At 70.0% G+C, this 184938-nt stretch carries 166 protein-coding genes, 1 tRNA gene and 2 pseudogenes (1 of these 169 running past the window's edge); 56 read left to right on the top strand and 113 right to left on the bottom strand.

Going from position 1 to position 184938, the window contains the following annotated elements; genetic code table 11:
• The 13 genes from JMV16_RS21430 to flgB form a co-directional block, all read right to left on the bottom strand.
• Positions 1-224 carry the 5' portion of a PAS domain S-box protein gene (locus tag JMV16_RS21430; protein ID WP_201496353.1) on the bottom strand. It extends 3109 nt beyond the left edge of the window, so only the first 224 of its 3333 coding nucleotides appear in the window; its start codon is at positions 222-224; its stop codon lies beyond the left edge, outside the window.
• The gene (locus JMV16_RS21435) at positions 221-1504 is read right to left on the bottom strand and encodes an EAL and HDOD domain-containing protein (protein ID WP_201496354.1); all 1284 of its coding nucleotides are present in this window, start codon (positions 1502-1504) and stop codon (positions 221-223) included. The genes JMV16_RS21430 and JMV16_RS21435 overlap by 4 nt, the downstream gene beginning before the upstream one ends.
• 33 nt (positions 1505-1537) lie before the next feature.
• On the bottom strand, positions 1538-2452 hold the full coding sequence (flgL, locus tag JMV16_RS21440; RefSeq protein ID WP_201496355.1) for a flagellar hook-associated protein FlgL: 915 nt from the start codon (positions 2450-2452) through the stop codon (positions 1538-1540).
• A gap of 35 nt (positions 2453-2487) precedes the next feature.
• Positions 2488-3888, bottom strand: coding sequence for a flagellar hook-associated protein FlgK (flgK, locus tag JMV16_RS21445; protein ID WP_201496356.1), 1401 nt, complete (start codon positions 3886-3888; stop codon positions 2488-2490).
• A 14-nt stretch (positions 3889-3902) separates the two neighbouring features.
• Positions 3903-4832 carry a flagellar assembly peptidoglycan hydrolase FlgJ gene (flgJ, locus tag JMV16_RS21450; protein WP_201496357.1) on the bottom strand — a complete coding sequence of 310 codons (930 nt, stop codon included), beginning with the start codon at positions 4830-4832 and terminating at the stop codon, positions 3903-3905.
• A complete protein-coding gene (locus tag JMV16_RS21455; protein ID WP_201496358.1) occupies positions 4829-5968 on the bottom strand; it encodes a flagellar basal body P-ring protein FlgI in 1140 nt (379 codons plus the stop codon). The genes flgJ and JMV16_RS21455 overlap by 4 nt, the downstream gene beginning before the upstream one ends.
• Positions 5969-5976: 8 nt before the next feature.
• Positions 5977-6669, bottom strand: coding sequence for a flagellar basal body L-ring protein FlgH (locus JMV16_RS21460; protein WP_201496359.1), 693 nt, complete (start codon positions 6667-6669; stop codon positions 5977-5979).
• Between the two features lie 11 nt (positions 6670-6680).
• Positions 6681-7463 carry a flagellar basal-body rod protein FlgG gene (gene flgG, locus JMV16_RS21465; protein ID WP_201496360.1) on the bottom strand — a complete coding sequence of 261 codons (783 nt, stop codon included), beginning with the start codon at positions 7461-7463 and terminating at the stop codon, positions 6681-6683.
• A 154-nt stretch (positions 7464-7617) separates the two neighbouring features.
• Complete coding sequence (flgF, locus tag JMV16_RS21470) at positions 7618-8346, bottom strand: flagellar basal-body rod protein FlgF (RefSeq protein ID WP_201496361.1); 729 nt, start codon at positions 8344-8346, stop codon at positions 7618-7620.
• 26 nt (positions 8347-8372) lie between these two features.
• Positions 8373-9683 (bottom strand): flagellar hook protein FlgE, encoded by a 1311-nt coding sequence (flgE, locus tag JMV16_RS21475; RefSeq protein WP_201496362.1) that lies wholly within the window; start codon positions 9681-9683, stop codon positions 8373-8375.
• Positions 9684-9721: 38 nt separating this feature from the next.
• A complete protein-coding gene (locus JMV16_RS21480; protein ID WP_201496363.1) occupies positions 9722-10402 on the bottom strand; it encodes a flagellar hook assembly protein FlgD in 681 nt (226 codons plus the stop codon).
• Positions 10403-10436: 34 nt separating this feature from the next.
• A complete protein-coding gene (gene flgC / locus JMV16_RS21485; protein WP_201496364.1) occupies positions 10437-10856 on the bottom strand; it encodes a flagellar basal body rod protein FlgC in 420 nt (139 codons plus the stop codon).
• 15 nt (positions 10857-10871) lie between these two features.
• Positions 10872-11270 carry a flagellar basal body rod protein FlgB gene (gene flgB, locus JMV16_RS21490; protein WP_201496365.1) on the bottom strand — a complete coding sequence of 133 codons (399 nt, stop codon included), beginning with the start codon at positions 11268-11270 and terminating at the stop codon, positions 10872-10874.
• Positions 11271-11435: 165 nt separating this feature from the next.
• Here flgB and flgA point away from each other — a divergent pair, with 165 nt between their 5' ends.
• From flgA to JMV16_RS21505, 3 genes are all read left to right on the top strand, one after another.
• Entirely contained in the window at positions 11436-12131 is a 696-nt protein-coding gene (gene flgA, locus JMV16_RS21495; RefSeq protein WP_201496366.1) for a flagellar basal body P-ring formation chaperone FlgA, read from the top strand.
• Between the two features lie 148 nt (positions 12132-12279).
• A complete protein-coding gene (gene flgM, locus JMV16_RS21500) occupies positions 12280-12561 on the top strand; it encodes a flagellar biosynthesis anti-sigma factor FlgM (RefSeq protein ID WP_201496367.1) in 282 nt (93 codons plus the stop codon).
• 22 nt (positions 12562-12583) lie between these two features.
• A complete protein-coding gene (locus tag JMV16_RS21505) occupies positions 12584-12979 on the top strand; it encodes a hypothetical protein (RefSeq protein WP_236580647.1) in 396 nt (131 codons plus the stop codon).
• Positions 12980-13025: 46 nt separating this feature from the next.
• On the opposite strand, the gene JMV16_RS21510 is transcribed toward JMV16_RS21505, so the two are convergent.
• The 13 genes from JMV16_RS21510 to JMV16_RS21570 form a co-directional block, all read right to left on the bottom strand.
• Complete coding sequence (locus tag JMV16_RS21510) at positions 13026-14462, bottom strand: hypothetical protein (protein WP_201496369.1); 1437 nt, start codon at positions 14460-14462, stop codon at positions 13026-13028.
• Positions 14463-14561: 99 nt separating this feature from the next.
• The gene (locus JMV16_RS21515) at positions 14562-15275 is read right to left on the bottom strand and encodes an RNA polymerase sigma factor FliA (protein ID WP_201496370.1); all 714 of its coding nucleotides are present in this window, start codon (positions 15273-15275) and stop codon (positions 14562-14564) included.
• Positions 15276-15285: 10 nt separating this feature from the next.
• The gene (locus JMV16_RS21520; protein ID WP_201496371.1) at positions 15286-16104 is read right to left on the bottom strand and encodes a flagellar biosynthesis protein; all 819 of its coding nucleotides are present in this window, start codon (positions 16102-16104) and stop codon (positions 15286-15288) included.
• A gap of 28 nt (positions 16105-16132) precedes the next feature.
• Positions 16133-17791 carry a flagellar biosynthesis protein FlhF gene (gene flhF, locus JMV16_RS21525; protein ID WP_201496372.1) on the bottom strand — a complete coding sequence of 553 codons (1659 nt, stop codon included), beginning with the start codon at positions 17789-17791 and terminating at the stop codon, positions 16133-16135.
• Positions 17792-17849: 58 nt separating this feature from the next.
• Positions 17850-19964 carry a flagellar biosynthesis protein FlhA gene (gene flhA / locus JMV16_RS21530; protein ID WP_201496373.1) on the bottom strand — a complete coding sequence of 705 codons (2115 nt, stop codon included), beginning with the start codon at positions 19962-19964 and terminating at the stop codon, positions 17850-17852.
• A gap of 8 nt (positions 19965-19972) precedes the next feature.
• On the bottom strand, positions 19973-21124 hold the full coding sequence (locus JMV16_RS21535) for a flagellar biosynthesis protein FlhB (RefSeq protein ID WP_201496374.1): 1152 nt from the start codon (positions 21122-21124) through the stop codon (positions 19973-19975).
• Between the two features lie 134 nt (positions 21125-21258).
• Positions 21259-21891: a protein phosphatase CheZ gene (locus JMV16_RS21540; protein ID WP_201496375.1), complete on the bottom strand. Its 633-nt coding sequence runs from the start codon at positions 21889-21891 to the stop codon at positions 21259-21261.
• A 12-nt stretch (positions 21892-21903) separates the two neighbouring features.
• A complete protein-coding gene (gene cheY, locus JMV16_RS21545; protein ID WP_201496376.1) occupies positions 21904-22299 on the bottom strand; it encodes a chemotaxis response regulator CheY in 396 nt (131 codons plus the stop codon).
• Positions 22300-22330: 31 nt separating this feature from the next.
• Positions 22331-23350: a flagellar motor protein MotB gene (gene motB / locus JMV16_RS21550; RefSeq protein WP_201496377.1), complete on the bottom strand. Its 1020-nt coding sequence runs from the start codon at positions 23348-23350 to the stop codon at positions 22331-22333.
• A 33-nt stretch (positions 23351-23383) separates the two neighbouring features.
• On the bottom strand, positions 23384-24244 hold the full coding sequence (gene motA / locus JMV16_RS21555; RefSeq protein WP_201496378.1) for a flagellar motor stator protein MotA: 861 nt from the start codon (positions 24242-24244) through the stop codon (positions 23384-23386).
• Between the two features lie 57 nt (positions 24245-24301).
• A complete protein-coding gene (locus JMV16_RS21560; protein ID WP_201496379.1) occupies positions 24302-25105 on the bottom strand; it encodes a class I SAM-dependent methyltransferase in 804 nt (267 codons plus the stop codon).
• Positions 25106-25237: 132 nt separating this feature from the next.
• Complete coding sequence (locus JMV16_RS21565) at positions 25238-26443, bottom strand: HD-GYP domain-containing protein (protein WP_201496380.1); 1206 nt, start codon at positions 26441-26443, stop codon at positions 25238-25240.
• 223 nt (positions 26444-26666) lie between these two features.
• Positions 26667-28415, bottom strand: a complete 1749-nt coding sequence (locus JMV16_RS21570) for a PQQ-dependent methanol/ethanol family dehydrogenase (RefSeq protein WP_201496381.1) — start codon at positions 28413-28415, stop codon at positions 26667-26669.
• 295 nt (positions 28416-28710) lie between these two features.
• Here JMV16_RS21570 and JMV16_RS21575 point away from each other — a divergent pair, with 295 nt between their 5' ends.
• From JMV16_RS21575 to JMV16_RS21615, 9 genes are all read left to right on the top strand, one after another.
• Complete coding sequence (locus JMV16_RS21575) at positions 28711-29427, top strand: ABC transporter permease (protein ID WP_201496382.1); 717 nt, start codon at positions 28711-28713, stop codon at positions 29425-29427.
• Positions 29424-30125 (top strand): ATP-binding cassette domain-containing protein, encoded by a 702-nt coding sequence (locus JMV16_RS21580; RefSeq protein ID WP_201496383.1) that lies wholly within the window; start codon positions 29424-29426, stop codon positions 30123-30125. The genes JMV16_RS21575 and JMV16_RS21580 overlap by 4 nt, the downstream gene beginning before the upstream one ends.
• Entirely contained in the window at positions 30113-30961 is an 849-nt protein-coding gene (locus tag JMV16_RS21585) for a substrate-binding domain-containing protein (protein ID WP_201496384.1), read from the top strand. Before JMV16_RS21580 ends, JMV16_RS21585 begins: the two co-directional genes overlap by 13 nt.
• 201 nt (positions 30962-31162) lie before the next feature.
• Entirely contained in the window at positions 31163-31636 is a 474-nt protein-coding gene (locus JMV16_RS21590; RefSeq protein WP_201496385.1) for a 4Fe-4S dicluster domain-containing protein, read from the top strand.
• A gap of 18 nt (positions 31637-31654) precedes the next feature.
• On the top strand, positions 31655-33502 hold the full coding sequence (locus JMV16_RS21595; protein WP_201496386.1) for an aldehyde ferredoxin oxidoreductase family protein: 1848 nt from the start codon (positions 31655-31657) through the stop codon (positions 33500-33502).
• A gap of 66 nt (positions 33503-33568) precedes the next feature.
• Positions 33569-34945 carry an NAD(P)/FAD-dependent oxidoreductase gene (locus JMV16_RS21600; protein WP_201496387.1) on the top strand — a complete coding sequence of 459 codons (1377 nt, stop codon included), beginning with the start codon at positions 33569-33571 and terminating at the stop codon, positions 34943-34945.
• A 55-nt stretch (positions 34946-35000) separates the two neighbouring features.
• Complete coding sequence (locus JMV16_RS21605; RefSeq protein ID WP_201496388.1) at positions 35001-35255, top strand: MoaD/ThiS family protein; 255 nt, start codon at positions 35001-35003, stop codon at positions 35253-35255.
• Entirely contained in the window at positions 35255-35563 is a 309-nt protein-coding gene (locus JMV16_RS21610) for a hypothetical protein (protein ID WP_201496389.1), read from the top strand. Before JMV16_RS21605 ends, JMV16_RS21610 begins: the two co-directional genes overlap by 1 nt.
• A gap of 24 nt (positions 35564-35587) precedes the next feature.
• A complete protein-coding gene (locus JMV16_RS21615) occupies positions 35588-36709 on the top strand; it encodes a substrate-binding domain-containing protein (RefSeq protein ID WP_201496390.1) in 1122 nt (373 codons plus the stop codon).
• Positions 36710-36721: 12 nt separating this feature from the next.
• Here the strand turns inward: JMV16_RS21615 and JMV16_RS21620 are convergent, their stop codons facing one another.
• Genes JMV16_RS21620 through JMV16_RS21630 form a run of 3 tightly spaced genes read right to left on the bottom strand, consistent with a single transcriptional unit; the run spans position 36722 to position 40660 of the window.
• A complete protein-coding gene (locus JMV16_RS21620; protein WP_236580648.1) occupies positions 36722-37684 on the bottom strand; it encodes a quinoprotein relay system zinc metallohydrolase 1 in 963 nt (320 codons plus the stop codon).
• Positions 37685-37694: 10 nt separating this feature from the next.
• Complete coding sequence (locus JMV16_RS21625) at positions 37695-38474, bottom strand: quinoprotein dehydrogenase-associated SoxYZ-like carrier (RefSeq protein WP_201496391.1); 780 nt, start codon at positions 38472-38474, stop codon at positions 37695-37697.
• Positions 38475-38482: 8 nt separating this feature from the next.
• A complete protein-coding gene (locus tag JMV16_RS21630; RefSeq protein ID WP_236580649.1) occupies positions 38483-40660 on the bottom strand; it encodes a TonB-dependent receptor family protein in 2178 nt (725 codons plus the stop codon).
• Positions 40661-40821: 161 nt separating this feature from the next.
• On the opposite strand from JMV16_RS21630, the gene JMV16_RS21635 reads away from it, so the two are divergent.
• Complete coding sequence (locus JMV16_RS21635; protein ID WP_201496393.1) at positions 40822-41583, top strand: HesA/MoeB/ThiF family protein; 762 nt, start codon at positions 40822-40824, stop codon at positions 41581-41583.
• A 35-nt stretch (positions 41584-41618) separates the two neighbouring features.
• Positions 41619-41996 carry an H-NS family nucleoid-associated regulatory protein gene (locus JMV16_RS21640; RefSeq protein ID WP_201496394.1) on the top strand — a complete coding sequence of 126 codons (378 nt, stop codon included), beginning with the start codon at positions 41619-41621 and terminating at the stop codon, positions 41994-41996.
• Between the two features lie 33 nt (positions 41997-42029).
• Here the strand turns inward: JMV16_RS21640 and phaP are convergent, their stop codons facing one another.
• Positions 42030-42353 carry a TIGR01841 family phasin gene (gene phaP, locus JMV16_RS21645; RefSeq protein ID WP_201496395.1) on the bottom strand — a complete coding sequence of 108 codons (324 nt, stop codon included), beginning with the start codon at positions 42351-42353 and terminating at the stop codon, positions 42030-42032.
• A gap of 100 nt (positions 42354-42453) precedes the next feature.
• Positions 42454-43050 (bottom strand): bacteriohemerythrin, encoded by a 597-nt coding sequence (locus tag JMV16_RS21650; RefSeq protein ID WP_201496396.1) that lies wholly within the window; start codon positions 43048-43050, stop codon positions 42454-42456.
• A 207-nt stretch (positions 43051-43257) separates the two neighbouring features.
• On the opposite strand from JMV16_RS21650, the gene JMV16_RS21655 reads away from it, so the two are divergent.
• Positions 43258-43482, top strand: a complete 225-nt coding sequence (locus tag JMV16_RS21655; RefSeq protein ID WP_201496397.1) for a SlyX family protein — start codon at positions 43258-43260, stop codon at positions 43480-43482.
• Between the two features lie 22 nt (positions 43483-43504).
• Here JMV16_RS21655 and JMV16_RS21660 read toward each other — a convergent pair whose 3' ends face one another.
• The 26 genes from JMV16_RS21660 to JMV16_RS21785 form a co-directional block, all read right to left on the bottom strand.
• Positions 43505-45340, bottom strand: coding sequence for a DEAD/DEAH box helicase (locus JMV16_RS21660; protein WP_201496398.1), 1836 nt, complete (start codon positions 45338-45340; stop codon positions 43505-43507).
• A gap of 116 nt (positions 45341-45456) precedes the next feature.
• Positions 45457-45533, bottom strand: a tRNA-Pro gene (locus tag JMV16_RS21665).
• Between the two features lie 36 nt (positions 45534-45569).
• Positions 45570-46013 carry a MerR family transcriptional regulator gene (locus JMV16_RS21670; RefSeq protein WP_201496399.1) on the bottom strand — a complete coding sequence of 148 codons (444 nt, stop codon included), beginning with the start codon at positions 46011-46013 and terminating at the stop codon, positions 45570-45572.
• Between the two features lie 34 nt (positions 46014-46047).
• Complete coding sequence (locus JMV16_RS21675; protein WP_201496400.1) at positions 46048-46407, bottom strand: integration host factor subunit alpha; 360 nt, start codon at positions 46405-46407, stop codon at positions 46048-46050.
• 20 nt (positions 46408-46427) lie between these two features.
• A complete protein-coding gene (gene pheT, locus JMV16_RS21680; RefSeq protein WP_201496401.1) occupies positions 46428-48872 on the bottom strand; it encodes a phenylalanine--tRNA ligase subunit beta in 2445 nt (814 codons plus the stop codon).
• Between the two features lie 163 nt (positions 48873-49035).
• Entirely contained in the window at positions 49036-50091 is a 1056-nt protein-coding gene (gene pheS / locus JMV16_RS21685; protein ID WP_201496402.1) for a phenylalanine--tRNA ligase subunit alpha, read from the bottom strand.
• A 90-nt stretch (positions 50092-50181) separates the two neighbouring features.
• Positions 50182-50538 carry a 50S ribosomal protein L20 gene (gene rplT / locus JMV16_RS21690; protein WP_201496403.1) on the bottom strand — a complete coding sequence of 119 codons (357 nt, stop codon included), beginning with the start codon at positions 50536-50538 and terminating at the stop codon, positions 50182-50184.
• Positions 50539-50565: 27 nt separating this feature from the next.
• Complete coding sequence (rpmI, locus tag JMV16_RS21695) at positions 50566-50769, bottom strand: 50S ribosomal protein L35 (RefSeq protein ID WP_201496404.1); 204 nt, start codon at positions 50767-50769, stop codon at positions 50566-50568.
• A gap of 130 nt (positions 50770-50899) precedes the next feature.
• A complete protein-coding gene (gene infC, locus JMV16_RS21700) occupies positions 50900-51436 on the bottom strand; it encodes a translation initiation factor IF-3 (protein ID WP_201496405.1) in 537 nt (178 codons plus the stop codon).
• Positions 51437-51517: 81 nt separating this feature from the next.
• Positions 51518-53425 carry a threonine--tRNA ligase gene (gene thrS / locus JMV16_RS21705; RefSeq protein ID WP_201496406.1) on the bottom strand — a complete coding sequence of 636 codons (1908 nt, stop codon included), beginning with the start codon at positions 53423-53425 and terminating at the stop codon, positions 51518-51520.
• A 187-nt stretch (positions 53426-53612) separates the two neighbouring features.
• Positions 53613-54686, bottom strand: coding sequence for a patatin-like phospholipase family protein (locus JMV16_RS21710; RefSeq protein WP_201496407.1), 1074 nt, complete (start codon positions 54684-54686; stop codon positions 53613-53615).
• A 9-nt stretch (positions 54687-54695) separates the two neighbouring features.
• Positions 54696-57029, bottom strand: coding sequence for a Tex family protein (locus JMV16_RS21715; RefSeq protein WP_201496408.1), 2334 nt, complete (start codon positions 57027-57029; stop codon positions 54696-54698).
• Positions 57030-57065: 36 nt separating this feature from the next.
• Positions 57066-58289, bottom strand: a complete 1224-nt coding sequence (locus JMV16_RS21720; protein ID WP_201496409.1) for a TIGR03862 family flavoprotein — start codon at positions 58287-58289, stop codon at positions 57066-57068.
• Between the two features lie 31 nt (positions 58290-58320).
• Positions 58321-59223, bottom strand: coding sequence for an SDR family oxidoreductase (locus JMV16_RS21725; RefSeq protein ID WP_201496410.1), 903 nt, complete (start codon positions 59221-59223; stop codon positions 58321-58323).
• Between the two features lie 50 nt (positions 59224-59273).
• On the bottom strand, positions 59274-59723 hold the full coding sequence (locus JMV16_RS21730; RefSeq protein WP_201496411.1) for a GNAT family N-acetyltransferase: 450 nt from the start codon (positions 59721-59723) through the stop codon (positions 59274-59276).
• A complete protein-coding gene (locus JMV16_RS21735; protein ID WP_201496412.1) occupies positions 59720-60193 on the bottom strand; it encodes a PaaI family thioesterase in 474 nt (157 codons plus the stop codon). Before JMV16_RS21735 ends, JMV16_RS21730 begins: the two co-directional genes overlap by 4 nt.
• Positions 60183-60971, bottom strand: coding sequence for an SDR family oxidoreductase (locus tag JMV16_RS21740; RefSeq protein WP_201496413.1), 789 nt, complete (start codon positions 60969-60971; stop codon positions 60183-60185). Before JMV16_RS21740 ends, JMV16_RS21735 begins: the two co-directional genes overlap by 11 nt.
• 18 nt (positions 60972-60989) lie before the next feature.
• Positions 60990-61178 (bottom strand): hypothetical protein, encoded by a 189-nt coding sequence (locus JMV16_RS21745; protein WP_201496414.1) that lies wholly within the window; start codon positions 61176-61178, stop codon positions 60990-60992.
• Positions 61179-61185: 7 nt separating this feature from the next.
• Positions 61186-63042 carry an acyl-CoA dehydrogenase gene (locus tag JMV16_RS21750; protein WP_201496415.1) on the bottom strand — a complete coding sequence of 619 codons (1857 nt, stop codon included), beginning with the start codon at positions 63040-63042 and terminating at the stop codon, positions 61186-61188.
• A gap of 37 nt (positions 63043-63079) precedes the next feature.
• Complete coding sequence (locus JMV16_RS21755; RefSeq protein ID WP_201496416.1) at positions 63080-64255, bottom strand: acetyl-CoA C-acyltransferase; 1176 nt, start codon at positions 64253-64255, stop codon at positions 63080-63082.
• A gap of 22 nt (positions 64256-64277) precedes the next feature.
• Entirely contained in the window at positions 64278-66383 is a 2106-nt protein-coding gene (locus JMV16_RS21760) for a 3-hydroxyacyl-CoA dehydrogenase NAD-binding domain-containing protein (RefSeq protein ID WP_201496417.1), read from the bottom strand.
• Between the two features lie 94 nt (positions 66384-66477).
• The gene (locus JMV16_RS21765) at positions 66478-67167 is read right to left on the bottom strand and encodes an ABC transporter ATP-binding protein (protein ID WP_201496418.1); all 690 of its coding nucleotides are present in this window, start codon (positions 67165-67167) and stop codon (positions 66478-66480) included.
• Positions 67168-67169: 2 nt separating this feature from the next.
• Positions 67170-67955 carry an ABC transporter ATP-binding protein gene (locus tag JMV16_RS21770; protein ID WP_201496419.1) on the bottom strand — a complete coding sequence of 262 codons (786 nt, stop codon included), beginning with the start codon at positions 67953-67955 and terminating at the stop codon, positions 67170-67172.
• Positions 67952-69241, bottom strand: coding sequence for a branched-chain amino acid ABC transporter permease (locus JMV16_RS21775; RefSeq protein WP_236580651.1), 1290 nt, complete (start codon positions 69239-69241; stop codon positions 67952-67954). Before JMV16_RS21775 ends, JMV16_RS21770 begins: the two co-directional genes overlap by 4 nt.
• Entirely contained in the window at positions 69241-70266 is a 1026-nt protein-coding gene (locus tag JMV16_RS21780; RefSeq protein ID WP_201496421.1) for a branched-chain amino acid ABC transporter permease, read from the bottom strand. The genes JMV16_RS21775 and JMV16_RS21780 overlap by 1 nt, the downstream gene beginning before the upstream one ends.
• Positions 70267-70340: 74 nt before the next feature.
• A complete protein-coding gene (locus tag JMV16_RS21785; protein ID WP_201496422.1) occupies positions 70341-71585 on the bottom strand; it encodes a branched-chain amino acid ABC transporter substrate-binding protein in 1245 nt (414 codons plus the stop codon).
• A 190-nt stretch (positions 71586-71775) separates the two neighbouring features.
• On the opposite strand from JMV16_RS21785, the gene JMV16_RS21790 reads away from it, so the two are divergent.
• From JMV16_RS21790 to JMV16_RS21805, 4 genes are all read left to right on the top strand, one after another.
• Entirely contained in the window at positions 71776-73305 is a 1530-nt protein-coding gene (locus JMV16_RS21790; protein WP_201496423.1) for a protein adenylyltransferase SelO, read from the top strand.
• A gap of 20 nt (positions 73306-73325) precedes the next feature.
• Positions 73326-73751, top strand: a complete 426-nt coding sequence (gene msrB / locus JMV16_RS21795; protein WP_201496424.1) for a peptide-methionine (R)-S-oxide reductase MsrB — start codon at positions 73326-73328, stop codon at positions 73749-73751.
• A complete protein-coding gene (locus tag JMV16_RS21800) occupies positions 73748-74008 on the top strand; it encodes a BolA family protein (RefSeq protein ID WP_201496425.1) in 261 nt (86 codons plus the stop codon). Before msrB ends, JMV16_RS21800 begins: the two co-directional genes overlap by 4 nt.
• Before the next feature lie 100 nt (positions 74009-74108).
• Complete coding sequence (locus JMV16_RS21805; RefSeq protein WP_201496426.1) at positions 74109-74921, top strand: peptidylprolyl isomerase; 813 nt, start codon at positions 74109-74111, stop codon at positions 74919-74921.
• 73 nt (positions 74922-74994) lie between these two features.
• Here JMV16_RS21805 and JMV16_RS21810 read toward each other — a convergent pair whose 3' ends face one another.
• Positions 74995-75984: a quinone oxidoreductase family protein gene (locus JMV16_RS21810; protein ID WP_201496427.1), complete on the bottom strand. Its 990-nt coding sequence runs from the start codon at positions 75982-75984 to the stop codon at positions 74995-74997.
• A gap of 93 nt (positions 75985-76077) precedes the next feature.
• Here JMV16_RS21810 and JMV16_RS21815 point away from each other — a divergent pair, with 93 nt between their 5' ends.
• Together JMV16_RS21815 and JMV16_RS21820 are read left to right on the top strand one after the other, a co-directional pair.
• Positions 76078-76389 (top strand): putative signal transducing protein, encoded by a 312-nt coding sequence (locus JMV16_RS21815; RefSeq protein ID WP_201496428.1) that lies wholly within the window; start codon positions 76078-76080, stop codon positions 76387-76389.
• Positions 76386-77321, top strand: coding sequence for a DMT family transporter (locus JMV16_RS21820; protein WP_236580652.1), 936 nt, complete (start codon positions 76386-76388; stop codon positions 77319-77321). Before JMV16_RS21815 ends, JMV16_RS21820 begins: the two co-directional genes overlap by 4 nt.
• Before the next feature lie 46 nt (positions 77322-77367).
• Here JMV16_RS21820 and JMV16_RS21825 read toward each other — a convergent pair whose 3' ends face one another.
• The 14 genes from JMV16_RS21825 to JMV16_RS21890 all read right to left on the bottom strand — a co-directional run bounded on the left by JMV16_RS21825 (position 77368) and on the right by JMV16_RS21890 (position 93576).
• Positions 77368-79161 (bottom strand): pyrroloquinoline quinone-dependent dehydrogenase, encoded by a 1794-nt coding sequence (locus JMV16_RS21825; protein ID WP_201496429.1) that lies wholly within the window; start codon positions 79159-79161, stop codon positions 77368-77370.
• On the bottom strand, positions 79161-81260 hold the full coding sequence (locus JMV16_RS21830) for a TonB-dependent receptor family protein (protein WP_201496430.1): 2100 nt from the start codon (positions 81258-81260) through the stop codon (positions 79161-79163). Before JMV16_RS21830 ends, JMV16_RS21825 begins: the two co-directional genes overlap by 1 nt.
• 247 nt (positions 81261-81507) lie before the next feature.
• Entirely contained in the window at positions 81508-82296 is a 789-nt protein-coding gene (locus tag JMV16_RS21835; protein WP_201496431.1) for an SDR family oxidoreductase, read from the bottom strand.
• A 14-nt stretch (positions 82297-82310) separates the two neighbouring features.
• The gene (locus JMV16_RS21840; RefSeq protein ID WP_201496432.1) at positions 82311-83213 is read right to left on the bottom strand and encodes a DMT family transporter; all 903 of its coding nucleotides are present in this window, start codon (positions 83211-83213) and stop codon (positions 82311-82313) included.
• Entirely contained in the window at positions 83213-84832 is a 1620-nt protein-coding gene (locus tag JMV16_RS21845; protein WP_201496433.1) for a gamma-glutamyltransferase family protein, read from the bottom strand. The genes JMV16_RS21840 and JMV16_RS21845 overlap by 1 nt, the downstream gene beginning before the upstream one ends.
• Before the next feature lie 85 nt (positions 84833-84917).
• On the bottom strand, positions 84918-86519 hold the full coding sequence (locus JMV16_RS21850) for an MFS transporter (RefSeq protein WP_201496434.1): 1602 nt from the start codon (positions 86517-86519) through the stop codon (positions 84918-84920).
• 75 nt (positions 86520-86594) lie between these two features.
• Positions 86595-88112 (bottom strand): tripartite tricarboxylate transporter permease, encoded by a 1518-nt coding sequence (locus tag JMV16_RS21855; protein ID WP_201496435.1) that lies wholly within the window; start codon positions 88110-88112, stop codon positions 86595-86597.
• Between the two features lie 10 nt (positions 88113-88122).
• On the bottom strand, positions 88123-88587 hold the full coding sequence (locus tag JMV16_RS21860) for a tripartite tricarboxylate transporter TctB family protein (RefSeq protein ID WP_201496436.1): 465 nt from the start codon (positions 88585-88587) through the stop codon (positions 88123-88125).
• 143 nt (positions 88588-88730) lie between these two features.
• Positions 88731-90551 (bottom strand): GspE/PulE family protein, encoded by a 1821-nt coding sequence (locus tag JMV16_RS21865; protein WP_201496437.1) that lies wholly within the window; start codon positions 90549-90551, stop codon positions 88731-88733.
• Positions 90548-91330 (bottom strand): methyltransferase domain-containing protein, encoded by a 783-nt coding sequence (locus tag JMV16_RS21870; protein WP_201496438.1) that lies wholly within the window; start codon positions 91328-91330, stop codon positions 90548-90550. The genes JMV16_RS21865 and JMV16_RS21870 overlap by 4 nt, the downstream gene beginning before the upstream one ends.
• The gene (locus tag JMV16_RS21875) at positions 91327-91788 is read right to left on the bottom strand and encodes an STY0301 family protein (protein WP_201496439.1); all 462 of its coding nucleotides are present in this window, start codon (positions 91786-91788) and stop codon (positions 91327-91329) included. The genes JMV16_RS21870 and JMV16_RS21875 overlap by 4 nt, the downstream gene beginning before the upstream one ends.
• A gap of 11 nt (positions 91789-91799) precedes the next feature.
• Complete coding sequence (locus JMV16_RS21880; RefSeq protein WP_236580653.1) at positions 91800-92189, bottom strand: BPSL0067 family protein; 390 nt, start codon at positions 92187-92189, stop codon at positions 91800-91802.
• A 35-nt stretch (positions 92190-92224) separates the two neighbouring features.
• Positions 92225-92734: a DNA-deoxyinosine glycosylase gene (locus tag JMV16_RS21885; protein ID WP_201496441.1), complete on the bottom strand. Its 510-nt coding sequence runs from the start codon at positions 92732-92734 to the stop codon at positions 92225-92227.
• On the bottom strand, positions 92731-93576 hold the full coding sequence (locus JMV16_RS21890; RefSeq protein ID WP_201496442.1) for a TatD family hydrolase: 846 nt from the start codon (positions 93574-93576) through the stop codon (positions 92731-92733). Before JMV16_RS21890 ends, JMV16_RS21885 begins: the two co-directional genes overlap by 4 nt.
• Before the next feature lie 77 nt (positions 93577-93653).
• Between JMV16_RS21890 and JMV16_RS21895 the strand changes: the two genes are divergently transcribed.
• Genes JMV16_RS21895 through JMV16_RS21910 form a run of 4 tightly spaced genes read left to right on the top strand, consistent with a single transcriptional unit; the run spans position 93654 to position 97686 of the window.
• Positions 93654-94616 carry a S1C family serine protease gene (locus JMV16_RS21895; protein WP_201496443.1) on the top strand — a complete coding sequence of 321 codons (963 nt, stop codon included), beginning with the start codon at positions 93654-93656 and terminating at the stop codon, positions 94614-94616.
• A 19-nt stretch (positions 94617-94635) separates the two neighbouring features.
• A complete protein-coding gene (locus JMV16_RS21900; RefSeq protein ID WP_201496444.1) occupies positions 94636-95646 on the top strand; it encodes an AAA family ATPase in 1011 nt (336 codons plus the stop codon).
• Positions 95639-96652 carry a DUF58 domain-containing protein gene (locus JMV16_RS21905; RefSeq protein WP_201496445.1) on the top strand — a complete coding sequence of 338 codons (1014 nt, stop codon included), beginning with the start codon at positions 95639-95641 and terminating at the stop codon, positions 96650-96652. The genes JMV16_RS21900 and JMV16_RS21905 overlap by 8 nt, the downstream gene beginning before the upstream one ends.
• Complete coding sequence (locus tag JMV16_RS21910) at positions 96652-97686, top strand: VWA domain-containing protein (RefSeq protein WP_201496519.1); 1035 nt, start codon at positions 96652-96654, stop codon at positions 97684-97686. The genes JMV16_RS21905 and JMV16_RS21910 overlap by 1 nt, the downstream gene beginning before the upstream one ends.
• 24 nt (positions 97687-97710) lie before the next feature.
• On the opposite strand, the gene recJ is transcribed toward JMV16_RS21910, so the two are convergent.
• Together recJ and JMV16_RS21920 are read right to left on the bottom strand one after the other, a co-directional pair.
• Complete coding sequence (gene recJ / locus JMV16_RS21915; protein WP_201496446.1) at positions 97711-99438, bottom strand: single-stranded-DNA-specific exonuclease RecJ; 1728 nt, start codon at positions 99436-99438, stop codon at positions 97711-97713.
• Positions 99435-100373, bottom strand: a complete 939-nt coding sequence (locus tag JMV16_RS21920) for a hypothetical protein (protein WP_201496447.1) — start codon at positions 100371-100373, stop codon at positions 99435-99437. Before JMV16_RS21920 ends, recJ begins: the two co-directional genes overlap by 4 nt.
• Positions 100374-100730: 357 nt before the next feature.
• Here JMV16_RS21920 and JMV16_RS21925 point away from each other — a divergent pair, with 357 nt between their 5' ends.
• From JMV16_RS21925 to JMV16_RS21940, 4 genes are all read left to right on the top strand, one after another.
• Positions 100731-101915: a tyrosine-type recombinase/integrase gene (locus JMV16_RS21925; RefSeq protein WP_201496448.1), complete on the top strand. Its 1185-nt coding sequence runs from the start codon at positions 100731-100733 to the stop codon at positions 101913-101915.
• 878 nt (positions 101916-102793) lie between these two features.
• Positions 102794-103408: a hypothetical protein gene (locus JMV16_RS21930; RefSeq protein WP_201496449.1), complete on the top strand. Its 615-nt coding sequence runs from the start codon at positions 102794-102796 to the stop codon at positions 103406-103408.
• Positions 103405-106092 (top strand): primase-helicase family protein, encoded by a 2688-nt coding sequence (locus JMV16_RS21935; RefSeq protein ID WP_201496450.1) that lies wholly within the window; start codon positions 103405-103407, stop codon positions 106090-106092. The genes JMV16_RS21930 and JMV16_RS21935 overlap by 4 nt, the downstream gene beginning before the upstream one ends.
• A 678-nt stretch (positions 106093-106770) precedes the next feature.
• Entirely contained in the window at positions 106771-107238 is a 468-nt protein-coding gene (locus tag JMV16_RS21940; protein WP_201496451.1) for a hypothetical protein, read from the top strand.
• 1866 nt (positions 107239-109104) lie between these two features.
• Here JMV16_RS21940 and JMV16_RS21945 read toward each other — a convergent pair.
• The 4 genes from JMV16_RS21945 to cas7u are packed head-to-tail and all read right to left on the bottom strand — an operon-like array spanning position 109105 to position 115253.
• Positions 109105-110040, bottom strand: a complete 936-nt coding sequence (locus JMV16_RS21945) for a hypothetical protein (RefSeq protein WP_201496452.1) — start codon at positions 110038-110040, stop codon at positions 109105-109107.
• Complete coding sequence (gene cas3u, locus JMV16_RS21950) at positions 110027-112672, bottom strand: type I-U CRISPR-associated helicase/endonuclease Cas3 (protein ID WP_201496453.1); 2646 nt, start codon at positions 112670-112672, stop codon at positions 110027-110029. Before cas3u ends, JMV16_RS21945 begins: the two co-directional genes overlap by 14 nt.
• Positions 112669-114048, bottom strand: coding sequence for a type I-U CRISPR-associated protein Csb2 (gene csb2, locus JMV16_RS21955; protein ID WP_201496454.1), 1380 nt, complete (start codon positions 114046-114048; stop codon positions 112669-112671). Before csb2 ends, cas3u begins: the two co-directional genes overlap by 4 nt.
• 11 nt (positions 114049-114059) lie before the next feature.
• Positions 114060-115253, bottom strand: coding sequence for a type I-U CRISPR-associated RAMP protein Csb1/Cas7u (gene cas7u / locus JMV16_RS21960; protein WP_201496455.1), 1194 nt, complete (start codon positions 115251-115253; stop codon positions 114060-114062).
• 305 nt (positions 115254-115558) lie between these two features.
• Here cas7u and JMV16_RS21965 point away from each other — a divergent pair, with 305 nt between their 5' ends.
• Positions 115559-115753 (top strand): hypothetical protein, encoded by a 195-nt coding sequence (locus JMV16_RS21965; protein ID WP_201496456.1) that lies wholly within the window; start codon positions 115559-115561, stop codon positions 115751-115753.
• Positions 115754-115842: 89 nt separating this feature from the next.
• Here the strand turns inward: JMV16_RS21965 and JMV16_RS21970 are convergent, their stop codons facing one another.
• The 3 genes from JMV16_RS21970 to JMV16_RS21980 form a co-directional block, all read right to left on the bottom strand.
• The gene (locus JMV16_RS21970; RefSeq protein ID WP_201496457.1) at positions 115843-116526 is read right to left on the bottom strand and encodes a TIR domain-containing protein; all 684 of its coding nucleotides are present in this window, start codon (positions 116524-116526) and stop codon (positions 115843-115845) included.
• A gap of 881 nt (positions 116527-117407) precedes the next feature.
• Complete coding sequence (locus JMV16_RS21975; protein WP_201496458.1) at positions 117408-117905, bottom strand: GIY-YIG nuclease family protein; 498 nt, start codon at positions 117903-117905, stop codon at positions 117408-117410.
• Positions 117906-118051: 146 nt separating this feature from the next.
• The gene (locus tag JMV16_RS21980) at positions 118052-118738 is read right to left on the bottom strand and encodes a hypothetical protein (protein WP_201496459.1); all 687 of its coding nucleotides are present in this window, start codon (positions 118736-118738) and stop codon (positions 118052-118054) included.
• A 1569-nt stretch (positions 118739-120307) separates the two neighbouring features.
• Between JMV16_RS21980 and JMV16_RS21985 the strand changes: the two genes are divergently transcribed.
• From JMV16_RS21985 to JMV16_RS22000, 4 genes are all read left to right on the top strand, one after another.
• Positions 120308-121561 carry a lipoprotein-releasing ABC transporter permease subunit gene (locus JMV16_RS21985; RefSeq protein WP_201496460.1) on the top strand — a complete coding sequence of 418 codons (1254 nt, stop codon included), beginning with the start codon at positions 120308-120310 and terminating at the stop codon, positions 121559-121561.
• Positions 121554-122240, top strand: coding sequence for an ABC transporter ATP-binding protein (locus JMV16_RS21990; RefSeq protein WP_201496461.1), 687 nt, complete (start codon positions 121554-121556; stop codon positions 122238-122240). The genes JMV16_RS21985 and JMV16_RS21990 overlap by 8 nt, the downstream gene beginning before the upstream one ends.
• A 53-nt stretch (positions 122241-122293) precedes the next feature.
• Positions 122294-123157, top strand: coding sequence for a 3',5'-nucleoside bisphosphate phosphatase (locus JMV16_RS21995; RefSeq protein WP_201496462.1), 864 nt, complete (start codon positions 122294-122296; stop codon positions 123155-123157).
• A gap of 274 nt (positions 123158-123431) precedes the next feature.
• Positions 123432-124772: a DEAD/DEAH box helicase gene (locus JMV16_RS22000; protein WP_201496463.1), complete on the top strand. Its 1341-nt coding sequence runs from the start codon at positions 123432-123434 to the stop codon at positions 124770-124772.
• Positions 124773-125008: 236 nt separating this feature from the next.
• On the opposite strand, the gene JMV16_RS22005 is transcribed toward JMV16_RS22000, so the two are convergent.
• Positions 125009-127642, bottom strand: a complete 2634-nt coding sequence (locus JMV16_RS22005; RefSeq protein WP_236580654.1) for a hypothetical protein — start codon at positions 127640-127642, stop codon at positions 125009-125011.
• A gap of 78 nt (positions 127643-127720) precedes the next feature.
• Positions 127721-127966 (bottom strand): annotated as a pseudogene (locus tag JMV16_RS24645) (DUF4062 domain-containing protein); the annotation flags it as partial.
• 62 nt (positions 127967-128028) lie between these two features.
• Between JMV16_RS24645 and JMV16_RS22010 the strand changes: the two are divergent.
• Entirely contained in the window at positions 128029-128301 is a 273-nt protein-coding gene (locus tag JMV16_RS22010; protein WP_201496465.1) for a YlcI/YnfO family protein, read from the top strand.
• Entirely contained in the window at positions 128298-128612 is a 315-nt protein-coding gene (locus tag JMV16_RS22015; RefSeq protein ID WP_201496466.1) for a type II toxin-antitoxin system RelE/ParE family toxin, read from the top strand. The genes JMV16_RS22010 and JMV16_RS22015 overlap by 4 nt, the downstream gene beginning before the upstream one ends.
• An 87-nt stretch (positions 128613-128699) precedes the next feature.
• Here the strand turns inward: JMV16_RS22015 and JMV16_RS22020 are convergent, their stop codons facing one another.
• Genes JMV16_RS22020 through JMV16_RS22030 form a run of 3 tightly spaced genes read right to left on the bottom strand, consistent with a single transcriptional unit; the run spans position 128700 to position 130958 of the window.
• Positions 128700-129056: an FKBP-type peptidyl-prolyl cis-trans isomerase gene (locus tag JMV16_RS22020; RefSeq protein ID WP_201496467.1), complete on the bottom strand. Its 357-nt coding sequence runs from the start codon at positions 129054-129056 to the stop codon at positions 128700-128702.
• Between the two features lies 1 nt (position 129057).
• The gene (gene gluQRS / locus JMV16_RS22025) at positions 129058-129948 is read right to left on the bottom strand and encodes a tRNA glutamyl-Q(34) synthetase GluQRS (RefSeq protein ID WP_201496468.1); all 891 of its coding nucleotides are present in this window, start codon (positions 129946-129948) and stop codon (positions 129058-129060) included.
• Between the two features lie 17 nt (positions 129949-129965).
• Positions 129966-130958 carry a LysR family transcriptional regulator gene (locus tag JMV16_RS22030; protein ID WP_201496469.1) on the bottom strand — a complete coding sequence of 331 codons (993 nt, stop codon included), beginning with the start codon at positions 130956-130958 and terminating at the stop codon, positions 129966-129968.
• A gap of 92 nt (positions 130959-131050) precedes the next feature.
• Here JMV16_RS22030 and JMV16_RS22035 point away from each other — a divergent pair, with 92 nt between their 5' ends.
• Both JMV16_RS22035 and JMV16_RS22040 read left to right on the top strand, forming a co-directional pair.
• Complete coding sequence (locus JMV16_RS22035; protein ID WP_201496470.1) at positions 131051-131782, top strand: pirin family protein; 732 nt, start codon at positions 131051-131053, stop codon at positions 131780-131782.
• Positions 131783-131822: 40 nt separating this feature from the next.
• Entirely contained in the window at positions 131823-132374 is a 552-nt protein-coding gene (locus JMV16_RS22040; protein WP_201496471.1) for a flavodoxin family protein, read from the top strand.
• Here the strand turns inward: JMV16_RS22040 and JMV16_RS22045 are convergent.
• Positions 132371-133396 (bottom strand): methionine synthase, encoded by a 1026-nt coding sequence (locus JMV16_RS22045; RefSeq protein ID WP_201496472.1) that lies wholly within the window; start codon positions 133394-133396, stop codon positions 132371-132373. The genes JMV16_RS22040 and JMV16_RS22045 overlap by 4 nt on opposite strands.
• A gap of 138 nt (positions 133397-133534) precedes the next feature.
• Between JMV16_RS22045 and JMV16_RS22050 the strand changes: the two genes are divergently transcribed.
• Together JMV16_RS22050 and JMV16_RS22055 are read left to right on the top strand one after the other, a co-directional pair.
• Complete coding sequence (locus tag JMV16_RS22050; RefSeq protein ID WP_201496473.1) at positions 133535-134833, top strand: sensor histidine kinase; 1299 nt, start codon at positions 133535-133537, stop codon at positions 134831-134833.
• Positions 134834-134836: 3 nt separating this feature from the next.
• Positions 134837-135628, top strand: a complete 792-nt coding sequence (locus tag JMV16_RS22055) for a LytR/AlgR family response regulator transcription factor (RefSeq protein ID WP_201496474.1) — start codon at positions 134837-134839, stop codon at positions 135626-135628.
• Here the strand turns inward: JMV16_RS22055 and JMV16_RS22060 are convergent, their stop codons facing one another.
• Together JMV16_RS22060 and JMV16_RS22065 are read right to left on the bottom strand one after the other, a co-directional pair.
• Positions 135629-137695 carry a M3 family metallopeptidase gene (locus JMV16_RS22060; protein ID WP_201496475.1) on the bottom strand — a complete coding sequence of 689 codons (2067 nt, stop codon included), beginning with the start codon at positions 137693-137695 and terminating at the stop codon, positions 135629-135631.
• A gap of 11 nt (positions 137696-137706) precedes the next feature.
• Positions 137707-138489, bottom strand: a complete 783-nt coding sequence (locus tag JMV16_RS22065) for a hypothetical protein (protein ID WP_201496476.1) — start codon at positions 138487-138489, stop codon at positions 137707-137709.
• A 243-nt stretch (positions 138490-138732) separates the two neighbouring features.
• Between JMV16_RS22065 and JMV16_RS22070 the strand changes: the two genes are divergently transcribed.
• From JMV16_RS22070 to JMV16_RS22085, 4 genes are all read left to right on the top strand, one after another.
• Positions 138733-139302, top strand: a complete 570-nt coding sequence (locus tag JMV16_RS22070) for a YaeQ family protein (RefSeq protein WP_201496477.1) — start codon at positions 138733-138735, stop codon at positions 139300-139302.
• A gap of 68 nt (positions 139303-139370) precedes the next feature.
• Positions 139371-141419, top strand: a complete 2049-nt coding sequence (locus JMV16_RS22075; protein WP_201496520.1) for a prolyl oligopeptidase family serine peptidase — start codon at positions 139371-139373, stop codon at positions 141417-141419.
• Positions 141420-141424: 5 nt separating this feature from the next.
• Entirely contained in the window at positions 141425-142174 is a 750-nt protein-coding gene (aat, locus tag JMV16_RS22080) for a leucyl/phenylalanyl-tRNA--protein transferase (protein WP_201496478.1), read from the top strand.
• A gap of 6 nt (positions 142175-142180) precedes the next feature.
• Positions 142181-142939 (top strand): arginyltransferase, encoded by a 759-nt coding sequence (locus JMV16_RS22085; RefSeq protein ID WP_201496479.1) that lies wholly within the window; start codon positions 142181-142183, stop codon positions 142937-142939.
• On the opposite strand, the gene JMV16_RS22090 is transcribed toward JMV16_RS22085, so the two are convergent.
• Genes JMV16_RS22090 through JMV16_RS22100 form a run of 3 tightly spaced genes read right to left on the bottom strand, consistent with a single transcriptional unit; the run spans position 142925 to position 147007 of the window.
• Complete coding sequence (locus JMV16_RS22090) at positions 142925-144565, bottom strand: MBL fold metallo-hydrolase (protein ID WP_201496480.1); 1641 nt, start codon at positions 144563-144565, stop codon at positions 142925-142927. The genes JMV16_RS22085 and JMV16_RS22090 overlap by 15 nt on opposite strands.
• Positions 144562-145707: a CaiB/BaiF CoA transferase family protein gene (locus JMV16_RS22095; RefSeq protein ID WP_201496481.1), complete on the bottom strand. Its 1146-nt coding sequence runs from the start codon at positions 145705-145707 to the stop codon at positions 144562-144564. The genes JMV16_RS22090 and JMV16_RS22095 overlap by 4 nt, the downstream gene beginning before the upstream one ends.
• 13 nt (positions 145708-145720) lie before the next feature.
• Positions 145721-147007, bottom strand: coding sequence for a DUF3422 family protein (locus JMV16_RS22100; RefSeq protein ID WP_201496482.1), 1287 nt, complete (start codon positions 147005-147007; stop codon positions 145721-145723).
• Positions 147008-147135: 128 nt separating this feature from the next.
• On the opposite strand from JMV16_RS22100, the gene JMV16_RS22105 reads away from it, so the two are divergent.
• Entirely contained in the window at positions 147136-147987 is an 852-nt protein-coding gene (locus JMV16_RS22105; RefSeq protein ID WP_201496483.1) for an SIR2 family NAD-dependent protein deacylase, read from the top strand.
• Between the two features lie 6 nt (positions 147988-147993).
• On the opposite strand, the gene JMV16_RS22110 is transcribed toward JMV16_RS22105, so the two are convergent.
• The 8 genes from JMV16_RS22110 to JMV16_RS24555 all read right to left on the bottom strand — a co-directional run bounded on the left by JMV16_RS22110 (position 147994) and on the right by JMV16_RS24555 (position 158939).
• Positions 147994-148179, bottom strand: a complete 186-nt coding sequence (locus tag JMV16_RS22110; protein ID WP_201496484.1) for a hypothetical protein — start codon at positions 148177-148179, stop codon at positions 147994-147996.
• Positions 148180-148304: 125 nt separating this feature from the next.
• Complete coding sequence (locus JMV16_RS22115; RefSeq protein ID WP_201496485.1) at positions 148305-151097, bottom strand: Hsp70 family protein; 2793 nt, start codon at positions 151095-151097, stop codon at positions 148305-148307.
• Between the two features lie 5 nt (positions 151098-151102).
• Positions 151103-152983, bottom strand: a complete 1881-nt coding sequence (locus JMV16_RS22120) for an Hsp70 family protein (protein ID WP_201496486.1) — start codon at positions 152981-152983, stop codon at positions 151103-151105.
• Complete coding sequence (locus tag JMV16_RS22125) at positions 152980-153558, bottom strand: DUF2760 domain-containing protein (protein WP_201496521.1); 579 nt, start codon at positions 153556-153558, stop codon at positions 152980-152982. The genes JMV16_RS22120 and JMV16_RS22125 overlap by 4 nt, the downstream gene beginning before the upstream one ends.
• Positions 153559-153697: 139 nt before the next feature.
• The gene (locus JMV16_RS22130; protein WP_201496487.1) at positions 153698-153916 is read right to left on the bottom strand and encodes a hypothetical protein; all 219 of its coding nucleotides are present in this window, start codon (positions 153914-153916) and stop codon (positions 153698-153700) included.
• An 85-nt stretch (positions 153917-154001) separates the two neighbouring features.
• On the bottom strand, positions 154002-156248 hold the full coding sequence (locus JMV16_RS22135) for a diguanylate cyclase domain-containing protein (RefSeq protein WP_236580659.1): 2247 nt from the start codon (positions 156246-156248) through the stop codon (positions 154002-154004).
• A 54-nt stretch (positions 156249-156302) separates the two neighbouring features.
• Positions 156303-157619, bottom strand: coding sequence for an amidase (locus JMV16_RS22140; RefSeq protein ID WP_201496489.1), 1317 nt, complete (start codon positions 157617-157619; stop codon positions 156303-156305).
• Between the two features lie 54 nt (positions 157620-157673).
• The gene (locus tag JMV16_RS24555; RefSeq protein WP_201496490.1) at positions 157674-158939 is read right to left on the bottom strand and encodes a hypothetical protein; all 1266 of its coding nucleotides are present in this window, start codon (positions 158937-158939) and stop codon (positions 157674-157676) included.
• Between the two features lie 124 nt (positions 158940-159063).
• Here JMV16_RS24555 and JMV16_RS22150 point away from each other — a divergent pair, with 124 nt between their 5' ends.
• From JMV16_RS22150 to JMV16_RS22170, 5 genes are all read left to right on the top strand, one after another.
• Positions 159064-159999 (top strand): toll/interleukin-1 receptor domain-containing protein, encoded by a 936-nt coding sequence (locus JMV16_RS22150; protein WP_201496491.1) that lies wholly within the window; start codon positions 159064-159066, stop codon positions 159997-159999.
• Between the two features lie 25 nt (positions 160000-160024).
• Positions 160025-160951, top strand: coding sequence for an alpha/beta fold hydrolase (locus JMV16_RS22155; RefSeq protein ID WP_201496492.1), 927 nt, complete (start codon positions 160025-160027; stop codon positions 160949-160951).
• A gap of 79 nt (positions 160952-161030) precedes the next feature.
• A protein-coding gene (gene prfB, locus JMV16_RS22160; protein WP_201496493.1) for a peptide chain release factor 2 occupies positions 161031-162135 on the top strand; the annotation gives its coding sequence in 2 pieces (ribosomal slippage) (positions 161031-161111 and positions 161113-162135; 1104 coding nt in all).
• Between the two features lie 48 nt (positions 162136-162183).
• Positions 162184-164853: an aminopeptidase N gene (pepN, locus tag JMV16_RS22165; RefSeq protein ID WP_201496494.1), complete on the top strand. Its 2670-nt coding sequence runs from the start codon at positions 162184-162186 to the stop codon at positions 164851-164853.
• Entirely contained in the window at positions 164850-165851 is a 1002-nt protein-coding gene (locus tag JMV16_RS22170; RefSeq protein WP_201496495.1) for a class 1 fructose-bisphosphatase, read from the top strand. Before pepN ends, JMV16_RS22170 begins: the two co-directional genes overlap by 4 nt.
• Positions 165852-165890: 39 nt before the next feature.
• Here the strand turns inward: JMV16_RS22170 and JMV16_RS22175 are convergent, their stop codons facing one another.
• The gene (locus JMV16_RS22175) at positions 165891-166394 is read right to left on the bottom strand and encodes a DUF1993 family protein (protein ID WP_201496496.1); all 504 of its coding nucleotides are present in this window, start codon (positions 166392-166394) and stop codon (positions 165891-165893) included.
• A 97-nt stretch (positions 166395-166491) separates the two neighbouring features.
• Between JMV16_RS22175 and JMV16_RS22180 the strand changes: the two genes are divergently transcribed.
• From JMV16_RS22180 to JMV16_RS22195, 4 genes are read left to right on the top strand one after another with little or no spacing between them, the layout of a single operon-like run.
• The gene (locus JMV16_RS22180) at positions 166492-167499 is read left to right on the top strand and encodes a D-2-hydroxyacid dehydrogenase family protein (RefSeq protein WP_201496497.1); all 1008 of its coding nucleotides are present in this window, start codon (positions 166492-166494) and stop codon (positions 167497-167499) included.
• Positions 167496-168065, top strand: coding sequence for a chromate transporter (locus JMV16_RS22185; RefSeq protein ID WP_201496498.1), 570 nt, complete (start codon positions 167496-167498; stop codon positions 168063-168065). Before JMV16_RS22180 ends, JMV16_RS22185 begins: the two co-directional genes overlap by 4 nt.
• Positions 168062-168622, top strand: a complete 561-nt coding sequence (locus JMV16_RS22190) for a chromate transporter (RefSeq protein WP_310737114.1) — start codon at positions 168062-168064, stop codon at positions 168620-168622. The genes JMV16_RS22185 and JMV16_RS22190 overlap by 4 nt, the downstream gene beginning before the upstream one ends.
• Positions 168613-169446, top strand: a complete 834-nt coding sequence (locus JMV16_RS22195) for an alpha/beta hydrolase (RefSeq protein WP_201496499.1) — start codon at positions 168613-168615, stop codon at positions 169444-169446. The genes JMV16_RS22190 and JMV16_RS22195 overlap by 10 nt, the downstream gene beginning before the upstream one ends.
• A 39-nt stretch (positions 169447-169485) precedes the next feature.
• On the opposite strand, the gene JMV16_RS22200 is transcribed toward JMV16_RS22195, so the two are convergent.
• The 11 genes from JMV16_RS22200 to ettA all read right to left on the bottom strand — a co-directional run bounded on the left by JMV16_RS22200 (position 169486) and on the right by ettA (position 181995).
• Positions 169486-172929 (bottom strand): PAS domain S-box protein, encoded by a 3444-nt coding sequence (locus JMV16_RS22200; RefSeq protein ID WP_201496500.1) that lies wholly within the window; start codon positions 172927-172929, stop codon positions 169486-169488.
• 237 nt (positions 172930-173166) lie between these two features.
• Positions 173167-173793 (bottom strand): uracil phosphoribosyltransferase, encoded by a 627-nt coding sequence (gene upp / locus JMV16_RS22205; protein WP_201496501.1) that lies wholly within the window; start codon positions 173791-173793, stop codon positions 173167-173169.
• Positions 173793-174542: a 23S rRNA (guanosine(2251)-2'-O)-methyltransferase RlmB gene (rlmB, locus tag JMV16_RS22210; RefSeq protein WP_201496502.1), complete on the bottom strand. Its 750-nt coding sequence runs from the start codon at positions 174540-174542 to the stop codon at positions 173793-173795. Before rlmB ends, upp begins: the two co-directional genes overlap by 1 nt.
• Positions 174539-174904: a nitrile hydratase accessory protein gene (locus tag JMV16_RS22215; protein WP_201496503.1), complete on the bottom strand. Its 366-nt coding sequence runs from the start codon at positions 174902-174904 to the stop codon at positions 174539-174541. The genes rlmB and JMV16_RS22215 overlap by 4 nt, the downstream gene beginning before the upstream one ends.
• Entirely contained in the window at positions 174901-175575 is a 675-nt protein-coding gene (nthB, locus tag JMV16_RS22220; protein ID WP_201496504.1) for a nitrile hydratase subunit beta, read from the bottom strand. Before nthB ends, JMV16_RS22215 begins: the two co-directional genes overlap by 4 nt.
• A complete protein-coding gene (nthA, locus tag JMV16_RS22225; protein ID WP_201496505.1) occupies positions 175572-176198 on the bottom strand; it encodes a nitrile hydratase subunit alpha in 627 nt (208 codons plus the stop codon). The genes nthB and nthA overlap by 4 nt, the downstream gene beginning before the upstream one ends.
• Positions 176199-176218: 20 nt before the next feature.
• Entirely contained in the window at positions 176219-176947 is a 729-nt protein-coding gene (locus tag JMV16_RS22230; RefSeq protein WP_201496506.1) for a heparan-alpha-glucosaminide N-acetyltransferase, read from the bottom strand.
• On the bottom strand, positions 176944-177639 hold the full coding sequence (locus JMV16_RS22235; RefSeq protein ID WP_411565063.1) for an RES family NAD+ phosphorylase: 696 nt from the start codon (positions 177637-177639) through the stop codon (positions 176944-176946). Before JMV16_RS22235 ends, JMV16_RS22230 begins: the two co-directional genes overlap by 4 nt.
• Positions 177640-177644: 5 nt before the next feature.
• Positions 177645-178070 carry an MbcA/ParS/Xre antitoxin family protein gene (locus tag JMV16_RS22240; RefSeq protein ID WP_201496507.1) on the bottom strand — a complete coding sequence of 142 codons (426 nt, stop codon included), beginning with the start codon at positions 178068-178070 and terminating at the stop codon, positions 177645-177647.
• Between the two features lie 125 nt (positions 178071-178195).
• Positions 178196-180172, bottom strand: a complete 1977-nt coding sequence (locus JMV16_RS22245) for a methyl-accepting chemotaxis protein (protein ID WP_201496508.1) — start codon at positions 180170-180172, stop codon at positions 178196-178198.
• A gap of 158 nt (positions 180173-180330) precedes the next feature.
• A complete protein-coding gene (gene ettA, locus JMV16_RS22250) occupies positions 180331-181995 on the bottom strand; it encodes an energy-dependent translational throttle protein EttA (RefSeq protein ID WP_201496509.1) in 1665 nt (554 codons plus the stop codon).
• A gap of 170 nt (positions 181996-182165) precedes the next feature.
• Between ettA and JMV16_RS22255 the strand changes: the two genes are divergently transcribed.
• On the top strand, positions 182166-183383 hold the full coding sequence (locus tag JMV16_RS22255) for an MFS transporter (RefSeq protein WP_236580656.1): 1218 nt from the start codon (positions 182166-182168) through the stop codon (positions 183381-183383).
• A 140-nt stretch (positions 183384-183523) separates the two neighbouring features.
• Complete coding sequence (locus tag JMV16_RS22260; RefSeq protein WP_201496510.1) at positions 183524-184864, top strand: DEAD/DEAH box helicase; 1341 nt, start codon at positions 183524-183526, stop codon at positions 184862-184864.
• 7 nt (positions 184865-184871) lie between these two features.
• On the opposite strand, the pseudogene JMV16_RS24650 reads toward JMV16_RS22260, so the two are convergent.
• A pseudogene (locus tag JMV16_RS24650) lies at positions 184872-184922 on the bottom strand (hypothetical protein); the annotation flags it as partial.
• Positions 184923-184938: the final 16 nt, after the last annotated feature.

Below are 184938 nucleotides of genomic sequence, written 5' to 3' on the forward strand. Positions count from 1 at the left end.
GTCACCTCGCCGCGCTGCAGGCGGTTGGCGTCACGGTCTTCGGCCGGCTGAAGCTCGAGCATGTCGCGGCCCAGCAACTGCTCGCGCGGCAGGCCGACGAGGGCCGCGAAGGCCTCGTTGACATCGACCAGCCTGAACGCAGCGTCCTGCAACGTGGCCGGCACACTGGAGGCCCAGAGCACGCCGCGCAGGCTGGCCGAGGCCACGGCACCGCCCAGGCTCATCCGTCGAGCTGGCGCGCCGAGCCCAGCGCCACCAGCAGCGCGCGGTTGACTTCGGCCGGGCCGAGCATGAGCTGGTCGCTGCACTCGCGGATGTCGTAGAGCGACTCCTGCTCGATGGCGCGCAGCAGTTCCAGATAGGGCGCGAAGGGCCCGCCCTGGCCGCACAGCGCCTGCTGCACGCGCTCGGGCACGGGCAGGTTCTTCATCAGCTCAGCGAAGGGTTGCTGCAGCAGGCGATCGAGCAGCGAGAAGACGCCGCAGATGAACATCTCGCCGCGCAGCTCGGGGTCGCCCTGGCCGCGGCCCAGTTCCTCGAGCAGCAGGCCGCGGCGCACCGCGGCGTGGATCATCGGCTGGGCAAAGCCGGCCTTGGACGACGAGGCCAGCAGCAGCGCCAGCCAGCGCTTGAGCCGCTCGTGGCCCAGCAGCATCAGCGCATGGCCGAAGGAATTGACCTCCACCGAAAGCCCGAAGGCCGGCGAGTTGAGGTAGCGCATCAGCCGGAAGGCCACCGTGGGGTCGCGCCGCAGCACGGCCTCGAGGCGGGACACCGGCTCTTCGCGCTCGACGCCGTTGATGAGGTCGAGCACCACGCTCACGTCGGAAGCCACCGTGTGGCGCGCACCGGCGGCCGGCAGCGGGTCGTCGAAGGGCCAGCCGAGCACGGCCACCGCGCCGCGCTGGAAGGCGCGCTCGACCTCGGCCGCGCTGCGCGTGCCGGCCTGCACCGTGGTGATGCTGCGCACGCCCGGTGTCGCGGTGGCCTCGCTGCGGCGCTCGTCGCTGACGTCGACGATGGAATGCGAAAAACAGGCCAGCACTTCGGGCGCCAGGGCTTTCAGCGGCCGGCCCTTGATGAGCAGCACGCTGCCGGCCTCGCGCAGGCGCTGTATGGCCTCGGCGTGGGTGGCATCGGTGGCCATGAAGGCCGGAATCTCCAGCATCAGGTGGGGCGGCGGCGCCGCCTCCATCACCGCCATCAGCAGCGACTCGCCGGCGATGTTGAGCGAGACCGGCGCGTTCTTCACCGTCGGCGGCAGCGGCACGCCGCGGGCACCGGCCGGGCGCGGCTCCAGCGGGCGCAGCGTCAGCTTCATGGGCTCGGCCTCGTCACTGGCCGGCCAGACCTCGAGCAGGGCGTCCAGCAATGCCGCGGCATCGGGCGTGGACTCGGGCCTTTCGGGGAAGAGGGTCAGCCGGCTCGCGACCACCGCACGTTGGCGGTCGATCATCGGGCTGTAGCCGAGGGCCAGCTGGCCCAGTACGGGATGCTCGGACATGAGGGGGGCCGGCGGCCTTGGGGAGGCGGGCGCCTAGCGGACGTAGTCGAAGAGGGACAGGCGCTGCACGATGGAATAGGTCTTCAGGGCGGCATCGTAGCCGCTCTGGCGGTTCTGGAATTCGGAGATCGCCTGCAGCATGTCCAGATCCTCGGCCTCGGAGAGCTGGCGCTCGGCGTCGAGCTTGCCCTGGCCCAGGCGGCTGGCGATGCCGTCGATGCGGTTGAGCGTCTCGCCGGCACGCGCACGCCAGCCACCCAGGTGCTCCTGGGCCTTGTCGATGAAGCCCAGGCCGTCGGCCACGGTCTGGGTGATCTCGGCAGTGGTGCGCCCGGCCGTTCGCAGTTCGGTGACGGTGCGGTCCAGCATCGCGAAGATCGTGCTGCCGGGCAGGGCCTGGTCGAGCTCGCTCAGCCAGACGGCCTGGCCGTCCATCGACAACGGCGAAGGCTCGCCCGAGGCGGCCTGCGCCTGGCCGGCGGTGCCGTTGTAGGTGAGGCCGTTGGCCGCGATCGGTGGCACGTCGGCGCCCTTGCCGCCGAAGAGATAGCGACCGGCGCCGTCACCCCGGTTGGCCGTCTTGAGCAGGTCGTCGCGCAGGCCTTCCAGCTTGTCCGCCATAAGCGCGCGCTCGCTGTCGCTGTAGCCGCCGTTGCCGGCATTCATCACCGTCTCGCGCGCCTGCTGCAGCAGTTCGCCGGCGTCGCCCAGCGCGCTCTCGGTGAGCAGCATGGCGTTGCGGCTGGCGCCCAGTGCGCGCTGCTCGGCGTCGACGCGGCGCGACGCCGCCAGCGCGCGTATGGCCGCCGCGGCCGACGAAGGGTCGTCGCTGACCTTTTGCACGCGCTTGCCGCTGGTGAGGCGGTCCTGCGCCTCGCTGATGCCCTGCTGGCGGCGCTGCAGATTGGATACCGAGGTCTCGAAGGCGTGGGCGGAGGTGATGCGCATGGCTCGGTCTCGCGGTGGGTCGGCTGGGGCGGTGATCAACGGGTGGTGGCTTCGAGCATCTTGTCGAACAGCACCTGCGCCACCTGCAGGATCTTGGCCGCGGCCTGGTAGCTCTGCTGGTACTGGATGAGCTTGGCGGCTTCCTCGTCGAGGTTGACGCCGGCCAGGCTGGCGCGTGTGGATTCGGTCTGTGCCGCCACCGAGGCCGAGATGTCGGCAGCCGCCTGCGCGTTCTGGATGCGGGCGCCGAACTCGGCCGTCAGCTGGGCCCAGGCATCGTCGATGGTGCGCCCACCCAGGATGGTCTGGTCGCGCAGGCCCGCCAGCGCCAGCGCGTTGTCGTTGCTGGTGGCCAGTGCGCCGGACGGCGCCGTCATCGCGGCAGCCGCCAGCTCGCGCGGGTCGGTGATGAGCAGCGCCATTCCCTTGGGATCGGGCGGATTGCCAAGGGTGGCGAAGAGATCGCCACCGGCACCGCCATTGAGAGTCTGGCCCTGACCGTGCTGGATGTTGAAGGCGCTCGCCAGGCCGGCAGCCATGTCGCCCAGTGACTGGCGTGCCGCGGCAAGATCGAGGTTCTGGAAGCGCAGCAGGCCAGCCACGCTGCCGCCGCCCACGGCGTCGGGGGCGATCATGCGGGGCGAACCGCCCTCCATGATGCCCAGGGCGCTGCGCGTGGGATCACTGCTGTCCTGCATCACCGCCAGCTCGCCCGCCTCGCTGCCGAGCACCAGGCGCTGGCCGCCGGCGATGAAGACCGACAGGCTGCCGTCGTTGGCCAGCACGGTGCTGAGCTTGAGGTGGGTGGCCAGGCGCGAGATCAGGCGGTCGCGTTCGTCGAGCAGGTCGTTGGCGGGCTGGCCCACGTTCTGGGCCGCGGCGATCTGCTGGTTGTCGGCGGCAATGCTGAGGGCCAGGCTGTTGATCTCGGACACCGCCGCCTCGAGCGCGCCGGTGACGGTGGCCTGCGACTGGTCGAACAAGGCGCCGGCATCGCGAAAGCGCGCCGCCAGGCTGTCGGCACGCGCCAGCACGACCTCGCGCGTGGCCAGGTCGCCCGGCTGGCTGGCCATGTCGGACAAGGCGCCCATCAGGTCGCTGACGGCATTGCCCAGGCCACCCTCCCCGGGCTTGAAGACCGGCTCGATCTGCTGCAGTTGCTCCAGGCGCGCCGCGTCCATTGTCGACAGTGCCTTGGACGAAGCGGCCTCGCGGGTGGCGAATTCATTGTGGGCGCGCTCGATGGTGGCAACGTCGACACCTCGGCCCTGGTAGAGGCCGCCCACCAGCAGCGCCTTGCTGGTGGCGAACTGGGCGTCCTGGCGCGAATAGCCGGCGACATTGGCATTGCCGATGTTGTGGCTGGTGGTCTGCAGGCCGATGTAGTTGGCCGTCATGGCCTTGAGGCCCAGCGCGGTGAGTGAGGAGCCGCCCATCTCAGCTCAACCCGTCAGGCCAGCGAACGCTGCAGGCGCAGCGTGGTGTTGATGACGCGCGTGAGCTTGTCGGCATAGGCCGGGTCGGTGGCATAGCCGGCGCGCTGCAGGCCCTGGGCGAACACCGCCGCCTGGCTGGCCGAGCCGCCGGCGCGCGCCGTGCCCTTGTCGGCCGAGGCCTGGCTTACCCCCTGCACCACCGCCTGGTAGCGAGGGCTGTCCTTCATCAGCCGCGCATAGTCGGCAAACGACTCGGCGTAGCTGCCATAGGCGCGAAACTTCGCCACCACCTTCTGCGGGCGGCCATTGATGTATTCGGTGGTCGAGACCTCGGCCACCGGGCCCTTCCAGTTGGCCCCTGCCTTGATGCCGAAGAGGTTGTAGGAAGGGCTGCCGTCGGCATGGCGAATCTCCTTGCGGCCCCAGCCGGTCTCGTGCGCCGCCTGCGCCACCATGAAGGTGGCCGGGATGCCGGTGGCGGCCTCGGCGGCGCGCGCTGCGTCGCCGTGCTGCTGCACGAAGCCTGCAGCGCCCGTCTGCGGTACGCGCACCGCCTCGGGCCTGGCCGCCAGCGGCGCCGGCGTGTTGTTGGCCGATCCAGTAGCCGGTACGGGGCCGGGCGTCAGGCCCATCTGGCGCTCGAGCTGCTTGAGGATGGCCTCGGACAGGCCGCCCGGCCGCCCGCTGAGCTGGGTCGCGAACTGCGTGTCCAGCATCTCGGTGCTGACCTGGCCGCCGGTGCTGTCGAGCATGCCGCTGGCCAGCGTGGACGAGCGCATGCTCTTCATCAGCTCGTTCATGAAGAGCGACTCGAACTGCTTGGCCGCCTCGCGCGCCGCCGCCTTGGGGTCGCTGGCGGCCTGGGCCTTGAGCGTGGCCAGCGCATGGGTGTCGATGGCCAGGCCCTGGCCGGCCGCGGCGCGGGGGGCGACGGGATTCGTCATAGGACTTCGATCTCGGCATGCAGCGCGCCGGCGCTCTTCATGGCCTGCAGGATGGCCAGCAGGTCCATGGGCGTGGCGCCGAGGGCGTTGAGCGCCTTCACGACATCCGCCAGGCGCACGCCGGGCGGCATGCTGATCAGCGCCCCGCCCTGCTGGGTGATGGCGATGTCGGACTTCTCGGCCTGCACCGTCTGGCCCTGGGCCAGCGCATTGGGCTGGCTCACCACCGGCGTGGTGCTGATGGTCACCGACAAGTTGCCATGCGCCACGGCGCAGGCGCCCAGGGTGACGGCATCGTTCATCACCACCGAGCCGGTGCGCGCGTTGAGCACCACGCGCGCCGCCGGCTGGGCGAGTTCGAGCGTGAGGTTCTCGATGTCGGCCAGGAAAGCCACCCGCTCGTCGCCGGACTGGGGCACCTTGACGCGCACCGAGCGGCCGTCGATGGCGGCGGCCGTGCCGCCGCCCTTGGCCTGGTTGATGGCGCCGGCCACGGCGCGTGCGGTGGCGTAGTCACCCGCCGCCAGGCCCAGCACCAGGCTGTCGCCGGCCAGCAACGGCGTCGGCACGCTGCGCTCGACGCTGGCGCCCTCGGGGATGCGGCCGGCCGAGAGGTGGTTGATCTGCACCTTGGAGCCGCCCGCCGCGGCACCGGCACCGCCGACGATGAGATTGCCCTGGGCCAGGGCATAGACCTGGCCGTCGGCGCCCTTGAGCGGCGTGGCGATCAGCGTGCCGCCGCGCAGGCTCTTGGCATTGCCCACCGAAGACACGTTGACGTCGATGGTCTGGCCGGGCTGGGCGAAGGGCGGCAACTGGGCCGTGACCATCACCGCGGCCACGTTGCGCGGCTGCATCGTCACGCCCGGCGGCAGCGTCACGCCCATCTGCTGCAACATGGCATTCAGGCTCTGCGTCGTGAATGGCGTCTGCGTGCTCTGGTCGCCGGTGCCGTCGAGCCCGACGATGAGCCCATAGCCCACCAGCTGGTTGCTGCGCACGCCTTGCACGGCGGCGATTTCCTTGATGCGCACGGCGGCCGCGGCCTCCAGCGGCCACCACAACGCGCTGCTGGCGGCGGCCAGGCCGAGCGCGACGGTCCAGCGCAGCAGGCTTTCGGCGTTGAAGCGGGTCATGGCGGGCCTCAGACCGGCGCCAGGCTGAGGAAGACGCGCGACAGCCAGCCCACTGCCTGCGCCTCGGCCTGCTGGCCGCGGCCACGGTGCTCGAGCCGCACATTGGCGATCTGCGCGCTCGGCACGGCGTTGCCGCTCTGGATGGCGCGCGGGTCGACCTGGCCCGAGAAGCGCAGCACGTCGACGTTCTCATTGACGCCGATCTGCTTTTCGCCCGCGATCAACAGGTGGCCGTTGGGCAGCACGCCGCGCACGACCACAGTGATGGTGCCGCTGAAGTCGTTGCTGCTCTCGGTGGCGCCCTTGCCCTCGAAGCTGTTGGTACCGGTGGCGCCGATGTTGGCGCGGCCGAACTTGCCGGCGTTCATGCCCGGCAATGCCGTCACGCCGGCGGCCAGCCCGCCCTTCTTGTCGACCGAGCTGGTCGACGACTGGCTGGCGCTGATCTTCTCGACGATCTGCACCACCAGGGTGTCGCCGACATGGCGGGCGCGGTGGTCCTCGAACAGCGGGCGGTAGCTGGCGGCGCGGTAGATCGAGCCGGTGGCCTCGGCCGGCTGCGGTATGACCTCGGGCAGCAGCGGCGGCTGGTTGTCCTCGACCTGTACGCGCGGCCAGATCACGCCGCAGCCGGCCAGAAGCAGGCTCAGCACCAGGGTAGCGTGCAGGGTGGCGGACCGAACGACGGCGTGGCGCTTCATGGCGGCCTCCTTCACAGCTGGCTCAGGCGCTGCAGCATCTGGTCGGACGACTGGATGGCCTTGGAATTGAGCTCATAGGCGCGCTGGGTGGCGATCATCGACACCAGTTCCTCGACCACGTTGACATTGCTGCCCTCCACGAAGCCCTGCAGCAGCGTGCCCAGCCCGCCGCTGCCCGGCGCGCCGGCGTTCGGCGTGCCCGAGGCCGCGGTCTCGGAGTACAGGTTGCCGCCGCGCGGCTCGAGGCCGGCGGGGTTGATGAAGGAGGCCAGCTGCAGCGTGCCCAGCACCTGGGGCGCCGGCTGGTTGGCCAGCGTGGCGCTGACGGTGCCGTTGTCGGCGATGCTCACCCCCAGGGCCGCGGCCGGCACCGTGATGCCGGGCAGCACGGCATTGCCGGCATTGGTGACGAGGGCGCCGTTGGCATCGACCTGGAAGGCGCCGTCGCGCGTGTAGGCGGTGGTGCCGTCGGGCATCTGCACCTGGAAGAAGCCCTGGCCCTTGACGGCGATGTCGAAGTTGTTGCCGGTCTGCTGCAGCGAGCCCTGGCCGAAATTGCGCGTCGTCGAGCCGACCTTGACGCCAAGGCCGACCTGCAGCCCGGTAGGCAGCTGGCTCTGCTCGGAAGTGGCAGAACCGGCAGGGCGCAGGTTCTGGTACATCAGATCCTCGAAGTTGATGCCGGCGCGCTTGAAGCCATTGGTGCCGACATTGGCAAGGTTGTTGCTGATGGCGTCGAGCTTGGCCTGCTGGCCTTCCATGCCGGTCTTGGCGATCCAGAGTGAACGGAGCATGGCGCTTTCCTTGGTCTGGCCTTGCGGCGGGCCCCGGGAGCTAACCCCGGGCATCCCATCTTCTGCCGGACTGAAGGGGCGTTAGCGCTCGATAAGAGGCCCCGTGCGGCCCCATCTCCGAGGCCTGGGAACCGGGGGCCCGCGAGGCCCCGCGCTATTGCGCCGAAAGCAGGCGCGCCGCGCCCTGGTCGCGCTGCTCGGCGCCCTGCAGCATCTTGATCTGCTGCTCGAACTGGCGCGCCGCGGCAATCATCGCGATCATGGTCTCGACCGCGCTCACGTTCGATCCCTCGAGCGTGCCGCTGAGCAGCCGCGCAGCGGGCGCGGGCTGCAGGTCGCCGCCATCGGCGGCGCGGAAGAGGCCGTCGGTGCCGCGTGAGAGCGGCGTCTCGGGCTCGACCAGCTTGAGCTTGCCGGCCTGCTGTGGCCGCGCGCCGGCCACCGTGGTGGTGATGCTGCCGTCGGTGGCGATCTCGACCACGGCATTGGCCGGCAGCGTGATGGGGCCGCCGTCGCCCAGCACCGGCAGGCCCGCGGGCGTGACGAGCTGGCCCTCGGCATTGACTTCCAGCGCGCCGGCTCGGGTGTAGGCCTCGGCGCCATCGAGCGCCTGCACGGCCAGCCAGGCATTGCCCTGCATCGCCACGTCGAGCGAGCGCCCGGTGCTCGCCATGGGGCCGGCGCGCATGTCGGCGCCCACCGTCGACTCGAGCGCAAAGACGCGCGTGCTGGCACCGTCGCCGCGCACCGGCACCGCGCGAAAAGCCTGCATCTCGGCGCGGAAGCCGTTGGTCGAGGCATTGGCCAGGTTGTTGGCCAGCGTGTCCTGGCGCTGCAGCGTGGCCTTGGCGCCGGACATCGACAGGTAGATGAGGCGGTCCATGGTGCGGGCTCAGTCGGGTGGCGGGATCAGCGCATGTTCACCAGGGTCTGCAGTACCTGGTCCTGCGTCTTGATGGTCTGGGCATTGGCCTGGTAGGTGCGCTGCGCGATCATCATGCTGACGAGCTCGGAGGTGAGGTCGACGTTCGATTCCTCCAGCGAGCTGGTCTGCAGCGCGCCCAGGTTGCCGCTGCCGGGCACGCCGGTCACCGCCGAGCCGGCCTCGGTGCTGCTCTGCCACTCGTTGCCGCCCAAGGCTTGCAGGCCATTGCGGTTCTGGAAGGTGGCCAGTTCGATCTGGCCGATGGTGCGCTGCTTGCCGTTGGTGAAATTGGCCTTGATGGTGCCGGTGGACTCGACCACCACGTTGGTCAGCGCACCCGCGGCATAGCCATCGGCGTCAAGCTTGGTGACGCCGAAGGTGCTGGCGAACTGGCTGAAGGACGCGAGGTCGAGCACCACGCCCTGCACGGCCTGGGTGCCGCCGTCGGCGCCGGTCGATGGCGGGATGTCGAGGTCCATCGTAGCGACCCTGTTGGCGCTGTTGGCCACGCCGCCCACCGTGGCCATGACGGGCCCGGTGGGCGCCAGGCCCTTGGCGTCGAAGGTCATCGTCATGAGGCTCAGCGGTGCGCCGCTGCCGTCGGTGATGACGGTGTCGTTGGCCTTGGCATAGACGTTCCACCAGTCGGTGTCGCCGGCATTCGTCGACGCCGGCGTCGGCGCCTTCTGGAAGTACAGCGTGAGCTGGATGCGCTTGCCGTTGATGTCGTAGGCGTTGACCGAGGTCGCGCTGGAATAGGTCTCGGACTTGAGCGGGTCGAAGGTGGCCGAGATGGTGGGGTTGCGCGAGTCGAGGTTGGCGTTGACGGTCACGTTCTGCGTCTGTTCGGGCGGAATGGCGCTGCTGCTGAGCTGCAGTTCCTGGGCGTTGCCGGTGAGCACGCTGTCGCCCGTCACATTGGGCGGATAGCCCATCAGCTTGTGGTTCTGGTTGTTGACGATGTAGCCCTTGGCGTCGAGCTTGAACTGGCCGTTGCGCGTGTAGTGGACCGCGTCGGAGGTCTTGACCTGGAAGAAGCCCTCGCCGCTGATGGCCAGGTCCAGCGGGTTGCTGGTGCTGCTGATGCTTCCCTGGCTGAAGCTCTGCGCCACCGCGGCCACGGTGACACCCACGCCAGGCTGCTTGCTGCCGGCCATGGCGGTGGCATACATGTCGGCGAACTCCACGCGCGAGGACTTGGCGCCTATCGTGCTGGCATTGGCGATGTTGTTGCCGATGACATCGAGATTGCGGCTGGTGGCGTTCAGCCCGGAGACGGCTTGCTGGAAGCTCATGGTGTTGTCCTGTGCGGTGACGGGTTCGGTTGAAGGACTCAGTTGAGGGACTTGATGGCGCTGTAGGCGATGCTGCCGCTGTGCGCGGTCTGCAGTTCCAGCCCCTCGCCCCCGAGGTCGACGGCCAGCACGCGGTCGCGCATCAGTGCCGTCGGTGTGAGCTTGGACCCGGCGTTGCTGGCGCTGACGCGGAAGCGATAGTCCTCGGCGGCGGTGGCGCTGCTGGCAGGCCAGGTGAACTCGTGGCGGCCCACGGTCGCGGCGCCGAGTTGCAGCGTGTCGACGACGCGGCCGGCGCCATTGAGGATTTCCACCGTCACCTTGTCGGCGGGGCTGGCGAGATCGAAGCCACCCGTACCCTGGCCGTCGGCGATGTCCAGGCGGTTGCCCTGCAGCGTGACGTCGCGGCCCACCATCGCCGCACCCTGCAGCGCCTGCATCTTGACGAACTGGCCGTCGAGGCCGGCCACCGAGTTGTTGAGCTTCTCGATGCCGCTGACGGTGCTGATCTGCGCCATCTGGCTGGTGACCTGGGCGTTGTCCATCGGGTTCAGCGGGTCCTGGTTCTGCATCTGCGTCACCAGCAGCTTGAGGAAGCGGTCGGCGCTGTCGGCGGCCGTCTTGGCCATCGCCGCCGAACTGCTGGCGCTGCTGCCGGTGGCGCTGGTGGCGGTGGCGTTGGCCGTGTTGATGGCGGCAAAGGTGTCGACGGCGCTCATGGCGGGCTTTCGTGGAGTGAGGGGGGCCGGCGCATCAGACCTGGCCGATCTGCAGGGTCTTGAGCAGCAGCGTGCGCGCGGTGTTCATGACCTCGATGTTGTTCTGGTAGGAGCGCGAGGCCGAGATCATGTTGACCATCTCCTCCACCGGATTGACATTGCTGTAGGTGACATAGCCTTCGGGGTCGGCGCTGGGGTGCTTGGGGTCGTGGACGCGGCGGCCGGGCGAGGCGTCCTCGGAGATGGTCGATACCTGCACGCCGGCGGCGGTATCGCGCATGCCGGCCGGGCCCATCAGCGCGGTCTGGAACACGACCTGGCGCGCACGGTAGGCGCTGCCGTCAGGGCCGGCCACGGTGTCGGCATTGGCCAGGTTGGAGGCCACCACGTTGAGGCGCTGGCTTTGCGCGCTGATGGCGCTGCCGGCGACGTCGAAGATGCTGAACATGCTCATGTGCCTGCTCCTGCGCTAGCCCTGGTGGAAACTCTTCATCGCCTCGAGCGTGGTGCGCACCGAGCTGTTGATGAATTGCAGCGTGGCCTGGTAGCGCACCGCGTTGTCGCCGAAGGCGGCGCGCTCGCGGTCCATGTCGACGCTGTTGCTGTCGAGATTGGTCTGCGCCGGCACCGCGTAGCGCAGCGCGGGCGCTTCGCGGCCGCCGGGCGTCATGATGTTGCGCGCGATGCCCTGGCCGGCCTCGGCGCTGCCGGTGGCATTGCGCAAGGCGCTGGCGAAATCGAAATCACGCGCCTTGAAGCCGGGGGTGTCGGCGTTGGCGATATTGCCGGCGATGAGGCGCTGGCGCTCGGCCCGCAGCACCAGGGCCTGGCTGTGGAAGTCCAATGCATCGGTGAGGCGGTTGATCATGGCGGCGCTCCGTTTCGGGCCGGCAGGCGCAGGGGGTCTGGCTGCCGATTCTGGGCGCCGCCCTGGCGAACATGAGCCCGAAAAGCCGGGCCTTGGCGCGTCAAATCGCGCCCCCGCACCAGGCCCGGCCTGCCTACAGTTCCTGCTGTGACGATCCGCCTCGCAATGGCACCCCTCGCCCTGCTGGCCGGGCTGGCCCTGGCCGCACCGGCAGCACGGGCCGCAGCCCAGCTGCCGCCCGCGGCCCTGGTGCGGGCGCTCGAACTCGCCACCCAGGCGGCACGCGCGCTGGCACCGGCCGGGGCCCGCATCCAGGCCCTGCCGGGCCCGTTGGACCCGCGCCTGCGCCTGGCGCCCTGCGAGCGCGTCGATGTCTACCTGCCCGCCGGCGTGGCCGCCTGGGGGCGCAGCCGCGTCGGCCTGCGCTGCGGCCAGGGCGCGGTGGCCTGGAATGTCTATCTGCCGGTCACGGTACAGGTCTGGGCCCCGGCCGTGGTCACCACCGCGGCACTGCCGGCCGGCGCCCGGCTCGATGCCGCCCAGCTCGCGCGGGCCGAGGTCGACTGGGCCGCCGCCGCCCTGCCGCCCCACACCGAGGCCGCGCCGCTGCAGGACCGTGTGCTGCTGCACCCGCTGGCCGCCGGCGCCGCGCCGCGCAGCAACGATCTGCAGCCGCGGCTGTGGTTTGCACTCGGCGCCACCGTGCGCGTGGTGGGCCTGGGCAGCGGCTTCACCATAGCGGCCGAAGGCCAGGCGCTGACGCCCGGCATCGAAGGCCAGCCTGCGCGCGTGCGCACCGAGTCGGGGCGCGTGTTGGTGGGGCGGCCGGTAGGCGACCACCGCATCGAAGTGCCGCTGTGAAGCCCCTGCTTACCCCCACCCCCTCATCCAGGCGGGTCAAGGCCAAAAAAACAGGCTATACCGCCCTAAAGTTCCGGCGCTGGAAGGTCGATAGAGCATCCATGTCGTTGGGTCAGCACACAAACCGTGCTCCTGACAGGAGTTCATCATGAAGATCGGTCCTCTCGATGCCAAGCCCGTCGCGCCCCCGGCAACCGCCGAACGCAAGGGCCAGCCCGCCGCCGTTGAAGCCGAAGCCAGTGCCAAGGTCGATTTGTCGCCAGCGGCGTCCCTGATGTCGGGGATGGCCGCCGACCCCACCTTTGACAGCGCCAAGGTCGACCGCATCGCCCAGGCCATACGCGATGGCCAGTTCAAGGTCAATCCGGAAGCCATCGCCGACAAGCTCATCCTCAACGCCCAGGAACTGTTGGGTCGCCAATTCAGCTGAGGCAGCAGCAGGCATGGGCGTCATGACCGAACCGCGTCTCTTGCAGGCCCAGGCGGCCGAGCTCGAGACCCCGTTGCAACTGGTCGAAGAGCGGCTTCAAGCCCTCAGCGTGGCGCTGCAAAGCCAGGACAGCCTGGCCCTGGACCGCGCCGCCACCGAGCTCCACCAGGCCCTGGCCGCGGCCGTGGACCGCTTCGGTCGCGCCGCGCGCAGTGGCGGCGTGCCCCCTGTGCTGCGCCAGCGCCTGGCCGCCTGCGGCGGACAGGTGGCCGCGCAGCGCGAGGCCCTGGCCCGCGCCACCGCCTCGCTCGACCGCGCCATCGACGTGCTGATCCCCCGCGTGGGCGGCCCCTCCCTCTACAACGCCGCCGGCGAAACTGCGCGCAGCGCGTTGCCGGGCGGCTCGCTGCTCGCCTAGAGTCGCAGGCGGCGCCTGCGCTCGGGGCGGTGCATCCTCCTCTCGCCTACTTCGGCAACCCCGGTATTCGCTGCAGATCGGCCGTCGCGCGTTCCAGCGCCCTGGCCGTGGCCGGGCAATCGGTGCCGGTCGTCGCGGCCAGGCCGTTGTGCAGCGCGTTCAGGCGCTCGCCCAGCGCGCGCAAGGGTGCGCGCACCGTTTCGTCCATCTTCGGCAGCTGCAGCGCGCGGGTGAAGCGCTGCACCAGTTCGTTGTAGTCCTTGACCAGAGGTTCGCGGCAGTCGTCGTCCTCGACGAGGGCCGTGGCTGCCGATGCGGCCGGCGCGGCAGCAGGCGCAGCGGCCCGTGCCGCTGACCCGGGCACTGCCGGCGCAGAAGAGGCGGCCGATGCGGGCGCGGTGGCAGCCGCGGAAACGGGTGCAGGTGCAGGTGCAGGTGCAGGTGCAGGTGCAGGTGCAGGTGCAGGTGCGGAAATGGGTGCGGTTGCGGGCACCGCAACCGGCGCCGCAGCCCGTGCGGCAACCGGTGCCGAAGCCGGCGAAGCCCGCGCCGGCAGCCGCGCCAGGGTGGGCGGTGCCGCCAGCACCTGGGCCACCGACAGCGCCGCCGCCTGGGGCCGCGGCGCGCGCTCGCGTTCCTGCGCGATGGCGCGCGCCTGCGCCTGGCAGTCGGCCAAGGTGGCGCTGCTGCGGGCCAAGCCGTCACGCAGGCGGCCCAGGCGCAGCATGGCGGCGTCGTAGTCCTGGACGCCGGCTGCCCCACCCAGCACGCTGGCGCCGTCACGCCAGGCCAGCAAGGCCTCGTCATAGGCGGCCTGGTTGGTGGTGCGGCAGGCCTCCAGCGCGGCGCTGTCGCGTGCCGCCGTGCCTGCCTTTGCCGCGGCAGCCTGCACAGCGGCGAACTGGGCCTGGACCTGGGTCTGGACCTGGCGCTCTTCGTCGGCCAGCGTCGTGGCGGCCTGCCTGCAGTCCTGCAGCGTCTGGCCCTCGTGTGCCATCAGTGGAGCCAGGGCCTCGTAGCGGGCCTGCAGCGTGGCACGCGCAGCCTCGGGCAGGCCGGCCTGGGCCGCCAGCGAATGGCGTGCCCGGGCAAGAGCGGCCTGGTTGGCGGCCATGCAGTCCGCCACCTGCGGGTCGGGGCCGGCCAGGCGCGCCAGGCGCTCCTGCTCGGCGGCGATGTTCTGCGCCAGCAGCTCGCAGTCCTTGAGCTTGCGGCCGTCGCGCGGCAGCGCGGCACGAAAGCTCTCCAGCTGGGCTTCGACCGCCAGCAGGCGCGACATCAGCATGGGGTTGAGCCGGTTGCGCCCGCGCGCCGCCTCCAGCGCCGTGGCGAGATCGGCCACGGCCTCGCGATTGGCCGCGGCGCAGCGCGACTGCGGCGTCTCGGCCCCGGGCCTGGCGCCTTGCGCCGATGCGATGCCGGCCAGCGTCGGCAGCAGCAGGCAGGTGATCAGTGACCGCGCAGCGGTCAGGCTCGGCTTCATGGGGGAGGTCGGTTCCAGCGCCGGATTGCGGCGCGCCGATTCTGCCCTCAGCCCGGGGCGGTGCCTCTCGCAGCGCGCAGCACCGCGGGCCCGCCTACCCTACCACTCGCGCAGGCGCGTGCGCAGACGGGCGATGGACTGGCTGTGCAGCTGGCAGACCCGGCTCTCGGTGACGCCCAGCACGGCGGCAATTTCCTTGAGGTTCATGTCGTGCTCGTAGTACATGCTCATCACGTACTGCTCGCGCTCGGGCAGGTTCTTGATGGCCTCGACCAGGGCCTGGCGCATGCGCTGGTCCTGCAACCGCGCAATCGGGTTGGAGGCCTCGTCGACGACATGGCGGTCCAGGTAGTCGTCGTCGCCGTCGTCGCCGCCCATGTCCTCGAGATAGATCAGCTGCGTGCCGCGCACCTTGCCCAGCAGCTCCTGGTACTCGGTCAGCGACAGGCCCATCTCGCGTGCGATCTCGCCCTCGCTGGGCGCGCGGCCGTGGCGCTGCTCGAGCTTGTGGACGGCGGCCTCGATGCTGCGCTGGTGGCGGCGGTCGCCGCGGCTCATCCAGTCGTTGCCGCGCAGCTCGTCGAGCATGGCGCCGCGGATGCGCTGGGTGGCGAAGGTCTCGAACTGCACGCCCTGGCTGGCGTCGAAGCGCGAGAGCGCGTCCGACAGGCCGATCATGCCGACCTGAATGAGATCGTCCAGCTCGACGTTGGCCGGCAGCTTGGCGATCATCTGGTGAGCGAGGCGGCGCACCAGGGGGCTGTATTGCTTGAGCAAGTCCCCGGAATCGAGTTTTCCCTTGGCGGTATACATCGTGCGGCCTCTACGGATGAGCGGGGCGGTTCGAGAACTGGGTGGCGGCACGCGGCAGCATGTAAGCCGGTGGCGCCGCCGGCAGCGGCGGGCTGTCGTCCAGCGACAGCTGCGCCGCCAGCAGGGCGGAAAGCGCCGCGTCGGGCGCCAGGCCCGGATCGTCGGCGGGGTCGATCAGGGCGGTGTGCAGCAGCATGGCGCCGGCAAAGCGGTCGGCGCAGTCGGCCAGGCTGGCGCCAATGGCGGCGGCGCGGGGCGACAGCGTCGAGGCGGCCAGCAACAAGTCGAAGGTGAGCAGATCGCAGCGCCGCGCCAGCAGCTTGAGATTGGCGTAGGCGTGCTTGATGCTCTCGGGGTGGTCGGCGCCGATCAGCAAGGGGCGCGCGGCGCGGCCCTTGAAGATGCGCGCCAGATCCTGGCCCTCGGCGTGCAGCAGCACGATCTCGGCCTGGGGCGCGGCCTGCAGCACGGCCTCGATGAAGCCGCCGGCAGCGCCGCGGGTGTCGACGTGCAGCGTCGGCAGGCCACGCGCCGGCAGGTAGCTCACGCGCGGCGACAGGCGTTCGACGCAGGCCGAAAGCTCCACCGTTGCCAGCTCGTGCGGCGGCGGCGAGAGCGCGCCGGCATCGACCACCAGCACCTCGCGCCCATTGGCCGCAAACACCGCGGCCAGGCGGTCGAGCACGAGGCCGCTGAAGGCCACATGCGGATTGGCCACCAGGGGCAGGACGTGGCGGCGGCGGCCGCCGAACAGGCGGCGCAGGCCGTCGGCCTGGTCCTGCGGAACGGGGCGCGGACTGTCGTAGAAATCGTGGCCGGCGGATTGCATGTGCGGGGTGATAGCTCTCTGCTCGGTCTCAGAAGGCGGCGGCGGCAGTGGCCGCACCGGCAACACCGGGCAGGCCGGCGAAGATCAGGTTCACATCGCCGGCATCCAGCCGCCAGGCCGGGCCGCCGCCGCACTTGAAGGCGCGCTGCACCAGGGCATTGGCCGACAGGCGATGCCAGTCCTCGGGCACACGCTGGCCATTGGCCACGGCCAGCACCTTGAGGCGGTGGCGGATCATCGAATCCAGCGCCGGGCCCAGCTTGACGGCCTCGTCGAGCTTGGACAGCACGACGCCGTGGCAGCTCGAACCACCGTAGGCACCCAGCTGGTCTTCGATGGTTTCGCCCTGGGCCGAGGCGTTGACCACCAGCAGGCGGCGGATGGCGCGGTGCGACAGCATTTCCAGCAGTTCACGCGTGCGCGTGTCGCGCTGCGCCATGCCGGCGGTGTCGATGAGCACCATGCGCTTGGCCGAAAGCAGATCCAGCAGGTCTTCCAGTGAGGCGCGGTCGTGCGCCGTGTGTACCGGCACGCCGAGGATGCGGCCATAGGTGCGCAGTTGCTCATGGGCGGCCACGCGGTAGGCGTCCAGCGTGATCAGACCCAGGTTGGCCGCGCCGTGGCGGGTGGCAAAGGCCGCAGCCAGCTTGGCCGTGCTGGTGGTCTTGCCGACGCCGGTGGCGCCGATGAGGGCGAAGATGCCGCCCTCGTCTTCCAGCGTGGCGTCGCGCTCGCCGGTGACGAGGTTGCGCTCGAGCACGCTGCCGGCCCACTGCATCTCCTCGGTGTCGGCCGGCAGGCTCTCGACCAGCTTGCGGATCAGCGCCGGCGAGAAGCCGATCTCCAGCAGGCGCTGGGCCAGCTGGGCCTGGCGCGGCTGGCGCTGCAGCTTTTCCATGAATGCGAGCGCGCCGAAGCGCTGCTCGATGAGGCCCCGCATGGAGCGCAACTCGCTCAGCATTTCGCCCTGGCCGGTGCGCGGCGCCAGCGTGGGCACGGCCGCCAGCGTCGCCACGGGCTTGGGCTGGGGTTGCGGCTGGGGCACGGGCATGCAGACCTCGTCGCGCAACACCGGCACCTCGCGCAAGGCCTCGCTCACCGCTTCGCTGGCCGACGGCCGCGTGGCCTGGCGCGCCGCGGCGTAGCGGCTGCGCGCGGCCTCGATGGGGGCCACGCCCGGGGGCAGCGGGCGCTGTGCCTCGGGCTCACCGGCGGCATCGGCAGCCAGCTCGGCCGCGCGGGCGGCCTCGCGGCGCTTGAGCATGCGCTGGCGCACATAGTCCTGGAACGACAGCGTGCTCATCTGCAGCTGCTCGATGTCCTGCGCGACATCGGCGTCCAGCGCCGGCTCCTGGCGGACCTCGGCGCGGGCCGGCTGGCGGCCGTCATTGCGAGGCTCGGTGCGCGGCAGGTTGCGCGGCTCCGGCAGCGTGTCAGCGCGGGCGGCCTGGCGCGGCTCGGGCCGCGGCGCCGGGCGCGCATCGGCGGCCGGCGCGGCCGGCCGGGCCAGCGGCTGCGAGGCGCCAAAGCGCTCGATCTGGGCCACGCTCTCGGGCGCCATCGCCAGCACCTCCACGCCCTCGGCGCAGGGGCGGGTCGACATCACGACGGCGTCGTCGCCGAAGGCCTGGCGCACCAGGGCCAGGGCATCGCGCGAAGTGCGCGCGGTGAAGCGCTTGAGGTTCATGCGGCCTCCCGGTGGCTGGCGTCGGCCTCTAGCCGGCTGGCGGAGTGGATGGAGGTCGTCATGCGCTTGCTCCGATGATCGAACCGATGCGGATCGAATGGGTTTCCGGGATCTCGCTGTGGCCCAGCACCTTCAGGCGCGGCGCCGAGCGGCGCAGCAGGCGCGACAGCGGCGCGCGGATCATGTCGGGCACCAGCAGGCAGGCCGGCAGGCCCAGGTCTTCCTGGCGGCGGGCCGACTCGGCGGCGCTGCGCGTGAGCTGGTCGGCCACGCCGGGATCGAGTGCGGCGCCGTGCGGCGAGTTGAGCGCCTGCGTCACCAGGCGTTCGAGTTCGGGGTCGAGCGCGATCACGTCCAGCTCCTTCACCGAGCCGTAGATCTGCTGCACGATGGTCGGCGCCAGATGCGTGCGGATGCGGCGGGCCAGCTCGCCCGGATCGGTCACGGTGGCGGCGTACTCGGCCAGGCATTCGATGATCGAGCGCATGTCGCGGATATGCACACCCTCTTCCAGGAGGAGTTGCAGCACACGCTGCAGAGTGGCAATACCGACCATCTTGGGGACCACGTCTTCGATCAGTTTGGGAGCCAGCTTGGTGACATGCTCGACGAGCGCCTGGGTTTCCACGCGGCCCAGCAGCCTTGCCGCATTCACCTGCATCAAGTGTGAAAGATGGGTCGCGATGACGGTGGCGCAATCAACCACCGTAAAGCCGGCCATTTGGGCCATCTCGCGGTGACGTTCCTCGATCCACCAGGCGGGCAGGCCGAAGGCGGGATCGGTGGTCTTGGTGCCCGGCAGCTGCTGCATGGCGCCGCCCGGGTTGATGGCCAGCAGCATGCCGGGCTGGGCCTCGCACTCGGCCACCACCGCCCCGCGCAGCGTGACGCGGTAGGCGTTGGGGTGCAGCTCGACGAGGTTGTCGCGGATGTGTACCGGAGGCGGCAGGAAGCCGACATCTTGCGCGAACTTCTTGCGCACGCCCTTGATGCGCCCGAGCAGGTCGCCGCCGGCCGCGGCACGCGACTTGTCGACCAGGGTGATGAGGCGGTAGCCGACCTCCAGGCCCAGCGTGTCCACCGGCGTGAGGTCGTCCCAGCTCGCCTCGGGATTGGCCGGCTGCACCTCGGTGCCCAGCGGCCGGTCGGCAGCCTCGACCGCACGCTTCTTCTGGCGCATCAGCTGCCAGGCCAGCAGGCCCAGGCCGCTGGCGACGATGAGGAAGACCAGGTGCGGCATGCCCGGCACCAGGCCCAGCAGCGCCACCACGCCGGCGGCCACCGACAGCGCCTGCGGCGAGTCGAAGACCTGGCCGCGGATCTGCGTGCCGATGTCCTGCTCCTTGCCCACGCGCGACACCACCATGGCCGAGGCCACCGAGATCAGCAGCGCCGGGATCTGCGCCACCAGGGCGTCGCCCACGGCCAGCGTCACATAGGACGAGGCGGCGCCCGCGGCGTCCATGCCATGCATGGCCACGCCGATGATGAAGCCGCCGGTGATGGTGATGAAGAGGATCAGCAAGCCGGCCATCGCGTCGCCGCGCACGAACTTGCTGGCGCCGTCCATGCTGCCGAAGAAGTCGGCCTCCTCGGCCACTTCCAGGCGGCGCCGGCGCGCCTCCTTCTCGTCGATGAGGCCGGCGTTGAGGTCGGCGTCGATGGCCATCTGCTTGCCCGGCATCGCATCCAGCGCGAAGCGCGCGCCGACCTCGGCGATGCGCTCGGCACCCTTGGTGACGACGACGAAGTTGATGACCACCAGGATGGCGAAGACGATCAGGCCGACGGCGAAGTTGCCGCCGATCAGGAAGTGGCCGAAGGCCTCGATCACCTTGCCGGCCGCGCCCGGGCCGGTGTGGCCCTCGAGCAGCACGACGCGGGTGGAGGCGACGTTGAGCGACAGGCGCAGCAGCGTCGTCACCAGCAGCACCGTGGGCAGGGCCGCAAAGTCCAGCGGCTTGACCATCTGGGCGCTGACCATCATCACGGTGAGCGCCAGCGCGATATTGAAGGTGAACAGCAGGTCCAGCACGAAGGCCGGCAGCGGCAGCACCATCATCGCCAGCATCATCACCACGAAGCCCGGCAGCACCAGGGCCTTGATGGCGGCGGCCTGCGGGCCCGAGCCGGAGCCGAACCAGGCGTTGAGGCGGGCGAGGAGCGGGTTCATGTGCGGCCTCAGTTGCGGCCCGAGGCATCAGCCTGCAGCGGGTCGAGATCGGCCGGCACCTCAGGCACCGGCGCCGGCGCCAGCATGGGCCGGCCCTTGGCGAGGGCGTCGCGCAGCTGGTAGACCCAGGCCAGCACCTGGGCCACGGCGCCGAACAGGCGTGCCGGGATCTCCTGGTCCAGCTCGGTGTGGGTGTAGAGGGCGCGCGCCAGCGGCGGCGCCTGCAGCACCGGCACCTTGGCCTCGGTGGCGATGTCGCGGATGCGCAGCGCCACCAGGTCGGCGCCCTTGGCGACGACGCGCGGCGCGGCCATCGTGCCCTCGTCGTACTTGAGCGCCACCGCATAGTGGGTCGGGTTCATCACCACCAGGTCGGCGCCGGGCACGGCGGCCAGCATGCGGCGGTTGGCCATCTCGCGCATGCGCAGCTTGACCTTGGACTTGACCTCGGCATTGCCCTCCAGCTCCTTGAACTCCTGGCGCAGCTCTTCGACGCTCATGCGCAGACGGCGCTGCAGCATGTGGCGCTGCAGCGGCACGTCGACGAGGGCGAAGGCGCCCAGCACCAGGGCCAGCGGGATGAGGCCGTCGAGGATCAAGGCACCGGCAGCCCGCAGTGCCGCCGGCAGCGGCATCGCCAGCAGCTGGGCGTGCTCGAGCCAGTGGCGGGCCAGGAAGACCGCCCCCACGACGCCCAGCACCAGGGCCAGAAGGCAGGCCTTGAGCGTCTCGGTGAGCTGCTGGCCCGAGACCAGGCGGCCGAGGCCGGCGAGCGGATTGATCTTGGAGAGATTGGGCGCCAGCGGCTTGAGCGTGAAGTTCCAGCCGCCGGCCAGCACGCTGGCGGCCAGCGCTGCCAGGGCCAGGCCGCCCAGCAGCGGCGCCAGCAGCTCGGCCATTTGCAGCGCCAGCTCGGCCAGGCGCTGGCCCATCGCGGCGGGGTTGGCCAGCAGCGCGGCGTCAAAGCGCAGGCCGGTGGTGAGCAGGCGGCCGGCGCCATCGCTCAGCCAGGGCATCAGGGCCGCGGCGAGCGCCACGCCGCCGCCGATGGCAGCAAAGTGCGTCAGGTCACGCGAGCGCGCGACCTGGCCCTCGGCGCGCGCCTTCTCGATCTTGCGCTGTGAGGCGGGTAGCTGGCGGTCTTGTGCGCTTTCGGCCATGACGGTAGGGCTGGGCTGCCCGCCCCGGGCGGGGCCTTTGATGCAGCCCTGTCATGGTGCCGGCTGCGGCCGCCGGCTTGAGCGCGATAAGCGGGGTAAAGGCTGAGGTGTTCGGCCCCCTGCAGCCGTGGACGCTAGAAGCCCAGCGAGGCCAGCAGGTCGTCAACCTCGCCCTGGCTGCTGACGACATCGGTGCGACCGGCGGCGTCGACCACCGGGCCGTTGAGGACCGACGGGTCGACCTTGTCGCGCTGGTCGGGCGGCACCACCTGCACCAGCAGCTTGACCAAGCTGTCCTCCAGGTCGTTGGCCAGGGTCACCACCTTGGCCACCACCTGGCCGGTGAGGTCGTGGAAGTCCTGCGCCATCATGATGTCGGTGAGGTGGCCGTCGATGGCCGAAGTACGGCGCTCGACGTCCTCGACGAAGTTGAGCACCGCGCCCGTGGCCACCGCCTTCACCGGGTCGGCAACGATGGCGCGCGCCATCTCGCGCGTGGCGCTGCTGATGGCGGCATGGTCAGCCTTGGCCAGGTCGACCGAGTTCAACACCTTGTTGGCCGCCTCGGCCGTCTTGTTGGCCACATAGGTCAGGCGGCTGCGCGCGTCGGGTATGCCGTCGGTGGCAATCTGCAGCTTGGGCATCACGCCGAGTTGCTGCATGGTGTCGTGCAGCAGCCGCGTGATGCTGCCGAGTTGTTGAAAGACCTCGAGCGACACCACCAGGGGCTCGCTGCGTTGGAGGTCGACGACGTCGTCCATCTTCATGATCGGCTTCCTTCAGGCGGTGGCGGCCAGCTTCTGCAGGATCTTCTGCACCTTCTCCTCGAGCGTGGCCTTCGTGAAGGGCTTGACGATGTAGCCGGCCGCGCCGCTCTGCGCCGCCAGCACGATATCTTCCTTGCGCGCTTCGGCAGTGACCATCAGCACCGGCAGGTGCTTGAGCGCGGCGTCGGCCTTGATCGCCTTGAGCAGATCGAAGCCGTTCATGTTGGGCATGTTGATGTCGGAGACGACGAAGTCGAACTTCATGTTCTTGAGCATCTGCAGCGCCGCCACGCCGTCCTCCGCCTCGTCGGCGTTGTTGCAGCCCATCTCCTTGAGCAGGCCGCGCACGATGCGGCGCATGGTGGAGAAGTCGTCGACGATGAGAAATTTCATCTCGCTGGTGTTCATGGGCAATCCTCGGGCGATGGGCTTCGCTTCATTATCGGGTTGCGGCGCCGGGACTTGAGCGGCCGTCCGGCGGCGCAGCGGCCGGCGCTGTGGCAGGTGGCGCAGCCGGCGCATTTGCCATCGGGGCCTGGGGCTGGCCTTCGGCCGCCGGCTCGGGCGGTGGCGCCAGCGGCGCGGTGCTGACGCGGAACACGGCCTCCTCGGCCTCGCGCGTCATCACGATGATGCTGATGCGGCGGTTGCTGGGTGCGGCAGGGTCGCGGCGGTCGAAGGGATTGGCCGCCGCCAGGCCCTGCACGCGCAGCACCTGCTCTTCAAACAGCCCGCCGGCAATGAGCTCGCGGCGCGAGGCATTGGCACGGTCGGCGCTCAGTTCCCAGTTGCTGTAGCCACGGTCGCCGCCGGCAAAGGGCATGGCGTCGGTGTGGCCCTCGAGGGTCAGGCGGTTGGGCACCTCGACCAGGATGGCCCCGATCTCGCGCAGCAGTTCACGCATATAGGGTTGGACCACGGCGCTGCCGCTGGTGAACATCGGCCGCTGGTCGGCATCGACGATCTGGATGCGCAGGCCGTCGCTGGTCATCTCGAGCAGGATCTGCGAGGCCATGCCCTGCAGCTTGGCGCTGCTGGCAAGCTTGCCCTCGACCTTCTTCTTCAGGTCTTCCAGTCGCGCCACTTCGGCGCGCGCCTGCTGCTCCTTGAGCTGGTGAAGGTTGAGGGTGGATTTCTTGGTCTCGATCTCGCCGCGCTTTTGCTGGCCAGTGCTGCGCGTGAGATCCTGTCCGCCACCCTTGATGACGTGCGACGAATCGCCGGCGCCCGAGCCGCTGGCCAGCAGGGCCAGCTTGAGCGGCGCGCTGAAGTAGTCGGCAATGCCCTTCTTGTCGCCCTCGGTGGTGCTGCCCAGCAGCCACATCAGCAGGAAGAAGGCCATCATGGCCGTCACGAAGTCGGCATAGGCGATCTTCCAGGCCCCGCCATGCGCACCATGGCCGCCCTTCTTGATGCGCTTGATGATGATGGGCTGGAGCTTCTTGGCGTCACCGGCCATGGCCAGCCCCCTTCAACCGCAGCGCGCGGCAAGTCACTTCTTGCCCTTCACATGCCCTTCGAGTTCGACGAAGGTCGGCCGGTCGCCCGAGTACAGCACCTTGCGCCCGAACTCGATGGCCACCTGGGGCGCATAGCCTTGCATGCTGGCCAGCAGCGTGGTCTTGATGCACTGCAGTTCCTTGCCGGCGTCCTCGACCTTCTGCTCCATCAGGCCGGCCAGCGGCTCGGCAAAGGCATAGGACAGGAGGATGCCCAGGAAGGTGCCGACCAGGGCCGAGCCGATCATGCCGCCCAGCACCGCCGGCGGCTGGCCCACCGAGCCCATGGTGTTGACCACGCCCAGCACGGCCGCGACGATGCCGAAGGCCGGCAGGCCGCCGGCCAGGCGCTGGATGGCGGCAACCGCGGCGTGCTCCTCCTGGTGGTGCGTCTCGATCTCGCTGTCCATCAGGCTCTCGATCTCGTGGGCGTTGAGATTGCCCGAGACCATCATGCGCAGGTAGTCGGTGATGAACTCGACGACATGGTGGTCGTTGCCCACCGTCGGGTACTTCTGGAACAGCGGCGAGCTGTGCGGCTCTTCCACGTCCTTCTCGATCGACATCAGGCCTTCCTTGCGCGCCTTCTGCAGGATGTCGTACATCAGCGCCAGCAGCTCCATGTAGCGGGCCTTGCTGAACTTGCCGCCCTTGAAGCAGCCGCCCAGGCCCTTGGCTGCGGCCTTGACCACCTTCATCTGGTTGTTGGCCAGAAAGGCGCCGGCCGCGGCGCCGAAGATGGTGATCATCTCGAAGGGCAAGGCCTTCAGGATCACGCCGATGTTTCCACCGTGGAAGATGTAGACACCGAAGATGCAGACCATCGCGACGGCCCAACCGACGATCACGAACATGACGGGGTTCCCACTATCGGCCTTGCGCCGGCCGGTACAGCATCGGACATGCGGTTCTTATCGGCCATTGCCGCCCACCATTGAGGCTGCGCCGGGCGCCGCCGGCTGGTAGATCCACACCGCCCGCCGCCCCGGCCCCTGCAGGCAGGCCTTGGGCGCAACGCCCGGCACCGCGAATTCCAGGCTCACCAGCCAGGCTCCCGGGGCCAGCTCGTGCTCGGCCTTGGCCCAGGCGCGGGCCATGGTCTCGGGACGCTGGAAGACGTAGACCAGATCGAAGCCCTGCCAAGATCCGGCCCAGAGATCGCCGCGCCGCACGCGCGCACCCAGCGGCGCGGCGCGCAGGCGTGCCAGCCCGGCCAACAGCGGGCTCCATTCAATGCCCTCGATCTCGGCCTCGGGCCACAGCCGGCGCAGTTCGGCCAGGCCGTGGCCGAGGCCGCAGCCGGCGTCGAGCACGCGCCGCGGCGTGCCGGTGAGGGCGGCCAGGCCGTCCAGCGCCGCCACGGGCGTGGGGAAGAAAGGCGCATCGCGCCAGGCCCGCAGCGGGTAGGCGGCCAGCAGCGGCAGCAGCAGCAGCAGCCAGATCCAGGACGGCAGCCCGGCCGCCAAGCCCAGGGCCAGCGCCGAGAGGGGGAAGCCGGCCGCCGCGATGAGCCGGCGCCGCCAGCCGGTGCAGCGCGCAGCCAGCGCCAGCGCCACCACCAGACCGACGGCCAACGCCAGCAAGGGCGGCAAACCGGCGGCGACCAGCAGCCACCAGGCGGCCCAGCCTGCGCCCCAGGCCAGCAGGGCCGGTGCGGGCCAGGGCCAGCGCGGCAGGGCCAGGCCGGCCGCGGCATGGGGCAGAAGCTTGCTCATCAGTTGGAAAGGTAGGTGCGCCGCCAGTGTCGGCCGCCGCGACGCCGCGGTCGGCGGGAAAAGGCCGGTGAAAGCCGGCCACCAGCGCCGACCGGCGGTCGCCACAGGCCAGCACCAGGGGCCCCGCAGCCGCTAGGGCCGCATCGCCATCAGGCGCTCGTGCGGCGGCAGGATCTTCACGCGCGCCAGCGGCACCACGCCCTTGACCGCATGGCGGCGGTCCTGCGTGTCGCGGGCCAGCGGTTCGGCCATCGGCGTGCCGCTGGCACCGATGAGGGTCGCGACGTGGGGCAGATTGGCGCGGCTGCCGCGGCCGATGACGATGGCGATCTCGCCCGAGGCCAGCTCGACGAAGCTGCCCGGTGGGTACAGGCCCACGGCTTTGAGCAGGGCGCCGCCGATCTCGTCGGGCAGGCCGCCCGCACCCAGGCAGGCCTCGCGCGCCGCCTGCACCGGCGAAGCCGGTGGCCGCCCGGCCTGGTGGCTGATCTGGGCCGCGAAGAGGTCGGCCCGGCGCAGCAGCCGCGCCAGTTGCCGCTCGGGCGCCAGGTTGGCCAGCGGTGCCAACGCGTCACCAGCCTCGTGGTGCAGGCGCACGACCGCCAGCGCCAGCGCGTCGGCCAGGCCGCATTCCTGCAGCAGGGCTGCACCCTGGGCCGGGTGCTCGGGCGCCGGATCGCGCGGCGAAGCGCCGCCGGGCAGCGTGGTCTGGGCCAACTGGTCCTGCTGGCGCACGGCGGCAATGTTCATCAGCAGGGCGGCGCAGCCCAGGCTTGCTATCCAGGCCGGCTCCCAGTCGAGCTTGGGCGCCGCCAGCTCGACGATGGCCAGGGCGAGCAGGGCATGGCGCGCGGTGTAGCGGCCGCGGGCATGGCCCGATTCGTAGACCAGGTGGTAGAGCGAGGCGTCCGGCCGCCTGTGCAGCAGATCGCATGCACGCAGGTGCAGCGCGTCGCGGCGGGCCGGCCAGTCCTCGGCGCGCGGATCGCGCAGCACGAGGTCGAGGTGGGTCACGATCTCCAGCCACTGCTCGGTCAGCGTCAGCGTGGGCTGCGGGCGCGGCTTGTCGCGCGCCTCCTGCGGGCGCACCGCCACCACCTGGCGTATCGAGCCGCCCTGGCGGATCACGTCGTCCATCGCCGCGGTGAGACGGCGTGTCCAGGCCGAGGCCTCGCCCTCCTCGGCAAACAGCGGCTGGGCGATCAGCGCTTCGAGGTGCTGCAGATTGGCGATGGTGTGGCCGGCGGCCAGCAGCAGGCGACCGTCCTCGTCGCGCAGCCCGAAGGGCAGGGGCTTGTCGACGTGAAGGTGCTGGGGCGAGATGGGGATCAGCTTCAAGGGCGGCAGACAGGGGCGGCGAACACAGACCACACGGCGCGCAGCCGCGCCGTCTAACGCTGTATCGGCGCGGCGGCGGCGGAATGTAGGCGCCCCACCCTGCCCCATCGCCACCGATGCCGCCGCCAAACGGAAAACGGGGCCTTGCGGCCCCGCTTTTCCGTGCTGCACCGGCCGCGGCCGGTGTCGAGCCATCCACCGGCCGCGGCCGGTGTCAGTCAACTCACTTCATCAGCTTGAAGACCCACATGCTGCCGCCCTGCTCGAGGAAGGACACCTTCTTGGCGACATCGCCACCCCACAGCGGCACCGCGCCACCCCAGCCCGAGGCCACGCCGATGTACTGCTCGCCGTCCTGCTGCCAGGTGATGGGGGGCGCCACGACGCCCGAGCCGGTCTGGAACTTCCAGACGATCTTGCCGGTCTTGGCATCGGCGGCCTGGAGATAGCCCTCGGGCGTGCCCCAGAACACCAGGTTGCCGGCGGTGGTGAGCACGCCACCCCACAGCGGCGCGTTGTTGGGCACTTCCCAGACGATCTTGCCGGTCTTGGGGTCGATGGCGCGCAGCGCGCCGATGGGGCCGTCGCCCAGCGTCTTGATCGTGAAGCCGGCACCCAGGTAGGCCGCGCCCTTCTTGTAGGTGATGGGCTCGTTCCAGATCTCCATGCCCCATTCGTTGGCCGGCACGTAGAACAGCTTGGTCTCGGGCGAATAGGCCATCGGCATCTGGTTCTTGCCGCCCAGGAAGCTGGGCGCCGAGAACACCGTCTTGCCCTGCTTGCCGTCGGCGCCAGCAGTGGGGTCGCCGGGGCGGTTCTCGGGCACGAAGTTCGGGCGCCCGGTCTTGAGGTCGATGCCGGTGGCCCAGGTGATCTTCTTCACGAAGGGGAAGGCGTTGACGAGCTGGCCGGTCTTGGCGTCGTTGACGTAGAAGAAGCCGTTGCGGTCGGCCTTGCCGCCCAGCACGCGGCCGCCTTCGTCGTAGGTGACGAATTCATTGACGCCGTCGAAGTCCCAGCCGTCGTTGGGCGTGCTTTGGTAGTGCCAGACGATCTGGCCGGTCTTCACGTCGACGGCAACGGTGGCGCAGCTGAACAGGTTGTCGCCCTTGCGCAGGTGGCTGTTCCAGGGCGCCGGGTTGCCGGTGCCGAAATAGGCCAGGCCGGTCTTGGCGTTGTACGTGCCGCCCAGCCAGGTGGCCGCGCCGCCGGTCTTCCAAAGGTCGCCCGGCCAGGACTTGCCGGTCGTGCCCGAAATCCCGTTCTCGGTCTTGTTGCCCTTGTCGTCGTACTTGTAGCCCATGTGGCCTTCGACCGTGGGGCGCACCCAGACCAGCGCGCCGGTCTTGGGGTTGCGCGCCTCGACGCGGCCAACGATGCCGAATTCGCCGCCCGAGACGCCGGTGAGCAGCAGGCCCTCGGCGATGATGGGCGCGGCCGAGGCCGAGTAGCCGTCGGCGTAGTTGTCGATCTTCTCCTTCCAGACCACTTCGCCCGTGTCCTGGTTCAGCGCCACCAGCTGGGCGTCCAGCGTGGCGAAGATCACCAGGTTGTCGTACAGCGCGGCGCCGCGGTTGATGACGTCACAGCAGGGCATGATGCCCTCGGGCAGGCGGTGCTCGTACTTCCAGAGCTTGGCGCCGGTCTTGGCGTCGAGCGCGAAGATGCGCGAATAGGACGCGGTGACGAACATCTTGCCGTTGTGGATGACCGGCTGCGACTCCTGGCCGCGCTGCTTCTCGCCGCCGAAGCTGAAGCTCCATACCGGCACCAGCTTGCCGATGTTGGACGGCGTGATCTGCTTGAGCGTCGAATAGCGCTGGCCCTGGGTACCGATGCCCCAGCTGAGGATGTCGCCAGGCGACTTGGCGTCGTCCTGGATCATCTTGTCGGTGACGGCGGGGGTGGCGGCGGTGGCCGCGACCGAAGCAAGCGCTGCGCTGATGAGCAGGCTCAGAAGTCGAAATTGCATGCGTGTCTCCTCCAGGCTGGACCGCCGGCACCCGCCGGCGGTTCTGCCCTCACCAGTGCAACCCGCGTGCCAAACCCCGGGGCGCCGCTTTGACCCTGCATTTCCAGGGTTTTCCCTTTTGTGCTGTCACAGGCTTGCACAACAGCGCCGCGGCGGCACGCCGGGCTGTTCAGCGCTATGCAAGGACGAACATATCGCCAAGAGCCAGCAGCCCCCGCAGAATCCCCGGCCGCGCGCAGGACCGGAGGCCGCCGCCGCATGCCGCCGCACTGCACTCCGCCCTCGCAACCCGCCGATGTCCGCCTTTCAGGAAAGCCTCGCCACCGCCGCCTCGCTGATGCTCCAGGCCGAGCCGCGGCTGCTGCACACCGTCGCGTTGTCACTGCAGGTCAGCGGCACGGCCAGCCTGGTCGGCGCGGTGGCGGGCCTGGCACTCGGCGCCTGGCTGGCGGTCGCCCGCTTCCCGGGGCAGCGCGCTGTCGTCGGCCTGCTCAACACCTTGCTGGCCCTGCCTTCGGTGGTGGTGGGCCTGCTGGTCTACCTGATGCTTTCGCGCCAGGGCCCGCTGGGCAGCTGGGGCCTGCTGTTCACGCCCACGGCCATGGTCATCGCCCAGACCCTGCTCGTGGTGCCGCTGGTCGCAGCCCTGGGCCGGCGCCTGCTGCTGGCCTCGCTGGCCGAGGGCGGCGACCAGTTGCGCTCACTCGGCGCCGGGCCGGTGGCCACCGCCTTGCTGCTGCTGCTGCACGAGCGCTACGGCGTGCTCACGGTGCTGCTCACCGCCTTCGGCCGCGCCGTCGCCGAGGTCGGCGCGGTGATGATCGTCGGCGGCAACATCGACGGCATCACGCGCGTGATGACCACCACCATCGCACTGGAGACGAGCAAGGGCGATCTGCCGCTGGCCCTGGCTCTGGGCTTCGTGCTGCTGGCCGTGGTGGGCCTGCTCAACGGCCTCATCGCCCTGGTGCAACTGCGCGGCGGGCGCAGCACCAACGAAGCCTTGATATGACGGACGCCCTCGTGACGCTGCGCAGCGCCAGCGTGTGCTTCGGTGCCACGGTGGCGCTGGACAGCGTTGACCTCGCATTGCACCGCGGCGACCGCCTGGCCCTGGTGGGCGCCAACGGCTCGGGCAAGACGACGCTGCTGCGCCTGCTGCACGGCCTGATCGGCTGCGAGGGCGAGCGCTACGCCACCGGCTCGGCGCGCGGCGCGATGCTGTTCCAACGCCCCTTCCTGCTCGACCTCACTGTGCAGTGGAATGTGCGCCTGGGCCTGTGGCTGCAGGGCGTGGCGCCGGCCGAGTGCGCCGCGCGCTGCCGCGGCGCGCTGGAGCGCGTGGGCCTGGCCAGCCTGGCCGGCAAGCGTGCCCGTGCGCTCTCGGGCGGCCAGCAACAGCGCCTGGCGCTGGCGCGCGCCTGGGCCTTGAAGCCCGACATCCTCTTCCTCGACGAGCCCACCGCCAGCCTGGACCCCGGCGCCAAGCGCGAGGTCGAGGCACTCATCACCGAATTCGCCGCCGATGGCATGACCATGGTGATGAGCACGCACAACCTCGGCCAGGTCAAGCGCCTGGCCACCCGCGCCGCCTACCTGGAAGGCGGGCGCCTGCTGGCCGACCTGCCGGTGGCCGATTTTTTCGACAGCCCCCGCCTGCCTCCGCAGGTGCGGCTTTTCCTCAAAGGAGAACTGCCATGGAACACCTGACCGCCCCTCTCACCCGCCTGCGCCGCCGCGCAGCCCTGGCCCTGCTGGGTGCCGCGGCACTGACCGCCTGGGGCGGCGCCGCCGCGCAGGAAAAATTCATCGTGATGGCCTCGACCACCTCGACCGAGCAGTCGGGCCTGTTCGGCCACCTGCTGCCGGCCTTCAAGCAGGCCAGCGGCATCGAGGTGCGCGTGGTGGCGGTGGGCACGGGCCAGGCGCTGGATACGGGGCGCCGCGGCGACGCCGACATCGTCTTCGTCCACGACTTCATGGCCGAGGAAAAGTTCGTCGCCGAAGGCTTTGCCACCCGGCGCCGCAACGTCATGTACAACGATTTCGTCCTCATCGGCCCCAAGGCCGACCCGGGCGGCGTGAAGGGAGGCGACATTGCCGGCGCGCTGCGCAAGCTGGCCCCGTCGCAGCAGCCCTTTGTCTCGCGCGGCGACAAGAGCGGCACCCATGCTGCCGAGTTGCGCCTGTGGAAGGCCGCCGGCGTCGACATGGCGGCGGCACGCCCGGCCGGCTACCGCGACTGCGGCTGCGGCATGGGCCCGGCGCTGAACATGGCCTCGTCGCTGGGCGGCTATGTGTTGGCCGACCGCGGCACCTGGCTGTCGTTCAAGAACCGCGGCGAGCTGGCGGTGCTGGTCGAGGGCGACAAGTCGCTGTTCAACCAGTACGGCGTGATGGTCGTCAATCCGGCCAAGCACCCGCATGTGAAGGCCGACCTGGCCCAGCGCTTCGCCGACTGGGTGGTGTCGCCGGCCGGCCAGCAGGCCATCGCCGCCTACCGCATCGGCGGCGAGCAGCTCTTCTTCCCCAACGCGGCGCCTTGAGCATTGCCCGGGCCGGGCACCAGCCAGCCTGCTCCAGGCGTCACAGCCTGGAGCAACAGAGTCGAAATCCATGCCCATCTCCGGGTTACGCCTAGGTATCGCTGCGCAGCCGCTATGAACATCATTTCCTATCCCGCTGCAGGCTGACGGTTTCCTGCGGCCGGGTCCCCCCGAACCACGCCGCCACTGGAGAACCCCGCCATGCAGAAAAGCCTGCATATCAACGCCGAGAAGTGCACCGGCTGCCTGCAGTGCGAGATGGCCTGTTCCTACGAGAACTACGGCGTCATGGCGCCGGCCAAATCGCGCATCAAGGTCTTCGACTTCCACCACACGGGGCGCAAGGTGCCCTACACCTGCACCCAGTGCGACGAGGCCTGGTGCTTGCACGCCTGCCCGGTCGAGGCGATCACGGTCGACAAGACCACTGGCGCCAAGGTGGTGAGCGAGACCACCTGCGTCGGCTGCAAGGTCTGCACCATCAGTTGCCCCTTCGGCACCATCAACTACGTGCAGGAAACCGGCAAGGTCCAGAAATGCGACCTCTGCGGGGGCGACCCTGCCTGCGCCACCGCCTGCCCCACCGGCGCCATCACCTATGTCGACGCCAACTGGACCGGCCTCGGCAAGATGCAGGCCTGGGCCGACAAGCTGGGCAACCAGGCCGCGGCCTGAAAGACAAGGAGAAACGATATGTCCTGGGCTGGAAAACTCCTGCGCGTCAACCTCAGCGCCGGCACGGTGAAATCCGAGCCGCTCAACATGCAATGGGCGCGCGACTATCTGGGCTCGCGCGGCCTTGCCACCAAGTACTTTGCCGAAGAGGTCGACGCCAAGGTCGACCCGCTGTCCGAGGCCAACAAGATCATCTGGTCCACCGGGCCGCTGACCGGCACCATGGCCTCCACCGGCGGCCGCTACACCGTGGTCACCAAGGGCCCTCTCACTGGCGCCATCGCCTGCGGCAACTCGGGCGGCTACTGGGGCGCCGAGCTCAAGATGGCCGGCTGGGACATGATCATCTTCGAAGGCAAGTCGCCCAAGCCGGTGTACCTGTCGATCAGCGATGACGTGGCCGAACTGCGCGACGCCAGCCATCTGTGGGGCAAATCGGTCTGGCAGACCGAGGAGATGCTCAAGAAGGCGCACCAGGATCCGCAGTTGCGCGTCTCCAGCATCGGCCTGGCGGGCGAGAACGGCGTGCTCTATGCCGCCGTCGTCAACGACCTGCACCGCGCCGCCGGGCGCTCGGGCGTGGGCACCGTGGCCGGCTCCAAGAACCTCAAGGCCATCGCGGTGCGCGGCACCAAGGGCGTGGGCAACTTCGCGAACGCGAAGGAGTTCATGAAGGTCACCTTCGAGAAGAAGAAGATCCTGGCCGAGAACGGCGTCACCGGCCAGGGCCTGCCGGCCTACGGCACCCAGGTGCTGATGAACGTCATCAACGAGGTCGGCGCCCTGCCCACCCGCAACCACCGCACGAGCCAGTTCGAAGGCGCCAAGGACATCTCGGCCGAGGCCATGGGCACGCCGCGCGCCACCGACGGCAAGAAGCACCTGGTCACCAACCAGGCCTGCTTCGGCTGCACCATCGCCTGCGGCCGCATCAGCAAGCTTGACCAGGGCCACTTCACGGTGCAGAACAAGCCCGAGTACTGGGGCGCCAGCGGCGGCCTCGAGTACGAATCGGCCTGGTCGCTGGGCGCCTCCAACGGCGTCAACGACCTCGAGGCGCTGCAATACGCCAACATGATCTGCAACGAACAGGGCTTCGACCCCATCTCCTTCGGCGCCACCGTCTCGGCGGTGATGGAGCTGTACGAGATGGGCGTGCTCACGAAAGAGCAGATCGGCATCGAGGCGCCCTTCGGCTCGGCTCGCGCGCTGACCTTCATGGCCGAGATCACCGCCCGTGGTGAAGGCTTCGGCAAGGAAATCGGCCAGGGCAGCCGACGCCTGTGCGACAAGTACGGCCACCCCGAGATCAGCATGAGCGTCAAGAGCCAGGAGTTCCCGGCCTATGACGGCCGCGGCATCCAGGGCATGGGCCTGACCTACGCCACCAGCAACCGCGGCGCCTGTCACCTGCGCAGCTACACCGTGGCCTCCGAGGTGCTGGGCATCCCGGTCAAGACCGACCCGCTCACCGCCGAGGGCAAGCCCGAGCTGGTGAAGGCCTTCCAGGACGCCACCGCCGCCTTCGACGCCGCCGGCATCTGCCTGTTCACCAGCTTCGCCTGGACGCTGGCCGACGTGGCGCCGCAAGTGGCCGCCGCCTGCGGTGAGGAGTTCACGCTCGAGAAGCTGGGCGAGATCGGCGAGCGCATCTGGAACATGGAACGCGACTTCAACAACCGCGCCGGCTTCACCAAGGCCGACGACACCCTGCCCAAGCGCTTGCTGACCGAAGCCGTGACCAGCGGCCCGGCCAAGGGCCTGGTGAGCAAGCTGCCCGAGATGCTGCCGCACTACTACGACATCCGCGGCTGGCACCCTGACGGCACGCTCAAGCCCGAGACGCGGGCACGCCTGGGGCTGTGACCCCCGCCTGAAGCAGGCCCGAAGGCGGTGTTCGCACCGCCTTCCTCATTTCTGGAGACACCCCCGATGAAGCACCTGATCCTCGGCGCCGGCCCGGCTGGCGTCATTGCCGCCGAGACCATCCGCAAGCATGCCCCCGCCGACGAGATCGTCATCGTCGGCGACGAGCGCGAAGCGCCCTATTCGCGCATGGCCATCCCCTACCTGCTGATGGGCAACATCCAGGAGCCGGGCACGCACCTGCGCCACGGCGGCGACCACTACCAGCGCCTGGGCATCACGCTGCACCACGGTCGCGCCGTCAAGCTCGACAGCGCCGCGCGCACGGTGACGCTGGACGACGGCAGTACCCTGGCCTTCGACCGCCTGCTCATCGCCACCGGCTCGTCCACCGTCAAGCCGCCCATCCCTGGCGCCGACGGCCCCGGCGTCCACCCCTGCTGGACGCTGGAAGATGCGCGCGCCATCATGAAGCTGGCCCGTCCTGGCGCGCAGGTGCTGCAGATGGGCGCCGGCTTCATCGGCTGCATCATCATGGAGGCGCTGGCGGCGCGCGGCGTCAAGCTCAGCGTGGTCGAGATGGGCGACCGCATGGTGCCGCGCATGATGGGGCCCACCGCCGGCGGCATGATCAAGGACTGGTGCCAGGCCAAGGGCGTGACCGTCTACACCGGCGCCCGCGTCGAGGCCATCGAGCGTCCCGCCGCCGCACAGCAGAGCGGCCACGGCGGTGGCGGCCTGCTCGGCAAGATTGCCGCCGCGGTGGGCCTGGGCGGCGACAAGCCGGAGGCCAGGCCCGAGCCCCACGGCGCGGCCATGAACGTGCGCCTGTCCACCGGCCAGACGGTGGCGGCCGACCTGGTGATCAGCGCCGTCGGCGTGCGGCCCAACATCGGCTTTCTCGAGCACTCGGGGGTGCGCTGCCTGGTCGGTGTGCTGACGGATGAACACCTGCAGACCAATGTGCCCGGCATCTATGCCGCGGGCGACTGCGCCGAGGCCTTCGACAAGATCGCCGGCAAGACCATCGTCAGCGCTATCCAGCCCAATGCCGCCGAGCAGGCCCGCGTGGCCGCGCTCAACATGGTCGGCAAGCCCATCGAATTGCGCGGCGTCACCCAGATCAACGTGCTCGACACCCTGGGCTTGATCTCGGCCAGCTTCGGCAACTGGGAAGGCGTGGCCGGCGGCCAGCACGTCGAGCTGACCGAGCGCGAAGCCGGCGGCGGTGGCCGCCACCTGAGCCTGCAGTTCGCCGACGACCGCCTGATCGGCTGCAATGCCATCGGCTGGACCCAGCATGTGGGCGTGATGCGCGGCCTGGTCGAGGGCCAGGTGGCGCTGGGGCCGTGGAAGGACAAGCTGCTGCACGACCCGACGCGGCTGATGGAGGCCTACCTCGACTGCGCCCAAGCGCAAGCCAGCTTCGCCCACACCCGTTGAAAGTCCGCTGAAGACCCGCGCCGAAGCCCGGCCCGCCACCGGGCATCATCACGCCATGCACATCACCTTCAAGCTCTACGCCAGCCTGGGCGACTACCTGCCCGCCGAGCGCCGACGCGGCAACGAGATGCCGCTCGAAGTGGCCGAAGGCGCCACCATCGCCCAGGTGCTGGCGCCCTTTGCCCTGCCCCAGAAGATGGTGCACCTGGTGCTCGTCAACGGCCATTTCGTGGCCCCCGAACAGCGCGAGGCCAAGGTGCTGGCCGAGGGCGATGTGCTGGCCATCTGGCCCCCCATCGCCGGCGGCTGATGGCCCTGTCCGCCCCCGCATCCGAGCGCTTCGAGCGCGAATACGGCTGCACCGTGGCCGACTGGCTGCGCTGGATGCCCGAGGCCACGGCCGGCCATGTCCGCACGCATACCGGCGCGGCCACCCTGGATGTCCTCATCGGGGCCGGCTGCCTGCATCTCGCATGGCAAGTGCTGCCCGAGCGCGTGATCGCGCTGGCGCGGCTGCCGCGGCTGCAGGTGGCCTTCCACTTCGATGGCGTGGCAGCGCCGGTGCGCAGCGAGTTCATGCGCCGCTTCGATCTGCACCTCCAGCGCGGCGGCGGCTGACCGGCCGCCGGTTATCGTGCGCGCATGAAGAGTCGCGGCGTTCAGCTTCACTACCAGTTCGGGGCCGACAGCCCGGCCTCGCGCCAGGGCGGGGCCGATGTCGACAACCCGCTCTTCGACCTGCTCTCGGCCCTGGCCGCCGCCGGCTCCATCCAGCACGCGGCCCTGGCCCTGGGCGTCTCTTACCGCCACCTCTGGGGCTCGCTCAAGTCCTGGGAAGAGCAGCTTGGCGAAGCCCTGGTGACCTGGGTGCGCGGCCAGCCGGCGCGGCTGACGCCCTTTGCCGAACGCCTGCTGTGGGCCGAACGCCAGGCGCGCGTGCGCATGGCGCCACACATCGAGGCGCTGCGCCACGAGCTGCAGCGCGTGCTCGACGAGGCGCTGGACGGGAGCCGCCAGGTGCTGCGCGTCGATGCCAGCCACGATCTGCTGCTGCCCCAGCTGCAGGCCCTGGCGGTAGAGCAGCGCCGCCTGCACATCGAGCTGCGCTTTGCCGGCACGCTGGACGCGCTGCGTTCGCTGGCCCAGGGCCGCTGCCTGGTGGCCGGCTTCCATGTGCCGCTGGCGCTGGACCGCGGCCAGGCCTATGCGCGCGCACTGCGACCCCTGCTCAAGCCCGGCGTCCACAAGCTGATCGCCGGCATGCGGCGGCGCCAGGGGCTGATCGTGGCGGCGGGCAACCCGCTGGCCGTGGCCGGCCTGGCCGATGTCGTCGGGCGCGGCCTGCGCTTTGCCGGCCGCGAGCCGGGCTCGGGCACCCACCTGCTGGCCGAGCACCTGGCCGAACAGGCCGGCGTCGATCTGGCCCGCCTGGCGGTGAGTGCGGTCGAGAACAGCCATCTCGCGGTGGCCACCGCGGTGGCCAGCGGTGCCGCTGAGGTCGGCCTCGGCCTTGAAGCCGCGGCCGCCGCCAGCGCGCTGGGCTTCGTACCGCTGGTCGAGGAAGAGTATTTCCTGGTCTGCCTGGCCGACACGCTGGAGCAACCCGCCGTGCTGGCGCTGCGCGAGGCCCTGGCCTCGGCCGCCTGGCGCGAGGCGGTGCAGGCGCGCGCCGGCTACAGCGCCGCGCCGGCGGCCGGCCAGGTGCTGTCGCTCACGCGCGCCCTGCCCTGGTGGCAATTCCGCAAGCCGCGGACGGCGGCCTGAGCCAGGCTGGCTTCAGGGCTTCGCAGTCCCCAGCGCCTGCCGCTCGTAGAGCGGGTAGAGGTGGGCCACATTGCGGATGTACTCGGTGCCGAAGGCGGCCCAGCGCCTGAAGTCTTCCGGCACTGGGGCGCGCAGCACCTCGTTCATCTCCAGTCCCTGGCCGGCCCAGCGCGCAAAGCTCTGGTCCAGCCAGGCCAGATAGGCGCGCGTCTGCGCCAGGCCACGCCTGCCCTCATGCACCGGCCCGTGGCTGGGCACCACCGTGCGCAGGCCCAGGGCTTCGAGCCCGTCCAGGCTGGCCTGCCAGGCTGGGATGCGGGCGTGCGGCGTGGTCGGCACGCGGTCGGCGAAGACCAGGCCACCGACGAAGGCGATGCCGCTCGTGCGATCAACCAGCACCAGGTCTGAAGCCGTGTGGCCTTGCAGCGCATGCCAGTCGAAGTCGCGCGAGCCCAGGCGCCACTGGCCCGTGGCCGCCGGGGTGGCGAAATCGCGGTCGGGCGCCAGGGTCTCGGTGCCTTTCATCCAGTCGCCGCAGAGGCGATAGAGATTGCTCTCGTAGGCCGCGGCCTCGCGTGCGATGCCATCGCGCGTGAGCTTGGTGGCCAGGCGCGGCACGTCGGCAAAGGCCTGATTGCCGAGGAAGTAATCGGGGTGGAGGTTGAGGTGCAGCACCTGGGCCACCGGCTCGGCCGCGGTGCGTGCGATGAGGGCGCGCAACTGCTCGCCATAGCGTCGGCTGGGCCCGGTGTTGATGACCAGCACGCCGGCGCCGGTGGCGATGAAGGCGGTGTTGATGATGTTGCAGCCGTTGGCCGGACTGAAATCGGCGTTGTCGCCCTCCACCACCCAGACGCCGGGGGCCAGTGCGCGTGCGCTCAGGCGGTAGTCCAGGCTGGCCTGGTCGGCGCGCTGCGCCCGGGCGGCCATGGGCAGCAGCGTCAACAGGCACAGCAGGGCCGCCAGCAGCCTCATCGAAGCGGTCTCACTGCAGCCGGCTCGCAATGCGGTTGCCGTTGTTGTCGGTGCCGACAAGCTGCACGCCACCCGCGGGCGGCGTCGCGAAGTCGAACGAGAACACCGGGTTCTCGCTCACCGGCTCGTAGGCCTGCAGTCGCGCCAGCTCCTGCTCGCGGCCGTCGCGTATCGACAGGCGGTTGATATAGAAGGCCGGGATGCCGGCCACCAGGCCGGTGTCCATGGGGTGCATGACCTTGAAGCGCAGCCGGGTCGCCCCCGGCGCGGGCGTGAACAGGCGGCCACTCACCTCGCCCAGGGTGCGCGACCAGCTGCCGTCACGGCGCGTGGCGCCTGGCGCGGTGCAGCCGCCTCCGGCTGAATCGACCCAGGCGCCGCCGACATGCCAGCTGCCATCGGCCAGCCGCGCCGCGGCGCGCACCGGCGAGGCCTGCTCGAGCTTGAAGCGAAAGGCAATGGCCGGCAGTGCCTGCCCCGGCTCGTAGGCCAGCACGCGGCGTATCGGGTTGCGGTCGACCAGCACCACGATCTCGCGCACGGCACCCAGCGCCGGGTCGACGCGCACGCTCACCGGCACGTTCATCGGGTCTTCGGCGAAGGTCGGGCCCTGGACCTGCACGCGCGCATCGAACACCACGCGGGCGTCGCGGCCCAGGTATTCGCGCCGCATGTCGGGCCAGGGATGGGACTGGTAGGGGTCGCCCTCGAAGGGGTCGGCAAGCCCCTGCGCGCCCGCCAGCGCCGGCCACAGCAAGGCCGCGAGCAGCAAGCGACGTGCAGGCAGCATCGCAGTGCTCAAGGCATCACGAAGCGCAGCGCCAGCAGCACGCTGCGCGGTGCGCCGGTCTCGTAGAAGCGACCGTTGGCGTCGTTGACGATCACGCTGCCGGCGTAGCGGCGGTCGGTGGCGTTGTCCACGCGGAGCAGCAGTTCGGCCTTGCCCAGGCTGCCAGCCTGAAAGCCATAGGCCCAGCGCAGGCCCACCAGGCCGTAGCCGGGGGCGGCTTCGGTGTTGCGGTCGTTGACCACCGTGTCGCCAGCGCCGCGCAGTTCCAGCGCCAGCTCGCCCAGCGCGGCCGTGCGCCAGGCCAGTTCGGCAAAGCCGGCGCTGCGCTGGGTGCCGGCGATGCGGTTGCCCGCCGCCACCGGCAGCGTGGGCGCGTTGCAGGGGATGCCGGCGCAGACGAGGAAGCTGTCCTTGTAGGTGGCCTCCAGCCAGGTGGCGGCCAGGGCGGCGCTGAGCGCCGGCGTGATCTGCCAGCGCCCGGAGAGTTCGGCACCCTGTCGCTCGGTGCGGCCGACGTTCTGGAAGGCGGAGCGGCCACCGGCATTGGTGGCCACGCTGATCTCGTCGTCGACCTTGGCCTGGAACAGCGTCAGGTCGGCCTGCAGCGCGCCACCGCGCCACTTGGCACCGATTTCGAACTGACGGCTGCGCTGCGGCAGCAACTCGGTGTTGAAGCCGCCGGTGCCGTCGCGCCGGTAGGCCAGTTCGCCCAGGGTGGGAGATTCGAAGCCGCGCGCCACGCTGGCGTACAGCTTCAGCCCTGGTGCGGCGGCCCAGCGCAGGCCCAGCACCGGGTTGGTGTAGTCGAACTCGCGCTTGCCCGAGTCGTCGCAGTTGCCGGTGTTGGGGGTGACGGCGCGGTTGCAGCGCAGCTCGAAGGCGTCCACCGATTCGAGCTCGACGCGGCCGGCGCGCACACCGGCAATGGCCGCCAGCTGGGGCATGAAGGCCCACTCGGCCTGGGCGAAGACGTCGTCGCTGCGGGCGCGGTTGGTCTCGTCGCGCCGCAGCGGGCCCATCTGTCCCAGCTGCTGGGGTGCCGCGGCCGTGCCGCTGAAGTTCTGGTAGCCCTTGCGCTCGTCGCGCTGGCGATCCAGGGCGACACCGGCCTGGAGGTCGACGCTGTCCCAGGCAAAGCGCAGCCGGCCTTCGGCGCCGCCGTAGGTCCGATCAAAGGCGATCACGCCGCCGCCGTGGCGCGCCGATCCCGGCGCCGGGTTGGCCAGCAGAATGGTCTCGATGGCCCCCTGGGTGGTGGCCGGGATGGCCAGGAATTGCACGATGTCGCGCTGGCCGCCGTAGAGTGCGATCTCGCCGTCGCGCAGCGCGCCGGCATCGAAGCGGTGCTTCCAGCGCAGGCCGAGCTGGCTCTGACGCGTGGTCTTGCGGGTGTTGAACTGCTCGGCCACGGACGCGACCCCGCGTGGGTCGGTGCGGAACTGATTGAGGTCAAGGCCCAACGGGTCCTGGGCCGGCTGGTCCAGGACGCTGGCCTGCAGCACGGCGCTGTCGGCGCCGGCGTTGTAGCCGGCGCGCAGGGTGACGAGGTTGCGCTTGGCCTCGGAATGGGGGCGGAAGCCGTCGACCTCGAGCGCTGCCGCGGCCACGCGCAGGTCGAAGCCGCCGGCCAGCGGTGTCTCGCCCTGCAGGCGCAGCTGGCGCAGGCCGAAGCTGCCGGCGTCCACCGCGGCCTCGAAGCGCTGCGCCCGCGGCGTGCTGCTGACGGCGGAGATGACGCCGCCCGAGCTGTTGCCGTAGAGCACCGAGAAGGGGCCGCGCAGCACCTCCACGCGCTCGGCGTTGGCGAGGTCGAAGTGCGAGACCTGGCCCTGGCCATCGGGGCCGCTGGCGGGGATGCCATCGCTGTACAGGCGCACGCCGCGCACGCCGAAGCCGGCGCGGGCGCCGAAGCCGCGCGAGCTGATCTGCAGGTCTTGCGCGAAGTTCCAGCGGTTGGCCACCACCAGGCCGGGTACGCGCGCCACGGCCTCGCTGAGGTTGACCAGCGGGCCGGCGCTGCGCAGCTCATCCCGGCCGACCACGCTGATGGCATAGGGCGCGTCGGCGATGGTGCGCTCGACGATGGAGCCGGTGATCACCACCTCCTGCGAGGTCTGCGCCTGTGCGCCAGAACAGGCCAGGAAGGCGGCCAGGGCCAGGGTACTCAGTGGCAGGCGGGAGGGCATGGAAGGGGTCAGGGAAGGCTGGTTCATTGGGGGCGCACTGTCGACCTGATGGGCAATCGCGACAAGGCGGGGGAACCCCCGTTGCGCCGCAGCAATGCGCCACAAAGGAACAGCGCAAGCGCGGCCTTCGCCGCCGCGGCTGCAGGGCCACAATGCCAGCCATGAACGATGAGCAGCTGCTGCGCTATTCGCGCCACATCCTTCTCGATGACCTCGGCATCGAGGGCCAGACGCGCTTGCTTCAATCCCGTGCGCTGGTGATAGGCGCCGGCGGCCTGGGCTCGCCAGTGGCGCTGTACCTGGGCACGGCCGGCGTCGGCCGCATCACCCTGGTCGACCACGACACGGTGGACCTGACCAATCTGCAGCGCCAGATCGCACACCGCCTCTCGCGCCTGGGCCAGCCCAAGGCCGAATCGGCACGCCAGAGCATTGCCGCCCTCAACCCCGACATCGAGGTGCGCGCCATGTGCCGCCGCGCCGATGCCGCTTCACTGGATGCCTGGGTGGCCGAGACCGACGTGGTGCTGGACTGCAGCGACAACTTCGCCACCCGCCACGCCGTCAACGCGGCCTGCGTGCGCCATCGCAAGCCGCTGGTGTCGGGTGCGGCCATAGGCTTTGACGGCCAGATCTCGGTCTACGACAGCCGCGACCCCGAGGCGCCCTGCTACGGTTGCCTGTTCCCGCCCGGCACCGCCTTTGAGGAAGCGGCCTGCGCCACCATGGGCGTGTTTGCGCCGCTGGTGGGCATCATCGGCACCATGCAGGCGGCCGAGGCGCTGAAGCTGCTGGCCGGGGTCGGCCACTCGCTGGCCGGGCGCCTGCTGATGCTGGACGGGCGCGCCATGCATTTCGACGAGGTGCGCATCGCACGCCAGCCGGCCTGCCCGGTCTGCGGCGGCGAGGCGCGCCGGTCTTGAATCACAATCGGCGCTTCCATCAAACGGGACGGAACATGGCTACCAAGAAGATCATCGGACAGGATTTCGCCGCCATCCAGGCACAGATCGCCGCGCTGGAAGCGCAGGCCCAGCAGGTGCGCAAGAAGGAAGTCGCGGCCATCATCGCGCAGGCCAGGGAGGCCATCGCGCACTACGGCATCACGGCGGCCGACCTGGGCTTCGGCAAGGCCAAGGCCAAGGCCGGCACCGCGGCCAGCAAGCCCGCCGCAGCCAAGAAGACGCGCAAGGCCGCGGGCAAGAAGGCCGCGACCAAGGCCAAGTTCAAGGACGACCAGGGCCACAGCTGGAGCGGCCGTGGCAAGCGCCCGGGCTGGTACACCGCCGCCCTGGCCGCAGGCAAGACGCCCGAGGATCTGCTCGTCAAGGATTGATGCGCAGCGGCGCGGCAACCCGCCGCGCACTCATCAGGCGAAGGCTTGTCCCCGCCCCGTTTGGCCGAGCTTCTCGACCAGATCGGCCGCCACGCCGGCCATCGCATGGCCATAGGCCTGGGTCTTGACCCGCAGCGCCTCGGCATAGCCCGACTGCAGCGCATAGAGTTCGCCGGCCTCGCGCGCCGCGGCCACGTCAAGCAGATACCAGGCGGTATCGGCCATGACGGCCCGGGCCGCGGCCAGGTTGAGCACCGAGACCAGCTCGAAACCCTCGAAACCGGCACGCGCCGCCTCGTGCAGCGAGGCCGCCGAGGTGCGAGCGGCATCGAGAAGTCGGGTTGTGTCCGGGTTCATGGTGCGGCACCCTTCCATGGCATGGCAGCTGCGCCATTGATACCACCCCGCGTCGAATGCTGCGCGCTGAAATGAAGGGCTTTCGCCGCCTTCCGCGCGGCTAGAGCAACCGCAGCTCCCGGTGCTCGGCCACCACATGCTCGGCGATGAGGTTGCAGGCCACGAAGCCTATCGACTCATCGCTCTGCACCGCATCGCCGGCAAAGCGCGCCTGCATGGCCGCTACCTTGGACAGCAGCAGCGCGTGGTCGCTCTTGTGAGCTTCCGACAGCGGCCGGCCGCTGTCCTGCATCAACCGCTCCTCGGTCTTGAAGTGCTCCTCGACATCGGTCACCAGCTTCTGGAACAGCCGCGCGGTCGCCAACCGCGGCTTGTCGGTGAGGATGGCGTGCATCAGGCGGTTGGCCGTAGCGAACAGGGCGCGGTGCTGCGCGTCGATGGTGGCCTGGCCGACCTCGAAGGATGCGCGCCAGCGCAGCTTGACCAGGGTCTTGCCTTCGACACCTGGCTTGCCCTTGGCGCGGCGCCGGTAGACGTGCCGCATGCGCCACACCCAGCCTCCGGCCGTTGCCAGCATCAGCCCGCTGAAGGCGCCGATGAAGTCGCGCACGGCAAACATCGTCCCGGCCCCGGTGGTCAGGTAGATGTACGGCAGCGATTCGTACAGCCAGGCGGGCTTGTGCTTGTTGATGAACATCCAGCGTCCTCGAAGATCCGCGCGTCGGAAAGGGCGGCATTCTCTTGGGGGCCCAGCGCGCCGGATTGACTTGCCGCAGGCCGGGCCGGCGCCGCGCGTGTCATTGCGCGCCGCGCGTGACAATCTGCACATCCTGGGTCGCGGGCGCAGCGCCCGCTGCGCCCGCGCCATCCGGCAAGGGCGCCGCACAGGCACTGAGGAAATCACATGCCCACCGATGCGTTCGAAGCCGTGCAGGAACGGCTCACCGAACTGGAAATCAAGCTCAGCTTCACCGAGGACACGGTGGACCGGCTGAACGACGTCGTCGTGCAGCAGCAAGGCACCATCGACACCCTGCTGCGCGAGGTAAGACGCCTGGCAGGGCAGGCGGCCAACGCCGAACCCGCAGCCGCGCGCTCGCTGCGCGAGGAATTGCCCCCGCACTACTGAGTGTTGGATGCGGGGGGATGCCTCAGGACGGGGCGCTGGCGCTGTCCCGACCCGCCAGGCGCTTGACGAAGGCTCCGCTGCCGCTTGCGGCAATCACCAGCCGCTGGGTCGCCCGCGTCGCTGCGACATAGAAAAGACGAGCTTCCTCGCGTTCGTCCTCGCCCGCCGCCGGCATCTGGCCAACGCCCGACAAGGCGACCACTGGAAACTCCAGCCCCTTGCTGACCTTCATGGTCATGATCTTGACCGAATCGTGGCCGGGCTTGAAGTCGCCCGAGCGCTTGCGAACCTGCATCGGAATGCCCTTGTTCCGCAGCGCGGCGGCGCAGGCATCCATGGTCGGGTAGTCGCGGCACAGGATGGCCATGTCGCCCCAGGCGTGGCCCTCCTGATGCGAGGCATGCAGGCGGTCGGCAATGGCCCAGGCTTCGTCGCGCAGCGTCGGCAACTCGATGACGACAGGCTCCTCGCCCTCCCGCCCGTAGCTGATGGGATGGACCAGCGGCACGCCGTCGTCGTCCCGGTCTTCGGCGGTCAGCAGGTCCGCGGCCACCAGGCTGGCGACCCTCAGGATCTGCTTGGTGTTGCGGTAGTTGATCTTGAGAATGGTGGTGCGGCCCTGGGCCTGGATGCCCACGCTCTTGAAGCTGAACTGGCGCGATGCACGGCGCTCGTAGATGCTCTGCGCATCGTCGTACAGCAGCAGCAGGCTGTTGGTGGCCGGGTCGACCATCTGCATGACCAGCTTCAACCACTCGGGGCGGAAGTCGTGACCCTCGTCAATCAGCACCGCCTGGTACTGGCCGGAGGGAATCTGCCTGCGCTCGACGGCACGGATCACGCCGTCGACCATGGCGTCGAACATCGCCGGCCCCTGGGCCGGCAGGGCCTGGCCGAAGGCCACCAATTGCTGGCGGCACCACTTGTGGAAGTTGCGGGCATGGACCCGGTCGGCCAGGCCCTTGGCCTCGAAGCCCGCATCGAGCAGGGTTGCCAGCGGCTCGTTGAAGCACAGCACGAGAATGGGCTTGGACTGCGCGCCGCTGGCCTTGGCCAGGTACTCGGCCCGGTAGCCGAGGATCATGGTCTTGCCGGAACCGGCAACACCGTGGATGACCCGGTGCCCTTCACCGAGGCTGCGCGCCAGCTGCTCCTGCTGCAGGTCCATCACGCGCATGACGCTGGGGCAATCAGACGCGGCATCCTCGTCGCCGAACAGCGAGGCCTGCGTCGGCAGCCTCACCTCCGGAAACATGATCCAGCGCACCCGGTCAAGCTGAGGCAGGCTCATGGCACCGCCGAAGGCATGGGCGAACATCTGCCACAGGCGCTGCTGGAAGGCCTCGGACTCGGCCGACTCGAGCATCTCGTCGGAGCAGATCACGAATTCGGGCGCGATCGACTGGTCCAGGCCGGCGGCCTCGAACTGCTTGCGCGTGATGCGCGTCAGCACCACGCCATAGCCCCAGGGAAAGGCCAGCTTGCCCTGATGCGGGCCGCCGGCCTGCGTCAGTTGCGCGTCGCGCTCCAACGCGTTCACCACCTGGATGGCGCAATGCCGCGCCTGGGCCAGCGGATTGATCACCACTTTCAGATGGCCGTCGGGGATGATTTCCCAGGCTTGGCGGCTGGCCTGGTGGATGGTCTCCAGCCGCCAGTCCTTGGTCTCCAGGATCAGCACGCCGCGGCGGGGGTGCAGGACGACGAAATCGGGGTGCGACTGCTTGGGACCGACCGGAACGTCATACCAAAGCAGGTAGTCGTCATCGAGCTTCTGTTCGAGCCGCTCGGCGAAGCGCCGTTCACCCGAGGTCATGCGGGAAGCGCAAGCGGAGAGCGCGGGAATGAGTGTCGCCATCGTTCGATCCTGGACTCTCGAAATCAGACGGTTCAGCCTTGAGAGGCCGTCGCCCACCGGGCCGCACAAATCAAAACGGCTTGGCTCCTTGTGAGAGCCAAGCCGTTGATTTTCAATGGTCGGGGTGGCGGGATTCGAACTCGCGACCCCTTGCACCCCATGCAAGTGCGCTACCAGGCTGCGCTACACCCCGACGAAGCCTTGCAGTATACATCGACCGCAGGTCGAATCAGGCGGTGAGCAGTTCACGGATGGACATCAACTCGGCCAGCAGGTGTTCATGGGCCAGATCGGGCCCTGCCGGCGCCACCACCGCGGCAGCGGTGGTCACGGGAAGCTCGATCACCAACCCGGCCTCGGCGGTGGCCTCCGGCGGCAGATCGTCCTCGTCATCGAGATCGACTCCGCGTGCGCCGACGATGGCGTCCGACAAGCGGTTGCGCGCGCCGCTGATCGTGAAGCCCTGGTCGTAGAGCAACTCGCGGATGCGCCGGATCAGCAGCACCTCGTGGTGCTGGTAGTAGCGCCGGTTGCCGCGGCGCTTCATCGGCTTGAGCTGCGTGAACTCCTGCTCCCAATAGCGCAGCACATAGGGCTTGACCCCGCAAAGCTCGCTCACCTCACCGATGGTGAAGTAGCGCTTGGCGGGGATGGCTGGGAGCGCTTTCTCCATTGAAATCAATGGGATCGGGGAGGAAATCTAGACTCTACTCGAAGTCCCCTTCGGGAGGTGTGTCGCCTTGCACCATGGCTTTCAGTTTGTGGCTGGCGTGGAAGGTGACGACGTTGCGCGCCTTGATCGGAATCGATTCGCCGGTGCGCGGGTTGCGGCCCGGGCGCGGCGCCTTGCGGCGGATGTTGAAGTTGCCGAAGCCCGAGAGCTTGACGTCCTGGCCCGTGACCAGGCTGCCATGCACGATCTCGAAGAAGGCCTCCACCATGTCCTTGCTCTCGCGCTTGTTGAGGCCCAGGCGGTCGAACAAGAGCTCGGCCAGCTCGGCCTTGGTCAGCGTGGGCGTGTCCAGCGAGGGCAGGATGAGCTTTTCGTCGGGCTTGTCGTCGGTCACGTCGTCTCCTCCCCTTCCCTTCAGGCGCGCAGCCGCGCGCCGAACGCCAACTGCACGCGAGCGACGGCGGCTTGCACCGCGGCCTCGATGCGATCATCGGTGAGTGTGCTCGCGAAATCGAGCAGTTCCAGCCGCACAGCGAGGCTGCGCTCACCGGCGGCGAGGCCCGCACCCGGCGTCGTCGGCTTGTAGATGTCGAACAGCGTGGCCGCACGCACCAGGCCGCTGGGGTCGGCGCGCAACTGGTCGACGAGGGCGTCGTGAGCCACCTCGTCGCCCACCACCAGGGCCAGGTCGCGCGTCACGGCCTGCTGGCGCGACACCGGCTCGAAGGCCGGCAGCGGCACGTCGAGCACGGACTCCAGATCGAGCTCGAACAGCACCGGCGCCTGCGGCAGCTCATAGGCCAGACGCCAGCGGGGATGGAGTTCGCCGACGTGGCCGATGATGCGGCCGTCGACCTCGATGCGGGCGCTGCGGCCCGGGTGCAGCGCCGGATGCTCGGACGGGTGTGCGGCAGCCACGAAGCGCGGCGCCAGGGACGCCAGCAAAGCCTCGACATCGCCCTTGACGTCGAAGAAGTCCACCGCCTGCTCGCGCCGAGCCCACTGCAGGGCGTCGGCCGGGCCATAGGCCAGTCCGCCCACGCGCATGGGCTGGTTGACGCCGGCCACGGTCAGCGGGCCATCGGCCACCGCGGCATCGCGGCGGAAGACGCGGCCCAGCTCGAACAGGCGCACGCGCGTGCTCTTGCGCTGAAGGTTGTGGCGCAGCGCCTGCACCAGGCTGCCCATCAGGCTGGAGCGCATCACCGCCAGCGGCGCCGCGATGGGATTGAGCACCTTGATGGGGTCGGCATTGCCGGCCAGCTCGCGCTCCCAGCGCTCCTCGACGAAGCTGAAGCTGATGGTCTCTTGATAGTCCAGCCCGGCCAGCTGGCGGCGCACCGCGTTCGCGCCGCGCCGTGCCTCGCGCCGCACACGCGGCGTCACCGGGGCCACCGGCGCCGATGCCGGCAGGCGGTCGTAGCCGATCACGCGCACGACTTCCTCGATCAGGTCTTCCTCGATGCGCAGGTCGAAGCGCCAGCTCGGCGGCGTCACGGTCAACGTGCCGGGGGCCTCGCTGAACTGCAGGCCGAGGCGGCGGAAGACCTCGGCGCATTGCGCCTGGCTGATGGGCATGCCGATCACGCGCTCGGCCCGTGCCACGCGCAGCGTCACCGGCGCCGCCTCGGGCAGGCGCAGCACCTGGTCATCCATGGGCCCGCAGGCGGTGTCGGCACCGCCGCAGATGTCGACGATGAGGCGGGTGATGCGCTCGACGTGAGCCACCGTCAGCGCCGGGTCGACGCCGCGCTCGAAGCGGTGGCCGGCGTCGGTGCTGAAGTTGTAGCGGCGCGAGCGCCCCTGCACCGCCTCGGGCCACCAGAAGGCGGCCTCGACGTAGACATTGCGCGTGGCGTCCGACACCGCCGTGGCCTCGCCGCCCATGATGCCGGCCAGCGATTCGACGGCCTGGGCGTCGGCGATGACGCCGACCTCGCCATCCACCGTGATGGTGTTGCCGTTGAGCAGTTCCAGCGTCTCGCCGGGGCGGCCCCAGCGCACGACGAGGTGGTCGTGGATCTTGTCGAGGTCGAAGATGTGCGAGGGCCGGCCGTATTCGAACATCACGTAGTTCGAGATGTCGACCAGGGCCGTGACGCTGCGCTGGCCGCAGCGCGCCAGGCGCTCGACCATCCAGGCCGGGGTCTTGGCCTGGGTATTGACGCCACGAACGACGCGGCCCGAGAAGCGACCGCAGAGGTCGGGCGCCTGCACCTCGACCTTGAGCGTTTGCTCGTGCGTGGTCACGACCGGCGCGATTTCGGGCACGCACAGTGGCGAGCCGGTGAGCGCCGAGACCTCGCGTGCGATGCCGAAGACGCTGAGGCCGTGCGCCAGGTTGGGTGTGAGCTTGAGCGTGAAGACGGTGTCGTCCAGGCGCAGCCAGTCGCGGATGTTGGTGCCCAGGGGTGCTGTGGCATCGAGCTCGAGCAGCCCGCCGGCATCATCGGCAATCTTGAGTTCGCGCGCCGAGCACAGCATGCCCAGGCTCTCGACGCCGCGCAGCTTGCCGACGCCGATCTTGAAGGGTTTGCCGTCTTCCCCAGGCGGCAGCTCGGCGCCCACCATCGCCAGCGGCACCTTGATGCCGGCACGCGCATTGGGCGCGCCACAGACGATTTGCAGCGGGCCACCGGGTGCAGCCGCACCGGCGTCAACGCGGCAAACGCGCAGGCGATCAGCCTGCGGGTGAGGCTCGGCGCTCAGGATCTCGGCCACCACCACGCCGCTGAAGGGCGGCGCCACCGGGCGCAACTCTTCCACCTCCATGCCGGACATGGTCAGCAGGTCGGCCAGGGCTTGGGTGGACAGTGGCGGGTTGCAGAACTCGCGCAGCCAGGATTCGGGGAATTGCATGTCGGGATGTCTCGAAATCGGGGCAATTTCAGGGCGCCGTCACAAGGCGTGAAGGAACCGTCGCGAGCGGCCCGAGCTCAGCTCGAGCACCGCAGCCGTACATCCGTACTTTGATGCGCACAGGGCTGAGATCGGGTCGCGCAGCAGGTTCATTCATGCCTTGTCAGTTGAACTGCGACAGGAAGCGCAGGTCGCCGTCGAACATCAGGCGCAGGTCGTCGATGCCATAACGCAGCATGGCCAGGCGGTCGGGGCCCATGCCGAACGCAAAGCCGATGTGGCGCTCGGGGTCGAGGCCGTAGTTGCGCACCACGTTCGGGTGGACCTGGCCGGAGCCGGCCACCTCGAGCCAGCGCCCGGCCAGCGGGCCGCTGCGGAAGGCGATGTCGATCTCGGCGCTGGGCTCGGTGAAGGGGAAAAAACTGGGGCGGAAGCGCAGGTCGAAGTCGTCGGTCTCGAAGAACTCGCGCACGAAGCTGGTGAAGACGACCTTGAGATCCTTGAAGCTGATGTTCTCGCCCATCCACAGGCCTTCGCACTGGTGGAACATCGGCGAATGCGTGGCGTCGCTGTCGACGCGGTAGGTGCGGCCCGGCGCGATGACGCGGATCTCGGGCATAGGGCTGCCATCCGCGATGTCGCGGGCGTGGCGTGCCGCGTGCGCCCTCGCATACCTCACCTGCATGGGGCTGGTGTGCGGGCGCAGATTGAGCCACCGGCCTTGGTTGTCCTTGATGTCGACGTAGAAGGTGTCCTGCATCGAGCGTGCCGGATGGTTCTCGGGGTTGTTGAGCGCGGTGAAGCTCATCCAGTCGGTCTCGATCTCGGGGCCTTCGGCGACATCGAAACCCATGCTGGCGAAGATGGCCTCGATGCGCTCTATGGTGCGGCTCACCGGGTGCAGGCCGCCCGTGCCGCGGCGGCGGCCGGGCAGCGTGACATCCAGCGCCTCGGCGCGCAGCTGGGCCGCCAGTTCCTCGGCCGCCAGACGCTCGCGCGCCGCCTGCAGCGCGGCCTCGATGGCCGCCTTGGCGCGGTTGATCTCTCCGCCGCGGCTCTTCTTCTCAGCGGCAGGCAGCGCGCCCAGGCCCTTGAGCAGGTCGGTCAGGCTGCCGCTCTTGCCGAGATAGCGCGCCTTGGCGTTCTCGAGTTCGGCGCCCTGGTGGGCGGCGTCGAAATCGGCCCGGGCGGCCTGTACGAGGGTGTCGAGGTCGTTCATGGATCGCAAAGAAAAAAGGCCGCCCACGGGTGACGGCCTTCGGATGCTTGGAAGTCGCGCACGGGCCCTGCGAGGGCCCGGCGCAAGGGATCAAGCCAGCTGAGCCTTCACCTTGTCGACGATGCTGCTGAAGCCAGCCGGGTCATGGATGGCCATGTCCGACAGCACCTTGCGGTCGATGTCGATATTGGCCTTCTTGAGGCCGGCCATGAACTTGCTGTAGGTCAAGCCCAGGCCGCGGCTGGCGGCGTTGATACGCGCGATCCAGAGTTGGCGGAAGACCCGCTTGCGGGTACGGCGGTCGCGGTAGGCATATTGCCCCGCCTTCATCACCGCCTGCTTGGCGATGCGGAAGACGTTCTTGCGGCGGCCGCGGAAGCCCTTGGCGAGGGCGAGGATCTTCTTGTGGCGGGCGTGTGCGGTGACACCACGTTTGACGCGAGGCATGAGTGCTCCTGTTGCGTTGTGGGTGGATTACAGGCCGGCGAAAGGCAACATCTGGGCCATGTGGCCCATGTTGGTTTCGTGGACGTTGACCGCACCACGCAGGTGGCGCTTGTTCTTGGTGGTCTTCTTGGTCAGGATGTGGCGCTTGTAGGCTTGGCCGCGCTTGACGGTGCCACCCGGGCGAACGCGGAAGCGCTTCTTGGCGCTGCTCTTGGTCTTCATCTTGGGCATTGCTGCTCCTTGCTATGTGTGCTGCTGCAGGCGACGCCGGATGGCCGGTGTGCTTGTTGGCCTGCAGCCGCTTCTACTTCACCGCCGTGGTGACCACCGCGACGGCGAAATCCTCTCAAAACCCGATCTTCTACTTACGCTTGGGCGCCAGCACCATGATCATCTGGCGACCCTCGAGCTTGGGCATGTGCTCGACCATCGCGACATCGGCCAGTTCATCGCGGATGCGCTCGAGCATGCGCATGCCGATGTCCTGGTGGGTGATCTCGCGGCCGCGGAAGCGCAGCGTGACCTTGCCCTTGTCGCCGTCCTCGGCAATGAAGCGACGCAGGTTGCGCATCTTGATGTGGTAGTCGCCGTCGTCCGTGCCCGGGCGGAACTTGACTTCCTTGATCTCGATGACCTTCTGCTTGCTCTTGGCCTCGGCCGCCTTCTTCTGCTCTTGGTACTTGAACTTGCCGTAGTCCATCAACCGGCACACCGGGGGATCTGCCGTGGCCGCGATCTCGACCAGATCGACGTCCAACTCCCCAGCCATGCGCAACGCGTCCAGGATGCTGACGATGCCCAGGGGTTCGTTCTCGACCCCGTTCAGGCGCACCTGCGGCGCCATGATTTCCCGATTCAGCCTGTGCTTGCGCTCCGCGTTGGGTACGCGGCGGTCCATGAAAGTAGCGATGGTTCCAGCTCCTGTGGCAACCCGAAGGCAGACGGGCCACGGAAAAATCAAACGCGCGCCGAGAGATCCCTAGACCTTGGCAGCGATGTCAGCGGCGAGCTTCTGGCTGAAGTCTGGCAGCGGCATCACGCCGAGATCCTGGTTGCCCCGGGCGCGCACGGCAACGGCCCCGTTTGCCTTCTCCTTGTCGCCGACGACCAGGATGAACGGAACCTTCTGCATCGAATGCTCGCGGATTTTATAGTTGATTTTCTCGTTGCGCAAATCAAGCGAGACCCTAACTCCTTGTTTTTGCAACACTTTCGCCACGCTTACCGCGTATTCGGCCTGCTGGTCGGTGATCGCGGTGACAACCACCTGCTGCGGCGCCAGCCACACGGGCAGCGCGCCGGCGTGCTGCTCGATCAGGATGCCGATGAAGCGCTCGAGGCTGCCGACGATGGCCCGGTGCAGCATCACCGGGTGCTTGCGCTCGCCCGATTCGGCCACGTACACGGCATCCAGGCGCTCGGCCATCGAGAAATCGACCTGCATCGTGCCGCACTGCCACTGGCGGCCGATGGCGTCCTTCAGCGTGTACTCGATCTTGGGGCCGTAGAAGGCGCCGTCGCCGGGTGAGATGACGTAGTCGCAGCCGCTGCGCTTGAGGCTCTCGATCAGCGCGTGCTCGGCTTTGTCCCAGATCTCGTCGCTGCCGATGCGCGCCGCCGGCCGCGTGGCCACCTTGTAGATGATCTCGCTGAAGCCGAAGTCCTTGTAGACCTGCTGCAGCAGCGAGGTGTAGGTCACGCACTCGTCGAGGATCATGTCCTCGGTGCAGAAGATGTGGCCATCGTCCTGCGTGAAGGCACGCACGCGCATGATGCCGTGCAGGCCGCCGGTGGGCTCGTTGCGGTGGCAGTTGCCGAACTCGCCGTAGCGCAGCGGCAGGTCGCGGTAGCTCTTGATGCCCTGCTTGAAGATCAAGATGTGGCCCGGGCAGTTCATCGGCTTGAGCGCGTAGTTGCGCTTCTCGCTCTCGGTCGTGAACATGTTGTCGCGGTACTTGTCCCAGTGGCCGGTCTTCTCCCACAGGCCCTGGTCGAGGATCTGCGGGCCCTTGACCTCCTGGTAGCCGTTGTCGCGGTAGACGCGGCGCATGTACTGCTCGACTTCCTGCCACACGGTCCAGCCACGCGCGTGCCAGAACACCGTGCCGGGGCTGTGCTCGTCGAGGTGGAAGAGATCCAGCTCGCGACCCAGGCGGCGGTGGTCGCGCTTCTCGGCCTCTTCCAGCATGGTCAGGTACTGCTGCAGGTCATCCTTGCTGGCCCAGGCCGTGCCGTAGACGCGCTGCAGCTGCTCGTTGGCCTGGTCACCGCGCCAGTAGGCGCCGGCCACCTTCATCAGCTTGAAGTGCTTCAGCCGCCCGGTGCTGGGCACATGGGGGCCGCGGCACAGGTCTTCGAAGCCGCCTTCGCGGTACAGGCTCACGTCCTGGTCGGCCGGGATGCTGGCAATGATCTCGGCCTTGTAGTGCTCGCCCTGGGCCTTGAAGTACTCGACAGCCTCGTCGCGCGGCAGCACGCGGCGCACGATGGGCTCGTTCTTCGCGGCCAGCTCGGCCATGCGCTTTTCGATGGCCGCCAGGTCCTCGGGCGTGAAGGGACGCTTGTAGGCGAAGTCGTAGTAGAAGCCGTTCTCGACCACCGGGCCGATGGTCACCTGGGCCTCGGGGAAGAGCTGCTTCACCGCATAGGCCAGCAGGTGGGCCGTGCTGTGGCGGATGAGCTCCAGGCCGTCGGCGTCCTTGTCGGTGACGATGGCCAGCTGCGCGTCGGCCTCGATGCGGTGGCTGGTATCGACCAGCCGCCCGTCCACCTTGCCGGCCAGCGCCGCCTTGGCCAGGCCGCTGCCGATGGAGGCGGCCACCTCGGCCACCGTGAGGGCCTGCTCGAACTCTCGCCGGGAGCCGTCCGGCAGCGTGATGGTGATCATGTCTTGTGCTCCAGATGCAACAAAGCGCGGGGGGTGCCGCGCTTTGTCTGGGGGAAAGGGGTGACGTGACAGCGCAGCCGACTAAATCTCGGTAAACGACCGGAGCGGCCGGGTAGTCCGCGGTGTCATAACCATGCTGCCTTTCCTGCCCTTGTTGCGTTGCTCGGAGCCGGCAGTGTAGCCCAGCCTAAGGCAGGGCCAAGGCCTGGAATGGCCGGCCGGACTGCACCAATTCCGCGAATTCGTCGGCCAGGCGCTGGCTTTCGGCCAGGGCGCGGCGCCAGTCGCGCTGGCGCGCGGCGTGGTCGTCGCCATAGGCCTTGAAGTCCTGGCGGTCGGGCAGCTTGCCGTGGGGCAGCGTGGCCAGCCACTCGGGCGTGGGCGCCAGCAGCACCAGGTTGGACAGGAAGCCGGTGGCGTGGTGGCGCCGCGTCCAGGCCTTGTCCAGCCAGCCCGGCACGATGCGGGTCTGGAAGTGCGGGTAGAGCACGAGGCCTTCGCCCATGGCCGCATAGTCCAGGTGCAGGTGGTAGTCGGTGATGCCGCCATCCCAGTAGGTACCGGCTGGCGCGCCGGGCGGGTCCTGCACCGGCTCCAGCGCAAAAGGCACGGTGCAGCTGGCCAGCACGGCGCTGGCCAGGTTGTCGGGCGAAAGCGCGGCGTGGCGGGTGCGGAAGTCGTGCAGCGGAAAGGGCAGCGCATCGCGCGGGTCGCTGAACACCACGCGCTCCATCCAGGCACCCAGAGCGCGTCGGCTGATCGCATTGGCGCCATAGGCACCCAGATAGCCGGCCGCCGCGCGCAGCGGCCCGGCGCGGTGCAGCAGGTGGCGGCCGCGGCTGGCGAAGACATGCAGCCGGCGCCGCGGATGGGCCAGCACGAGCGCCGCGCGCTCGCCCAGGCGTTGCCGCAGCAGGGCGCCAAAGGACTGGGTGACGACGCGCGGCGCCGGCAGCCTGCCCGGTGCGTGCTCGTAGCGCTGGGTCACGTAGTCCTCGGCCAGTTCGGCCAGCGCCGCGTCGGCATCCGGCAGACAGGCGCAGGCCATGCGCCACGAGCCTATCGAGGCGCCCAGAAGATGCAGGGGCTCCTGGCTGTCGCGCAGCCAGTGGCCGAAAAGAAAGCGGTCCAGCGGGATCAGCGTCAGGCCCTTGGGCCCGCCGGCCGCCGCCGGGACCACGCGCACATCGGCGGGCGCCAGGCCGCGCTCGCGCAGCTGCGCCTGCGCCCGCGGGCCCGCCAGCAGCTGCAGCGCGCGCATAGGGCGCTCCTAGCGCCGGCCTTGTTGCAGCTTGGAGAAGGCCGCCGCCAGCGCGCCCTGGGGCGCGGCCTCGGGCGCGCGGCCACGTTGCTCGCCACGTCCGGGGGCGCGGAAGCGGTTGTCGGCGCCGCCAGCTTCGCGCGGGCCGGGCACGGCGGCGTCGAGCTTCATGGTCAGCGCGATGCGCTTGCGCGCCAGGTCAACCTCAAGCACCTTGACCTTCACCACCTGCCCGGTCTTGACGACCTCACGCGCGTCATTCACGAACTTGCGGCTCATCTGGCTGACGTGGACCAGGCCGTCCTGGTGGACACCCAGGTCGACGAAGGCGCCGAACTGCGCCACGTTGCTGACCGTGCCTTCGAGCAGCATGCCGGGCTGCAGATCCTTGATATCGGCTACGCCGTCGTTGAAGCGCGCCACCTTGAAATCGGGGCGCGGGTCGCGGCCGGGCTTTTCCAGCTCGGCCAGGATGTCCTTGATGGTGATGGCGCCGAACTTCTCGTCGGCCAAGGCCTCGGGCCGCAGCTGGCGCAGCACCTCGGCGCGGCCCATCAACTCGGCCACCGGGCGGCCGGTGGCGGCCATCATCTTCTCGACCACCGGATAGGTCTCGGGGTGGACGCCGGTCATGTCCAGGGGGTTGTCGCCGCCACGTATGCGCAGAAAGCCGGCTGCCAGCTCGAAGGTCTTGGGGCCCAGGCCGGCCACGTCCAGCAGTTGCTGGCGGCTGCGGAAAGCGCCATGGGCATCGCGCCAGCGCACGATGCTTCCGGCCACCGTGCCCGACAGCCCCGAGACGCGCGCCAGCAGCGGCGCCGAGGCGGTGTTGAGGTCGACGCCGACGCGGTTGACGCAGTCTTCGACCACCGCCTCCAGGCTGCGCGCCAGGCCGCTCTGGTTGACATCGTGCTGGTACTGGCCCACGCCGATGCTCTTGGGGTCGATCTTCACCAGCTCGGCCAGCGGGTCCTGCAGGCGGCGCGCAATGCTCACGGCGCCACGCAGACTCACGTCCAGGTCGGGCAGTTCCTTGCTGGCGAATTCGCTGGCGCTGTAGACCGAGGCGCCGGCCTCGCTGACCACCACCTTCTCGAGCTTGACATCGGGTGCGAGCGCTTCGATGCGCTTGATGAGGTCACCCGCCAGCTTGTCGGTCTCGCGGCTGGCCGTGCCGTTGCCGATGGCGATGAGGTTGACGCCATGCGCCGCCACCAGGCGGCCCAGGGTGTGCAGCGAGCCTTCCCAGTCGCAGCGCGGCTCGTGGGGGTAGACGGTGTGGGTGTCCAGCACCTTGCCGGTGTCGCTGACCACGGCCACCTTGACGCCGGTGCGTATGCCGGGGTCCAGCCCCATCACGACGCGCTTGCCGGCGGGGGCGGCGAGCAGCAGGTCGCGCAGGTTGTCGGCGAAGACCTTGATCGCCACGCCCTCGGCCTGCTCGCGCAGGCGGCCGAAGAGATCGCGCTCCAGGCTCAGGCTGAGCTTGACCTTCCAGGTCCAGGCAATGGTCTTGCGGATCAGCTCGTCGGCGGCGCGCTTGCCATGGCTCCAGCCGAGGTGGATGGCGATGCGGCCCTCCGCCAAGCTGGGCTGTCCCGGCACGAGTTCCTCGTCCAGCACCAGCTTGGCATCCAGCCATTCCAGGCTGCGGCCACGGAACACCGCCAGCGCGCGGTGGCTGGGCACGGTGCGTATGGGCTCGGCATAGTCGTGGTAGTCGCGGAACTTGGCCGCGTCGGCGTGGTTGCCATCCTTGCCGTCGACCAGCTTGCTCTGCAGCATGGCTTCGGCCCACAGCCATTCGCGCAGCTTGCCCACAAGGGCTGCGTCCTCGGCCCAGCGCTCGCTCAGCAGGTCGCGCACGCCGTCCAGCACCGCGGCGGCATCGGCGAATCCTGCGTCGGGATTCAGAAACGCAGCGGCCTCGGCCAGCGGGTTGAGTGTGGGGTCGGCAAAGAGCTTGTCGGCCAGCGGCTCCAGCCCGGCCTCGCGGGCGATCATGCCCTTGGTGCGGCGGCGGGGCTTGTAGGGCAGGTAGAGGTCTTCCAGCTCCTGCTTGGTGGGCGCGGCTTCGATGGCGGCGCGCAGCGCGGGCGTGAGCTTGCCCTGCTCTTCGATGCTTTTCAGCACCGCCTCGCGGCGCTCTTCCAGCTCGCGCAGATAAGCCAGGCGCGTTTCCAGCTCGCGCAACTGGATGTCATCGAGGCCGTCGGTGGCCTCCTTGCGGTAGCGGGCGATGAAGGGCACGGTGGCGCCGCCGTCGAGCAGTTCGACGGCCGCCAGCACCTGGGCCGGGCGCGCCTTGAGCTCGGCGGCAAGCTGCAGAACGATCTTGTCCAAATCGGCAGGGAAGCGAGAAAAGCGAAGCGGCGGAGTTTACCGACCCACCCAGGCCGCCGCGCCCTGCCCCGCCTGGCGCCCGCTGGCGAAGCAGGCGGTGAGCAGGTAGCCGCCGGTGGGCGCCTCCCAATCCAGCATCTCGCCGGCGCAGAACACGCCGGGCAGCGCGCTCAGCATCAAGTGCTCATCCATGGCCTCGAAGGGCACGCCCCCGGCCGTGCTGATGGCCTCGGCGATGGGGCGAGGCGCCTTCACGCGGATGGGCAGGGCCTTGATCAGCGCCGCAAAGCGCGCCGGGTCGGCCTGGGCCTCGCGCGGCACGATCTCCCACAGCAGGGCGGCCTTCAGGCCCGAGAGGTGCAGCCGCGTCTTCAGGTGGGTGGCGAGCGAGCGCGGGCCGCGCGTATGGGCCAGCTCCTGCTGCACCCATGCCAAGGGCCGGTCGGGCAGCAGGTCGAGCTCGAACACCGCGTCCCCGCCCGCGGCCAGGCGGTCGCGCAGCAGGGACGAGACGGCGTAGACCAGGCTGCCCTCGACGCCGCCGGCGGTGACGATGAACTCGCCACGCTGGCGCCAGCCCTCGAAGGCGATGGCCACCGACTTCAGCGGCTCGCCGGCAAAGCGCTGGCTCAGGTGCTCGCTCCAGCCGACGTCGAAGCCGCAGTTCGATGGCGCCAGCGGCTCCAGGGCCACGCCGCGCGCCGCCAGCCAAGGCCACCAGGCACCGTCCGAGCCCAGGCGCGGCCAGCTCGCGCCGCCCAGGGCCAGCACGGTGGCGGCGGGCTGCACCCGCGCGCTGCCGGCGGGCGACTCGAAGCGCAGCGCGCCGGCCTCGTCCCAGCCGGTCCAGCGCTGGCGCATGTGGAAGCGCACGCCCTGGGTGCGCAGCCGGTGCAGCCAGGCGCGCAGCAGAGGCGCCGCCTTCATGTCGACCGGGAAAACGCGGCGCGAACTGCCGACGAAGGTTTCCACGCCCAGCCCCGCCGCCCAGGCGCGCAGCTGCTCGGGCCCGAAGGCCTGCAGCAGCGGGCGCAGGCGCTCGGCACGCTCGCCATAGCGGCCCAGGAAGTCTTCGAAGGGCTCGGCGTGGGTGAGGTTGAGCCCGCCCTTGCCGGCGAGCAGGAATTTGCGGCCCACCGAGGGCATGGCGTCGAAGACATCCACCGCGCATCCGGCCGCGGCCAGGGCCTCGGCCGCCATCAGGCCTGCAGGCCCGCCCCCTATCACGGCCACCCGGCCGGCCCAGTCGACATCGCTCATGGGCCGACTGTAGGCGATGGTGGCAAGGCGATCAGCCGCGCAGCGCGGCGCGCAGCTGCTCCCCTATCTCGGGCCTGTCCTTGAAGGGATCGCTGGGGTTGCGCTGCTGCAGGCGGTCTTCCATCAGCGTCTGCACGCCGGCCAGGCCCTTGGGGTGGCTGTAGATGTAGAAGCGGCGCTCGTCCATCGCGTCGAACACCATCTGCGCCACTTGGGCAGCGGTGACGCGGCCGCCGACCACGGCCTTTTCGGTCATCGCGGCGGCGATGCGCTGGCTGCGGGTGGGCGCGCCGCCGGCCAGATCAGCCGGGCGGTTGCGCTGGCTCTGGTGGATGCCGGTGGGCACGAAGTAGGGGCAAAGCAGGTGGGCGCGGACCTGCTCCGTGACGAGCGAAAGATCCTGGTGCAGCGTCTCGGCCAGGCTCACCACCGCCGCCTTGCTGGCGTTGTAGACGCCCATATTGGGCGGGTTGAGCAACCCGGCCATGCTGGCCGTGTTGACGATGTGGCCGCGCCAGGCCGGGTCGGCCGCGGCGGCGGCCAGCATCAGCGGCGTGAAGACGCGGATGCCATGGGCCACGCCCAGCACATTGACGCCCAGCACCCAGTCCCAGTCGGCGGCGCTGTTCTCCCACACCAGGCCGCCGCTGCCGACGCCGGCGTTGTTGAAGACGAAGTGCGGCGCGCCGAAGCGCGCCATCGTCGCCGCGCCCAGGGCCTCGACCTCGGCCGCCTTGGAGACGTCCAGCCTGAACGGCAGCACCTCGGCACCCAGGCCCGCGATCTCGGCGGCCGAGAGTTCCAGCGCCTGGGCCTGCACGTCGGCCATCACGACCTTCATGCCGGCACGCGCCGCAATGCGGCAGGCCTCGAGGCCGAAGCCCGAGGCGGCGCCGGTGATGACCGCCGTGCGGCCTTGCCAGTTTGTGTTCATGCGCGTGTCTCTTGCCAGCGGCTTGGGGGGGATGGACGGACGGCGCGCCCTCAGGCAGCGCGCAGCATCTCGACGTGAGGGATGCCGTCCTCGCCGTAGTTGTCGCCGACGCGGCGGAAGCCGAGTTCGCCGTAGAAGCGTTCGAGCCGGGCCTGGGCGCTGATGCGTATGCCCTGGCCCGGCCAGGCGGCGCAGCAACGCGCGATGCCCTCGTTCATCAACACGCGGCCCAGGCCGCTGCCGCGCGACGCGGGCGAGGTGATGACGCGGCCGATGGAGGGCTCGACGTACTTGACGCCAGGGTCGACCACGCGCAGGTAGGCCTGCAGGCCGCCGGCGGCGTCGCGCCCCAGCAGATGCCACGACAGCCGGTCGAAGCCGTCGGGGTCGAGGTAGGGGCCCTGCTCGAGAATGAAGACGCGGCAGCGCAGGGCCAGCGCGTCGTAGAGGTTGTCGACGCCGAGGTCGGCGAAGCGCAGCCAGTCGAAGTGCAGGTTCATGCCGGCTCCTGAGGCTTTCGCTGCAGCGGCTTGGCATGCCGGCCCGAGGTCGGCAGGCCACGCAGGTACTTGAAGGTGCCAGTGGCGTGGGCGCACAGGCGTCCTTCTTCATCGAACACGCTGCCTTCGGTGAAGGCCATCGTCGTCGTGCGGTGCAGCAGCGTGCCTAAAGCGCGCAGCCGGCCCTCGGCCGGGCGCATGAAGCTGGTCTTCATCTCGATGGTGGCCACGCCCGGGGCCTGCTCGGGGTCGTGGTTGTTGACGCTGCGTGCGGCGTGGGCCATGGCCACGTCCAGCATGGTCATCAGCACGCCGCCATGGGCCACGGCCCAGCTGTTGAGGTGGCAGTGCTCGAGGTCCACGCGCAGCTCGGCCTTGCCATCGGCAAAGGCCCAGAGTTCGAGCCCGAGTTCCTCGACGAAGGGGATGTGCAGCGGAAAGGCCAGCGGTGCCGTCACCTCAGCCCCCATGGACGGCGCTGACGCCGCCGTCCACCGCCAGGATCTGGCCGGTGATGTGCTTGCCGGCGGCGCTGGCGAAGAGCAGCACCGCGCCCTTGAGGTCGTCGTCGTCGCCCAGGCGCTTGAGCGGTGCGCCCTTGGCCAGGTGGTCGGCGCCGAAGCGGTCCAGCGTGCCCTGGGTCATCTTGCTGGGGAAGAAGCCCGGCGCGATGGCGTTGACGGTGATGCCATGGCAGCCCCATTCGCCGGCCAGCGTGCGCGTGAAGTTGACCACCGCGCCCTTGCTCGTGCCGTAGGCGATGAACTTGACCTCCATGTGGCCGCCCAGGCCGGCGATGCTGGCCAGGTTGATGATGCGGCCTCGCTGTCGCGGAATCATGCTGGCCTTGGCCACCGCCTGCGAGAAGAGGAAGAGGCTGCGCACATTGAGGTTCATCACCTTGTCCCAGGCCTCGAGCGGATAGTCCTCGGCCGCCGCGCCCCAGGTGGCGCCGGCGTTGTTGACGAGGATGTCGATCTGGCCCAGGCGCTGCATCGTCTGGTCGACGACGCGGGCCACCTCGGCCGGCTGGCTGGCATCGGCGGCGATCCAGCGCGCGTCGATGCCGCGCGCCGCGAGGTCGGCGATGGCCTCTTCCAACTCGGCCGCCTTGCGCGCCGTGAGCATCACCTTGGCACCGGCTTCGCCCAGGGCCTCGGCCATCTGCAGGCCCAGGCCGCGCGAGCCGCCGGTGACGAGGGCGACCTGGCCGCTGAGGTCGAAGAGTTGCTGGACCGGGGTTCCCATGTTCGATATCTCCTTGTTTCAATCCGGCGGCCGGCTGGCGCGCACCAGGATCAGCACCGCGCCTATCGCCGCCAGCGTGCCGCCGATGGCCTGCAGCAGCGTGCCGAAGCCGACCGCGGCCCGCCGCACGAAACTGCCCAGGCTGAGCAGCAACAGGCCGCCGTAGATCAGCGACCAGATCAGCTTGTCGAGCGCGGCGTTGCGCATGCGGGGTTCAGAACCACTCGTCGCGCATCTCGCGCGGCAAGGCCTCACGCCGCGCCACCACGTCCAGCCAGGCAGCGATGCGCGGCAGTTCGTAGGCATAGAAATAGCACATCGCGGCACGCTTGCCGGCTTGCAGCGGGGCCTCGCCCGACGCCGCCAGCGCAACATCCAACCCACGTTGCGCCGCAAGCGCAACATCCAACCATACCCAGGCCAGCACGACATGGCCGAAAGCCTGCAGATAAGGCGTGGCATTGGCCAGGGCCTCGGCGGGCACGCCGGTGGCCCAGGCGGATTTCGTCGCCGCCCCCAGTTTCTGCAGCGCCGCGGCCAGCGCCACGCCGTGCTCGGCCAGGCCCGGCTGCTGGCCAGCGCGTTGAATGGTGGCGTTCACGCGTGCAGCCAGCAGCGCGAGGCCTGCGCCGCCCTTCATCACCACCTTGCGGCCCAGCAGGTCCAGCGCCTGGATGCCGTGCGTGCCTTCGTGGATCATGTTCAGGCGGTTGTCGCGCCAGTACTGCTCAACCGGGTAGTCGCGCGTATAGCCATAGCCGCCCAGCACCTGGATGGCCAGCGAGTTGGCCTCCAGGCACCATTCGCTGGGCCAGCTCTTGGCGATGGGGGTCAGCAGTTCCAGCAGCAGGCCGGCCTCGGCCGCCGCGGGGGCTTCACCTGTGGCCTGCTCGTCGACGAGGCGGGCGCAGTAAAGCGCCAGCGCCAGGCCACCCTCGACATAGGCCTTCTGCGCCAGCAACATGCGTCGCACGTCGGCGTGCTCGATGATGGGCACCTGGGGTGCTGCCGCGTCCTTGCCGCCATCGGTGACCGGCCGGCCCTGGGGCCGCTGTCGCGCATAGCCCAGGCTGGCCTCGTAGCCGGCATAGCCCAGCATCACCGCGCCCAGGCCCACGGCTATGCGCGCCTCGTTCATCATGTGGAACATGCAGCGCAGGCCCTCGCCGGGTGCGCCGACGCGGTAGCCGATGGCGCCAGTGCCACCGCGCACCGGGAACCGGCCCTCACCGAAATTGAGCAGCGTGTTGCTGGTGCCGCGGTAGCCCAGCTTGTGGTTGAGCCCCGCCAGCGCGACATCGTTGCGCTCGCCGGTGAGCCGGCCCTGGTCGTCGACCATCTGCTTGGGCACGACGAAGAGCGAGATGCCCTTGGCGCCGGCCACGGTGCGGCCATCGGGCCCGGGGATCTTGGCCAACACGAGGTGGACGATGTTCTCGGTGATCTCGTGTTCGCCGCCGCTGATCCACATCTTGTTGCCGCGCAGGCGGTAGCGCGGGCCCAGGGGGTCGACCTCGAAATCGCTGCCGTCTGCCACAGCGCGCGTCGCGATGTCGGACAGCGAAGAGCCGGCCTGGGGTTCGCTCAGGCACATGGTGCCGAACCAGCGGCCCGTCAGTTCGTTGCGCGCGAAGACCTCGCGCTGGGCTGGCGTGCCGTGGGCGAGCAGCAGGCTGGCATTGCCGGCGGTGAGCATCGCATAGCCGCCCATGGCCACGCTGGCCTTGCTGAAGAAGGCGTTGGCCGCCATCTCGATGACGCAAGGCAGCTGCATGCCGCCGAGCTCGCAATCCTGCGCCGCGGCCAGCATGCCCGATGCGGCATAGGCGGCCAGGGCCTCGTGGGTGGCGCGCGGCAGGTGTACGCGCTCGCCATCGGGCCCTTGGACGACCTGAGGCTCCTCGGTGTCCGACAGACGGTTGAAGGGTGCAAACTTCTCGCGTGCGATGCGCTCGCAGCTGTCCAGCACCTGGGCAAAGGTCTCGCGGGAATGGTCGGCAAAGCGGGGCCGCTGCAGCAGCGTGGCTACGTCCAGCCAGTCGTGCAGCAGGAAATCCAGGGTTTCGCGCATGGCCCTCAGCCCGCGCCCCCCGGCGCCACGGCCGCCCTCACAGCACCTCGAAGACGCCGGCCGCGCCCATGCCGCCGCCTATGCACATCGTCACCAGCACGCGCTTGGCGCCGCGCCGCCGGCCTTCGATCAGCGCATGGCCGGTGAGGCGCTGGCCGCTCACGCCATAAGGATGGCCCACTGCAATGGCGCCGCCGTTGACATTGAGACGGTCCATGGGTATGCCCAAGGTGTCGGCGCAATACAGCACCTGCACCGCGAAGGCCTCGTTCAGCTCCCACAGGTCGATGTCGGCCACCGTGAGCCCCAGGCGCTTGAGCAGCTTGGGCACGGCAAACACCGGGCCTATGCCCATCTCGTCGGGCTCGCAGCCGGCCACGGCAAAGCCGAGGAAGCGGCCCAGCGGCGCGAGGCCCCGGCGCTGGGCGGTCTGCTCGTCCATCACCACGCAGGCGCCGGCGCCATCGCTGAACTGGCTGGCATTGCCGGCCGCGATCACGCCGCCGGGCACGGCGGGGCGGATGTTGCAGATGCCCTCATACGTGGTGTCGGCGCGGATGCCCTCGTCGTGCTCGACGGTGACTTCCTTGCTGCGCAGCCCCCCCACCGGATCGGCCACACCGGCTGTGACGGTGATGGGTGCAATCTCGTCCTTGAACAGGCCGGCGGCCAGCGCGGCGCCGGCCTTCTGCTGGCTGGCCGCGCCGTAGCGGTCCATGCGCTCGCGGCTGATGCCATAGCGCTTGGCCACCTGCTCGGCGGTCTGCAGCATGTTCCAGTAGATCTCGGGCTTGTGCTGCACCAGCCAGGGGTCGGCGGCCATGTGCCGGTTGGCCTCGTTCTGCACGCAGCTGATGCTCTCGACGCCACCGGCCACATAGATCTCGCCCTCGCCGGCGATGATGCGCTGCGCCGCCAGCGCGATGGTCTGCAGGCCGCTGCTGCAGAAGCGGTTGACGGTGATGCCGCTGGTGGTGATGGGCAGGCCGGCGCGCAGCGCGATCTGGCGCGCGATGTTGCCGCCGGTGGCGCCCTCGGGCGTGGCGCAGCCCATGATGACGTCGTCGACCTCGGCCGGCTCCAGGCCGGCGCGCTCTACCGCGGCCTTGACGGCGTGGCCGCCCAGCGTGGCGCCGTGGGTCATGTTGAAGGCGCCCTTCCAGCTCTTGGCGAGCGGCGTGCGGGCGGTGGAGACGATGACGGCTCGGGTCATGGTGGTGTTTCCTTCAACCGAATCAGGTGAACGACTTGCCGGCCGCGGCCAGCCGCGCCAGCAGCGGCGCCGGCTGCCAGAAAGTGGCATCGTCCAGCGGGTTGGCGGCGAACTTCTTCATCGTCTGCACGACGTTGTAGAGGCCTTGCGTGTCGGCGTAGCACATGGGCCCGCCGCGGTGCAGCGGGAAGCCATAGCCGGTGAGGTAGACCATGTCGATGTCGCTGGCCTTGCTGGCGATGCCCTCTTCCAGGATCTTGGCCGCCTCGTTGACGAGGGAATAGACCAGGCGGTGGACGATCTCGTCGTCCGGTATCTTGCGCGGCGCGATGCCCAGTTCGGCGCGGTAGGCATCGATCATCGCCACCACCTCGGCCGACGGGATGGCGTCGCGCCTGCCGGCCTGGTAGTCGTACCAGCCGGCGCCGGTCTTCTGGCCGTAGCGGCCCTTCTCGCACAGCAGGTCGGCTGTTCGGCTGTAGCGCATGTGGGGCTTCTCGACATAGCGGCGCTTGCGGATGGCCCAGCCGATGTCGTTGCCGGCCAGGTCGCCCATGCGGAAGGGGCCCATCGCGAAGCCGAACTTCTCGACTGCCTTGTCCACCTGGGCCGGCGTGCAGCCCTCTTCCAGCAGGAAGCCAGCCTGACGGCTGTACTGCTCGATCATGCGGTTGCCGATGAAGCCGTCGCAGACACCCGAGACCACCGCCGTCTTGCGGATCTTCTTGGCCACCGCCATCACCGTGGCCAGCACGTCCTTGGCGGTGGCGGCGCCGCGCACCACCTCGAGCAGCTTCATCACATTGGCCGGGCTGAAGAAGTGCATGCCCAGCACGTCCTGCGGCCGCTTGGTGAAGGCGGCGATGGCGTCGACATTGAGCGTGCTGGTGTTGCTGGCCAGGATGGCGCCGGGCTTCATCACCTCGTCCAGCGTCCTGAACACCGTCTCCTTGACGCCCATCTCCTCGAACACCGCCTCGATCACCAGGTCGGCGTCGGCGATGTCGCGGTACTCCAGCGTGGTGCTCAGCAGGGCCATGCGCTCGCCGTACTTCTCGGCCTTGAGCTTGCCCTTCTTCACCTGGGCCTCGTAGTTCTTGCGGATGGTGGCCACGCCGCGCTCCAGCGCCTCGGGCTTGGTCTCCAGCACGGTGACCGGGATGCCGGCATTGAGGAAGTTCATGCTGATGCCGCCGCCCATGGTGCCGGCGCCGATGACCGCCACCTTGGCGATCTCGCGCCGCGGTGTGTCCTCGGGCACATCGGGGATCTTGCTGGCGGCGCGCTCGCCGAAGAAGGCGTGGCGCAGCGCCTTGCTTTCGGGCGAGAGCATCAACTGCACAAAGAGATCGCGCTCGGCTGCCAGGCCGGCATCGAAGGGCAGCCGGACGGCGGCCTGCACCGCGTCGACGCAGCGGCCCGGCGCCGGGAAGTTCTTGGCCATCGCCTTGACGGTGTTGCGCGCAAAGCCGAAGTAGGCGTCGGCATTGGGGTGGCTGCATTTCAGGTCGCGCACGCGCGGCAGCGGCTTGCCGGCGGACTGTTCAGCGGCCAGCGCCAGCGCGCGGGCGCAGGCGGCATCCAGCAGGCCCTCGGCCGCGATGGCGTCGAACAGCTTCTGGCCCGGCAGCGCCGCCAGCCGTTCGCTCTTCACCGGCTCGCCCGTGACGATCATGTTGAGCGCCGTCTCCACGCCCAGCACGCGCGGCAGACGCTGGGTGCCGCCGGCGCCGGGCAGCAGGCCCAGCTTGACCTCGGGCAGGGCGATGTCGACGCCGGGTGCGGCCACGCGACCGTGGCAGCCCAGGGCCAGCTCGAGCCCGCCGCCCATGCAGACGCCGTTGATGGCCGCCACCACGGGCTTGGCGGCGTCGCCGATCATGCGGATCAGCGTGTGCAGGTTGGGCTCGGCGATGGCGCGGTCGGTGCCGAACTCCTTGATGTCGGCGCCACCGCAGAAGGCGCGGCCGCCGCCGGTGATGACCACGCCCTTGACGGCAGCATCAGCCGCGGCGCGGTCCAGCCCGTCGGCCACCGCGGCCCGCGTCGCGAAGCCGAGGCCGTTGACGGGCGGGTTCGCCAGCGTGATGACGGCGACTTCGCCGTGCAGTTCGTAGGTAGCAGCCATCGGTCTTCCTTAGCTGGAGCAAAAAATAGAACGATCGTTCGATTCTAGGGTGGTGGTCCGGCAGGTCGTTGTCGCTGCCGGGACAGCCGCGGTTCTACACCTCGAGCCACTCCTTGCGGATGGCGGCATCGGCGCGCAGTGCGGCCGGCGTGCCATCAAAGACGATCTGTCCATGGCCCATCACCAGGCAGCGGTCGGCCACCTCGAGCGCGATGGTGAGCTTCTGCTCGACCAGCAGCACGGCCAGGCCGCGCTGCTTCAACTCGCGCAGGTAGTCGGCCACCCGTTCGACGATCTTGGGCGCCAGGCCTTCGGTGGGCTCGTCGACCATGATCAGCTCGGGGTCGCCCATCAGCGTGCGGCACAGCGTGAGCATCTGCTGCTCGCCGCCCGACAGCACGCCGGCCTCGGTGTGGTTGCGTTCCTGCAGGCGCGGGAACAGCCGGTACATGTCGTCGAAGCTCCAGCGCCCGGGCTTGCGCTTGCAGCCCAGCAGCAGGTTCTGCTGCACCGTGAGCGTGGGAAAGATGTCGCGGTTCTCGGGCACATAGCCGATGCCGGCCTGGGCAATCTCGAAGGCCTTGCGGCCACGCAGTTCCCGGCCCTTCCAGCGCACCGAGCCGGCGCCCTCGACCAGGCCCATGATGGCCTTGACCGTGGTGCTGCGCCCCGAGCCGTTGCGCCCCAGCAGGGCCACGATCTCGCCCGGCGCCACCGCGAAGCTCACGCCGTGCAGCACATGGCTCTTGCCGTAGTAGGCGTGGAGATCCTGAACGGTCAGCACGCTCAGCGGCCCTCCGGCGCAGCGTGCGCCGCATCGACCAGCACCGAGCCGAGATAGGCCTCCTGCACGCGGGCATCGGCACGCACCCTTTCCGGCACGTCGAAGGCGATGACCTCGCCATAGACCAGCACGGCAATGCGATCGGCCAAGCCGAAGACCACGCCCATGTCGTGCTCCACGGTCAACAGCGTGCGGCCGACGGTGACCTCGCGGATCAGTGCGACGAAACGCGCCGTCTCGCTGCGGCTCATGCCGGCGGTGGGCTCGTCGAGCAGGATCACCCCAGCGCCACCGGCGATGGTGATGCCGATCTCGAGCGCGCGCTGCTCTGCATAGCTCAGGTTCATCGCCAGCACGTCGCGCCGGCCCTGCAACGCCAGTCTGTCCATCAACTGCTCGGCGCGCTCGTTGGCGTCGTGCGCACCGGCCAGCAAGCGCCAGAAGGCGTACTTGTAGCCCAGGCTCCACAACACGGCGCAGCGCAGGTTCTCGAACACCGAGAGGCGGTTGAAGAGGTTGCTGACCTGGAAGCTGCGCGCCAGCCCGAGGCGGTTGATCTGGTGGGGCGCCAGGCCGTCGATGCGCTGGCCGTGCAGCAGGATCTCGCCCTCGCTGGCGCCGAAACGGCCACTGATGAGGTTGAACAGCGTGCTCTTGCCGGCGCCATTGGGGCCGATCACCGCGACGCGCTCGCCCGGCCGCACCGCGAGGTCGACGCCGCGGATGATCTCGGTGCGGCCGAAGCGCTTGCGCAGGCCGCGCAACTCCAGCGCACAGGCATCGCTCACCTCGCCACCGCCTTGCCTGCAACCAGATCAGTCTCGATGGCCGCCTGGGTCTCGCCCCACTGGGCGACGAAGCGCCGCCGCGACAACTCGAACAGCGCCAGGCCCACCACCAGCACCAGGCCGGCGCCGAACCACGCGTCCAGGCCCTGGGCGTCGATCTGGGCACCGAGGAACTTCATGCGCGGCCCCACGGCCTGGTTGAGGCGCAGGTGATAGACCATCTCGATCATCGCGCCCGAGGCCAGCAGCACCGTGAGGCCGGTGCCGGCCAGGGCCAGGTAACCGGCCAGCAGCGGGCCCAGGCGGCCGAAGCCGGCCAGGCGCAGATTCATCATCACCAGGCTGGCGATGCCGCCCGGCGCCACCATCACCATCAGCGTGAAGACCAGGCCCAGGTAGAGCAGCCAGGCCTGGGTCAGCTCCGACAGCAGCACCAGGGCCAGCACCATCAGCACGGCGCCGATGATGGGGCCGAAGAAGAAGCCGGCGCCGCCCAGGAAAGTGAAGAGCAGGTAGGCGCCCGAGCGGGCCGCGCCCACGACCTCGGCGGTGACGATCTCGAAGTTGAGCGCCGCCAGCCCGCCCGCGATGCCCATGAAGAAGCCCGAGGCGATGAAGGACAGGTAGCGCACGATGCGGGTGTCGTAGCCGATGAAGGCCACGCGCTCGGGGTTGTCGCGCACCGCATTGAGCATGCGGCCCAGCGGCGTGCGCGTCCAGGCGTACATCGCCGCCGTACACGCCAGCGTGTAGGCGGCGATCAGGTAGTAAAGCTGGATCTGGGGCCCGAAGCTGATGCCCAGCACCGCCTGGCCGACGACCCGGTTGCCGTTGATGCCGCCCTCGCCACCAAAGAAGCCGGGAAACATCAGCGCCATGGCCGCCACCAACTCGCCCATGCCCAGCGTGATCATCGCGAAGGGCGTGCCCGCCTTGCGCGTGGTGACCCAGCCCAGCAGCAGCGCGAAGGCGGCGCCGCAGAAGCCGGCCACCAGCGGGATCAGGCTCACCGGCAGCGGCAGTTGCCCGGCCGAGACGAGGTTGAGCGCATGGATGGCGCAGAAGGAGCCCAGGCCCGAATACACGGCATGGCCGAAGCTCAGCATGCCGCCCTGCCCCAGCAGCATGTTGAAGGCCAGGCAGGCGATGATGGCGATGCCCATCTGCGACAACAGGGTCAGCGAGAGGCTGGTCTTCCACAGCAGCGGCGCGGCCAGCATGGCCAGGGCATAGCCGCCCCAGACCAGCCAGCGGCGGCCACCCAGGAGCCCGGACTGAGTCGCCATCATCCTTCGCGGGTGCCGAACAGGCCCTTGGGCCTGAAGACCAGCACCAGCACCAGCAGCAAGTAGGGCAGGATGGCCGCCACCTGGCTCATCTTGACGCTCCAGACGGCATAGCCGAAGGTGGCGGGCCCGACCTTCAGGCCCAGCAGCGCATAAAGGTCAGCCAGCGAGCGGTCGCTGCCGACGGCGAAGCTGTCGATCAGCCCCAGGCCCACGCTGGCGACGAAGGCCCCGGCCAGCGAACCCATGCCGCCGATCACGATGACGGCGAAGACCACGGCGCCGACGGCCTGCGCCATCGAGGGCTCGGTGACGCGCAGCGCGCCGCCAATGACACCGGCCAGTGCCGCCAGCGCCGAGCCGCCGCCGAAGACCCACATGAAGACGCGCGGCACGTTGTGGCCCAGGGCCTCGACTGCCTCGGGGTGGGTCAGCGAAGCCTGGATCACGAGGCCGGTGCGCGTGCGCGTGAGCAGCAGCCACACCGCCACCAGCATCGCCACCGCCACCGCCATGCCGAAGGCGCGGAAGGCCGGGAACTGCGTACACACCGCCTGCGCCGCGGCGCGGCAGATCGCGGGTGGCTCGCCCCACGCGGCACCCAGGCCGGCGGCGGACTCGACGATGGTGAACAGCGGGCCCTGCAGCGAGGCCGGCGGGCGAAAGTCCAGCGCCTGCCGGCCCCACAGCAGCTGCACCACCTCGAGCACCAGGTAGCTGAGGCCGAAGGTGATCAGCAGTTCGGGCACATGGCCATGGCGGTGCATGCGGCGCAGCGCGTGGCGTTCGAAGGCCGCGCCCAGTGCGCCCACCAGGGGCGGCGCCAGCGCCAGGCCCCACCAGAAGCCCAGCCCCTGGGTGATGGAAAACGCGACGTAGGCGCCCAGCATGTAGAAGCTGGCATGGGCGAAGTTGAGCACACCCATCATGCTGAAGATGAGCGTCAGCCCCGAGGCCAGCATGAACAGCAGCAGGCCGACCGAGAGGCCGTTGAGCAGCGAGATGAGCAGGTAGGAAGCGTCCATCGCGGGGCTTGCCCTCGTCAGGCCTCAAAGCCCTCGATGATGCCGGGCCAGGAAGGCGCGCGCCGGCACGCGGATCAGGGACGCTTCATCTGGCAGGACGTGGGCGTGCTCGCCACATAGGCCGGGATGGCCTTCACTTCCTGGAAATTCCAGCCCGTGTTCTCGACGCTGTAGGGCACTTTGGCATCGGCCTTGCGCCATTCACTGATGACCAGGGCCTGCTGCAACTGGTGATCGGTCTTGCGCACCTCCACGTCGCCCTGGAAGCCCTTGAAGCGCAGGCCCTCCATCGCCGCCGCCACCTTCACCGGGTCGGTGCTCTTGGCCGCGGCCATCGCGGTGGACAGCATCATCAGCCCGTTGTAGGTGGCGCCGGTGTACCAATCGTCGTTGAACTGCTTCTTGTACTTCTCCTGCAGCGATTTCACCGGCTCCGGCAGGCCGTTGTGGAAGTAGGACACCACGCGCACCTTGCCGCCGACGCCGGCCGCCAGCGCCGTGGGCGTGCCGCTGACGCCGGCGTAGTAGGTGTAGAAATCGGCGTTGAGCCCGGCGTCCTTGGCCGCCTTGATGAGCAGGGTGAGATCCTGGCCCCAGTTGCCGGTGACCACCGAATCGGCGCCTGCGGCCTTGATCTTGGCCACATAGGGCGCGAAATCCTTGACCTGGCCGATGGGATGCAGGTCGTCGCCAACCACCTGCACATCGGGCCGCTTGCGCGCGATGGTCTCCTTGAAGTAGCGCGCCACCTGCTGGCCGTGGGCGTAGTTCTGGCCGATGACGTACACCTTCTTGACCGAGGGCTGGTCTTTCATGAAGCTGGTCAGCGCCTCCATCTTCATCGAGGTGTCGGCGTCGACGCGGAAGTGCCAGTACGAGCACTTGCTGTTGGTGAGGTCGGGGTCGACCGCGGCATAGTTGATGTAGACCACCTCCTTGCCCGGGTTGCGCTCGTTGTGTTTGTTGACGGCGTCGAGGATGGCCGCCGCCGCGCCCGAGCCATTGCCCTGCACCACGTACTGGATGCCCTGGTCGATGGCGGCCTTCAGGACGTTCAGGCTTTCCTGCGGCGAGCCCTTGTTGTCGAAGGAGACGAACTCGAACTTCACGCCCGCAGCGTTCTTCTTGTTGAACTCCTCGGCGATGAACTGCCAGCCCTTGAGCTGGTTCTGGCCCACATTGGCAAAGGGGCCCGACAGCGGGTCGATGAAGGCGATCTTGACGGTTTTGCCGGCCTGGGCCCAGGCCAGGCCCGGCACGAGGAGGCCCGAGGCCAGGGCAGCGGCGAGCGCGGCGCCGTGGCGAATGCCGGTCTTCATGGGGGTTCTCCTCGAAGCATGCAGGGCTCTTGATCAACCGCCGGGAAGTTAGCGGATGTGGATGGGCCTGGCGCTCAGGGACTACCCCCAGCGTCCTGTCACGCAGGCGACGCAGGCCGCCTAGGCGCGGCGGGGCCCCGTCCATGACCCTGTCCCAGCGCTGGCCGGCCCCGGCACCCACAATGGCGCGATGAACGCTCCCGAGCCCCTGGCTGCGCTCGCGGCTCTTGCCGCCGCCACACCGGCCGCACCCGACTTCCGCGACGACGGCCTGATGGCCGGGCTGGGCCTGCCGCACGCGGTGCCGGTGGCACCGCAGCCGCTGCCACAGCCGCACTGGGTGGCGCGCAGCGAGGCGCTGGCGGCCGAGCTGGGCTGGGCGGACTGGCTGGCCAGCGACGAAGCCTTGGCCCTGCTCAGCGGCAACGCCCAGCCCGTCGGCGGCACGCGGGCCACGGTCTATTCGGGCCACCAGTTCGGCGTCTGGGCCGGCCAGCTGGGCGATGGCCGCGCCCTGCTGCTGGGCGAGGCCCAGACGCATTCCGGGCCGGCCGTCCGCGTCGAGCTGCAGCTCAAGGGCAGCGGCCGCACGCCCTATTCGCGCATGGGCGACGGCCGCGCCGTGCTGCGCTCGTCGATCCGCGAATTCCTCTGCTCCGAGGCCATGGCGGCCCTGGGCATACCGACCACGCGCGCCCTGGCCCTGGTGGGCTCGCCACTGCCGGTGCGGCGCGAGCGGATGGAGACCGCCGCCGTCGTCACCCGCGTTGCGCCCAGCTTCCTGCGCTTCGGTCATTTCGAGCACTTCACCCACACGGCAGCCGACCCGTCGGCGCTGCAGCGCCTGGTGGACGCCACCACGCGCCGCTTCTACCCCGAGGCGGCCGCCGCGCCCTGCCCCGCCGCGGCGCTGCTGGAAGCCGTGAGCCGCCGCACCGCCACGTTGCTGGCGCAATGGCAGGCGGTGGGCTTCTGCCACGGCGTGATGAACACCGACAACATGTCCATCCTGGGCCTGACCATCGACTACGGCCCCTTCGGCTTCCTCGATGCCTACGACCCCGGGCACGTCTGCAACCACTCCGACCACCAGGGCCGTTACGCCTTTGCGCGCCAGCCCAATGTCGCCTTCTGGAACCTGCACGCCCTGGCCCAGGCCCTGCTGCCGCTGATGCCCGACCAGGAGCAGGCCCTGGCTGCGCTCGAGGCCTACCGCGTGGTCTTTCCCCAGGCATTGGCCGGGGCCTTGCGCGCCAAGCTGGGGCTGCGCGAGGCGCACCAGCATGGCAGCGCAGACGGCGCGCTGGCCGACGGCTGGCTGCGGCTGCTGGCACAGGACCGCGTCGATCACGGCATCGCCTGGCGCCGGCTGGCGGGCTTTGCCAGCACTGAGGGCGCCGACAACGCGCCGCTGCGCGACCTCTTCCTCGACCGCGCCGCCTTCGACGTCTGGGCCGCTGGCTATGCCGCCCGCCTGCGCGCCGAGGCCAGCATCGATGCCGATCGGGCCTTGCGCATGAACCGCGTCAACCCCAAGTTCCTGTTGCGCAACCACCTCGCCGAGACCGCCATCGCTCGCGCCGAGGAAGGCGATTTCGGCGAGGTGCAGCGGCTGCTGAAAGTTCTGCAGCGGCCGTACGACGAACAAGCCGAGCACGAGGCCTATGCCGGCTTCCCGCCCGACTGGGCGCAGCAGCTCGAGATTTCCTGTTCATCCTGAGCCCCATCGCAGCCATCACCATGCCCCACTCCCACGACGACCCCCGCTATCCGGTGCGCAAGAGCGACGAGCAATGGCGCGCCGAACTCGACCCCCAGCAATACCGCGTCGCCCGCAAGGCCGACACCGAGCGCGCCTTCACCGGCAGGTACTGGGACCACTTCGACAACGGCAGCTACCACTGCGTGGGCTGCGGCACGCCGCTGTTCGCGAGCCGCGCCAAGTTCGACGCCGGCTGCGGTTGGCCGAGCTGGTGGGAGGCCATTGACGGCGACGTGGTCGAGCGCGTGCGCGACGCCAGCCACGGCATGGTGCGCGTGGAAGTGCGCTGCAAGCGCTGCGGCAGCCACCTGGGCCATGTCTTCAACGACGGCCCGGCACCCACCGGCGAGCGCTTCTGCATCAATTCCGCCTCCATCGGCTTCGCGCCGGGCGAAGCCCCATGACGGCCGCCGCCATCACCGCACGCCTGCAGCAGGCGCTGTCACCCTCCGCGCTGAAAGTGCAGGACGACAGCCATCTGCATGCCGGCCACCAAGGCGCCCGCGAGGGCGGGCACTACACCGTACACATCACCGCCGAATGCTTCACGGGCCTGGCGCGGCTGGCGCGGCACCGCCTTGTGTATGATTCCCTGGGTCCGCTGACCGCCCTGGGTGTGCATGCACTGGCCATCAACGCCAGATCCCCGAGCGAGTCCTGAGCGCAGCCGCGATCCAGTTTTCCGGCGCGCGCGCCCAGTCGGACACCCGCCCTGGCCCCCGTCGGCCACCCGCATCCTGTCCCCTGAAAGCCCCTCGCCCATGAAGCACCCCGTCCCTGCCGCACGCGCGGCTGTCGCATCCGCCCTGCTCGCCCTGATGCTGCCGCTGGCCGCCTCGGCGCAGAACATCGCCACGGTCAACGGCAAGCCGGTGCCCAAGGCGCGCGTCGAGCAACTGCTGCAGCAGGCCGCCCGCGCCGGCCAGCAGGTCACGCCCGAGATGCAGGGCCAGGCCCGCGACCAGGTCGTGCTGCGCGAGATCTTCGTGCAAGAGGCCAACAAGCGCGGCATCGCCGCCACGCCCGATTTCGCGGCCCAGATGGAACTGGCCCGCCAGAGCATCCTTATCCGCGAACTGTTCGAGGACTACCGCAAGAAGAACCCGATCTCCGACGCCGATGCCAAGGTCGAGTACGACAAGTTCAAGGCCCAGTCCAGTGGCACCGAGTACCGCGCCCGCCACATCCTGGTCGAGAAGGAAGAAGAGGCCAAGGCCCTGATCGCCCAGATCAAGGGCGGCGCCAGCTTCGAAGACCTGGCCAAGAAGAACTCCAAGGATCCCGGCTCCGGCGCCAACGGCGGTGACCTCGATTTCGCCAAGGCCGAGTCGTATGTGCCCGAATTTTCCGGCGCGCTGACCAAGCTCAAGAAGGGCGAGATGACCGAGGCCGCGGTGAAGAGCCAGTTCGGCTGGCACATCATCCGCCTCGATGACACGCGCGAGGCCCAGTTCCCGGGCTTCGACGACGTCAAGGGCCAGATCAAGCAGCGCCTCGAACAGGCCAAGATGCAGCAGTATCAGGAAGACCTGCGCACCAAGGCCAAGACCGACTACAAGTTCGGCGCCAAGTAAGCCGAGCTCCAAGACGAAAGGGCCCCGAGGGGCCCTTTTTCATGGCTCCGGCGCGCCGGCCCGGCGCCGTGCATCAGGCCCCCGGCAGCAGCACCGTGCAGCCGGTGGTCTTGCGCGCTTCCAGGTCGCGGTGAGCCTGGGCCACCTCGGCCAGCGGGTAGCGCTGGGCGATGCGGATCTTGACCGCGCCGCTGCTCACCACCTCGAACAACTCGTCGGCCATCTGCTGCGTCACCTCGCGCGTGGCGATGTGGCTGAACAGGGTCTGGCGCGTCAGGTAGAGCGAGCCCTTGGCCCCCAGCGCACCCGGCGCGAAGGGCGGCACCGGGCCTGAGGCATTGCCGAAGCTGGCCATCAGGCCGAAGGGGCGCAGGCAGTCCAGGCTGCGCTCGAAGGTGTCCTTGCCGACCGAGTCGTAGACCACCTTGACGCCCTTGCCGCCGGTGATCTCCTTGACGCGGGCGACGAAGTCCTCGCTCGAATAGTCGATGGCATGTGCGGCGCCGTGTTCGAGGGCCAGCTTGCACTTGGCGGCACCGCCGGCCGTGGCTATGAGCTGCAGGCCCAGCGCCCGCGCCCACTGGCAGGCGATGAGGCCGACACCGCCGGCCGCGGCATGGAAGAGCACAGCGTCGCCAGGCTCCAGGCCTTCGACCGGCCGCACGCGCTTGAGCAGGTATTGCGCCGTCAGGCCCTTGAGCATCATCGCCGCGCCGGTCTCGAAGTCGATGGCGTCGGGCAGGCGCACCACGTTCTTGGCCGGCATCACGCGCGCCTCGCTGTAGCTGCCGGGCGGGTTGCTGGCATAGGCGGCGCGGTCGCCCACCTCGAGGTGGGTGACGCCCTCGCCCACCGCCTCGACGATGCCGGCGCCTTCCATGCCCAGGCTCAGCGGCAGCGGGTTCTGGTACAGGCCAGTGCGCTGGTAGACGTCGATGAAGTTCAGGCCGCAGGCGAGGTGGCGGATGCGGATCTGGCCGGGGCCGGGGTCACCCACCGGCAGCTCGACAAGCTGCATCTGCTCGGGGCCACCGTAGGCGGTGATCTGGATGGTGCGGGGCATGGGCGGGTCTCCTGTGGTGATCGGCGGCAAGCGTAAGCGATGAGCGCCCCGGCCGCTGCGCGCAGGGCATGGCAAGATAGCCCGAGCCCCACCATGAAGCGCCTGCTGCAAGCCCCCAACCTCGCCATCGCCACGCTGTGGGCCGACATGCTCAGCGGCGCCGGCATCGCGGCCAGCGTGCAGCGCGCCTATGCCAGCGGCATCGCCGGCCAGATCCCACCCGACCAGGCCCTGCCCGAGATCTGGCTCGAAGACGATGACCAGCAGGCTCGCGCCGAGGCCCTGATGCAGGAGCTGCGCAACCTGCCGCAGCGGCACTGGCATTGCGGCGCCTGCGGCGAGAGCGTCGAAGGCCCCTTTGAACAATGCTGGAACTGCGGCGCCCTGCTGGTGGCTAACCCGTGAGGCTGACGCCGCGCCTGGCCCTGCTGATGACGCTGGCGCCCCTGCTGTGGGCCGGCAATGCCGTGGTCGGCCGGCTGCTGGCCGGTGGCGCCCAGGCCGGCCAGCCCGGCGCCGCCCTGGTGCCGCCGCTGACGCTGAACCTGCTGCGCTGGCTGCTCACGGCCCTGATCCTGCTGCCGCTGGCCTGGCGCGCGTTGCTGCCGCTGTCGCGCCTGATGCAGCGCTGGCCCTATCTGCTGGCCCTGGGCCTGCTGGGCGTGGGCGCCTTCAACTCGCTGCAATACCTGGCGCTGCGCAGCTCGTCGCCGCTCAACGTGACCTTGGTCTCGGCCAGCATGCCGGTGTGGATGCTGGCCGTGGGCTCGCTCTTCTACGGCGAGCACCCGCGGCCGGCGCAGCTGCTGGGCGCCGTCTGCGGCCTGCTGGGCGTGGCCGTGGTGCTCAGCCGCGGCGCGCCCCACAACCTGCTGGCCGTGCATTTCGTGGCCGGTGACCTGTATGTGCTGGCCGCCATCATCGGCTGGGCCTTCTACAGCTGGCTGCTGGCGCGACCGCCGGCGCACATGCGCGGCGCGCAGCGGCCCGATTGGGACTGGGCCGGCCTGCTGCTGGTGCAGACCCTTTTCGGCCTGCTGGGCGCCGGCCTCTTTACGGCCGGCGAGCAGGCCCTGGGCGCGGCGCCCATCCAATGGAGCGCGGGCCTGGTCGCGGCCCTGGTGTACGTCTCCCTGGGCGCGTCGGTGATCGCCTACCGCTGTTGGGGCCTGGGCGTGGCCGAAGGCGGCCCGGCCCTGGCCGCCTTCTTCAACAACCTGACGCCGCTGTTCGCGGCCCTGCTCTCGGCCCTGCTGCTGGGTGAGATGCCGCAGGGGTATCACGCGGCGGCGTTCGGGCTCATCGTGGGCGGGATTGTGGTGAGCATGCGGCGCTAGCGCGGGTGCGCGCCCTTCCGCCCGCCGCGGCAGCGGAGCGCGACCTTCAGCGCCGTTTCGGCAGCGCGAACACCACCAGGGCGCCGCCCTGGCGGAAGCCGAAGTTGGCATTGCCACCCGCCGCGACGGCCAGGTACTGCACACCGTCCACCTCGTAGCTCACCGGCGGTGCGTTGACACCAGCGCCGCACTGGAACTGCCACAGCCGGGCCCCGGTGGCGGCGTCGAAGGCACTCAGGTAGCCATTGCCCTCGCCACTGAACACCAGGCCACCGGCGGTGGCCAGCACGCCGCCAACCAGAGGGGTATCGGTCTTCACCTGCCAGCGGATGCGGCCAGCATCGCGTGTGGAGATGGCCGACAGCGTGCCCCAATTGGGCTCGGCTATGGTCTCCAGCGACGAGTAGCGCAGCGCCGGCTTCTCGGCCGTGGCCGGCAGCTCCTTGACCGCGTAGCGCATCGGCACATGCGAGGCAGCCACGTAGGCCAGCCCGGAGCCCGGATCGAAAGATACCGGCGACCAGTTCGCGCCGCCAATCGCCCCCGGCGCGATGCGCACGCCCTCGGCCGTGGGCGGCGAGAACAGGTTGTGCTGCGGCACGTAGGGATCGGACTTGAACAGCAGTTCGCCGCTGGCACGGTCGTGTACGTAGAACCAGCCGGTCTTCGAGGCCTGGCCCACCGCCGCGACGGGGCCCTTGGGCGTGGGCAGCTCGAACAGCACCGGCGGGCTGGCCACGTCGTAGCCCCAGACGTCGTGGGGCACCTGCTGGTAGTGCCACTTCACGCGGCCGCTGCGGGCATCCAGCGCCACCAGCGACACGGTGTACAGGTTGTCGCCCGGGCGCGAGCTGTCGTCCATCTGCGGCGACGGGTTGCCGGTGCCGACGAACAGCGTGCCGGTGCCCGCGTCGAAGGCCGGCGTGGTCCAGGCCGAGCCCCCGCCGTGCTGCGCGGCCCGGGGAAACTTGGGCAACTCGCGCTTCTCACGCGCGATGTCGCGGCCCAGCGGCAGGCCATCGGGCGTGGTGCTGCGGAATGGGCCTTCCCAGCCGGTGGCGGCCACGGTATCGAACTGCCAGACGCGCTGTCCGGTGGCGGCATCGAACGCCGCGTAGAAGCCCGGACGGCCGTAGCTGCCGGCGATGCCGATCACCGCGCCCAGCGGCGCGTTCGGCCGGCTCGACTCCAGGTGCAGGCCGTAACCCACGCCGGTGATGCCGACGATCACCTTGCCGTCAAAGACCAGCGGCGCCATGTTGACGCCAATGCCGGTGGTGCCGGTGGTGGCCAGCTGCTTGAACGGGTCGTCGGCCAGTTGCTCGCGCCGCTCGGTGGGGCCGGCATCGTCGGCCAGCGCGATGTCCCACACCGGCCGCCCGGTCTTGGCGTCCAGCGCGATCAGGCGGGCATCCACCGTGCCGATGTACACCTTGCCGTAGCCCACCGCCACGCCGCGGTTGGCCGGGCCGCAGCACATCTTGGGCGAGCGGCGCTTGTGCTCGTAGCGCCACAGCTCCACGCCGGTGGCGGCATCGATGGCGGCCACATGATTGAAGGGCATGGCCAGGTACATCACCCCATCGGCGACGATGGGCGTGGCCTGGAAGCTGGCCGCCACGCCCGCCTGGTAGATCCAGCGCGGCGCCAGGCCGGCCACCGTCTCGCGGTTGATCTGGGCCAGCGGCGAGAAGCGCTGGTTGGAATAGTCGCGCCCATAGCTCAGCCAGTTGCCACGCTCTCCGGCGGCCGCCCGCAGCCGCGCGTCGTCCACCGGCGCCGCGGCCACCGCCACCGCGGCACCCAGCAGCGAGGCCAGGGTGATGAAGGCCTTCTTCATCACAGCTCGATCGACGCCGAGATGCCGGCGATGGCGCTGCGGCCCGGCGCCGGAGCGAAGTAGCGGCCGTTGGCGTCGTTGACCAGCACGCCGCCGACATAGCGGCGGTCGGTGACGTTCTCCACGCGCACGAACTCGCTCAGTTCCACGCGGCCGAACTGCTGCCGGAAGCCGGCACGCCAGTTCACCACCGTGTAGCCGGCGGCCGCATCGGCATTCACGTCATTGACGTAGACCTTGCTGCTGGTGCGCGCCTCGATGGCAGTGCTGAAGCCGCTGGCGCGGTGGCGCCATGCCAGCTCGGCGAACAGCGTTTCGCGCGGCGTGCCGGGCAGCCGGTTGCCGCTCTGGATGGTGGTGCCGGCGCTGCTGAGGTAGCTGTCGGTGAAGCGGGCGTCGAGCAGGCTGTAGGCCAGCGTGGCCTGAAGCTCCGGCAAGGGCCGGGCCTCGATGGACAGCTCGAGGCCGGTGCGCCGGGTGCGGCCGGCGTTGGCATACACCGTGCGGCCCAGGGCGGCCGAGTCCACCACGATCTCGCGTTCGGTGCGCACCTCGAACAGCGCCAGGTTGATGCGCGCATCGCGGCCCACCAGGGCCTTCACGCCGGCCTCGAAGTTGCGGCTGGTCGAGGGCCGCAGGCCGAAGTTGAGGCCGCTGGCGCCGCCGGCCTGGTAGGCCAGCTCGATGAAGCTCGGCGTCTCGAAGCCCTTGCCGGCGTTGGCGTACAGGTTCAGCACCGGCGTCAGGTGGTAGACCACGCCGAGCACCGGGCTGGTGTTGCTGTAGGCGACGCCGCCGCTGTCGTCCGGGTTGCCGACGCCGGTGGTGCGGATGTAGCGGTCGTCGTTGCGGAAGGTCACGCGGCTGTGGCGCAGGCCGCCGCTCAGGATCCAGTCGGGGCCCAGCTTCCACTCGGCCTGCAGGTACTGGTCGAGGTTGCGCACGATGTTGTCCTCGTCGCGCCGCAGCACGCCGGGCGTGCCGCCGTTGCTCTCGTAGCCGGTGCGCACGTCCTTCATGGCTTCGCTGTCCAGGCCCACGGTCAGCGTCAGCGCGCCCAGCGGTGTATCGGCCTGGTGCGTCCAGCGCAGGTCGATGCCGTGGAAGTCGCGGTCGATGTTGCTGATGCCGCCCGAGCCCTTGATCACCGGGGCCGCGTTCAGCGGAATCGACAGCCGGCCCAGCGTCTGGCGCACGCCGGTCCACACCACGCCGCGCAGCGTGTCGCCGGCGCCCAGGCGGTGCTCGATGCTCAGCCCGCCCTGGGTCTGCGCCTTGTTACCGCCGGTGCTCTGGGTGAGGGAGTTGGCGGGCGTCTGGCGCGGATCGGCCTCCATCTGCAGGCGCGTCAGGCCCTGCGGGTCCTGGTTGACGGGTTGGTCCAGCGAACTCAGCACCAGCGTGGCCTTTGTGCGCTCGCCGAGCTTCCAGTTCAGCTTGGCGTTGGCGTGGTCACGCCGCACGGCGCTGTGCTCGCGGTAGCCCTCGCTCTCGAAGCGCGACAGGTCCACGATGTAGCCCAGGCCGCCCTGGCTGCCCTCGGCCGTGACGTCGGCGCGCCAGGTGCCGTAGTCACCGCCGTAGGCGCTGGCGGTGATGCGCGGGTCGCCCTCGCCGTCGCGCGTGAAGATCTGGATCACGCCGCCGGAGGAGTTGCCGAACAGCGCCGAGAACGGGCCGCGCAGCACCTCCATGCGCGAGGCTGAACTCAGGCTGAAGGTGCCCATCTGGCCCTGGCCGTCGGGCATGGACTGCGGGATGCCGTCGGCATACAGCCGGATGCCGCGCACGCCGAAGCTCGAGCGGGCTCCGAAGCCGCGCGAGGACACCTGCTGGTCGGACGAGAAGCGCGACTGGTTGGGCGCCACGATGCCCGGCACGCGCGCCAGGCTCTCGGAGGCGTTCACCATCATCTGGCCGTTCTGCATGGCGTCGGCATCGACGATGTCGATCGACACCGGCAGGTCGAAGCTCCGCTGCTCGATGCGCGTCGCGGTGATCACCACCGCCGCAGCCGGGCCGGAGGCCGCGGCGGCATCGGCTGCCTGGGCGGACGCCAACGGCGCCGCAGCCAGCAGCGTCAGTACGATGGCGCCCACCGCATCAGCGCGAGGGGCCTGCTTCGCCACCCGCGACTTTCCACTTCTCCCCACGGGCACGCTGCGCGCCGGCCTACCTTCGAATGAAGCCACGTCGATTCCCTGTCGGTCGGTTGCCAAAGCGGCGGAGTTTCGACCGAAGCGTGGTGCGGCGTCCCGGCTGAAGCCATGATCTTCAGCTCATGATTTTCATGAATCTGCGGCCCGGGAGCCGGGGACCCGGCAGGCCGCAGCGCAACTCTCGGCGCTAAAAGGTGCCGGGGTAGCCGCCGCCGTCCATCAGCAGGTTCTGCCCGGTGACGAAGCCGGCATGGGCGCTGCACAGGAAGGCGCAGTAGGCACCGAACTCCTCGGCGTTGCCGAAGCGCCGGGCGGGCAGTTGCTGCTTGCGCGCCTCGGCCACGGACTCGACGGTCTGGCCGCTCTTGGCCGCGGCGCCGGCCAGTGTGACCTTGAGCCGGTCGGTGTCGAACGGGCCCGGCAGCAGGTTGTTGAGGGTCACGTTGCGCGACGCCAGGCGCGACTGGCGCGCCAGGCCGGCAACGAAGCCGGTGAGGCCGGAGCGCGCGCCGTTGCTCAGCCCCAGCACGTCGATGGGCGCCTTCACCGCGCCCGAGGTGATGTTGACGATGCGGCCATAACCGCGCTCGGCCATCGCGTCCACCGTCGCCTTGATCAGTTCGATCGGGGTCAGCATGTTGGCGTCGAGCGCCTTGATCCAGGCCTCGCGGTCCCAGTCGCGGAAGTCGCCCGGCGGGGGGCCGCCGGCGTTGTTGACCAGGATGTCCACCTGCGGGCAGGCGGCCAGAGCGGCGGCGCGACCCGCGGGCGTGGTGATGTCGCCGGCCACTGCCAGCACCTGCACCGCGGGATTGAGCGCGCGCAATTCGGCCGCGGCGGCCTGCAGCGCCGCCTCGCCGCGCGCCGTGATGACGACGTTGACGCCCTCGCCCACCAGCGCCGCGGCGCAGGCTTTGCCCAGCCCCTTGCTGGCGGCACACACCAGCGCCCACTTGCCTGCAATTCCCATGTCCATGCTTGATCTCCGGTTCAGCGTGAGCGGGCGAGCAGCCACACCCCCGCCAGCACGGCGATGGTACCGGCCATGATCCAGGCGTTGAAAGGCTCACCCAGGATGGCCACGCCCATCAGGATGGTGGCCAGCGGCCCGATGAGGCCGGTCTGCGCCGTCACGGTGGCGCCGACGCGCTCGATGGCCAGCATCACCATCAGCACCGGCGCAAAGGTACACAGCGTGGCATTCAGCAGCGACAGCCCCAGCACGGCCGGCGCCACCGCCGCCGCCGACAGCGGCCGCAGCAGCAGGAACTGCGCGATGCACAGCCCGCAGGCCACCGAGGTGGCCCAGCCGGTGAGGCGGGCCGCACCCAGGCGCTGCACCTCCTTGCCGCTGGCCACCAGGTAGACGGCATAGCTCACCGCGCTGCCGAACACCAGGACCGCGCCCAGCGCCGAGTGCGCGCCCGAAAACTCCAGCTCATGGCCAAAGACCAGGGCCACGCCGGCATAGCTGATCGCCAGCGCCAGCAGCTGGCGCCGCCGCACACGCTGGCCGTGCAGCAGCACGCCCAGCAGCAGCACCAGCGTCGGGTTGAGGTAGAGGATCAGCCGCTCGAGGCTGGCGCTGATGTACTGCAGGCCGGCGAAATCGAGGAAGCTGGCAAGGTAGTAGCCGCTGAAGCCCAGGCCGGCGATCACGCCCAGGTCGCGCCGCGCCAGCGCCGGCTTGCCGCGTCCGGCCCACCAGGCCAGGGCCAGGAAGAGTGGCAGCGCGAAGAGCATGCGGTACATGATCAGCGTCACCGCGTCGACGCCGTGGCGGTAGGCCAGCTTGACGATGATGGCCTTGCCGCTGAAGGCAATGGAACCGGCCGCGGCCAGGGCCAGGCCGGCGCCCCAGGATCGGCCCCGCGACGGGCCGTCCTGCGTCATCAATAGCCCGCGGCCTGGCCGTCGCGGCGAGGGTCGCTGGCGGCGGCATAGCCTTCCACCGCGGGGTCGCCCAGGCGCCAGATGAACTGGCCGGCGCCATAGTCCTGGTAGCTGTCGGCGAAGGCCTCGACGCGGTGGCCCAGGTCGCGCAGGCCCTGGGCGGTGGCGGCGGGGAAGCCGTCCTCGGCATTGACGGTGCCGCCGAAATAGCGCCAGCGCGGCGCGTCGCAGGCGGCCTGCGGGTTCTGGTGGTAGTCGAGCATGCGCACCAGGGTCTGCATATGGCCTTGCGGCTGCATGTCGCCGCCCATCACGCCATAGCTCATCACCGGCGCGCCGTCCTTCGTGAGAAAGGCCGGGATGATGGTGTGGAAGGGGCGCTTGCCCGGCGCCACCAGGTTGTCGCTGGCCGGGTTGAGCGTGAAGCCGTGGCCGCGGTTCTGCAGGCTCACGCCATAGCCCGGCACCACCACGCCCGAGCCGAATCCCATGTAGTTGCTCTGGATGAAGCTGACCATCATGCCGCCGGCATCGGCTGCCGTGAGGTAGATGGTGCCACCCTGCGGCAGATGGCCGGGGCCGTAGTTCTGCGCCTTGCTGGGATCGATGAGGCGGGCGCGTTCGGCCAGGTAGCCATCGTCCAGCATCTGGGCCGGCGTGAGACGCATGCTGCGCGGCTCGGCCACATGGCGATAGACATCGGCAAAGGCCAGCTTCATGGCCTCGATCTGCAGATGCTGGCTGGCCACGCCGTCGCGCGGCAGCGCGGCGATGTCGAACTTCTCGAGGATGCCCAGCGCGATGAGCGCCGCGATGCCCTGGCCGTTGGGCGGAATCTCGTGCAGCGTGTGGCCGCGGTAGTCGCGCGAGATGGGCGTCACCCACTCGGGTTGGTAGGTGGCGAGGTCGGCCGCCGTCATCGCGCCGCCATGGGCGCGGGCGTGGGCGGCGATGGCCTCGGCCACCTCGCCGCGGTAGAAGGCCTCGCCGCGGCTCCCGGCAATCAGGCGCAGCGTGCGCGCCGCCGCCGCGAAGGCAAAGCGCTCGCCCACCGCCGGCGCGCGGCCGTGCGGAAGAAAGGCCTCGGCAAAGCCGGGCTGGGTGGTGAGCTCGGGCAGGGCCGCGGCATTGGCCCACTTCTGCTGGATGATGACCGGCACCGCATAGCCGCGCTCGGCGGTCTCTATCGCCGGCGCCAGCAGATCGGCGAAAGGCAGCTTGCCGAAGCGCGCACTCAGGGCCATCCAGGCCGAGACCGCGCCCGGCACAGTGGCCGAATCCCAGCCGCGCTTGGGCGGCGTGCGCGCGTCGGCGCCGTGGCGCTGGCGGAAGTAGTCCGGCGTCCAGGCCGCCGGCGCGCAGCCGCTGGCGTTGAGGCCGTGGAGCTGGCGCCCGTCCCACAGGATGCAGAAGGCGTCGGAGCCCAGGCCGTTGCTGCAGGGCTCGACGATGGTCATCATCGCCGCCGTCGCGATGGCTGCGTCGACCGCGTTGCCGCCGGCCTGCAGCATGCGCAGGCCGGCCTGGGCCGCCAGCGGGTGCGAGGTGGAGACGACATTGCGCGCGAACACGGGCGAGCGGTGGCTGGCATAGCCGTTGGACCAGTCGAAGTCATGCATGGGCAGAGCCGGCCATCGCCGGTGGGGCTGGGTGGGGAGCCGATTGTGCCGGGCGCGCCGGCACGCGCGGGGTCGGAATTGCCCGTCAGGCCCCGGCGCCCGGAGGCAGGGCATCGCCCTCGGCCACGTAGCGCCGCAGCAGCGGCGGCTCGGGCCCGAGATGGAAGGCCATGCGCTGCTCGCGCAGGCCGGCGTCGAAGGCGGTGAAGCGCTCGAGCCGGCGCTGGTGCTCAAGCCAGTTCTCGTCGACGAAATATTCGACATAGCGCCCGGGAACGGCCACATCTCGGAACAGGCCCCAGGACAACGCACCCTGGCGCAGCCGGGCGCGCCGCGTGCGCTGCATCACCTGGGCAAATTCGGCGGCGCGGGCCGGGTCGATCTGGTATTCCAGCGTCACCATCACCGGGCCTTCCTCGGGGCCGATCTCGTAGGCCGGCTCGGGCACGGCGCGCGTGGCGGCCGGCGTGAAATCGGGGTCGGTGCCGCCCTCCACCGTGAGCCGGCGCGTCGCCACCAGCACCACGATGCCGAAGGCCGCGGCGGCAAAGATGGCGTTGCGCACGCCGGCGAATTCGGCCACTTGACCCCACAGCAGCGAACCGGCGGCCGAGCCGCCCATCAGCGCCATCTGGTAGATGGCCATGCCGCGTGCCCGCACCCAGTTGGGCATGGCCACCTGGGCCGCCACGGTGAGCGAATTGGCCACCGAGATCCAGGCCATGCCGGCCAGCACCATGGCCGGCAATGCGATCCAGATCTCGGGCAGCGCGACAACCAGACAGGACAGTGCGGCATGCACCACGGTGCCGATGCGCACGAACTGGTCGCGGTTGAAGCGCTCGCGCCAGCGCGGAAAGAAGAAGGCCGCCAGCACCGCGCCGCCGCCCACGCAGGACAGCATCAACGTGAAGGTACCGGCACCGCCGCCGTGCAGCATGCGCGCCACCAGCGGCAGCAACGCCATCAGTGCGGTGGACTGCAGGAAGAAGAGAAAGATGCGCAGCAGGATCACGCGCAGCCGCGGCGACTGCAGCGCAAAGTTCAGGCCGGCACGCATGGCGCCGACGAAACGCTCGCCGGGAAGCGCGCTGGTGCCGGGCTCATGGCGCCAGCGCAGGATGAGGGCGAAGGCAACGCCGCCCAGCAGCGTGTTGAGCACGAAGACGGCAGCCGGCCCGGTGCCGGCGATCAGCGCCCCGGCCAGCACCGGGCCGACCACGCGCGAAAGGTTCATCGAGATGCCGTTGAGCGCCAGTGCCGCGCCCAGTTCGCGCCGCTCCACCACCATGGGCACGATGGCCGAGAACACTGGCCAGCGCATCGCCAGCGCGATGCCGTTGCCGAAGGTCAGCGCCAGCAGCAGCGGCGCACTCAGCGCATCGGCCAGCGAGAGCCCGGCCAGGATCAGCGCATTGACCGAGACCCAGAGCTGGGTGGCGGCGAAATAGCGCCGGCGGTCGACGATGTCGGCCAGCGCGCCACTGGGCAGGCCGAGCAGGAAGACCGGCAGCGTGGCCGCCGTCTGCACCAGGGCCACCATCACCGGGCTGGTGGTGAGCGTGGTCATCAGCCAGGCTGCCGCGACGTCGTTCATCCACATCGTCAGGTTGGCCACCAGCGAGGCCAGCCAGAGGCCGCGAAAGACCGGGCCTTTCAGCGGGGTGAGGGCGGCTGGCAGCGCCATGCTCAGGCCGGGCTCGCGTGAAGGAAAAAGGGCCCCTCTTCGGGGCCCGGGCAGCGCTTCACGGGGCGTGAGGCGCTAGTCGGCATCCTGGAACGCGGCCTCGCGCTTGTTGCGGATGGCCGGCAGCATCACGACGACCACCATCAGCAGCGCCGCCACCAGCAGCCCCGCCGACAGGGGCCGCGTCATGAAGGTGCTCCAGTCGCCGCGCGAGAGCAGCAGCGCGCGGCGCAGGTTCTCTTCCATCATCGGCCCCAGGATGAAGCCCAGCAGCAGCGGCGCCGGCTCGCAGCCCAGCTTGTAGAAGACGTAGCCGACGACGGCGAAGCCGGCGCCCATGTAGACGTCGAAGGGGCTGTTGTTGAGCGTGTACAGGCCGATGCCGCAGAACACCATGATGGCCGGGAAGAGGAAGCGGTAGGGCACGGTGAGCAGCTTGATCCAGATGCCGATGAGCGGCAGGTTCAGGATCACCAGCATCGCATTGCCCACCCACATGCTGGCGATCAGGCCCCAGAACAGTTGCGGGTTGCTCGTCATCACCTGGGGGCCGGGCTGTATGCCCTTGATCGTCATCGCGCCCACCATCAGCGCCATCACCGCATTGGGCGGGATGCCCAGCGTCAGCATGGGGATGAAGGATGTCTGGGCACCGGCGTTGTTGGCGCTCTCGGGGCCGGCCACGCCGCGGATGTTGCCCTGGCCGAAGGGCACCTCGCCCGGCTTCATGCGCATCTTCTTCTCGACCGTGTAGGCCGCGAACGAGGCCAGCAGGGCGCCGCCGCCCGGCAGCACGCCGAGGATGGAACCCAGCGAGGTGCCGCGCAGCACCGCCGGCCAGGCGTTGAGGAAGTCCTGCTTGGTGGGCCACAGGCCCTTCACGTCCTTGGTGAAGACCTCGCGGTGCTCGGCCGGGCGGCCGAGGTTGGAGATGATCTCGCCGAATCCGAACACGCCCATCGCGATGGCGACGAAGCCAATGCCGTCGGTGAGCTGCGGAATGTCGAAACTGAAGCGCGGCACGCCGGAGATGACGTCGGTGTTGATCTGGCCCAGCAGCAGGCCCAGCACGATCATCGCGATGGCCTTGAGCAGCGAACCCGAGGCCAGCACGACGGCGCCGATGAGGCCCAGAACCATCAGCGCGAAGTACTCGGCGGGGCCGAACTTGAAGGCCAGCTCCGTCAGCGGCGGCGCGAAGGCGGCAATGACGATGGTGCCGGCGCAGCCGGCGAAGAAGGAACCCAGGCCGGCCGCGGCCAGCGCGGCCCCGGCGCGGCCCCGGCGCGCCATCTGGTAGCCGTCGATGGCGGTCACCACCGAGCTGGATTCACCGGGCACGTTGATCAGGATGGCGGTGGTGCTGCCGCCGTACTGCGCGCCGTAATAGATGCCGGCCAGCATGATGAGCGCCGGCGTGGCATCGAGCGCGTAGATGCTGGGCAGCAGCATCGCGATGGTGGCCACCGGGCCCAGGCCCGGCAGCACGCCGATCAGGGTGCCCAGCAGCGCACCGCCAAAGGCATAGGCCAGGTTGGTGAAGGTGAACGCAACGCCGAAGCCGAGCGCGAGATTGTTCAGGAGATCTTGCATGGCGCAGTCCTCAGCCGGTGATGAACTTGGGCCACAGCGGAATCGTCAGCGACAGGCCCTTGATGAAGATGAGCCAGCTGCCGATGGTCAGCACGATGGAGCTGATCAGCGCGTCTTTCCAGTGGAACTCGTCGCCGGCCAGGGCCGCGACGAAGACCAGGATGGGCAGCGCGGCGACCATGCCGATGTGCGGCAGCGTCCAGCCGAAGATGGCCACCGTGGCGGTGATCATGATCAGCGGCTTCCAGGCCCAGGGACCGATGCGATCACCCCCCTCGACCTCGAAGGTCAGCGCCTTGAACAGGATCATCCCGCCCAGCAAGGCCATCAGCACGCCCAGGCCGAAGGGAAAGTAGCCCGGCCCCGGGCGTGCCGAGGCACCCATGCTGTAGCCCAGCGATCCCCAGGCGAACGCGACGCCGATGACGAGGAACATCATGCCGGACCAGAAGTCTTTCTGGCTCTTGATCTTCAAGTCTTGTCTCCTCGAGGCTATGGTCTGCAAACGATTCTAGGGACGGCCCACCGCCCCCCCGCTGTGGTTTCCACGTAAGGAAGCGGAAAGCCCGGGGCCGCCGCCCCGCCCTCCGCTCCACTCGGCGCACCCCAGGGGGCGGCTCAGCGCTGCACGTCCAGACTGGGCGTGGTCCTGAGCACCTCTTCCAGCGTCGTCAGGCCTTCGGCCACCTTCATCGCGCCGGCCAGACGCAGCGGGCGCATGCCGTCGCGCACGGCCTGGCGGCGCAGGGCCGAGGCGTCGATCTCGGGGTGGATGGCGGCGCGCGAGGCCTCGCTCATGGTGAGCAGCTCATACAGGCCGGCGCGGCCGCGGTAGCCGGTGTGGCGGCATTCGAGGCAACCCACCGCACGGTAGGGCCGCACGCCACCCGACAGCCGCCAGGGGCGCGCGACATCGTCCAGCATCTCGCGCGTCGTGCCCTCGTCGCGCAGCTTGCAGGCCGGGCACAGCGTGCGCGCCAGGCGCTGCGCCAGCACGCCGATCACGGTGGCCGCAATCAGGTAGCGCGGCACGCCCAGGTCGGACAGGCGGGTGATGGCGCCGACGGCATCGTTGGTGTGCAGGGTGCTGAAGACCAGATGGCCGGTGAGCGCGGCCTGGATCGCCATCTCGGCAGTGGCGAGGTCGCGGATCTCGCCCACCATGATGATGTCCGGGTCCTGGCGCATCAGCGCGCGCAAGCCCTCGGCGAAGCCCATCTCCAGCGCCGGCTGCACTTGGGTCTGGTTGAAGGAGGGCTCGATCATCTCGATCGGGTCTTCGATGGTGCAGACGTTCACCTCTTCAGTGGCCAGGGTCTTGAGCGTGCCGTAAAGCGTGGTCGTCTTGCCACTGCCGGTGGGGCCGGTGACGAGGATGATGCCGTGCGGCCTTGCGATCAGTTGCTGCCAGGCACGGCTTTCCACCGGGCCGAAGCCCAGCGCCGCCAGGCCCTTGACGGCCGCCTCGGGATCGAAGATGCGCATCACCATCTTCTCGCCGAAGGCCGTGGGCAGGGTCGACAGCCGCATCTCGACCTCGCCGCCGGGCTTGCCGTCGACATCGGGGCGGCGCGTCTTGATGCGGCCGTCCAGCGGGCGGCGGCGTTCGACCACGTCCATGCGGCCGAGCAGCTTGATGCGCGCCGTCATCGCGCCCATCACCGTGAGCGGCACCTGGTAGACGGTGTGCAGCACGCCATCGATGCGAAAGCGTATGGCGCCCATGTCGCGCCTCGGCTCGAGGTGGATGTCGCTGGCGCGTTGGTCGAAGGCGTACTGCCACAGCCAGTCGACCACCTGCACCACGCCCTGGTCGTTGGCATCGAGCGTCTTGTTGCTCTTGCCCAGTTCCACCAGTTGCTCGAAGCTGGCGGTGGAGGCCACCTCGCCGGTCTTCTGCGCCGCACGCACATTGCGCGCCAGCGTGTAGAACTCGGTCGTGTAGCGGCGCAGGTCTTCGGGATTGGCCACCACCAGGCGCACATGGCGCCGCGTGTGCGCCTCGATCTCGGGCAGCCAGGCGGTGTCATACGGCTCGGCGGTGGCAATCACCACCTCGGTGGCCGACACCGACACCGGCAGCGCGTGGCGGCTTTGGGCGTACTGCACGCTCATCACCTCGGCGACGCGGCCGACATCCACGCGCAGCGGGTCGATGCGCAGATAGGGCAGCTGGCAGCGCGAAGCCAGCCACTCGGTGAGCGCCTCCAGGTCCAGCGGCTGGCCACTGCCCTGGCGCTCGAGGCCGGCGCCACCCAGGCGCACCAGCGCGTGCATGCTGGAACTGCCGGCGCGGAAGCGCGCCCGCACCTGCTCGCCATCTTCGGCGCTGACGAGGCCGTCCGCGCACAGCCAGTCCAGCAGCAGCGGCCACTCGAGCTTGCCGCGCGGAACGGGTGGCGAGTCAGGGGTCAGGGTGGCGGTGACGGAGCGGGTCATGGGGCCTCGTCCTGAGGTGGGGTGTAGGGCCGCACCATGCGCAGCCACTTGCGCGCCGGCAGCCCGAGGGGCCCCCAGCGCGCTTCGATGGTAGCCGCCCGCGCCGTCAGTTCCTCGCGATCCGGCACCACCACGCCACGCCCGGCCACGACCACGGTATTGCCTTCGCGCGTCGGACGCAGGCTCCAGACCTGGTCGCTGCCGAAGGCGGCGGCAATGCGCGCCAGGCTGGCTTCGAAGCTGGAATGGCGGCCGAAGAGATTGACGGCGAAGACGCCGCCAGGCTCGAGCAGGCGGCGGCACGCGGCGTAGAAGTCTTCGCTGTCGAGCACCGGCGCGGCAGCCTCATGGTCGTAAAGGTCCACATGCAGCAGCCGCACGCTGGACGGCGCGGCCTGGGCCATCCAGTCGGCGGCGTCGCCCAGCACCACCTCCGCCGCCTGCGGCAGATGAAACCAGTGCTGGTTGGCGGCCACCACATCGGGGTTGATCTCGACCACCGTGGTCGCCATGCCCAGCTGCACTGCGGCAAAGCGCGTCAGCGCGCCTGCGCCCAGGCCCAGCTGCACCGCCTGGCCCTCGCCCAGCGTCGCCGCCGGCAGCCACAACAGCGCGGCCAGCATGCGCTGCACGTAGTCGATCTCCACCACCTGGGGCTTCCTGATGCGCATGCCGCCCTGGATCCACATCGTGCCCAGGTGCAGGTAGCGCACGCCGTCCTCCTCGGACAGCGTGACCGGCGGCAGGTCCTGCGCGATGCGCCGCGTGCCGGTACTCATCGGCAGACGAAGCCCGCGCTGAGCGTGCCCTGCGGGCGCTGGCGTTGCAGCGTCGCGGTGCACGAGGTAGCGCCCGGGGGCACCGGCGCGTGCAGGCGCAGCAGGCCTTCGGCGTAGTCGCAACTGAGAAAGCGCCCGCCGGCATCGGGGCCGCCGAAGCGCCACACCGAAACCCTGCCGCCACCGCTGCCGGTGGTCGGCTTGAGCACGGCTCCGTCGGCTGGCGGGCCCTCGAAGACATTCACGCCGCTCAGGCGCACTGACCCGGCCTCGATGCGGCCCTGCCAGCCGGCCAGATCAACCTGCCCGGCAGCGGCGACCACGCGGCCACCCTCCAGGCGCACGGCGGGAGGACAGTCCAGGGCCGCCGGTGCCGGGACCTGGGCCGAAGCCAGGGCCGGTGCGCCGGCGCAGATGAGGAGCCAGGCCAGCGTGGCGCGATGCCGGTGCGATCTCATGGGCCGGCTCTTCATTCGATCACCGCGTAGGCCTCGGCATTGTTCGATGGATCGACGAAGCCTCCCGTGGCCAGGCGGCCCTTGCGGCGCAGATAGCGCTTGGAGACCTTGGGCTTGCTGGCATCGCTGGCCCACTGGTCCATGATCCAGATGCCGGCCAGATCCTGCGACAGATAGAGTGCCGCGTGGTTGCCGGTGGCATTGCTGGCGTACTTGCCGTCGACGAAGGTGGCGATGGCCGTGCCCTTCTTCAGCGTGGTCTCGCCCAGTACGGCCTTGCCGGCCTTCCAGGCCGAGGTGACCGGCGCCTTGGCGTAGGTTTGCACCAGCGCCACGCATTGCTTGGAACCCACCTTGGCGGTGTTCTGCAGGTCGTCGACCTGATCGTAGGTGTACGCCACTCGCGCTCTCCTTGGCTGTCGCTTGTTCAACTCTCTCAGCATCGCACACCGGCGCGCGCCAAGGCCTCGGTCCAGGCCGCCAGCTTGCGCTCGAAGGACCAGCTGGCGTTGGCCGGGCTGCTGGACGGCAGGCGCAGCACCGGCAGGCCCAGGGCCGCGGTCTGGCGCATCGCACGCGCCGATTCGCCGCCGTTGTGTACCACCAGGACCAGCTGCGGCGCGAGGCGCCGCAGCGAGGCGAGGTCGTTGAACACCGGCTCTTCGATGGCCTGGTCCAGGCTGCCCTGGCGCCGGCAGCTGGCATAGATGTCCCACAGCCCGAGGCCGCGCCGCTGCAGTTCAGCCAGCCGCCCGGCATAGGGCAACGCCATCAGGTCAATTTCCCAGATGGCACCCAGCAGCGGCCAGAACTGGTTGCGCGCATGGCCGTAATACTGCTGCGCCGCCAGCGAGGCGGCGCCGGGAAAGCTGCCCAGGATCAGCAGCCGGGCGTCGGCCGCGATCACCGGCGCCAGGCCTTGCAGGCGCGGGCTCGGTGCATTCAAGACGGCTGCTCCGGTGAGGCCAACGACTCCAGCGCCGCCAGCCGCGGCAGCGCCGCATGGGCGTTGGCGGTGGTCTGCGCCGCGGCCTGGGTCAGGCTCCAGCCGCGCAGGCCGGCCAGGGTCTCGGCAATGCGCGGCAGCTCGGCCGGCTCATTGCGGCTCACCGCGCCGGCGGCTCGTTCGGCGGCGCTGCGGTAAAGCCAGTGCGGCGGGATGTCGGGCGCGTCGGTCTCCAGCACCAGAGCCGTCTCGGGCAGGGTGGCGGCGAGTTCGCGGATGCGCAGCGCACGTTCGAAGGTCATGGCGCCGCCAAAGCCCAGGCGCAGGCCCAGGGCCAGGAAATGCGCCGCCTGCGCCGGGCTGCCGTTGAAAGCGTGGGCGATGCCGCCGACGACAGGTATGCGGCGCAACTGAGCCAGCAGCGCGTCGGCCGAGCGCCGCACATGCAGGATCACCGGGAGGCCAGCGGCGCGCGCCAGCTTGAGCTGGGCGGCATAGAAAAGCGCCTGGCGCTCGCGGCCGGCCACCGCCTCGGGCACGAAATGGTCGAGGCCGATCTCGCCCACGGCCACCAGGCGCGGGTCGTCGCGCCAGCGCTGCAAGGCCTCTCGCAGGCGGTCGAGGTCGGCGTCGTCGGCCCGGTCCACATAGAGCGGGTGGATGCCCAGCGCGTAGGCGCCGCCGTGGGCGTGGGCGAGCGCGCGCACGGCCTCGAAATGCGCCGCCGCCACGGCCGGCAGCACCCAGCGCGCGACGCCGGCGGCGCGGCTGCGCGCCACCACGGCGTCGCGGTCGGCATCGAACTCCGGCGCGTCGAGGTGGCAGTGCGTGTCGATCCACATGGCGCGATGATGGCGCAGCCCGCCCGCGGCACGCCCGCGCTGCAACCGCGGGCGCAACGTGATACCGTGCCCCGCCCATGAAGAAGGCTCCGCTCTACAGCCCTTCGCCACGCCGCGCCGCCGCGGCCGGGGTGGCGTTGCCGCCGGCTGCCGATGCCACTGCGATGTCCCCGGCCGCAGCGCAGGCCGGCGCGCCCCCAGCGCCAAGCGCCCACGGCCGCCTGCGGCGCTTGGCCCGTACCTGGCCGGCGCCGCTGTGGGCCCTGGCCGGCGCCTTGTTCGCGCTGGCCTCGCTGCTGCTGGCGCTGCAGCTGCGGCCCGGCCCGCGCGCCATCACCCAGGACGACATTGACGCCGCCGTGCGCCAATCGCTCGAGAAAGAGCCCCAGCCCAGCGCCGCGGCCAAGGCCTACGAGGCCATCCTGCCCTCGGTGGTGCGCGTGGTCTCGATGCTCGACGAGAACGACAGCGGCGAGGACAAGCCTGACGACAAGCGCGCGCTGGAGCGCGGCCTGGGCACGGGCGTGGTGATCATCGACAACGGCACCATCCTGACCAACCTGCATGTGGTGTGGGGCGCCAAGAAGATCAAGCTGCGCTTCGCCGACGGCCACGAGAGCGCGGCCACGCTGATCGGCGCCCAACCCGAGCACGACCTCGCCGTGCTCAAGGCCGAGAGCCTGCCCGACGACCTCGAGGCCGCCACCATGCGCTCCACGGCCGACCTGCGACCGGGCGACCACGTCATCGCCGTCGGCCACCCCTTCGGCATCGGCCCGTCGGTGAGCTACGGCGTGGTCTCGGGCCTGAAGCGCGAGTTCCGCGCGCCCGACGGCGAGAAGACGCTGACCAACCTGATCCAGTTCGACGCCGCCGCCAACCCCGGCAATTCCGGCGGCCCGCTGGTGACCATGGACGGCCATGTCGTCGGCATTGTCACCGCCATCCTCAACCCCTCGGAGCAGCGCACCTTCATCGGCATCGGCTTTGCCGTGCCGATAGAGAACGCCGCCGCCGCGGCCGGCATGCCGCCGTTCTGAACGCCACCCCCACCCCACGATGAACGACGCCGCCGACACCGCCACCCTGATGGAACGCCTGCTCTACGAGGTCAAGCGCGTCGTCGTCGGGCAAGACCGCTTTCTTGAGCGCGTGCTGGTGGCCCTGCTGGCCCAGGGCCATCTGCTGGTCGAGGGCGTGCCGGGCCTGGCCAAGACGCTCACCGTCAAGACCCTGGCGCGCACCATGCGCGGCAGCTTCAAGCGCATCCAGTTCACGCCCGACCTGGTGCCGTCTGACCTGATAGGCACGCGCATCTACAACCAGAAGACCGGCGAGTTCGGCACCAACCTGGGCCCGGTGTTCGCCAACCTGCTGCTGGCCGACGAGATCAACCGCGCGCCGGCCAAGGTGCAGAGCGCACTGCTCGAGGTGATGCAGGAGCGCCAGGTCACCATCGCCGGCGAGAGCCACAAGGTGCCCGACCCCTTCGTCGTGATGGCGACGCAGAACCCGATCGAGACCGAGGGCACCTACCCGCTGCCCGAGGCCCAGGTCGACCGCTTCATGATGAAGGTGCTGGTCGACTACCCCAGCGAGGAAGAAGAGTTCGTCATCGTGCAGCGCGTCACCGGCGAGCCGGCCGAGGTGAATGCCGTGGCCGACACCTTCCAGCTTGCGGCGCTGCAGCGCGAATGCCGCGCCGTCTATTGCGACCCGGCCCTGATGCAGTACGCCGTGCGCCTGGTCGGCGCCAGCCGGCGGCCCCAGGCCCACGGCCTGAAGGACTTGCAGAAGTACATCACCTACGGCGCCAGCCCCCGCGCCACCATTGCGATGATCGAGGGCGCCAAGGCCCTGGCGCTGCTGCGCGGCCGCCGCTATGCCCTGCCCGAGGACATGACCGACCTCGTGCCCGACGTGCTGCGCCACCGCATCGTGCTCAGCTACGAGGCCCTGGCCGGGAACGTCGACGCCGACGCCCTGGTGCAGCGCATCCTGGCCACCGTGCCAGCGCCCGACAAGCCGCTGGCCCACGCCGCCGCCGACCGGCCCGGTGCCCATGCCTGAGGCCGCCGCAGCCGCCGCCACGCCCGACGCCCTGCTGCGGCGCCTGGAATGGGCGGTGATACGCCGCCTCGACGGCCTGCTGCAAGGCGACTACCGCACGCTGTGGCGCGGCGCCGGCGTTGACCTGGCCGATCTGCGCGAATACCAGCACCACGACGATGTGCGCCACATCGACTGGAACGTCACGGCGCGGCTGCAGCAGCCCTATGTGCGCCAGTTCACCGAAGACCGCGACCTCACCGCCTGGTTCCTGCTCGATCTTTCGGGCAGCGTCGATTTCGGTTCAGCCGACGTCACCAAGCTCGCCGTCTCGGCCGGCTTCGTCGCCACGCTGGCACGCGTGATCACGCGCCATGGCAACCGCGTCGGCGCGCTGATGTACGGCAACGAGGTCGACACCGTGCTGCCGCCGCTCAACTCGCGCCTGCATGTGCTGGAACTGCTGCAGCGCATGCGCCGGCCACGGCCGCGCACACCCGCAGGCAACGGCATCGGGTCGACGGTTGGAGGCACGGCGCTCGCCGACCTGCTGCGCGCGGCCGACGGCGTGATGCGGCGGCGCTCGCTGGTCTTCGTGCTGTCCGACTTCATCAGCCAGCCGGGCTGGGCGCAGGCCCTGGGCCGGCTGGCACGCCGACACGATGTCGTCGCGGTGCGGCTGTGGGATCCGCTGGAGATGGCCCTGCCCGCCGAGGCCGGCCTCGGCCTCCTGACGCTGGAAGACGCCGAGACCGGCGAGCAGTTGCTCGTCGATGCCGACGACCCCGGCTTTCGCGCCCGCTATGCCGCCATTGCGCAGCAGCAGGAAGCAGCGCTGCTCGATGCGCTGGCGCAATCCGGCGCCGACGTGCTGGAACTGGCCACCGATGACGACTTGCTCGAGTCGTTGCTGCGCTTTGCCGACCTGCGCCGCCAGCGCGCACGCCTGCCGGCCGCGCGCCTGATGCCGGCGGCGCTGAAGCGCGCGCAGCCGCTGGCAGAGATGGCGGCGGAGAGCGCGCCATGATCAAGTTCTACTGGCCCAGCCTGCTGGGGCTGATGGCGCTGCTGCCGCTGCTGGTGGCGCTCTACCTGTGGCTGCTGGCGCGGCGGCGCAAGGCCACGGTGCGGCTGGCCAGCGTGGCGGTGGCGCGCCAGGCCCTGGGGCGCGGCCCGGGCTGGCGTCGCCATGTGCCGCCGCTGCTGCTGCTGCTGGCCTTTGCGGCGCTGCTGCTGGCGGTGGCGCGGCCGGCGGCCACACTGACGCTGCCGCTGGCCGAGCGCACCATCATGCTGGCCATGGATGTCTCGGGCAGCATGCGCGCCGAGGACGTCAAGCCCAACCGCCTGGTAGCCAGCCAGGAGGCGGCCAAGACCTTCGTCAACAACCTGCCGCGCGAGGTGCGCGTGGGCGTGGTCTCCTTCGCCGGCACCGCGGCCGTGGTGCAGGCGCCCACCGTCAGCCGCGAAGACGTGATCGCCGCCATCGACCGCTTTCAGTTGCAGCGAGGCACCGCCACCGGCAGCGGCATCATCCTCAGCCTGGCCACGCTCTTCCCCGAAGCCGGCATCGAGATCCAGCACGTCACCGGGCAGAAGAACTTTCCCGGCAAGCCCATCAACGAGAAGAAGGACGCCAAGCCTTTCAAGCCGGTGGAGCCGGGCTCCTACAGCTCGGCCGCCATCATCATGCTCACCGACGGCCAGCGCACCGTCGGGCCCGATCCGCTGGAGGCCGCCAAGATGGCGGCCGAGCGCGGCATCCGCGTCTACACCGTAGGCATAGGCACGAAGGAAGGCGAGATCATCGGCTTCGAGGGCTGGAGCATGCGTGTGCGGCTGGACGAGGAGACACTGAAGAACGTCTCCATCCTGACCCACGGCGAATACTTCTACGCCGGCACCGCCGACGACCTGAAGAAGGTCTATGAGGGCCTGAGCTCGCGCATGGTGGTCGAGCGCAAGGAAACCGAGATCAGCGCCCTGTTCGCGGCCCTGGGCGCCCTGCTGGTGCTGCTGGCGGCCTCGCTCTCGATCTGGTGGTTCGGGCGCGTGGTCTAGGTTCCGGGCCGGGTCCGGGCCTCGTCAGGCCGCCGCCTCGATCATCATCTGCACGCGCTGGCGGCCGTTCCACTCGTCCAGGCCGACGCGAAACGCCAGGCGGGCGCTGGCCGGCAAGGGCTCGGCATGGCCGAACCAGATCGCGTCGCGCTCCTGGCCGGCATGGCGCAGGCGCAGCTTGAGGTGCTTCTCGCCCACCAGGCGCTGCTGCAGCACCTGCACTTCGTCGCAGAACAGCGGTGCTTCGAAGCCCTGGCCCCAGACCTGGGCCTCGAGCAGGGCCACGGTCTCGGCGTTGAACCACTCCAGCGCCAGCGGCCCGTCGCTGCGCAGCGTGCGCGTCAGCGTGGCGGCGTCCAGCCACTCGCCGGCCACCTGGCGCAAGGCCTGGTCGAACAGCTCGACGCCGCTGCCTTCATCCGCGCTGCCCAGCGTGCAGCCGGCCGCCATCGCATGGCCGCCGAAGCGCAGCATCAGGCCCGGATGGCGCTTGGCCATCAGGTCGAGCGCGTCACGCAGATGGAAGCCGGCGATGGAGCGGCCCGAGCCCTTGAGGCGGCCATCAGCGCCGCGGGCGAAGACGAAGATGGGGCGGTGCAGCCTGTCCTTCACGCGCCCGGCGACGATGCCCACCACGCCCTCGTGGAAGCTCTCGTCGAAAAGCGCCAGCGCCGGCGGCGCCTGTTCGGCCGTGGGCATCAGCGCCTCGATGGCGGCCTCGGCGCGCTCGCGCATGCCCGATTCGACCTCGCGCCGCTCGCGGTTGATGGCGTCGAGCTGGGCCGCCAGCGTGGTGGCGCGGCCGGCGTCGTCGGTGCGCAGGCACTCGATGCCCAGCGTCATGTCGGCCAGGCGGCCGGCGGCATTGATGCGCGGCCCGAGGGCGAAGCCGAAGTCGAAGCCGGCGGCCCGCGCCGGGTCGCGCCCGGCCGCCTTGAACAGCGCCGCCAGCCCCGGCGCCATGCGCCCGCCGCGCACCCGCTTCAGGCCCTGGGCGACGAGGCGGCGGTTGTTGGCGTCGAGCTTGACGACATCGGCCACCGTGCCCAGTGCCACCAGGTCGAGCAGGCTGTCCAGTCGGGGCTGGGCCGCGGCCTCGAAGGCGCCGCACCGCCGCAGCTCGGCACGCGTGGCCAGCAGCACGTAGAACATCACGCCGACGCCGGCCAGCGCCTTGCTGGCAAAGCCGCAGCCGGGCTGGTTGGGGTTGACGATGACATCGGCCTCGGGCAGCGAGACCACGCCGTCGATCACCGCCGGCAGGTGGTGGTCGGTAACCAGCACCCGCATGCCGGCCGCACGCGCCGCGGCCACGCCGGCATGGCTGGCGATGCCGTTGTCCACCGTCACCAGCAGCGCCGGCCGGTGGGCGCGCGCCAGCTCCACGATGGCCGGCGTGAGGCCGTAGCCGTGTACCGCACGGTCGGGCACCACATAGTGCAGCGTCTCTTGCCCCGCACCCAGCAAGGCCAGGCCGCGCAGCGCCACGGCGCAGGCGGTGGCGCCGTCGCAGTCGTAGTCGGCCACGATGCAGATGCGCCAGCCCTGGGCGATGGCCTCGGCCAGCAGCACGCCGGCCTCGGCGCTGCCCTTCAGGGTCTCGGGCGGCAGCAAGAGCGCCAGGCTGTCGTCCAGTTCGTCGGCGGCCCGCACGCCGCGCGCTGCCAGCAGGCGGGCCAGCAGCGGGTGTACGCCGGCCTGCTCGAGCGCAAAGCTCACGCGCGGCGGCACTTCACGCGGGACGATGTTCACAGCGCCTCCAGCAGGGCCGGCAGCGCCGGGCGGATGAAGGCGGCGCGCAGGCGCTGCAGCAGGCCTTGCTTCGCGGACTCGAAAGTGGCGGCGCTGCGCTCGCCACACAGCGTGAGCCGCACCGCCGCGCCACCCTCGGCCGCCGCCAGCGCTGCGGCGATGGGGCCTTCGTCCAGCGTCTCCCAGGCCTTGACCCAGGCCGCCCAGTCCTCGCCCAGCGCATGGCGGCGCAAGCGGGCGTCGACCTGCGGCGGAAGAGCTGATGCTGGCGCATCGGCCTGGCCCAAGCCGCAGCCGCTGAGCCAGAAGGAGTTGACTGGCAGCAGACCGCGCGCCTGGCGACGGTCATTGGCGGCATGGGTGTAGAGCACCATCTGCACCTCGCTTTGCAGGCGGCGGATGCGGCGGGCGGCCGGGTCGCTGCCGAGCCAGGCATCGACATTGCGGCCGATGACGCGGTCCAGCGACGCGCAGGGCAAGGCCGCCAGGCTCTCGTGGGCGGCATACCAGCGCAGCGGCGCGCCGTACTGCAGCCCGTAGCCCTCGCTGGTGAAGAGGCCTTGGACCGCCTCGAAGAGCTCGCGCGAGCCGGCGTCGTCCAGCGCCAGTTCGTCCGGGTCGGCGAGGCTCACCTGGTCGGTGCCCACATGCCAGTGGGCCGGCGTCAGCAGGCCCCAGGCGAGATCGCCAGTGGCAATGCCGTCGGCCTGCGCCAGGCGCGCCGCCCAGGGCAGGCAGCCGGCCGCGCCCTGCCAGCCCAGCGCCGCAGCCAGCGCGCGCTCGTGCGGCGGGCTCAGGCTCAGCTCCTGACCCTCGTCGCGGGCGCCGGCCACCAGCCGGCCGAGCAGCGCCTGCAGGCGCGGCAGCCGCAGCGAGCGGGCGGCAGCGCGGCCGGCTTCGGACAGCGGCGCGGCAAAGGGGATCAGCAGATGCATGGGGTCATTATCCCGGCCGGTCAGGGCAAGGCTGAAGACTCCCCGCGAGTCGGCGCGCCGCGAGTCGGGATGGGCCGCAAGGCGCAAAGCGCAGCGATACCCGCTGGTATCGCGAACATTTGCAGCGCCGCGAACCGCCCGATTCGCGGATGCGCCGGCCGCGAGGGACTTGTTCAGCCTTGCCTTAGCATCGCCCCCCCATGGAACTGCCCTACGAGTGGCACATCGACGGTTACAAGAAGGGTTTTGCAGGTATCAGGAAGGCACAGTTACCTAGGCGGATGGCTCCGCATTGATGCGCATGTCATCGCATGCATGTAGGATACCTGTAGGACACCTACCGCTGAGGAGGGCTGCATGGCCGACCGAATCGACACCGTTGATGCGCGCAACAAGCTCAAGCTCCGGCGCTCCCCGTATTGGCACAGGCTGAGTACCGGGGTCCATCTTGGGTTTCGCAAGATGACCGCGGACTCACCCGGTACTTGGCTGGTGCGGACGTATGACCCCGCCACGCGCGATCAACCGCAGCACAAGCTCGGCGCCTTCGACCACCTGACGCCAAGCCAGCGTTTCGACGCCGCCAAGATCGCTGCCGAAAAGTACGCCGAACACCTGGCCCAAGGCGGGCGCACGGGCGTGTGCACGGTGCGTGACGCCTGCGACGATTACGTGAAGCACCTTCGCACAAAAGGGCGCGCCGAAGCCGCCGCGCTCACTGAGTCGCGGTTCGTTCGCCTGGTGCACGGCTCCCGCATAGCCAACATTGACCTGACCAAACTAACCCAGCGTCACATGAGAGCCTGGCACAGCGAACTTGCTGCGACACCCGTGTGCATCAATGGCCGGGCGCAAGCGGGAGCACAGCGCACGCGCGCGCGGTCTACTGCCACACTGAACCGCGATGTGGCTCGAGTACGCGCTGCGCTCAACTTCGCCCGGCGTGGCGGTGCTGTGACCACTGACGCGGCCTGGCGCGACGAGTTGCGCGCAGAGCCTGGCGCGGCCCGCCAACGCGACCTCTATTTGGACAAGGGGCAACGTGAGGCGTTGATGACCGCCGCCCGGCCGGAACTTTTCCCGCTGCTGCGCGCGATTCACCTCCTACCCCTACGGCCAGGGGCCGCGGCTGTGCTTACCGCCGCCGACTATGACAAACGGATAGGCGTGCTGACCGTCCGAAAGGACAAGGCGGGCGCCGGGCGCAAGTTGAAGCTGACTGGGGCTGTCGAGGAATTCTTCACCTCCCAGTCGAATAGCAAACTACCAGCGGCCGTGCTCCTCGCGCGTGCCGATGGGTCAATGTGGACCCGACGGACTTGGAGCAGGCCGATAAAGCTCGCTGCTGAGGCTGCAGGGCTGCCGCCTCAGACGGTGGCGTATTCATTCCGGCATAGCGTCATCACCGACCTACTGACTTCCGGCCTTGACGTGATGACAGTAGCGCGCATGGCGGGAACAAGTGTCCAGCAGATCAACGCCCACTACGGCCATCTGGTGCCCGACCGCACGGCCGCGGCCCTGGCTGCGCTGGCGGGGTAGGGATCAGGCATCAGCCACGCCCTGGCCTGCAGCCCTGACCCAGTACCTGCAATGCAACACCGCCCTGGGGTTGCGGACGGCCCGTCTGGTGACCGCGCTGAGTTGCACCCCGCGGAGCTGTGCGCTCTGGCCAAAACGCTGCCGCAATGCCAGAGAAGCACTGCCCACCTAGAACTCGCTCGCCCCTGATGATCAGGGCGCGTCCCTCGTGAAGTTGCTGAGCCTTTCAACAGGCGGTGCTGGCGTTTGATAGACGCAATCTATCTATTTCTCTGGAAGTCGCTTGCATCCGCTATTGAACTCATCTAGCATCCCCTTTGCGCCAGTGCGTCTAGTCGCTGGCCCGCCCCCCAAGCCCCTGCACCCCAGGGGCTTGGTGCTTTCAGAGCCCGCTGCAGACTCATCGTCAGGCGGGCTTTTTCATTGGAGAAACGATCACATGCCGAAACCTACCAAGCCCACCGCACAAGACAACGGCGCAGTCTGGCGCCCACTGCGCATGCTCCCGGACAAAGAAGCGGCAGCCCGTGGCGGGCACAAGCTCACCAAGTTGCGCGCCGATGTCAGAGCCGAACTGCAAGTGCCCCCGATCCGGCGCGGGCGCAAGTTCAGTCGCTGGCCAGAGCACGAGGTCGATGCTGTGTTGCGCGCACGGCTAGCAGGCGCTGCAGACGACGACGTGCGCGCCCTCGTCCGGCGCTTGGTTGCACTGCGTGCGATCGCGGCAGATGGCTAGACCCGCGCCACACCACAAACACAGAGGGGCCGCATCGCGGCCCCTTTGCATTTCCGAACCCGAACTTGGCGCTGGTTGCAGCCGGCCCAAGTCCATCCCCCGGCATCCCGTCGAACAACCCCTCACCCTACGGAGCACGGACATGGAATTTTGCACCTCAACGGAACTCGGCGCCACCCCAGGCACCCCCTCACCCGAGGAACTAGCCCTCATCGAGGCGGCCGTCGAATTCGTCTCGGAGGCCTGGCAGACGGCGCCCGACACGCCCCTGCCTTCAGGTCCAAGCCGGCGCTCCGCGGCCGAGCTTCAGCTCTACAAACTGATGGACGGCATTGGCGGCGTCTTCGTGCCGTTTAGCTACGACCGCGCCTTGATGTGCACGGCAGTGTGGCTGCTTTCCGAGTACCCCCCGAAAGCACGCATGGGCAGGTTCGTGCAGGGCATGGTCGAGCTTTTCGACGACGCTGAGCCCTTGGTTGCCCACTTCCTGGCAAGCGGCAAGATCAAGAAGGTCGAAGCCCTCAGCGGCATCCTGCGGCTGGGGCTGGTGACTCACCTCGTGGTTGCCGCACCCGACGCGGTCCTGGGCCGTGTCTTCGAGGCGATGCTGCCGCTCATGGGCCTGCGCACGTTGGGCGCCAAGGCGAGCGGGAAGGCGGCGCCCAGCAAGGGGGCTCCGGAACCGAAAACTGCCGACGCTTTGGGGCAGGCGAAAGGCAAGCCGCATGCTGGCCGCCCCACGGGGGGCGCAAAGTGAGCGGCGCCGACTCCCTCACCATCGTCACCAGCGCGGGCGTACCGCTGGCCAAACGATGGACGGCAGCGGGCACCGTCGAGGCTGTAGCCCACGCCTGGCAGTTCGAGCCCGTCACCTACCCGGTCAACGGTCTGCACGAACTGGCCGGGCTGTTGAAGGGCATGGAGGGCGCCCACTGCAGCGCGCTGATCCGCGGGAAATTCATCGGCCACGAAGCCGCGGCGCTGCTGCTCCCGGACATCTTGGCCGCCGCGAACGAGCGCCGAGCACGGCAGCAGCAGGAGAAGCTGACGACGACGCGGGCGCTGAAACCAGACCACGTGCCGCGCGTCACGGCGCTGTTCCCAGATCAGCCCCTGCACACGTTGATGATCGACATCGACGACTTCAAGCCCGTCGGCATCGACCCCGTGGCCGACCCCGTGGCCGCGATACAGGCCTACATCAGGCTGGTGCTGCCCGCCGGGTTCCACGGGTGCTCGTTCTACTGGCAGCTCTCGGGCAGCGCGGGGCACCCCTGCTGCGCCGGCAAGCTCAAGGGCCACCTCTGGTTCTGGCTGGAAACACCCTACACGTCAATGGACATGAAGGCGTGGGGCAAGCCTGTGCCCGGCCTTGACGTTTCGATTTACCAACCAGTGCAGTTGCACTTCACCGCGGGGCCCATCTTCGACAAGGGCGTGAGCGACCCCGTGCCAGTGCGGTCAGGTCTGCACCAAGGCCTGCGCGATGATGTGCCGCTGGCGCTGACGCCCGAAGTGTTGGCCGCCTCCGCCGCGCGCCAGCAGGGCATGACCGCGGCGGGCGAGCAGCGCAAGACCGCGGCGCGGGAGCCTGGTGCAGACCCCGGGGACAAGGGCGGCTGGCATGGCGCCTTCTGCCGTGTCTACCGGCCCGAAGACCTGGCCGATCTGGAGCCCGGCGAATTCGCCGAGTCCGGCGAGCGCGACGGGCGCTTTGACTGGATTGGACACGCCGCCGCGGGCGTCTTCATCACCGACGATGGGCATCGACTGATCAGCACCCACAACACCGCGCCGACCGGGCAGAACATGCCCAACAACACCTTTGACTTTGTCCGGCTGCACAACTACGGCCACCTCGACGAGGGCATGGGCGAAGACGTGAGCATGACCAAGCGCCACAGCTACACCGCCATGGTCGCCGACATCAAGAAGAAACACCCCGAGGTCGTTGCTGAGTACGAGACGTGGCGGGCTGCAGAGCGGTCCGCCCCCGAGGATGACTTTGGCGGGCTTGAAGGGGATGGCACCCCGGGAGGTGAAGCTGAGCGACCCGCTGGCACGTCATGCGCCGCGGGGCCGATGACTGAGCAGGCCGCCGTAGACCTGATCAACCAGGCGCACTTCGTGGCGCCGCTGGCGGGGGCGATGACCATATGGCACGAGGGCACGAATCCCGAGACCGGCATGCATTCGGTGGACCCCATCCCTGCCCCCAGCCTGGCGCTGAAGTACGCCCCTTACACCGCCCGCGTGCCGGGGCCCAAGGGCGCCATCAAGACCGCCCCGATTGTCGATGTCTGGACTCGAAGTGCGCGGCGCCGCGAGTACCCAGGGGGCGTCATCTTTGACCCCGAGACTCCCACGCGCTCGGGGTGCTACAACACGTGGCGCGGTTTCAGCATCGAGCCCAAGGCCGGGGATGCCGGACCGATGATCGAACACATCTACATGCTTTGCCACGGCGCAGCCGAGCACGCGGAATGGCTGCTCAACTGGCTCGCATTCACCGTGCAGCGGCCGGGCACCAGGCCTGAAGTGGCTGTGGTCTTGAGGGGCAATCGAGGCACCGGCAAGGGATCGCTGTGCAACCTCATTCTGACCTTGTGGGGGCCCCATGGACTGCACATCACGCAGACCAAGCACTTGACGGGGAATTTCAACGCCCACTTGCGGGCGACCCGGTTCTTGTTCGTTGACGAGGGCTACTGGGCAGGCGACAAGGCCGGCGAAGGCGTGCTCAAGGGGCTGGTCACCGAGCCCACCATCGCCATCGAGCGCAAGGGGGTGGACGTGACCACGGCCATCAACAGGCTGGCTATCGTCATCGCCGCCAACGGTGAATGGGTTGTGCCCGCCGGGGCCGATGAACGCCGATTCTTCGTGGTGGACGTGTCGGCCGCCCGCGCGCAGGACCACGCCTATTTCGGCGCACTCAAAGCCTGGATAGACGGCAACGGCGCAGCGATCTTCCTGCACCACCTGCTGCAGCGCGACCTAACCGGATTCAACGTGCGTTCGGCCCCTAAGACCGCGGCACTTGACCGCCAGAAGATCGAGGCCATGCCGGCGCTCGACCGCTGGATTCTGGAGCTGTTGGACACCGCCGCGCCGCTGCCCCAGGCAGGCGGGTTCGGAGTCTTCCCCGATGAGGATGACACCGACGGGGGCTGGACAGAGGAGCCTCAGCGCCTTGGGTGTACCGCGGCGTCGGCAGCCTTCGACCGCTACTGCCGGCAAGCTGCGGTGCGTGGTGTGCGGCCGGACTCCCGCGCCATTGGCAAGCGCCTGCAAGAGGTATTTGAGTGTGGCCCGGCCAAGCCGGCGCGGTGCGGGGCTCCCTCACCTGGCCGGGCGTGGACCCTGCCGGGCATCACCAGGGCGCGCGAGATGGCCGCGAAAACATTCGGGCTGGATCACTACGTGTGGGCGCAGGTATGAACTGCGCGCCCGTCTACCCCGTCTACGTGATCGCCACGAGATTCGCGAGCGCTGGCGCGGGTTGTGACGATGTAGACGATGTAGACGATCTTCTGAAGTCAGTGAGAAAAGAAGAAGAGATGCGCGGCCCCTGCCCTCACCGGCCCCGCCACCTCAGCCCCCGGCGCATGCCCAGCCGACCCACAAGGAATTCGTCTACATCGTCTACATCGCCAGAACCCGCATGGATGCTAGCGATCCGCGTGGCGGGGGCGTAGACGATGTAGACCGAGCCTACCCTCAATGGCCAACTCAGCCCCCTGGCTGCGCACAGCCCTGGCTATTGCCCCCAATCGGGCCCGCGGAGCGTAGGCGCGGTGCTGAGGGGGTCAGCGAAGCTGGCGCGGGTTGCGCGCCCATCCCCGGAGGCGGCGCGCCACGCATCTGCAATTTCACATTATGAAATATCGCCAGGCGTGCGCACAGTGCGCCCTGTACCACGCGGCGCAGATTCAGGCACCCGGCCCCGCGCCGGTCAACACCGCGACAGCCGCTTCAGCAAGTCCCCATCGCCCGGCGACACGAGCGCGCAGCGCCCTATCGCCGCGCGATGCGGACTAGGTTCAACAGCGAATCCATGCCCCACCGGCACCGCCCGGCTCAGGCGCCGCGCCCCCGGCCACCCTTACGATGCCGCCCATGCACCTCCCCGACGCCGACCATGACCAGCCGCCCGTACTGCGGCTGTGGCACAGCTCGCAGCTCTCCTCGCCCTACACGTGGTCAGTCATCACGGCAGGGCGCAGCCACCTGGTGCGGCGCACGCTCGACCTTGAGGTAACGCCATCGGGAGCACTGGGGCAGCAGGAGAGTGAGGCGGCGCTGCCGCTGGCCGACCTCAAGACGATCATGGGCGAGCTGGAGCGCATCAGCATCTGCCCGGCGGCATCCAGTGAGCTGGTGCTCGACGCCGGCATGTACGGCGTCGAGATAGACCGCTACCCGGCGCCTGTCGTGCTCACGTGGGCGGGTAGCCCGCCCATCGGATGGGAAGCCCTGGCGGCCTGGCACCAGCGCACCCGGCACCGGCTGAACCGGCTGCTGCCGCGGGCCTCGCGATTGGGCTATGGGTACCAGACTGGCCGGGGGCTTTCGTTCGACGGATAGCCGGGCAGGGCAGCAAAGGACTGACGCAGCATGTGTTGCCTGGTCCGTTGAGTGCCTGCCCCGATGAGGAGCTGTTGGGCACTTCAAACCGGCGTTGACTTGGTCATCGCGTACAAGCTTCAATGATGCCGCGCCTAAAGGTTGCGGTGACGCCTGCTCTGCCGCGTCGTTGCGCGCCTTGGGCTCGGTCCTTCAACGATGCCGCGCGCTGAGGGCGCGGTGAGCGCGTCACACCGGGGGAGCGGCGTCGGTGGCGGGGTCGCTTCAACGATGCCGCGACACACAGGCGCGGGGAGGCTCGACCTAGCTACGCACCATTACCGGCGCCACCGTGCTTCAACGATGCCGCGCCACCAGGGCGCGGTGTACCAAGTGGACTGATGAAGTTCCGGCTGGGTTCTACGCGCTTCAACGATGCCGCGCCCCAGGAGCGCGGTGAGACTGCCGGCACAACCTAGCGAAAGGCCATGATGATTGAGCTTCAACGATACCGCGCAACAAGTACGCGGTAAGGCAAGGGCTCGTCGTACTGACGGCCCACAGTTCCGATGCTTCAACGATGCCGCGTCCTGGGGCGCGGTGAGGCGGCGTGGTCTTCATGATCGCCCTAAAGTACGTGAAACTTCAACGATGCCGCGCCCAAAGGGTGCGGTGAGGCATGTCGTCCTCGTTCAAGTCGTAGGTCTTGTCCGTGCTTCAACGATGCCGCGCCCCAAGGGCGCGGGGAACCATCGTGTCGATGACCCGCTTGTGGTGCGTCGTGTTGCTTCAACGATGCCGCACCCCATGGGCGCGGTGAGGCGGGGCATGTTCGAGGTCGCACTCAACCCCTACGCACTTCAACGATGCCGCGCTTCAAAGGCGCGGTGAGCCCCGTTCATCGTGCAGGCGACGTGCGTGGTGCCGTTACTTCAACGATGCCGCGTCCCAGGGGCGCGGTGAGGCACCACCGTGCCGCGGTCAATCAGCATCTTCGCCGTGCTTCAACGATGCCACGCCGCATGGGCGTGGTGAGGCCGCGATACTCTTCCCAGATCACGCCGCCGAACTCGCTTCAACGATGCCGCGCCACAAAGGCGCGGTGAGGCGCATCGTTCAAGACGACGGCGGTGGAGTACATCTTGCTTCAACGATGCCGCGCCACAAAGGCGCGGTGAGCCCGTGGGCGCAGCGGTTGCCCTCCACGATGTTGCCGCTTCAATGATGCCGCGCCTCAAAAGCGCAGTGAGCCTTCTTCAGCGCCTTCATGATCGGGTCTTTGACCGCGCTTCAACGATGCCGCGCCACAAAGGCGCGGTGAGCCGGAAGTCGGGCCGGTCCAGCCCGTCGGGCGTGCAGCTTCAACGATGCCGCGCCACAAAGGCGCGGTGAGTCGCGATGTCACCAAGACGATGCTGCGGGTCTTCCAGCTTCAACGATGCCGCGCCACAAAGGCACGGTGAGCCGCGGTGCCGGTTCAGGGCCGTGGTGCAGGCGTCGTAGCTTCAACGATGCCGCGCCTCAAAGGCACGGTGAGCCCGGCAAGTGGGTGCAGATCGACCCCCGCGCGTGGAAGCTTCAACGATGCCGCGCCTCAAAGGCACGGTGAGCCCGGGCCTGATGGGCCAGAAGCTGTACGAGTCGATGCTTCAACGATGCCGCGCCTCAAAGGCACGGTGAGCCGTGATCGGCCATAGCGACTGAGAGGGGTTGCAGACGCTTCAACGATGCCGCGCCTCAAAGGCACGGTGAGCCTGCATAGTGGCAACTGCCTGTCCTCAAGGCCAAAACTTGCCCGTCGAGCGCGAACCCGATCACCTGCCCGGCCAGAGGACGCCAAGCGCCAGGCCGCCACCACGCAAGTCATTGATTCTGCCGCCCATCCCCTTAGCGCGAACCGCCCCCGGCAACGCCAGCGCTTGCGGTTCGCGCAGCGGGCGCCAGGAAGCCGTACTTGCCGACGCTGATCACCTGGGACGACCAGATTTCGGTGACGCCACCCAGCCGGTCCAGTGTCTCCACCGGCCGCTGCCGCAGCAGCATCACCTCGCGCAGGCTCAGGGGCTCTGCCCAGATCGGCCAGACATAGGCCGACGTACCCGCGAACCCTGTCGTCCGAGCCCTCCGCGGCCCGGTCGGCAGCACGGCGTGCAGCGGCAGCGACTCCACGGCCAGCCACACCGTGAACGGTTGCCCCGGCGTGGCGCTGTCGGTCGGCGCCGAGGCCTGGTGGGCGTGCGTCATCAGGCTCGCAGGGTCCCACCCGAAGGTGTGCTGCTCCTCGTAGGCGCCGCCCATCAAGGCCCGCTCGACCCGCGCGGCGAAGGGCACGCGGGGCCGCTTGGCCTCTGGGTCCAGCATGGCCGCCAGCGACCTGAACTCGTCCACCAGCCTCTGCTGGCCCGACGAGAAATCGAACTTGGTCCGGGCAATGAACCCCTTGTCGTTGACCACGGCGTCGGTGGCAAAGCCGGCCAGGAAGCCCAGTGCACGCGCATCGCCCTGGCACGCCGCCACCGCGGTGCGGTAGTCCTCGGGCAAGATCGTGCGCAGGTGCATGGCCTTGCCGCGGCTTCCCTTGTCGCCGGCCACCGTGAAGTTGAACTCCGGCGCTGCCGCCCGGCCCTTCATGTGGCGCTTGAGGAGGTCGAACAGCTCTTCGCGGCCCAGTCCATGCAACCTGGCATGCCCTTGCTCCCAATTGAGCCGCAAGTCCACGCCGTGGTCCTGCACGCACACGCGCAGCAGGCCCAGCGCGGCCATGAAGCCGATGGGCGACGAGCCGACCAGCCCGGTGAGGTCCACGCTGTTAGTGCTTGCCATGGTTGCCCTCCTCGCCCGCCTCGGCCTCTTCGATGGAGGCGCGGGCATCGGCCGCCCGCACCAGCCACTCCATCCGCGCCAGGGCCCAGGGCCCATGCTCATCGGCCTGGTCCGCCCAGGACTTGGCCCAGTGCGAGCCCAGGACTTCATAGGCTGCGCCGCTGGCCTTGCCGTCCTGGCAGGGCACCAGCCACGGCCGCCCATAGCCATGGTGCGTGGCGACCAGGTGGCGCACCAGCGGGCCCTGCACTTGTGCCATCTCCAGCGACGCGAACTCGTGGCGGAAGCCCCTGGGCAGCCCGGAGCCCTGCCACGCCGCGACCTGCTGGTCCCGGCGCCTCAGGGCCGACTTGGCCAGCACCGGCCCGGCCGCTGCCGCCAGGGCATTGCCGTGCAGCAGCACCTGCATCCGGTGCTCGGCCTTGCCGGCGTCGTGCACTGCCGCCGCAGCCAAGATGGCCTGCGCCTGAGGGTCACTGCCGACCAGTCGCTCGGCCCAGCGCGCCACATCGGCGTGGTGTTCCTCAAGCGGCACGGCGCGGCCGGTCTCGATCACGCCCTCCACTTCCTCGATGCCGAAGCCGCGCACGATGACGCCGCGCGGGTGCCGCTCGATGCGAGCATCCCGCACCATATGCGCCAGCGGGTGCGAGCTGGCCAACACGGCCGCCAGGGCGTCGGCACGCGCCTGCTCGACTTCGTCGGTCATGTCGTCCTCGGCCTGCGCCGCCTGGGCCTGCAGGCTGAGGTAGGCCGTCACACGGGCCCGGATGCCGTCAGCCCCAGCGCCGAAGGCCGCCCAGTGCCCGTCGGCCGCACGCATCGCCAGTGCCCGTCTCACGCCCGCCTGTGCCTGCTCCAGCAGGCAGGCGTCGGCGAGGTCCACCACCGGCGCGGTGGAATCCGGAGCCCAGCCCCAGCCATCGCAGCCGCCATAGCTGGCCGGGATCACCAGCGTGTCGCCCGGCCGCACGGCGCGTGCCTGGATGACCTGCGCATCATCGGGGCCGCGCCAGCACAGCACGGGCCGCTCGGGCTGAGCGCCGACCGTATCGTCGTCGGCGCTGTTCTCTTCGTCGCTCCACTGGTCACCGGCCTTTCCGCCGGTCAGCCACCGGCGCACGGCAGCCACAGGCATTGGCAGACCCTCGCGCAGCAGGGGCGGCAGCGCCACCACAGCAGCCGGCCACTCTTCCGAGGCCTCTGCGTCCAGATCGTCGCGCCAGATGAGGGTCACCTCGGGTGCCCGGTCGGTCGGGCCGTGTAGCCAGCCCACCAGGTCGGGCTGCGGCACGTAGGGGCCCGTCTGGGCCAGCATCTGGATGTGCGTGGGCAGCAGGCTGGCGGCGAAGCGCCTCGGCACTGCGGGCGCAGGGCGGGCGGCCAGCAGGTCGTCCATCGCCGCGAGCCCGAAATCGACCGTGTCAGCCCCCCGCGCGCCAAGCCAGTCCCACGTCTCGGCCGTGCCGCTGCCGTACACCGGGTCGTCCCGGTCCTTGGTGCTGCGCCAGAGGATGGTGGCCGGCGAGGTGCCGCGCAGCCCCAGTCGGTCCAGGCGCCCGAAGCGCTGCCGCAATGAGGACAGGGGCGCGCACTCGGTCACCAAGGCATCGAAATCGAAGTCGGCGCCGACCTCGATGGTCTGGGTGGCCACGACCACCAGCACGCCGTCGTCGCTCTGGCGCTGCCGGCCCGAGAGCAGGCGCGGCAACAGCTCCGCGATGTGGCTGTCGCGCTCGACGGGCCGCACGCGCCCGGTCAGCAGCGCACTGTCCAGCCCTGCGGCGCGAAGACGTTGGAAGCACCGGCGCGCCGTGGCCACCCGGTTGACCACGACCGCGATGCGGCGCACGCCATCGCGCTGCGCGTGCTCGACCGCTGCGCTGGCCAGGGCATCGCAGAAGTCGCCATCGCTGCCTGCCACCTCCTTCAGCGTCGCCGGTTTGGCCGCGTGCAACCGCTGCTGGATTGTGGGCAGGGCCAGGTCGGCGGCCTGCAGGGCCACGCGCTGCGTCTTGTCTGCGTCGCCCAGCGTGGCCGACATGGGCACCAGGTCTATGCCGGCGCCGTGCTGGCGCAGCACGCCCAGGGTCTGCAGGAAGGGGTCGGACAGGTGGGCCTCATCCACGATCACCAACGTGTCGCTACCGAAGAAGCCAGCGTGCATAGGCCAGCGGCGCGGGCTCACCCCGTAGCCCCTGAACAGCAGGCGGGAGCCCAATTGATCGACAGTAGTCAGCGCGACGGTCAGGCGCTCGGGGTACAGCACCCAGTCGTCGTCGCCGAACACGCCGCCCCGCAGCCGCACAACCTGGACCTCGCCGATGGCTTTGGCCAAGGCAGCAAGCCCGGGCAGTTGCGCGTCGCCCAGGCGCGCCGCGATGTGCTTCGCCCGGTCATAGACGGCGTCCACAACGATCCGGCGATCAACCACGAAGGCAATGCGGCGCCAGGCCCCTTGCGCGGCCGCCCAGATCGCCGCGTCAACCATCGCAGACTTGCCCAGCCCGGTGGGCACGGCCACGGCGAAGGTCTCGCGGCGGGCCAGCCGAGCTGCGGCCTCTGCCTGCCAGGGAAACGGGTCATGGCCATTGACCCGCCGGAAGAAGCTCTCGAAGCTGGGCAGCGTCACGACCGCAACTCCATCGGTGTGGGCCTGAACAAGCCGACGCCGAAGTTCTTCCAGCGGCCGGCGATCACCGGGCCTTCGACCGGCCTGTCGAACACGATGCGCGCGTGCCAGCGGGGCACCCGGGTCGGGATGTCCATTGCGGCCGGGGCACCGTCGAAGTCGCTGGTCTGGCACGCGCGTATCGACACCGGCCGCGGGAAGCCGGCCAGGTCCAGCGAATCCGCCAGGGCCGCAGCCACGGTGTCCGAGTTGGACTTGCGGGGTGGCCGGTCCAGCAGCACCGGCGTTACGGTGGACCAGTGTGTCGAGGCCTGTCGCCAGGTCGAAGACCGCAGTGCCACCGGCACCTCGGGGCCGTCGATGACGGGGGCGACGCCGGCCACCTGACCATCGGGCAGGGTCAGCCGCTGCAGCCGCGCCAGCGAAGCCAGTGCAGCCAGCCGGTCCTGCTCCTTCATGCTCAGGGGCAGCGCGATGGCGATGCCGATGACCCGGCCGCGTGCATGCACATGACCGACATCCGGCAGCGGCAGCCATGCCACGTGCGGCACCTCCTCATCGTGGCCATGGACCTCGGCGGCCATGTCGTCGCCGATCAGGGCCATCGCTGCGCGTCGCAGGGCGCGACCCAGCGTGTTGGCCGTATCGGCCCCCCAGCTCGCATCGCGCAGGCGCAGCGTGACCCAGTCGTACCGGGAGGCGATCAAGGTCTCGGGGGCTGCAGCCGGCGAGGTATAGGCGGCGAGCACTTCCGCCATCGGCGGCGGCCGGCGCAGGGTGCCGTGGCCCTGCTGGGCCAGCCGGTCGAGTTCAATCAGGCGCCCGGGCCGCGTGACCCGCAGGAAGATGTCGCCGGCTGCGCTGGGCACCAGCGTCGGCACGGCCTCGGCCTGGGCGTGGAAGGTGGCGGTTACGAAGGCGTGCGAGGTGCCCACGTGGGTCATGCGGGCCGCCAGGGTGTCTAGCACCTGCAGTTCGTCAGCGGAGACATTGATGTCCCAGGCAAGCGCCACCTCGGGCTCGCCCAGCATGTAGGCGGCCGGGAACTGCCGCACCTGGCGGTTGGGCATCAGCGGGCCCTGGCTCTGGCCCTTCTTGGCCTCGATTCGCGTGCGCGGGTCGTTCACCGGCACGTAGGCGTCGGCAGCAGGCCGCACGTCGGCCTCGGGGAAGCGGATCGCGGGCGGCGGTGCAGCTTCGAGCTGCTGCAGTGCCTGCCGTTCCGCGGCGCTGGGCTGGCGGCCACCGGCGTAGGCGGCAGCGACCAGGGCCGAGTACACACGCGACGGGTGCGGCGGCCACTCGGGCTGCCGGGGGTCGGCGTTGTTGGCCGCGAAGTACCGCCCGCCTGGAAATCCGATCTGGAGTTCGAGCATGGCAGCGGTCCTCAGGCTTCGTCGGCGGCATCCCCTTGCGACGCCGCCTCGCGGCTGCGGTGCACCAGTTCCTGCAGCCGGTCGTCGGCTGTGAGCTTCAGCACCTGGGGCCGGAAGTTCAGGCCGTGCTGGGCTGCGTGCTGGGCGGCTTCCGCGAGCAGGGTGCGCGCGGTGCCGGCCTCCAGCGAGACGGTCTCGACCTGCTGCAGGGTGCGCCCGATCATCTCCAGGCGGCCGCTGTCGTGCGGCAGCAGTTCGCAGCGCGAGCGCAGCAGGTAGCCCGATTCGTTCTGGGCCACGAGGCCGAACAGCGTCAGCGCGGCGAGCACGGCACGGCCGGCCTGGTCGCGCGCGGCGATGACTTCGCCGTCGTCGGTGGGGAAGGAGATGTGCCGCAGGCCGGAGCAGGACAGCACGCTGGTCTGGATCGCGCCGTTGATCACGGCGGCCCGCGGCACGGCCGTGGAGGGCACGCTGCCGAAGCCGAATTCGCTGGGCTTCTTGGGCTTCTCCTTGCCCGCCTTGCCCCCGGCGGCCTTGAGTTCAAAGCGCCGCAGGGTGTCGTGGGTGGGCACAAGTTCGGCCACATCCTTTCGGATGTCCATCGGGTCGAACTTGGTGGCCGAGATGTCGGCCGGGTGGGCGTCCAGGCCCAGGATTTCCGAGGTGAGCAGGCGGGGAATCTTGGCCGCCATCGGGCCGCCGCCGCCGTTGCTGTCCCAGGCCCCGAGCGTGAGCGTGACGGGCGCGTGCGTGAACAGCGCGGTGGCGGTGGCTAGGCGGGCCTGCAGCACCGAACGGCCGATGTTGGTCTCGAAGAACGGCACGTCGTCGAGCATGCAGGCGCGCATTACCGCGTCATAGATGCGGTGCGAGAGCTGCAGCACGGAGTAGACCGGCTCGCCAAAGGCGGCGGGGAAGGCAATCTCGATGTCGGGGTAGGCAATGCGCCCGGCGCGCGAGGCATCGAGCAGCGCGGTCTCGATGCGGTTGGACTGGCTCTGCGGGGAGTCCAGCACGACCACGTCGCGCTGCTGGCCCTCGACGAAGGCGCGGCGGAAGGCGATATAGGGCGGCTCACCGCGCTTGGAGGCGGCATAGGTGGGCGGGCAGACGATGCCGTCGGGGTTGACCGTGGCCAGGCCGACCGTGTAGCGGATCACAGAGCGGGATTCGACGCACTGCAGCAGCTGGTCCAGGTTCATTCGGGCTCCTTGGGGTGGATCGGGTGGGAGGTGTCGAGTAAGCATCGCACGGCAGTAGCTCACAGGATGAGCTTATGCCCTAGCGCAATTCCAACGAAGGAAAGTGCCTGCGGGGGGCACTGACGGACGGCCGTAGCCTACTCAGCAAGCCGTAGGGCGGCGTTGTCGTCCACGTCTTGATGCTACCGGCGCGGCGGCCCGGCCGCGGCCTCCTGGAGGGCGGCCGGCGCGAGGTAACGCTGTCCAAGACCTAGCGTGGCCCGGCGGTGCGCAGGGCGGCGATGCGCCACTGCGGCATCGTGTGCATGGCCTGCGCCTTCGCGCCGCCGGTGGAGAGCCAGCTCGACGTGCAACTCCTCGACCCAATCTCCGAAGGCCAGCGCCGCACGCGGCTGAAGGATGTGGTGGTGCTGTGCGCGAACTGCCACCGGCTGGCGCACTCGGTGGAGCCGCTGTTGGGGGTGGAGGGGTTGCGGCGGGTGGTTCAGGCCGAGGACTGAAGCTGCGCCCCGCTGCGCTTTGGGTTGCGTTGCCGCTGGCCCGGGCGTGGTGGGCTGCCGTTGGCGCTCCGCTTGAGCGAGGGGTTAGATCACTTGACGAGAGTATCTTCGATGCGCTGTGAAATGGTATCGTAGACTAATTCTCGTTCATTCTCGTCAACTAGAGACAGTGGCTCATCCGGGGAGTTTATTGCTTGAAACTCACGAAGATTCTTGTCGCGTGTATAGCGGCAAGGCTTAAGAATTACAGGAATGATTAACGTGCCCTTATTCTCAGCAGTGTGAAGTAGGGGAGGTAGCTCATTCTCAATAATGAAGTCTGACGCCAAAAAGTCCGCGCTCACAAGTAGCACAGCGACTCTCGCCCGCTGCAATGCCTTCTCAATCTCTTTCTTCCACTTGTCTCCAGCTTGGAGGCGCGTATCGACCCACGGATCTATTACACCTTGCTTATGTAATGGCTTCAGATGAACCATCAAGCGCTCTAGGTAAGCGCTATCTCTGTGGGAATAACTGATGAATACATGCTTACCCGTGGGACGAGTTAGCGGAGCTTGTAAGCGGGGAACCTCAGATTCCTGGATTTCCAGAACCTCAAGTAATTTATGTAGTACTGGGGGCGATGGTAGCCGGGACCCCCTTAGAACCAGTAGTGCGCTTTGAGGACTCACCTCGAGTAGGCGCGCTAGTTGTGGAATCGACATCTCACGCTCGGTTCTACGGGCATTGATGAGTTTGCTGAGTTCTTCGCGGTTGATATTCACTAGATCCATGTGATGCTCTCTTTGTAATGCCTAACGTTCGAGCGAACCGGGCGACAACGGCAGGACGCCAGGCCCGGGCTGGCGAAAATGTACCGCGTACCACCACCAGCCAGGGCCCGGCGGCCTGCCGCTGGCGCTCCGCTTGAGCGAGAGGTTAGGCTTCACCGCGCAAGACAGATATTTCTTCCACGGAATACGGTGGAATGCGCGTATGTGCGATTCGATGGCATGTAGGGCATAAAGAAACAAGATCGAACGAAGCAATTTCACGAACACCGCTATCCGCGACACGCTCCAAGTGATGGCATTCAATGATAAACGTTTCTCCTAGCTGGAGCCGAAAGCCGCAAGCGACGCACGTGTAGTCGTCTTCTTGCTTTCTTTGTTCAACGATTGCTTTATTGCGATCATGCTGGGTTACTAGTCGATCCGATAAATAACCCTCTACGGCACGTATATCGTCTTCATTAAGGAAGATGAACGCTGATTCGAGACTGTTTGAATCGTATCGCTTGCTGCTTCGCCTGCACTCTGGATTCCGTTCAACATGTCCGAAATGTGCGATATTAGGACCTTTTCCCCATCGTGCTCGGACAGTCTTTCCACACTCAGTGCAGAGAAATTTTGGCCGTTCGTCACCGGGCTGTCTACTGTCCTGAATAGCCACAGCTTGATCGGCAGTGATAAAGTTTCCGTTAAATATGCAAGATGTTGACAGTGGCATATGAGCTGGGTTCTTCGCGGAATGTGAAGCCTAATGTTCAAGCTATCCGGCCAGCGGAGGTAGGACGCCCTGGCCCGGGCTGAGACACTGTATCGCGTACCTCATCCCGGGCCAAGGCGCCCTGTCGTAGCGGGTCAGGTTGAGCGAGGAGTTAGGCGTCGGCGCTCTACAGCAGTCCTCTTGCAGGATGGCCCGGCGGAAGCGGGGAATCGTCTTCTTCGTCATTAGGATTCTCGGCCTGGCCCTGTGAGGGAAGTACGTCAGTTGCATACTCTTGGTAGTTGTAGTGCAGTAGGCCCGGATTGAAAATTCCTGCCAAGGCATGGGTATCTGGGAGAGGTGACGCAGACCTAATCGCCTCTGTACTCCCGCACCATAAGGCGAGACCCATTTGCTGACCTGCAGAAGTGACCGCTTCAACTGCGGTCCAGGCCGAACATTTGAACCACTCCTTCCGTGCCTTGTATTGCTTCAGTTCGCCATGAGCTATCCTCTCCACCGTCCGACAGTCCGAAACCTGAAGTGCAAAGGCAACTTGGTATTTGAATGGAATCCCAGAGGCGTCCAAGTCACTTGCCCGCTGGGCAGGATCGCGAGTGGTGAAGCCAACTTTCACCAAGCCGGGCATTGCTTCGTTTGTAATGACGTAGACCCAGCCGCGCACGAGAACTCCTTTCGACGCCTAACGTTCGAGCTAAGCCGGACCCGGCGGCAGGGCGCTAGGCCCGTGCTGGCGAATATGTACCGCGTACCGCCAGACCGGACCAGGTGGCCTGCCGTTGGTACTCCGCTTGAGCGAAGGGTTAGGCGTCACGGGGCTGGCACCGGAAAGGTTCCCAAACCTCTTATTCTGGCTTTCAACTTTGTGTGTGTTGATGAGGCAAGAGTAATGATTTTCTCGCGCAACTCGTCATTCGCGCCGGGTGCGGGATTCCCAATGCCAACATGCGCGACTGTGAAGTCAAGCAGTGCCCTACGAAATACGGTTAGCTCCATTCGATCCTCGAGCGACAGGAACATTTCTGCTTGTTCCGTGGCAATACCGAGCGCGCGTATATCTGCGAGCGCCTTCGTTCGTTGCTCCAACGTCTTGTACTGAGGATCAATATCGCCAATCGCGCCGATGTCAGTTCCAATAGGCGCCACCAGTAGTTCAAGATTTACTAAACGTTCGAACTCAATTTCTGAAAATCTGAGTGCAATCGACTTTCGAAGTTCGCTCTGAGCTTTTGCGGCCTCTGCTTGTGCGATTAGTCCAACCTTATATGCTTCAAGTTTTTGCTGGAAATCGTGCTTTATTTGTTCGAATTGCGGAAGTAGGCTGGCAGCGTGCACCGCATTCTCTCTAGAAAGCTCGGCTTTGAGTCTTTCCAGATCGGAGGACAGTGAGCGTTGAAGAATTTGCTTCCACTTCTCCCGGAACATGTAGCCAATCAGAGCTAGCAATACTGCAGCGACGCCAGTCGCTCGGGCCAACCAGTCAAGGAATTCTGCCACTGAACCTCCATGAAGCGGAATAGCGTGGTCCGTAATTGTGATGCCTAACGTTCGAGCTAGGCTGGCCGCGGAGGCAGACGGCGCTTGGCCGCGGAAGGGTTGATGCCACCGGCCCCTGGAGCGGCCAAGCGACGGCTGCCGTAGCGGCTCAGCTTGAGCGAGGGGTTAGGCTTCACTTTATTCGCCGCCACGCGGGATTCGCAGGCGTGTAGGTCTCGATGCCAATGATGCTCGCCCGTTCAGGCGATATACACCTAAAAGTGAAGCCATGTCCTGGCTTTGTGCCTTCCCACAGTTTGCAGCAATGGATTCCCCGACTTCGAAGAAAGCGAGCAAGCTCACCCTGCTGATACCTAGTCTCAACATTGACCAACGTGTCACCTAGTCTTGCTAGGGACTCGCGGTCGTTATGATCTTCCTCAAGAACTTCGTTTGCCTGAATGTTCAGCTCTACTTCGTAGAGATAGCTGCTGCCATTATTTCCGGCTAGGTACCGTGCGAAGTACTCACCTCCTTCACGGTTCTCGGCGAAGTAGATGCCGTAAGGGATGCCGGATCCGCCTTCCCCTGCCCCAAAGAACTGCATAGAGAAGCGGCTAAAAAGTACGTTCGAGCCGTGCCAGACGCGCATTGTGAAGCCTAACGTGCTATCGCCAGCGTCGTGGAACTGCAACGGCCGGGAACAAGTTCTGTCGCGGTAGAACTTGTTCCTAGTATCCCTGATCGACTTGGCCTGAGATTTGGGGCGTCGTAGCCCGATACGGCCAATCCGGAGGTGCAGCAGTTCTTAGACGCGATTCCTGCCCTTGTACATTGCACCCTTGGCCGGTGCAAGCCGGCGGGCCCCGAGGGGTAGAGGTAGGTCAATGTTTGGGCCTGCTGGCGCTCGCCCAAGCCCTGCAGCCCCAGTCGGGCAGCCTCAACCCTAGCCGGGAACTACGGCGGTAGCAGGGGCCTCTCTGCCACCGTCCGAACTTGAGGGTCAGGCTTGGCCACAAGTCACGGTCGCGGCTGCAGCTCCAGGATTGAGCGCGCGGTCATCTTGGGTATCGCCATGCTGGAGGCCGGGGCCACGTCGTTGCACGGGACCGCCAGCACAGCATCCCCCAAGAATTTTTGCCAAATTTTTCGGGAGAGCCCCGGCAACACGTCCATGGGCCCGGCCGCCTAAGCCAGGGGTTACCGGCCCGCGCGCGGGGGCGCCTGGGGGTTGCGGGGGTCGGGCGCCGTCCCCCTCCCAAACGACTTGCGGTGCCAGGGAAAGGGGGCCCCAAGCGGCTATCAAGCCCCCTCCCGCATCAGCTAGGCAGAGTTCCGGTGCAGCACTGCCCATCGGTACAGCGGCCCCGGAATGGGTGGTGCGTAGAGGAACGGACGAGACACGCCGGCGCGATAGCTACTCTTTGGCGCAGCCTGGCACGCTGGCTGTCGATGCCCGGCACCACGCTACGATGCAGGCGAGTTTGGAGGGCGGTTTAGAGCACTTTTAGGACACTTGCCTTGTGTGCAAGACCTCGATCCCAAGTTAAGTGCTTGATTTTTATAACTTTCCGCCAATAGAGAGTTCAGATGGAACTGCCCTACGAGTGGCACATCGGCTGGCGCTACACCCGCGCCGGCCGCGCCGGCCGGCGCAACGGCTTCATCTCCTTCATCAGCGGCGTCTCGATGCTGGGCATCGCGCTGGGTGTGGCCGCGCTCATCATCGTGCTCAGCGTGATGAACGGCTTCCAGAAGGAGGTGCGCGACCGCATGCTCAGCGTCATCGCCCACGTCGAGATCTTCGATGCCGGCGGCGGCGCCCTGCCCGACTGGCAGGCCACGGCCGCCGCGGCGCGGCGCGACGAGCGCGTGCGCGGCGCCGCACCCTTCGTCGCCGCCCAGGCGCTGGTGGGTCGTGGCGAAGAACTGCGCGGCGCCATCGTGCGCGGCATCAGCCCGGCCGACGAGGGCCAGGTCACCGAGCTGGCGCGCACCCAGGCACCGCTGCTGGCGCAGCTGCAGCCGGGAGCCTGGAACATCGTGCTCGGCGTCGAGCTGGCGCGGCTGCTGGGCGCACGCATCGGCGACAAGGTCACCGTGGTCTCGCCCAGCGGCCAGCTCACGCCGGCCGGCCTGGTGCCGCGGCTCAAGCAGTTCACGCTGGTGGGCACCTTCGAGGCCGGCCACTACGAATACGACAGCGGCCTGGCACTGATCCACATCGACGACGCGGCCAAGCTCTTCCGCGTCGAGGGGCCCACCGGCGTGCAGCTGCGCCTGACCGACGTACACGATGCGCGCGGCGCCGGCCAGGACCTGCAGCAAAGCCTGGGGCCGGCCGTGCGCGTGCGCGACTGGACGCGCACCAACCGCAACTGGTTCGAGGCGGTGCAAGTTGAGAAGCGGCTGATGTTCATCATCCTCACGCTCATCGTCGCGGTGGCCGCCTTCAACCTGGTCAGCACCCTGGTGATGACGGTGACCGACAAGCGCGCCGACATCGCCATCCTGCGCACCCTGGGCGCCAGCCCGCGGTCCATCATGGGCATCTTCATGGTGCAGGGCTCGACCTCGGGCGTGATCGGCACCCTGGCCGGCTGCGCCCTGGGCCTGCTGGTGGCCTTCAATGTCGACGTCATCGTGCCGGCCATCGAGCGCGCCCTGGGCGTGGCCTTCCTGCCCGGCAGCATCTACGTCATCAGCCGCATGCCCAGCGAGCCGCAGGCCGGCGACATCGTGCCCATCGTCGCCATCTCCATCGTGCTGGCCTTTGCCGCCACGCTGTACCCGAGCTGGCGCGCCAGCCGCGTCAACCCGGCCGAGGCGCTGCGCTATGAATGAGGCCGTCACCGGGGCGGTCCTCGCTGCGTTTGATCTGCACAAGCGCTTCGTCGAAGGCCGCGGCGATCAGGCCCTGGACGTGAGCGTGCTGCGCGGCGTGAGCCTGCGCGTGGACCGCGGCGATACGCTGGCGGTGGTGGGGCCCTCGGGCGCCGGCAAGAGCACGCTGCTGCACCTGCTGGGCGGGCTGGAGGCGCCCAGCGCCGGCCGCGTCGAGCTGATGGGCCGCGACATCGCCACGCTGGCGCCGGCCGCGCAAGGCGCCTGGCGCAACCGCCACCTCGGCTTCGTCTACCAGTTCCACCACCTGCTGCCCGAGTTCAGCGCCCTCGACAACGTGGCCATGCCGCTGCGCATCCGCCGCCTCAGCGTGGCGGCAGCGCGCGAGCAGGCCCAGGCCATGCTGGCGAAAGTCGGCCTGGCCGGCCGCGCCGCGCATCACCCTTCGCAGCTCTCGGGTGGCGAGCGCCAGCGCGTGGCCATCGCCCGCGCCCTGGTCAGCGAGCCGGCCTGCGTGCTGGCCGACGAGCCCACCGGCAACCTCGACCGCCACACCGCCGAGACCGTGTTCGAGCTGATGCTGGGCCTGGCGCGCGAACGCGGCACGGCCTTCGTCGTCGTCACCCACGACCCGGCGCTGGCGGCGCGCTGCGCACGCACGCTGCAGCTCGAGCGCTGAACGCAAGCCCCGACGGCGAGCGGCCCAAGAGGCCGCCTCCTACAATCGCTGCAGTGCACCTGCTCAACGCCGACCTCCACAGCCACAGCAATGTCTCCGACGGCACCCTGAGCCCCGAAGTGCTGGCGGCACGGGCCCATGCCCAGGGGGTGGAACTCTGGTCGCTGACCGACCACGACGAACTCGCCGGCCAGCACCGCGCCCGCGACGCCGCGCTGGCCCTGGGCATGCGCTACCTGGCCGGCACCGAGATCTCGGTCAGCTTCGCCGGCACCACGGTACACATCGTCGGCCTCGGCATCGACCCCGACGACCCGGCCTTGATAGCCGGCCTGGCCGCCACCCGCGGCGGGCGCCGCGAACGCGCGCAGCAGATGGCCGCCGGCCTGGCCGCGGTGGGCATCAAGGACGCCTTCGAGGGCGCGCTGCGCTACGTCGGCAACCCCGAGCTGATTTCGCGCACCCACTTCGCTCGCTTCCTCGTCGAAAGCGGCGTGTGCGAAGACACCTATGCCGTGTTCCGCCGCTACCTCACCGAGGGCAAGCCCGGCTATGTGCCGCACCAGTGGGCCCGCCTGGGCGATGCGGTGCGCTGGATACGCGAGGCCGGCGGCATCGCCGTCATCGCCCACCCGGCGCGCTACCGCTACACACCCATCGAGGAATACGCCCTCTTCACCGAGTTCATCGGCCACGGCGGCCGTGGCGTCGAGGTGATGACGGGCAGCCACAGCGCCGCCGAGCAGGCGCGCTATGGCGAGACGGCACGCGAATTCGGCCTGCTGGCCTCGCGCGGCAGCGACTTCCATTCGCCGGAAGAAAGCCGAATTGAACTGGGCAGCCTGCCCGACCTGCCGGGCCACCTGGAGCCGGTGTGGATGGCGCTCGAACACCGCATCCAAGAAACTCACCCGTAAAAACCCGAATCGACATAGAATCGTCGGCTGGCCTGCACCTTGAGGCCATTCGTTCATCCCCTTCGACCTTCGCCGCGCCGGTTCTTCGGTGCCGCATTTTTCGGGTCGGCGGCGATGCCGTCGCCATGATCCGACATCCGCGCTGCGTCCTGCAGCGGCGGCCAGCGTATTGATGCGACTCCACCAGTCGGTGGCCATGGTCATTCCTGTTGACCACGGCGCCGCCGGTGCGCTCCTGTGCGCGCCGAAGTATCGAATGAGAGCGAGAACGACGATGAGTTTCGACAATCTGGGCCTGCACGCCTGCCTCAACCGCGCCGTGGCCGACGCCGGCTACACCCAGGCCACCGAAGTGCAGCTGCGCGCCATCCCGGCCGCGCTGGCCGGCGCCGACCTGATGGTCAGCAGCAGCACCGGCAGCGGCAAGACCGCCAGCTTCGTGCTGCCGGCGCTGATGCGCGTGCTGGCCTCGCGCGAGCAGCAGCGCACCCAGGCCGCACCGCAGGACCAGGGCGCCCCGCGCTCGCGCCGCCCGGTGGCCGCCAGCGGCCCGCGTGTGCTGGTGCTGACGCCCACCCGCGAACTGGCGATGCAGGTCGCCAAGGCGGCGGCCGACTACGGCCGCCATGTGCCGGGCCTGCGCGTGGCCACCATCGTCGGCGGCGTGCCCTATGGCGCGCAGCTGAAGGCGCTGCGCGGCCCGCTCGATGTGCTGATCGCCACCCCCGGCCGCCTGATCGACCACATGGAGTCGGGCAAGGCCCTGCTCGGCAACATCGAGGTGCTGGTGCTCGACGAGGCCGACCGCATGCTGGACATGGGCTTCATCGAGCCCATCCAGCACATCGCCGCCGCCACGCCCGCCGGCCGCCAGACGCTGATGTTCAGCGCCACCTTCGCCGGCTTCGTCGGCCGCCTGGCCGAGCAACTGCTGCGCGAGCCGCAGCGCATCGACATCGCCTCGCACACCCAGGCCCACGCCGACATCGAGCAGCGCCTGCACTGGGCCGATGACTTCGCGCACAAGAACGCGTTGCTGGACAGCATCCTGACCGAGCGCGACATGGAGCAGGCGGTGGTCTTCACCAGCACCCAGCGCGACGCCGACTGGCTGGCCGACCGCCTGGCCGACATGGGCCACCATGTGGCGAGCCTGCACGGCGGCCACCCGCAAGGCCGGCGCACACGCGTGCTGCAGGGCCTGCGCAACAAGCAGCTGAAGATCCTGGTCGCCACCGATGTGGCGGCGCGCGGCATCGACGTGCCCACCATCAGCCACGTCATCAACTTCGGCCTGCCGATGAAGGAAGAGGACTACGTCCACCGCATCGGCCGCACCGGCCGCGCCGGGCGTGCCGGCCTGGCCGTGACGCTGGCCGAGCGCCGCGACAGCGGCATGATCCAGCGCATCCAGCGCTACACCACGCAGCGCATCCCGGCGGCCACCATCGCCGGCCTGGAGCCCAAGCGCGTCGAACCCAAGCCGATGGCGCGCCCGGCCGCGCCGGGTGGCCGTCCGAGCAAGCCTTTCGGCCCGCGCCCCTTCGGCGCCAAGCCCTTCAAGCCGGCGGGCAAGAGCTTCTCGAAGAAGCCGGCCGGCCCGCGCGCAGTCTGATGGGGCGCGGCGCGCGGTCGCGCACTGGTTGCGCGGCCGGCGCCTGGCTTCGGTTCGGCTGGCCCTTAGGCGGCAGGCCGTGCCGGGGACCACAGTGGCGCGGCTGAACGCCGCTTCCGGCCTTCAAGTGAAGGCCTTGCGGCAAGCGGCTGACGGACTCTTCACGACTCCTCGGCGACGCCCGCCATCCTGACTCCGCTCCCGCGCCCCGCGCGCATGCGAGGCGGGGCCTGTTGTCACCCCACCCGCTTCAAGGCGGCGCGTGTGGCCTCGGCCTGCGGATGCTCGATGCGCTCGCGCACCGCCAGGGCTTGCTGGAACGCGCGCTGCGCGTGCTCGCGCTCGCCCAGCGCTTCGAAGGCCAGCCCCCAGGCGTGCGCGGCGTCGGCTTCGCCCCAGGCGTCGCGGCACTCCGGGGCAGTCGCCAGGTCCAGCGCCTCGCGCGCGGCGGCGAGGGCCTGGCCGGGGTCGGGACGGGCCAGGTCGATGGCGGACTTCGTCACCAGCAACTCGATCAGCCGCAGGCGGTAGCCGCAAAGGCGCGCCTGGCGCAAGCCGTCGTCGGCCTCGGCTTGCGCGCCGGCCAGGTCACCGCGGGCGAGCGCCGAGCGTGCGGCCAGGTGGTGGGCTTCGATGATCCATTGCATGTCGCCGGTGCGGGCGGTCCAGGCGCGGATCGCATCAATGGCGCCGCCGGGGTCTTGCCCTTGCGCGAGCGCGAGGCGCGCGAACAGGGCCTGCCAGCCGGGGATCTCGGAATTCCATTCCTCGCCATGCGCAATTCGAATGCCGGCCTCGGCCATCAACCGGCAGGCATCGGCTTGGTCCAGGTCCAAGTGGTGGCGGGCGTGCTGCTGGCCGTCGAGCGAATACAGCATCGGTTCGTCGCCGAGCACGGTGGCCGCAGCGAAATCGGCTCGCGCCGCGGCGATGTCGCCCAAGTGATGGTGAGCGGTCGCGCGACAGGACAAGGAGCCTATTCGACCGAAGTCATCCTTCGCCTGTTCCGCTTGCTCCAATGCTTCGCTCGCCGCCTTAAGCGCGTCGCCAAGGTACCCCACCTCGCGAGCAACTCCGCAGGCGTTCCGCAGGCCGATGCTGGTCTCCGCCGGCTCTTTAAGCATGAGCTTGCGGGCATTGTCTTCTCGCCATAGGTCGGCGGCTTCGCGTAGGCGGCCCAGTCGGTTCGCCACCAGCGCAAAATCGTTCAGGCCAACCGACTGGAGCCGCGCACTCATTCCTTCCCCGAACCTCTTTGGGTCACCCGACGCCGGCAGGAAGCCGCGCAAGATGCGATCACCGCGAGCGAACTCGCCAAGCTTCTTGCCAAGGTGGGAGTAGCTCCCCAAACCGAACCAGTAGAGATCAAACGAATCCTGGACCCGCCCGGCCAGCCGCGTCGCCTCGATCAGCTGCTCGTAGCGGTCGAGCATGGCAGGCGCTTCCGGACTCTTCTCCGGCCGCGCCTCGAGCCCCTGGCCAATGCGCCGGGCCACCACGTCGAACACGGCCGCGGCCGGGCAGCCGAGCAGCGCGGCAAAACGTTCGCGCACGAAGGGATGGGCCGTCCAGTTGAGCGTGCCGTCGGCCGCCGCATAGCGGAAGACGAGGCCGCGATCGACCAGCCGCTGCAGCAGCCGCGCGAGCGCCGGCCGGGCGTTGACCAGCACGCCGGCCACCTGCCCACCGGCATCGACCAGCGTGCCCAGCAGTTCGACCGTGATGCCACGCGGAAAGACCGAGAGCCGTGCCAGTAGATCGCGCTCCTCAGTAGGCAGCCGCTCGGCATAGAAGGCGAGCACCCGCGCCAGCTTGGCGGCCTTGGGGTCATCGCCGGCGATGGTGGCCAGCTGCAGCGTGGCCGCCGCCTCGATGCGGCCGGCCTCGAAGTGGCTCAGGTACGAGCCGATCACGGCCACCGACAGCGCATGCCGGCCCACCTGCTCGCACACGGCGTCGAGCTGCGCGTCGCTGCCCGCCACGCGCCAGCCCCGCAGCACCTGGCGCGCGGCGTCGGCATCCAGGTCTTCGAGCAGGGTCTCGACGACGCCGCGGCGCTGCCAGTCGCGCAGGTCAGTGAGCGGAAAGCGCGACGTCACCAGGGCCCGCGTGCGCCCCAGGCCGGCGGCGATGGCCTGCAGCAGCAGCTTCAGCGTATGGTCTTCCAGCTCACCCCGCACGCGGCCCGTGCCGGCCTCGGCCTGCACGCGCTCAAGCCCATCGAGCACGATCAGGTGCGGGCGGCCGTCGCGCAGGCCGCGCTGCAGCCGCTCGAGCCGGCCGCCGGCGGGCGCGCCCTCGGGCTCGCCGAGGAAAAGCTGGGCACATTCGCGCACGAAGGCGTCGGCCTCGGGCTTCTCGTAGAACGACCACACCAGCACGCTGCCGGCACCGGGCGGTGGCCAGCGTTGCTCCAGGCCTGCGACCACCTGTTCAGCGACCGCGGTCTTGCCGGTGCCGCCCACGGCCACCAGGGCCTGGATGCGGTCGGGCGAGGCGGTGTCGTCGGCCCAGGTCGAGAGCTGCTGCACCAGCGCGGCGCGCCCGCTGAAGTGCGGCGCCGGCTGCAGCGCGTGCATGATGCGCAGTTCCGGCGGCGGAGCGCTGGGCGCCGACGGTCGGCCGGGCGCGGACGACGCAGCGACGTGGGCCAGCGTGGTGGCGATCTTGCGCCCCAGCTCATCCGGCGTGGTGAAGCTGTCCGCGACGACTTCCTTGCGCAGCCAGGCCTTGAAGTCCTGCAGCGCCTTCACGGCGGCGAAGACCTCGAGCGCCTTGGCGGGGTCGGCTTGCACGTCGGGCTGCATCAGCCGGTCCTGCTCCTTGGGCTCGGTCCAGGGATGCTTGTCGTCGACGATCCAGGCGTACACCGGCTTGCGCGCCCGCAGGGCCGCCTCTACCTCGCGCCGCGTGATGCTGCCGCCACCCTTGTCGGGCTCGTAGCCATAGCGGTGCGCGACGATGCAGACGACGAGGTCGGACGATGCCGCCAGGCGCTCGCATTCGGCCACCGGAGTGCCGGGCAGCGGGCCGAAGCGCTCCATTACCACCGACTGCTGCTGCAGGCGCAGCAGGGTGTCGTCGGCGATGCGGCGGTGTTCGGCGAGATCGAGCGCCGTGGACGAGAGGAAGACGCGCAGCTTGGTCATGCTCAGGGTGTGGTGCTCGAAGTCTGCAACGCTGGCGCGGGCCATTCTCGCCCACGGGGCGAAACCTCCCTGCAGAGGGTGCAACTCAAACGCAATACACTGCGACGATGAAGTCCGCCGTCATACCCCAGGTCCGCGTCGAGCCCGAATTGCGCGCCGAGCTCGAGGACGTGCTCAGGCCGGGCGAAACCCTGACCGCCTTCGTCGAGGCCAGCGTGCGCAACGCCATCGCCTTCAGGCGTGTCCAGGCCTCATTCCATGCGCGTGCGCAAGCGGCATCCGAGGCCTACCACCGAACGGGGGTTTCCGTGCCGGTCGAGACCGTGCTGGAGAGGCTCCAATCCAGGCTTGACGCCAAGCGCAGCAAGCTCGGTCGATGAGTTTTGCCGTCGAGTTGTCTCCGACGGCCGAAGCCGACCTGGAGCGCCTCTTCGACTTTCTTCTCGACCGGGCCGACACCCGCGAAGACCTCGATCACGCCCAGGCCGTGATCGACGCCGTCAGGGCGACAGCGCAGCACCGCCTGGCCATCACGCCCTTCAGCTTTCGCAAGGCGGCCCAGAACCCTGCACAGCGCGAATTGATCATCCCTTTCGGCGCCACGGGATATGTCGCCTTGTACGAGATCGTCAGCGCGTCGAAAGTCGTCGTGCTGGCCGTGCGCCACCAGCGGGAAGAGGACTATTACTGACGTCGGTTATCAAGGGCCGCGCACCAGGCGGCGGCCTGCATGGCATCGCGCGAAGTCCATGCGCCCACGGACTTCGTGCGCCAGTCGTCAGACCGCGATCAGATCAACCTCGAACACCAGCGTCGCGTTCGGCGGGATCACCCCGCCGGCGCCTCGCGCGCCGTAGCCCAGCTCGGGCGGAATGGTCAGCACGCGGGTGCCGCCCACCTTCATGCCGGCCACGCCCTCGTCCCAGCCGCGAATGACTTCGCCGCCGCCGAGGCCGAAGGCAAAGGGCTGGCCGCGGTCCTTGCTGCTGTCGAACTTGCGGCCGCGCGAGTGGGCGGCCGTGGGGTCGTAGAGCCAGCCGGTGTAGTGCACGCGCACGCGCTGGCCGGCTTGGGCCTCGGCGCCGTCGCCGGCCACGGTGTCTTCGTATTGCAGGCCGGAAGGCAGGGTCGTCATGTCAGTTCCTGGTTGAAAGGGACGCCATGATGCCAGCCCAGGCCGCCACCGCCGCCGCCAACCATTCGGCCTGTGTTGCCGCCTCCAGCATCGGCAGGCCCAGCACCGCCCCCGCCGCCTGCAGTGCAGCCCGCGGATCCTCAAGGTCCAGCGCCTCGGCGCCGTTCTGCTTGCTGAGCTTGTGGCCGTCGGCGGCGTACACCAGCGGCGTGTGCAGGTAGGCCGGCGTGGCCAGGTTGAGGGCGCGCTGCAGCAGGATCTGGCGCGCCGTGTTGTCGGCCAGGTCCTCGCCGCGCACGACATGGCTGATGGCCTGGGCGGCGTCGTCCACCACCACGGCCAGCTGGTAGGCCCAGAGGCCATCGGCGCGCCTGAGCACGAAGTCGCCGACCTCGGCGCCCACGTCCTGGCGCTGGGCGCCCAGGCGGCGGTCGTGCCAGTCCACCACGCCCTCGGCGCGCAGGCGCAAGGCGCGCGCCGGCCGGCCCTGCAGGCCGTTGCGGCAGGTGCCGGGATAGATGCGCTCGCCAAAGCGCTGATGAGCGATGCCGTGCGCTGCCCAGGCGGCCTCGATGTTGCTGCGCGAGCAGGCACAGGGATAGGCGGCGCCGCGCTCGACCAGGGCCTGCAATGCAGCCGCATAGGCGTCGCCGCGCGCCGACTGCCAGCAGGGCGGCTCGTCCGGATGCAGGCCGCAGGCCGCGAGCTGGCCCAGGATCAGGCCGTCCATGCCGGCCAGGCAGCGCGGGCTGTCGACATCCTCGATACGCACCAGCCAGGCGCCGCCATGGGCGCGCGCATCCAGCCAGCTGGCCAACGCCGCCACCAGCGAGCCGGCGTGCAGCGGGCCGGTGGGCGAAGGCGCAAAGCGGCCACGGTAGGGCGATGCCATCGGCGGCGGAGTCGGCCTCACATCAGCCGGCCGGCATGGCGCTCCAGCAGCGCACGCCGCGTCGTCGGGCTTTCCAGCTGGGCCAGCCACCACTGCAGCGCGCGGCCCAGGCCCAGGGCCCCGCGCTCGGCCCGCCAGGCGTAGTGGAAAGTGCCGGTGTGGACGCCGCGCGCCGTCTCCTTGGCCACCAGGTGGCCGGCCTCGAGGTGCGGCCGTGCCAGCGGCTCGGGCACATAGCCGCAGCCCAGGCAGCGCAGCAGGGCCTCGAGCTTGGCGCGCATGCTCGATACCGTGAGCACGTCCTGGCCGGGCAGCAGGTTGATCGTCATCGGCGCCATGCGCTGGGCCGAATCGGCCACCGCGATGGCACGGTGGTGGACCAGCACGTCGTCGGTCAGCGGACCTTCCAGCGCGGCCAGCGGGTGGTGCGGCGCGACGCAGTACACGAAGGCGATAGGCCCCAGCGGGCGCAGCTCGATGCCGCCCGGGTTGGGGTGCAGGCCCGAGACGCCGATGGCGAGGTCGACCTGGCCCGACACCAGGGCCTCCCAGGTGCCGGTGAGCACCTCGCTGCGCAGACGCAGGCGCGTCGCCGGGCCTTCGTCGCTGCCCTCGCCGGGGCGGCCCTCGCGGGGTTCGCGGATTTCGCAGAAAGCCTGCACCAGCTCGAACAGCGTCGGCACCGAGATCAGGTCTTCGGCGGCGATGGCCAGCTGCGGTTCCCAGCCGTGGGCAACGCGGCGCACACGGTTGGCCACCGCCGACATCTCCTGCAGCAGGCGCCGGCCTTCGCTCAGCAGTTCGGTGCCGGCGGCGGTGAGCTGAGCCTGGCGCGAGCTGCGATCGAACAGCAGCACGTCGAGCGCGTCCTCGAGCTGGCGCACGCTGTAGGTGAGGGCCGACGGCACCTTGCCGAGTTCGCGCGCCGCCGCGGCAAAGCTGCCGGTGCGGGCGATGGCGTCCATCATCGCCAGGGCGTCGGGGGTGAGGGATTGGCGGGCCTTGGGCATGGGTTCATCTTATTTGAATCCGCCCTTCAACAGCGCCCGCCCCCGCGCCCGGGCCCGGCTCCTAGACTGGCCGCCATGCCAGGAGCCCCCCAATGATCACGCTGCGCAAGTCTGTCGAACGCGGTTATGCCGACCACGGCTGGTTGAAGAGTTTTCACAGCTTCTCCTTCGCCGATTACCACGACCCGGCCCATATGGGCGTGGGCAATCTGCGCGTCATCAACGAAGACCGCATCGCCCCCGGCACCGGCTTCGGCACCCACGGCCACCGCGACATGGAGATCGTCAGCTATGTGCTCGATGGCGCGCTGGCCCACCGCGACAGCATGGGCAATGGCGCGGCCGGCGGCGTCAATGGCGGCCACAGCGGCGTGATCCTGCCCGGCGATGTGCAGCGCATGAGCGCCGGCACCGGCGTGATGCACAGCGAGTTCAACCACGCCAAGGACGGCGCCACCCACTTCCTGCAGATCTGGATCATGCCCAGCCGGCGCGGCATCGCCCCCGGCTACGAGCAGAAGCGCTTCGACGAGGCCGCCAAGCGCGGTCGCCTGGCCCTGGTGGCCGCGCCCGATGGCGCCGAGGGCGCGGTGACGATCCATGCCGATGCAAGCCTGCGCGCCGGCCTCTTCGACGGCGGCGAGAGCGCCGAGCTGGCGCTGGCACCGCAGCGCCTGGCCTATGTCTTTGTCGCCCGCGGCAGCGTGCAGCTCAACGGCAAGCTTCTCGCCGCCGGCGATGCCGCCACGCTGGCCGGTGAAGAGCACCTGCAGCTGGCCGGCGGCAAGGACGCCGAAGTGCTGGTCTTCGACCTCGCCGCCTGAACCCGATTCTTTCCCCCACCCGACCCACCCAGGAGTCCCCATGAGCAAGATCGTCATCGTCTACCACAGCGGCTACGGCCACACCAAGAAGGTTGCCGAGGCCGTGGCCGAAGGCAGCGGCGGCACGCTGCTGGCCATCGACGCCGAAGGCAACCTGCCCGAAGGCGGCTGGGAGCAGCTGGCCGCGGCCAACGCCATCGTCTTCGGCAGCCCCACCTACATGGGCAGCGTGAGCTGGCAGTTCAAGAAGTTCGCCGACGCCTCCAGCAAGCCCTGGTACGGCCAGCAGTGGAAGAACAAGCTCGCCGCCGCCTTCACCAATTCGGCCAGCATGAACGGCGACAAGCTGTCGACCCTGCACTACCTGTTCACGCTGAGCCAGCAGCACAGCATGTACTGGGTCGGCACCGGCATGATGCCCAGCAACAGCAAGGCTGCCACGCGCAACGACATCAACTACGTCGCCTCGTCGTCGGGCCTGATGACCTCCACCCCCTCGGACGCCTCGGCCGACGAAATGGTGCCGGGCGACATCGCCACCGCCAAGGCCTTCGGCCAGCGCGTGGCCGAAGCCGCCAAGCGTTTCGCCTAAGAGGTACCCAGACGCTGCCGCGCCAAGGCCGCCCCGGCGGCCAGCGCGCGCAGCTTGGCCTCGGCCACGGCCCGGCTCATGGGCGCCAGGCCGCAGTTGGTACACGCGATGAGGCGGTGGCGCGGCACGAACTGCAGCGCGCGGGCGATGGTGTCGGCCACTTCCTCGGCCGTCTCTATCGCGTCGCTGGCGACGTCGATCACGCCCACCATCACATCCTTGCCGGCCAAAAGCGCCATCAACTCGGGCGGCACATGCGAGTGGATGCACTCCAGGCTGACCTGCTGGATGCTGCTCGCAGCCAGCGCTGGAAACACCTTCTCGTACTGGCGCCACTCCTCGCCCAGAGTCTGCTTCCAGTCGAGATTGGCCTTGATGCCGTAGCCGTAGCAGATGTGGACGGCTGTCGTACACGTAAGGCCGCGCGCCGCGCGTTCCAGCGCCTGCACGCCCCAGCTGGCGGCCTCGTCGAGGTAGACATTGAAGGCCGGCTCGTCGAACTGCACGACGTCGATGCCGTCAGCCTGCAGCGCCAGCGCCTCCTGGTTGAGCAACTCGGCAAAGGCATGGGCCATTGCGACGCGGTCGCCGTAATGACGGTCGGCCACGGTGTCGACGATGGTCATGGGCCCGGGCAGCGTGAACTTGGTGCGGCGTTGCGTATGGGCGCGCAGGAAGCGCGCCTCGGCCTCATGCACGCGGCCCTTGAGGCGCAGCGGCGCCACGACCTGGGGCACCATGGCCTTGTAGCGGTCGTTGCGTATGCCCATCTCGACCTTGTGCTCGAAGTCGATGCCCTCGACCTGCTCGAGGAAGCCGTGGACGAAATGCTGGCGGCTCTGCTCACCGTCGCCGATGACGGTGAGCCCGGCGTCTTCCTGGGCCTTGATCCACACCAGCGTGGCATCGAGCTTGGCCTGGTTCAACTCGGGCCCGCTGCTGCGCCATTGCGGCCAGAGCTTTTCGGTCTCGGCCAGCCAGGAAGGCTTGGGCAGGCTGCCGGCGATGGCGGTATCGAACATGGCGGTCTCCTTGATCGGCGACGAGGTTAACCCAAGGGCGCCGGGCTTCGTCCCCGGACCGACCCGCTTGGCGCCGCGGCGCGCGGCACTCGTCGCAGGCGGCTGCGGGCGGCCGCGGCAGGCGCTAGGCTGTTGTCCATGACCGCCGCCGCACCCGCCGTTGTACCCGCCCCAGCCCCCGCCGATCTCGACACCCCCTTGCCGGCCGAGATCGTCGGCAGCAGCCAAGGCTGGTTCACGCGCTACCGCGCCTACCCGGTGTTCAGCCGGCCGTGGGTGAGCGGACGCCAGCGCGTGCTGGGCAGCATGCTGGCGATGGCCCTGCTGTCCACCGGCGGGCCGCTGCTGCTGAAAGAGGGCGAAGACCTGCCCTGGGGCGGCATCGTCCATATCTCGGTGCAGCTGGCGCTGCCGCTGCTGCTGGGCCCCTGGCTGGGCTGGCTGGTGCGGCGGCGTGGCTGGCCGGCGCGGCGCGAGTGGCTGGCCCTGGTGGCCGTGGTGGCCGGCGTCATCATGACCATGCTGGTCTTCCATGCCATGCTGGCCGAGCCCGTCAAGCAGGCCATCGCCCAGGCCACCGGCCAGGTCGACGAGAAGGGGCAGCGCAAGCGCATCATGCTTTCGGTCGGCATGATGATCAGCCGCCCGGGCGAGCCCCCACCGCCGCCCCTGGCCGAGCCCGGCCCGCTGCCGCCCGAGGTGAAGATCATGAACACGCTGACCAGCGTCTTCCTCAGCTTCGCCCTGGCCGGCGGCTTTGCGCTGTGGGGCTGGCGGCGCGAGCAGGCGGGCCTGGCCGCCCTGGCGCAGGCGCGTGCGCTGCAGCAGGCGCTGGCCTCGCGGCGCGAGGCCGAGCTGCGCCTGTCGGTGCTGGCGGCCCAGGTGGAGCCGCACTTCCTGTTCAACACCCTGGCCGGCGTGCGCAGCGCCATCACCAGCGATCCGCAGCGCGCCAGCGAGATGGTCGACCGCCTGGTCGACTATCTGCGCGCCGCCATCCCGCGCCTGCGCGCCGACGGCGGCGCCCAGGCCACGCTGGGCGACCAGATCGAGATCGTGCGCGCCTACCTGGGCCTGATGGCCTCGCGCATGCCGCGCCTGAGCTACGAGATTGCCGCGCCGCCCGAGCTGCTGGCGGCACCATTTCCGCCGCTGATGCTGATCTCGCTGGCCGAAAACGCCGTCAAACACGGCGCTGAACCCAAGATGGGCCCGGTGCGCATCACGGTGGCGGCGCGCCTTGCCGTCGACGGCCGGCTGGCGGTGACGGTGGCCGACAATGGCGCCGGCTTCGGCGCCTCGGCCGGCGGCAGCGGCCTGGGCCTGGCCAATATCCGCGAGCGCCTGCAGCAGATGTACCAGGGCCGCGCCGGCCTGGCCTTGAAGGCCGGGGCCGCGGGCGGGGTCGAGGCCACGCTGAGCCTGCCGCTGGAGTGATGCATGAACGCGAAGCCACCCACCGTCCCGACCGCCCTCATTGCCGACGATGAAGACCTGCCGCGTGCCGACCTGCGCCGCATGCTGGCGCAGGCCTGGCCGGGCTTGCAGATCGTGGCCGAATGCGAGCACGGCCCGGCCGCCGTGGAGGCCATCCAGGCACTGCAGCCCGACATCGCCTTCCTCGACATCCGCATGCCGGGCGCGAGCGGCCTTGAGGTGGCACGCGCCGCCAGCGGGCGCTGCCACACCGTCTTCACCACCGCCTATGACAGCCACGCCGTGGCCGCCTTCGAGGCCGGCGCGGTGGACTACCTGCTCAAGCCCATCGCCGCAGCCCGCCTGGCGCAGACGGTGGCGCGGCTGCGCGAGCGCCTGGCCGGCAACGGCGCGGCGCCCGACCTCGATGAACTTGTGGGCCGCCTGTCGCAGCGCCTGCAGCCGCGCGGGCCACGCGATGAGGCGGCGCCGCGCCTGCGCTGGCTGAGCGCCAGCGTGGGCGACACGATCAAGATGTTCAGCATCGACGAGGTGCTGTTCTTCCAGAGCGACGAGAAGTACACCCGCGTCGTCACCGCTGTCGACGAGGCCCATGTGCGCAAGCCGCTGCGCGAGATTGCCGACGGCCTCGACCCCGAGGCCTTCTGGCAGGTACACCGTGGCGTCGTCGTGCGCGCCGCCGCTATCGCACGCGCGCAGCGCGATGAACTGGGCCGCATCACCCTGCACCTCAAGCAGCACCCCGAGAAGCTGCAGGTGAGCCAGGCCTGGGCCTGGCGCTTCAAGCCGATGTGATCAGGCCGGCTCGGCCAGCAGGCCGCGCTTCCTGAGCAGCGGCTGTACGGTGGCGGCGCGGCCACGGAAGGCGGCATAGGCGGCGCGCGGCTCGGCGCTGTTGCCAGCGCCGTAGACATGGCGTCGCAGGCGCGCGGCCGTGGCCGCATCGAAGGGGCTGCCGGCCTCGACGAAGGCGTCGTAGCCGTCGGCATCCAGCACCTCGGCCCAGAGGTAGACGTAGTAGCCGGCGGCATAGCCGGCGCTGCTGAAGAGGTGCTGGAAATGCACCAGCCGGTGGTTGAGCCCCACGCCCGGCGGCAGGCCCTGCTCGCGCAGCAGCTCGGACTCGAAGGCGCAGAGGTCGGCCGGCGGCTCGGCGTCGGGCAGTGCGTGTACGGCGAGGTCGACGATGGCGCTGGCGCAGTAGCGCACGGTCTCGTAGCCCTGGTTGAACTGGCGCGCACGCTGCAGGCGCGCGATCAGTTCGTCGGGGATGGGCTCGCCCGTGTGGCAATGGCGGGCATGGCGGCGCAGCACCTCGGGCTCGGTGATCCAGTGCTCGAAGAGCTGGCTGGGCAACTCGACGAAATCGCGCAGCACCTGCGTGCCCGAGAGCCGCCCATAGGTGACGTTGGACAACAGCCCATGCAGGCCATGGCCAAACTCGTGGAACAGCGTGCGCGCGTCGTCCAGCGACAGCAGCGTGGGCGCCTCTGGCCCGCCCTTGGCGAAATTGTTGTTGTTCAGGATCACCGGCAGCTGGCCCGCGGCACCGGCCTGGGCCGGGTTGCGGTGCTGCCAGCGCAGCGCGCTCATCCAGGCACCGCTGCGCTTGTTGGGGCGGGCGTAGTTGTCCTGCAGGAAAACGCCGATCAGGCGCCCGTTCTCGCTCACCTCGTAGGCCTTGACGTCGGGGTGGTAGACCGGCAGGTCGGCGCGGTGCGCGAAGCTCAGGCCGAAGAGTCGGCCTGCGCAGTCGAAGGCGGCCTCGACCACGCGCTCGAGCGGGAAATACGGCTTGACCTCGGCGTCGTCGAGGGCGTAGCGCTCGCGCCTCACCTTCTCGGCCCAGAAGCGCCAGTCCCAGGGCTCGATGGACGTTGCGCCTTCACCCTCGGCGCGCATCTGCTCGCGCAGCGCCTGCTCCTCGCGCGCCACCGCCGCCAGTGCCCGCGGCCACACCTCATCCAGCAGCTGCTGCACCGCGCCGCGCGTGCCGGCCATGGTGTCTTCCAGCGCGTAGTCGGCATAGCAGGCGTGGCCGTGCAGCGCCGCCTGCTCGCGGCGCAGGCGCAGGATGTCGCGGGCGATCTCGCGGTTGTCCTGGGCGCCGGCGTGTTCGCCGCGGCTGGTCCAGGCGCGCCAGGCCTGCTCGCGCAGGTCACGCCGCGTCGAGTAACTCAGGAAGGGCACGATGAGCGAGCGCGACAGCGTCACCACATGGCCGGCCAGGCCGCGGTCGGCGGCGGCCTGGCGGGCGCTGGCGCGCACGAAGTCGGGCAGGCCGGCGAGATCGGCTTCGGCGGCCAGCGCCAGCGTCCATGCCGATTCGGCCTGCAGCACGTTCTGGGCAAAGCGCGTCATCAGCCGCGCCAGCTCTTCCATCAGCTGCGCCATGCGCTCGCGCGCCGCAGGCGCGAGGCGGGCACCGGCACGCACGAAGTCCAGGTACACGCGGTCCAGCATGCGCTGCGCCTCGGCGTCCAGGCCCAGGGCGTCGCGGCGCGCGTGCAGATCGGCGATGCGCGCGAACAGCGCCATGTCGTTGTAGACGGCGCTGTGGTGGGCCGCCATCGGCCCGGCCATGGCCCGCTGCACCGCCTGCAGCTCGGGGCTGGTGGCCGAGGCCGTGAGGTTGTAGAAGACCGCGGCCACGCGCTCGAGCAGTGCGCCGCCGCGGTCGAAGGCGGCCACAGTGTTGGCAAATCCCGCCGGCGCGGCCTGGTTGGCAATGGCCGCCAGCTCGTCGCGGTGGCGGCGCATGGCCTCCTGCAGCGCCGCCTCAAAGTGCTCGGCACGCAGCGCCGCGTAGGGCGGCAGGCCGTGGGGGGCGGTCCAGTCTTGCAGCAGCGGATTCCCGGGCATGGCGGCCTCCTTCACTTGCCGCGGCGGATGGCGGTTTCGTCGTCTTCGCGGTAGCGGCGGTCGGCGCAGGCCGCCACCCAGCTCTTGCGCTCGCCATCGAAGCCGGCAGCCTTGTCGTTGAGGCCCTGATTGCGCGCGTTCCAGTCGTTGATGCGCGCGTCCACGGCCTGGGCCTTGGCGTTGTAGGCGCGCACCGTGGCCTCGGCCTCGGCGCCCAGGCGGGTGCGCTCGGCCTCGAGCTCGCCGCGCTGCTTCTCGATCACATCGCGCTCCTGATTGAGCTGCTTGCGCTGGCGCTCGACCGAAGGCGTGTTGCGCGTGTCCTCGTTGAGCGCCTTGACGCTCTCGTTCCAGGCCTGCACGCGCGTGGCAAAGGCCTTGAAGCGCTCGCCCAATTCGTCGATCTTCTGGCGTGATGCGTCGACCGGGGCGCGCTCGGCACGCACCGTCTCCTGCTCGGCCTTGATGCTGGCCATCTCGCGGTTGAGCGCCTCGCGCTGGCCGTCGATCTCGTCCAGCCCCTTGCGCAGCGCCTCATCCTGCTGCAGGCAGGCGCGCAGCTCGTCGCGCGTGAGCAGCGGGCCGCTGCCGCCGGCACCGAAGCTGCTGGTCTTGCCTTCGGCCGCAGCGCTGGCCGCCACCGGGGCGGGCTTGGCGGCGGCCGGCTTGGCCGGGGCGGGCTTGGCCGCCGCGGCCGGCTTGGGCGCCGGCTTGGCGGGTGCCGCGGTCTGCGCCGCCAGCGGCAGCGCCGCGCCGAGACAGGCCACGGCCAGCAGGAGGTTCTTCAACTTCATCGTCATCCTTGTGGAGGCGCCAGGCCGGCGCCGGCAAAACGGGAATCATGCCACCGGGCCCTGCCGCCCCGACCGCGGGCGAACCCGCCGCCCGTTCCATGCCCCATCCATGCCGCATCCTTGCCGCACCCGGGGCCATGGCACCCGGCCACGGTGGCGCGGCCTCTGTGGCACAGTGCCCGGCTTTGCCACCGGCACGACCATGACCCCCACCCACCAGCCCATCGACGGGCGCCCGACCTGATGGCGCTCAAGGCCACCATCTACAAGGCCGCGATCCAGATCGCCGACATGGACCGCGGCCTCTACGCCGACCATGCGCTGACGCTGGCGCTGCACCCGTCCGAGACCGAGGAGCGCCTGATGGTGCGCCTGCTGGCCTTCGCCCTCAACGTGCCCGAGAACGACCACGGCGGCGCGCTGCAGATGGCGCGCGGCCTGTCCGACACCGACGAGCCCGACCTCTGGCAGAAGGACCTTACGGGCCAGCTGCTGCACTGGATCGAGGTCGGCCAGCCCGACGAGCGCCGCCTGGCCAAGGCCAGCGGCATGGCCGGCCGCGGCGGTCGCGTCAGCATCTACACCTACGGCAGCGCGGCGCCCATCTGGTGGGCACCGCTGGCGCCCAAGGTGGCGCGCCTGGCCAATCTGGCCGTCTGGCAGCTGCCCTCGGCGCAAAGCCAGGAGCTGGCCAAGCTGGCTGCGCGCTCGATGCAGCTGCAGCTGACCGTGCAGGACGGCCAGATCGGCATCGGCAATGCCCGCGACCACGTCGAACTGCACCCCGTGGCATTGAAAGAGGCCCTGGCTTGAAATTTTTTCTGTCCCGCGTGTACGCGGCCCTGGCCGCCGCCCTTCTGTTGGCCAGCACCACCCCCGCCATGACCCAGCCCACCCCTGACCCCTATCTCTGGCTCGAAGAAGTACAGGGCGAACGCGCCCTGGCCTGGGTGCGCGAGCGCAATGCCGAAAGCGAGAAGCGTCTGCAGGCCGACCCCGGCTTCGCCGAGCGCCGGCGCCAAATCCGCGAGGTGCTCGACGCCGCCGACCGCATCCCCTACGTCTCGCGCACCGGCGAGCACTTCTACAACCTGTGGAAGGACGCCGCCAACCCGCGCGGCCTGTGGCGGCGCACCACGCTGGCCGAGTACCGCAAGCCGCAGCCGGCCTGGGAAACGGTGCTGGACCTCGACGCCCTGGGCCGCGCCGAAGGCGAGAACTGGACCTGGGGCGGCGCCACCTGCCTGGGCCCGGCCTACCGCCGCTGCCTGGTGGCGCTGTCGCGCGGCGGCGCCGACGCCGCCGTGGTGCGCGAATTCGATCTTGTGGACAAGCGCTTCGTGGCTGGCGGCTTCCAGGTGCCCGAGGCCAAGACCCAGGTCGCCTGGCTGGACGCCGACACGGTCTACGTCGGCACCGACTTCGGCCCCGGCTCGCTCACCGATTCCGGCTACGCCCGCGTCTTCAAGCGCTGGAAGCGCGGCCAGCCGCTGAACCAGGCGGCGACGGTGTTCGAGGGCGAGACCAAGGACGTGGCCGCCTCGCTGGCCGTCGACGCCACGCCGGGCTTCGAGCGCACCCTGGTTGCGCGCGCCCTCGATTTCTACAACGAGCGTCTGTTCCTTCTGCAAGACGGCAAGCCCGTGGCCGTGGCCAAGCCCGACGACGCCAAGCTGCAGTTCTGGCGCGAGCGCGTGCTGATCGAGCTGCGCAGCGACTGGGCCCTGCCCGGCCGCACCTGGCCGCGCGGCTCGCTGCTGGTGGCCGACGCCGCCGCCTACCTGAAGGGTGGGCGCGACTTCACGGCCCTCTTCACGCCCAGCGCCACGCGCTCGCTGGCCGGCTTCTCCCTCTCGCGCAGCGTCTTGCTCATCAACGTGCTCGACAACGTGGCCAGCCGGCTCGAGGAATGGAGCGTGCGCGACGGCCGCTGGCAGCGCCGCGAGGTGGCCGCGCCCTTCCCCGGCGATCTCACGGCCACGGCCCTGCACGACCCGCTGCTGGCCCGCGACGAGCTGGCCGAGGACTACCTGCTCAACGCCGCCGATTTCCTGCAGCCCGATTCGCTGCAGCTCGGCCGCACCGGCAGCGACGAGCGCAGCCTGCTCAAGACCCGCCCTGGCCATTTCGACGCCAGCGGCGTGCGCGTCGAGCAGCGCTTCGCCACCTCCAAGGACGGCACGCGCGTGCCCTACTTCGTGATCTGGCCCCAGGGCGCCCAGGCCGACGGCGACAACCCCACCCTGCTCTACGGCTATGGCGGCTTCGAGGTGTCGCTGACGCCCTGGTACTCGGGCGCCCGCGGCCGCGTCTGGACGGCGCGCGGCGGCGTCTACGTGGTGGCCAACATCCGCGGCGGCGGCGAGTTCGGCCCCGGCTGGCACCAGGCCGCGCTGCGCGAGAACAAGCAGAAGAGCTACGACGACTTTGCCGCCGTCGCCGAAGACCTGATCGCACGCAAGGTGACGCGGCCGGCCCGCCTGGGCATACAGGGCGGCAGCAACGGCGGCCTGCTGGTGGGCGCGGTGATGCTGCAGCGGCCCGAGCTGTTCGCCGCCGTCGTCTGCCAGGTGCCGCTGCTGGACATGCAGCGCTTCCACAAGCTGCTCGCCGGCGCCTCGTGGATGGCCGAGTACGGCAACCCCGACCAGGGCGGCGACTGGGCCTTTCTCTCGCGCTACAGCCCCTACCAGAACGTGAAGGCTGGCGCGCGCCTGCCGCGCGTGCTGTTCACCACCAGCACCCGCGACGACCGCGTCCACCCCGGTCACGCGCGCAAGATGGCGGCCCGCATGATGGAGCTGGGCCACGCGCCGCTGTACTGGGAAAACATCGAGGGCGGCCATGGCGGCGCCGCCGACAACACCCAGCTGGCCCAGATGATGGCGCTGGAATACAGCTTCCTCTGGCAGGTGCTGGGCAGCCGCTGAGGCTCATGCTGACCTGGATCGACGACGGCCAGCCGCTGCCGCCCCCCGCCGAGGCCGAGGGCGCCGACAGCGAGGTGCCGGGGCTGCTGGCCGCCGGCGGCCGGGTCACGCCGCGGCGGCTTGAAGAAGCCTACAGCCAGGGCATCTTTCCCTGGTACGGGCCGGGCCAGCCGGTGCTGTGGTGGAGCCCCGATCCGCGCATGGTGCTGGCGGTGGCCGATTTCCGCGTCTCGCATTCGCTGCGCAAGTCGCTGCGACGCTTTCTGCGCACGCCCGGCTGCGAAGTGCGCTTCGACAGCGCCTTCGAACAGGTCATGGATGCCTGCGCCGGCACGCCGCGCCCGGGCCAGGACGGCACCTGGATCGTGCCCGAGATGGTGGCCGCCTACTGCGCCTGGCACCGCCACGGCTTCGTCCACAGCGCCGAGACCTGGATCAACGGCGAACTGGCCGGTGGCCTCTACTTCGTCTGCATAGGCCGCATGTGCTACGGCGAATCGATGTTCGCCCACCGCACCGACGCCTCCAAGATCGCACTGGCCGCCTTCGTCGCCGCCTGCCGCGCCCGCGGCGTGGCACTGGTCGATTGCCAGCAGAACACCCGCCACCTGGCCAGCTTCGGTGCGCGCGAGATTTCACGCACCGCCTTCCAGCAGCACCTGGCCGCGGTGGTGCCAGCCACCCCGGCGCTGGAATGGACCTATGATGAATCGGCCTGGGATCTGCTGGGCATCACGGCCGACCGCGGCCCCTGAGCACCGGTGAAGCATCTCGAGGATCTGCCGCTGCGCTCGTTGCAGTTCTATGCAACGGCACCCTATCCCTGCAGCTACCTGCCGGCCCGGCAGGCACGCTCGCAGGTGGCCACGCCCAGCCACCTGATCCATGCCGACGCCTATTCAGAGCTGGTGGCCAAGGGCTTCCGGCGCAGCGGCATGTTCACCTACCGCCCCTATTGCGACGGCTGCCGTGCCTGCGTGCCGCTGCGCATCCTGGTCAATGATTTCCAGCCCACGCGCAGCCAGCGCCGTGCGCGCCGCCGCCACGGCCAGCTGCAGTCGCGCGTGCTGCGCCTGGGCTTTGTGCCCGAGCACTACGAGCTCTACCTGCGCTACCAGGCCGGCCGCCACAGTGGCGGCGGCATGGACCACGACAGCGTCGACCAGTACACCCAGTTTCTGCTGCAGAGCCGCGTCAATTCACGCCTGGTCGAATTCCGCGATCCGCCGCCACCCGACATGCCCGGCAGCCTGGGCGTGCTGCGCATGGTGGCCATCCTCGACGTGCTGAGCGACGGCATCTCGGCCGTCTACACCTTCTACGACCCCGACCCCGCCGCCTGCTACGGCACCTATTGCGTGGTCTGGCAGGTCGAGCAGACGCGCCAGCTCGAGCTGCCCTATGTCTACTTGGGCTACTGGATCGCCGAGAGCCCCAAGATGGCCTACAAGGCCCAGTTCGGGCCGCACGAATTGCTGCGCGACGGCATCTGGCAGCCGCCCGGCTCAGCCGCCGGCTGAGACCCAGCGTTCGCCGTCGCGGTACACGGCGCCCTCGGCCTCCAGCTTGAGCAGATGCGCCAGCAGCGAGCGCTCAGCCATGGCGTGGCGGGCCGGCGGCACATCGTCGTAGACCAAGGGCAGCAACGCCTCGATGGCAAGGGGTGACGCGGCGTGCAGTTGCTCCAGCACCTTGGCCTCGCGGCGCAGGCGGTGGGCGATGAGGGCGCGCACCGCGGCCTGCGGCGCGCCCACCAGGAAGCCGTGGCCCGGGGCCAGCCATTCCAGGTCCAGCTCCAGCAGGCCTCGCAGCGCCGCCAGGTAGGCCGCCATCTCGCCGTCGGGCGGGTTGATGACCACCGTCGAGCCCTGCATCACATGGTCGCCGGTGAAGAGCGTGCGCTCTTCTTCCAGCAGGTAGCACAGGTGGTTGCTGGCGTGGCCGGGCGTGTGGATCACGCGCAGATGGGCGCCACCGGGCAGCGGCAGGCGCTCGCCGCCCTGCAGTTCGATGGTCGGCGCAAAGCCCTCCTCCTGCCACTGCGGGTGGCGGGCGATGCGGCCCAGCACCGGCGCGCCAGTGACCTGCGCCAGCGCCGCCGCGCCCGGCGAGTGATCGCGGTGGGTGTGGGTGACAAGGATGCGGGTGATGCCGCCGGCGCCGGCCGCCAGCAGGGCCTGCAGATGCGACTCGCTCAGCGGCCCGGGGTCGATCACGGTCCAGGCGCCGGGCGCGCCGACGAGGTAGCTGTTGGTGCCGGGGCCGGTCATGGGGCCGGGGTTGGGCGCGGTGAGGCGCAGGATGGTCGGCGACAGCCGCACCGGCGCTCCGGGCCGCAACTCGCAGCTCACGTCGCCGCGGCCTTCGGGGTCGAGACGGGCGATCTCGGCATAGGGCAGCTCGTCGGGCATCACGGTGCGGCGGCCGCGCGACGAAGTGGCGGCGCGGGGCATGATGAGTGGAATGTCCCGCCGCGCCCTCGCCTCGGCCAGCGCCGCCTCGGCAGTGGCCGAGCGGGCCAGGTCCTGCAGCGTGCGCTGGGTCACCGGCAGCAACTTCAGGCCCAGGGCCGGGTCGAGCGCGGCGCGTGGGGCCAGCCACATCAGCGCCTGCGCCTCGCCCCCGTCGGCCTGCGCCTCCTGGCCGGCCGGCGCATGCGCGGCAAAGAAACGGGTGTCGAAGCGCTTGGCCATGCCCGGTGGCGTGAGCCAGTGGCTGTGATAGACCAGGGCCGCGGCGTCCAGGCGCAGGCCGGCGGCGGCGCAGAACTCGGCGATGCCGGCGCTGCCGTCTTGCAGGCGATTGCGCCAAGGCTGCAGCGCCGCGAGGTCGAAGCTGCCGTTGGCGAGCAGCAGACCCACTTCCTCGAAGGTCTCGCGCAGCGCCGCCACCACATAGTCCAGCCCCCCTTGGCGCAGGCCCAGGCGGGCGCTGGTGCCGGCATCGTCAGCGCCATCGCACAGGCCGTGGGCCTCGCGGTCGCGGGCGTCGAGCACGCCGCCCGGGAAGACGGCGGCACCGCCGCGGTGGTCGCCCTCGCGCTCGGCGCGGCGCAGCATCAGCACTTCCAGGCCGTCGGCGCCGTCGCGCAGCAGCAGCAGCGAAGCGGCGCGGCGCGCGTCGGCCGGCGTGGCGTGGCCGCTCACCGCGCCACCCCGGCGGCCCGGAGCGCGGCGATCTCGGCGGCGCCGAAGCCGGCCTCGCGCAAGACTTCGTCCGTATGCTGGCCGAGTTCGGGCGCCGGCCGCGGCAGGGCCGCCGGCGTGCGGTCGAAGCGCGGCGCTGCGGCGGGCTGCACGACGCCGTCGATCTCGACGAAGGCGGCGCGTTCGCGCGCATGGGGGTGCTGCGGCGCCTCGGCCAGGCTGAGCACCGGCGCGAAACAGGCGTCGCTGCCTTCGAGGCGCGCACACCACTCGTCGCGCGTGCGCTGGCGCAACGCGGCAGCGATGGCCGCGCGCATCTCGGGCCACAGGCGGCGCTCGTACTGGCCCTGCACGAAGCGTTCATCGAGGGCCAGCACCCGCGCCAGCTGGGCAAAGAACTTGGGCTCCAGCGCGCCCACGCTGACCCAGCGGCCGTCGGCCGTCTCGTAGCAGGCGTAGAAGGGCGCGCCACCGTCGAGCAGGTTGTGGCCGCGCGGCTCGTTCCAGCCGCCGCCGGCGCTCAATCCGTAGAAGAGGCCGGCCAGCGCGGCAGCGCCGTCCACCATCGCCGCGTCGACCACCTGGCCGCGGCCCGAGCGCTGGCGCTCGAACAGCGCCGCCAGCACGCCGAAGGCGAGGAACATCGCGCCGCCGCCGTAGTCGCCCACCAGGTTGAGCGGCGGCACGGGCGCGCCGCCGGCCGGGCCTATGGCACCGAGCACGCCGCTGAGCGCGACGTAGTTGATGTCGTGGCCGGCGGCGCTGGCCAGCGGCCCGGTCTGGCCGAAGCCGGTCATGCGGCCATAGACCAGGCGCGGGTTGCGCGCCTGGCAGTCGGCCGGGCCCAGGCCCAGTTTTTCCATCACGCCCGGGCGCAGGCCCTCGATCAGCACATCGGCGCCGTCGGCCAGGCGCAGCACGGCGGCGCGCCCGGCCGCGGCCTTGAGGTCCAGCACCACCGAGCGCCGGCCGCGCGCATTGACATCGTGCTGGCGCGCCATCGCCAGGCCCAGGCCGCTGGGCTCGGGGCGGTCGACGCGCACGACATCGGCGCCCAGGTCCGACAGCAGCATGCCGCACAGCGGCACCGGGCCGATGGCGGCGATCTCGACCACGCGCAGGCCTTGCAGCGGCCCGCTCATTGCCAAAGGCTCCTCAATCGGCTTCCTCGACGAAGTGGCGGCGCGCCCGGCGCAGCGAGAGATAGACCAGGCCCGCCACCAGCGGCACCGACAGGCCCATGGTCAGCTCGGGGTCGAGCTTCAGTCCGCCGGCCTTGACGCCCTTGGCGACATAGCCCACCAGGCCCACCAGGTAGTAGGCGATGGCCGCCACCGAAAGGCCTTCCACCGTCTGCTGCAGCCGCAGCTGCAGACGGGCGCGCCGGTTCATCGAGGCCAGCAAGGCCTGGTTCTGGCGCTCGCGAGCGATGTCCACGCGCGTGCTCAGCAGCGCGCTGGCCTGGGCCACGCGCTCCGACAGGTCGTGCAGGCGCGACGACACCGTCAGCACCGTGGCCACGGCCGGCTCGAAGCGGCGGCCCATGAAGCCGCCAATGGTGGACAGGCCGGCGATGCGCGTCTCGCGCAGCTCGGCGATGCGCGTGCGCACCAGCTCGGCATAGGCGCGGCAGGCGCCGAAGCGGAACTGGCTCGCCGCCAGGCCGCTCTCGACCTCGGCCGCCAGGCGGGTGAGATCGTGCAGCAGCGCCTCGTCGGCGCCCTCGTCGCGCGCAATGCCATCGGTGAGCGTGGCCAAGGCTTTCTCGATGGCCACGATGCGCGGCGCCTGGCGGCGCGCGATGGGCAGGGCCAGCAAGGCCATCATGCGGTAGGCCTCGATCTCGAACAGGCGCTGCACCAGGCGGCCGGCGGCGCGCGGCTGCAGGCCGCGGCGGCCCAGCAGCAGAAAGCGCGAGCAGCCGTCGCCGTGGATGCGGAAGTCGGTATAGACCTGGGCGTCGCCGTCGGCGGTTTCGGCGCCGACCACCAGGTGGTCCTCGAAATGGCGCGCCAGCTCGGCGTCGTCGGGCAACTGGGCCGGCGCCTCAACCAGCGTCGCGTGGGCTGACATCAGCGTCAGCCCCGGCAGGCCGCGCAGCCAGCCCTCGGGCAGCAGCGAGGCCGCCGGCTCGGCAAAGGGTGTGCGTTCTTCGCCCGGTGCCACCAGGGTCCAGGACGAGAACTCGCCGTGGCGCTCCCACTTCAGGCGCAGGCCACCCAGGCGGGCGCTGAAATGCGTGGCGTCGCGCGCCGGGCCGGCCACCGCATAGCGCTCGCACAGCCGGGCCAGATGGGCGGCCTCGTGTTCGCGCTCATCGACGTCGACCAGCAGCGCCAGGTAGGTGGCGCGCGCCGGCATGGGCATGGGCTCGGGCGGCCGCGCATGCACTTCCTCGGCCAGCGCGAAGCGCTCCGGGTGGTCGTGGGGCAGCAGGCTCACGGTCGGCGGCCGGACGCAGCGGCCGGCACATCAGCGAGGGTCGTCAGGTGCGGCATGGCGGGCGGCTGGGATGGGGCGGGCAGTATATCGAGCGCCATCCCCGGCCAGCGCCTGCCTAAACTGGCGCGATGAGCACACCGCCCGCCGCGCCGCCGCCCGCGGCCATCGCCCAAGCTGCCGCCCTTATCGCCGAGGCCCGGGCCCTGGTGGTGGGCGCCGGTGCCGGCATGGGCATCGACTCCGGACTGCCCGACTTTCGCGGCCCCGGCGGCTTCTGGAAGGCCTATCCGGCGCTGGGCCGCCAAGGCCTGGCCTTCGAGGAAGTGGCCAGCCCCGCCACCTTCGAGCGCGACCCGGCTCTGGCCTGGGGCTTCTACGGCCACCGGCTCGCGCTTTACCGCCGCACCGTGCCGCATGCCGGCTTCCAGATCCTGCGCCGCTGGGGCCAGCGCATGGCGCAGGGCGCCGTGGCCTACACCTCCAACGTCGACGGCCATTTCCAGGCCGCCGGCTGGAACACGGTGGCCGAATGCCACGGCTCCATCCACCACCTGCAGTGCAGCCGGCCCTGCAGCCGCGAGATCTGGTCGGCCGACGATTTCGTGCCCGAGGTCGACGAGGCGGCCTGCCGCCTCGTCAATGCGCCGCCGCGCTGCCCGCGCTGCGGCGCCATCGCGCGGCCCAACATCCTGATGTTCGACGACTTCGCCTGGGCCGGCCGGCGCACCCGGGACCAGGAGGCCGCCGTGGATTGCTGGCTGAATGAAAAGGCCGAGCGTCTGGTGGTGGTGGAGATCGGTGCCGGTACCGCCATCCCCTCGGTGCGGCGCTTCGGCCAGAGCCTGCTGCGCGCCCACGGCGCGCGTCTGGTGCGCATCAACCCGCACGAATCGGCGGTAGCGCGGTCCGAGGACGTGGCCCTGGCCGGGCCGGCGCTGGCGACGCTGCAGGCCTTGGAGCTTGCGCTCGGCTCGGCCTGAGGCTGCTCAGCCGCTGACCTTGCTGAGCTTGACCAGCATCAGCGCCAGCAGCAACAACAGGATCGAAGGCACGACGCGCGTGCGCGCCCGGGAGGGGCCGGCGTCGCCGCCCGTCGTGTCCTGGTGTGACAGCGTGTCCATCCTCGCGGGCAAGGTGTCGGACCAGTCGTTGGCTTGGCGTTGGCGGCTCATGGAATCATGTTACCGAATGATTCAGACACGCCGTCCCCCATACCCACGGGGGAATGTGAGGCGGGTGCCACAGAAAAGTGTTACCGACCGGGCCCAAGCCGTTGCGGCCCCGACGGGGGGGCGGGTCAGGCCACCAGCTTCAGGCCCAGCGGCAGCGCCTCGCCAAAGACGCCTCGCTCGCCCTCGGCATCCAGCGCCTGGACCTCGTGAAGGCGCGTGATCCAGCCCGCCGGCGCCTGCACCGCGGCCAGGCGCGCGGCGACGCGCTCGCGCAGGGCCGGGGCCAGGTCGCGCACATGGTCGCCGCTCAGCCGGGCCAGCTGGGCGGCGGCGCTGGCCGCCGCCGGCCTGGCCCTCCAGTCCAGCGCCAGCAGCGCCTCGAGCCAGGCGGCGGCAGTCTCGGCCGGCACCACGCCGTGGGCACTGCCGTAGAAGGGGGTGCGTGCGCCGATGCGGCCCAGGCCCCACAGCGCCCAGGCCCCGCGCGCCGCCGGCTGGCCGCCGTCATGGATCTGGCCCAGCAGCCAGTCGCCGATCTCGGCCTTGTGATCGGAGGGAATGCGTTCCAGCGAGGCGCCCAGGCGCACCATGTCGTCCCAGCCGCCCCGGACCAAACGTGGCGGGCGCGCGATGCCGGCCGCCTCGCCGCGCAGATTGAGGGCGAAATCGTCCAGCAGGCGCAACTGGGCCGCCTCGTCCAGGCCGCCGGCGACGCGCCGCCACAGCGTCCACCACTCGGCGCCGACGCGGGCATCCTGGCCATGCTGCACGCCGGGCTCGAACAGCGGCCAGAGCTGCGCGATGCGCCAGCCGTCCAGCGCCTCGCCGAAGCCGGGGCGAAGGCACCAGCCGGCCAGGCTCAGCCACAGGCGTTCGTGGTCGGCCGAGCGGCGGCGGCCTCGGGCCCGCGCCATCAGCGCGTCGAAAAGGGCGCGCAGCGTTGCCAGCGACCAGCGCTCGCGCTCGCCCAGGCGCCTTTCCAACTCGCCGCGCAGCTGCTTGACGGCGCGCGGGTCGGCGTCGCGGTCGCGCGTGCCGAAAACCTGCTCGATCAGCGCCAGTGCCTCGACCAGGCGCGGCGCGGCGCCGGCCGGCGCCACCGTCTCGCCGTCGCTGCGCAGCTGGAACTCGAACTGCCAGCGCCGCGCCGCATCATCGCTGGCGATGCAGTGCAGCTCCAACGTGCCGACCTCGGTGAGCGTGGCGGCCAGTTGCACCGGAATCTCGCGCCGCCTGTGAACGCCCGGCCCGTCGTCATCCGCGCTGCGCACCACGGTGGCCAGCGGTGGCAAGGGCTGGATGTCGGTGCCGGCGAGGTCGACGAGCTCGCCGCACGCAAAAGGCCGGCCCTGGGCACCCACCGTCGTCGACACCAGGTGCAGGCGCACCGGCTCGCCGCTGCGCAGCGCAAAGCTGCGCCCGACCAGGGCAAGCTCGCGCCCTTCCTCGCTGCCCTGCGGCAGCACGCAGACACCGCGCCGCTCGCCCGCTGCCGCCGCAGCGCCGCCCGCGCCATCGAGCAGCAGAAAGTAGCTGCGCGCCGAGCCACCGCCGATGCGCGGCGCCTTGCCCTGGCGCGCCAGCGCGTAGGCGACGGCGCCGCGCGCCACGGCCAGATCGGTGTCGGGGTTGTGCAGAAGCCGAAGCGGCGCGCCGCGCCAGGCCGCCAGCACCGCCTGCAGGCGATCACGCAGCGCTGCGGCATGGAAGACGCCGCCGTTGAGCAGCAGCGCATCGGGCCAGCCGGCCTCGGCATGCTGGCGCAGGAAGGCCGCGATGTGGCGCGTCACCGCGGCGTCGCTGGCATAGGGCAGGCCGAAGCTGACCAGGCCGCCGGCGCGCTCTCGCCGCGGCTGGGCATCGGGCTCAACTTGAGGGAAGAAGCCGTCGACGACCAGGCTTTCGACCTCGGCGCGCGTCAGGTCGACTGAGCGCGCACCGCCTATCAGGCGGCTGCCGGCGCCCAGCAGTGTGAGCTTGGCGCTGGCCGGCGCGTCGTCGGCCAGCAGGCTTTCCTTGGCCGCGCGGCAGCGTTCGATGAGTTGGGCCAGCGGGCCCGGCGTCAGCGCCGGCTGCCCGCCCTCCGCCAGCCGCGCCGCCGCCGCGTGGGCCAGGGCCAGATCCATGTTGTCGCCGCCCAGCATCAGGTGGCGACCGATGGCGATGCGCGAAAGCTGCGGCGCACCGCCCTGCCCCGCGCCCGGCTCCACGCGCAATAGGCTGAGATCGGTGGTACCGCCTCCGACATCGCAGACCAGCACCAGGCGCACGCCCTCCAGCGCCGCGGCGAGATCGCCACGGTGGCGGTAAAGCCAGTCGTACATTGCCGCCTGCGGCTCTTCCAGCAGGCGCAGCGTGGGCAGGCCGGCTTCGCGCGCCGCCTGCAGGGTGAGCGCGCGTGCCGCGTCGTCGAAGGAGGCCGGCACCGTGAGCACGACTTCCTGCGCCTCCAGCGGCTGCTTGGGAAAGCGCTGGTTCCAGGCCGCGCGCACATGGGCCAGGTACCCAGCACTGGCCGCCACCGGCGAGACCTGGGCCGTGCCGGCCGACGCACCCCAGGGCAGGATGGCCGCCTGGCGGTCGACCGCGGCGTGCGAAAGCCAGCTCTTGGCGCTGGCCACCAGCCGGCCCGGCACCTGGGCGCCCAACGTGCGCGCCCAGGCGCCCATCACCGCACCATCGTCATCGCCGGCCGCACCCCAGGGCAGGGCGCGCTCGGCGGCGGCGATCTCGCCAGGCGCCGCCTGATAGCGCAGCGAGGGCAGCAGCGGCCGCGCCGCCACCTCGCCGGCGGCGACGAGCTGGTCGATCTGGAACAGCTTCACCACGCCGGCCTGCTCGTAGGCGACGACGGTGTGGGTGGTGCCGAGATCGATGCCGACGCGGGCGCGTCGGGAGGGCGTGGCGCGCGTCGCCACCGGGGTCAGTCCGGGGTCTGGCCGCGCATGTCGAACTCGACCTTCCAGCGCTCGGCGCCGCCGCGGGCGACGGCCTCGATCTGCAGCGTGCCGGCCTCGGAGACGCGGGCATGCAGGCGCACCGGCACGATATCGCCGGCGTGGCGGCCCTCGGGCGGCAGGTTGGCCGAGATCGCCTCCAGCTCCTGCAGCTCATCGGCCGTCCAGGCCTCGAGCTGGGTGCCGACCGTGTCCTGGCGCCGCACCGACGAGGCGAAGAAGCGGAAATGCACTTGCTCGCCGACGCGCAGGCCCAGCTCCAGCGCCGGCAGCTCGGCCTCGCTGCCCTCTTCCATGCCGAAGGGCGCGACACACAGCGCCTGCATGGGCGGGTCGAAGCCGGGCACGGCCGGCATCGTCGATTCCACCGCCACGTAGTAGGCGAAGGCCGTGCCGCCGCGTATGCGCACGCCGCCGCCGCGCCGCACATGGCCGTAGTAGGCGGCGCCGCGCGCCACTGCGAGGTCGAGGTCGGCGCCGGCCAGCAGCCGTGCCGGCGCCGCGCCCTCGGCGGCCAGCCACTGGTTGAGCGTGGCCAGCGTGCGCTCGGCCAGCAGCGGCGACTTGAAGACGCCGCCGTTGAAGAGCACGGCGGTCGGGTGGATGAAGCTGGCTGCGCTGCCCAGCCGTTCGGCAAAGCCGGGCAGCTCGGCCACGGCGCCGAGCTGGCGGCCCAGGAAGGCGGCCAGGTGGCGCGTCACCGCGGCATCCTGCGCATAGGGCAGGCCGAGCTGGGCCAGGCCCGAGCGCATCCGCGTCTGCGGCCTCGCCGCGGCGTCCACGGCGGGGAAGAAGCCTTCGAGGATGAGCGCGCTGACTTCTTCGCCGGTCAGCTCGGTGCGCAGCGAGCCGCCGATGAGCCGGCTGCCGCGGCTGGGCACGACGATGGGCTGGGCCGGCGCGCCAGGTTCGGCCAGCAGCTTTTCCTTGGCCGCGCGGCAGGCCAGCGTCAGCGCGCGCAGCTGCCAGGCGTCCAGCGTGTGGCCGGCGGCGGCCAGCTTGCGCGCCACGGCGTGGGCCAGCGCCAGGTCCATGTTGTCGCCGCCGAGCAGGATGTGCTCGCCCACGGCAACGCGGTGCAGTTCCAGGTTGCCGGCAGCCTCCGCCACCGCGATGAGCGAGAAATCGCTGGTGCCGCCGCCGACGTCGATGACCAGCAGCACGTCGCCCGGCCGCACCTGCTTGCGCCACTGGCGGCCGCCCGTCTGCAGCCAGCTGTAGAGCGCCGCCTGCGGCTCTTCCAGCAGCGTCGGCGCCGGGTAGCCGGCGGCACGCGCCGCCTCCACCGTGAGCTCGCGCGCCGCGGGGTCAAAGGAGGCGGGGATGGTGACCGTCACGTCCTGGGCCGCGAAGGACGCGTCGGGGTGGGCCTGGTCCCAGGCGCTGCGCAGGTGTTCCAGGTAGCGCGTCGAGGCCGCCAGCGGCGAGATGCGCGCCACCTCGGGCGGTGCTTCGTGCGGCAGGATGGCGCCGCGGCGGTCGACGCCGGGGTGGCAGAGCCAGCTCTTGGCGCTGCTCACCAGGCGGATGGGCGTGGCGGCGCCGCGCCGTCGCGCCAGCTCGCCCACCGCATCGCGCCCCGCGTCACCCCAGGGCAGGGCCAGCTCGCCCGCGGCCAGTTCGTCGGCATGCGGCAGGTAGAGGAAGGAAGGCAGCAGCGGCCTCGTCTCGACCACGCCGGGGTCGGTGAGCTGGGGAATGTCAAGCACGCCGTGTACCGTGGTCTCGCCGTCGCTGGCGCCGATGTCGACCCAGGACAGGGCGCTGTGCGTGGTGCCGAGGTCGATGCCGATGGCGTAGCGCGGGCCGTCGGCGGCGGCAGCCGCAGCCTTGCGGGCCGTCGTCACAGCTCGACCTCGGCCGGCGCCAGCACGCGCGTGTCGTGGCCCTCGGCCAGGCGGGGCAGGCGCGTCTCGGTGACGCGCCAGCCGCGGTGGCTGAGGCTGCCGCTGAAGGGCGGCTGGCCGACGACGTTGCCGGTCAGGCGCACGGCGCCGGCGTCGAAGCCGGCGGCCAGCGTGATGCGGCTGCCCTCGGCCTCGCTGCGCACCGGGGCAATCGTGAAGTGCTCGGCCAGCACCTTGGCGCAGCCCTGGTGTACCAGGCGGGCGGCGGCGCCGATCTGGGCGTCGTCGTAGCCGGCCAGGCTCTCGCCGCAGAAGTCGATCAGGCGCGCCTCGCGTTGCAGCAGGGCCAGCAACTGCAGCGCGGCGTCGGGCACCACGGTCTTGAGCGGCGGTGATGCGGGTGATGCAGCGGGCGGCGCGCTGGGCGCGGCGGCCGGCGCCGGGGCTTGCCCCGGCGCGCTGCGCAGCGCCGCATAGCGCGCGGCCAGGCGGGCATCGCCCAGGATGGCGAAGAAGGCGCCGAAGGCAAGCGCCAGGCGCTGGGCCAGCGAAGGCGTGGGGGTGGGGGCTTGGATCACGGCAGGCTCCGGCTGTGCAGGGGTCAGGGCCGGGGCGCGGGCGCATGGCGCCGGCCCGGGCGATCCCGGGGTGCAACGATGTTGCAGCGCAACATTCTAGAGGAGGGCCCTGCCCCTCCCGGCCAGACGGGGAAGATCAGGCCGGGGCCAGGTGGGCCAGCGACTGCGCGGGCGCAGGCGTGGGCGTGGCGCCCTCGCCATCGCGCCAGGCCTGGCGGCTGGTAAAGAGCAGGCTGCAGCCGGTGCAGCGGTAGGTGCTGGTGGGCCTGAGCGCACCGCTGTCGTCCCGGGCAATGACGGGGCGGTAGCTGCGGGTGCCGCAGCGGCGGCAGGCATAGGGCTGGGCGGCTCTCATGGCGTAAGCCCACCCTAACGCCAATGTGCGCCGCAGGTAACCACCTGGTTGTGGGGGGTCGCACCGCCGCGGCGGCGGACTGTGGTCATTCCGTCACGAGGGCGCCGGGCCGGCTCACCAGGCCGTCGTCATGGAAGCAGCAGCTGTTGCCGCCCGCGTGCTTGGCGGCATACATGGCGCGGTCGGCGTGGGCCAGCAGGGCCTCGGCCGTCGCGGCGTCGCCGGGATAGAGTGCCACGCCCAGGCTGGCGCTGATGCCCACCTCCAGGCCGGCCTCGATGCCCGCCACCCGCACCGGCTGGGCCACCGCCTGCAGCAGGCGCTCGAGCACCGAGGCACAGGCGCGGGCGTGGTCAAGGTCGGGCAGCACGGCGACGAATTCGTCGCCGCCCACGCGCGCCAGCGTGTCGCCCTCGCGCAGCGCCGCCCGCATGCGCTCGGCCACTGCCACCAGCAGTTCGTCGCCGGCATCGTGGCCGTGGCGGTCGTTCACCGCCTTGAAGCCGTCGAGGTCGACGAAGACCACGGCCGTGCGCGTGCCGCGCCGCTGCGACTGCGCGATGGCCTGCTGCAGCCGGTCGGCAAGCAGCTCGCGCCGCGGCAGGCTGGTCAGCGCGTCGTAGTTGGCGCGATGCTCGAGATGGTTCTGCCGCTCCTTCATCGAGGTGATGTCGGTGAACAGGCCGACGCAGTGCTGCAGTTCGCCGGCCTCGTCGCGCACCGCGCTGGCGGTGAGCATCACCGCGTAGGACTCGCCGCTCCTGCGCCTCATCCAGACCTCGCCGCTCCATTGGCCGTTGGCCACCAGATCGCGCCACATCGCGGCATAGAAATCCTCGCCCTGGCGGCCGGAGCGGAAATCCTGCAGCCGCCGACCCAGGGCCTCGGCGCGTGCAAAGCCGGTGATGTCGGTGAAGGTCTGGTTGACCTCGATGAGGGCGCCGGCGCCATCGGTGATGGTGATGCCCTCGCGTGCATGGGTGAAGACGCTGGCAGCCAGGCGCAGGCGGTCTTCGGTGGCCTTGCCGTCGCTCACGTCGACATTCGTGCCCAGCACGCGCAGCGGCTCGCCCCGGTCATCGCGGAAGATCTTGGCCACGGACCGGATGTGACGCACCTGGCCGTCGGGCCAGACGATGCGGAACTCGGTGTCGACGGGCGTGCGGCCTTCCATCGCGGCGCGCAGCGCGGTGTCGACGCGCTCGCGGTCGGCCGGGTGCAGCGTGGCGCGCCAGGCCTCGTGGCTGCCGTCGAAGCCGGCGCGCTCCAGGCCGTAGAGCGCGAGCATGGCGTCGTCCCAGACCAGGGCGCGCGCCGCCAGATCCCATTCCCAGATGCCGATGCCGCTGTGGCGCGTGGCCAGCTTCAGCCTTTCCTGCTGGTCGCGCAGTTGCTGCCGCGCCTCTTCCCGCCGCGAGATGTTGCGCCACAACTGCCAGCCCATCGCCAGCAGCACCAGGCTCACCACGGCGGCAATGGCCAGCATCTCGCGCTGGGCGCGGCGCACGGGGGCCAGGCGCTCATCGACGCTGGGGCCGATGACCACGGTGAGCCCGTACTCGGGCAGGCGGTAGTAGCTCGAAAGCCGGTCGACGCCGTCAACCTGGGCCAGGCGCCTGAAGCTGCCCTGCTGGGGTGCGCCGGGGTCGGCATAGGGCGAGGGCTTGACCACCTTGCCGACATACTTCTCCTGCTCGCTGGAGCGCGCCATCACCTCGCCGGTGTCGCGGATCATGCGTGCCGCACCGCCGCTGCCCAGGCCGGCCGCGGCGTAGAAGTTGACGAAGAAATCGGGGTCGACCGAAACCACGATCACGCCCACGCGGCGTGCGCCGTCCAGGATGGGGCGGGCAAGCTGTATCGACCACTTGCCCGAGACCCGTCCGCGCAGGGGCCGGCTCACGAAGAGGCGGTCTTCCTGTCCCTGCAGGGAGACCTGGATGTGCTCGCGGTCGGCAGCGAAAAGCAGCGCCTCGGGCAGGCCGGGGCTGGAGTAGACGACGCGGCCGTCGGTGGCAACCACCGAGGTCTGCAACGCCGAGTGACCGAGGAAGCGCTGGTGAATCTCGGCCTGGCGCGCGAACTCGCCCGGGCTGTACACCCAGATGTCGCGCAGATAGAGAAGGGCGTGGTCGACGTTGCGGAAAGTGCTCGCCGTGTGGTTGGCGAACAACAGGGCCAGGGCGGCGGTTTCGCGCCGCGTTTCCTCCAGGCCCTGGGCCTCGGAACGGGCATTGGTCCACAGCACCGTGGACCAGAGCGCCGCCAACAACATGGCCAGGAGAAGCAGCACATTGCGCCGCACGGCCGGCAGCGCCCGATCAGACGGCATCGAGATCACCGACCGATTATTGGCGCCTCGGCGGGCGCCAACTTTGGCCGCTTCTTAATACTCGGCGGGCGGCACCACCGTGGCGCCGGGCGCCAGGCGCTGCATCGCCCATGCGGCCCAGGCCAGCAGACGGTGGTCGTCGCCGTCACGGCCAACCAGTTGCAGGCCCAGCGGCAAGCCGCCGGCGCCCCGCGCGAAAGGCAGGTGTACGCACGGCAGTCCCAGGGCCGACCAGGGCCGGCAGAAGACCGGGTCGCCGGTGGATTGCAGGCCGGCCGGCGCGCAGCCTGGTGCGCTGGGCGCCAGCAGCACATCGTGGTTGACGAAGAGCGCGTCGACCGGACGCCGCAAGGCCTGCACCTGCGCCCGCATCCCGGCCTGCTCGGCACCGCTGATGGCCAGGCCTTCGGCGAGCAGGGCCTGCAGCGGTGCGCTCAAACGGGCGGCATGGTGCTGGCGCTCCCAGGCCAGGGCGCGCGCCGCCTCGTGGGCCATGAGGGACTTCTGCAGCGGCGCCAGGGCCGCAAAATCCGCCGGCAGCACGACATCGGCGCAGGCCGCGGCCTGCGGCGCCAGCACCGCCAGGGCCTGCGCCCAGGCTGCGCGGGTGTCGGCGTCGGCCAGGGACCAGTCGGGCGTGGGGCAAAGGCCCAGGCGCGGCGCAGCGGTGTCGACGCCGGGCATCAAGCGCTGGTCGCCGGTCAGCACCGCAGCCAGCAGCGCCGCATCCGCAACGCCGCGGGCGAAGAAGCCCACCGTGTCCAGCGTCTCGGCCAGGCTCTTGACGCCACCGCGCGGCAGGCGGCCGAAGCCCGGCTTGAAGCCGACGACGCCGCAGAAGGCGGCCGGGCGGATGACCGAGCCCGCGGTCTGCGTGCCCAGGGCCAGCGGCAGCATGCCAGCGGCCACCGCCGCGGCCGAGCCGCTGGACGAGCCGCCTGGCGTGTGGCCGGGGTTGTGCGGATTGCGGGTGGGTCCGGGCTGGTAGGTGGCGAACTCGGTGGTGACCGTCTTGCCCAGCACGATGGCGCCGGCCTCGCGGCACAGGGCCACGACGGCCGCGTCGGCGCGCGGGCGGTAGCCGGCGTAGATGGGCGAGCCGTAGGCCGTGGGCAGATCGGCTGTGTCTATCAAGTCCTTCACGCCCAGCGGCAGGCCGTGCAGCGGGCCCCGCACGGCACCGGCGTCGAGGACGCGCGCCTGCGCCAGCGCGCCTTCGGCATCAACCACGGCAAAGGCCTGCAGCAGCGGCTCGCGCTCGGCAATGCGTTCCAGGCAGGCGCGCACCAGGGTTTCGGCGCGCAGCTCGCGGCGCTGCAGGCGTTGGGCCAGGGCCCAGGCGCCAGTGGACGGCAGGTCATCGTGGTTCATGGCGGGACAGCTCCTGACGGGCGCCAGCATGGCACGCCCCGCGCATGATCCCACTCAGCGCGGGGCGCCCAGGGCATCGCGCCGCAACAGCTCGCGCCCGGCCTCGAGCTCGCCCTGCTGCCAGTCCAGCAAGGCCAGTTCCTGCCGCTGGCGGCCAGCTCCGCAGGCCGGCATGGCATGGCGAAGCCGCGCGTCCAGGGCCGCCCGCAGCTCGCGCACGAGGGCGCTGCTGCGCTCGGCCGGCCAGCCCAGGCGCTCGCCGATCTGCACGCCGGCCATGGCCGCCGCCGCCGAACGGCCGCGCACGACCAGCATCTCCGCCAGCGCGGCGCAGGCGTCGGCCCGGGTGGCCTGCTGCAAGGCCTCGCCGCCGCAAAGCGTGACCAGCTGCGCACCCAGGGGCGGTGACTCGGCCGCCTCGACCTCGGCCAGCACGGCCAGCACCGTGGCGTGCTCCAACGGCGGCGTGCCTGCGGGCAGCGCGCCCGCCACCAGGCCGGCCAGGGTGCCGGCCCAGGCATCGCCCACCGGCGCCTGGGCGGCACGCCACAAGGCGGCGTCGACGGCAGCAAGGTCGCCAAGCGAGTGCGCCTGGCCGGCCCGCTGCAGCCAGGGCAGGGCCTGCTCGCCATCCAGCCCGGCCCAGTGCTCGGTGGTGATGCGCTGGCAGGCAGCACCGGACTCGACAAAGCTCAGGCCGCCGCCGTGACAGGCGCGATAGGCCAGGCGCTGGACCGCCGGGTCGCGCGACGCAGTGGCGAGGACGGCGAGTGAGTCGACCGCCGCCGCCGCTGGCTGCAGCAGCGCTGCCTCGCTCGCGCCCAGGGCCTCGGCGCAGCGCTGCGCAGTCTCTTCCAGGCCATCGGCCCGGGCGCGGCGGCAGGCGGCATCGGCCTCGATGGCCTGGGCGCGGGCCTCGGCGTCGACGGCGAGGCGGGCGCGCAGGAACAGGTGGGCTGCGCGCACGCGCTCGTCGGCGCTGGCGTCCAGCGCCGCACCCAGGTTCTGCAAGGCACGCTCGCGCAACGCGGCGTCGGGCGCGCAGGCCGCGGCCAAGGGCGGTGGCGGTGCGGCGGCGCTGGCGGGCGCGGTGGCGGTCGGTGGCTCGGCAGGAAGTGGTCTTGAGCCGGGTTCGGCTTCCCGCGGGGCCGGTGCCGCGGCGCTCGCGGGCGCAAGGGCGGGAGCGGTGAGCAGCCGGCCGGGCCGCAGCAGCGCGCCATCCAGGGCAAGCAGCAGCAGGGGCAACAGCACGGCCAGCAGCAACCAGCGCAAGCCGGGATGCCGGCTCGCCGTCGAGGGCAGGAGGGAGGAGGTGGACATCGCCGCGACCATGACGCTTGCCCTCGATGGTGAACTGCCCCGCCGGCCGCGTCCAGACCAGGGGCGTGCCGCGGCGGCGCCGCGCCGGGCTATTCTTCGCGCCGCCCCTGCCCGCCCATCCGCCATGCGCCCGGTCCAGATCTTCATCAGCTACCGCCGCGACGACAGCGCCGGCTATGCCCGCGCCCTTTACGACGAGCTGGCGCGGCATTTCGGCGCCGACCGCGTCTTCATCGATGTCGACGACATCGCGGCTGGCCAGGCCTTTGCCGATGTCATCGCCCAGGCCGTGGGTCAGAGCCGGGTGGTGCTGGTGCTGATAGGCCCGCGCTGGCTGGGCGAGCGCCCCGGGCAGCCGCCACGCCTGGCCGACGCGGGCGACTTCGTCCACCGCGAGATCGCCGGCGCCCTGGCCCAGGGCCTGACCCTTGTGCCGCTGCTGCTGGACGGGGCCCGCATGCCCGAGCCGGCGCTGCTGCCGCCGCCGCTGCGCGCACTGGCCTCGCACAACGCGATGGAGATCAGCCCCACGAACTATGCCGATGCGATGCAGCGCCTGGTGGCCAGGCTGCGCAGTCTGCTCGGCGAGGCGGCGGCGCCGCCGTCGAACCGGCGGCGGCTGGGCCTGGTGGCCGGTGCGGCGGTGCTGGCGGCCGGCAGTGGTGCGGCCTGGCTGTTTCGCGGCACCGGCGCGCCGAAAGCTGCAGTACCGGCGCGCGCCGCGCGGCCCGCCATCAACGGCCGCTGGCAGGCCGAGGTGGACTACGACTGGCCCGGCGCGCACTACGTCGAGCGCTTCGAGTTTTCCGGTGAGGGCGACGAACTGAGCGGCAGCGCCTCCTTCCTGCGCGTCCCGCGCGGCCTGCTGGAAGGCCGCCTGCTGCCCGACGGCCTGAGCTTCATCACCCGCACCACCGAGACCGCCGGCGGCGCCGAGGTCACCGCCACCCACCGCTACCGCGGCCGCCTGGCCGGCGACGAAATTCGCTTCGTGATGCAGACCGAGGGTGGCCTGTCCAGCCATCGGCCCATCGAGTTCATCGCGCGCCGCGTGCCTTGACCACCCACGAAAGGCGATGCGCCGCATGACCGCCCCCTACCCGCCGCGCCGCCCTGCCCGCTCCGGCTTCGTCGCCCTGCGCGGCCTGCGCTATCACCTGCTGCAATGGGGCGATGCGGCCCTGGCCACGCCCGCGCGCCCGCCCCTCGTGCTGCTGCACGGCTGGATGGACGTGGCGGCCTCGTTCCAGTTCGCGGTCGATGCGCTGGCCGCGGTTGAGGGCGATGAAGAAGCGCGCTGGATCATCGCCCCCGACTGGCGCGGCTTCGGCCTCACCGAGGCGCCGGGCGCCGACTGCTACTGGTTCCCCGACTACCTGGCCGATCTCGATGCCCTGCTGGACGTATTGGTGCCGAATGGCGCGGTTGACCTGCTGGGCCACAGCATGGGCGGCAACGTGGCCATGCTCTACGCCGGGCTGCGCCCTCAGCGGGTGCGCCGCCTCGTCAACCTCGAAGGCTTCGGCCAGCCGGCCGGCGAACCCCACCACGGCCCCCGGCGCCTGGTGCAATGGCTGGACGAGCTGAAGCAGCCGCAGCCACTGCGCGGCTACGACGGCGTGGAGGCTGTGGCCGCGCGCCTGATGAAGAACAACCCCCGGCTCGCCCCCGACAAGGCTGCCTGGCTGGCGCCGCACTGGTCGCGCCCTGGGGCCGACGGCCGCTGGCAGATCCTGGGCGACCCGGCGCACAAGCGCGTGAACCCGTATGTCTACCGCGTCGCCGAGGTGCTGGAGACCTGGAAGCTGATCCAGGCCCCCATGCTCTGGGCCGAGGGCGACCTCACCGATGTCAGCCAATGGTGGGGCAACCGCTATCCACGCAGCGAGTTCCTCGAACGCCTGGCCGTCGTAGCGAATGTCGAGCGCGTGACGCTCAGCCCCTGCGGCCACATGCTGCACCACGACCAGCCCGAGGCGCTGGCCGCGCACCTCGCGCGCTTCCTCGGCTGAACGCCTGAGCCAGGTGAGATGGGTGAGAGAATCGCCCGCTTTGCATCGCCTGCAGCATCATCTGCAAACCGGGACCGCCATGGACGTCGAACACATCAACTCGATCGGCACGCTGCTCGCCGATCTGAGTGCCCGCACCGAGCAGCTCCGGGGGTATCTTTGACTACGACCGCAAATCCCTGCGGTTGAACGAGGTCAATGCCGCGCTGGAGAACCCCGCGGTCTGGAACGATCCCAAGCGCGCCCAGGAACTGGGGCGCGAGAAGAAGACGCTGGAGACGGTGGTGCAGACCATCGATCACCTCAGCGGCAACCTCGCCGACAACACCGAGCTCTACGAGATGAGCAAGGCCGAGGACGACTTCGACGGCATCGCCGCGATGGAGGCCGAGGCCCACAAGCTGCGCGAGACAGTCGAGCAGCTCGAGTTCCGCCGCATGTTCAGCAACCCGGCCGATCCGCTGAACTGCTTCATCGACATCCAGGCCGGCGCCGGCGGCACCGAGGCCTGCGACTGGGCCAGCATGCTGCTGCGCCAATACCTCAAGTACTGCGAGCGCAAGGGCTTCAAGGCCGAGGTGCTGGAAGAGACCGAGGGCGACGTGGCCGGCATCCGCAGCGCCACGCTCAAGGTCGAGGGCGAGTACGCCTTCGGCCAGCTGCGCACCGAGACCGGCGTGCACCGCCTGGTGCGCAAGAGCCCCTTCGACAGCAGCGGCGGCCGCCACACCAGCTTTGCCAGCCTCTTTGTCTATCCCGAGATCGACGACACCATCGAGATCGAGATCAACCCGGCCGATGTGCGCATCGACACCTTCCGTGCCAGCGGCGCTGGCGGCCAGCACATCAACAAGACCGACTCGGCGGTGCGCCTCACGCACATCCCCACCAATATCGTGGTGCAGTGCCAGAACGACCGCAGCCAGCACCGCAACCGCGACGAGGCCTGGGCCATGCTCAAGAGTCGGCTCTACGACCACGAGATGCGCAAGCAGCGCGAGGCGCAGCAGAAGCTGGAAGACACCAAGACCGATGTCGGCTGGGGCCACCAGATCCGCAGCTACGTGCTCGACCAGAGCCGCATCAAGGATCTGCGCACCAACGTCGAGATCAGCAACACCCAGAAGGTGCTCGACGGCGACCTCGACACCTTCATCGAAGCCAGCCTGAAGCAGGGCCTTTGAGGCCGCTTCGCCAGGGCGACAAGAACGACATCACGGAGACCACGCCGCATGCGTGAAGCCAGTACTGCCGTCGTCCAGCGCGAAGACTATTCCGCGCCGGCCTTCTTCATCCGCCAGGTCGACCTCACCTTCGACCTCGACCCGGCCAAGACCATCGTGGCCAGCCGGCTGGCGATAGAGCGCAACCCGGCCCAGCCGGCCGGGCCGCTGCGCCTGCACGGCGAAGGCCTGAACCTGCTGCGCGTACAGGCCGATGGCCAGAGCGTCTCGTTCCGCCACGAGGCGGGCGAACTGGTGATCGACAACCCGCCGGCGGCCGCGGCCTTCACGCTCGAGATCCGCAACACCTGCTGCCCCGAGAAGAACACCGAGCTGTCGGGCCTGTACACCAGCGGCGGCGGCTTCTTCACCCAGTGCGAGGCCGAGGGTTTTCGCCGCATCACCTTCTTCCTTGACCGCCCCGACGTGATGGCGGTCTACACCGTCACGCTGCGCGGCGACAAGGCGCGCTTCCCGGTGCTGCTGAGCAATGGCAACCTGGTCGAGCAGGGCGATCTGGACCACGGCCGCCACTACGCCAAGTGGCACGACCCCTTCCCCAAGCCCAGCTACCTGTTTGCGCTGGTGGCGGCACGCCTGGTCTGCCGCGAGCAGCGCATACGCTCGCGCGGCGGCCGCGACCACCTGCTGCAAATCCATGTGCGGCCGGGCGATCTGCAGAAGACCGAGCACGCGATGAACTCGCTCGTGGCCGCCGTGGCCTGGGACGAGGCGCGCTTCGGCCTGGCGCTCGACCTCGACCGCTTCATGGTGGTGGCGGTGGAGGACTACAACGGCGGCGCGATGGAGAACAAGGGGCTCAACCTCTTCAACACCAAGCTGCTGCTGGCCAGCCCGGCCAGCGCCACCGACGACGACTTCGCCGCCATCGAGAGCGTGGTCGGCCACGAGTACTTCCACAACTGGACCGGCAACCGCATCACCTGCCGCGACTGGTTCCAGCTTTCGCTTAAAGAGGGCCTGACGGTCTTCCGCGACCAGGAATTCAGCATGGACATGGCGGGCGATTTCTCGGCCCGCGGCGTCAAGCGCATCGCCGACGTGCAGCGCCTGCGCAGCCTGCAGTTCCCCGAGGACGCCGGCCCGATGGCGCATCCGGTGCGGCCCGACCGCTACCTCGAGATCAACAACTTCTACACCACCACCGTCTACGAAAAGGGCGCCGAGGTGGTGCGCATGATGCACACGCTGGTGGGCCGTGACGGCTTTCGCGCCGGCATGGACCTCTACTTCGCCCGCCACGACGGCCAGGCCGTGACCTGCGACGATTTCGCCCAGGCCATTGCCGACGCCAACCCCGGCAGCGTGCTGGCGCGCCAGCTCGAGGCCTTCAAGCGCTGGTACGGCCAGGCCGGCACGCCGCGCGTCACGGCAAGCGGCACGTTCGACGCCGAGGCGCGGCGCTACACGCTGACCCTGGCGCAGAGCTGCCCGCCCTCGCCCGCCCAGCCCGAGAAGCTGCCCTTCGTGATTCCGGTGGACCTGCGCCTGATCGCCGCCGATGGCACCAAGCTCACGCCGCTGCGCACCCTGGTGCTGGACAGCGCCGAGCAGAGCTGGGTCTTCGACGACATCGCGCAAGCGCCTGTGCCCTCGCTGCTGCGCGGCTTCTCGGCGCCGGTGCGGCTGGACGACGGCCTCACCTCGGCCCAGCGTCTGGTGCTGCTGGCCCACGACTGCGACCCCTTCAACCGCTTCGAGGCCGGCCAGCGCCTTGTGCTCGACGCCCTGCTGGCCGCGCTGCGCGACGGCGGCGCGCCGCGCCTGGACGAAGCGGTGGCCGCCGCGCTGCGCCGCACGCTGCGCGACCCCGGCCTCGCGCCGGCTTTCAAGAAGCTGGTGCTGCTGCCGCCCGCCGAGGCCTACATCGCCGAGCAGCTGACCGTCGTTGACCCGCAGCGCATCCACGCCGTGCGCGAGCACTGGCGCGCGCTGCTGGCAGCCAGCCTGCACGAAGACTGGCTCTGGGCCTGGGAGCAGCACCAGGTGGCCGAGGGCTACAGCCCCGCACCCGATCAGGCCGGCCGCCGCGCGCTGGCCGGCCTGGCGCTGGACATGCTGTGCCTGCACGCCGTGCGCCAGGGCGATGCCACCTGGCCCGGCCGCGCCTACCAGCGCTTCAAGGACGCCGGCAACCTCACCGAGCGCATGGATGCCATTGGCGCCCTCGTCCGCGCGCAATCGCCGCTGGCCGAGCCGGCGCTGGAACGCCTGCACGCCCTGGCCCAGGGCGATGCGCTGATGCTGGACCGCTGGTTCGCCCTGCAGGCCTCGGCACCCGAGCCGGTGGCCGAGCTGCACGGCGAGGCTCCCGGCCGTGTCTTCGCACGCGCCAAGGCCTTGCTCAAGCACCCCGATTTCTCGCTCAAGAATCCCAACCGCACGCGCAGCCTGCTCACCAGCCTGTGCGGCGGCAACCCGGCCGCCTTCCACCGCGCCGACGCCGCCGGCTACGTGCTGTGGGCCGAGCGCCTGATCGAGCTCGACGCCATCAACGCCCATGTCGCCGGGCGCTTTGCGCGCGTGATGGACCGCTGGGCCTCGCTGGCCGAACCCTACCGGCACGCGGCCCGCGAGGCCATCGCCCGCGTGGCCGCCCGCACCGATCTCAGCAACGACGTGCGCGAGGTCGTCACCCGCGCCCTGGAGAACGCATGAAACGTGTCAGCCTCACCCGCTACCTGGTCGAGCAGCAGCGCGAGCACGGCCATATCCCGCCCCAGCTGCGCCTGCTCATCGAGGTTGTCGCGCGTGCCTGCAAGCACATCGCGATCTCGGTCAACAAGGGCGCCCTGGGCGAACTGCTGGGCACGGCCCACACCGAGAACGTGCAGGGCGAGGTGCAGAAGAAGCTCGACGTCATCAGCAACGAGGTGCTGATCGAGGCCAATGAATGGGGCGGCCACCTGGCGGCCATGGCCAGCGAGGAAATGGACAGCATCCACGTCGTGCCCAACCGCTACCCGCAGGGCGAGTACCTCCTGCTGTTCGACCCGCTGGACGGCAGCAGCAACATCGACGTCAATGTCTCCATCGGCACCATCTTCAGCGTGCTGCGCAAGGTGGGCCATGCGCGCGGCGTGAGCGAGGAAGACTTCCTGCAGCCCGGCAAGCAGCAGGCCGCCGCCGGCTACTGCGTCTACGGCCCGCAGACCACCCTGGTGCTGACGCTGGGCGACGGCGTCGCGCTGTTCACGCTCGACCGCGAGACCGGCTCCTGGGTGCTCACCGAAGACCAGATGCGCATTCCCGAGGACACCAAGGAATTCGCCATCAACATGAGCAATGCCCGCCACTGGGCCGAGCCGGTGACGCGCTACATCGCCGAATGCACGGCCGGCAAGGAAGGCCCGCGCGGCAAGGACTTCAACATGCGCTGGGTCGGCAGCATGGTGGCCGACGTACACCGCATCCTGGCGCGCGGCGGCGTCTTCCTCTACCCCTGGGACCGGCGCGACCCCGACAAGCCGGGCAAGCTGCGCCTGATGTACGAGGCCAACCCGATGGCCTTCATCGTCGAGCAGGCCGGCGGCATGGCCACCGACGGCCGTCAGCGCATCATGGACATCGTGCCGACCAAGCTGCACGAGCGCGTGGCCGTGGTGCTGGGCTCGCGCAACGAGGTCCAGCGCGCCACCGAGTACCACGCCGGCTGAGCGGCGCCACGGCAGGCCGGGCCCGGCCAGGGCGCCGCTTCAGCCGCCCAGGAAATCGCGCTTGCCCAGTTCAACCCCCGCGTGGCGCAACAGGGCGTAGGTGGTGGTGAGGTGGAAGTACAGATTGGGCAGCACGAAGTGGCGCAGGTAGTCCTCGCCGGTGAAGCGCAGTTCGCCGACGCGCATCTGCATCACGATCTCGCGCCCTTCGCTGCCGTCGATCTGGGCCGAGGCAAAGCCTTGCACGTAGTCGATGGTGCGCCTGATGCGCGCGCGCAAGTCATCGAACGTAGCCTCGTTGTCGTCCCACTTGGGCACCTCGACGCCGGCCAAGCGCGCCATGCAGCCCTTGACGGCGTCGCTGGCGATCTGGATCTGGCGCGTGAAGGGCAGCATGTCGGGCGCCAGGCGCAGGCCCAGGTAGTTGGCGGAGTCGAACTTGCGCGCCTCGGCATGGGCCTGGGCCTTGTCCAGCCAGAGCAGGGCATTGCCCAGCATACGGGTGAAAACGGGCGCGCTGGCGGCATGCATCGAAAGGCTCATGGGGTCTCCGGGCTGATGTGGGGAGGCGCATGCTAGCGCCGTACGGCCGGCGGCGCCGGAACGGGCAGAATCAAAGCCTGATCCCGCCGCGCCGCGCATGAACATCATCATCCTCGACGACTACCAGGACGCGGTGCGCAAGCTCAAGTGCGCGACGCTGCTGGAACCCCTGAACGCCAAGGTCTTCACCAACACCGTCAAGGGCACGGGCCAGCTCTCGGTGCGGCTGCGCGATGCCGACGTGCTGGTGCTGATCCGCGAACGCACGCACTTTCCGCGCGCCCTGCTCGAGAAGCTGCCGCGCCTGAAGCTGATCGCCCAGACCGGCCGCGTCGGCCCCCACATCGACGTCGAGACCTGCACCCGCATGGGCATCGCGGTGGCCGAGGGCGTCGGCTCGCCGGTGGCGCCGGCCGAGCTGACCTGGGCCCTGATCATGGCCTCGATGCGGCGCCTGCCGCAGTACATCGGCAACCTCAAGCACGGTGCCTGGCAGCAGAGCGGCCTGAAGACAGCGTCGATGCCGCCCAATTTCGCCCTCGGCATGGTGCTGGCCGGCAAGACCCTGGGCATCTGGGGCTACGGCAAGATCGGCCGCCTGGTGGCCGGCTATGGCCGCGCCTTCGGCATGCAAGTGCGGGTGTGGGGCAGCGAGACCTCGCGCGAGCGCGCCCTCATCGACGGCCACCAGACCGCCGACAGCTGCGAGGCCTTCTTCGAGACCTGCGACGTGCTGAGCCTGCACCTGCGCCTGAACGACGTGACGCGCGGCATCGTGCGCCACGACGTGCTGGCGCGCATGAAGCCGACCGCGCTGCTGGTGAACACCTCGCGCGCCGAGCTGATCGAGGACGGCGCGCTGGTGGCCGCACTCAACCGCGGGCGCCCCGGCATGGCCGCCATCGACGTCTTCGAGAGCGAGCCCATCCTGCAGGGCCACCCGCTGCTGCGGCTGGAAAACGCGGTGTGTACGCCGCACATCGGCTATGTCGAGCAGGACAGCTACGAGCTGTACTTTCGCGCTGCCTTCGAGAACGTGCTCGCCTTCATCGCCAAGAGCCCGACCAACCTGGTGAATCCCGAGGCGCTGAAGGTGCTGCGGTGAACGACGCTGCCCCGGCAGCCCGGCCGGCTTCACCGGCCGAGTTGTTCCTGGCCTGCACGCGGCTGGCGCTGCAGGGCTTCGGCGGCGTGCTGCCGGTGGCGCAACGCGAACTGGTCGAGCGCCTGCGCTGGCTGACGCGCGAGCAGTTCCTCGAGCAGCTCTCGGTGGCCCAGGTGCTGCCGGGGCCCAATATCGTCAACCTCGTGCTCATCATCGGCGACCGCCTCTTCGGCTGGCGCGGCGCCGTGGCGGCCACCGCCGGCATCCTGCTCGCGCCGCTGGTGCTGGTGCTGTCCCTGGCCGTGCTGGTGGGCCAGTTGCAAGGCCTGCCCTTCGTGGCCGGTGCGCTGCGCGGCATGGGCGTGGTCTCGGCAGGACTGGTGCTGAGCACCGCCTGCAAGCTGGCGCCGGCGCTTCGGCGCAACCCGCTGGGGCCGTTGGCCGGCGGCGTGGTGGCAGCGCTCACGGTGGCGGCCATCGCGGCGCTGCGCTGGCCCCTGGCGGCGGTGGTGCTGGGCCTGGGCACGGTGTCGGTGCTGCTGGCCGGATGGAGGCTCTCGCGTTGAACGCCTGGCTCTGGGGCAGCATGGGTTTCGGCGGCGCCGAACTGCTGGCGCTCTTCACCCACTTCATGCTGCTGTCACTGCTGGCGGTGGGCGGCGCCATCGCCACCGTGCCCGAGATGCACCGCTTCGTGGTCGTGCGCCAGGGCTGGCTGGACGACGCCCAGTTCACCAACTGCGTCGCGCTGGCCCAGGCGGCGCCAGGGCCGAATGTGCTGTTCGTGGCCGTCATCGGCCTGCAGGTCGGTGGCCTGGCGGGCGTGGTGGCGGCGATGGCGGGCACGCTGCTGCCGTCCACCACGCTGGCCTTGATGGCGTCACGCTGGGGCGAGCAGCGGCGCGAGGCGCGCGCCGTGCGCGCCTTTACGGCCGGCATGGCGCCGCTGACCCTGGGCCTGCTGCTGTCCACCGGCTGGATATTGCTCGAGCCCACGCGCAGCCACTGGATCGCGGTGCCGCTGCTGGTGGCGGCGACGCTGTGGCTGATGTTGCGCACCAGGCTGAGCCCCTTGTGGATGCTGGGCGCTGGTGCTGTGGCCGGCGCCGCCGGATGGGTGTGATCGAGATGGCGCCGCTGCTGGCGCGTGCTGCGGCCTGGGGTGGCGGCCTCTTGCTGCTGGCCGGCACGCTTTACGCGCTGGCGCTGGCGGTGCTGTGGTGGGGCCAGGAACGGCTGCTCTTCCAGCCCGAGGTGCTGGCGGCCACCCACCGCTTCGACTTTGGCGCCGACGTGCATGAAGACGGGCTGGACGTGCCCGGCGCCCGTCTGCACGCGCTGCACCTGCGCCTGCCGCACCCGGCCGGCGTGGTCTTCTACCTGCATGGCAATGCCGGCAGCCTGCAGAGCTGGTTCACCAATGCCGATTTCTACCGCCGTGCCAACTTCGATCTCTACATGATCGATTACCGCGGCTATGGCAAGAGCAGCGGCCGCATCGAAAGCCAGGCCCAGTTGCTGGACGACGTGCGTGCCGCCTGGGCTTGGGTGGCGCCGCGCTATGCCGGCCTGAAGCGCGTGATCTACGGCCGCTCGCTCGGCAGCGGACTGGCCGCCATGCTGGCCGCCGAGGTGCAACCCGAACTGACCGTGCTGGCCTCGCCCTATGCCAGCATGGCGCGCCTGGCTGCCGAGCACTATGCCTGGGTGCCGCAGGCGCTGCTGCGCTACCCGCTGCGCACCGACGAGGCCGTGCCGCACATCCGCGGCCCGCTGCTGCTGGTACACGGCCAACGCGACGATCTCATTGCGCCGGCCCACAGCGAGCACCTGGCGACGCTGGCGCCGCAGGCGCGGCTGCTGCGCCTGCCCGAGGCCGGGCACAACGACCTGCAGTTGCACGCGGCCTATCTGGAGACGCTGGCCGTGGCACTGGCGGGCCGGTGAAAGAGCTGGCCCGGACCTCAGCACCGTCTGCAGCCCGCCTCAGCCCAGGCCCTTGCTCTCCAGCACCCGCTGCAGCGCGAGCAGCGCCGCTTCCATCCGCGCGGCGGCATCCGACATGGCCGCCGTGCCGGCGCCCAGGCTTGGATCGGCCCTCAAGGCTTCCTCGATGCCATGCGCGTCGGCGGCCAGCGCCACCAGTCCGAGCTGGCTGGCCGCCCCCTTGAGCCGGTGCATGCGCCTCCCCGCGGCGTCGAGGTTGCCGGATTCGAGCTCTTCGCGCAGCAGCGCCGGGTCCGGAAGGTGCTGCCGGGCGAACAGGCGCAGCAGCGCGACAAGACGGTCGGCCTTGCCGCGCAGCCTGGCCAGAGCACCGTCGAAGTCGAGGCCGTCCAGCCCGCGCAGTGCATCGACACCGGAGGCCCAGCCGGGATGCGCTTCAAACCTATCGTCGGCCCGAACTTCGTGCGCCGCCTTGCGCACGGCGCCCTGGTCCAGCCAGTGCAGCAGCGACTCGTACAGCAGCACAGGGTCCACCGGCTTGGTCAGCACCGCATCCATGCCGACGTCCAGGCAGGCCTGGCGGCTTTCGGTGACCGCGTTCGCGGTCAGGGCCAGGATGGGAGTGGCTGCCTGGTGGGCCATGAGGCGGATGCGCCGGGTTGCCTCGATGCCGTCCATTTCGGGCATCTGCATGTCCATCAGCATCAGGTCGAACGCAGCGTTCTCCGCGGCTTCGACCGCCGCACGGCCGTTGTCGGCGACCACGACGTCCAGCCCCACGGCATGCATCAATTCCTGCACGACCTCGATGTTGATGGCGTTGTCCTCGGCCAGCAACACGCGGGCGCCCGTGTGGCGCAGGCGAAGGCGCTCATCGGCGGTCAGGGGCAGTTCGGGGACCGCGGCCTCCGGCACGGGGCCGTGCCCGCGCCGCAAGGGCACTTCGAACCAGAAGGTGCTGCCCTGCCCCACCACGCTGTCGACGCCGATGCTTCCCTGCATCAACTCGATCAGGCCCTTGTTCAGCGCCAGGCCCAGGCCGGTGCCGCCATGGCGGCGGGCCGCTGACCCGTCGACCTGCTCGAAAGGCTGGAACAGCCGCGCGCACTGCGCCTCGCTGAGCCCGGGCCCGCTGTCCTGGACCTCGAAGCGCACCACCAAGTCATCGCCGCGGTCCGCGACCAGCAAGGCCCGCAGCGCGACGCGGCCGCGGTCGGTGAACTTGACGGCGTTGCCGGCAAAGTTCAGCAAGGCCTGGCGCAGGCGCGTGGCATCGCCGCACAGCCACAGCGGCACGCCGTCGGGATCGACCTCGAGCGCCAGCCCCTTGGCTGCCGCCGCGTCGCTGACCAGCGAAGCCACGTTGTCCAGCACCGCCGAGAGATGGAAGTTGGCGGTCTCGATTTGCAGCCGTCCGGCTTCGACCTTGGACAGATCGAGGATGTCGCTGATGATCGACAGCAGGTGACGCCCGGCACCCACCATCTTGTCCAGTCGCGCGGTCTGCGTCGGGGACAGCGGGTCGTTGCGCAGCAGGTGGCTGAGGCCGAGCAGGGCGTTGAGCGGCGTGCGGATCTCGTGCGACATATTGGCCAGGAATGCGCTCTTGGCGCGGCTGGCCGCTTCGGCCGCGGCCTTGGCCTCAAGAAGCGCGCGCTCGGCTTCCTTGCGCGCTGCGATGCTGCTCGAGAAAGCGATCAGCCGCGGTTTCACCGAGAGATCGCGATGGTCGTAGTAGACCGTCATCTCCACGGGAATCATCCGGCCGTCACGCGTGCGGTGCCCGGTCTCGAAACGCCGATGGCCTTCGGTCACGAAGCTGGGCTTGGCCGCCGCGTAGGCTTCGGGCGGGAAGTGCGGGTCGATGTCCGAGACGGTCATGCCCAGCATCTCGTCGCGCGCGTAGCCCAGCACCTCGGCCGCGTACCGGTTGGCCCAGATGAAGCGGCCGGATTCGAAATCGACCCATGTGATGCCAATGCCCACCCCTTCCATCGCGATCTGGGTGTCGATCAGTTGCCGGTTGACGCTCTGCAGTTCGGCCGTGCGATCGATCACCCGCTGCTCCAGCGCGGCATTGGCCAGGCTGAGTTGGTCCTCGTGCTCGCGCAGGGCGTCTTCGGTGCGGCGTTGCTCGGTGATGTCGTGCCCAACGCCCAGCACGCCGGTGAGCGCGCCGTCCGGCGCGTGCAGCGGCGCCTTGGTCGTCTTCAGCAGCGCCCGCCGCCCGTCAGAGGCATAGGTGATCCATTCCTCGTTGACGGTGGGCCTGCCCGCGGCCAGGGCCAGGCGGTCATGGGCACGGAAGGACTCGGCGGTTTCGCTGTCCAACAGGTCGAGGTCGGACTTGCCCACCAGATCCGCCTCGCGGCGGCCCAGGAAACGCTCGAATTCCGCGTTGCAGGCCAGGTACGCGCCCTGCGTACTCTTCAGCCAGACCAGATCGGGAATGGTGCGGATCAACGACTTGAGCAGACCATGCTCGCGCTCGCGCAGGGCCAGCGTTTCGGCCAGGACTTCCTGCTCCCATCCGCGAGCGGTCGCCTTGACGAAGTAGACGAGCCCGGCCACCGAGGCCGCCAGCAGGCCCAGCAGCACCCCCGCCAGCGGCTGCCATTGGGCATCGGCCGCCGCCAGCGGCTGGCCCACCAGCAGGGTGTAGCCATGGACGGGGTTGCGCCGGTAGGCGTACAGCGTCGGTGCGCCGCCGGCATTGGGCGCATGGCCGGTGAAGCTGCCCGCGACTGGCTCGGCGCGCAGGGCCGCGGCCAGTTCCGCCAGGTGGCGCTCCTCGGCCTCGGTTGGCGCCGACGCGCCCGCCGGCGGCGTCTGCGCGGCGGTGCTGGCGACAATGCGGTTCCGGGCATCGCGCAGGACGATGAGGCCGCCGGCCGGGGGGTTGCCATGCTGCAGCATGCGCGTGAGGTCGCGGATGAACATCGACGCATAGACCAGGCCGGCGAAGGAGCCGTCCGGCGCATTGATGCGCCGCGCCATGAGCCAGATCCACTGCTGCGAGATCCTGCCGACGATGGGTTCGGCGATCACCATGCCCAGCGCCGGATCGTCGCGCAATCGCTTGTAGTAGTCGCGCTGGGCCAGGCTGGCGCGCTGGGCTGCATCGACCCCGCTGCCCCACACGGCCTCGCCCTGCGCATTGGCGGCGCGCAGCAGATCGATGTGCGGAAACCGGCTCTGCTGGCGCGCCAGGAAGCGGTTGATGGCCGCGGCGTCGACGCCATGCCCGCTGGCCTGGTGCTCGATCTCGTCGGCGCTGACCTGCAGCACGTAGTCGATGGTGCCGACCCAGGCGTCGAGCGACAGGGAAACGGCGTGCGCGTGGTCCTGGATGGCATCGGTGTGCTCGCGCCGCGACTGCTCGCGCACGTAGACCACCATCGCCAGCGCCAGCAGCGCGACGACGGCCGCCGCCGCGGATGCGCCGAGGCGCAGAAGACGCAGTGGGCGCGTCGGCCTGATCATGGGGGGTACTCCGATGCGACCGGGGTGCGGCGATGCCCCCACCCGTGTCGCTGTCAAAGTATATGAAGGCGGCCTGACGAGGCCGCCGCGCTGGCCGGGATTTGTCCTCGCGACCGCGCAGATTTCAGGCTCGAAGTGATGCGGAAGAACCTGCGCATGCAGGATCGTCCACACGGCCTCGCAGAGCTCGGCCTCGAAGTGAGGCGCAAGACCCTGCACAGGCAGGGTCTTGCGTCCTCACTTCGTCCCGAAGATCTTGTCCCCCGCGTCGCCCAGCCCCGGGATGATGTAGCCGACCTCGTTGAGGTGGCTGTCGATGGCCGCGGTCCAGCAGCGCACGTCGGGGTGGGCCGCCTCGAGCGCGCGTATGCCCTCGGGTGCGGCCACCAGCACCAGGGCGCGGATGTCCTTGCAGCCGCGGCTCTTGAGCAGGCTCACGGTGGCGATCATCGAGCCGGCCGTCGCCAGCATGGGGTCGACGATGAGCGCCGTGCGTTCATCGAGGTGGCCGACGAAGCGCTCGAAGTAATGCTCGGGCTGCAGCGTCTCGTGGTTGCGGCTCAGGCCCACCACGCTGACCTTGGCGTTGGGCAGCATGTCCAGCACGCCGTCCAGCATGCCCAGGCCGGCGCGCAGGATCGGCACCACCGTGACCTTGCGGCCGGCGATCTGCTCGACCTCCAGCGGGCCGCTCCAGCACTGCACGGTGGTCTTCTCGAGCGGAAAGTCGGCCGTGGCCTCGTAGGCCAGCAGGCGGCCCAGTTCATTGGTGAGCTCGCGAAACTTCTTGGTCGAGATCTCGTCCTCGCGCAGCAGGCCGACCTTGTGGCGCACCAGCGGGTGGTTGACGGCGATGACGGGCATCAGGTTTCTCCGGTGGACGGGCGGCGCTGGCGCAGCGCCTCGTAAAGGCAGATGCCGGCGGCAACGCTGACGTTGAGGCTCTCGACCGCGCCCTGCATGGGGATGCGCACCAGCTCGTCGCAGGTCTTGCGCGTGAGCTGGCGCATGCCGGCGCCTTCGGCGCCCAGCACCAGGGCCACCGGGCCGCTGAGATCGGCATCGAAGATGGTGCGTTCGGCGTCGTCGCTGGTGCCGATGATGCGCAGGTCGCGCTCCTTCAGCTCGTTCAGCGTGCGCGCCAGGTTGGTGACCATCAGGTAGGGCACGGTCTCGGCGGCGCCGCTGGCCACCTTGGCCACGGTGGCGTTGAGGCCCACCGCATGGTCCTTGGGCGCGACCACGGCATGCGCCCCGGCACCATCCGCCACGCGCAGGCAGGCGCCCAGGTTGTGCGGGTCGGTCACGCCGTCGAGCACCAGCACCAGGGGCGGGCCCTCGACCTCCTCGAGCACCTCGTCCAGCGAATGGCGGGCCGGCAGCGGCTGCACGCGCGCCACCACGCCCTGGTGGCGGGTGTTGCCGGCCAGCGCGGCCAGGCGCTCGGCGTCGCTGTCGACGCGCTTGGCGCCGGCCTCGTCGATGCGCTGCACAAACTGCCGCATGCGCGCATCGCGCCGGGTCGCGTCGACGTGGATCTCGGTGATTGACTGCGGCGCCGTCTTCAGGCGCACGGTGACGGCGTGGAAGCCGAACAGCACCTTGGTGCTCATCGCGCACCCACCGCGAAGTCCTGCGCCTGCAGTTCGATCGGGCGGCCGTGGGGCGTGCGGTCGGCCGCATGGTCCCAGGCGTCGCGGTAGCGCGTGAGTTCATCCGCCGAGCTGGCGCCCTTGGCCTGCACCAGGCGCTCCAGCGCGGCCAGCCAGTGGCGGTAATAGGTGTCGCCGCGGTCGGCGTCGCCGCGCGCCTGCGCTGTGGCGATTTCCTCGGCCAGCGTGGCCGCCCATTCGGGCCAGGTGTAGAGACCGCGCTGGTGCAGGCTGACGGCCAGCGCAAAGGCGTGGGCCTCCCAGGGCTCGCGGAAGACCGGCTCTTCGTGGCCGGGTGGAAGCAGGGGTTCAGGCGCGTTCATGCCGGCTCCAGATAGGGTTCCCAGGCGTCGATGGACACCTGCAGGCCTTGCGCGCCGGGCTCGTCGCCCCACAGCTCGCGGCCTTCGAAGACCACGGTGTAGAGCCAGCAGGGCTGCTCACCCAGGCCCTGGGCGTGGCTGTCGGCAAAGACATGGGCGCCGTGCAGCGCCTCGACGACGCCGCGGCGGCCACGCACATAGCCGGGCCGGCGCGTGTGGTGGGGCACGGGCTCGGCGCGCAGGCGCACGGCGTCGCCGACGGCAAAGCGCGCCACGCCCGTGGTGACGCTGTTGGCCGGCCGCAGCGTGGGCGCACCGCGCGCCAACGTGGCAGGCACCGCTGCCGCTTCCAGCCGGCGCGGCAAAGGCGGCGCCGCGTGCAGCGCCCGGCCCGCGGCGATCTCGTCCTCGCCCACCAGGCCGCGCCGGCGCATCAGCGCCTCGAGGCCGTGGATCCAGATCTCGTAGTAGCTCAAGTCGGCATAGCCCGGCAGGGTCTCGCGCGCCGAGCGGCTCATGTCGATGTTCCAGGCGCCGGTGGCGCCCATGGCCAGCGTCAGCGCCAGCGCACGCGGCTCCCAGGCGGCGTGGAACAGCTCGCCCTCCGGCTCGGGCCGCACCGGGCCGTGGCCCAATTGGCCGCCGAGGTCGGCATGGCTGGCGTGGTTCATGGCGTGGGCGTCCGCGCCAGGCCGGTGCCTATCATCGAATCGCGCGTCACCAGGGCCGCCAGCCCATCCTCATCCAGCGCCTCGGTGCCCTGCGGGCGCTGCGGCAGCACCAGGTAGCGCAGCTCGGCGGTCGAGTCCCAGACGCGGATCTCGGTGCCTGGCGGCAGCACGACGCCGAAATCGGCCAGCACGCCGCGCGGATCGCGCACCGCACGCGAGCGGTAGGGCGCGCTCTTGTACCAGGTGGGCGGCAGGCCCAGCACCGGCCAGGGGTAGCAGCTGCACAGCGTACACACCACCATGTTGTGGCGCGAGGGCGTGTTCTCGACCACCTGCATGTGCTCGCCCTGGCGGCCCTGGTAGCCGAGCGAGGCGATGGCCCCGGTAGCGTCGCGCAACAGCCAGGCGCGGTAGTCGGCGTCGACCCAGGCTCGCGCCACCACGCGGGCGCCGTTGCGCGGGCCGATGCGGGTCTGGTAGGTGTCGATCAGCACATCGAGCGCGGCCGGGTCGATGTAGCCCTTCTCGGCCAGGATGGTCTCGAGCGCGCGCACGCGCAAGTCCATGGGGCCCAGTTCGCTGTGGCCGCGGTGATCGTGATCGTCGGGGTGTTCGTGCGCCATGGACCGATGCTACCGCCGGCCTACCACCAGCCGAGGGCCCGGCCGCCCGTCATGGCCCCGATGAACACCGGCTGGTGCAGCATGTAGAAGGTGAGCGACCAGCGCCCCAGCAGTGCCAGCGGGCGCAGCGCCGCCGGCAACGCGCCGGCCAGCCAGCGTGGCCGGTGTTCCAGCAGCCACTGGCCGGCGGCCAGGCCCCACAGCATCACGCCCAGCCAGGGCAGCACCGGCACCCAGTCTTCGGTGATGGGCTTGCGCGTGACCAGCCCCATCCAGTGCGTGAACGGGGTGTCGAAGAAGGGGTGGTGCAGCCACTGTGGCAGCAGCAGCGCCAGCCCGCCGACGAGCCAGATGCCGCGCCCCAGCGGCGCCACGAAGCGGGCCAGGATGAGCATCACCGCAATGCCGTGCAGCACGCCGAAGCTGATCCAGCTGCGCGGGAACATCTGCATCGAGCCCAGGCTCACCAGCAGCGCGCAACCCGCCACCTGCGACCAGCGGCCCCAGAAGCGGCGCCAGCCCTGGCCGGCCTGCAGCGCCACCGCCTGCCCCATGCCGGCGCAGAAGAGGAAGAGGCTGACGATGGCCAGGCGCTGCTGCGTCCACAACGGGTCGCGGTGGAAGTTGAAGCGGGGCTCGAAGAAGCCGAAGTGGTTGAGGTCGAAGCAGAAGTGGAAGACCGCCATCCAGACGATGGCCAGGCCGCGCAGTGCATCCAGGCGATCAAAGCGGTTGGCGCTGCCGCTCATGCCGTCTTCTCGTAGACGTCGGTGAAGCGCTCGCCGTCCCAGGCGTAGAGCAGGTAGGCGGCGTGCAGGCAGGCGCTGGCGCCGCGCGGCCTGAACAGGCCCACGCACTGGCCGCGCGCCTGGCGCACGCTGCGGTAGGCCACGCCGCCCGAGCCGGCCGCGTGCAGCCGCGCGCCCAGGGCCTGGGCGGCGCTGTAGTCATCGGCTTCGTAGAGCGCGGCGCCCGGGCTGCCCGGGGCCAGGCCCAGCGGGCGCACATCATGCAGGCGCGCGTCGATGGCCACCGCGTACAGGCGCATCGGCAAGTGCATGGGGCCCTGGCGCGTGGCGGCAAGAAAGCGGCCGTGGTGGTGGCGCGTCTCGGCCACCGCGGTGGCACGTTCGCGGGCGGCATAGAAAACGCCCCAGCCACCAGCCGAGAAGCGGCTGCCGAGCACGTTGACGTGGGTGAAGGCGGCCATGATGGGGCCGCTGCCGGGGCCGTAGAGGCGCTCTTCGCGCGGCACGCGCTCGATCTGGCCGACCTCATTGCGGGCGCGCTCGTTGGTCATGGCCTCGAGCGCGTAGAGGGCCTCGAAATCGGCCGCATCGGCGACGCGGTCGAACAGCGTTACCGCCGGGTAGCGCGTGGGCACGATGCGGCAGGCGTGCTGCCAGCGCACCCGCCGCACGGCCGGCGCGATGGCATCCAGATCCGTCAAGACCAGCCGCCGCCGCGCACGCCGTCGAGGTAGCGCCGCACGAGGTTGAGATCGCTCACATTGCCGGCCAGCATGCGCTCGAGCGCGCTGCGCCCGCCGAAGGGCGCTGCGCTGTTGGGCTGGCGCACCCAGGCGTCGGCCGCGGCGGCATCGGGCAGCAGGATCTGCAGGCTCTTGTAGATGCCCAGCAGGTTGGACAGGCGCTCCAGCGTGTCGCGGCTGAGTGCAGCGCGCTCGGGCTGCTTGCGCCAGGCGAAGAAGGTGGAGCGCGGCGGCTGGCCGAGCAGGCAGAGCTGCTCGTCGACGCTCAGGCCCCAGGCCTCGGCGATGCGGGCAAAGGCACGCAGCCCGGCCGCGGCCAGGCGCTGTGGTTCGATCTCAGTGGCCGCATGGGGCGCGGCCGGGGCGAGCACGGCGCTCATCGTCGAGACCGGGGCAGTTCCGGCTTGTTAATCCAGTTTTGGACTGATGAGTAATCATAGTCCAAAAACGGATAGATCGCGAGGAGCCGGGGAAAGCGCGCGGCAACGCGAAGGCCTGCGCGCCCTCACTCGAGCCTGAAGTTCGCGACCTCGTCGCTCAGCTTCTGGGCCTGCGCGGCCAGGGCATTGGAGGCAGCCGCCGTTTCTTCCACCAGGGCCGCATTCTGCTGGGTCGTGCGGTCGAGATCGTGGACCGCAGTGCTGACCTCGCCGACGCTGCGGTTCTGGCTCCGGGTGTTTTCGTCGACCTCGCGCATGAGTACGGCGATGCGCTCTGCATTGCCGACCACCGCGTGGATCAACTCGCCGGCATTGGCCACCACCGCCGAGCCGCTGCCGACGCGCTCGATGCTCTCGCCGATCAGCCCCTTGATCTCCTTGGCCGCGGTGGCCGAACGGCCGGCCAGCGCGCGCACCTCGGAGGCCACGACCGCGAAGCCGCGGCCGTGCTCGCCGGCGCGCGCCGCCTCGACCGCGGCATTGAGGGCCAGGATATTGGTCTGGAAAGCAATGCCGTCGATGACGCCGATGATCTCGCCGATCTTGGTGGACGAGGCGCTGATGCCGCTCATCGTGGCGACGACCTGGGCGATGGCCTTGCCGCCGCGGCTGGCCACCTCGGCGTTCTGGCTCACGCTCGAGGCGGCAGTGTCCACGCTGGTCGAGGAGCGCTTGAGGGTGTCGGCAATCTGCTCCATGCTGGCCGAGGTCTGCTGCAGGCTGGCGGCCGAGCGCTCGGTGCGCTGCGACAGATCCACCGACGCGGCGGCAATCTCGCGGCTGGCGGTCTGCACGCCATTGGCGCCATCGCGCACCGCGCCCACCAGGCGGCGCAGCGAGGCCTGCATCTCGGCCAAGGTCAGCATCAGCTGGGCCGCTTCGTCGCGGCCCCAGGGCTTGGGATGGGTAGCGAGGTTGCCGACGGCGATCTCGTGCAGGTGGCCGGCCACCTCTTCCATGCCGCCCTTCATCACGCGGTAGAAGGCCAGCATCAGGTAGGCGGCCAGGGCCACACAGAACGCGGCCAGCACCACGTCCTCCGCGAAGCGGAACTGCAGCCGCTCGACGCGGGCCAGGAGTTGCTCGTCCAGCCGCGCCATCACCTGCGCATTGAGCTCGCCCTGCCGCCGCACGGCCTCGTCACCCAGCGTGCGGAAGGCGGCGGCATTGGCGCCGAGCGTGCCGCCCAGCAAGTCCTTCTGCACCGCCTCGTTGAAGGCCGTCGAGGCGACGTCGGTGCCCTTCATGTCGAAGACCTTGGCGACCTCGGGGTCGGAGGCAATGCCTTCGGTATAGGAATTCTCGACGTCCTCGTCGAGGAAGCCCAGCACGGCCGCCCATTCGTGCAGCCAGTCGCGCTGGCTCTGGCTGACCTGCCCGTCCTGCAGCACCTGCGCCCCCAGGGCCAGCAGCTTGGCCGTGTTCTCGGTCTGCATCGGGCCGCGCAGCGTCGACATCATCATCATGTGGTAGGTGTCGCGATCGGGGTCCAGCGCCAGGCCGGAGCCGTCATCCACCTTGCGCAGCAGGGCGAAGGCGGCGCCAATGAGCTCGGAGTGGGCCTTGAAGGTGGCATCCAGGTCGGCCCGCCGCGGCGTGGCGGCCAGCGCCTCGTGGAGGTCTCGCAGGGCCTTGAAGGCGTCGGCGGTGCCGAAGGCCTCGCCGAGCTGGGCTTCGCGCGCCTCCAGCCGGGTCCAGGCGGCCTTGACCCGCTCCTGCGCTCCAGCAAGGTCGCCCGCCTTGGCAATGGCCGCGCCGCGCCGCGCCTGCGCCGCGCCGACCAGGTCGAGCAGGTCGCGGACATAGACGATGCCGACCCGCTCCGAGCGCGCAGTCGAGACCTGTTCGTGCGTGCTCAGGCCCAGTTGCGCCAGCAGCACGGCAATGGGCAGCATGAAGACCGCCGCCACCCACATCGCCTTGGCCGGAAAACCTATGCTCCTGAAGAGGCGGATGCCCGGCGCCAGCCAGCCGTGGTAGCGGAAGAACTCGCCGAATCCCGATTCATCGCGGCCCGCAGAACCCTTGTAGGCACTGGACATGAAACCCCACCTCCGGCGATCACCGCGCCAAAACCCGCTGCGCGACCCGACCGGGACACGCTTATCCCGGAATCATCGGCTGCGGGAGGCGACACTTGAGCACCGCGAACCCCGGAACAAGCGGCGTTCGGCGGGCATATTGCCCGCGTGGGCGGCGCTCAGTGGATGGGCTTGAAGCGCATGCGCTTCGGCCGCGCACCTTCCTCGCCCAGGCGCTTCAGCTTGTCGGCCTCGTATTCCTGGTAGTTGCCGGGGAAGAAGACCCATTGGCTGTCGCCCTCGGCGGCCAGGATGTGGGTGCAGATGCGATCAAGGAACCAGCGGTCGTGGCTGATCACCATGGCGCTGCCGGCAAACTCGAGCAACGCTTCTTCCAGTGCGCGCAGGGTCTCGACGTCGAGGTCGTTGGACGGCTCGTCCAGCATCAGCACGTTGCCGCCCTTGGCCAGGGTCTTGGCCAGGTGCAGGCGGCCGCGTTCGCCGCCCGAGAGGTTGCCGACCAGCTTCTGCTGGTCATTGCCCTTGAAGTTGAAGCGGCCGAGGTAGGCGCGGCTGGGCATCACGAACTGGCCGACGACGATGTTGTCGAGGCCGCCGGAGACGTCCTGCCACACGGTGTTGCCCGAGGCCAGGCTGTCGCGGCTCTGGTCGACGAAGGTCGGGTGCGCGGTCTTGCCGATGACGACCTCGCCCGCATCGGGCTTCTCCAGCCCCTGGATCATGCGGAACAGCGTCGACTTGCCGGCGCCGTTGGGGCCGATGATGCCGACGATGGCGCCAGCGGGCACGCGGAAATTGAGGTTGTCGATGAGCAGGCGCTCGCCGAAGCTCTTGCTCACGCCCTTGAACTCGATCACCTCATTGCCCAGGCGCTCGGCCACCGGGATGAAAATCTCGTTGGTCTCGTTGCGGCGCTGGTATTCAACGTCGCTCAGCTCCTCGAAGCGCGCCAGGCGGGCCTTGCTCTTGGTCTGGCGTGCCTTGGCGTTGGAGCGCACCCACTTGAGCTCCTCCTTCATCGCCTTCATGCGCGCATCTTCCTTCTTCTGCTCCACCTCCAGGCGCTTCTCCTTCTGGTCCAGCCAGTCGGAATAGTTGCCCTTCCAGGGAATGCCGGAGCCGCGGTCGAGTTCGAGAATCCACTCGGCCGCGTTGTCGAGGAAGTAACGGTCGTGGGTGATGGCCACCACGGTGCCGGGAAAGCGTTGCAGGAAGTGCTCCAGCCACTCCACGCTCTCGGCGTCCAGGTGGTTGGTGGGCTCGTCGAGCAGCAGCATGTCGGGCTTGGAGAGCAGCAGCCGGCACAGCGCGACGCGGCGCTTCTCGCCGCCCGAGAGCACGCCGATGGTGGCGTCCCAGGGCGGCAGGCGCAGCGCGTCGGCGGCCATCTCGAGTTGCAGGTCGGTGTTCTCGCTGCCGGCGGCGGCGATGATGGCTTCCAGCTCGGCCTGCTCCGAGGCCAGCTTGTCGAAGTCGGCGTTCTCGTCGGCGTACTCGGCATAGACCTCGTCGAGCCGCTTCTTGGCCGCCAGCACGCCGCCTATGCCCTGCTCCACCGCCTCGCGCACGGTCTGCTCGGGTTGCAGCTGCGGCTCCTGCGGCAGGTATCCGATCTTCAGGCCCGGCATGGGCACGGCCTCGCCCTCGATTTCCTTGTCGATGCCGGCCATGATCTTGAGCAGGGTGCTCTTGCCCGAACCGTTGACGCCCAGCACGCCAATCTTGGCGCCGGGAAAGAAAGACAGCGAGATGTCCTTGAGGATCTGGCGCTTCGGCGGCACGATCTTGCCGACGCGGTTCATGGTGAAGACGTACTGAGCCATGGCTGCATGGTCCTTAGGTGTTGGATGCGGGCCGTGTCGGCCTGGGCTGCGGGCCGCGGGCCGCGGTTCTGAGCCAGGTCGACCGGGCGGGCCGGCGCGGCGGCGGGACAACCGGCGATTATCGGCCACGGCGGCGGCACCGCCCCTGGGCGTCTGTTAGGGTGGCCGCCGTGACAAATCCCGCCCCAACCCCTTCAGGCGGCGCCGCGCTGCCGGCCCTGCCGCTGCTGCTGCTGTTCTGCGGGGTCAATCTGGTCATCGGCAGCGGCGCCTTCATCATCTCGCCGTTGCTGGCCCCGTTGGCCGAGGGGCTGGGCGTGGGCATCGCCGGCGCCGGCCAGGCCGTGACCGCCTATGCGCTGAGTACCGCCGTGCTGGCGCCGCTGGCGTTGGCGGCCACGGCGCGCTGGCCGCGCCGGCGTGTGATGCTCGCTGCGCTGGCGCTGTTTGCGGCCGGCAACGCGGTCTGCGCGCTGGCGCCCGGCCTGGCCGTGCTGCTGGCCGGCCGCGTGCTGATGGGCGTGGGCGCGGTCTTCGTGCCGGTGGCCGCCGGCATCGCCGTGACCCTGGTCGAGCCGGCCCGGCGCGGCCAGGCCCTGGCCCTGGTCTTCCTCGGCATGAGCCTGAGCTATGTGGTGAGCCTGCCGTTGGGCGCCTGGCTGGGCTTCCGCTACGGCTGGCGTGTGCCCATCGCCGGCGCCGCCGGCCTGGCGCTGCTGGCGCTGGCCGCCATCGCCTGGCGCGTGCCGCGCAGCCTCGCTGCGGCCGGTGCCGAAGCCGGCCCGCAGTCCAACCTGGGCGCGCTGCTGCGCCAGCCCGAAGTGCTGCGCGTGCTGGCCACCACGCTGGCCTACTTCACCGCCATCTTCTGCGTCTTCAGCTATATCGGCCCGGTGCTGCAGGCCCTGGTGCCCATGAGCAGCGGCCAGATGTCGCTGACGCTGATGCTCTTTGGCTGCTCGGGCGTGGCCGGCACGCTGATCGGCGGCGCCGCCAATGACCGCTGGGGGCCGCGGCGCTCGCTGTGGGTGCAGATGTCGGTGCTGGCACTCACCATGGCCTTGTTGCCGCTGACGGCCGGTCACTGGCCGGCGCTGATGGCGGTGCTGCTGGCCTGGGGCACGGCCGGCTTCGGCATGATGGCGCCGCAGCAGTCGCGCCTGGCCGCACTGGCGCCGGCGCAGGCGCCGCTGCTCTTCTCGTTCAACAGCTCGATGCTTTATTTCGGCACCGCCAGCGGCGCGGCCATTGGCGGGGCGCTGGCGCCACGGCTGGGCTTTATCCACCTGCCCTGGGTGGGACTGGTTGCCGCCTTGCTGGCCCTGCTGATGCTGGTGGCAAGCGCCTGGGAAGGGCCGCAGCCTGCGCCATCGGCCCCCACCGCTTAGAATGTTTGCTGCGCTGCGGCATCCAGTCATCGCTGCGCGGTCGATCCCGACACCCTGACCCCCTCGCACCTACCCGACTGGTGCACCCGCCATGGGTGACAGCAGGCTGCGAACCACGGCCCCGCAACGGGACCCCACAGATGCAATTCACTGACCTCGGCCTGGCCGAGCCGCTCCTGCGCGCGGTGCGCGACCAGGGCTACGACACCCCCACGCCCATCCAGGCCCAGGCCATCCCCGCCGTGCTCAAGGGCGGCGATCTCATGGGCGGTGCCCAGACCGGCACCGGCAAGACCGCCGGCTTCACCCTGCCCATGCTGCACCGCCTGGCCGAAGGCAAGCCGGTGAAGGACGGCCGTGGCCGCGTTGCCATCCGCGCCCTCATCCTCACGCCCACGCGCGAACTCGCGGCCCAGGTCGAAGAAAGCGTGCGCGTCTACGGCAAGTACCTCACGCTCACCAGCATGGTGATGTTCGGCGGCGTCGGCATGCAGCCGCAGATCGACCGCCTTCGGCGCGGCGTCGACATCCTGGTGGCCACGCCCGGCCGCCTGCTCGACCACCACCAGCAGGGCACGCTGGACCTCAGGCACGTCGAGATCTTCGTGCTCGACGAGGCCGATCGCATGCTCGACATGGGCTTCATCCACGACATCAAGAAGGTGCTCGCGGTGCTGCCGGTGAAGAAGCAGAGCCTGCTGTTCAGCGCCACCTTCAGCGACGAGATCAAGGCCCTGGCCGACCGCCTGCTGAACGAGCCGGTCCTGATCGAGGTGGCACGCCGCAACCAGACCGCCGAGACCATCGCGCAAAAGGTGCACCCGGTGGGCCGCGAGCGCAAGAAGGAGTTGCTCGCCCACCTCATCAAGAGCGGCGACTGGCACCAGGTGCTGGTCTTCACGCGCATGAAGCACGGCGCCAACCGCCTGACCGAATACCTGTGCGAGCACGGCATCAGCGCCATGGCCATCCACGGCAACAAGAGCCAGGGCGCGCGCACCAAGGCGCTGGCCGACTTCAAGGGCGGCGACCTGCGCGTGCTGGTGGCCACCGACATCGCGGCGCGCGGCATCGACATTGACATGCTGCCCCACGTCGTCAACTTCGAGCTGCCCAACATCCCTGAAGACTACGTGCACCGCATCGGCCGCACCGGCCGCGCTGGCGCCAGCGGCGAAGCCATCTCGCTGGCCTGCCTGGACGAGGAGATCTTCCTCAAGGACATCGAGCGCCTGATCAAACGCAGCATTCCGCGCGAGACCGTACCCGGCTTCGAGCCGCCGGCCGGCGAGAAGGCCGAGCCCATCGTGCTGGGCCGCATGACCATAGGCATCGGCGGCACCCAGCGCCACGGCGGCGGTGGCCGGCCCGGCGGTGGCGGCGGCCGCGGCGGCCCGCCCCGCAGCGGTGGCGGTGGCGGCGGTGGGCGGCCCCGGTGGCGGCGTCGAAGGCACTCAGGTAGCCATTGCCCTCGCCACTGAACACCAGGCCACCGGCGGTGGCCAGCACGCCGCCAACCAGAGGGGTATCGGTCTTCACCTGCCAGCGGATGCGG

The sequence above is a fragment of the Rubrivivax sp. A210 genome (genome assembly GCF_904426505.1).
Classification (GTDB): Bacteria; Pseudomonadota; Gammaproteobacteria; order Burkholderiales; family Burkholderiaceae_C; genus Rubrivivax.

Excerpts from the sequence above, each read along its gene's own strand:
- JMV16_RS21875 (WP_201496439.1), bottom strand. The coding sequence starts at position 91,788 with ATGAGATCGCACCGGCATCGCGCCACGCTGGCCTGGCTCCTCATCTGC.
- JMV16_RS22230 (WP_201496506.1), bottom strand. The coding sequence starts at position 176,947 with ATGAGCGGCAGCGCCAACCGCTTTGATCGCCTGGATGCACTGCGCGGC.
- JMV16_RS24555 (WP_201496490.1), bottom strand. The coding sequence starts at position 158,939 with ATGTCCACCTCCTCCCTCCTGCCCTCGACGGCGAGCCGGCATCCCGGC.
- JMV16_RS21740 (WP_201496413.1), bottom strand. The coding sequence starts at position 60,971 with ATGGGAACCCCGGTCCAGCAACTCTTCGACCTCAGCGGCCAGGTCGCC.
- JMV16_RS21790 (WP_201496423.1), top strand. The coding sequence starts at position 71,776 with ATGAACGCTCCCGAGCCCCTGGCTGCGCTCGCGGCTCTTGCCGCCGCC.
- JMV16_RS21535 (WP_201496374.1), bottom strand. The coding sequence starts at position 21,124 with ATGGCCGAAAGCGCACAAGACCGCCAGCTACCCGCCTCACAGCGCAAG.
- JMV16_RS21605 (WP_201496388.1), top strand. The coding sequence starts at position 35,001 with ATGCACATCACCTTCAAGCTCTACGCCAGCCTGGGCGACTACCTGCCC.
- JMV16_RS21735 (WP_201496412.1), bottom strand. The coding sequence starts at position 60,193 with ATGGGGGCTGAGGTGACGGCACCGCTGGCCTTTCCGCTGCACATCCCC.
- JMV16_RS21660 (WP_201496398.1), bottom strand. The coding sequence starts at position 45,340 with ATGGCGACACTCATTCCCGCGCTCTCCGCTTGCGCTTCCCGCATGACC.
- thrS (WP_201496406.1), bottom strand. The coding sequence starts at position 53,425 with ATGATCACCATCACGCTGCCGGACGGCTCCCGGCGAGAGTTCGAGCAG.
- motA (WP_201496378.1), bottom strand. The coding sequence starts at position 24,244 with ATGTTCGTGATCGTCGGTTGGGCCGTCGCGATGGTCTGCATCTTCGGT.
- JMV16_RS21635 (WP_201496393.1), top strand. The coding sequence starts at position 40,822 with ATGAACGATGAGCAGCTGCTGCGCTATTCGCGCCACATCCTTCTCGAT.
- JMV16_RS21655 (WP_201496397.1), top strand. The coding sequence starts at position 43,258 with ATGCCCACCGATGCGTTCGAAGCCGTGCAGGAACGGCTCACCGAACTG.
- flgG (WP_201496360.1), bottom strand. The coding sequence starts at position 7,463 with ATGCTCCGTTCACTCTGGATCGCCAAGACCGGCATGGAAGGCCAGCAG.
- flhA (WP_201496373.1), bottom strand. The coding sequence starts at position 19,964 with ATGAACCCGCTCCTCGCCCGCCTCAACGCCTGGTTCGGCTCCGGCTCG.
- JMV16_RS21625 (WP_201496391.1), bottom strand. The coding sequence starts at position 38,474 with ATGCTGCCTGCACGTCGCTTGCTGCTCGCGGCCTTGCTGTGGCCGGCG.
- JMV16_RS21755 (WP_201496416.1), bottom strand. The coding sequence starts at position 64,255 with ATGACCCGAGCCGTCATCGTCTCCACCGCCCGCACGCCGCTCGCCAAG.
- JMV16_RS21775 (WP_236580651.1), bottom strand. The coding sequence starts at position 69,241 with ATGGCGACTCAGTCCGGGCTCCTGGGTGGCCGCCGCTGGCTGGTCTGG.
- JMV16_RS21620 (WP_236580648.1), bottom strand. The coding sequence starts at position 37,684 with ATGAGGCTGCTGGCGGCCCTGCTGTGCCTGTTGACGCTGCTGCCCATG.
- JMV16_RS21460 (WP_201496359.1), bottom strand. The coding sequence starts at position 6,669 with ATGAAGCGCCACGCCGTCGTTCGGTCCGCCACCCTGCACGCTACCCTG.
- JMV16_RS21520 (WP_201496371.1), bottom strand. The coding sequence starts at position 16,104 with ATGCAATCCGCCGGCCACGATTTCTACGACAGTCCGCGCCCCGTTCCG.
- JMV16_RS21780 (WP_201496421.1), bottom strand. The coding sequence starts at position 70,266 with ATGGACGCTTCCTACCTGCTCATCTCGCTGCTCAACGGCCTCTCGGTC.
- JMV16_RS22020 (WP_201496467.1), bottom strand. The coding sequence starts at position 129,056 with ATGACGACCCTGCCTTCCGGCCTGCAATACGAAGACACCGTGGCCGGC.
- JMV16_RS21435 (WP_201496354.1), bottom strand. The coding sequence starts at position 1,504 with ATGTCCGAGCATCCCGTACTGGGCCAGCTGGCCCTCGGCTACAGCCCG.
- JMV16_RS21855 (WP_201496435.1), bottom strand. The coding sequence starts at position 88,112 with ATGCAAGATCTCCTGAACAATCTCGCGCTCGGCTTCGGCGTTGCGTTC.
- JMV16_RS22000 (WP_201496463.1), top strand. The coding sequence starts at position 123,432 with ATGAGTTTCGACAATCTGGGCCTGCACGCCTGCCTCAACCGCGCCGTG.
- JMV16_RS21515 (WP_201496370.1), bottom strand. The coding sequence starts at position 15,275 with ATGTATACCGCCAAGGGAAAACTCGATTCCGGGGACTTGCTCAAGCAA.
- JMV16_RS21615 (WP_201496390.1), top strand. The coding sequence starts at position 35,588 with ATGAAGAGTCGCGGCGTTCAGCTTCACTACCAGTTCGGGGCCGACAGC.
- rpmI (WP_201496404.1), bottom strand. The coding sequence starts at position 50,769 with ATGCCCAAGATGAAGACCAAGAGCAGCGCCAAGAAGCGCTTCCGCGTT.
- flgM (WP_201496367.1), top strand. The coding sequence starts at position 12,280 with ATGAAGATCGGTCCTCTCGATGCCAAGCCCGTCGCGCCCCCGGCAACC.
- flgK (WP_201496356.1), bottom strand. The coding sequence starts at position 3,888 with ATGGGCGGCTCCTCACTCACCGCGCTGGGCCTCAAGGCCATGACGGCC.
- JMV16_RS22075 (WP_201496520.1), top strand. The coding sequence starts at position 139,371 with ATGACCCAGCCCACCCCTGACCCCTATCTCTGGCTCGAAGAAGTACAG.
- JMV16_RS21505 (WP_236580647.1), top strand. The coding sequence starts at position 12,584 with ATGACCGAACCGCGTCTCTTGCAGGCCCAGGCGGCCGAGCTCGAGACC.
- JMV16_RS22180 (WP_201496497.1), top strand. The coding sequence starts at position 166,492 with ATGAACATCATCATCCTCGACGACTACCAGGACGCGGTGCGCAAGCTC.
- nthB (WP_201496504.1), bottom strand. The coding sequence starts at position 175,575 with ATGAACCACGCCAGCCATGCCGACCTCGGCGGCCAATTGGGCCACGGC.
- JMV16_RS21850 (WP_201496434.1), bottom strand. The coding sequence starts at position 86,519 with ATGGCGCTGCCAGCCGCCCTCACCCCGCTGAAAGGCCCGGTCTTTCGC.
- JMV16_RS21970 (WP_201496457.1), bottom strand. The coding sequence starts at position 116,526 with ATGGATCTAGTGAATATCAACCGCGAAGAACTCAGCAAACTCATCAAT.
- JMV16_RS21825 (WP_201496429.1), bottom strand. The coding sequence starts at position 79,161 with ATGAAGAAGGCCTTCATCACCCTGGCCTCGCTGCTGGGTGCCGCGGTG.
- JMV16_RS21760 (WP_201496417.1), bottom strand. The coding sequence starts at position 66,383 with ATGGCTGCTACCTACGAACTGCACGGCGAAGTCGCCGTCATCACGCTG.
- csb2 (WP_201496454.1), bottom strand. The coding sequence starts at position 114,048 with ATGCTCGAACTCCAGATCGGATTTCCAGGCGGGCGGTACTTCGCGGCC.
- rlmB (WP_201496502.1), bottom strand. The coding sequence starts at position 174,542 with ATGAGCACCAAGGTGCTGTTCGGCTTCCACGCCGTCACCGTGCGCCTG.
- JMV16_RS21870 (WP_201496438.1), bottom strand. The coding sequence starts at position 91,330 with ATGAGTACCGGCACGCGGCGCATCGCGCAGGACCTGCCGCCGGTCACG.
- flgL (WP_201496355.1), bottom strand. The coding sequence starts at position 2,452 with ATGCGCATCACCTCCGCCCACGCCTTCGAGACCTCGGTATCCAATCTG.
- JMV16_RS22015 (WP_201496466.1), top strand. The coding sequence starts at position 128,298 with ATGAGTTTTGCCGTCGAGTTGTCTCCGACGGCCGAAGCCGACCTGGAG.
- JMV16_RS21510 (WP_201496369.1), bottom strand. The coding sequence starts at position 14,462 with ATGAAGCCGAGCCTGACCGCTGCGCGGTCACTGATCACCTGCCTGCTG.
- JMV16_RS22110 (WP_201496484.1), bottom strand. The coding sequence starts at position 148,179 with ATGAGCCGCCAACGCCAAGCCAACGACTGGTCCGACACCTTGCCCGCG.
- JMV16_RS22200 (WP_201496500.1), bottom strand. The coding sequence starts at position 172,929 with ATGATCAGGCCGACGCGCCCACTGCGTCTTCTGCGCCTCGGCGCATCC.
- JMV16_RS21650 (WP_201496396.1), bottom strand. The coding sequence starts at position 43,050 with ATGTTCATCAACAAGCACAAGCCCGCCTGGCTGTACGAATCGCTGCCG.
- cheY (WP_201496376.1), bottom strand. The coding sequence starts at position 22,299 with ATGAACACCAGCGAGATGAAATTTCTCATCGTCGACGACTTCTCCACC.
- JMV16_RS21730 (WP_201496411.1), bottom strand. The coding sequence starts at position 59,723 with ATGAACCTGCACTTCGACTGGCTGCGCTTCGCCGACCTCGGCGTCGAC.
- JMV16_RS21600 (WP_201496387.1), top strand. The coding sequence starts at position 33,569 with ATGAAGCACCTGATCCTCGGCGCCGGCCCGGCTGGCGTCATTGCCGCC.
- JMV16_RS21560 (WP_201496379.1), bottom strand. The coding sequence starts at position 25,105 with ATGAGCAAGCTTCTGCCCCATGCCGCGGCCGGCCTGGCCCTGCCGCGC.
- flgA (WP_201496366.1), top strand. The coding sequence starts at position 11,436 with ATGGCACCCCTCGCCCTGCTGGCCGGGCTGGCCCTGGCCGCACCGGCA.
- pepN (WP_201496494.1), top strand. The coding sequence starts at position 162,184 with ATGCGTGAAGCCAGTACTGCCGTCGTCCAGCGCGAAGACTATTCCGCG.
- JMV16_RS22030 (WP_201496469.1), bottom strand. The coding sequence starts at position 130,958 with ATGCCCAAGGCCCGCCAATCCCTCACCCCCGACGCCCTGGCGATGATG.
- JMV16_RS21925 (WP_201496448.1), top strand. The coding sequence starts at position 100,731 with ATGGCCGACCGAATCGACACCGTTGATGCGCGCAACAAGCTCAAGCTC.
- flhF (WP_201496372.1), bottom strand. The coding sequence starts at position 17,791 with ATGAACCTCAAGCGCTTCACCGCGCGCACTTCGCGCGATGCCCTGGCC.
- JMV16_RS21940 (WP_201496451.1), top strand. The coding sequence starts at position 106,771 with ATGCACCTCCCCGACGCCGACCATGACCAGCCGCCCGTACTGCGGCTG.
- JMV16_RS21480 (WP_201496363.1), bottom strand. The coding sequence starts at position 10,402 with ATGAGCGCCGTCGACACCTTTGCCGCCATCAACACGGCCAACGCCACC.
- JMV16_RS22095 (WP_201496481.1), bottom strand. The coding sequence starts at position 145,707 with ATGAGCGGGCCGCTGCAAGGCCTGCGCGTGGTCGAGATCGCCGCCATC.
- JMV16_RS21835 (WP_201496431.1), bottom strand. The coding sequence starts at position 82,296 with ATGGACATGGGAATTGCAGGCAAGTGGGCGCTGGTGTGTGCCGCCAGC.
- upp (WP_201496501.1), bottom strand. The coding sequence starts at position 173,793 with ATGCCCGTCATCGCCGTCAACCACCCGCTGGTGCGCCACAAGGTCGGC.
- JMV16_RS22070 (WP_201496477.1), top strand. The coding sequence starts at position 138,733 with ATGGCGCTCAAGGCCACCATCTACAAGGCCGCGATCCAGATCGCCGAC.
- JMV16_RS22105 (WP_201496483.1), top strand. The coding sequence starts at position 147,136 with ATGAGCACACCGCCCGCCGCGCCGCCGCCCGCGGCCATCGCCCAAGCT.
- JMV16_RS22060 (WP_201496475.1), bottom strand. The coding sequence starts at position 137,695 with ATGCCCGGGAATCCGCTGCTGCAAGACTGGACCGCCCCCCACGGCCTG.
- flgF (WP_201496361.1), bottom strand. The coding sequence starts at position 8,346 with ATGGACCGCCTCATCTACCTGTCGATGTCCGGCGCCAAGGCCACGCTG.
- JMV16_RS21610 (WP_201496389.1), top strand. The coding sequence starts at position 35,255 with ATGGCCCTGTCCGCCCCCGCATCCGAGCGCTTCGAGCGCGAATACGGC.
- JMV16_RS21590 (WP_201496385.1), top strand. The coding sequence starts at position 31,163 with ATGCAGAAAAGCCTGCATATCAACGCCGAGAAGTGCACCGGCTGCCTG.
- JMV16_RS21900 (WP_201496444.1), top strand. The coding sequence starts at position 94,636 with ATGAACGACGCCGCCGACACCGCCACCCTGATGGAACGCCTGCTCTAC.
- JMV16_RS22155 (WP_201496492.1), top strand. The coding sequence starts at position 160,025 with ATGACCGCCCCCTACCCGCCGCGCCGCCCTGCCCGCTCCGGCTTCGTC.
- JMV16_RS21575 (WP_201496382.1), top strand. The coding sequence starts at position 28,711 with ATGTCCGCCTTTCAGGAAAGCCTCGCCACCGCCGCCTCGCTGATGCTC.
- JMV16_RS21930 (WP_201496449.1), top strand. The coding sequence starts at position 102,794 with ATGGAATTTTGCACCTCAACGGAACTCGGCGCCACCCCAGGCACCCCC.
- JMV16_RS22130 (WP_201496487.1), bottom strand. The coding sequence starts at position 153,916 with ATGAGAGCCGCCCAGCCCTATGCCTGCCGCCGCTGCGGCACCCGCAGC.
- JMV16_RS22240 (WP_201496507.1), bottom strand. The coding sequence starts at position 178,070 with ATGAGCGCCGTGCTCGCCCCGGCCGCGCCCCATGCGGCCACTGAGATC.
- flgE (WP_201496362.1), bottom strand. The coding sequence starts at position 9,683 with ATGAGCTTCCAGCAAGCCGTCTCCGGGCTGAACGCCACCAGCCGCAAT.
- phaP (WP_201496395.1), bottom strand. The coding sequence starts at position 42,353 with ATGAACCCGGACACAACCCGACTTCTCGATGCCGCTCGCACCTCGGCG.
- JMV16_RS21585 (WP_201496384.1), top strand. The coding sequence starts at position 30,113 with ATGGAACACCTGACCGCCCCTCTCACCCGCCTGCGCCGCCGCGCAGCC.
- JMV16_RS21745 (WP_201496414.1), bottom strand. The coding sequence starts at position 61,178 with ATGCGCAACGCCGCGCTCGACAAGCTGATCTGGTCGCTGATCTACGGC.
- JMV16_RS22170 (WP_201496495.1), top strand. The coding sequence starts at position 164,850 with ATGAAACGTGTCAGCCTCACCCGCTACCTGGTCGAGCAGCAGCGCGAG.
- aat (WP_201496478.1), top strand. The coding sequence starts at position 141,425 with ATGCTGACCTGGATCGACGACGGCCAGCCGCTGCCGCCCCCCGCCGAG.
- JMV16_RS21630 (WP_236580649.1), bottom strand. The coding sequence starts at position 40,660 with ATGCCCTCCCGCCTGCCACTGAGTACCCTGGCCCTGGCCGCCTTCCTG.
- JMV16_RS22010 (WP_201496465.1), top strand. The coding sequence starts at position 128,029 with ATGAAGTCCGCCGTCATACCCCAGGTCCGCGTCGAGCCCGAATTGCGC.
- JMV16_RS22245 (WP_201496508.1), bottom strand. The coding sequence starts at position 180,172 with ATGTCCAGTGCCTACAAGGGTTCTGCGGGCCGCGATGAATCGGGATTC.
- JMV16_RS21895 (WP_201496443.1), top strand. The coding sequence starts at position 93,654 with ATGAAGAAGGCTCCGCTCTACAGCCCTTCGCCACGCCGCGCCGCCGCG.
- JMV16_RS21670 (WP_201496399.1), bottom strand. The coding sequence starts at position 46,013 with ATGGAGAAAGCGCTCCCAGCCATCCCCGCCAAGCGCTACTTCACCATC.
- nthA (WP_201496505.1), bottom strand. The coding sequence starts at position 176,198 with ATGGCGCACGAACACCCCGACGATCACGATCACCGCGGCCACAGCGAA.
- JMV16_RS21540 (WP_201496375.1), bottom strand. The coding sequence starts at position 21,891 with ATGAAGATGGACGACGTCGTCGACCTCCAACGCAGCGAGCCCCTGGTG.
- JMV16_RS21640 (WP_201496394.1), top strand. The coding sequence starts at position 41,619 with ATGGCTACCAAGAAGATCATCGGACAGGATTTCGCCGCCATCCAGGCA.
- JMV16_RS21805 (WP_201496426.1), top strand. The coding sequence starts at position 74,109 with ATGAAGCACCCCGTCCCTGCCGCACGCGCGGCTGTCGCATCCGCCCTG.
- JMV16_RS21905 (WP_201496445.1), top strand. The coding sequence starts at position 95,639 with ATGCCTGAGGCCGCCGCAGCCGCCGCCACGCCCGACGCCCTGCTGCGG.
- JMV16_RS21570 (WP_201496381.1), bottom strand. The coding sequence starts at position 28,415 with ATGCAATTTCGACTTCTGAGCCTGCTCATCAGCGCAGCGCTTGCTTCG.
- JMV16_RS21595 (WP_201496386.1), top strand. The coding sequence starts at position 31,655 with ATGTCCTGGGCTGGAAAACTCCTGCGCGTCAACCTCAGCGCCGGCACG.
- JMV16_RS22260 (WP_201496510.1), top strand. The coding sequence starts at position 183,524 with ATGCAATTCACTGACCTCGGCCTGGCCGAGCCGCTCCTGCGCGCGGTG.
- infC (WP_201496405.1), bottom strand. The coding sequence starts at position 51,436 with ATGGACCGCCGCGTACCCAACGCGGAGCGCAAGCACAGGCTGAATCGG.
- JMV16_RS22065 (WP_201496476.1), bottom strand. The coding sequence starts at position 138,489 with ATGAAGTTGAAGAACCTCCTGCTGGCCGTGGCCTGTCTCGGCGCGGCG.
- JMV16_RS21865 (WP_201496437.1), bottom strand. The coding sequence starts at position 90,551 with ATGACCCGCTCCGTCACCGCCACCCTGACCCCTGACTCGCCACCCGTT.
- JMV16_RS21455 (WP_201496358.1), bottom strand. The coding sequence starts at position 5,968 with ATGACCCGCTTCAACGCCGAAAGCCTGCTGCGCTGGACCGTCGCGCTC.
- JMV16_RS22035 (WP_201496470.1), top strand. The coding sequence starts at position 131,051 with ATGATCACGCTGCGCAAGTCTGTCGAACGCGGTTATGCCGACCACGGC.
- JMV16_RS21965 (WP_201496456.1), top strand. The coding sequence starts at position 115,559 with ATGGCCTGCGCCTTCGCGCCGCCGGTGGAGAGCCAGCTCGACGTGCAA.
- JMV16_RS22140 (WP_201496489.1), bottom strand. The coding sequence starts at position 157,619 with ATGAACCACGATGACCTGCCGTCCACTGGCGCCTGGGCCCTGGCCCAA.
- gluQRS (WP_201496468.1), bottom strand. The coding sequence starts at position 129,948 with ATGGCATCGCCCTACCGTGGCCGCTTTGCGCCTTCGCCCACCGGCCCG.
- JMV16_RS21890 (WP_201496442.1), bottom strand. The coding sequence starts at position 93,576 with ATGTGGATCGACACGCACTGCCACCTCGACGCGCCGGAGTTCGATGCC.
- rplT (WP_201496403.1), bottom strand. The coding sequence starts at position 50,538 with ATGCCTCGCGTCAAACGTGGTGTCACCGCACACGCCCGCCACAAGAAG.
- JMV16_RS21725 (WP_201496410.1), bottom strand. The coding sequence starts at position 59,223 with ATGAACACAAACTGGCAAGGCCGCACGGCGGTCATCACCGGCGCCGCC.
- JMV16_RS21840 (WP_201496432.1), bottom strand. The coding sequence starts at position 83,213 with ATGACGCAGGACGGCCCGTCGCGGGGCCGATCCTGGGGCGCCGGCCTG.
- JMV16_RS22215 (WP_201496503.1), bottom strand. The coding sequence starts at position 174,904 with ATGAACGCGCCTGAACCCCTGCTTCCACCCGGCCACGAAGAGCCGGTC.
- ettA (WP_201496509.1), bottom strand. The coding sequence starts at position 181,995 with ATGGCTCAGTACGTCTTCACCATGAACCGCGTCGGCAAGATCGTGCCG.
- JMV16_RS21710 (WP_201496407.1), bottom strand. The coding sequence starts at position 54,686 with ATGCGCGCGCTGCAGCTGCTGGCGGGCCCGCGGGCGCAGGCGCAGCTG.
- flgB (WP_201496365.1), bottom strand. The coding sequence starts at position 11,270 with ATGATCAACCGCCTCACCGATGCATTGGACTTCCACAGCCAGGCCCTG.
- JMV16_RS21580 (WP_201496383.1), top strand. The coding sequence starts at position 29,424 with ATGACGGACGCCCTCGTGACGCTGCGCAGCGCCAGCGTGTGCTTCGGT.
- JMV16_RS21920 (WP_201496447.1), bottom strand. The coding sequence starts at position 100,373 with ATGCATCTGCTGATCCCCTTTGCCGCGCCGCTGTCCGAAGCCGGCCGC.
- flgC (WP_201496364.1), bottom strand. The coding sequence starts at position 10,856 with ATGAGCATGTTCAGCATCTTCGACGTCGCCGGCAGCGCCATCAGCGCG.
- JMV16_RS21720 (WP_201496409.1), bottom strand. The coding sequence starts at position 58,289 with ATGAGCGATGTCGACTGGGCCGGCCGGGTGGCCGTGATAGGGGGCGGG.
- JMV16_RS22050 (WP_201496473.1), top strand. The coding sequence starts at position 133,535 with ATGACCGCCGCCGCACCCGCCGTTGTACCCGCCCCAGCCCCCGCCGAT.
- JMV16_RS21810 (WP_201496427.1), bottom strand. The coding sequence starts at position 75,984 with ATGCCCCGCACCATCCAGATCACCGCCTACGGTGGCCCCGAGCAGATG.
- JMV16_RS21815 (WP_201496428.1), top strand. The coding sequence starts at position 76,078 with ATGAAGCGCCTGCTGCAAGCCCCCAACCTCGCCATCGCCACGCTGTGG.
- msrB (WP_201496424.1), top strand. The coding sequence starts at position 73,326 with ATGCCCCACTCCCACGACGACCCCCGCTATCCGGTGCGCAAGAGCGAC.
- JMV16_RS21945 (WP_201496452.1), bottom strand. The coding sequence starts at position 110,040 with ATGGCAAGCACTAACAGCGTGGACCTCACCGGGCTGGTCGGCTCGTCG.
- JMV16_RS22045 (WP_201496472.1), bottom strand. The coding sequence starts at position 133,396 with ATGTTCGATACCGCCATCGCCGGCAGCCTGCCCAAGCCTTCCTGGCTG.
- JMV16_RS22135 (WP_236580659.1), bottom strand. The coding sequence starts at position 156,248 with ATGCCGTCTGATCGGGCGCTGCCGGCCGTGCGGCGCAATGTGCTGCTT.
- flgJ (WP_201496357.1), bottom strand. The coding sequence starts at position 4,832 with ATGACGAATCCCGTCGCCCCCCGCGCCGCGGCCGGCCAGGGCCTGGCC.
- pheS (WP_201496402.1), bottom strand. The coding sequence starts at position 50,091 with ATGAACGACCTCGACACCCTCGTACAGGCCGCCCGGGCCGATTTCGAC.
- JMV16_RS21985 (WP_201496460.1), top strand. The coding sequence starts at position 120,308 with ATGGAACTGCCCTACGAGTGGCACATCGGCTGGCGCTACACCCGCGCC.
- JMV16_RS21990 (WP_201496461.1), top strand. The coding sequence starts at position 121,554 with ATGAATGAGGCCGTCACCGGGGCGGTCCTCGCTGCGTTTGATCTGCAC.
- pheT (WP_201496401.1), bottom strand. The coding sequence starts at position 48,872 with ATGCAATTCCCCGAATCCTGGCTGCGCGAGTTCTGCAACCCGCCACTG.
- JMV16_RS21785 (WP_201496422.1), bottom strand. The coding sequence starts at position 71,585 with ATGAAGACCGGCATTCGCCACGGCGCCGCGCTCGCCGCTGCCCTGGCC.
- cas7u (WP_201496455.1), bottom strand. The coding sequence starts at position 115,253 with ATGAACCTGGACCAGCTGCTGCAGTGCGTCGAATCCCGCTCTGTGATC.
- JMV16_RS22150 (WP_201496491.1), top strand. The coding sequence starts at position 159,064 with ATGCGCCCGGTCCAGATCTTCATCAGCTACCGCCGCGACGACAGCGCC.
- motB (WP_201496377.1), bottom strand. The coding sequence starts at position 23,350 with ATGGCCGGTGACGCCAAGAAGCTCCAGCCCATCATCATCAAGCGCATC.
- JMV16_RS21845 (WP_201496433.1), bottom strand. The coding sequence starts at position 84,832 with ATGCATGACTTCGACTGGTCCAACGGCTATGCCAGCCACCGCTCGCCC.
- JMV16_RS22040 (WP_201496471.1), top strand. The coding sequence starts at position 131,823 with ATGAGCAAGATCGTCATCGTCTACCACAGCGGCTACGGCCACACCAAG.
- JMV16_RS22195 (WP_201496499.1), top strand. The coding sequence starts at position 168,613 with ATGGGTGTGATCGAGATGGCGCCGCTGCTGGCGCGTGCTGCGGCCTGG.
- JMV16_RS22055 (WP_201496474.1), top strand. The coding sequence starts at position 134,837 with ATGAACGCGAAGCCACCCACCGTCCCGACCGCCCTCATTGCCGACGAT.
- JMV16_RS21750 (WP_201496415.1), bottom strand. The coding sequence starts at position 63,042 with ATGCGCGAAACCCTGGATTTCCTGCTGCACGACTGGCTGGACGTAGCC.
- JMV16_RS21800 (WP_201496425.1), top strand. The coding sequence starts at position 73,748 with ATGACGGCCGCCGCCATCACCGCACGCCTGCAGCAGGCGCTGTCACCC.
- JMV16_RS22175 (WP_201496496.1), bottom strand. The coding sequence starts at position 166,394 with ATGAGCCTTTCGATGCATGCCGCCAGCGCGCCCGTTTTCACCCGTATG.